The sequence below is a fragment of the Paenibacillus silvestris genome (assembly GCF_009882985.1).
GTDB classification, from domain to species: Bacteria; Bacillota; Bacilli; order Paenibacillales; family NBRC-103111; genus Paenibacillus_E; species Paenibacillus_E silvestris.
In genome coordinates this window covers 15117-245802 of sequence record NZ_WTUZ01000015.1, presented here as the reverse complement: position 1 = coordinate 245802, position 230686 = coordinate 15117, and the positions used below count along the sequence as shown (strand labels likewise).

At 47.1% G+C, this 230686-nt stretch carries 210 protein-coding genes, 1 tRNA gene, 1 pseudogene and 1 riboswitch; of the genes and pseudogenes, 65 read left to right on the top strand and 147 right to left on the bottom strand.

The features are described 5' to 3' along the window. Nucleotides 1-93 precede the first annotated feature (93 nt). Nucleotides 94-546, top strand: coding sequence for a MarR family winged helix-turn-helix transcriptional regulator (locus GQF01_RS12345; protein WP_161407046.1), 453 nt, complete (start codon nucleotides 94-96; stop codon nucleotides 544-546). A gap of 65 nt (nucleotides 547-611) precedes the next feature. On the opposite strand, the gene GQF01_RS12340 is transcribed toward GQF01_RS12345, so the two are convergent. Beyond that, entirely contained in the window at nucleotides 612-1466 is an 855-nt protein-coding gene (locus GQF01_RS12340; protein WP_161407045.1) for a DUF72 domain-containing protein, read from the bottom strand. Nucleotides 1467-1689: 223 nt separating this feature from the next. Between GQF01_RS12340 and GQF01_RS12335 the strand changes: the two genes are divergently transcribed. Both GQF01_RS12335 and GQF01_RS12330 read left to right on the top strand, forming a co-directional pair. Then, a complete protein-coding gene (locus GQF01_RS12335; protein ID WP_235959478.1) occupies nucleotides 1690-2655 on the top strand; it encodes a lysylphosphatidylglycerol synthase domain-containing protein in 966 nt (321 codons plus the stop codon). Beyond that, nucleotides 2645-3850, top strand: coding sequence for a glycosyltransferase family 4 protein (locus GQF01_RS12330; RefSeq protein WP_161407043.1), 1206 nt, complete (start codon nucleotides 2645-2647; stop codon nucleotides 3848-3850). The genes GQF01_RS12335 and GQF01_RS12330 overlap by 11 nt, the downstream gene beginning before the upstream one ends. 56 nt (nucleotides 3851-3906) lie before the next feature. Here the strand turns inward: GQF01_RS12330 and GQF01_RS12325 are convergent, their stop codons facing one another. Together GQF01_RS12325 and GQF01_RS12320 are read right to left on the bottom strand one after the other, a co-directional pair. Beyond that, nucleotides 3907-7284 carry an S-layer homology domain-containing protein gene (locus tag GQF01_RS12325; RefSeq protein WP_161407042.1) on the bottom strand — a complete coding sequence of 1126 codons (3378 nt, stop codon included), beginning with the start codon at nucleotides 7282-7284 and terminating at the stop codon, nucleotides 3907-3909. 136 nt (nucleotides 7285-7420) lie between these two features. Beyond that, nucleotides 7421-7915: a CBO0543 family protein gene (locus GQF01_RS12320; protein ID WP_161407041.1), complete on the bottom strand. Its 495-nt coding sequence runs from the start codon at nucleotides 7913-7915 to the stop codon at nucleotides 7421-7423. A gap of 89 nt (nucleotides 7916-8004) precedes the next feature. On the opposite strand from GQF01_RS12320, the gene GQF01_RS12315 reads away from it, so the two are divergent. Then, nucleotides 8005-9111, top strand: coding sequence for a winged helix DNA-binding domain-containing protein (locus GQF01_RS12315; protein WP_161407040.1), 1107 nt, complete (start codon nucleotides 8005-8007; stop codon nucleotides 9109-9111). 273 nt (nucleotides 9112-9384) lie between these two features. Here the strand turns inward: GQF01_RS12315 and GQF01_RS12310 are convergent, their stop codons facing one another. The 4 genes from GQF01_RS12310 to GQF01_RS12295 form a co-directional block, all read right to left on the bottom strand. Further along, a complete protein-coding gene (locus tag GQF01_RS12310; protein WP_161407039.1) occupies nucleotides 9385-10104 on the bottom strand; it encodes a hypothetical protein in 720 nt (239 codons plus the stop codon). A 93-nt stretch (nucleotides 10105-10197) separates the two neighbouring features. Then, a complete protein-coding gene (locus tag GQF01_RS12305; RefSeq protein ID WP_161407038.1) occupies nucleotides 10198-11586 on the bottom strand; it encodes a sensor histidine kinase in 1389 nt (462 codons plus the stop codon). After that, on the bottom strand, nucleotides 11580-12284 hold the full coding sequence (locus GQF01_RS12300; protein WP_161407037.1) for a response regulator transcription factor: 705 nt from the start codon (nucleotides 12282-12284) through the stop codon (nucleotides 11580-11582). The genes GQF01_RS12305 and GQF01_RS12300 overlap by 7 nt, the downstream gene beginning before the upstream one ends. A gap of 361 nt (nucleotides 12285-12645) precedes the next feature. After that, entirely contained in the window at nucleotides 12646-14307 is a 1662-nt protein-coding gene (locus GQF01_RS12295) for a glutamine--tRNA ligase/YqeY domain fusion protein (RefSeq protein ID WP_161407036.1), read from the bottom strand. An 84-nt stretch (nucleotides 14308-14391) separates the two neighbouring features. On the opposite strand from GQF01_RS12295, the gene GQF01_RS12290 reads away from it, so the two are divergent. Next, entirely contained in the window at nucleotides 14392-15621 is a 1230-nt protein-coding gene (locus tag GQF01_RS12290; protein ID WP_161407035.1) for an aminopeptidase, read from the top strand. A 63-nt stretch (nucleotides 15622-15684) separates the two neighbouring features. Here GQF01_RS12290 and GQF01_RS12285 read toward each other — a convergent pair whose 3' ends face one another. Both GQF01_RS12285 and GQF01_RS12280 read right to left on the bottom strand, forming a co-directional pair. Beyond that, complete coding sequence (locus GQF01_RS12285) at nucleotides 15685-16536, bottom strand: hypothetical protein (protein ID WP_161407034.1); 852 nt, start codon at nucleotides 16534-16536, stop codon at nucleotides 15685-15687. A gap of 85 nt (nucleotides 16537-16621) precedes the next feature. Continuing rightward, nucleotides 16622-18070 (bottom strand): amidase family protein, encoded by a 1449-nt coding sequence (locus tag GQF01_RS12280; protein ID WP_161407033.1) that lies wholly within the window; start codon nucleotides 18068-18070, stop codon nucleotides 16622-16624. 131 nt (nucleotides 18071-18201) lie between these two features. Between GQF01_RS12280 and GQF01_RS12275 the strand changes: the two genes are divergently transcribed. The 6 genes from GQF01_RS12275 to GQF01_RS12250 all read left to right on the top strand — a co-directional run bounded on the left by GQF01_RS12275 (nucleotide 18202) and on the right by GQF01_RS12250 (nucleotide 23211). Beyond that, complete coding sequence (locus tag GQF01_RS12275; protein WP_202556282.1) at nucleotides 18202-18747, top strand: NUDIX hydrolase; 546 nt, start codon at nucleotides 18202-18204, stop codon at nucleotides 18745-18747. A 9-nt stretch (nucleotides 18748-18756) separates the two neighbouring features. Beyond that, a complete protein-coding gene (locus GQF01_RS12270) occupies nucleotides 18757-19692 on the top strand; it encodes a helix-turn-helix transcriptional regulator (protein ID WP_235959475.1) in 936 nt (311 codons plus the stop codon). A 69-nt stretch (nucleotides 19693-19761) separates the two neighbouring features. After that, nucleotides 19762-20262, top strand: coding sequence for a DinB family protein (locus GQF01_RS12265; RefSeq protein ID WP_161407031.1), 501 nt, complete (start codon nucleotides 19762-19764; stop codon nucleotides 20260-20262). A gap of 67 nt (nucleotides 20263-20329) precedes the next feature. Beyond that, complete coding sequence (locus GQF01_RS12260; protein ID WP_161407030.1) at nucleotides 20330-21181, top strand: SDR family oxidoreductase; 852 nt, start codon at nucleotides 20330-20332, stop codon at nucleotides 21179-21181. Between the two features lie 50 nt (nucleotides 21182-21231). Further along, entirely contained in the window at nucleotides 21232-21966 is a 735-nt protein-coding gene (locus GQF01_RS12255; RefSeq protein WP_161407029.1) for a DUF421 domain-containing protein, read from the top strand. A 117-nt stretch (nucleotides 21967-22083) separates the two neighbouring features. Next, nucleotides 22084-23211: an ATP-binding protein gene (locus GQF01_RS12250; protein WP_235959462.1), complete on the top strand. Its 1128-nt coding sequence runs from the start codon at nucleotides 22084-22086 to the stop codon at nucleotides 23209-23211. Nucleotides 23212-23232: 21 nt separating this feature from the next. Here the strand turns inward: GQF01_RS12250 and GQF01_RS12245 are convergent, their stop codons facing one another. The 5 genes from GQF01_RS12245 to GQF01_RS12225 all read right to left on the bottom strand — a co-directional run bounded on the left by GQF01_RS12245 (nucleotide 23233) and on the right by GQF01_RS12225 (nucleotide 30271). Further along, on the bottom strand, nucleotides 23233-23823 hold the full coding sequence (locus GQF01_RS12245) for a TVP38/TMEM64 family protein (protein WP_161407027.1): 591 nt from the start codon (nucleotides 23821-23823) through the stop codon (nucleotides 23233-23235). Nucleotides 23824-24158: 335 nt separating this feature from the next. Next, nucleotides 24159-25841, bottom strand: a complete 1683-nt coding sequence (locus GQF01_RS12240) for a glycerol-3-phosphate dehydrogenase/oxidase (RefSeq protein WP_161407165.1) — start codon at nucleotides 25839-25841, stop codon at nucleotides 24159-24161. Between the two features lie 148 nt (nucleotides 25842-25989). After that, nucleotides 25990-27489: a glycerol kinase GlpK gene (gene glpK / locus GQF01_RS12235; RefSeq protein ID WP_161407026.1), complete on the bottom strand. Its 1500-nt coding sequence runs from the start codon at nucleotides 27487-27489 to the stop codon at nucleotides 25990-25992. 17 nt (nucleotides 27490-27506) lie between these two features. Beyond that, complete coding sequence (locus GQF01_RS12230) at nucleotides 27507-28070, bottom strand: glycerol-3-phosphate responsive antiterminator (RefSeq protein ID WP_161407164.1); 564 nt, start codon at nucleotides 28068-28070, stop codon at nucleotides 27507-27509. 200 nt (nucleotides 28071-28270) lie between these two features. After that, the gene (locus tag GQF01_RS12225) at nucleotides 28271-30271 is read right to left on the bottom strand and encodes a GTP-binding protein (protein ID WP_161407025.1); all 2001 of its coding nucleotides are present in this window, start codon (nucleotides 30269-30271) and stop codon (nucleotides 28271-28273) included. 144 nt (nucleotides 30272-30415) lie between these two features. Here GQF01_RS12225 and GQF01_RS12220 point away from each other — a divergent pair, with 144 nt between their 5' ends. Next, the gene (locus tag GQF01_RS12220) at nucleotides 30416-31141 is read left to right on the top strand and encodes a DNA-3-methyladenine glycosylase family protein (protein WP_161407024.1); all 726 of its coding nucleotides are present in this window, start codon (nucleotides 30416-30418) and stop codon (nucleotides 31139-31141) included. A gap of 101 nt (nucleotides 31142-31242) precedes the next feature. Here GQF01_RS12220 and GQF01_RS12215 read toward each other — a convergent pair whose 3' ends face one another. The 3 genes from GQF01_RS12215 to GQF01_RS12205 all read right to left on the bottom strand — a co-directional run bounded on the left by GQF01_RS12215 (nucleotide 31243) and on the right by GQF01_RS12205 (nucleotide 33331). Beyond that, complete coding sequence (locus tag GQF01_RS12215; protein WP_161407023.1) at nucleotides 31243-31452, bottom strand: hypothetical protein; 210 nt, start codon at nucleotides 31450-31452, stop codon at nucleotides 31243-31245. 563 nt (nucleotides 31453-32015) lie between these two features. Further along, a complete protein-coding gene (locus tag GQF01_RS12210; RefSeq protein ID WP_202556280.1) occupies nucleotides 32016-32585 on the bottom strand; it encodes a TetR/AcrR family transcriptional regulator in 570 nt (189 codons plus the stop codon). A 20-nt stretch (nucleotides 32586-32605) separates the two neighbouring features. Beyond that, on the bottom strand, nucleotides 32606-33331 hold the full coding sequence (locus GQF01_RS12205) for an MBL fold metallo-hydrolase (RefSeq protein ID WP_161407022.1): 726 nt from the start codon (nucleotides 33329-33331) through the stop codon (nucleotides 32606-32608). A 153-nt stretch (nucleotides 33332-33484) separates the two neighbouring features. Between GQF01_RS12205 and GQF01_RS12200 the strand changes: the two genes are divergently transcribed. The 5 genes from GQF01_RS12200 to GQF01_RS12180 all read left to right on the top strand — a co-directional run bounded on the left by GQF01_RS12200 (nucleotide 33485) and on the right by GQF01_RS12180 (nucleotide 36365). Then, a complete protein-coding gene (locus GQF01_RS12200) occupies nucleotides 33485-34561 on the top strand; it encodes a M42 family metallopeptidase (RefSeq protein WP_161407021.1) in 1077 nt (358 codons plus the stop codon). A 119-nt stretch (nucleotides 34562-34680) separates the two neighbouring features. Beyond that, nucleotides 34681-35118 (top strand): GNAT family N-acetyltransferase, encoded by a 438-nt coding sequence (locus GQF01_RS12195; RefSeq protein ID WP_161407020.1) that lies wholly within the window; start codon nucleotides 34681-34683, stop codon nucleotides 35116-35118. Between the two features lie 91 nt (nucleotides 35119-35209). Beyond that, nucleotides 35210-35545, top strand: a complete 336-nt coding sequence (locus GQF01_RS12190; RefSeq protein ID WP_235959460.1) for a DUF2500 domain-containing protein — start codon at nucleotides 35210-35212, stop codon at nucleotides 35543-35545. Nucleotides 35546-35559: 14 nt separating this feature from the next. After that, nucleotides 35560-35943: an MmcQ/YjbR family DNA-binding protein gene (locus GQF01_RS12185; RefSeq protein ID WP_161407018.1), complete on the top strand. Its 384-nt coding sequence runs from the start codon at nucleotides 35560-35562 to the stop codon at nucleotides 35941-35943. A 218-nt stretch (nucleotides 35944-36161) separates the two neighbouring features. Further along, a complete protein-coding gene (locus GQF01_RS12180; RefSeq protein WP_161407017.1) occupies nucleotides 36162-36365 on the top strand; it encodes a hypothetical protein in 204 nt (67 codons plus the stop codon). Nucleotides 36366-36431: 66 nt separating this feature from the next. Here GQF01_RS12180 and GQF01_RS12175 read toward each other — a convergent pair whose 3' ends face one another. After that, entirely contained in the window at nucleotides 36432-37511 is a 1080-nt protein-coding gene (locus GQF01_RS12175) for a sensor histidine kinase (protein WP_161407016.1), read from the bottom strand. Further along, a complete protein-coding gene (locus GQF01_RS12170) occupies nucleotides 37508-38185 on the bottom strand; it encodes a response regulator transcription factor (RefSeq protein WP_161407015.1) in 678 nt (225 codons plus the stop codon). The genes GQF01_RS12175 and GQF01_RS12170 overlap by 4 nt, the downstream gene beginning before the upstream one ends. A gap of 172 nt (nucleotides 38186-38357) precedes the next feature. On the opposite strand from GQF01_RS12170, the gene GQF01_RS12165 reads away from it, so the two are divergent. Then, complete coding sequence (locus tag GQF01_RS12165; protein ID WP_161407014.1) at nucleotides 38358-38843, top strand: hypothetical protein; 486 nt, start codon at nucleotides 38358-38360, stop codon at nucleotides 38841-38843. 20 nt (nucleotides 38844-38863) lie between these two features. Here GQF01_RS12165 and GQF01_RS12160 read toward each other — a convergent pair whose 3' ends face one another. After that, on the bottom strand, nucleotides 38864-39403 hold the full coding sequence (locus tag GQF01_RS12160) for a PadR family transcriptional regulator (protein ID WP_161407013.1): 540 nt from the start codon (nucleotides 39401-39403) through the stop codon (nucleotides 38864-38866). Nucleotides 39404-39559: 156 nt separating this feature from the next. Here GQF01_RS12160 and GQF01_RS12155 point away from each other — a divergent pair, with 156 nt between their 5' ends. Continuing rightward, nucleotides 39560-40996, top strand: a complete 1437-nt coding sequence (locus GQF01_RS12155) for a DHA2 family efflux MFS transporter permease subunit (protein ID WP_202556305.1) — start codon at nucleotides 39560-39562, stop codon at nucleotides 40994-40996. Between the two features lie 740 nt (nucleotides 40997-41736). Here the strand turns inward: GQF01_RS12155 and GQF01_RS12150 are convergent. The 4 genes from GQF01_RS12150 to GQF01_RS12135 all read right to left on the bottom strand — a co-directional run bounded on the left by GQF01_RS12150 (nucleotide 41737) and on the right by GQF01_RS12135 (nucleotide 45785). Continuing rightward, nucleotides 41737-42531, bottom strand: coding sequence for an ABC transporter ATP-binding protein (locus GQF01_RS12150; RefSeq protein WP_161407012.1), 795 nt, complete (start codon nucleotides 42529-42531; stop codon nucleotides 41737-41739). Next, on the bottom strand, nucleotides 42531-43445 hold the full coding sequence (locus GQF01_RS12145; protein WP_161407011.1) for an ABC transporter permease: 915 nt from the start codon (nucleotides 43443-43445) through the stop codon (nucleotides 42531-42533). Before GQF01_RS12145 ends, GQF01_RS12150 begins: the two co-directional genes overlap by 1 nt. A 110-nt stretch (nucleotides 43446-43555) precedes the next feature. Then, nucleotides 43556-44605 carry an ABC transporter substrate-binding protein gene (locus GQF01_RS12140; protein ID WP_161407010.1) on the bottom strand — a complete coding sequence of 350 codons (1050 nt, stop codon included), beginning with the start codon at nucleotides 44603-44605 and terminating at the stop codon, nucleotides 43556-43558. 205 nt (nucleotides 44606-44810) lie between these two features. Beyond that, the gene (locus tag GQF01_RS12135; RefSeq protein ID WP_161407009.1) at nucleotides 44811-45785 is read right to left on the bottom strand and encodes a Gfo/Idh/MocA family protein; all 975 of its coding nucleotides are present in this window, start codon (nucleotides 45783-45785) and stop codon (nucleotides 44811-44813) included. A 406-nt stretch (nucleotides 45786-46191) separates the two neighbouring features. On the opposite strand from GQF01_RS12135, the gene GQF01_RS12130 reads away from it, so the two are divergent. Further along, nucleotides 46192-46815, top strand: a complete 624-nt coding sequence (locus tag GQF01_RS12130; RefSeq protein ID WP_161407008.1) for an FMN-binding negative transcriptional regulator — start codon at nucleotides 46192-46194, stop codon at nucleotides 46813-46815. 78 nt (nucleotides 46816-46893) lie between these two features. On the opposite strand, the gene GQF01_RS12125 is transcribed toward GQF01_RS12130, so the two are convergent. The 3 genes from GQF01_RS12125 to GQF01_RS12115 all read right to left on the bottom strand — a co-directional run bounded on the left by GQF01_RS12125 (nucleotide 46894) and on the right by GQF01_RS12115 (nucleotide 50305). After that, the gene (locus GQF01_RS12125) at nucleotides 46894-48720 is read right to left on the bottom strand and encodes an ABC transporter ATP-binding protein (RefSeq protein ID WP_161407007.1); all 1827 of its coding nucleotides are present in this window, start codon (nucleotides 48718-48720) and stop codon (nucleotides 46894-46896) included. Nucleotides 48721-48872: 152 nt separating this feature from the next. Next, complete coding sequence (locus GQF01_RS12120) at nucleotides 48873-49268, bottom strand: VOC family protein (RefSeq protein WP_161407006.1); 396 nt, start codon at nucleotides 49266-49268, stop codon at nucleotides 48873-48875. An 11-nt stretch (nucleotides 49269-49279) separates the two neighbouring features. Continuing rightward, entirely contained in the window at nucleotides 49280-50305 is a 1026-nt protein-coding gene (locus GQF01_RS12115; RefSeq protein ID WP_161407005.1) for a GGDEF domain-containing protein, read from the bottom strand. Between the two features lie 241 nt (nucleotides 50306-50546). On the opposite strand from GQF01_RS12115, the gene GQF01_RS12110 reads away from it, so the two are divergent. After that, nucleotides 50547-51710 carry an iron-containing alcohol dehydrogenase gene (locus GQF01_RS12110; RefSeq protein ID WP_161407004.1) on the top strand — a complete coding sequence of 388 codons (1164 nt, stop codon included), beginning with the start codon at nucleotides 50547-50549 and terminating at the stop codon, nucleotides 51708-51710. Between the two features lie 320 nt (nucleotides 51711-52030). On the opposite strand, the gene GQF01_RS12105 is transcribed toward GQF01_RS12110, so the two are convergent. Then, nucleotides 52031-54349, bottom strand: coding sequence for an ATP-dependent DNA helicase (locus tag GQF01_RS12105; RefSeq protein ID WP_161407003.1), 2319 nt, complete (start codon nucleotides 54347-54349; stop codon nucleotides 52031-52033). Between the two features lie 84 nt (nucleotides 54350-54433). Between GQF01_RS12105 and GQF01_RS12100 the strand changes: the two genes are divergently transcribed. Continuing rightward, on the top strand, nucleotides 54434-55468 hold the full coding sequence (locus GQF01_RS12100; protein WP_161407002.1) for a potassium channel family protein: 1035 nt from the start codon (nucleotides 54434-54436) through the stop codon (nucleotides 55466-55468). A gap of 70 nt (nucleotides 55469-55538) precedes the next feature. Here GQF01_RS12100 and GQF01_RS12095 read toward each other — a convergent pair whose 3' ends face one another. From GQF01_RS12095 to GQF01_RS12085, 3 genes are all read right to left on the bottom strand, one after another. After that, entirely contained in the window at nucleotides 55539-56951 is a 1413-nt protein-coding gene (locus tag GQF01_RS12095; RefSeq protein ID WP_328803444.1) for a M23 family metallopeptidase, read from the bottom strand. A gap of 73 nt (nucleotides 56952-57024) precedes the next feature. Continuing rightward, nucleotides 57025-57252 (bottom strand): cold-shock protein, encoded by a 228-nt coding sequence (locus GQF01_RS12090; RefSeq protein ID WP_145665171.1) that lies wholly within the window; start codon nucleotides 57250-57252, stop codon nucleotides 57025-57027. A gap of 93 nt (nucleotides 57253-57345) precedes the next feature. After that, nucleotides 57346-57546 carry a cold-shock protein gene (locus GQF01_RS12085; protein WP_079415431.1) on the bottom strand — a complete coding sequence of 67 codons (201 nt, stop codon included), beginning with the start codon at nucleotides 57544-57546 and terminating at the stop codon, nucleotides 57346-57348. Nucleotides 57547-57888: 342 nt separating this feature from the next. Between GQF01_RS12085 and GQF01_RS12080 the strand changes: the two genes are divergently transcribed. Together GQF01_RS12080 and GQF01_RS12075 are read left to right on the top strand one after the other, a co-directional pair. Beyond that, on the top strand, nucleotides 57889-60006 hold the full coding sequence (locus GQF01_RS12080) for a multicopper oxidase family protein (protein ID WP_235959458.1): 2118 nt from the start codon (nucleotides 57889-57891) through the stop codon (nucleotides 60004-60006). A 94-nt stretch (nucleotides 60007-60100) separates the two neighbouring features. Further along, nucleotides 60101-60200: riboswitch (purine riboswitch) on the top strand. Between the two features lie 70 nt (nucleotides 60201-60270). After that, complete coding sequence (locus tag GQF01_RS12075) at nucleotides 60271-61611, top strand: 5'-deoxyadenosine deaminase (RefSeq protein ID WP_161407001.1); 1341 nt, start codon at nucleotides 60271-60273, stop codon at nucleotides 61609-61611. A 313-nt stretch (nucleotides 61612-61924) separates the two neighbouring features. Here GQF01_RS12075 and GQF01_RS12070 read toward each other — a convergent pair whose 3' ends face one another. Beyond that, entirely contained in the window at nucleotides 61925-63046 is a 1122-nt protein-coding gene (locus GQF01_RS12070; RefSeq protein ID WP_235959456.1) for an amidohydrolase family protein, read from the bottom strand. A 172-nt stretch (nucleotides 63047-63218) separates the two neighbouring features. Here GQF01_RS12070 and GQF01_RS12065 point away from each other — a divergent pair, with 172 nt between their 5' ends. Beyond that, nucleotides 63219-64322 (top strand): YncE family protein, encoded by a 1104-nt coding sequence (locus GQF01_RS12065; protein ID WP_161407000.1) that lies wholly within the window; start codon nucleotides 63219-63221, stop codon nucleotides 64320-64322. A 50-nt stretch (nucleotides 64323-64372) separates the two neighbouring features. On the opposite strand, the gene GQF01_RS12060 is transcribed toward GQF01_RS12065, so the two are convergent. The 8 genes from GQF01_RS12060 to GQF01_RS12025 form a co-directional block, all read right to left on the bottom strand. Continuing rightward, on the bottom strand, nucleotides 64373-65128 hold the full coding sequence (locus GQF01_RS12060; RefSeq protein WP_161406999.1) for a UDP-glucose/GDP-mannose dehydrogenase family protein: 756 nt from the start codon (nucleotides 65126-65128) through the stop codon (nucleotides 64373-64375). Nucleotides 65129-65175: 47 nt separating this feature from the next. Beyond that, nucleotides 65176-66099, bottom strand: coding sequence for an FTR1 family iron permease (locus tag GQF01_RS12055; RefSeq protein WP_161406998.1), 924 nt, complete (start codon nucleotides 66097-66099; stop codon nucleotides 65176-65178). Nucleotides 66100-66185: 86 nt separating this feature from the next. Beyond that, nucleotides 66186-67667: a copper amine oxidase N-terminal domain-containing protein gene (locus GQF01_RS12050; protein WP_161406997.1), complete on the bottom strand. Its 1482-nt coding sequence runs from the start codon at nucleotides 67665-67667 to the stop codon at nucleotides 66186-66188. A gap of 43 nt (nucleotides 67668-67710) precedes the next feature. Then, nucleotides 67711-68772 (bottom strand): hypothetical protein, encoded by a 1062-nt coding sequence (locus GQF01_RS12045; protein WP_161406996.1) that lies wholly within the window; start codon nucleotides 68770-68772, stop codon nucleotides 67711-67713. A 130-nt stretch (nucleotides 68773-68902) separates the two neighbouring features. Continuing rightward, on the bottom strand, nucleotides 68903-70417 hold the full coding sequence (locus tag GQF01_RS12040; protein ID WP_161406995.1) for a hypothetical protein: 1515 nt from the start codon (nucleotides 70415-70417) through the stop codon (nucleotides 68903-68905). Next, nucleotides 70414-71163: a glycosyltransferase family 2 protein gene (locus GQF01_RS12035; RefSeq protein ID WP_161406994.1), complete on the bottom strand. Its 750-nt coding sequence runs from the start codon at nucleotides 71161-71163 to the stop codon at nucleotides 70414-70416. Before GQF01_RS12035 ends, GQF01_RS12040 begins: the two co-directional genes overlap by 4 nt. Next, entirely contained in the window at nucleotides 71156-72616 is a 1461-nt protein-coding gene (locus GQF01_RS12030; protein ID WP_161406993.1) for an alkaline phosphatase family protein, read from the bottom strand. Before GQF01_RS12030 ends, GQF01_RS12035 begins: the two co-directional genes overlap by 8 nt. Continuing rightward, nucleotides 72613-73584 carry a lysylphosphatidylglycerol synthase transmembrane domain-containing protein gene (locus GQF01_RS12025; protein ID WP_161406992.1) on the bottom strand — a complete coding sequence of 324 codons (972 nt, stop codon included), beginning with the start codon at nucleotides 73582-73584 and terminating at the stop codon, nucleotides 72613-72615. Before GQF01_RS12025 ends, GQF01_RS12030 begins: the two co-directional genes overlap by 4 nt. 218 nt (nucleotides 73585-73802) lie before the next feature. On the opposite strand from GQF01_RS12025, the gene GQF01_RS12020 reads away from it, so the two are divergent. The 5 genes from GQF01_RS12020 (at nucleotide 73803) to GQF01_RS12000 (ending at nucleotide 80503) form a co-directional block, all read left to right on the top strand. Further along, a complete protein-coding gene (locus GQF01_RS12020; RefSeq protein ID WP_161406991.1) occupies nucleotides 73803-74765 on the top strand; it encodes a carbohydrate ABC transporter permease in 963 nt (320 codons plus the stop codon). Beyond that, nucleotides 74762-75613, top strand: a complete 852-nt coding sequence (locus tag GQF01_RS12015; protein ID WP_161406990.1) for a carbohydrate ABC transporter permease — start codon at nucleotides 74762-74764, stop codon at nucleotides 75611-75613. The genes GQF01_RS12020 and GQF01_RS12015 overlap by 4 nt, the downstream gene beginning before the upstream one ends. An 88-nt stretch (nucleotides 75614-75701) precedes the next feature. Further along, the gene (locus tag GQF01_RS12010; protein ID WP_235959569.1) at nucleotides 75702-77453 is read left to right on the top strand and encodes a cache domain-containing sensor histidine kinase; all 1752 of its coding nucleotides are present in this window, start codon (nucleotides 75702-75704) and stop codon (nucleotides 77451-77453) included. Further along, entirely contained in the window at nucleotides 77431-79026 is a 1596-nt protein-coding gene (locus GQF01_RS12005; protein WP_161406988.1) for a response regulator transcription factor, read from the top strand. The genes GQF01_RS12010 and GQF01_RS12005 overlap by 23 nt, the downstream gene beginning before the upstream one ends. A gap of 160 nt (nucleotides 79027-79186) precedes the next feature. After that, nucleotides 79187-80503 (top strand): ABC transporter substrate-binding protein, encoded by a 1317-nt coding sequence (locus GQF01_RS12000; RefSeq protein ID WP_161406987.1) that lies wholly within the window; start codon nucleotides 79187-79189, stop codon nucleotides 80501-80503. A gap of 626 nt (nucleotides 80504-81129) precedes the next feature. Here the strand turns inward: GQF01_RS12000 and GQF01_RS11995 are convergent. The 19 genes from GQF01_RS11995 to GQF01_RS11905 form a co-directional block, all read right to left on the bottom strand. Continuing rightward, complete coding sequence (locus tag GQF01_RS11995) at nucleotides 81130-81330, bottom strand: cold-shock protein (RefSeq protein WP_145665196.1); 201 nt, start codon at nucleotides 81328-81330, stop codon at nucleotides 81130-81132. 170 nt (nucleotides 81331-81500) lie between these two features. Then, nucleotides 81501-81719 (bottom strand): helix-turn-helix domain-containing protein, encoded by a 219-nt coding sequence (locus GQF01_RS11990; RefSeq protein ID WP_145665199.1) that lies wholly within the window; start codon nucleotides 81717-81719, stop codon nucleotides 81501-81503. Nucleotides 81720-81743: 24 nt separating this feature from the next. After that, nucleotides 81744-82139, bottom strand: coding sequence for a pyrophosphohydrolase domain-containing protein (locus tag GQF01_RS11985; protein ID WP_161406986.1), 396 nt, complete (start codon nucleotides 82137-82139; stop codon nucleotides 81744-81746). A 65-nt stretch (nucleotides 82140-82204) separates the two neighbouring features. Next, nucleotides 82205-82741 carry a C40 family peptidase gene (locus GQF01_RS11980; RefSeq protein ID WP_161406985.1) on the bottom strand — a complete coding sequence of 179 codons (537 nt, stop codon included), beginning with the start codon at nucleotides 82739-82741 and terminating at the stop codon, nucleotides 82205-82207. A gap of 181 nt (nucleotides 82742-82922) precedes the next feature. Then, nucleotides 82923-84098 carry a response regulator gene (locus GQF01_RS11975; RefSeq protein ID WP_161406984.1) on the bottom strand — a complete coding sequence of 392 codons (1176 nt, stop codon included), beginning with the start codon at nucleotides 84096-84098 and terminating at the stop codon, nucleotides 82923-82925. A 4-nt stretch (nucleotides 84099-84102) separates the two neighbouring features. After that, nucleotides 84103-85929, bottom strand: coding sequence for a sensor histidine kinase (locus GQF01_RS11970; protein WP_161406983.1), 1827 nt, complete (start codon nucleotides 85927-85929; stop codon nucleotides 84103-84105). Between the two features lie 84 nt (nucleotides 85930-86013). Next, complete coding sequence (locus tag GQF01_RS11965) at nucleotides 86014-86895, bottom strand: carbohydrate ABC transporter permease (RefSeq protein ID WP_186456566.1); 882 nt, start codon at nucleotides 86893-86895, stop codon at nucleotides 86014-86016. 17 nt (nucleotides 86896-86912) lie between these two features. Beyond that, nucleotides 86913-87803, bottom strand: a complete 891-nt coding sequence (locus tag GQF01_RS11960) for a carbohydrate ABC transporter permease (protein ID WP_145665210.1) — start codon at nucleotides 87801-87803, stop codon at nucleotides 86913-86915. A 97-nt stretch (nucleotides 87804-87900) separates the two neighbouring features. Beyond that, entirely contained in the window at nucleotides 87901-89247 is a 1347-nt protein-coding gene (locus GQF01_RS11955; RefSeq protein ID WP_161406982.1) for an extracellular solute-binding protein, read from the bottom strand. A gap of 445 nt (nucleotides 89248-89692) precedes the next feature. Next, the gene (locus GQF01_RS11950) at nucleotides 89693-91996 is read right to left on the bottom strand and encodes a DUF4962 domain-containing protein (RefSeq protein WP_202556274.1); all 2304 of its coding nucleotides are present in this window, start codon (nucleotides 91994-91996) and stop codon (nucleotides 89693-89695) included. An 18-nt stretch (nucleotides 91997-92014) separates the two neighbouring features. Further along, nucleotides 92015-94033 (bottom strand): heparinase II/III domain-containing protein, encoded by a 2019-nt coding sequence (locus GQF01_RS11945; RefSeq protein WP_161406981.1) that lies wholly within the window; start codon nucleotides 94031-94033, stop codon nucleotides 92015-92017. Beyond that, a complete protein-coding gene (locus tag GQF01_RS11940; protein ID WP_161406980.1) occupies nucleotides 94030-94797 on the bottom strand; it encodes an SDR family NAD(P)-dependent oxidoreductase in 768 nt (255 codons plus the stop codon). The genes GQF01_RS11945 and GQF01_RS11940 overlap by 4 nt, the downstream gene beginning before the upstream one ends. A 446-nt stretch (nucleotides 94798-95243) precedes the next feature. Continuing rightward, nucleotides 95244-97091, bottom strand: a complete 1848-nt coding sequence (locus GQF01_RS11935) for a cache domain-containing sensor histidine kinase (protein ID WP_161406979.1) — start codon at nucleotides 97089-97091, stop codon at nucleotides 95244-95246. Further along, on the bottom strand, nucleotides 97088-98128 hold the full coding sequence (locus GQF01_RS11930; RefSeq protein WP_161406978.1) for a response regulator: 1041 nt from the start codon (nucleotides 98126-98128) through the stop codon (nucleotides 97088-97090). The genes GQF01_RS11935 and GQF01_RS11930 overlap by 4 nt, the downstream gene beginning before the upstream one ends. A gap of 90 nt (nucleotides 98129-98218) precedes the next feature. Next, nucleotides 98219-99802: an extracellular solute-binding protein gene (locus GQF01_RS11925; protein ID WP_161406977.1), complete on the bottom strand. Its 1584-nt coding sequence runs from the start codon at nucleotides 99800-99802 to the stop codon at nucleotides 98219-98221. 159 nt (nucleotides 99803-99961) lie between these two features. Continuing rightward, the gene (locus tag GQF01_RS11920; protein WP_161406976.1) at nucleotides 99962-100843 is read right to left on the bottom strand and encodes a carbohydrate ABC transporter permease; all 882 of its coding nucleotides are present in this window, start codon (nucleotides 100841-100843) and stop codon (nucleotides 99962-99964) included. Between the two features lie 18 nt (nucleotides 100844-100861). After that, a complete protein-coding gene (locus GQF01_RS11915) occupies nucleotides 100862-101794 on the bottom strand; it encodes an ABC transporter permease (protein WP_235959555.1) in 933 nt (310 codons plus the stop codon). Nucleotides 101795-101985: 191 nt separating this feature from the next. Then, nucleotides 101986-102216, bottom strand: coding sequence for a hypothetical protein (locus GQF01_RS11910; RefSeq protein WP_161406974.1), 231 nt, complete (start codon nucleotides 102214-102216; stop codon nucleotides 101986-101988). Nucleotides 102217-102324: 108 nt separating this feature from the next. Beyond that, nucleotides 102325-103356, bottom strand: coding sequence for a fatty acid desaturase (locus tag GQF01_RS11905; RefSeq protein WP_161406973.1), 1032 nt, complete (start codon nucleotides 103354-103356; stop codon nucleotides 102325-102327). A gap of 262 nt (nucleotides 103357-103618) precedes the next feature. Between GQF01_RS11905 and GQF01_RS11900 the strand changes: the two genes are divergently transcribed. From GQF01_RS11900 to GQF01_RS11870, 7 genes are all read left to right on the top strand, one after another. Further along, nucleotides 103619-104293, top strand: coding sequence for a response regulator transcription factor (locus GQF01_RS11900; protein ID WP_161406972.1), 675 nt, complete (start codon nucleotides 103619-103621; stop codon nucleotides 104291-104293). 3 nt (nucleotides 104294-104296) lie between these two features. Continuing rightward, complete coding sequence (locus GQF01_RS11895; RefSeq protein ID WP_161406971.1) at nucleotides 104297-105733, top strand: sensor histidine kinase; 1437 nt, start codon at nucleotides 104297-104299, stop codon at nucleotides 105731-105733. A gap of 43 nt (nucleotides 105734-105776) precedes the next feature. Beyond that, entirely contained in the window at nucleotides 105777-106562 is a 786-nt protein-coding gene (locus tag GQF01_RS11890; protein ID WP_161406970.1) for a DUF3919 family protein, read from the top strand. Between the two features lie 24 nt (nucleotides 106563-106586). Next, the gene (locus GQF01_RS11885; RefSeq protein WP_161406969.1) at nucleotides 106587-107621 is read left to right on the top strand and encodes an ABC transporter substrate-binding protein; all 1035 of its coding nucleotides are present in this window, start codon (nucleotides 106587-106589) and stop codon (nucleotides 107619-107621) included. A gap of 99 nt (nucleotides 107622-107720) precedes the next feature. Further along, complete coding sequence (locus GQF01_RS11880; RefSeq protein ID WP_161406968.1) at nucleotides 107721-109379, top strand: ABC transporter permease; 1659 nt, start codon at nucleotides 107721-107723, stop codon at nucleotides 109377-109379. An 18-nt stretch (nucleotides 109380-109397) separates the two neighbouring features. Further along, on the top strand, nucleotides 109398-110477 hold the full coding sequence (locus GQF01_RS11875; RefSeq protein ID WP_161406967.1) for an ABC transporter ATP-binding protein: 1080 nt from the start codon (nucleotides 109398-109400) through the stop codon (nucleotides 110475-110477). A 78-nt stretch (nucleotides 110478-110555) separates the two neighbouring features. Continuing rightward, the gene (locus tag GQF01_RS11870) at nucleotides 110556-111566 is read left to right on the top strand and encodes an extracellular solute-binding protein (RefSeq protein WP_161406966.1); all 1011 of its coding nucleotides are present in this window, start codon (nucleotides 110556-110558) and stop codon (nucleotides 111564-111566) included. 743 nt (nucleotides 111567-112309) lie between these two features. Here the strand turns inward: GQF01_RS11870 and GQF01_RS11865 are convergent. From GQF01_RS11865 to GQF01_RS11850, 4 genes are all read right to left on the bottom strand, one after another. Continuing rightward, on the bottom strand, nucleotides 112310-113833 hold the full coding sequence (locus GQF01_RS11865) for a DHA2 family efflux MFS transporter permease subunit (protein WP_161406965.1): 1524 nt from the start codon (nucleotides 113831-113833) through the stop codon (nucleotides 112310-112312). A gap of 1 nt (nucleotide 113834) precedes the next feature. Then, nucleotides 113835-114380, bottom strand: a complete 546-nt coding sequence (locus tag GQF01_RS11860) for a PadR family transcriptional regulator (protein WP_161406964.1) — start codon at nucleotides 114378-114380, stop codon at nucleotides 113835-113837. A 142-nt stretch (nucleotides 114381-114522) separates the two neighbouring features. After that, nucleotides 114523-115650: a glycoside hydrolase family 88 protein gene (locus GQF01_RS11855; RefSeq protein ID WP_161406963.1), complete on the bottom strand. Its 1128-nt coding sequence runs from the start codon at nucleotides 115648-115650 to the stop codon at nucleotides 114523-114525. 20 nt (nucleotides 115651-115670) lie between these two features. Beyond that, the gene (locus tag GQF01_RS11850) at nucleotides 115671-117539 is read right to left on the bottom strand and encodes a heparinase II/III domain-containing protein (protein WP_161406962.1); all 1869 of its coding nucleotides are present in this window, start codon (nucleotides 117537-117539) and stop codon (nucleotides 115671-115673) included. A gap of 308 nt (nucleotides 117540-117847) precedes the next feature. Here GQF01_RS11850 and GQF01_RS11845 point away from each other — a divergent pair, with 308 nt between their 5' ends. Further along, complete coding sequence (locus tag GQF01_RS11845; protein ID WP_161406961.1) at nucleotides 117848-119077, top strand: MFS transporter; 1230 nt, start codon at nucleotides 117848-117850, stop codon at nucleotides 119075-119077. A 312-nt stretch (nucleotides 119078-119389) separates the two neighbouring features. Here GQF01_RS11845 and GQF01_RS11840 read toward each other — a convergent pair whose 3' ends face one another. From GQF01_RS11840 to GQF01_RS11805, 8 genes are all read right to left on the bottom strand, one after another. Further along, nucleotides 119390-122629, bottom strand: coding sequence for an Ig-like domain-containing protein (locus tag GQF01_RS11840; protein WP_161406960.1), 3240 nt, complete (start codon nucleotides 122627-122629; stop codon nucleotides 119390-119392). A gap of 133 nt (nucleotides 122630-122762) precedes the next feature. Beyond that, nucleotides 122763-123374, bottom strand: a complete 612-nt coding sequence (locus GQF01_RS11835; RefSeq protein WP_161406959.1) for a flavin reductase family protein — start codon at nucleotides 123372-123374, stop codon at nucleotides 122763-122765. A gap of 25 nt (nucleotides 123375-123399) precedes the next feature. Further along, nucleotides 123400-124008 carry an alpha/beta hydrolase gene (locus tag GQF01_RS11830; RefSeq protein ID WP_161406958.1) on the bottom strand — a complete coding sequence of 203 codons (609 nt, stop codon included), beginning with the start codon at nucleotides 124006-124008 and terminating at the stop codon, nucleotides 123400-123402. After that, nucleotides 124005-124958 carry a ring-cleaving dioxygenase gene (locus tag GQF01_RS11825; protein WP_161406957.1) on the bottom strand — a complete coding sequence of 318 codons (954 nt, stop codon included), beginning with the start codon at nucleotides 124956-124958 and terminating at the stop codon, nucleotides 124005-124007. Before GQF01_RS11825 ends, GQF01_RS11830 begins: the two co-directional genes overlap by 4 nt. Nucleotides 124959-125028: 70 nt before the next feature. Continuing rightward, nucleotides 125029-125430 carry a DoxX family protein gene (locus GQF01_RS11820; protein ID WP_161406956.1) on the bottom strand — a complete coding sequence of 134 codons (402 nt, stop codon included), beginning with the start codon at nucleotides 125428-125430 and terminating at the stop codon, nucleotides 125029-125031. 96 nt (nucleotides 125431-125526) lie between these two features. Beyond that, complete coding sequence (locus tag GQF01_RS11815; RefSeq protein ID WP_161406955.1) at nucleotides 125527-125970, bottom strand: MarR family winged helix-turn-helix transcriptional regulator; 444 nt, start codon at nucleotides 125968-125970, stop codon at nucleotides 125527-125529. Between the two features lie 567 nt (nucleotides 125971-126537). Beyond that, nucleotides 126538-128286, bottom strand: coding sequence for an ABC transporter ATP-binding protein (locus GQF01_RS11810; protein ID WP_161406954.1), 1749 nt, complete (start codon nucleotides 128284-128286; stop codon nucleotides 126538-126540). Between the two features lie 22 nt (nucleotides 128287-128308). Then, the gene (locus GQF01_RS11805; protein ID WP_202556268.1) at nucleotides 128309-130039 is read right to left on the bottom strand and encodes an ABC transporter ATP-binding protein; all 1731 of its coding nucleotides are present in this window, start codon (nucleotides 130037-130039) and stop codon (nucleotides 128309-128311) included. 204 nt (nucleotides 130040-130243) lie between these two features. Between GQF01_RS11805 and GQF01_RS11800 the strand changes: the two genes are divergently transcribed. Then, nucleotides 130244-130909 carry a hypothetical protein gene (locus tag GQF01_RS11800; protein WP_161406952.1) on the top strand — a complete coding sequence of 222 codons (666 nt, stop codon included), beginning with the start codon at nucleotides 130244-130246 and terminating at the stop codon, nucleotides 130907-130909. Nucleotides 130910-130988: 79 nt separating this feature from the next. Further along, complete coding sequence (gene thrC / locus GQF01_RS11795) at nucleotides 130989-132377, top strand: threonine synthase (RefSeq protein WP_161406951.1); 1389 nt, start codon at nucleotides 130989-130991, stop codon at nucleotides 132375-132377. Nucleotides 132378-132436: 59 nt separating this feature from the next. Here the strand turns inward: thrC and GQF01_RS11790 are convergent, their stop codons facing one another. After that, a complete protein-coding gene (locus tag GQF01_RS11790; protein WP_161406950.1) occupies nucleotides 132437-133096 on the bottom strand; it encodes a glycosyltransferase in 660 nt (219 codons plus the stop codon). 235 nt (nucleotides 133097-133331) lie between these two features. Here GQF01_RS11790 and GQF01_RS11785 point away from each other — a divergent pair, with 235 nt between their 5' ends. Next, nucleotides 133332-133847 (top strand): hypothetical protein, encoded by a 516-nt coding sequence (locus GQF01_RS11785; RefSeq protein ID WP_161407157.1) that lies wholly within the window; start codon nucleotides 133332-133334, stop codon nucleotides 133845-133847. A 298-nt stretch (nucleotides 133848-134145) separates the two neighbouring features. Here the strand turns inward: GQF01_RS11785 and rlmN are convergent, their stop codons facing one another. After that, nucleotides 134146-135228: a 23S rRNA (adenine(2503)-C(2))-methyltransferase RlmN gene (rlmN, locus tag GQF01_RS11780; RefSeq protein WP_161406949.1), complete on the bottom strand. Its 1083-nt coding sequence runs from the start codon at nucleotides 135226-135228 to the stop codon at nucleotides 134146-134148. Nucleotides 135229-135479: 251 nt separating this feature from the next. Between rlmN and GQF01_RS11775 the strand changes: the two genes are divergently transcribed. Continuing rightward, nucleotides 135480-135911 (top strand): VOC family protein, encoded by a 432-nt coding sequence (locus GQF01_RS11775; protein ID WP_161407156.1) that lies wholly within the window; start codon nucleotides 135480-135482, stop codon nucleotides 135909-135911. An 83-nt stretch (nucleotides 135912-135994) separates the two neighbouring features. Here GQF01_RS11775 and GQF01_RS11770 read toward each other — a convergent pair whose 3' ends face one another. From GQF01_RS11770 to GQF01_RS11750, 5 genes are all read right to left on the bottom strand, one after another. After that, nucleotides 135995-136354, bottom strand: a complete 360-nt coding sequence (locus GQF01_RS11770) for a hypothetical protein (RefSeq protein ID WP_161406948.1) — start codon at nucleotides 136352-136354, stop codon at nucleotides 135995-135997. A gap of 123 nt (nucleotides 136355-136477) precedes the next feature. Then, nucleotides 136478-137251 (bottom strand): amino acid ABC transporter ATP-binding protein, encoded by a 774-nt coding sequence (locus GQF01_RS11765; RefSeq protein ID WP_161406947.1) that lies wholly within the window; start codon nucleotides 137249-137251, stop codon nucleotides 136478-136480. 14 nt (nucleotides 137252-137265) lie between these two features. Further along, nucleotides 137266-137946 (bottom strand): amino acid ABC transporter permease, encoded by a 681-nt coding sequence (locus tag GQF01_RS11760; protein WP_145665314.1) that lies wholly within the window; start codon nucleotides 137944-137946, stop codon nucleotides 137266-137268. Nucleotides 137947-137958: 12 nt separating this feature from the next. Continuing rightward, on the bottom strand, nucleotides 137959-138756 hold the full coding sequence (locus GQF01_RS11755; RefSeq protein WP_161406946.1) for an amino acid ABC transporter substrate-binding protein: 798 nt from the start codon (nucleotides 138754-138756) through the stop codon (nucleotides 137959-137961). Nucleotides 138757-138841: 85 nt separating this feature from the next. After that, on the bottom strand, nucleotides 138842-139891 hold the full coding sequence (locus tag GQF01_RS11750) for an NAD(P)/FAD-dependent oxidoreductase (protein ID WP_161406945.1): 1050 nt from the start codon (nucleotides 139889-139891) through the stop codon (nucleotides 138842-138844). 176 nt (nucleotides 139892-140067) lie between these two features. Between GQF01_RS11750 and GQF01_RS11745 the strand changes: the two genes are divergently transcribed. Genes GQF01_RS11745 through GQF01_RS11730 form a run of 4 tightly spaced genes read left to right on the top strand, consistent with a single transcriptional unit; the run spans nucleotide 140068 to nucleotide 143826 of the window. Beyond that, on the top strand, nucleotides 140068-140916 hold the full coding sequence (locus GQF01_RS11745) for an ABC transporter ATP-binding protein (RefSeq protein WP_161406944.1): 849 nt from the start codon (nucleotides 140068-140070) through the stop codon (nucleotides 140914-140916). Further along, nucleotides 140864-141799, top strand: coding sequence for an iron-hydroxamate ABC transporter substrate-binding protein (locus GQF01_RS11740; protein ID WP_161406943.1), 936 nt, complete (start codon nucleotides 140864-140866; stop codon nucleotides 141797-141799). Before GQF01_RS11745 ends, GQF01_RS11740 begins: the two co-directional genes overlap by 53 nt. A 21-nt stretch (nucleotides 141800-141820) precedes the next feature. After that, the gene (locus GQF01_RS11735) at nucleotides 141821-142819 is read left to right on the top strand and encodes a FecCD family ABC transporter permease (protein WP_161406942.1); all 999 of its coding nucleotides are present in this window, start codon (nucleotides 141821-141823) and stop codon (nucleotides 142817-142819) included. Further along, nucleotides 142816-143826, top strand: a complete 1011-nt coding sequence (locus tag GQF01_RS11730; protein WP_161406941.1) for a FecCD family ABC transporter permease — start codon at nucleotides 142816-142818, stop codon at nucleotides 143824-143826. Before GQF01_RS11735 ends, GQF01_RS11730 begins: the two co-directional genes overlap by 4 nt. A 298-nt stretch (nucleotides 143827-144124) precedes the next feature. On the opposite strand, the gene GQF01_RS11725 is transcribed toward GQF01_RS11730, so the two are convergent. The 6 genes from GQF01_RS11725 to adh all read right to left on the bottom strand — a co-directional run bounded on the left by GQF01_RS11725 (nucleotide 144125) and on the right by adh (nucleotide 150041). Further along, nucleotides 144125-144583: a hypothetical protein gene (locus GQF01_RS11725; protein WP_161406940.1), complete on the bottom strand. Its 459-nt coding sequence runs from the start codon at nucleotides 144581-144583 to the stop codon at nucleotides 144125-144127. 40 nt (nucleotides 144584-144623) lie between these two features. Continuing rightward, on the bottom strand, nucleotides 144624-145058 hold the full coding sequence (locus GQF01_RS11720; RefSeq protein ID WP_161406939.1) for a hypothetical protein: 435 nt from the start codon (nucleotides 145056-145058) through the stop codon (nucleotides 144624-144626). Beyond that, nucleotides 145055-146251 (bottom strand): ParM/StbA family protein, encoded by a 1197-nt coding sequence (locus tag GQF01_RS11715; protein WP_161406938.1) that lies wholly within the window; start codon nucleotides 146249-146251, stop codon nucleotides 145055-145057. The genes GQF01_RS11720 and GQF01_RS11715 overlap by 4 nt, the downstream gene beginning before the upstream one ends. 206 nt (nucleotides 146252-146457) lie before the next feature. Further along, entirely contained in the window at nucleotides 146458-147744 is a 1287-nt protein-coding gene (gene rpoN / locus GQF01_RS11710; protein ID WP_161406937.1) for an RNA polymerase factor sigma-54, read from the bottom strand. 400 nt (nucleotides 147745-148144) lie between these two features. Next, nucleotides 148145-148507 carry a DUF779 domain-containing protein gene (locus tag GQF01_RS11705; protein WP_161406936.1) on the bottom strand — a complete coding sequence of 121 codons (363 nt, stop codon included), beginning with the start codon at nucleotides 148505-148507 and terminating at the stop codon, nucleotides 148145-148147. Nucleotides 148508-148520: 13 nt separating this feature from the next. Then, nucleotides 148521-150041, bottom strand: a complete 1521-nt coding sequence (gene adh, locus GQF01_RS11700; RefSeq protein WP_161406935.1) for an aldehyde dehydrogenase — start codon at nucleotides 150039-150041, stop codon at nucleotides 148521-148523. Nucleotides 150042-150278: 237 nt separating this feature from the next. Between adh and GQF01_RS11695 the strand changes: the two genes are divergently transcribed. Next, complete coding sequence (locus tag GQF01_RS11695; RefSeq protein ID WP_328803450.1) at nucleotides 150279-152024, top strand: sigma-54-dependent Fis family transcriptional regulator; 1746 nt, start codon at nucleotides 150279-150281, stop codon at nucleotides 152022-152024. 184 nt (nucleotides 152025-152208) lie between these two features. Next, complete coding sequence (locus GQF01_RS11690; RefSeq protein ID WP_161406934.1) at nucleotides 152209-153054, top strand: aldo/keto reductase; 846 nt, start codon at nucleotides 152209-152211, stop codon at nucleotides 153052-153054. A gap of 351 nt (nucleotides 153055-153405) precedes the next feature. Here GQF01_RS11690 and GQF01_RS11685 read toward each other — a convergent pair whose 3' ends face one another. The 7 genes from GQF01_RS11685 to GQF01_RS11655 all read right to left on the bottom strand — a co-directional run bounded on the left by GQF01_RS11685 (nucleotide 153406) and on the right by GQF01_RS11655 (nucleotide 161748). Further along, on the bottom strand, nucleotides 153406-153774 hold the full coding sequence (locus GQF01_RS11685; protein ID WP_161406933.1) for a VOC family protein: 369 nt from the start codon (nucleotides 153772-153774) through the stop codon (nucleotides 153406-153408). Nucleotides 153775-153801: 27 nt separating this feature from the next. After that, nucleotides 153802-154170: a DUF4180 domain-containing protein gene (locus GQF01_RS11680; protein ID WP_161406932.1), complete on the bottom strand. Its 369-nt coding sequence runs from the start codon at nucleotides 154168-154170 to the stop codon at nucleotides 153802-153804. Nucleotides 154171-154188: 18 nt separating this feature from the next. After that, on the bottom strand, nucleotides 154189-155205 hold the full coding sequence (locus GQF01_RS11675; protein ID WP_161407154.1) for an SDR family oxidoreductase: 1017 nt from the start codon (nucleotides 155203-155205) through the stop codon (nucleotides 154189-154191). Nucleotides 155206-155409: 204 nt separating this feature from the next. Beyond that, nucleotides 155410-156591: a Ger(x)C family spore germination protein gene (locus GQF01_RS11670; RefSeq protein WP_161406931.1), complete on the bottom strand. Its 1182-nt coding sequence runs from the start codon at nucleotides 156589-156591 to the stop codon at nucleotides 155410-155412. Next, nucleotides 156588-157685, bottom strand: coding sequence for a GerAB/ArcD/ProY family transporter (locus tag GQF01_RS11665; protein ID WP_161406930.1), 1098 nt, complete (start codon nucleotides 157683-157685; stop codon nucleotides 156588-156590). The genes GQF01_RS11670 and GQF01_RS11665 overlap by 4 nt, the downstream gene beginning before the upstream one ends. Nucleotides 157686-157718: 33 nt before the next feature. Next, nucleotides 157719-159182, bottom strand: a complete 1464-nt coding sequence (locus GQF01_RS11660; protein WP_235959546.1) for a spore germination protein — start codon at nucleotides 159180-159182, stop codon at nucleotides 157719-157721. Nucleotides 159183-159321: 139 nt separating this feature from the next. Continuing rightward, on the bottom strand, nucleotides 159322-161748 hold the full coding sequence (locus GQF01_RS11655) for an EAL domain-containing protein (protein ID WP_328803443.1): 2427 nt from the start codon (nucleotides 161746-161748) through the stop codon (nucleotides 159322-159324). 501 nt (nucleotides 161749-162249) lie between these two features. Here GQF01_RS11655 and GQF01_RS11650 point away from each other — a divergent pair. Next, nucleotides 162250-162714, top strand: coding sequence for a hypothetical protein (locus tag GQF01_RS11650; RefSeq protein ID WP_161406928.1), 465 nt, complete (start codon nucleotides 162250-162252; stop codon nucleotides 162712-162714). 86 nt (nucleotides 162715-162800) lie between these two features. On the opposite strand, the gene GQF01_RS11645 is transcribed toward GQF01_RS11650, so the two are convergent. The 11 genes from GQF01_RS11645 to GQF01_RS11595 all read right to left on the bottom strand — a co-directional run bounded on the left by GQF01_RS11645 (nucleotide 162801) and on the right by GQF01_RS11595 (nucleotide 177004). Next, nucleotides 162801-163250, bottom strand: a complete 450-nt coding sequence (locus GQF01_RS11645; protein ID WP_235959451.1) for a DUF488 domain-containing protein — start codon at nucleotides 163248-163250, stop codon at nucleotides 162801-162803. A 151-nt stretch (nucleotides 163251-163401) separates the two neighbouring features. Continuing rightward, nucleotides 163402-163803, bottom strand: coding sequence for an NINE protein (locus tag GQF01_RS11640; protein WP_161406927.1), 402 nt, complete (start codon nucleotides 163801-163803; stop codon nucleotides 163402-163404). Between the two features lie 11 nt (nucleotides 163804-163814). Next, a complete protein-coding gene (locus GQF01_RS11635; RefSeq protein WP_161406926.1) occupies nucleotides 163815-164153 on the bottom strand; it encodes a TM2 domain-containing protein in 339 nt (112 codons plus the stop codon). A 142-nt stretch (nucleotides 164154-164295) separates the two neighbouring features. Continuing rightward, nucleotides 164296-165795, bottom strand: coding sequence for a M56 family metallopeptidase (locus GQF01_RS11630; protein WP_161406925.1), 1500 nt, complete (start codon nucleotides 165793-165795; stop codon nucleotides 164296-164298). A gap of 14 nt (nucleotides 165796-165809) precedes the next feature. Continuing rightward, nucleotides 165810-166184, bottom strand: a complete 375-nt coding sequence (gene blaI, locus GQF01_RS11625) for a penicillinase repressor BlaI (protein WP_161406924.1) — start codon at nucleotides 166182-166184, stop codon at nucleotides 165810-165812. A 148-nt stretch (nucleotides 166185-166332) separates the two neighbouring features. Continuing rightward, the gene (locus GQF01_RS11620) at nucleotides 166333-168135 is read right to left on the bottom strand and encodes a carboxypeptidase-like regulatory domain-containing protein (RefSeq protein ID WP_161406923.1); all 1803 of its coding nucleotides are present in this window, start codon (nucleotides 168133-168135) and stop codon (nucleotides 166333-166335) included. 199 nt (nucleotides 168136-168334) lie between these two features. After that, nucleotides 168335-168796, bottom strand: coding sequence for a phage tail protein (locus GQF01_RS11615; protein WP_161406922.1), 462 nt, complete (start codon nucleotides 168794-168796; stop codon nucleotides 168335-168337). 77 nt (nucleotides 168797-168873) lie between these two features. Beyond that, nucleotides 168874-172044 (bottom strand): ATP-binding cassette domain-containing protein, encoded by a 3171-nt coding sequence (locus GQF01_RS11610; protein WP_161406921.1) that lies wholly within the window; start codon nucleotides 172042-172044, stop codon nucleotides 168874-168876. 145 nt (nucleotides 172045-172189) lie between these two features. Continuing rightward, entirely contained in the window at nucleotides 172190-173386 is a 1197-nt protein-coding gene (locus tag GQF01_RS11605) for an MFS transporter (RefSeq protein ID WP_161406920.1), read from the bottom strand. Nucleotides 173387-173541: 155 nt separating this feature from the next. Beyond that, a complete protein-coding gene (locus tag GQF01_RS11600) occupies nucleotides 173542-175359 on the bottom strand; it encodes a discoidin domain-containing protein (protein WP_235959527.1) in 1818 nt (605 codons plus the stop codon). 220 nt (nucleotides 175360-175579) lie between these two features. Next, on the bottom strand, nucleotides 175580-177004 hold the full coding sequence (locus GQF01_RS11595) for an MDR family MFS transporter (RefSeq protein WP_202556264.1): 1425 nt from the start codon (nucleotides 177002-177004) through the stop codon (nucleotides 175580-175582). Nucleotides 177005-177163: 159 nt separating this feature from the next. Here GQF01_RS11595 and GQF01_RS36630 point away from each other — a divergent pair. After that, a pseudogene (locus GQF01_RS36630) lies at nucleotides 177164-177379 on the top strand (helix-turn-helix domain-containing protein); the annotation flags it as partial. Between the two features lie 18 nt (nucleotides 177380-177397). Beyond that, nucleotides 177398-177805 (top strand): TetR-like C-terminal domain-containing protein, encoded by a 408-nt coding sequence (locus GQF01_RS36285; protein ID WP_235959525.1) that lies wholly within the window; start codon nucleotides 177398-177400, stop codon nucleotides 177803-177805. A gap of 30 nt (nucleotides 177806-177835) precedes the next feature. Here the strand turns inward: GQF01_RS36285 and GQF01_RS11585 are convergent, their stop codons facing one another. Then, a complete protein-coding gene (locus GQF01_RS11585) occupies nucleotides 177836-179575 on the bottom strand; it encodes an ABC-F family ATP-binding cassette domain-containing protein (RefSeq protein ID WP_161406917.1) in 1740 nt (579 codons plus the stop codon). 194 nt (nucleotides 179576-179769) lie between these two features. Further along, nucleotides 179770-180930 carry a tryptophan synthase subunit beta gene (gene trpB / locus GQF01_RS11580; protein ID WP_161406916.1) on the bottom strand — a complete coding sequence of 387 codons (1161 nt, stop codon included), beginning with the start codon at nucleotides 180928-180930 and terminating at the stop codon, nucleotides 179770-179772. 244 nt (nucleotides 180931-181174) lie between these two features. Here trpB and GQF01_RS11575 point away from each other — a divergent pair, with 244 nt between their 5' ends. Both GQF01_RS11575 and GQF01_RS11570 read left to right on the top strand, forming a co-directional pair. After that, nucleotides 181175-181834 carry an FMN-dependent NADH-azoreductase gene (locus tag GQF01_RS11575; protein WP_161406915.1) on the top strand — a complete coding sequence of 220 codons (660 nt, stop codon included), beginning with the start codon at nucleotides 181175-181177 and terminating at the stop codon, nucleotides 181832-181834. Nucleotides 181835-182339: 505 nt separating this feature from the next. Beyond that, nucleotides 182340-182579, top strand: a complete 240-nt coding sequence (locus tag GQF01_RS11570; RefSeq protein WP_161406914.1) for a hypothetical protein — start codon at nucleotides 182340-182342, stop codon at nucleotides 182577-182579. Nucleotides 182580-182844: 265 nt separating this feature from the next. On the opposite strand, the gene GQF01_RS11565 is transcribed toward GQF01_RS11570, so the two are convergent. The 6 genes from GQF01_RS11565 to GQF01_RS11540 all read right to left on the bottom strand — a co-directional run bounded on the left by GQF01_RS11565 (nucleotide 182845) and on the right by GQF01_RS11540 (nucleotide 186676). Then, nucleotides 182845-183483, bottom strand: coding sequence for an MAE_28990/MAE_18760 family HEPN-like nuclease (locus GQF01_RS11565; protein ID WP_161406913.1), 639 nt, complete (start codon nucleotides 183481-183483; stop codon nucleotides 182845-182847). Next, nucleotides 183480-183968, bottom strand: coding sequence for a hypothetical protein (locus GQF01_RS11560; RefSeq protein WP_161406912.1), 489 nt, complete (start codon nucleotides 183966-183968; stop codon nucleotides 183480-183482). Before GQF01_RS11560 ends, GQF01_RS11565 begins: the two co-directional genes overlap by 4 nt. A 22-nt stretch (nucleotides 183969-183990) precedes the next feature. Then, nucleotides 183991-185085 carry a hypothetical protein gene (locus GQF01_RS11555; RefSeq protein ID WP_161406911.1) on the bottom strand — a complete coding sequence of 365 codons (1095 nt, stop codon included), beginning with the start codon at nucleotides 185083-185085 and terminating at the stop codon, nucleotides 183991-183993. Between the two features lie 298 nt (nucleotides 185086-185383). Next, on the bottom strand, nucleotides 185384-185611 hold the full coding sequence (locus GQF01_RS36280) for a hypothetical protein (RefSeq protein ID WP_161406910.1): 228 nt from the start codon (nucleotides 185609-185611) through the stop codon (nucleotides 185384-185386). Between the two features lie 98 nt (nucleotides 185612-185709). Then, nucleotides 185710-186315 (bottom strand): DUF4304 domain-containing protein, encoded by a 606-nt coding sequence (locus GQF01_RS11545; protein ID WP_161406909.1) that lies wholly within the window; start codon nucleotides 186313-186315, stop codon nucleotides 185710-185712. 1 nt (nucleotide 186316) lies between these two features. After that, the gene (locus GQF01_RS11540) at nucleotides 186317-186676 is read right to left on the bottom strand and encodes a hypothetical protein (protein ID WP_202556294.1); all 360 of its coding nucleotides are present in this window, start codon (nucleotides 186674-186676) and stop codon (nucleotides 186317-186319) included. A gap of 129 nt (nucleotides 186677-186805) precedes the next feature. Here GQF01_RS11540 and GQF01_RS11535 point away from each other — a divergent pair, with 129 nt between their 5' ends. Together GQF01_RS11535 and GQF01_RS11530 are read left to right on the top strand one after the other, a co-directional pair. Then, nucleotides 186806-187441 (top strand): hypothetical protein, encoded by a 636-nt coding sequence (locus GQF01_RS11535; protein ID WP_161406907.1) that lies wholly within the window; start codon nucleotides 186806-186808, stop codon nucleotides 187439-187441. 145 nt (nucleotides 187442-187586) lie between these two features. Beyond that, nucleotides 187587-188348 carry a DNA methyltransferase gene (locus GQF01_RS11530; RefSeq protein ID WP_235959448.1) on the top strand — a complete coding sequence of 254 codons (762 nt, stop codon included), beginning with the start codon at nucleotides 187587-187589 and terminating at the stop codon, nucleotides 188346-188348. Between the two features lie 3 nt (nucleotides 188349-188351). Here the strand turns inward: GQF01_RS11530 and GQF01_RS11525 are convergent, their stop codons facing one another. After that, entirely contained in the window at nucleotides 188352-189050 is a 699-nt protein-coding gene (locus tag GQF01_RS11525) for a restriction endonuclease (RefSeq protein ID WP_161406906.1), read from the bottom strand. 102 nt (nucleotides 189051-189152) lie between these two features. On the opposite strand from GQF01_RS11525, the gene GQF01_RS11520 reads away from it, so the two are divergent. From GQF01_RS11520 to GQF01_RS11505, 4 genes are all read left to right on the top strand, one after another. Beyond that, complete coding sequence (locus tag GQF01_RS11520) at nucleotides 189153-189557, top strand: hypothetical protein (RefSeq protein ID WP_161406905.1); 405 nt, start codon at nucleotides 189153-189155, stop codon at nucleotides 189555-189557. Then, entirely contained in the window at nucleotides 189527-189949 is a 423-nt protein-coding gene (locus GQF01_RS11515) for a hypothetical protein (protein ID WP_161406904.1), read from the top strand. Before GQF01_RS11520 ends, GQF01_RS11515 begins: the two co-directional genes overlap by 31 nt. Nucleotides 189950-190979: 1030 nt before the next feature. Then, on the top strand, nucleotides 190980-192467 hold the full coding sequence (locus tag GQF01_RS11510; protein ID WP_161406903.1) for a hypothetical protein: 1488 nt from the start codon (nucleotides 190980-190982) through the stop codon (nucleotides 192465-192467). A 386-nt stretch (nucleotides 192468-192853) separates the two neighbouring features. Beyond that, nucleotides 192854-194524: a recombinase family protein gene (locus tag GQF01_RS11505; protein WP_161406902.1), complete on the top strand. Its 1671-nt coding sequence runs from the start codon at nucleotides 192854-192856 to the stop codon at nucleotides 194522-194524. A gap of 253 nt (nucleotides 194525-194777) precedes the next feature. Here GQF01_RS11505 and rlmH read toward each other — a convergent pair whose 3' ends face one another. From rlmH to GQF01_RS11490, 3 genes are all read right to left on the bottom strand, one after another. Continuing rightward, nucleotides 194778-195257, bottom strand: coding sequence for a 23S rRNA (pseudouridine(1915)-N(3))-methyltransferase RlmH (rlmH, locus tag GQF01_RS11500; RefSeq protein WP_161406901.1), 480 nt, complete (start codon nucleotides 195255-195257; stop codon nucleotides 194778-194780). 115 nt (nucleotides 195258-195372) lie between these two features. After that, a complete protein-coding gene (locus GQF01_RS11495) occupies nucleotides 195373-195540 on the bottom strand; it encodes a CxxH/CxxC protein (RefSeq protein WP_127454029.1) in 168 nt (55 codons plus the stop codon). A 33-nt stretch (nucleotides 195541-195573) separates the two neighbouring features. Then, a complete protein-coding gene (locus GQF01_RS11490; RefSeq protein ID WP_328803442.1) occupies nucleotides 195574-196797 on the bottom strand; it encodes a S1C family serine protease in 1224 nt (407 codons plus the stop codon). 180 nt (nucleotides 196798-196977) lie between these two features. Between GQF01_RS11490 and GQF01_RS11485 the strand changes: the two genes are divergently transcribed. Then, a complete protein-coding gene (locus GQF01_RS11485; protein WP_235959445.1) occupies nucleotides 196978-197187 on the top strand; it encodes a hypothetical protein in 210 nt (69 codons plus the stop codon). On the opposite strand, the gene GQF01_RS11480 is transcribed toward GQF01_RS11485, so the two are convergent. From GQF01_RS11480 to GQF01_RS11455, 6 genes are all read right to left on the bottom strand, one after another. After that, the gene (locus GQF01_RS11480; RefSeq protein WP_161406900.1) at nucleotides 197156-197956 is read right to left on the bottom strand and encodes an MBL fold metallo-hydrolase; all 801 of its coding nucleotides are present in this window, start codon (nucleotides 197954-197956) and stop codon (nucleotides 197156-197158) included. The two genes, GQF01_RS11485 and GQF01_RS11480, sit on opposite strands and share 32 nt — an antisense overlap. Before the next feature lie 67 nt (nucleotides 197957-198023). Continuing rightward, nucleotides 198024-198848 (bottom strand): two-component system regulatory protein YycI, encoded by an 825-nt coding sequence (yycI, locus tag GQF01_RS11475; protein WP_161406899.1) that lies wholly within the window; start codon nucleotides 198846-198848, stop codon nucleotides 198024-198026. Between the two features lie 39 nt (nucleotides 198849-198887). Next, nucleotides 198888-200177: a YycH family regulatory protein gene (locus GQF01_RS11470; RefSeq protein WP_161406898.1), complete on the bottom strand. Its 1290-nt coding sequence runs from the start codon at nucleotides 200175-200177 to the stop codon at nucleotides 198888-198890. Then, nucleotides 200174-202006 carry a cell wall metabolism sensor histidine kinase WalK gene (walK, locus tag GQF01_RS11465; protein ID WP_161406897.1) on the bottom strand — a complete coding sequence of 611 codons (1833 nt, stop codon included), beginning with the start codon at nucleotides 202004-202006 and terminating at the stop codon, nucleotides 200174-200176. The genes GQF01_RS11470 and walK overlap by 4 nt, the downstream gene beginning before the upstream one ends. A gap of 1 nt (nucleotide 202007) precedes the next feature. Beyond that, entirely contained in the window at nucleotides 202008-202727 is a 720-nt protein-coding gene (yycF, locus tag GQF01_RS11460; protein WP_145665415.1) for a response regulator YycF, read from the bottom strand. A gap of 136 nt (nucleotides 202728-202863) precedes the next feature. Then, nucleotides 202864-204408: a M23 family metallopeptidase gene (locus GQF01_RS11455; RefSeq protein WP_161406896.1), complete on the bottom strand. Its 1545-nt coding sequence runs from the start codon at nucleotides 204406-204408 to the stop codon at nucleotides 202864-202866. A 311-nt stretch (nucleotides 204409-204719) separates the two neighbouring features. Here GQF01_RS11455 and GQF01_RS11450 point away from each other — a divergent pair, with 311 nt between their 5' ends. Next, on the top strand, nucleotides 204720-204983 hold the full coding sequence (locus GQF01_RS11450) for a hypothetical protein (RefSeq protein WP_161406895.1): 264 nt from the start codon (nucleotides 204720-204722) through the stop codon (nucleotides 204981-204983). A gap of 37 nt (nucleotides 204984-205020) precedes the next feature. Here the strand turns inward: GQF01_RS11450 and GQF01_RS11445 are convergent, their stop codons facing one another. The 10 genes from GQF01_RS11445 to rpsF form a co-directional block, all read right to left on the bottom strand. Beyond that, on the bottom strand, nucleotides 205021-205674 hold the full coding sequence (locus tag GQF01_RS11445) for a hypothetical protein (RefSeq protein WP_161406894.1): 654 nt from the start codon (nucleotides 205672-205674) through the stop codon (nucleotides 205021-205023). A 139-nt stretch (nucleotides 205675-205813) separates the two neighbouring features. After that, on the bottom strand, nucleotides 205814-207100 hold the full coding sequence (locus GQF01_RS11440; protein WP_161406893.1) for an adenylosuccinate synthase: 1287 nt from the start codon (nucleotides 207098-207100) through the stop codon (nucleotides 205814-205816). A gap of 432 nt (nucleotides 207101-207532) precedes the next feature. Then, complete coding sequence (gene dnaB, locus GQF01_RS11435; RefSeq protein WP_161406892.1) at nucleotides 207533-208897, bottom strand: replicative DNA helicase; 1365 nt, start codon at nucleotides 208895-208897, stop codon at nucleotides 207533-207535. Between the two features lie 82 nt (nucleotides 208898-208979). Continuing rightward, the gene (gene rplI, locus GQF01_RS11430) at nucleotides 208980-209429 is read right to left on the bottom strand and encodes a 50S ribosomal protein L9 (RefSeq protein ID WP_161406891.1); all 450 of its coding nucleotides are present in this window, start codon (nucleotides 209427-209429) and stop codon (nucleotides 208980-208982) included. Then, nucleotides 209426-211390, bottom strand: coding sequence for a DHH family phosphoesterase (locus GQF01_RS11425; RefSeq protein WP_161406890.1), 1965 nt, complete (start codon nucleotides 211388-211390; stop codon nucleotides 209426-209428). The genes rplI and GQF01_RS11425 overlap by 4 nt, the downstream gene beginning before the upstream one ends. Before the next feature lie 18 nt (nucleotides 211391-211408). Further along, on the bottom strand, nucleotides 211409-212323 hold the full coding sequence (locus GQF01_RS11420) for a DUF2232 domain-containing protein (RefSeq protein ID WP_161406889.1): 915 nt from the start codon (nucleotides 212321-212323) through the stop codon (nucleotides 211409-211411). Nucleotides 212324-212329: 6 nt separating this feature from the next. Continuing rightward, nucleotides 212330-212641, bottom strand: coding sequence for a MazG-like family protein (locus GQF01_RS11415; protein WP_161406888.1), 312 nt, complete (start codon nucleotides 212639-212641; stop codon nucleotides 212330-212332). Nucleotides 212642-212803: 162 nt separating this feature from the next. After that, nucleotides 212804-213091 (bottom strand): 30S ribosomal protein S18, encoded by a 288-nt coding sequence (gene rpsR / locus GQF01_RS11410; RefSeq protein ID WP_029196139.1) that lies wholly within the window; start codon nucleotides 213089-213091, stop codon nucleotides 212804-212806. 23 nt (nucleotides 213092-213114) lie between these two features. Then, on the bottom strand, nucleotides 213115-213600 hold the full coding sequence (gene ssb, locus GQF01_RS11405) for a single-stranded DNA-binding protein (protein WP_079415827.1): 486 nt from the start codon (nucleotides 213598-213600) through the stop codon (nucleotides 213115-213117). A gap of 36 nt (nucleotides 213601-213636) precedes the next feature. Further along, nucleotides 213637-213924, bottom strand: coding sequence for a 30S ribosomal protein S6 (gene rpsF, locus GQF01_RS11400; RefSeq protein WP_145665445.1), 288 nt, complete (start codon nucleotides 213922-213924; stop codon nucleotides 213637-213639). A gap of 232 nt (nucleotides 213925-214156) precedes the next feature. On the opposite strand from rpsF, the gene GQF01_RS11395 reads away from it, so the two are divergent. Both GQF01_RS11395 and GQF01_RS11390 read left to right on the top strand, forming a co-directional pair. Beyond that, a complete protein-coding gene (locus GQF01_RS11395; protein WP_145665448.1) occupies nucleotides 214157-214339 on the top strand; it encodes a YjzC family protein in 183 nt (60 codons plus the stop codon). 16 nt (nucleotides 214340-214355) lie between these two features. Continuing rightward, nucleotides 214356-214628: a hypothetical protein gene (locus tag GQF01_RS11390; RefSeq protein WP_161406887.1), complete on the top strand. Its 273-nt coding sequence runs from the start codon at nucleotides 214356-214358 to the stop codon at nucleotides 214626-214628. Between the two features lie 70 nt (nucleotides 214629-214698). On the opposite strand, the gene GQF01_RS11385 is transcribed toward GQF01_RS11390, so the two are convergent. The 5 genes from GQF01_RS11385 to GQF01_RS11365 all read right to left on the bottom strand — a co-directional run bounded on the left by GQF01_RS11385 (nucleotide 214699) and on the right by GQF01_RS11365 (nucleotide 219622). After that, nucleotides 214699-215394, bottom strand: coding sequence for a response regulator transcription factor (locus tag GQF01_RS11385; protein WP_161407148.1), 696 nt, complete (start codon nucleotides 215392-215394; stop codon nucleotides 214699-214701). A 17-nt stretch (nucleotides 215395-215411) separates the two neighbouring features. Beyond that, nucleotides 215412-216839, bottom strand: a complete 1428-nt coding sequence (locus GQF01_RS11380; RefSeq protein ID WP_161406886.1) for a sensor histidine kinase — start codon at nucleotides 216837-216839, stop codon at nucleotides 215412-215414. A gap of 12 nt (nucleotides 216840-216851) precedes the next feature. After that, nucleotides 216852-217604, bottom strand: a complete 753-nt coding sequence (locus GQF01_RS11375; protein ID WP_161406885.1) for an ABC transporter permease — start codon at nucleotides 217602-217604, stop codon at nucleotides 216852-216854. Then, nucleotides 217591-218316: an ABC transporter ATP-binding protein gene (locus GQF01_RS11370; RefSeq protein ID WP_161406884.1), complete on the bottom strand. Its 726-nt coding sequence runs from the start codon at nucleotides 218314-218316 to the stop codon at nucleotides 217591-217593. Before GQF01_RS11370 ends, GQF01_RS11375 begins: the two co-directional genes overlap by 14 nt. Before the next feature lie 64 nt (nucleotides 218317-218380). After that, nucleotides 218381-219622, bottom strand: coding sequence for a hypothetical protein (locus GQF01_RS11365; protein ID WP_161406883.1), 1242 nt, complete (start codon nucleotides 219620-219622; stop codon nucleotides 218381-218383). 193 nt (nucleotides 219623-219815) lie between these two features. Here GQF01_RS11365 and GQF01_RS11360 point away from each other — a divergent pair, with 193 nt between their 5' ends. After that, nucleotides 219816-221180, top strand: coding sequence for a right-handed parallel beta-helix repeat-containing protein (locus GQF01_RS11360; protein WP_161406882.1), 1365 nt, complete (start codon nucleotides 219816-219818; stop codon nucleotides 221178-221180). Between the two features lie 34 nt (nucleotides 221181-221214). Here the strand turns inward: GQF01_RS11360 and GQF01_RS11355 are convergent, their stop codons facing one another. The 5 genes from GQF01_RS11355 to GQF01_RS11335 all read right to left on the bottom strand — a co-directional run bounded on the left by GQF01_RS11355 (nucleotide 221215) and on the right by GQF01_RS11335 (nucleotide 223379). Next, a complete protein-coding gene (locus GQF01_RS11355; protein WP_161406881.1) occupies nucleotides 221215-221652 on the bottom strand; it encodes a hypothetical protein in 438 nt (145 codons plus the stop codon). 237 nt (nucleotides 221653-221889) lie between these two features. Continuing rightward, nucleotides 221890-221977, bottom strand: a tRNA-Ser gene (locus GQF01_RS11350). A 68-nt stretch (nucleotides 221978-222045) separates the two neighbouring features. Continuing rightward, nucleotides 222046-222261, bottom strand: coding sequence for a DUF951 domain-containing protein (locus GQF01_RS11345; protein ID WP_161406880.1), 216 nt, complete (start codon nucleotides 222259-222261; stop codon nucleotides 222046-222048). Between the two features lie 22 nt (nucleotides 222262-222283). Further along, complete coding sequence (locus tag GQF01_RS11340; RefSeq protein ID WP_328803441.1) at nucleotides 222284-223123, bottom strand: mechanosensitive ion channel family protein; 840 nt, start codon at nucleotides 223121-223123, stop codon at nucleotides 222284-222286. 19 nt (nucleotides 223124-223142) lie between these two features. Then, entirely contained in the window at nucleotides 223143-223379 is a 237-nt protein-coding gene (locus tag GQF01_RS11335; RefSeq protein ID WP_127454124.1) for a DUF3343 domain-containing protein, read from the bottom strand. 99 nt (nucleotides 223380-223478) lie between these two features. On the opposite strand from GQF01_RS11335, the gene yyaC reads away from it, so the two are divergent. Further along, nucleotides 223479-224102 (top strand): spore protease YyaC, encoded by a 624-nt coding sequence (yyaC, locus tag GQF01_RS11330; RefSeq protein WP_235959437.1) that lies wholly within the window; start codon nucleotides 223479-223481, stop codon nucleotides 224100-224102. On the opposite strand, the gene GQF01_RS11325 is transcribed toward yyaC, so the two are convergent. From GQF01_RS11325 to mnmG, 7 genes are all read right to left on the bottom strand, one after another. After that, nucleotides 224077-224568, bottom strand: coding sequence for a DUF4446 family protein (locus GQF01_RS11325; protein ID WP_161406879.1), 492 nt, complete (start codon nucleotides 224566-224568; stop codon nucleotides 224077-224079). The two genes, yyaC and GQF01_RS11325, sit on opposite strands and share 26 nt — an antisense overlap. A 15-nt stretch (nucleotides 224569-224583) precedes the next feature. Next, nucleotides 224584-225744 (bottom strand): aminotransferase class V-fold PLP-dependent enzyme, encoded by a 1161-nt coding sequence (locus tag GQF01_RS11320; protein ID WP_161406878.1) that lies wholly within the window; start codon nucleotides 225742-225744, stop codon nucleotides 224584-224586. A gap of 102 nt (nucleotides 225745-225846) precedes the next feature. Then, nucleotides 225847-226719, bottom strand: a complete 873-nt coding sequence (locus GQF01_RS11315; protein WP_161406877.1) for a ParB/RepB/Spo0J family partition protein — start codon at nucleotides 226717-226719, stop codon at nucleotides 225847-225849. Continuing rightward, complete coding sequence (locus GQF01_RS11310) at nucleotides 226716-227474, bottom strand: ParA family protein (protein WP_161406876.1); 759 nt, start codon at nucleotides 227472-227474, stop codon at nucleotides 226716-226718. The genes GQF01_RS11315 and GQF01_RS11310 overlap by 4 nt, the downstream gene beginning before the upstream one ends. A gap of 157 nt (nucleotides 227475-227631) precedes the next feature. Further along, nucleotides 227632-228450 (bottom strand): nucleoid occlusion protein, encoded by an 819-nt coding sequence (gene noc, locus GQF01_RS11305; protein ID WP_161406875.1) that lies wholly within the window; start codon nucleotides 228448-228450, stop codon nucleotides 227632-227634. Between the two features lie 244 nt (nucleotides 228451-228694). Beyond that, nucleotides 228695-229423, bottom strand: a complete 729-nt coding sequence (rsmG, locus tag GQF01_RS11300; protein ID WP_161406874.1) for a 16S rRNA (guanine(527)-N(7))-methyltransferase RsmG — start codon at nucleotides 229421-229423, stop codon at nucleotides 228695-228697. A gap of 3 nt (nucleotides 229424-229426) precedes the next feature. Continuing rightward, on the bottom strand, nucleotides 229427-230686 hold a 1260-nt coding region (gene mnmG, locus GQF01_RS11295), incomplete at its 5' end, for a tRNA uridine-5-carboxymethylaminomethyl(34) synthesis enzyme MnmG (RefSeq protein WP_235959434.1).

The window sequence follows — 230686 nt, the reverse complement described above, 5'->3', positions numbered from 1 at the left end:
GGTTGTCAATATTCAATTCCAGCCTCTTTTGCAGATTTAAAATTACAGTGGGGTATGTTACCATAGTTCATATAGCTAATGAGGTGAAAAAGTATGAAAATAGATGCATTGGAAACCATAGAACTTGAAATGGCCATATTTGTTCGCCGCCTCACATCCTTGTCATCTGACAAAAAATTCGGTAATATCGATCGCTCCGCTTATCTTCTGTTACACCAAATCTCGGCCCATGGCTGCGCTGGCGTGAAAGCATTAGCGGATGTCTTCCAATTGGATATCTCCACTGTCAGTAGACAAACAGCCTCACTAGAGCAGAAGGAATATGTGTACAGAATACCTGACCCACAAGATCGAAGAGCCTACAGCTTACAGATAACGGATTTGGGGAAACATGAATTAGATGAGTATAAAAAGGCAAGGTCTGTCCGATTTAAGGAAGTGTTAAAAGAGTGGTCAGATGACGAATGCCAAACATTCGCACAATTATTAAGAAAATTCAACCTTACGATTAATGAAGGTCGTACAAAAGAGGCCAACAAATCCTAGTCAGGCCCCAAAAAAAAGAGGTCCACCAGAATAATCCGGTGACCTCATATCATGCGAATTTTTTATTAATCAAACATGTCCATTTGCTGTGGTGGCGATGGCAGCTCTTTCTGCTCCAAACCCAAAAGGTTCATCAGTTGCAAAGCATTAGAAGCAGCATCCCCACCAGAATTATTATTAAAAATCACACAAACCTCGTTTGTTTCCTTCTCTAATCCCAATAGATGTTCTCTCCACTCAAGTAATTCATCCTTATTGTAGCGGTAGAGGTATCGTACTTCTCGCCAATTCGTTGCCCCATTCGATGTCCAGCCCGAATGATTTCTACCATGAAAACGAACAATTGTTAGATTTTTATTCGTTGGTTTTAAGATTGTTGGGACCGATCCTGGAAAAACTTGAGGCTCATCACAGATGCTATGAATCCAGCCTTCTTCAGCCATATAGGATATTGTTTTATCTTCCATTTCAGCACTAAACCAACTCTGATGACGAAATTCGAGGGCTACAGGAATATTACCCATCCTCTCCTTGGCTGCTCGCAACAATTTCACATTCTCACGATTGCAATCAAACCAAGGCGGGTACTGGAAAAGGACTGCTTTTAATTTACTAGCTTCAATAACAGGCTGTATAGATTCAATAAAATTCCGGAACATTTCTTCTGTTTCTGCATCGGAATAATGCTGCCGCGTATGTCCCGTCATGCCCTGATAAGCTTTGATCAGAAACGAGAAATGACTTGAAGTGTCTTCAACCCATTTCTGATATAAACTGGCTTTGTGAATGGCGTAATAAGAGCTGTCCACTTCAACAACTGAAAAGTATTTGCTGTATGCTTTTAGCTTTTCTTGCGCTCTAACTCCTGTTTGATATAACTCATCATGGTCTCCCCAACCAGCAAGCCCGATTGCTATCATCTTTCCACCACTCTTTATAAAGATATTACTCTTACTATATTTTATCGGCATATATTTATAAATCGAAACTTTTGAATCTGGTAGTTTTCCATAAATTAAAAATGATCATAAATGAATAATGATATAATCTTATTAAACTAATTCCTTTATACAATAATTGGACCGCCGTACGTTTAGGAAGGGACGGTGAAACCAGACGATGCTGCGGAAATGGTTTACTTTGATGCTGAAAATCTTACTCGTGGTGGTCATTTTGTATTTCGCCAATAGAAGCTTAGCGCTAAAGCCCGTGGACTTGGTAACCTATCTCATGGATGCAGATTATCGTTTTTATGTGTCTATGGTCCTTTTCACCGTATTTTTAATGCTGCAAGCTAGTATTTGGGTGCTCATTGTTAATGCCGTCGGAGCAAAAACCGGCAGCGATACAAAACTAGATGTATTATCAGGTTTGCTTATTTTTATTAACTCGCAATTCGCCAAGTACATACCAGGCGGCTTCTGGAACTATGCAGGCCGCATCGTGCTCGCCACTAGGGCAGGGGTATCGCTAGCTGCACAGTTTGCAGCTATTGTTTACGAAAACGTTCTCTTGGTGTCCGCTGCGCTTTCGTATGCTCTTCTACTTGCTTTTAGCCTAGACGTTGTGTCAGTTCCTATTTGCCTATTCATTGGTGCTATTGCGGGCACGGTATTTATATATTATTCAAGTATAACGGCTTGGATAAGCCGAATATTCGTCCAAGTCTCTCGGTGGAAGTTGCTCGTAAGGTTGCTACAGCGAATGACGAATTCAGCCTACTTGCCACCGAATAAAAGTTCGGGAGCCATCTTGTCTCGCAATGAATTTTTCGGTTATTTTCTTTGTTTTCTAGGCAGCCATTTCGTGATGGGGATTGCTTTCTGGATGTTGTCAAACAGTTTCGGGGCTGGCCAAATCGGCATTTTCTATGCGGCTGGTACTTTCGCCACCTCTTGGCTGCTCGGATTATTAAGTCCGCTTCCAGGCGGGCTTGGTGTGAGGGAGGGCTTCTTGGTTTACTTTTTATCGCATAAGCTAGGTACGGAGGCCGCACTGCACATTTCGATCATAGCACGGTTATGGAACATGATGGCTGAAATCACATTCTGGACCTTCATTCAAACGGCCAATAGACTAGCTCGAAAGGTGAGAAACTATGAATCGTAAAAAAGTCGTACTTGTTGCTGGTGTCTTCCCTCCTGGGATTGGTGGTATGCAAAGCTATTACTATAACCTGTCCAAACATACGAAACATGAGATTACGGTTCTCGCTCCTGAGTATCCGGGCAGTGAAGCTTTCGATGGTAAACAATCTTTTCGCACGGTGCGTGGGGCGTTCATGCGCAATGAGCGCGCACACATTTTGAGCTGGGGGCGACTTTTCCGGCACGTAAGAAGAATGATGCTGGTGGAAGAACCTGATGTCACGGTCTACGGATATGTACTTATCGGTTTCATCGGTCTGCTGTTTCGTGTATTCGGAAAGCGCCGTTACGTGATTTCCACACATGGTATGGATATGCTGATGTTTCGTCGGTTTTTCGGCTTAAATCAGATCGTGAAGTTCATATTGGTTCATGCCGACGGCGTACTGACCAATAGTATTTTCACCAAGAAGTTGGTAGAAAATTATGGGGTAAATCCTTCTCGTATTCGTCTTGTGCATCCTGGCGTGGAGGCCGTGTTTAATCAAAGATCTGCCAATGCAGAGCTGATTGAGCGGTATGGACTCGAAGATAAGTACGTCATATTATCGGTTGGCCGACTTGTCATGAGGAAGGGGCAGGATCGCGTCATCGAGGCTATGCCCGAAATCCTCAAGCAGATTCCCAACGCAGTGTACGTTATTGTCGGAGATGGTCCCGATCGCGCACGACTTGAACAGCTAGTACGGAAGAATCGCGTCGCCGACTCAGTTAAGTTCATTGGCAGTATCAGTGGAAGTGACATTATGAATGAGTATTACAGTCTGGCAGACCAGTTTATTATGGTGTGTCGAGAGCTGGAGAAAGGGGATGCCGAAGGGTTCGGAATCGTCTACTTGGAAGCAGCCTCGGCGGGAGTGCCCGTGATAGCCGGAAGGTCTGGCGGAGCTTTGGAAGCGGTGCTGGATGGGGTGACAGGGCTGCTCGTTAATCCAGATTCACATGGTGAAATTGTAGAGAGTGTCGTCCTATTGGCAAAGGATCAGGCGCTTAGAGAACGTCTAGTAACAGATGGCTATAAACGTGCGAAGACAAAGTTCCAGTATGAAGCGCTCGCAGAAACGTTCGATCAATACGTGGAAGAGCTGTGCACAAGCCCTCGTGCGAACAGCAAGTTTGTCAGGAAACGGCCTCGTGTGAAGCAGGATGTGCGTTAGAGGTTACAAAAAAGGCTAGAAATCACCTCGAAGGTGGCTTCTAGCCTTTTTATCATTTATTCAAATGTGATTGCATATTGCAGCGGTGCAACTTCGAGTGTTTGGCCATTTACTAAGTACTTTAATCCGGAAATATCGTAGGGATTAGCACTGACCAACGGAAAAGGTTGATTGTAAAAGCTTATTTTGTAATAGGATACGCCACCTATCGTTTCAACTTTACCTGTAACCTGGAATGCATCATGAACAGTTAATCGTAGTTTTGCTTTAGAAGTATCTAATACCCCTTTCAACAATTCAGGCCCTGCATTTGGTACGTAGTCGCTGTCTTTTAACCTAACGAGCATGTAATCAGCAGAACTAGATGCCTTAGGTAATTTAAATTGGTCAAGGCCTGTCTGCGTTCTATCTAAAGGGTTATATACTGTATTTGTAACAGAGTTATAAGGTCTTATTTGATCGATATGGAGAGTTATCGGCGTTTGTACAGAGATTGTAGTTGGCGCCGCACAACCGACATCATTGCAAGCTACGACAGAAATCGTATAGGCTTGATTCTCTTTTAGAGTATTAATGCTATAATTCAGACCCTGTAAATCAGCTATTTTCCTGCCGTCAAGATGGACTTGATAACTGGTGGTTTTCGTATTAATCCAAGATCCTGGCGACCATGATAAAGTTGCTTCTGTTGCACTGGAAACCATTGCTTTTAAATCAACAACAGACTTCGGTGCTGTGTGTAACGAAAGGAATCCTACCGAATAGGGCTGGCCTGAAGAAATGGTGAATTGCCCCGTTTGAGCCTTCGAGTACTTATCTTTTGAAACACGAATCGTATAGGGTTTTCCTGGAGCTACCTGTTCAAAAATGAAGGATCCATCCGCACTCGTTAGAACAGAACGATCAGTTCCAATTAGCTCTACTTTTGCATTTTGGATACCTGAAGTCCCTGATTCAGTTTCTTCTATAACCCGTCCTGCTACCATACCAGGTACATTTACACCCGGGATCGGAATTACGCTAATAGGGCCTGCGGAAGGCAATGGACATACGGTCTCTGAACATGTATTTTCCGTGCTGCCGACAAAAGATATATTCGTATCTTTTTGCTTATAGGTTACACGATAGTTCGTATCTTTCGTTTGTTGGCCAACCGTTAATAACACATAATTCTTCAGATGAGGATACTGTGTAACATTGGTAATGCTAAGACTATGATCGATTTGGAAGTCAGATACCCTGGAATTAACTACAGGATGGTCAAACGAAACTAACACTAGATCAGATCGCACGCTTTTGGCACTAGCTACCTTAGAATCGTATTGCTTTACTTTAATTACAAATTCTTTCGTAACTGCATAAGCCATCTTATACAAAGTAGCCTTAATCGTTACCGTAGCATCCCCTTCTCCTGAGGCTGGTCTTTCTAGAGGAGTCCAACTGGTCAAGAGGTCAGGGCGATCTGAGCTCCATACGACGGTTATATCATTTCCACTTGGTGTAGGATAAATAATATCTTTTGTAACTGAAGAAGCCGTATCACCTGGTTGAAATTGCAACTGCAGGGACTTGTATAGATCGTTCAAATCTAGGACCGCTTGCCTCATCTCTTTATACGTTCTAAGGCTGGAGAAATCATAATCATTTGCTCCATATTTCTGTGCAATGGCGATAGCTCTATCCGTATTTTCAATACTAACAAGCTGAGATTCAAAGCCAGTGCTACTGAAAAATTTGCTGATAGCTTCATTTGCAAGCTTAATTGCTTCCCCTTTAACCTGGTCACCAATCTGTAAAGCAGAATTGCCATTGGAAAGCTTCCATACGGTCTCAGGATCACCCGTCACCGTAACACTCGTTCCTTCCGTTACATAAATATCTTCTGCAGCTGTACCCGGTCCAGCGTTAATCTCAGCATTACTTTTCAGCTTAAGAGACTTAATAACTGTCGGGAGTGAATTGCCACTGGTAGGAGCATCCAGCTTAATTTTCGCGCCAGGTGCTTCAACCGTCACTTCTCCATCAATATTACCTTTGAGCGTAATCTGCTTTCCTTCAGCAGAGGAATTCAACTTGATTTTGCCAAATGTGCCCTGCGTAGATGCTGATTCCAAAATAGCCTGGGAGCTTACCTCCGTATCCTCAACAGATGCACCGTCCCGCACTTCAATCCTTACACTGTTACCGTTATTATTAACTGCATTTACTTTCAATTGTTTAACAATCGTATTCTGTAATTTAATTGAGTTTACGCTTCCAGAGAGAACTTGCAACTGCTGCGGATTAATATTCCGTAGTGTAACCTCACCAGAGGGGCCTGGATCAAGAATTAGATTCTCCACAGTTGTAGCTGATCCGCTAACAGGACCGTATGTACCTGACGCTTTCACCGTAATTGTGCCCTGTTCCTTACCGCTGGCTAACAGCTGCTCCACTGTAGTGCCTACAGCACCGCCGCCTCCGCCGAAGCCACCACCACCGCCTCCGCCGCCAAAAATGCCAGCTACGCCTAGTACACTTTTATCCAAAGTGGTACCTTTGAAAGAGAGCTTGTAGACGACATCTTTGGTTTGAGTTGAGGTAGTTAAAACAACGATAGATTTACTACCAGATTTGAACACAGCATCAACAACCTGTAAATCATTATCAAAAGCAAAGTCACTTGTATTCACAGAAGCAAGTTCTGATGAAAAAGTTACTTCAATACTAGTGTTACTGACTGCCTCTATGGATGAAATGATAGAACCCTTTTGACCATTAACTAGCGCCTTGGCTTTCTCCACGTACTGAGACGCATTCGTTTTAAACTCAAACGCTAATCTAGCAAGGGCTTGGCGCTCTGCATTCTGCTTAGGATTAAATAATAGAGTGCTATCAGGACCCTCAGTCCCTTGGATAAAACCGATCTGAGACGCGAAGGAAACTTGATTTCTCGCCCAATCCGCAATTTGATCCTTATCAGAAAATGTGCCGACAATAGGCAGTTTAGCTGCCGCTTCTTCCAATCCAAGTGCACGAATAAAGAAAACAACCAATTCTTCACGTGTCACATTGGCATCCGGTGAGAAGGTTGTAAGCGAAGTGCCCTGAGTAATGCCCGAAGCAACCAACGCGCCTACATATCCTCGGTACCAGCTATTCGCCTCTACATCTAAGAAAGCTTCTGCTTTCGTTGGATCCTCTTTGGCACCTAATGAGAGTACCAGAATCTTCGCTAGTTCTGCTCGGGTCATCGCCTTCTGTGGCTGAAAACTCCCGTCCTCATAGCCGGAAACAATTCCTGCTTCTATAAGAGCGTCAATCTCTTTCATCGCATAAGAATTTTGTGTATCTTTCAACTCCACTTTCTCCGCGCCAGAAACGAAAACTGGCATGGCCGTACTAACCATCATGGTAAACATTAGTAGAACAATAATAAATCGATTAAACCGCATTCCCGCTTCCCTCCAAATACCTAGTAGATAGTCCATCTTTCCTAAGATGCCCAATTATTATACTAGATTCTGGAATTAAAAATATGGAATTAATAGAAAATTAATAATTCTAAGGGATATACTTGAACTAAGGTTCCTAAAACGAGACGTGGAACATTTTCATCCAAAACACAGTCAGTACAGCCGAAAAACCATACGCTAGCAGCGGTTTCACAGAAAACAATTTGAGCATAGGAAACATGATGAGATTAAAAATAACCGACCATCCTAAAGACCAGCCATATTGGTACTCAATTCGACCCGTTAGAGAGTAAATGTACTCCACCCCGCCATAGATCAATACCCACTGGACATAGTGAAAAAGAACCTTCATCCGGCCTTGCGGATAATTCGTCAGAAACAACAAGGCTGTGGCCGGGAAAATGATAAAGGTATAGATCAACTCTGTCAGGCATGTATCCCCGAACCAATCTGGGCTCAACGTCCAGAGCATACGCTCTGCACATAAATAGTTGTATAATAAATTGCCTATAGCGAAGTACATCATGGTTGGTTGGTACTTCTGCCAGTTTCGCCAATCGCCCCATCGATACGCCGCCCAAATAATGAAAATAGCCACAAATACGTGCATAAACAACATGTCTCCTTCTCGCGTTGTATCTAGTATACAAATAATTTACAATTATATACAAATAGGTTAGCGATATAGGGGGCCTTCACATGACTGATCATACGGATAAAATCCTCAGCCGCCGCGACCTCAACCGAGCCCTCCTGGCCCGCCAGCTCCTTCTGCGGCGGTCGGACATGCCCGTCCTCGCCGCGGTGCGGCACCTCGTCGGGCTGCAGGCGCAAGCCCCCAACCCACCTTACGTGGGGTTGTGGACCCGCCTGCAAGGCTTTCACCATGAGCAGCTCTCGCAGCTCATCCTGGATCGAAGCATCGTGCGCATCGCCTTGATGCGCTCGACGATCCACCTCGTCACCGCAGACGACTGCGTGACGCTGCGCCCGATCCTGCAACCCGTGCAGGATCGCGGGTTGCAAGGCGTGTTCGGCAAGAAGCTGGCCGAACTGGACCTGGACGCGCTTGCCGCCGCCGGGCGAGCGCTTTTGGAGGCGCAGCCGCTCACCCTAGGTGAGCTCGGCAAGCGCCTCGAAGCCCAGTGGCCGCAGCGCGACGCCACGGCTTTGGCGCAAGCGGTGCGCTGCCGCTTGCCCTTGGTTCAGGTGCCTCCGCGAGGCATCTGGGGCGCCTCCGGGCAGGCGGCCCATACCACCGCGGAGGCGTGGCTCGGCCGCCCGCTGGCGGAGGCGGCCAGCGCGGACGCCATGTTGCTGCGCTACTTGGCGGCATTTGGGCCTGCATCCGTGAAGGATATGCAGGTATGGTCTGGGCTGACTCGGCTGCGCGAGATCATGGAGCGGTTGCGCCCGAGCTTGCTTACGTTTCGCGACGAGCAGGGCGGCGAGCTATTCGACCTGCCGGAAGCGCCGCGGCCGGACGCTGGCACTCCAGCTCCCCCTCGCTTCTTGGGGGAGTTCGACAATATGCTGCTTTCCTACGATGATCGCTCGCGCATCATGGCGGAGGATGTGAAGCAGCGAGTGTTTACCGATAACGGCATCATACGCGCAGCACTGCTTGTTGATGGTTTCGTCAGTGGCATTTGGTCTATCACGCTGAAGCGCAAAGTGGGAGTATTGACAGTTACTTTATTCCGTGAGTTATCCGAGGAGGAGCGAGCTAGTGTTGAAGCGGAAGCTGAGGGGCTCTTTGCCTTTCATTTTCCTCAGGCAGAATCCACGGAAATCCACTATAACTAAAGAGGACTGCCTCAGAAGGTTAGGAACAACCTTTGAGACAGCCCTCTGGGCTATGCGAGTATTGATCGAGAGGGAACTATAGTCCTCTATTTTTCAGTAAACAGGCGATCCTACTAGTTGGAGGGAACTACGTTCCGCTATCCTAGCAAAATTGCCCCAAATACAACAGATTTAGGGCAAATAGGACCCTGTAGTTCCTCTTCGGGCAGAAATGAGCCGATTTGACTCAAATAAGACCCTGTAGTTCCCCTAGCAATCTCCGTGCTTCGCGGCCTATTTCGCTGCTTTTTCTGCCCATTTCGCTTTCAGAGCACTTTCCACTTCTGCATAAACTTGATCAGCTGTTTTACCATCTGTAGAGATACCTAGCTTCTCAGCCCGTTTATTTAACGCTGCCGATTTTTTTGCATCTTTGCCTGCTTGGATAGCGGCATGAATCTCTTTCGCTGTTTTGCCATCCGTTGCAATACCCGCAGCGGTCGCCTTCGCTTGCAGCTTCGTCAATGCTGCTGCCTTCAGCGCTTCTCTCAACTCTTTATTCGTTTTACCATCTGCGCTGATGCCGAGCTTAGTCGCCTTCGCTTGCAGCTTCGTCAATGCTGCTGCCTTCAGCGCCTCTCTCAACTCTTTATTCGTTTTGCCATCTGCGTTAATGCCGAGCTTTGTCGCTTTCGCTTGCAGTTTTACTTGAACCGCTGCTTGGATGTCTGCTTTGAGCTGTTGCGCTGTCTTACCATCTGTGCTAATGCCCAGTTTCGCTGCGGCTTTATTCAAATGTTCCGTGTTTTCCGCGGCATTTGCTGTTTTCAGTTCATCTTTGATCTGTTTGTTCGTTTTACCGTCCGTCGATAGGCCAAAAGCCTGCGCTTTATCCAGTAATAATTGTTTGAACGGATGAAATGTGCTGCTCTGTGATTCTGCCGCAAAAGCCGCCACCGGAACTGTTAAAGCGATTGCACCTACCAAAGCTAATCCTGTTAATTTTTTCAACATAAGTATCACTCCTCGATCGGTCTATGGTTATGTTTACCTTACAGACCCTATCTTAGCGGATAATTATGTCATAAGTTTGTCATGGTGCGAAGCTTATCCAGATGGCAGAAATATTTTAAAAACCGTCCCCGACCCAAGCTTCGACTCGACCCGAATAGAACCCCCGTGGGCTTCAATGATATGTTTACAGATCGTTAGCCCAAGGCCTGCGCCAGAACGATTGCGGCTTTCATCCGCTTTGTAGAAACGATCAAACAGATGCGGCAGCTTCTCTGGCGCAATTCCCTGGCCGTTATCCCAGACTTCAATCCAAGGCTCATTTCTGACCGCTTTCACCCGAATTCCGGCCTCTGATCCCTCTGGGATATGATTAATCGCGTTATCCAGCAAGTTGATGAAAACCTGCCTCAGCCGATCGGCATCCCCCTGTACCCTATACGGTATCTCGGCTTCCGAGCTCAGCTCAATCTGTTTGGACTTGGCTTTCATCTTCAACTGCGTGACCACATGGGTAATGACATCAGATACATCCATAGGTTGAAAACTTAACTTCACCTGCTTCTCCTCAAAAGACGACAGCTCCATCAAATCATCCACCAAACTGCTCAGTCGCAGCGTCTCTTGAAGAGACATTTGAATGAACTCCTTAGCATCCTCCGGCTCCACGACACCATCCGTTATCCCCTGCAGAGAGGCCCGAATCGTCGTCAGCGGTGTCCGCAGCTCATGTGAGATTTCAGAGAGAAACCTTTTGCGCCCCTCTTCAACCTTCTGCAGCTTGCCTGCCATGCGATTCAACGATCCCGACAGCGATGCAATCTCGTCCTTTCCCCGAACAGGGACTCTTCCGCTAAAATCCCCCAAAGCCAGCGCCTCCGCCGTCTTGCTCATGAGCTGAATCGGCTTCACAAAATGCCGTGAAACAAAGTACAGCACAGCCATCGCGAGCAGCGCCACCGATACCGCCGAGAGATAGATCGCCCGATTGATATCGTTGATTGTCCCTTGAATATTCATAATTGGCGTATATAGAAAAATAGCCCCCACCACGCGGTTCTCCAACACCACAGGGCGCCCGACAATCAACATTTTCACCGTACTATTTTGGGCAAAATTGCTCCGTACCGTCACTTGATTCCCTGCCAGCACCTTGTCCAGCCATTCCTTGCGTGCCGGGGCCTCGCCGATGGACTGGATTTTATCCACATTTACTTTTGGATGCTTAATCAGAGCCACGCGAACGTTGGACGACTTCTCCATGGCACTTATTTGTTTACGGAAATCCTTCATCAAAGCGGAACCGTCGAATAGCTCTTTGGCCAACTCATCGACTTGTTCAACTTTCTCCAGCAAAAGCTTCTCGCTGCGGTCATACGTCTTCTGTTTCATGGAATAACCAATTGTTCCCGAAATCGCAAGAATCGACACGACCGTAATAGACATGTAAATGAATAATAGCTTGCGGTAAAAAGAGTTCAGCATGACTCGGGCCCCTCGAACTTGTAGCCGATACCCCACACCGTCCGGATGTTCCAGTCTACTTTTCTTTCTGTATGCGCCGATAGCTTTTGTCTTAGACGTTTTATGTATAAATCAACGACACGGTCCTCCCCCTCGAAATCCCAGCCCCATATCTTGGCGATGAGATCTTCGCGAGTGAATACTTGATTCGGATTACGTACGAAAAATAGCAGGAGCTCGTACTCCTTTTTGGGCAAGGCGACCAGTTGTCCCTCAACGGTAACATCGTGGGACAAGGCGTCTACACGCAGACTGCCGACTTCATATAAATTCGAGGGAACTGCCGATTCCGTCCGAATCAGCGTTCTACGAAGTATCGTGGTCACGCGCGCGACCAGCTCGTTCGGGTCAAAAGGCTTGACCAAATAATCGTCCGCACCCATTTGCAAGCCTTCGATCCGCTCATCCACGTGAGCTCTGGCTGTCAGCATCAGAATCGGCACGTCGCTCATCGCGCGAATCTTCTGGCATACGGACCAACCGTCGCGCTTCGGCAGCATAATATCCAGCACGATGAAGTCGGGCTGCAGCTCTTTGAACTGCGTGAGCGCTTGCTCGCCGTCATTTGCGGTTACTACCGTATAACCGCTTTTTTCTAAATAAAGCTTCGTAATGCGGCAAATATTCAAATCATCATCTACCACCAAAACGGTTTTCACAAGGCACACTCTCCTGAACTAAGGATCTATGACACCATCTTACTGGATAATTGTGAACAAAAAATTTATAAATCGTGGAAACGGGATGACTCCTGACGAGGCGTGATTCATGTGCGGTGTCCTCGCTCAAGACGGCCTTTCGGGCCGTTTTGCTTCGCTATTGCCACCTTCTCTGCGCCGAGTCAGCATTTTTGGCTCTCTCAGCAGCTATTAACGCTGTTTTTCAGCGTTAACGCACACTTTCCGCACACTGAACACGTTAGCGATGTATTTCGACGTTTCAGCAGACGGCGAGCGGCTCTTGAGATGTCTTCCATCATTAAATCAAAAAAAATCCTAGCCTAAGCTAGGATTTTTAAAATTACACTTCAAAAGAGCTCTTCAGCGAAACAATCAGGTTAAACACCAGTTTGTCGCTAGTCGTATACTTCGGATCCACGTTGAAATAGCCGTGGCGGAAGAATTGGAATTTATCAAGCGGCTTCGCTTCTTTCATACCCGCCTCCACGAATCCTTGCACAATTTGCAGCGAGTTCGGGTTCAGGTTTTCTAAGAAGGAAGCATTTTCGTCCTCTTGGTCATCTAGAATGAGCGGCTCATACAAGCGGAACTCCGCTGGTACTGCGCTTTTCGCATCGACCCAGTGGATCGTGCCTTTGACTTTACGGCCAGTAAAGCCGCTGCCGCTTTTCGTTTCGACGTCGTACGTACAGTGAAGTTCGATCACTTTACCGCTGTCGTCTTTGACGAAATCGTTGCATTTGATGAAGTAAGCATTTTTCAGGCGCACTTCATTGCCGGGAAATAACCGGAAATATTTGTTCGGCGGATTTTCCATGAAATCCTCTTGCTCGATGTAGATCTCACGGGAGAAAGGAATTTGGCGACTGCCCATTTCCGGGTTCTCCGAGTTGTTCTCGGCTTCCAGCATCTCAACGCTATCCTCTGGATAGTTGGTGATGACGACTTTCAGCGGGTTGAGAATACCCATCGTGCGCAGAGCCTTCAATTTCAAATCCTCACGGATAAAATGATCCAGCATTTTCGCATCAACGGTGCTGTTACTGCGGGCTACGCCGATTTCACGGGCAAAGGTACGAATCGCCTCTGGTGTAAAACCTCTGCGTCGCAGCCCAGATATGGTCGGCATCCGCGGATCGTCCCAACCGTCAACGGCCTTCTCGTCAACGAGCTGTTTCAGCTTTCTTTTGCTCATCACGGTGTTCGTAAGATTCAAGCGTGCAAATTCATACTGTCTTGGCACATTAGGCATTTCGCATTCGCGGATGACCCAGTCATAGAAAGGACGTTGATCCTCGAACTCCAGGGTACAGATGGAATGCGTGACACCCTCAATCGCATCCTCAATCGGGTGCGCATAAGCGTACATCGGGTAGATGCACCAAGCATCTCCCGTATTGTGATGGTGGGCATGCACCACACGGTAGATCACCGGATCGCGGAAGTTGATGTTCGGCGAGGACATGTCGATCTTCGCGCGAAGTACGCGCTCGCCATCTTTGAACTCTCCAGCACGCATGCGCTCGAACAAGCTGAGATTCTCTTCCACACTCCGGTCGCGATGCGGACTGTTCGTACCAGGCGCGGTTAAGGTACCGCGACTTTCACGAATTTGATCCGCTGTTTGATCATCTACGTAGGCCAAACCCTTACGAATCAAAACGACAGCGCGGTTGTACATTTCCTCGAAATAATTCGATGCAAAGAAGAGACCGTCCCATTTAAATCCGAGCCATTCGACATCAGCTTTAATGGATTCCACATACTCTGTATCTTCCTTAACGGGATTCGTATCATCAAAGCGAAGGTTCGTTAACCCTTTGAACTCGTCCGCTAATTCAAAATTAAGAACAATTGACTTCGCATGTCCTATATGAAGGTATCCGTTCGGTTCTGGGGGAAAACGGGTTACGATCTGGCTGACTTTGCCTGAATTCAAATCTTCGATTACAATATTCTTAATGAAATTGGACGGGGTGCTCGTTGGAGTCTTCGTTTCCATATTGCGCCAGCCTTTCTCCCAATGGTTAAAGTTTTATTTTCTATCATACACTAAAAGTTACTAAAATATAAAGGAGCCCGAGCAATGGAAACATTCGAGCATTATCTGGATAAATATGCAGAACTCGCAATTCGTGTAGGATTAAACGTACAGAAGGACCAAATCGTCGTCATCATGACGCCAATTTCTTGTGCTGAATTCGTGCGCAAGCTGACTAAGAAAGCATACGATGCAGGCGCCAAGGACGTCGTTATTGACTGGGATGACGATGAAGTAAAGGCGCTGCGCCTCAAGCACGCGCCAGAGTCAACACTTCGTGAATACCCAATGTGGCGCGCGAATGGCCTGGAAGAAATGGCGAAGAACGACGCTGCCTTCCTACAAATTTATGCACCGAACTCCGACTTGCTTAAAGATGTAGACCCAGAGCGTGTTGCTATTTCCAGTAAAACTGCAGCTACAGCGCGCGAAGGTTTCCTCAACTATATGCGCAACAATCAAGTTAGTTGGTTGATGGTCTCCTACCCGACGGCCGAATGGTCCGCTAAGGTGTTCCCGAATTTGAACGAAGCTGAGCGTGTTCAGAAACTTTGGGAGCAAATTTTCAAGCTTACTCGTGTGGACAAAGAAGATCCCGTCGCTGCATGGAATGAGCACATTGCAACTCTTACGGGTAAACAGGATATGCTGAACAACAAGAAATATAAGCAGCTCCATTTCCAAGCAGAAGGCACAGACCTGTACATTGAACTTGCGCCTAAGCACCAATGGGTTGCTGCAGGGAGCGAAACGGAGAAAGGCGTATTCTTCATTCCGAACATCCCAACAGAGGAAGTATTCACCATGCCTGCCAAAACAGGCACGAACGGAACGGTGCGCAGCACGCTGCCTTTGAGCTATCAAGGCTCTCTTATCGATGGCTTCACGCTTACTTTCGAGAACGGCAAAGTCGTGAAAGCAACCGCCGAAGTAGGGCAAGAAGTGCTGAACAAAATGCTGGATATGGATGAAGGCGCACGCTACTTGGGTGAAGTGGCACTCGTCCCGTTTGACTCGCCGATTTCAAACTCTGGATTAATCTACTACAATACGTTATTCGACGAAAATGCTTCCTGCCACATCGCGTTAGGTAATTCGTATCCTTTCACGATTGAAGGCGGTACTTCTATGAGTCTCGAAGAGCTCAACCAGAATGGTTTTAATAAAAGCTTAATCCATGTCGATTTCATGATTGGCTCAGCTGACATGGCCATTGACGGCCTATCGGAAGATGGGACTCGCGAACCATTGTTCCGCAATGGTAACTGGGTGTAAAACAACAACAACAAGAAGACCGCCAAATCAGGAGCTATAGGCCCTTGACCTGGCGGTCTTCGTTCAATGTTCTTGACGGTTCTGGTAGTTCTTAACGACAGCGGAATCTTTCAATATCCATCTGCCTTTCTTCCAGTGCCATAGCGAGGTGGCGTAACCTAGCGTATCAGCGTTCGCAATGCCGGTAATCCGCTGAACTCCCCTCAGATCACACGTACCGTTCCCACTTTTATCAATAGGCTGCAAAAGGCCATAAGCATCCACATTCACAATGATCGGCTTCACAACCTTGCCGTCTTTGTACACGCCGAACTGTTCGTAATCGTCTTTCCGATCTTTGATATCGATTTTGAACGATTTACCGGTCTCTTGAATCTTCATCTGCACCACATAGTTATTCTTGAAAGTGGCATAGACACGAAGCGGTGTAGGCAGCGGGATCGCCGTCGGCACATTATTGTTCAGCGAATATAGATAGAAGGACGATAAACCGCCGCTTCCCCCATTCTCCGCAGCAACATAAATCTGAGGCAGCTTCTCACCGATAAAATCACAGAACTGCATGTACGGATTATATCCACCTTGCAGAGGAATAACGACCTGCGTTTGCCCTGGACTCGTCACAACAATGAACAGCTTGTCATAATATGGACTGTTCAAGTCCATCTTCGTGCCCGAAAGAGCGACCTGATCCAGCACACCATCGCCTGTCACGTCGATTTCGCGCACCTGAATGAGCTGCGCTTGTACAGGTTGTCCAGGCTGCTGCATAGACGATGGAGGCGCTGAAATCTCCACGTTATTGGCCGCTTTGGCTGCAGCCTCAACCGCTCCCTGCCCCGCCAAGGACAGGCAGCCCAGAAGCAAGCCGAATACCGCTGTTTGCAGCGCTATTTTAGCGCTTTTTTGAAACATGTGAACCATCAGACTCCCTTGACTTGGATTTGAATTCGGCTTATTGTTTCAAATTTTTCCAAGTTGTATGCGGGGATCTGACGCTTTACAGATTAGGAGGCCGACGGTACTTCGTTGCCTGCTCAAAGGCATACCCTAATGCCAGCAGCTTCCCTTCGCTGAATGCCCCTGCGGAAAACATGACGCCCATAGGCCCGTCAGCTGTATAGCCGGCAGGCACGTTCAGCAGTGGATAACCCGCACGTGCAGCAATGTCATAACCTTCATCGCCAGGAAAAAGCAGCGCATCCAGCTGATGCTCCCCGAGCACATGATCAATGCCGCGAGATCGCGTAAGCTCTTGATAGTGGGCTAACTTGTGGAGATATTCATCCTCCGTCAGCGTACCGCTGGTTTCATCTGACCAAATCAGTGTATTTTGCCCATAGACCAGTGCCTTCTCCGCATGTTCGTTATTGAACGTAATAACCTCCTGCAAGGTATGTACGGGGACTGAGGCATCCAGCTTGGATAAATAATCGTTCAGATCTTTTTTGAATTCATATCTCAGCACTTCCGAAGTCCACTCCGCCTGCTCACATGGAAGGGATACAGGGTCAATGACAACTGCGCCCTGCTCGCGCAGCACCTGGATAGCGTTCTCGGCGATACTACGAGCCTCATCGTTCAATTCCTTGTAGAACCTTCGAGGAATACCAATTCTAGCCCCTTGAAGGCTATTTGCATCCAAAAAGGTTGTGTAGTCACGTTGCCTTTCACTATTCCCTTCACTCGCCAGACTCAAAGGGTCACGTGCATCCACGCCAGTCAGCGCTCCCAGAAGCAGTGCAGCATCCGTAACTGTCCGTGTCATCGGCCCTGGTGTATCCTGCGAGTGAGAGATGGGAATGATGCCAATACGGCTAAGTAGGCCCACCGTCGGCTTCAGGCCGACCAAGCTGTTATGATGCGCTGGGTTCACAATGGAACCGGAAGTTTCCGTCCCGATTGCCGCTGCTGCGAAGCTGGCTGCGGTCGCCGCGCCAGATCCTGAGCTGGAACCGCCAACCTCGAACTGCCCCGGACCGTAAGGGTTCATGACTTGTCCACCTCTGGAGCTATATCCGGACGGCATCGGTCCAGACATGAAATTAGCCCATTCCGTCATGTTCACTTTCCCTAACAACACGGCGCCAGACTCCCGCAGCTTGGCCGCGATGAAAGCATCCTCCGATGCCCGTGACTGAGCTAAGGCCAAAGAACCCGCGCTTGTATGCATGCGGTCACCCGTATCTATGTTATCTTTAAGTAGAATCGGAATGCCGTGCAGCGGGCCTCGGATTCCTTGCTTCTGACGTTCATCATCTAGCGCTTGCGCAATTTGGAGCGCATCTGGATTCATCTCCAGCACCGCATTAATGACCTTATTCCATTTCTCAATTCTTTCTAAATAAAAAGCAACCAGCTCGACAGCACGGATTTCGCCCGCTTCCATGGCTTTTTGCAACGCCATGATATCGGCTTCTACGATCCATTCCTTTGGTTTTTCAGACAAATTTGATCGCCTCCTGTAAGTTTCGAGACATGACTACCTAAGTTATACTATACTCTTGGTGTGGGTATTTTTGGAATGCATTCCAGCGGGTATTTTCCGCTCTTCAAATAAGGCAGGTGATCCTCGTGCAAATGATCAAACGAATAACAGACAGCGATATGTTGGGCGGCGATCCTGTCTTTATAGATCGCGTTTCTCGCTATTCATCCCGAGGCATTGTCATTGATGGCTTGATGAACATAGCGATGATGTACTTGTCAGAATCTGATCTGTACAAGCTGCCTGGCGGCGGAATTGAAGATAACGAACAACCGAGGGCTGCATTTTTACGAGAAATCAAGGAAGAAACCGGCTACGAGGCTGAAATTACGCATGAATTAGGCGTTATCGAGGAGCATAAGAACCGCAATAGTTTTATGCAGCTTTCCTACTGTTACATTGCCAAAGCGCATCATCATTCCAGCGCCCCTACGCTGACAGAAAATGAATTGAGGCTGGGGATGTCGGTTGCTTGGATGACACTAAGCGAGGCCTTGGACGTGATGGCTGTTTCCCTGAACAAATGTCAGCGTTATTCGGCCAAATTCATGCTTTTGCGCGATAGAATCATTCTGGAGCATGCGGTTAACCTTTTAACCGGACAAGACAGAGCTAAAGGAACGTATTTGAATCAGTGAGGTGTTTTTTTGAAAATCGACCGTTTGCTTGCCATCACCATGCTGCTGCTGAATCGTCGAAGAATAAGCGCGAAGGAGCTCTCCGAGCGTTTTGAAGTGTCTTTGCGAACCGTGTATCGGGATGTGGAAGCCATTAACCAAGCGGGTATTCCTGTCGTGTCATTTGCGGGCTTAAGCGGCGGGTATGAAATTATGGACCAGTACCGATTGGAACGCCAATTCCTATCCCTGGAAGAGCTGCAATCCATCATCGTCGGGCTCAAAGGAATTCGTTCCACGGTCGGCGACCAGGAAATTGGCAACCTGCTGGATAAAGTCGGCGCACTCGTAGCGAAGTCAGAGCAAAACACGGCAGCCAGGCTGGACGATCAGCTTATCATTGATATGAATCCGTGGCGAAGGGGCAGCGAGGATAAAGAAAAGCTGAACACGCTGCGATGCGCGATTAAGGATTCGAAGATGATCTCCTTTCAATATATCTCTTCGCAAAGCGAGCAGTCCGTTCGTTCAGCCGAGCCTATGAGCATCGTAGCTAAAGGTTTTGGCTGGTACTTGTACGGCTACTGCCTGCTGCGTCAGGATTTTCGGATTTTCCGACTGAACCGCATGAAGGAAATTGAAGTCCTTTCGGAGACGTTTGAACGCCGGACAGAAACGAAGGAACCCTTTCAACATGGCTGGGGCCAAAGAGACCCTTCCACACTGATCACACTGGTCCTGCATGCGCAGCAAAGCATCCAGGCACAGATTGAGGATTATTTTCAGCAGAAGCAGATTGCCTATCAGAATGACGGCTCCATGATTATTACAGCCACCCAGCCGGACGAGCCTTGGCTGCACAGCCTGCTGCTTGGTTATGGGCCAAGTGTACGAATTATCGAGCCTGCTCATCTGGCAGCTGCCATCAAAGAGAAAGCTGAAAAAATTGTTCAGCTGTATTCCTAACACTGACAATATGCTGTCAGTCATACTTGTCTATACTTAGGGTATATCCAATCTAAGGAGGCTTTCCTAATGTTTAGAACAATTCAAGATTTCGTGAACGAATGGAACAATGAATCCACAGCAACTCAGCGCGTACTCGATACGCTTACAGATGAATCCCTGACGCAACAAATCGCACCAGACTTCCGCACACTCGGACAACTGGCTTGGCATATCGCCACTACCATCCACGAAATGCTTTCTCGCGTAGGCCTCACTTTTGAAGCGCCTGAAGGCGATGAGCATGCACCTTCCTCCGCCCAAACCATTGCCGATGCTTACCGCCTATCCGCAACTGGACTGGCAAATGCCATCCAGTCCCAGTGGACAGATGCCAAGCTTACGGAATCCACCGATATGTATGGCGAGATGTGGTTGAACGCTACAACGCTGCGCATGCTAATCTCACACGAAATCCACCACCGTGGTGAAATGATCGTCTTGATGCGTCAAGCTGGTCTACGTGTACCCGATATCTACGGACCTACTCGCGAAGATTGGTTGGAAAGAGGCATGCAGCCGCTAGTTTAATCGCTAACTCAAGTCATACGACCCTCTATGAGCTATAATGGAAGAAAAGTCCAAGGAGTGGTCACGTATGCACAATCAAACCGTTATCGTTACCGGTGCTAATTCCGGAATGGGACTCGCGACAACCGTGGAGCTCGCCCGCAAGGGTGCCCACGTAATCATGCTGTGCCGCAGCAGGCAAAGAGGCGAGACCGCACTGGCCGAAGCTCGCCGCCAGAGCGGATCAGAGCACATCGAGCTTATGCTTTGCGATCTAGGCTCACTCGCCAGCATTCGCGCGTTCGCTGACGCCTTCCTCGCCAAGCATAGGGTGCTGGACGTGCTTGTGAACAACGCAGGCGTTGTCACCGTGAAGCGGCAAACAACATCCGACGGCTTCGAAGCGATGACCGGCGTTAACCATCTGGGCCACTTCCTGCTGACCCAGCTGCTGCTTGAGTCCATGATTCGCTCCCCGCAGGGGCGGATCGTCAATGTCTCCTCAGGCGCCCACAAGATCGGGCGCTTCGACTTCGACAACCCTTACCTGACCCGAGGGTACAGTGTCTGGAGAGGCTATTCGCAATCCAAGATCGCGAATATTTGGTTTACACGCGAGCTGGCCAAACGGCTTGCTGGCACAGCACTGACCGTGAACGCGCTGCATCCCGGCGCGGTCGGTACGAATATCGGTGTCGATCGGGACACCGGGTTCGGTAAGGCCGTTCACAGCTTGCTGCGGCCTTTCTTCCTAACGCCGGCGCAGGGCGCAGAGACGGCCATTTATTTGGCGGCCAGCCCGGATGTAAGCTCAGTTAGCGGCGAATATTTCTATAAGAAGAAGATTGCTCCTATCTCCGAGAAGGCCAAAGATGATGAGTTTGCTAGTCGTTTCTGGGCATGGAGCGAGCGGGAAGTTGGATTAAATTCTGGAAAATGAGGGGAGAATAAGCGAAGTTCACGATTCTGATGCACGGAGTGTGACTTCGATTGGATTTCTTTCATAGTCAGGAGACCCTTACTGCCGCTGAATGGGGAATGAGAGCTGTTGTCGGCTACTTTTTCCTGCTCATTGCCGCTAAATTGCTCGGACAGCGCTCCATTTCCCAACTCAGATTCCTGGATTTCATCATTGCACTTATCTTGGGAAACATCATCGCCCATCCACTCTCTGATGAGCATCTTTCGTTAACTGGCTCAATGATTTCCACTACTGTGCTTGTAATCCTGTATATCCTGACATCTTGGTTAAGCCTAAAGTGGAATGTGCTTAAGCACTTTCTGGACCCGGCGCCTTTGACACTAGTCAAACACGGGAAAATGATGATGAAAAATTTGCGCAAAGCCCGTATTTCTGTAGACCATCTCTTCTCTGAACTGAGGAAGCAACAGATTGAGGATATCGATAAAATAGCCCTTGCCCTATGGGAGCCCGGGGGAACGATTTCCGTATTCCTTGAAACGCAGTACCAACCAGTTACACCCAAGGACATGTACATCCCCACCTCTTCTTTCTCGTTGGTAAGGCCTATCATTGTCGAAGGTACGACGAATGTGAACCTGCTGACGCAGCAAGGAAAGAACAAGATGTGGTTAGAAGCTCAGATCCAAGCCAAACAGGTAAATTGGAAGGATGTCGTGTTGGCTACCATCGATGATCAAGATCAAATACACGTATATACAGAAGCCGCTACGGCCGAACAAAACGAACGAACTCCTTTCTAGGGAGCGTTCGTTTTTTTTGTATTTAAAACAAGAAATAGGTATATACTTTCTCCAATATCAATGTTATTATTGTTTTACGTAATTACGTATTTAAATAATTTAAAAGGAGTGATTCCTTTGACTACAACAAGGGATTATGGAGCCGAATTAGACGCCATGCAGGTTCAACTAAACAAACTGCAACAGCTGATGGAGAATATCACAACTACAAAGGGTGTTTCAGGCAGTGGGGTAATCGCGAAGTCTTACGTACAGAAAGAACAAGATCAGCACTCCCACGAAGGTCGCGGCGGGGTTTATTACTCTGGGCAATTTCGCAACGGGCAATCTCATTATCGGTGGGAACCCCAGGAAAGAAGCGTGGATCAGCTTCTGGGGCTAGACGGCGATAAAGCCGCCAAAATCCTTGGCGCTTTGGGCCATGAGATGAGGTTGGATATTTTAAGAACCGTGCTGCAGGAACCGCTCACGGGACCTGAGCTCGTCGAACGATTGAACATGGGCACAACGGGGCAGCTATATCATCATTTGAAGGCCCTCGCAGGAGCTGACCTCCTTGTGCAAGAGGAACGAGGCGGCAAATACGCCATTCCCGGTCATCGCGTCCTTCCTTTACTGCTGTTGTTCGCGGCCACTTCAGACTTCATGGATACCAGCGACTATTTGGACATGTTCGAGGTTCGCAGCGATGCGCGTTCCTACCTAGGTCCAGTTGCTGGTAATAGCGAAACCTTCGATCCGCATAATCTGTTATGGGCCGTTATGGAGAACTGCCTTTTGGAGCATACACATGGTACTTGCACAGAAGTTCAGCTCTTCCTGCATCGGAACGGCAGCGTGACGGTCGCTGATAACGGCCGGGGCATTCCTGTGCATGCACTACCTGATCAACAGCCTCGCGTTCAGAAGGTGCTCACGGACATGAGCCGTTTAAGCGCAAGTGCTACATTCTTGGCACCAGGCGGTGAAAAAGGCATCAGCATGCCTATCGTCAATGCTTTGTCTCGCGTGCTAACAGTCGAAATTCGCCGTGATGGCAAAGTGTTCGAGCAGCACTACAAGCATGGCATTCCGCAAAGCGAGCTGCAAACCGTCGGAATCACCAAAGAGACAGGGACTCGTGTAACGTTCCTGCCGGATCGGGACCTTTTTAACACAAACTTCGAACTTCCTGTCTTGATTAAACATGCTGCCGATCTTGCTGAGCTCTATCCGAAACTAAAGCTGCAGGTGTTAAGCGACTAATTAAATCGGCAGCCCCTGCTGTTAATGACTAAAACGTTTCTCGATTTTTTTACTAATGATCATCGAAGCCCCTACAAATAGAATGACGTAGATCAGTCGAAACGGATTCTCGATAAATCGATGGATGTCATAGCCGATGAAAGAAACCGACATCACCATAACCGCTTTGCCGGCGAGCACAGCAACCAGGAATGATCGGAACCTCATCCCAACTAACCCAGCCGCCATATTGATGACAACGAACGGGCCTACGGGAAAGAGACTAAGCAAGAACACATAATTAAAAGCCTGCCGGCGAGCCCAGACCAGACTTTTCTGCACCTTCGGCTTCTGCGACCACCGCACTAAATAGGGATGGCCTGCTACTTTCTTCACAATCGCGAACGTCACCAAGCATCCGCCTACGATCCCAATCCATGAGTACAAAAAGCCGAGCCATAGCCCGTATACAGCCGCATTCACGCTAATAATGACAAGCGTCGGGAGCGGTGGAATGAACGATTTCATAAAAGGCAGAAGAAGACCAGGCAGCGGGCCCAGCGAGCGGTACTTATCTACCAGCATGGCCAAATTCTCTTCTGTCATATAAGACAAAAGCTCTGACAATCCCATTGGGGACACACCTACTTTGCGTGCAAGAATGAATGGCGGAAGTGCCGCCGTCTATAGGCATGATAGCATATTTTGCTAAATTGGAGTACGTTTTGCGAAGATAAGCAAGCGGTGAGACAAAATGAAAAAGCCCTCAACCCTATTGTTGGTTGGGGCTTTCATTGTTCAGTGGTTTTCATGTAAAAAGTACAGTTCATTCCCGTTAAATCGTGATTTTCGGAGATTATCATGTATTTCGTACAGTAAATTAACTCCATAGAGCTCAAAAAAGCTACGTAACGCTATATTTGATGCATTTTTACATGATTTAGTCCAAATCGGAGCAGTAAATTAACCTACGCCTCGAGCGGGTTCACTGCCTCATGGAGCAGCTGATCCAACTCGGCGGTGTAAGCTGCCTGCTGCGCTTCGTCCCAGCCGAAGCGCCCCGCCATGAAGGCGATCACAGGCGCCTTCCACTGCCGTGCCCACGCGATATCGAAGAAGAGGGCTCCCGTGCGGCGGATGAAGAAATCCACCGGCTTCACAGCCATCTCGCTCTCAATCGCGTACACGAGCGAAGCGAGCACAGCGGCCGGCATCTTCTGGCACTCGGCCTCATCCTTGTACTGCGCCAGCAGATCAAATACGGCATCCACATTGGAGCCGTATCGCCGCGCCAGCAGCGCAGCCTCAGCTCGAGACAGCCCCAGCCGCTGGCCTTGGCTGACTTTGCTCTGCAAGAACGGCTCCAGCTTCGCAGAGCCGCCGATATTGCCGCCAGATATCGGCAATGTACGCGTACGGCTCGGCGACAGCGCAGTCGCCGAAATCACGCCCTCCGCCACCAGCATGGCGGCGATTTTGTCCACGACCGTCTCCGCCATTTTGCGGTAGCCGGTCAGCTTGCCCCCGGCCATCGAAATCAGGCCGGAGTCCGACACGAAGATTTCATCGCGGCGCGAAATCTCGGAAGGATCTTTGCCCTCCTGATGGATCAGCGGGCGCAGCCCGGTCCAGCTCGACTCCACATCCGTTTCCGTCAAGCCGAGCGTCGGGAACATCTCGTTCGCGGCGCGCAGCACATAGGCGCGGTCCGCCACAGTAATTCGGGGATTCACGATATCCCCTTTATAATTCGTATCCGTCGTCCCGACGTAGGTTTTGCCATCGCGCGGGATAGCAAACACCATGCGCCCATCCGGCGTATCAAAATAAATCGCCTGACGCAGCGGGAATTTGCTCTGATCGAACACCAGATGCACCCCTTTGGTCAGATGGAGCGTTTTGCCCTTCTTGGAGTGGTCCATTTCGCGCAGCGTATCCACCCAAGGTCCTGCTGCATTCACGATCTTGCTCGCGTATAGCGAATAAGACGACCCACCGAGCTGATCCGCCACTCGAACGCCAACTACCTTGCCATTCTTCACAAGCAGCTCTTCCACTTTGGCATAATTGACGGCTTGAGCGCCAAGCTCCACAGCTTTTTTCAATACTTCAATCGTCAGACGCGCATCATCCGTGCGATATTCCACATAATAGCCGCCGCCTCTCAGATCTTCCTTTTTCAAAAGCGGCTCATGCCCCAGCGTTTCTTGTGGACGAAACATTTTGCGGCGCTCCGCCCGTTTAACTCCCGCTAGAAAATCGTAAACCCTTAAACCAAGAGACGTAGACAGCTTACCGAACGTGCCCCCTTTATAGAAAGGCAACAACATCCACTCCGGCGTTGTTACATGCGGACCATTTTCGTACACAATGGCGCGCTCTTTGCCCACTTCAGCTACCACCTTAATCTCCAGCTGCTTCAAGTACCGCAGCCCTCCGTGCACAAGCTTCGTCGATCGGCTCGAAGTACCCGCAGCAAAATCCTGCATATCAATCAACGCCGTGCGCAGCCCCCTACTCTGGGCATCTAGCGCAATACCTGCACCTGTAATGCCTCCGCCGATTACAATTAGATCAAACGGCTTCTCGGACATCGTTTGCAGCATTTCTTTTCTTTTTAACCCGCTAAAGTTATGTGTAATTTCCGTCATCATCGTCATCCTCAAAATCTCCCCTCGCATACGAAAAATAAAAAGCCGCAACAAGCCTAACACGCTATCACGTGCAGGCTGCTGTGGCTTCTCCCTTGTCTCCAACCAATTATTAACTTGTTATAAGTATATCATATCATGGCACAAATTATTTAAAAGCCATCGCGGCTTTCACTGCTTTTTTCCAACCGTTGTACAATTGTTCTTGACGCTCCGTTTCCATCACAGGCCCAAAGGCCTCATCCACCTGCCATTGGGCCGCAATCTCCGCTTGATCCTTCCAGAAGCCCACAGCGAGTCCCGCCAAAAAAGCTGCGCCAAGCGCTGTCGTTTCACTAATGACCGGACGCTCCACCGTAACCCCCAGCATATCGCTCTGGAACTGCATCAGGAAGTTGTTCTTCACCGCGCCGCCATCGACCCGCAGCTTCGTCAACTGAATGCCGGAATCGTCCTCCATCGCCTGCAGCACATCCTTCGTTTGGTAGGCAAGGGATTCGAGTGTAGCCCGGATAAAATGCTCCTTAGACGTCCCTCGCGTCAGTCCGAAAATCGCGCCACGAACGTCACTATCCCAGTAAGGCGTACCCAGTCCAACAAAAGCCGGAACGACATAGACGCCGTCTGTCGACTCTACACGCTGCGCGTACGCCTCGGTGTCCTGAGCCATTTTGATCATCCGCAGTCCGTCACGCAGCCACTGAATGGCCGACCCCGCTACGAAGATACTGCCTTCCAGCGCGTATTCAACTTTCCCGTTCAGCCCCCAAGCGATCGTAGTCAGCAGCCCGCTGCGCGACGGAATCGCATGATTGCCTGTATTCATCAGCATGAAACAGCCGGTGCCGTAGGTATTCTTGGCCATCCCTTTTTCAAAACACGCCTGCCCGAACAAGGCCGCCTGCTGATCACCCGCTGCACCCGCAATTGGGATCGCCGAGCCGAAAAAGAGATTTTCCTGGGTATGCCCATACACTTCCGAAGAAGAACGCACCTCTGGCAGCATGGAAGCCGGGATGTCGAGATAACCTAACAGCTCTTCATCCCACTTCAGTTCATGTATATTATAAAGCAGCGTTCGCGAGGCGTTGGAATAGTCCGTTACGTGCGCTTTGCCGCCGGTCAGTTTCCAAATCAGCCAAGTGTCCATCGTGCCGAATTGTAAATCTCCACGCTCCGCTTTCTCTCTTGCCCCGTCTACGTAATCCAGAATCCACTTGATCTTGGTCCCCGAGAAGTATGCGTCAATTAAAAGCCCTGTGCGTTCCCGAAAAATATCGTTAAGTCCTTGTGCCTTAAGTGCTTCGCATATGTCCGCCGTCTGGCGGGACTGCCATACAATGGCATGATACACGGGCATTCCCGTGTGCCGATCCCACACAACCGCCGTTTCACGTTGGTTCGTGATGCCAATACCAGCAATCTCAGCTGGCTGCACACCGGATTCCGACAAGACTGCCGCGATGACACCTTGAATCGATAGCCATATTTCATTCGCATCGTGCTCTACCCAGCCCGGCTTCGGAAAATGCTGCTTAAACTCCTGCTGAGCCGTGTGTACGATGCTGCCTTTTTGATTAAATAGAATCGCTCTGGAACTTGTCGTCCCCTGATCCAGCGAAAGAATATAGGAAACGGCTTCTGCCATTGTTAGACCTCCAATAGTTAGGATCGTTGATGATACTGCTGCCAGAGCTCTGTGTTCGACGTCGTGACAGCTGTCGCTCCTGCTCCTAATGCCTGCTCCACGTCACCTACAGAACGAATAAGTCCTCCTGCAAAGATCGGAATCCCCGAGCGCTCCTTCACTTCCTTAATAATGTGAGGAATGATGCCAGGCAGGACCTCGATGTAATCTGGCTGTGTGCGTTCCAGAAGTGTGTAGCTTTTTTCAAGTGCGCTGCTGTCTAGGAGAAAAAGCCGCTGAATGGCGATGAGTCCATTCTGTTTCGTCTTCGTAATGACCGTTCCCCGTGTAGAAATGATCCCGGCAGGACGAATGCTTTGACACAGAAACTCAGCCGCATACTCGTCGTTCTTCAGTCCTTCGATCAAATCCGCGTGCAGCAGCAGCTTCTTGCCGTTTGCCCGGCCCAGATCCACGATGCTTTTCAACTGTCCAATATGGCTGTCCAGCAGCACAATATAGGTATAAGAAGTTTTTAGCAGCTTCTCTAAATCCTTCATTTTGCGAATCGCCGGTAAAATCCGTTGCTCCTGCAAAGACAAGCTCATCATCTCCGTTCACTCGTTCCTATGCACGCCCCTTAGGGGGATGACAACAAAAAAACTCGCCAAAAGATGTGCCAATTCATATATAAATGGCAATCCTCTGTGAGTCTCCTGTTCTCCGTCACATGTTATTAACTTACTTCCCATTGTACTGAGAGCCGCTCCACCTGTCAATGCGAACAGCAGCCTCTTCTATGTCACGTAGAGAGCGCTTTGCGTACGGCTAAAATGTATTTCGATTGGTCGAGCGGATTCACGCCTCGCCGCCTCCGCTCCGCATGCACATCCGGCGGACTCGGCTGATAACCCCCGAATGACGAGGTAATGACACCTCTGCCTCCGGACATTGCGCTAAGTTTCACTGGGTAGTCCAGCGAAGTGGCAACAGGCAAGCGGCCCTCTACAACAAAACGGTCACCGCTCAGCTGCGGCGGATCAAAGATTGCCCGCATCTGCACCAAATCGCTCAGCACCTTGCCTCCATAAACCTCTGGAACCGTGATGCGCACTTGCAGCATTGGTTCAAGCAGTGTTGTCCCCGTTTGCGCCAAACCTTGCATAAGTCCCATAGGCGTTGCAACCGCAAAGTCCAGCGGATGGGTATGCCAGACATGATGCTCCCCTTCCACGAGCGTTACCTTGAGATCGGTAACTTCCCAACCGAGGAGCCCCTGCTGCAGCGCTTCCGGTACTCGGCGCTCCACTTCGCTCTGGTACTGCGCCAGCAATTGATCGGCGCGTACCTGCGATGCATACACGAGCCCGCTGCCCGGCGCCCCAGGCTCGATGCGAAAGCGCAGAATGGCCCAGCACGGCTTGGGCATCGTATAAGCAATGAAGCCTTCACCTGGCTGAGAAGGCGTCTCTTTGTAGATCACGGAGGGCTGATCGAACCTTGCGTGCAGCCCAAAGCGCGAAGCCAGCAGACTGGTCAGAATCTCAAGCTGGATGGCGCCCATCACCTTCACGTGCAGCTCGCGCTCCTCTTGAAGCCACTGCAGATCAAGCAGGGGATCTTCGTCGGTTAGCTCCTGCAGCGCGGCGACAAGCGCGGGGTACTGCGCGTCGCTTTCCGCATGCACCTGTACGGTTAGCAGCGGCACTGCGAGCCGTGGAGCCGGCGGTACAGCGTCAGGCCGGCCTAGCACATCGCCGATGCGCACCTGCGTCAAGCCGCAGACCGCCGCGATGTCGCCGGCCGCGACATAACCGATATCTTCGGCGCGGCGGCCGTCGATTTTGCGAATCTGGGTCACCTTCTCCTCCACGCCCCGCGTGGCATTGAGCACGGTGTCCCGGTTGCGGATCGTCCCCTCGTAGAGGCGGACGTACGCCATTCTCCCCATGGTCTTGTCCCGCTCGACCTTGAAGACCACGGCCGAAAGTGGCTGCTCGGCGCTGCCGCTCGGCCCGGGCAAATAATCGAGGATGGCTTCCATCAGCTCCTCGATGCCTAATCCTTTGCTCGATGCGCCGACGAGCAATGGAAAAGCCTGCCCCTGCCGCGTATATCGCTGCAGGGCTGCTTTTACGTCGCGTGCCGGGATGGGCACGCCTTCGATGTAGCTCGTGAGCAGCTGCTCATCGAGCTCGGACAGCTTTTCGACCGCTGCTGCGAGGTCGAAGCTGGGCGCGCCGGACGCGCCCTCGATCAGCACGTTCTCCGCGCCGCGGAACGTGTCTTCAGCGCCGAGCGGTGCATAGATCGGCACCGCCATGCCCGTGAGCTGCTTCTCTATGTCGCGCAGCACTCTTGCCGCGTCCGCACCGATGCGGTCCATTTTATTCACATAGAGCAGCGTTGGAATTCGGAGTGTCTGCAGCGCATGCCAGATCATCTCGGTCTGCGACTGCACGCCTTCAACGGCAGAAACAATCAGAATCGCCCCATCCATCACCCGCAAGGAGCGCTCCACCTCGGATAGGAAATCTACATGCCCAGGCGTGTCCACCAGGTTAATAGACGTTTCTTTCCATGTAAAAGTGGTCGTCGCACTGCGCACCGAAATGCCGCGTTCCCGCTCCACATCCATAGAATCCGTTTGTGCTGTACCGCTATCCACACTGCCTAGGGCGCGGATTCGGCCGCTATGATAAAGCAAATGCTCAGTTGTCGTCGTTTTGCCCGCGTCCACGTGTGCGAAAATCCCCACGTTCCTTCGCGGAATTGTTAGATCCTTGCCTATTTCGTTGGTCATTGAAGTGCTCTGCTCCTTCTATTTACCAGGCTTTGTCTCCCTATTATACTTGAAGAACGGACACCTATGAATTCTTTCTACTAGAAATGCATCTGCGTGTATTTACTCGGGAACTTTTTAATATTTATAAGGAGGTAAGCTGGTATGTTGGATATCCCTCACTCTAATGAACAAGACCCGCCCATTTCAACGCTTACAACTATTCTGTTGCATAAAGAACACCCTGCTATCCTTGCACTTTGTGAAGCGGACGACCGCTTAGCCTGCCTCATTCGGCTGGTTGGCGAGTTGACTTTAACACCCAGTTCCTCCCCCTTTGAGTCCTTGGCTATGTCGATTATTTCCCAACAGCTATCCGCCAAAGCGGCAGGCACCATCAAGGCCAGAGTGAAGCTTATTGTGCCAGCATTCACACCTGAGCTCGTCCTTGCTGCAAATGAAGCTGACATCCGGCAATGCGGTGTCTCCTTTCCCAAGATTCGCTACATTCGCGATCTTAGCACGAAGATCATAGCCGGAGACCTGCGCTTGGATGCCCTGCATGAGCTGGATAACGAGGAGCTTCTAAAGCAGCTAACAAGTGTCAAAGGCATTGGTGTATGGACAGCGGAAATGTTTATGATTTTTGCTTTGGGCCGGCAGGATGTTATGTCCGTCGGTGATGCGGGTCTGCAGCGCGGAGCCCGCTGGCTGCACCAATTGGAGGAGCGCAAGGACGGCAACTACTTGGGGCAGATCGCCCCTGCATGGTCGCCTTACCGGAGCTTCGCGTCGCTCTATTTATGGCGAGCCGTCGATATGGGCTTTGTGGATTCCGGTCTTCCGGTGGAAGCTTGTTTGGAATCGTCGATTGCCGCGGAAGAGGCTTGAGATCTTCGGGGTATCAGCTTAGACGATGCGAGATAGCACGCATGCGAAGCCGCTAGCGGGAACCACAGGGGAATGAGTCGCGCACATGAAGAGATGCTGCGTTATGGCGGTAAAAGCCTGCGCAACCTCGTTGGATGATTTCCAATGAAATCAGTAACGACATGCCTAGATTGCACATTACATTGGACGAAATCCAATGTAACGGCAATATTCGGCGCTGTAGAGGCACGATTACCCACTTTCATTGGATTTCGTCCAATAGAATCGCTAATCGAGCCTTCAAACCAGTGTTTAGATTGGATTTTGTCCAATGTAAACACCTCGCCAACCTGTACCAACCATCAAAACCGCAAGCTTATCCAACCTGAATCGTGCCAAATAAAAGACTCTAGTTCCCTTCAGTAAGGCTTAGCGAAATTCACGCTAGGTTTGATTAATTTGTTATTTGTTGGTGAAGTAGAAGTTTGCTGTATAGTGAAATAGTGTGATGGGTTAGTCGGGATTAGATAAAGTAGCAAACACCAAACAAGCAAAGCCTTAGCGTTGTTTACGCAAAGGCTTTACTTGTTTATTGGCGGGTGTGGCGGAAGGTGTTTGTATAGTAGATAGCATGATAAAACGCTGCAGGATCACCTTCCCATACCAGCTCCCAAGGACTTCTGCCTTCTCTTTGTTGCACTTTGTGCAACATGATGCCCTCAATCCAACCAATGTCGCTTTCTATGTTGTAATTTGTACAACATTTCGGGCAGATCTACGTGATTTTCGCGCCGTTCGGTCTAAATGCTTGCACTTTGTGCAACATGATCGCCTTAGTTCAGCGATTATCACCTTCTATGTTGCACTAAGTGCAACATAGGGTGCGAGATGGTAGTCAGTCCACCGACGCCCGCAGTCCTTTTAAATAAGTCAGCAGCATCCGCCGCAAGCTCTCGTCACGTTCAAGTCCCATGCGGAATCCGTTCCTATGTTCAAGCGACGCGAATCCATGCACCATACTCCGAAAGCCGCGCACCACATGCAGCGCATCTTCCTCGCTGAGTCCATAGGGCGCAAGAATCCGCAGCAAAAAGAGCACAACCTCGTTACCCGCCTCCTTAAGCTCCGGATCCTCATAATCAGGCAAGGTGGAAATAGCCTCATACAGACCCGGATGCTTTCTGGCAAAATTCACGTAAGCAAAACCTACGGCCAATAATGCATCGTCCTTCGCTTTGCCAATCACGGCATCAACCATTGCGGCCTTGATAAGCATCAGTCCACGCCGGGAAAGCTGCATCCTAAGGTCAGGCAACCCTTTAATATGGTTATAAAGTGATGGTGTTTTTACATTCAATTTGGCTGCTATTGCTGCTAATGTTAGGCCTTCAACACCTTGGGTATCTGCCATCTCCACAGCTGCTTGCAGCACATTTTCCGCGTCTAGTCCTTGTCGTTGCACCATGGATTTCCCGTCCCTTTTATCTAAATGTTTGCTGCTGTCATCTGAAATTTATGAGCTGCCTCCGCAATAGCGCGGTCGATCACCGCAAGCGGCTGTTCAATCATGACGCCGTGTCCGACAGCAAGAACACTTGGAGACAGCTCTCTCAACTTGCGTGCGCTCTCCAGTGAGACTTCTTTGTTCCATGTTGCCATAGCCGGGAAGGGGAACCAAAACTTCATCAACCCAGAAACGGCTACTCCGCCGCGAACTTGAAAAGCATCGCCAGCAATCAAGGCACGACTGCGCACATCGAGGAAAGCCATCGATCCCGGCGTGTGCCCAGGGGAGGATATAGCTTGTAGCGAGCCTATGAGATCGCCATCTTGTAACAGCACATCCGGCTTCGTCTGAAGCGCCTTAGGAACGTCGCCTTTAATCGGTGAATTCGGCTCACCCGCCTCCAGCTCCTTGTTGCCCGCCAGTAGTTTGGCGTCTCTTCGCGAAATATAAACCTTCGCCTGCGGGAGTGCTTTTTTCAAACCATCTAACGCCCCGATATGATCGCCATGCGCATGAGTAAGCACGATACGGGTAATTGGTTTGCCGATACTCTCTGCGGCCTGAAGAATCCCTTTGACACTGAATGGCATAGCTGCATCAACTAGCGTCAATTCCTTTTCTTCCTCCACCAAATAACAATTCACTGGAAAAAATCTCGGCATAAAAGACACCTGATACAAAGAACCAATTTTCGTAATTTTCATTTTGAACGCCTCCTGTTTATTATCTATATTAGTATAATAACTAATGTCATTAGTTTTGTAAAGATGTCTTTTGACTACATCTCATTTATTTTTTTGTTATGGTAAAATAAAATTTATCGTAAGACCTAATTATGCAAAAAGTGAGGATTCCCAATGAATACTGAAACGTTAGAGCTTTTCCGAACATTGACTGAACTCCAGGCAGCTCCTGGCTTCGAACGAGACATCCGCAAGTTTGTCCGCGGTGAAATGGAGAAATATACGGACGAGTTCGTCCAAGACGGACTCGGCAGCTTGTTCGGCATCCTGCGTGGCGACGAGGCTGGTCCCAAAATCATGGTCGCCGGCCACTTCGACGAGGTTGGCTTCATGGTTACCGGCATCACTGAGCACGGTACCATCAAATTCCAGCCCCTCGGCGGCTGGTTCAGTCAAGTGCTGCCCGCCCAGCGCGTGCAGATTATGACCGAGCGGGGTCCGATCATCGGCGTGATCGGCTCAGTGCCCGTGCACTTGCTGGACGAAGCTGCGCGCAGCAAGCCCGCAGACATCAAGACGATGTACATTGACATCGGCGCGGAAGACAAAGCCGATGCGCTCGCCATCGGCATCAAGCTCGGGCAGCAGATTGTTCCCATCTGCCCGTTCACACCCCTGGCCAATCCGAAGCGGATTATGGCCAAAGCTTGGGACAATCGCTACGGCGTAGGCCTGGCGATTGAACTGCTGAAGGAGCTTCACGGCGGGCCGAAGCTCCCGAATGTCCTGTACGCGGGTGCTACCGTACAGGAAGAGGTTGGCGTGCGCGGCGGCCGCACGGCAGCGAATCTCATCCAGCCGGACTTATTCTACGCGCTGGATGCCAGTGCCGCCGGGGATATGACCGGCGACCGCAATGCTTTTGGGCAGCTGGGGCGCGGCGCGCTGCTTCGTATCTTTGACCCCACGATGATCACCCATCGCGGGATGGTCGAGTTCATTCTGGATACGGCGGAGACGCATAAGATCCCGTATCAATATTTTGTTTCGGCGGGTGGTACAGACGCCGGACTGGTACACGTGCAAGGTACCGGCATTCCTTCTGCCGTAATTGGCATCTGCGCACGTTATATCCATACTTCCGCGTCGATTCTTCACGTGGACGACTATGCGGCAGCGAAAGAGCTGCTCATCAAGCTCGTGCAAGCGAGCGACCGTACAACATTGAACACAATCCATGCGCAAGCATGATTGCTGATTCGTGACGCTCAACCCGCCCTTCGGCGGGTTTTTTTATGCAAATGTAGAACTCATGTTCCAATATATGGTATAATTAGCAGAATCATAGGATCATAGAAAGAAGGCCCGTAATGACGTATATCATTCGAGAAGCACAACCACAAGATACGAAAGAGATCAGCAATTTTGTTTCCAGGCGGACAGGCAAGACGATTTCCCCGTTGCACATTGAAAATAGGCTCCATTTTATACGCGACAATCCCGATGAATCCCTCTATGTATACGAAGAAGAGAACCAAATTCTTGGCACGCTAGGTTTTCGTATTCGCAAGGCGGACGATGCCGTTGTGAAGTTCAGTGAAATCTCCGTCATTTCCATGGAGGAAACGAACAGCCGCCAAGCTGCGGCCGATAAGTTAAAGAGCTATGCAGAGCAGTTGACCCAAGAGCATTCTTGCTCCGGGATGTGGTGGATTACGGGTTCCGAGATCAATGGGGATAGCCGAAATGCGCAGCAACCGCTTGGTTTTCATGAAACCGGGTATCGATTCGTCAAAAGATTCCTCTAAAAAAGTCCGAGAATTGACTACGAAACTTTGAGGAGTGATTGTTATGCCAGGTTTTAACACCTTTCCAAGTCACAGCGATGGAGACCTTTTTATGATTATTTTTACAATTATAGCGGTGCTTATTGGCGGTTTTATTTTATTTTCCATTATCAAAGGAGTTATGAAATGGTCATCCAATAACGCTTCCCCCATCCACAATCTAACCTGCAAGGTGGTAGCCAAAAGAATGCAGGTTAGCGGCGGTTCCGGGGATTCAAGTGCCAATACGAGCTATTATGCTACATTTGAATTTGAGGATCGACAACGATTAGAATTGCGCGTCGGAAGAGATCAGTTTGGTTATATCGTTGAAGGAGACCAGGGAATTCTGACTTATCAAGGCAGCAGATTCAAAGGTTTCTCCCGCCAGTTATCTTTTCAAGGATAAGGAGTGTTCTATTTATGACACATCATCAATTGGTAACAGCCAAAGGATTAGAAGGGGTTGCCAAAGTAAGAGCTTTCTGCGAACAACTGCCTGAAGTCGTAGAAAAGATCGACGGCTTTGGCCATGTCACCTTTCGTGTGAAGGACAAACCCTTCGTCATGATGGGTGAAACAGATGGACAACCATCCACGGCGATCAAGACCCATATGACAACGCAAGAGTTTCTCCTCCAGCAGGAGAATACACCCTATCATAGAACGGCTTATATCGGACAGCATGGTTGGGTGTCGATTCGCGATATGGATCTAGTTCCCTGGTCCGAAATAGCCGATCTAATCACAGAGGGGTATGCCCGAACTGCTCCCAAAAAGCTGCTTCAACGGATCCAAACGAAATAGAACTACGCATCCTTTACAAAAACTACGCAATTCGGAGAAAATCAGAGAAAACACTAAAATGGTCAGTAATAATCGCTTTTTAGCAAATATTCTGAATATTTACAATATTTTAATAATGGGTTATAGTTGGTTTAGGCCACTTGAAGGACAAGCCTTACAGCTGGTAAGGACCCCAGAGAGTAGCCAGGATATTCTCCACTTAGGAAGGGGATAGTCCAATGGACAAGGTTAGCGAAACATGCCCACTTTTCCTTCTAACGACGGAAGAAAAGGTGCGGGAACGGGTTACGTTCATCGGGCATGTGGGGACTTTAGAGGCGGTAAATGTGAACAGCGTTTATTCGAGGAAAGGATCCGTAACAGCGTTAAGTCGTAATTTCAACGGAAGTTGGTTTGATTGGAGTGTGTGTAGGAACAATTGAATACCATGTATGAAACTTAGAGACCTCCGGTTATCACTGATAAGCGGAGGTCTCTATTTGTGTTTCTTAAGAATCCAGCAACGACAGCCGAACGATAAAAGTCGTCTTCTTCCCCGGTTTACTCTCTACAGATACTGTACCTGCATGCATATCAATGATTTTTTTCACAATCGATAGTCCCAGTCCGTTGCCGCCATAAGCTCGATTTCGCGATTTATCCGCTTTGTAGAAACGTTCAAATATATGCGGCAAATCTTCCTCCGAAATATTAGCGCCATTATTAGATATTCGAATGATCGCTTCTTTTCGAGTACTCTCAACATGGACACCTATTGTGCCGCCAACAGGCGTGAATTTGACAGCATTATGAATTAAATTCGTCCACACCTGGCTCAGCAGATCTTCATCGCCCGATAGCGTAACTGGTTCTAGTTCAATGTCCATTTCGATGTTTTTCTCTATCCATTGCGGTTCACAAGCAAGAATATGATTGCGTATTTGCTTATCTAGCCGGTAACTTTTCGGTTCAAAAGGGTGATGCTGTGACTCTAGTGACGATAATTTGAGCAAGTTGTCACTTAGCTTGGATAGACGCGTGCTTTCAGCCTCGATAATTTCCAAATAATGCTTGCGCTCTTCTAGCGTGATGGTCTCGTTCTGGAGCGCTCGTGAAAATCCGCTGATAGAAGTCAGCGGAGATTGAATTTCATGAGACACGTTCGAAATGAATTCCTGCCTCATTTTCTCCAATTGACCCAGCTCCACCGCCATGTTGTTGATGGAATCAACCAGCTCTACAAAAGGGCCATTGTGCGGATTATTGTCAACGGACACGTTGAAATCCCCTCTGGACATGCTCTGGATGGCTGCGATCATGGTCTTGAAGAATTTCATCTGCTCACTGCGGAAGAACCTGCCCAAGAAAGTCATGGTGACGCCCCAAAGAAACATGCCACTGATACAGTTAATAAGTTGAACGATCACTTCGCTTGGGCGCTTATCGATATAGGTGTAAAGCCACTCTGTCCCATAAAAGGCAGCCAACCAGTACAGAATGATAAGCAGGAAAAAACCTACAGCGAACAAAGTGCCGCGTATACGCTGGCCGCGACTTCTGTGATCCTTCCTACGCGCTTTCCTTTTCATGAAGGCAGGACCTCCATCCGGTAGCCTAACCCCCGAATCGTCGCAATGCGGAAAGCGTGCCGCTCCTCTGGAAACCGTTCGCGGAGCCGATTGATATGAACATCAATGGTTCGCTCGTTGCCTTCATAATCAAAGCCCCAGATCTGCTCAATCAGCTGGTCGCGCGAGAACGTTTTTCCCGGGTAACTCGCCAACTTATACAGCAGCTCAAATTCCTTGAGCGGCAGTGTCAAACTCTCTGAGCCGACAGTTACCTCATAGGTTTTTTTGTTCATGCTAAGGTCGCCAACCTGAACCGTTTGGGACGCAGCAATTTTATAACGCTTCAACAGCGCTTTAACCCGCATCGCAAGCTCCACAGGCTCGAAGGGCTTAACAAGGTAGTCATCTGTCCCCAGCTCAAAGCCTTTGACCTTCTGCGAGGTCTCCCCTTTGGCTGTGAGCATGAGCAGCGGGATATCATAGTGCTCCCGCAGTTCCTTGCAGAGCTCCCATCCATCCATGTTCGGCATCATGATATCCATAATCACCATATCGACTTGGACGGTTTCTAAAAGCTTGAGCGCTTCCTCGCCATCCGAAGCTTCAACTACATCGAAACCTTCGTTCAGCATAAAGACGCGGACCAGCTCACGAATATAAGGATCATCATCTACGATCAGAATTGGAGCCATTGTATAACCAGCCTCGCTTCATGTTGGTCTAATTTTGTTCTCCTTTTAGCATATGGCACTTTTATAAACTGAATTTAAACCAATGAAGGCTTATTCCACTGTAAGGGCTTTTTTTGGCAAAAAATTTGTGATACATTTTGGAGAAAGTAACTGTCTAGGGGGATCTCACCGTATGATAACAAACACGTATACCGAGTTTTCCATGCTAAGAAGTGCCGAAGCTGAAACAGCTTATCAGCAAGAGGTAATCTCTGAGGGGTATGCTGGCTTTCGCCGCCTGCTGGACGGCTTAACGGAGGCAATCAAAGCAGCCGCAGATGCGGACATCCCTAGCCTAGAGGAGGCCTTAGCAAAAGCTGGCCGCCTATTTCCTGAGCCGGTTCAATTCAGCCCGTCTTGGGAACGCATTTGGGCCGAGCTTGAAGCTACCTTAGCCACGAAGAAACATGTCCTAACGGCCATCTCACCCGAGGAGCGAACAGGAGAATGGCAGGTCATCATGGATAACCCACAGGTTGTTCAGGAGGTTGTATGCTACCCCGGCCTGGACTTCCATGACGCGGCTTACTTGTATGCCTATTTCCGTCCCCAGCTGGAGAAATCGGAGTATATTCGCCTTCAGAAGATTCAAACTGTTATTCAAGAGCTTGGCTGCTGAATGTCAGGCCATGAATCGACCTATTTCAGCTTCGATTTCATCCACTCGCACCAGAGCAGGTCTGCATCTACTTTGAGCACAGCTTTCCTAACAAGGACATAGTTGCCGAACATGGGGTCATGGATCTCCAATTCCTCGAGCGGTTTCTCACTTTGTCCTTTGACCCTCTCATAACTCTCCATATATCGTTCTTTCTTTCCTATATAGTAACTCTCGCGCTCAAGCAGCATTCTCATTGCCTCAGCTTTGTTTACGAGGCCAATGCAGTATACTTTTAGCGCAAACTCATCACGAGTTACCGGCGGGTCTGTAGGCAGCCCAATCCACTCCTGAAGCGCTTTTAATCCAATTTCTGTTAACGAATATACCTTTTTGTCCGGTTTATCCGATTGTAATACATGCACAAATTCAACGTACCCCTTCTGCTCTAACAGAGCTAGGAGTGGGTATATTTGACTGTGCTTTGCTGGCCAAAAAGGCTGAATGTGCTGCATAAGCTCATAGCCCGTTCGGGAATCTTTAGATAGTAGGCTGAGCAAGCCATAAGAAAGGGTATTCATTAGAAACTCCTCGTTATGTCACAATTGACATATATGTACTTTGGTAGTATGATGATTTTCATTCAAATTATAGAGAATCCGGCGAGTAAGATCAATGGAGAGTGGAGGTATCAAGTGAGTAAGGATGATTTACAGCAAGTCCGTTTCTGGCCGATTATGATTGCAATCTTCTTTGGATCTTTCGTTTCGATCTTGAGTATGAGTACAATTAATATTGCAATACCCATTTTAAGTGATCATTTTCACGCTGATTTGAGCAAAATCCAATGGACGATCACAGGATTTATGCTCGCAAGCGGTACGATTGCCCCTATTACTGGTTACTTAGGTGAGCGATTCAGCTATAAGCGTCTATACGCTTTGTCTCTAGTAGGCTTTACAGTCTTTTCATTATTATGTGCAATTGCATGGGATGCTTCTTCCCTTATTGCTTTCCGTATTATCCAAGGGGCATTCAGCGGGCTCATTATGCCAGCTACGATGACTATCGTATATCAGGTTATTCCTCGTGACAAACAGCCTATTGCGATTTCCCTATGGTCCCTATCTGCTATGATGGCTCCTGCGATCGGGCCGACTTTGAGCGGCTGGCTTCTGCAGAACTGGAGCTGGCACTGGTTATTCCTGCTTAATGTTCCCGTTGGACTTATTGCTATTTTTCTCGTTCTCAAGCTAATTCCATTCTACCGTCTTTCTGTACCAAAAAGGTTCGATGCGATCGGTTTAATTACGGTCGTCCTTGGAAGTCTCTCTTTGCTCGTTGCCTTCTCTCAAGGTCATGCTTGGGGTTGGGGATCGGGCCGTGTCATCGGTTTGTTCGCAGGAGGTATCCTTATGCTTGGTCTCTTCATTTGGAGGGAGCTGAGAGCAGATTCTCCTTTGCTGAATGTTCGGATTTTGGCTAATGCGCGTTACTCTTTGACGCTTATTATTGCTAGTATTGTTACCATCAGCTTATACTCGGGCACTTTCCTGACACCTATTTTTCTTCAAAATATTCAGCATGTAACGCCACTTGATACTGGCTTAATCTTGCTGCCAGCCTCCCTAGCTATGGCGCTCTGTATGCCACTTGTAGGTAAACTATACAGCATTCTGGGTCCGCGCATTCTGCTGTTTGCCGGAATTTCCTTGATTGCCATAGGCACATTAACACTTAGCTGGTTGAGTGTCGACGTTTCCCGCGGCTACATCGTATTCTGGATGATCGTCCGTAACGTCGGGATCGCTTTTGCGACAATGCCTGCAAGCAACGCCGGTATGGAGCAAATTCCACGTACGCTGTCCGGTCATGCAACATCCATGAGCAACTGGGTGCGTAACGTTTTTGGTTCTTTCGCTATCGCCCTTTTCACATCCGTTCTTGCCTCCCAAACGGCGACCCATTCCCAGGACCTCGCTGCTAGCGGAATTACGGATAAGGCCGTTATCGGCATGCAGTCCTTTACCATGAGCGTGAACGATGTTTATCTACTCGCTACGTTCATCGTGCTAGTTGCATTGCCGCTCAGCTTGTTCGTCGGCAAACGCCCGATCGAGAAAGAATCTCCGGCTGCAATTGCTGCGGTAATCAAGCCTGAAGCAGCTAAATGATTAAAAAAATCCTTACCCTCTTACTGTGTATTTAACAGTGGGGTAGGGATTTTTCTTTTTATCTGCATCTGGCTCGCTTCCGGCGCTGAGACGGCTTTTTAGGCTTACTCGGCTCTCGAGTGCGGGTTGAAGCGTCCGATTTCGTTGCGAGACAGCCTTTTCGGACTTCTCAGCTACCATCTGACTCGCTCCCGACGCTGAGACGGCTTTTTAGGCTTGCTCGGCTCTCGGAGGCGGGTTAAGTCAGGCTACGTTGTACTTTATACAACGATTGGATGACTTTTATGAGCTGGAGCCAGCCTTCATTGTACAAAGTACAACAATTTAACCAAAATGGACCGTATAGGCTTTTTTAAGAAGCCAATGGTTGTATTAAATGCAACATAGCTTGTTGCCACAGCATTATTAGGCGTATTTGATTGTACAAAGTGCAATCAAGGAATGGAAAGCGCTCTTGCTAGATCATTTTCACTTGGAGTAGCTAATCTACATCGGTGCAACTGCACCGATTCACTCTAACTTGTTTAACTTCCTCTTCTCCCACCATTCTCCCCAATTAGCACTCTTACCACATCGGTGCAACTGCACCGATTCACTCTAACTTGTTTAACTTCCTCTTCTCCCACCATTCTCCCCAATTAGCACTCTTACCACATCGGTAAAACAGCACTCAGCCGCTCTACCCCCATATAAAAAAAACCTTCCGTCAAGGAATAACTCCTTGCACGGAAGGCTGTTTATTAACCCAGTACCACGCGGTCATCCGACAGCTTGCTGCCACTGATGTTCTCGAACTCACCAAGCAGCTGCTCCACGGTGAGGTCCTTCTTCCGCTCCTCGCTTACATCGAGGATGATGCGGCCCTTATCCATCATGATCAGGCGGTTGCCTAGACGAATCGCCTGTTCCATGTTATGCGTGACCATGAGTGTGGTCAGCTTCATTTCGCGCACGATTTCCTCGGTCAATCGTGTGATCAGCTCCGCCCGCGCGGGATCGAGCGCGGCGGTATGCTCATCCAGCAGCAGAATCTGCGGCTGGGTGAAGGTCGCCATCAGCAAGCTGAGGGCTTGGCGCTCTCCTCCGGAGAGCAGGCCCACCTTCGCGCGCAGACGGTCCTCCAGGCCGATGCCCAGGCGCTGCAGCTGTTCCAGGAACAGCGCGCGTCTACGCGCGTTGGTGCCGAAGCTTAGCCCGCGCTTCTTGCCGCGGGTGTACGCCATGGCGAGATTCTCCTCGATCGTCATTCGAGGAGCCGTCCCCGCCATGGGATCTTGAAAGACGCGGCCGATCCAGCGGCTGCGATCGTATTCAGGCAGGTGGTGGATCGTCTCACCACTGATAGCTACTTCGCCGGCATCTGGCGTCATGACGCCGGAGATGATGTTCATCAGCGTCGATTTGCCGGCGCCGTTACTGCCGATGACCGTGACGAAGTCGCCGGGCTTCAGCGTTAAGTTAATGCCGATCAGCGCAATTTTCTCATCGGCTGAACCCGGGTTAAATAGCTTGGAAACATTCGAGAGCTGAAGCATCAGCGGCCACCCCCCTTATTCATTTGCACGGCGCGGGCGATAAGCTCAGCAGAGCGGCGTTTGGCCGTTGCCTTTTGCCGGATAGACCGCTGCACAGATGGCAGCACAAGCGCGATGATAACGATAATTGCTGTGATCAATTTCAAGTCAGAAGCATTGAGCCACTCAACACGCAGCGCCAAAGCGACAACAATCCGGTACACAATGGAGCCAAGAACAGCCGCAAGTGTCGCCCGGAATACGCTCTGGGAGCCGAAGATCGCTTCTCCGATAATAACGGAAGCTAAACCAATAACGATCATCCCGATTCCCATAGAAATATCGGCGAACCCGGATTGCTGAGCAATCATCGCACCGGAAAGTGCTACTAATCCATTTGATAAACTGACACCTAGAATAGTCGTATTGTCTGTATTGGATCCAAAGCTGCGAATCATGCGGGCATTATCGCCCGTTGCACGCAGCGACAGCCCCAGATCCGTATGCAGAAACCCGTCCAGCAGCAGTTTAAACAAGATCACAACAATAAATCCTACCGCAATCGGAGATATAGACGTGAACATGGTATCCGCACCAAGCAGCGAAATGTTCGGCCTTCCCATAATGCGCATATTAATCGAATACAAGGCAATCATCATCAAGATCCCCGACAAAAGCCCGTTAATTTTCCCCTTCGTATGGAGCAATCCCGTACAAGCCCCAGCAGCTAGTCCTCCTGCAAAAGCAGCCAAACAAGCGAGCACTGGGGAGTACCCATGCGAAATCATAATAGCCGCAATTGCACCGCCAGTCGTAAAACTCCCGTCCACCGTCAAGTCAGGGAAATCGAGTATCCGAAAAGTGATATAGACACCAAGTGCCATCAGGGCATAGAGAAGCCCTAGCTCGACAGCACCGTTCATGGAATCCATCATGTTGTAACAACCTCCTAGTTTAAAAATAAACAATCCCCATCCCTCAGGTCAGACGGGAGAAAAAAAGAGGTGAACGAAAGTGACGTCCACCCCTTTTGTATCCCCAAACCTTACTGAATGATGTTTTTCTCTTTGTCTTTCACAGCATTTTTCATCGCATCCGTCACTTCAACGCCTTGCGCCTTAGCTGCTTTCAGGTTCAAGATCAGATCCAGCTTATCAGGAACGGTTACTTTCATGTCTGCTGGTTTCTTCCCGTTTTTCAAAATATCAACAGCCATTTGACCAACCTGATAGCCATGATCGTAGTATTTGAAGCCAACTGTTGCAAAAGCTCCTTTTTCCACGGTGTCGCGGTCACTGGAGAAGAATGGAATGTGCTTTTCATTAGCAATTTGAATGATGCCGTCAACACCACTAACAACCGTGTTGTCGAGTGTAATCAAGAAAGCGTCTGCGCGTCCAACAAGGGATTGTGCAGCTTGTTTCACTTCAGATGTATTCGTTACTGGCGCCTTAACAAGTTTGATGTTATTTTTCGCCAATGCTTGCTCTGCATTTTTCGCCATAATAACCGCGTTTGGCTCACCTTCGTTGATAACAAGGCCGACCGTTTTCACTTTAGGCATGTTAGCCGCAACGAAATCCATTAACTGAGCGACCGCCATTGGGTTTGTATCTGATGCTCCGGAAACTGTACCACCCGGTTTATCTACATTCGTTACGATTTTAGCTGCAAGCGGGTCCGTTACTGCTGCGAACAATACAGGTGCTTTTTTCACTTGCTGTACGACGGCTTGAGCGGATGGTGTTGCAATACCTAGTACTAGGTCACTGTCGGAGGAAGCAATTTTTTGCGCGATGGATAAATTGTTCGTTTGATCCCCTTGCGCATTGTTGTAGTCAACCTTCAGGTTCGTGCCTTCTACGATTCCAGCGTCTTTAAGCGCTGCCAAAAAGCCCTGACGAGTTGCATCCAAAGAAGGATGTTCCACGATTTGCGAAATCGCGATTTTGTACGTTTTTGCCGCAGCTGCCGTTGCTGCTGGAGCAGTTGATGCGCCGCCTGCCGCAGGCGTTGTTTCTGCCTTTTGACCACAACCGGCTACGACCATAAGAGCTGCTGATAATACGAGTGATGCAAGTGCTTTCTTTTTCAATCTAATTACCCCTCTCTTTATTCCCTTTTTGGTTGACTTGAATCCATTGCCCACTCATCACTTTAACGCTTTTGCTCGGCAAAGTGTGGAGGCGTTGTTTGGTATCCAAGCTGTGATTCTAATTTACCATAGTTTAATTGGCTCGCGTGTTTCCGTCAATCGTTTTATCCATTCTGTTAATATATGGAGGCGATCTCTTCTCTTTCTACTGGTAAAAGCCGCGAAGCATCTCATCCATGACCCGATTTGTCCGCGCAGCCGTCAGTCCTGTACTAGGACTTTTGCCCACACCTCTAAGCTCATCCACAACCATCCCGATCAGTGGCTGTTGAACATGCGCCGGATTCGGAATCATAAACTCCTGCACCTGACCATCCGCCGTCTCCAAGAGAAGATCCCCGCCAAATGTTGAAAACGTAACTTTGCCAAGACTTCCGACAATTTCGTTCACATCACTGCGCTTAAAGCTGTTAAAGCTCCAAATTCCCGTCCCCATCACGCCTGACTCAAATGCATAGGCCGTTGTTACAATATCCTCGACTTGAAGCTGTTTACTCTGATTCCGAGCGAAGCCTTTGACCTCACCGATTGGCCCTAGCAAATAGTCTAGAATGTCCAGTGTATGGCTAGCCAAATCTACGAAAAGCCCGCCTCCCGAAAGTTCTGGCTGCAAGCGCCACGGAAGCTCTTGGCTCTGTTCCTCTCTGAGCGTTTGCAGAAAAGTCGTATGTACAAACCGGATTTCCCCCAGAGCTCCGCTGTCCAGCAGTTCTTTAATCTGAACAAACTTCGGCAAGCCCCGGCGGTAATAAGCAACGAATAGCGGCACCCCAGCTTCTTCGCATGCAGCGATCATTTCCAGACACTCCCCGTGATTCCTGGCCATAGGCTTCTCCACATAAACGGGCTTACCTGCCTTAGCAGCCATCAGCGTGTATTCATGATGATAACCAGGGGGCGTCGCTACATAAATGGCATTGACGTCCGGATCCTGAATAAGTGCATTCGCATCATCGTACCATTTGGCCACACCGTGTCTTCTCGCGTAATCTTCTGCAAGCGAGCCATTGCGCCGCATCACAGCAACCAGTTCAGAGCCTGCCACCTTTTGAAGGGCTGGTCCGCTTTTAACCTCAGTTACATCCCCACAACCAATAATTCCCCACCGCACTTTATCCATAAAAACACCCCTCCAGATTATCGTTTGCATGCTACTTTACTTATTCGACAACCGTGCTTTTCCTCCTTTGAACGAAAAAAGCTTAAGGGAACTATGTTCCGCTATTCTCCCTCCAAACAGGATTCTCGCAGATCTCTGGGAACTATGATCCTTTATTTCATCGCTTTAGGATGGAATACCGCTTGTTGAAAGCGAATAAGATCCTACAGTTCCCCTTGTGGCCAGATATTGCTGATTTAGCTCAAATAACGCCCTGTAGTTCGGTTGATTGAAACAGAGACAGAGTGAAGCCGCGTCCGCGTAGTAGCCTAGTGGCACACCATTTCCCACCAAAATTGGCACTGTGTATAGACCATATCCATTGTTATAATGTCGTTAAAACCTAAAAAGCAGGTGAGGAGCAACTATGTACATCCCTTCCTATTTTAAAATAAAAGATGACGACCTCATGTTCACGATTATCGAACAAAATGGCTTTGCGACCCTGATTTCTCAGCATGACAACCGACCTATCGCTACCCACTTGCCGCTTACACTCGATCGCAACAATAAATGCTTGTATGGACATGTCGCACGTCCGAACCCGCAATGGAGGGATCTTGAGCAGCAGGAGGTTATGGTTATTTTTCAGGGACCACACAGCTATATCTCCCCTTCCTGGTACGAAACTAGCGATTCCGTTCCCACGTGGAATTACGTGGCTGTTCATGTCTACGGGCAGGCCGAGCTCATCGACGATGAGCATGAAGTAATGTCCTCCATGCAGAGTTTGATTGCCAAATATGAGGAACCGGGTAGCCCCTATGATTTGGGATCTGTAGATTCCGCCTACTTGGCCGGATTAAGTAAAGGCATTCAAGGCTTCAAAATCCACATAACGGACATGGAAGGCAAGGCTAAATTAAGCCAAAATCATCCCGTTCAGCGTCAAGAGCTCGTCATCCAGAAGTTGGAGGCTCTAAATAGGGAGAATGAGCGGCATATCGCCGCCTTAATGAAAGAAAACCTTGAACTTCGCCACCACGAATAGGAAAAGAGGCTGTCTCAGAAGGTCTAAATGACCCGAGAGACAGCCTCTTTGATATCTACAGCATATTTACCCTGTATGTCATCTATGCGATGGAGCCTCCGCGGGAGTCAGTGCCTCCTCCGGCACCAAAACCGAATCCGCGGATAGCTGCTCCTGCAGTTGGAGCTGCTGCGTAGCAAACTCGCGGTACATCTCATGCGACTCCAGCAGCTCCTGATGCGTGCCGCTTCCTGTCACCACACCTTTATCCAGGAAGATAATCTGGTCGGCATCCACTACTGTCGATAAGCGATGCGCGATGACCAGCGTCGTTCTTCCCTGCATGAGGTTCTGCAGCGCTTGCTGCACAACAACCTCGGACTTGCTGTCCAGACTGGACGTTGCTTCGTCCAGCATCAGGATCTTCGGATCGCGCAGCAGCGCTCGCGCAATTGCAATCCGCTGCCGCTGTCCGCCAGAAAGCTTGATGCCGCGTTCGCCGACTTCCGTTTCATACTGCTCCGGCAGCTCCTCAATAAATGTATCCGCATAAGCCATCTGCGAAGCCCGCTTCAGCTCCTCCAGCGTCACCTCACGCTGCAAGCCATAACAAATATTATCCCGGATCGTGCCTGCAATCAGCGGACTCTCTTGTGAAACATACCCGATCTGGCTGCGCCAGGAAATAAGTGAGAACTGATCAATCGGATCGGCCCCTAAGGTAATAGAGCCCTTCTGCGGCATATAAAATCTCTCGAGCAAGGAGAACGTTGTCGTCTTCCCGCTTCCGCTCGGTCCTACGATCGCTGTCACTTTGCCAGCTTCCATCGTGAAGCTAACATTTTTCAGGACGGATTCCTCATCTTTGTAACCATAAGTCACTTGATCGAAACGAATCGACTGAGAAGCATTCGCTACAGGAACTCCTGCATGCGGGTCTTCTTCTTCATAATCCAGCACTTTGAGGATTGTATCGGTTGCTCCCATCGCTTTTTGCGATTGATTGAAAAACTGCGTGATTTGCGTAATCGGCATTACAATTTGGAATAAATAGAGCATGAAGGCCACTAATTGACCCGCAGAAATCGCGCCTGAGGATACCCGCATACCGCCGTATCCGAACAGGACCACAAACAGCATCAGCATAACAAATGTAACAAGCGGCGCCATTAATGCTTGAATTTTGCCTTCACGCAGCCCGAATTTGAAAAGCCGTTGAATCCCTGAGCTGCCTTCCTGATACTCCACAGGTTCTGCGTTGGCCGCTTTCACCAAGCGAATCTCGGAGAGAACACGATTGAGTACAGACGTGAAGCTTGCTGTCTCCGCCTGCATGCCCTTGGAGATTTTGAACATTTGCCGGCCCAGCGGAAATAAGATGAGGAAAGCTATCGGGAATACGCTGAACATAATGAGCGTCATTTTCCAATCCATAAACAAGAGCACTGCAATAGAACCAACGATTGAAATAATACCTGTCACGAACCCTGACATATGCTCGGCGATTAATCCTTTTATCACAGCCGTATCATTGGTCATTCGAGAAATCGTATCACCAGTCTGATTGTTATCGTAATAGCGAACAGGCAGCACCAGCAGCTTTTTCCATAGTCGCTCGCGAATACCGGCCACAACGCTTTGCCCCGCGTGATTCAATAAATAAACGGAGACGCCCGAGGCAACAGCTGAGCCGACAAAAGCAATCGCCATACCCGTAATTTGCATCCAGTTCAAGTTATCGATGGAAAAGCTGTCGACCACATTTTTCGTAAATAACGGTATGACTAGCCCTGCCAATGTTGAAATAATGCTTAATCCCAATGCTATGCCTAGAAGAAGCTTGGGTGGATTCGCCTGCATGATCAAGCGGATGAATCCCCGCCAATTGCTCGCGCTCTTAGGCGCTTCTTTCTTTGTAACAGCCATGTATCTCTACTCCTTTACCCGATCGAATATACATCCGTCATGTGAATGATTCTTTTCAGTATCTCTTTGCTAAAAGGATCATACACCTGTATTTTAAACGGAATATAAACAGGTTCGAATCGGTCTGTGGACGTAAAGAAGGCCCATCCTTACTAAGCTTCTGTTGAAATCTGCCAAGTCACGCCGAACGGATCTTCGAGCCGACCGAACATCGTACCCCAAAACATGCGTTCAAAGGGCATGATTACGGTGCCACCCTCGGATAGCGCTTCGAAAATACGTCTCGCCTCCTCTTCCCCTTTAAAATCCAACGTCAAATCCATCCCATTGCCTCTCTCCACCAATTCCGTACCTGCATCTGCCATGAAAAAGCGCAGACCAAGCGCATGCAGCTCCAAATGAAGCACGCGATCCTTCATGGATTCATCAGCCCCCGGCATCTCCGCGAATGTACGCAAGCTGACAATCTCACCGCCAAGCGCTTTGGCATAAAAGCCCGACTGCTCTCTTGCATTTTTGCTATAAAAATACGGTGTTAACGTTGCCATCATCATTCCTCCTATTGACTTGGGTTCGTTGCAAGCTGACCCCACACTACACGGTCCCTGCCCTGCTCCTTAGCTGTGTACAAAAGCGCATCCGCGGCTGCCACGAGTTCCGCCGTCCTTTGGTCCCTCATGCGGCTCGTCGCTCCGAAACTCATCGTCACATGGAACTTCTCTTCATCCGAGCCGAACTCCAGCGCTTTCAGCTTGTCCCTGAATTGATCCATCCATTCAGCCGCCATGTGCCGATCATCCGTAAACAGAATAATGGCAAACTCCTCGCCCCCATAGCGAAATGCACGGCCCTGACTACTAGGAATAAGGGAGTCAAATAAACTCCCAATCGCTCGTAGGACAGCATCCCCGACTTGATGTCCATATCGGTCATTAATATTTTTGAAATAATCAATATCCCCCATGATGAGGGTGAAATGCCGCGTTTTGGTAATCGTTTCCCTAATTTGCTCTTGAAAGCTGCGGTGATTGTAAAGCCCTGTCAAATAGTCCTTTTTAGCTAAATTCTCGAAGATCCCCTTCTCCACAAAATGCTTACGCTCCCGTGCCACTATAATACCGCCAATCACACCGATCATGATGAGAAAGGCAAGATTAAAAAAGTGCCGCGGCAACTCCTCATCCAGAAAACCGCCATCCACCAGAAAAATCACGCCGAGATAGCCGATAATCATCATGTTCGTAGCCACCATAGCGCCTGTAAAACTCCAGTAGAGTGAAGCGTGCAAAATAATAAGATAAGCAATCGGATAGAGCGGACTGTGCGTCCCTCCGGTCAGCGAAATAATCAAAATATACGCTATATAGTCCATGAATACGCCAAGTCTCGTAACGTACCGATAAAGCATAGAAGTAATCGGGGTGCGATGCAGAACATACTCCGTAAACCCCATATATAGAACCGACACGGTGAATAATGCGCAAAAGAGGATCAGATCCCCCGTCGTATGGTGGTAGTATTTCAGAAATAAAAGAGTGGCCGTTGGCACAAAAAACCAACGAACACAGCTATAAGCGATTTCCAATATATGATCAGATCTTCGGGTTTTAAACACGCTGGCAATCACTTCCCTGAAAATGGAATCCTACACCTCAGAATTTCTAGAATGGACCTATGAACTCCTTCTTCTTGCATCCTGGGGCGCCGCCTTTCTTTGTGCTGGAACTCGCTGTGTGCCTTCGTCCTACTAATTTTGTTTTTTGCTGTTTCTTTCTATACAATATAGGGGTAAGACTTCTTATAGATGATTTGGAGGAGGGAATTCGATGAATACGTTTACTTACTATAATCCAACTACACTGCATTTCGGAGAGGGGACTCTCGAGAAATTAACATCAGAGGTACCCAAATACGGTAAGAACGTGCTGCTCGTATATGGTGGCGGAAGCATTAAACTGAACGGCATCTACACCAAAGTTATTCACCTGCTGAAGAACATAGATGCTTCGATTTTCGAGCTGAGCGGTGTTGAACCTAATCCAAGACTCTCAACCGTCCACCGCGGTGTTGAAATGTGCCGCACTCAGAACATCGACTTGATCCTCGCCGTAGGCGGAGGCAGCGTAATCGACTGCGCCAAGGCGATTGCCGTCGGCGCCAAGTACGAAGGCGACTTCTGGGATATCGTTACGCGCAAAGCGTCCGCAACTGGCGCGTTGCCACTAGGCACCGTACTTACGATTGCCGCAACAGGCTCGGAAATGAACTCCGGCTCTGTAATTACGAATTGGGACACCAAAGAGAAGCTTGGCTGGGGCAGCCCGTTCTCCTTCCCGAAATTTTCGATTCTCGATCCTGCCCACACAACTTCCTTACCTGAAAATCAAACCGTATACGGTATGGTCGATATCATGTCACACGTATTCGAGCAATATTTCCATCACGTTGATAACACACCTATTCAAGATGGCTTTTGTGAAACGATTCTTCGCACCGTGATCGATACGGCGCCGCGCTTACTGCAGGACCTCACGAATCTGGAGCATCGTGCGACAATTCTTTACAGCGGCACCATGGCGCTGAACGGAACGCTTAGCATGGGGCTTCGCGGCGATTGGGCGACGCATAATCTGGAGCATGCGGTGTCCGCAGTTCATGATATCCCGCACGGCGGAGGCCTTGCGATTCTTTTCCCGAACTGGATGACTTACACGCTAGATGCTAATGTAGCGCGGTACAAGCAGTTCGCACAGCGCGTCTTTGACGTTACAACCACGGACAAAACTGACCGTCAGGTAGCCGAAGAAGGCATCGCCGAGCTTCGCGATTTCCTTAGCTCCATCGGGGCGCCACGGCGCCTCGCGGACTACGACATCGACGACTCCACGATCGAGCTGATGGCGGACAAAGCTATGGTTTACGGCGATTTCGGGAACTTCAAGAAGTTAACACGCGAGGATGTCGTTAATATTTACCGCATGTCACTGTAACAAAGAGGCTATCCTTGAGCAGATTCATCTGCTTGGGGGTGGTCTTTTTTTGTGACCACCTCGCCGGCCCATTCTGCCAGCAAAGGGAACTACAGGCCGCTATTTGTGCCGAATCCGTAAATATCCGCGTCGATAGGAAACTACAGGGTCTGATTTGTCCGTTCACAACCGAAATTCCGAGCAAATGGTGGAAATAAGGGATTATAGTTCCTCTGAATCTGTGATATGGTGGTTTTGGGAGCAAATAAGGGACCGTAGTTCCCCATGCGTAGCCTCTTAACTCGCTACATACTTCATACTTTCACGATTCGCCCTACTCCCTACCGCAGCACCGTATAATCGCGCCACTCCTCCGGGAGCAATCGCTGATAAAGCGGCTGCAAGTAACGGTCGTCAATCAGCAACAGCACACCGCGATCCGTTTCGGAGCGAATCAATCGGCCGCCAGCCTGCTGCACCTTGTTCATACCGGGGAAGACGTAGGCGTATTCGTAGCCGTTTTTGCCCGTGTCCTCGAGGTAGGCCTTGATCAGATTGCGCTCAGGCCCCAGCTGCGGCAGCCCTACACCAACAACAGCCACGCCGGTCAGCCGTTCGCCGACCAAGTCGATGCCCTCCGAGAAGATGCCGCCCATCACGGCGAAGCCGACTAGCGTCCCATCACGGCCTGCCTGAAACTCGGCCAAGAACTGCTCCCGCTCCTCTTCCGGCATCTGAACAGTCTGAACCAGAACATGGAGCTGGCTGCTATCTTCTCCCTGCTCACCTACAAGATCCGTAAAAGCTTCATAGACACTGCTCATGTACGCATACGATGGAAAAAAGACCAAATGGTTGCCCGAACGACTTGTCACCATGTGATGAATCGAGCGAGCAATCGCCTCCCGGCTTCGCTCGCGATCTTGATAGCGGGTCGACAGCGGCTGGACGAAAACCTCCAGCTGTTCCTTGGCAAAAGGCGAAGGCACGCTCACGGAGTAGTCCTCCTCGCCCGCTCCCAGCGTGTCCATGAAAAAGGACAACGGCGAAAGGGTCGCCGAGAAGAACACATGCGAGCGATAGCCCTTCCCCATCTGCCGGAGCAGATGAGAGGGGTCCAGGCAGAAGAGCTTCACGCTGACCTCGTTACGATCTGACGTGAACAGCGTCATATAGCGTTCATCGTACAGCTTAGCAATACGGACGAAATTGTGAGCTTCGAAATAAGTCTCCAGCAGCAGTGCGCTGGCGGGACTCCCGCCGCTTGCAGCGAGTTCCTTCTCAGCGCTTGCCAAGAAACCGTCGAGCAGCGCCAGGAGGGCTTCCGGCAGCTCCGGTTCCACGAGCATCGGGCGGTCTCCGATTCTTTTGCGCAGCGTAATGAAATATTGATTGATGGCCTTGGCTGCATCGTGCAGATCAGCACGAACGCCTTTGAACTCCCGCTGCAGCGCAAGGAACCCGGATTTTTGCAAAGTGCTGCTGTACATCTCCCGCGCCCGGTCAATCAAATTGTGCGCTTCGTCTACGAGTAAAGTCGTGTGCCGCCTCTGCTCCTCGAACAGCCTTTTCAAATTGACACGAGGGTCAAAGATATAGTTGTAATCGCAAATGACCGCATCTGCGGCATACGCGACATCCAGTGAAAACTCAAACGGACAGACACGATGCTTCCGTGCATACGATTCAATCACCGCGCGCGTCATAATCGTCTCCGATTCGAGAAGATCTAGCACTGCGTCGTTAATGCGGTCGTAATAGCCATCAGCGAATTCACAATGCTCCTTCGTACAGCGGACTTCGTCCTTCAGGCACACCTTCTCCTTCGCTGTGATGGTTACGGCATGGAGCTTGAGTCCTTGTGCTTGCAGCAGTCCATACGCTTCCTCTGCTGCGGTACGTGTGATTGTTTTGGCCGTCAAATAAAAAATCCGCTGCAACAGCCCCTCGCCAATCGCTTTCACAGACGGAAACAAGGTCGACATCGTCTTCCCGATGCCCGTTGGCGCTTTGGCGAACAGCTTGCGCCCTTCGCTGATCGTTTTGTACACAGCTCCGGCAAGCTTACGCTGTCCTTCTCGGTAAGCTGGAAACGGGAATCCCAGCTCCTTAATGCTACGATTCCGGCGCTGCTCATGCTCATAGATGGCGTGCGCATAGGGGTAATATCGCTCCACCACATCCTGTACGAACTGCTCCAGCTCGCTGAACGAAGCTTCCCTCACGAATCGACGCGTATCTTCCGTCTCCACCTGCATATAAGTAAGTTGAACGCGCATATGATGAAGCTCGCGATCTTTGGCTACCATATAGGCATAGCACATCGCCTGCGCCCAATGCACGGGGTACGAGTCCTCTTCGATCTCGCTAATGTCCGAGGAGGTAGACTTGATCTCATCCACCGTCACAAGGCCGCCTTCCGCATCTTGAAGGAGACCGTCGCACCGCCCGTCAATGACGAAAAGGAGCTCCCGACAGGCAATCTCAGCGGAAACATACACTTCGTGCTGATCCAGTTCGCCGTATTGCTTCTGCAGTTTTTGATGTGCTTTCGTGCCTTCCACCAGCGCAGCGCTTGTCCGAAAGCCGGACTCGATACTCCCCCTGCGAAACACGTATTCCACCAGAGAGCGCACGGAAATGTTGATCGTTTCAGCCATTCGTCCTTCTCCGTTCTAGAACATTTGTTCCTTATTGTAGCATGCGAACGGACCAATATCTACTTTTTCAGGAAGGGAGTTCCCATGTTCTATTTCAGTAAGATCTTCCTCAAACTGCTGCGAATGAACAACAAGTTCATCTATAGTCTAGCCTTTCTCTTTATCCTTCTATCTGCCATCAGTGCTTATATGCTGGAAAAAGAAACCTTCGGGAGCATCTTCAACGGACTTTGGTGGGTAATGACAACCGTGACCACCACGGGGTATGGGGACTATGCGCCAAAAACCGTAGCCGGCAAATGCCTCGGTATTTTTCTATATATTTTCGGAATTGGCCTCATCTCCGTCACCATCAGCAAAGTCGTTGATTCATTATTTGTATATAGACAGCGAAAGGAAGCGGGCAAATTGAGATATCAAGGCGAACAACATTTCGTGATCATTGATTGGAGCAAAAATGCCGAGCTGGCGATCCAAGAAATTTTGAACACGGACACATCAACGGAGGTCGTGCTGATCGATACCCTCGAGAAAACACCGATCGTACATAATAGAGTCCACTATATAAGAGGCAATCCTACACATATGGAAACTTTGGAAATGGCGAATATGGAAAAAGCCCGCTCCGTCTTCATCTTCGCCAATGAGATCACAGAGGACCAGGCCATGCTGCGCGACCCCTCTTTTGTTGATGGCAAAACACTGCTAGTCGCCACAACCATCGAGCGCAACTATCGCGACGTCCACTCCATCGTCGAAATCAAAAACAGCGAAAATATGCAAAATTTCCAGCATGTCAACGTGAATGAATTTATCCTGGGCTCCGAGACCATTTCGCAGCTTGCTGTTCGCTCGGCTTTTTCACCGGGATCGTCACGGATCGTATCGCAGCTCTTGACCAGGCAGTCCAGCAGCAGCCTTCAGGTGCTTGGCAAAAGGAGCTCTTGGCGCACGTACCGCGACGCGTTTGAGCATCTTCTCCTTGAGGGGGCGACACTGATCTCCGATCGGGATCAACTGAATATTAACCAGAAGTTAGACCAGCTCATTCCCGAGGATGCGCAGCTCTTCGTCATCTGTGACGCAGAAACCTACGACCGCCTTTCTAAGCTAAAATAATACATAAAGGACACCAACCTCTCCGCGCAGCGAAGAATGGTGTCCTTTATCTTTATCCCTATCCTTATGTTCAACCCTTAGGCTTAGTCTGAACCGGCTGAACCCATCGAAACGGTGTCGTATTCCAAAATAAATCCGGATTGACCTGTACATTATGCGCCCAAAATGTAAAGTGCAAATGCGGCCCCGTCGAGAACCCGGTTGTGCCGACGAGCCCAATAATGTCGCCCTGTTTCACCCGGTCGCCTGTCTTCACTCGCAGCTCGGAGAGATGCGCGTACTGCGAAAAAAGCCCCATCCCATGGTCGAGATAAATGGAATTGCCGGTCAAATACAGGCTCTCGGCCAGCGCCACGATCCCGTCATTGGTCGCTTTGATCGGAGTGCCCTCCTTCGCGGCCAGGTCAACCGCCATATGCGCGCTATCGTACTTCCCGTTAACGTAACGGGTATAGCCATATGGCGTCGTCAAAATCCCCTCGATGGGCTTCACGAATGGCCCGCTGAACAGAAACTCTGGCTCGGACTTGCTTCGCGCCAGATCGATTTTCTTCTGATCGGCATTGATGCGCGCCGTATCCTGCTTCATGCTCTCCATCTCTGACGTGACTTTGAGATACTGCGTCTCAAACTTCTTCGGCACCACGGTGAGCGTCTGGTCGCCGATCGGGTATTTGCCGGGCTTCGCACTCATCGAAATCGGCAAATACGTGAAATACCCCGCTCCATATGGTTGGAGCGTGTACGTTTTGTTCAGCCAGGTGATACTCCCTGGCTCATCGTGACGAACAAGCACCGCATCTCCAGGTGCCACGCTCTCAGGCACGAGCTTCCATTTGGCGCTCATGATCCCTTTCGCAGCGTCCTTCGTTGCGTAAAGCTCTTTCTCCTTCGCCAGCTGCTGCAAATGGCTCTTCTCCTTGAGGATGGCATCTTTGACCTCCGTGGTCATGCCATCCACCCAAGTCTGCCCGCCGTCAGCGGTTATCAGCAGCGGATTCTTCGCATCCTTGCTGCTGGCGGGCAGCGCCCAACCAATACGCGGTGTAAGGAACTGCGTTTGCTTCACCGGCAGCGCAACCCCGCCGAGCGTCGCCGTGGGCGGGTTAGGGCTAGAACCAGGCGGGCTGGTTGTCCCAGCTTCCTCTAAGCTTAAAAGCTCAGCTAGGGAGCCATCAACTGCTGTTTGTGCAGCAGCCGCTTCTTCAGCTGCGGGCAGCCACAAGCCACCGCCATCCTCGGTCGCTGCGATCCCATCGGCGTATCTCACCCAGCCATGGTCTAGATCCACCATGCGGAACTCCAAAGCCTCTCTAGGTGGCCGTGTAGGCACCGGTGTTGCCGCGACGGGAGTATCCTTATCGGCGGTGTTCCAGGAAGAGACCGGGCCAAATGGTGATTTGCCTATAACGATCACGACACAAGCCGCAAGCACACATGCGCCTACCAACAGCGGCCATTGCCGGCGTTTTTTTGATTTCACAGCAGCTATTCCTCCCTCGCTTGTGATAACATAAAAAACCCGAAGACAATAGGGTCTCCGGGTTTCTAATATATTAAATTTGAACGCCTTTTTTGAGCGCTTTCTGATCACTGCTTGTGTTATTAACTAAAGGAAGTAACTTGACGCTTCGAACCATGGTGGACTGACACAAGTGGCAAGTCGGAACGTGATCGAATGTAAAATTATCTCGCATCCAGCCTTTACAGCCTTCTTGTTCACAAGACCATATCGTCACATTTTCTAGAGGCATCTCTTCAAATGACTTTTTTCTGGAATACATGATGAACCTCCTCAGCGTTTTACGTAAGTAAACTTCAATAGCTAAATTGAAAAAGACTGCCATTACAAAGTAAAGGCAGTCTTTTAAATTATATTACAGTTTTACAACGTTTTCTGCTTGTGGTCCGCGGTTGCCTTGAACAACGCTGAACTCAACTTGTTGGCCTTCGTCCAAAGTTTTGAAACCGTCGCCTTGGATTGCGGAGAAGTGAACGAATACATCGTTGCCGCCTTCAACTTCGATGAAACCGAAACCTTTTTCTGCGTTAAACCATTTTACTGTACCAGTAGCCATGAGAAATACCTCCAAAAATTATTAACATGTTTTTTATTCTTCAAAGAGAAAAAAATTCACACATTGTATAAGGTTCACTAACAAAAATGAAAACCCTTTACAATATGTGAATTCAGGTTCTTTTTGTCGATTGTTTTTATAATAGCACATCACAATTGAAAACGCAAACTATTTCCAATTCTTACATGCTAAATGTAATCGCTTACCCCCACCCTTGTTTGCGAGCAAAAGAGGAGGGCCCCCAACTTAAGTCTAGGTAGTCACTTGGTCCCTGGACCGTTTGCCGCTTCTACAAGGGACTCTATACTGAAGGTATCGTAAACATTTAGGAGGGTCTTCATTTTGTACAGCATAAGCATTGATACCATACTGTTAGCCTCGTTGCTATTCGTGATATTCACCTGGATCGGGAGCGTTAAAGCTTCTCGACTGCTCTATAGCCGCACAATCGAGCGCATGCACCGTAAAACACGCAAACTCTTGTTCTGGGTATGGTTCCCCGTCATCCCGGCTGCTGCCATTCTTGGAGCTATCGTCTGGATGCAGCAGACCATGCTCACAACCTTTTGGATCGACCATGCGCTTATTCAAGCACCGCTGCTCATTCTGCCGCTACTAACCATCTGGTTCGTAGCCGTGCCTAAACTGCTCAAGCTTCGTGCCATCACGAAGCAAGCACTAGGGGAGCCTGAGAAGGCAGCGCCAGTTGATTCGACAGCACACATGAGAGCAGCCGCTCCGGGCCTCATCATTCCTTTTCAAATGACGGCACTCGCCGCATTAACTTCGTTTTATTTCGCACTAGCGCCGCCGGTGCCGTTCAAATGGCTCGATATTTCCATACCGCTGGCTGCCTTCGTACTGGCAACTGCTGGACTTTGGTGGAGGCACCAGATACGTTTCGGAGAGGTTAATAAAATGGAAACTTATACAGCCCCGGCTTTTTGGAAACGCAACTTGGTTATGCTCAGTGTACTCGCAGTACTGGGAGCATCCGGGTATTATCTCTTTAACTATGTCATGGACAAAAGTGAACTGCCTGCCGAAATCGATATGGCCAGCGGAACGCATGATTACGGCGGTGTGATGCCAGCAGACATGAGTATGCATAATCACCAAAGCAGTATGACTGCAATGAACGGCAATTCGGCCAAAATGATCTCTATCGCTGACCTGACAGGCCCACGCGAGGGGACGCCGGATCGTCATTTTACACTAACCGCTCAGAAAAAAACAGTCACGCTCAGCTCAGGCAAAACCGTGGATGCTTGGACGTACAACGGGCAAATTCCCGGTCCAGAACTCCGCATGAAAGAGGGAGAGTTGATCGAGGTTACGCTCATGAATCAAGACATCGAACAGGGCGTTACCGCACACTGGCATGGCCTGGATGTGCCGAATGCTGAAGATGGTGTCGCCGGTGCTACGCAAAATGCGGTTATGCCAGGTGAAACGTATACGTACCGCTTCCGTGCCGAACAGGTCGGCACTTTCTGGTATCACTCCCACCAGGACTCGCGCGAAGCCGTCAGTATGGGACTCTTCGGGGCGTTGATCGTAGAGCCAAGAACGGAACCTCTTCAGCCGGTAAAAGATATCACCGTGATGACGCATCGCTGGAAAGGCGCTTCGATTGCAATCGGCGATTCGGATCAACTCGAACGCATGACGATCGCTCCAGGAACGCCTGTCCGAATGCGGCTGATTAACACTGACGATTGGGTGAATCAGAACTACACGCTCGTTGGTACACATTTTGAGGTGGCGGCCATTGATGGAACAGAACTAAATAAGCCGGATGTGTTAACCAATACCCGCATAGTTGTGCCTACTGGAGGAAGGTATGATATCACATTCATTATGCCTGAGCGTCCAGTCTATCTTAATGTAGGAGAGAATCGTAACGGAGGCATTCTAATGTCCTCCGATGGCAGCGGAAACGTCCCTGAAACTCCGAAGACCGTGGATTTCGATCCTCTTTCCTATGGAAGCCCGGCGGCAACCCCCTTTGATGCGAGCAGCCGCTTCGACAGAGAGTTTACTTTAATTCTGGATAATAAGCTCGGCATTTATAACCGCAACTTTGATTTCCTCTATACTTTGAATGGAGAAGTATTCCCGAATGCGCCGATGTTTATGGTGAAGGAAGGGGATATTGTCAAAACGACTTTCATTAATCGTGGAAATGTCGAGCACCCGATGCATTTGCATGGACATCATGTGCTTGTCCTGTCGCGCAATGGCAAGCCTTCAACAGGCAGTCCTTGGTGGTCAGATACGCTGAACGTGCTGCCGGGGGAGACGTATGAAGTCGCCTTCGTTGCCAACAATCCGGGGTTATGGATGGATCACTGCCATAATCTTGTGCATGCCGCCGCAGGCATGTCGATGCACCTGATGTATGAAGGTGTGACAACCCCATATTCCGTGGGCAGCGGAACGCAAAACCATCCCGAGTAAAAAGAGGGAGGGGATGTAGGGTTCGTGTTAACATTCATAACATTAGATTGACAAATGGTTAGAATCCATTTACGCTAGAGGAAAGCAGGAACGACACGAACTGAATATAATCTTTCGTATAACCTTAATAATCGGATTAAGGGTCTCTACTTAGAAACCGTAAATTTCTAGCTACGAAGAATGTGCGCATTTGCATATTTTTCGTGGCTAGTTTTTTTATGTTCCTGACGTCATACAATAAACAGAAGCAGGAGGTTTATGCCCATGGCGACTATTCTTATTAAACAGGCAGAAATAGTAACAATGAACCGCGATGGCGATATTTTCGTCGGAGATATCCTCATTGAAGACGACAGGATCAAGGCAATCGGCCCCGACTTACATGTAGACCCCGCGCAAGTAGACAAAGTGATTAACGCTGCAAACCGGACAGTCATTCCAGGTTTCGTGCAGACTCATATTCATCTATGTCAGACGCTGTTCCGCGGTAAGGGAGACGATCTGGAGCTGATGGATTGGCTGAAGCAGCGGATTTGGCCACTAGAGGCCTCGCACAACGAGGAATCCATCTATTATTCCGCCTTGCTCGGAATCGGCGAATTGATCCAAAGCGGTACAACGACCATCGTCGATATGGAGACGGTGCATCATACCGACTTCGCTTTCCAAGCCATCGCATCGAGCGGGATCCGCGCTTTGTCCGGCAAAGTGATGATGGACAAGGGCGATGAGGTGCCGTTCCCCTTGCAAGAAAAAACGTCCGAATCGCTTCAACAGAGCGTCGATTTGCTTGAGAAATGGAACGGCCACGACGACGGCCGCATCCAATACGCGTTCTCGCCGCGATTCGTCATCTCGTGCACGGAGGAGCTGCTGCGTGAAGTTCGCAGCTTATCCGAGCAGTACCAAGTGAAAGTGCATACGCACGCATCTGAGAATCTGGGCGAGATTGAGATTGTGCAGGCCGAGACCGGCATGCGCAATGTCGTTTATCTCGACCATCTGGGCTTAGCGAATGAGCGCCTCATTCTGGCGCACTGCATTTGGCTCGATGACGAGGAGAAGCGCATCATCCATGAGCGCGGTGTCCACGTCAGCCACTGCCCGGGCTCAAACCTGAAGCTTGCTTCGGGAATTGCCGAGACGCCAGACATGTTGAAGCTCGACATCTCTGTCTCGCTTGGTGCTGATGGCGCACCGTGCAACAACAATCTCGATATGTTCAACGAGATGCGTTTGGCGGCGCTCATCCAGAAGCCCGTGCACGGACCGACGGCGATGAACGCGCAGACGGTCTTCCGCATGGCGACCATTGGCGGCGCGCGTGCGGTCGGTATGGAGAAGGAGATCGGCAGTCTCGAGGTCGGCAAGAAGGCCGACTTAGCGATCCTCGATCTGATCAATTTCCACACGTATCCGTCCTTCGACGTGGATCCGATCTCGCGCATTGTGTACTCCGCGACACGCGCTGATGTGGAGACAACGATCATTAATGGGCGGATCGTCATGGAAAACCGCATCATGCGGACCATCGACAAGGACATCGTCCTGCCTGAGGCAAACCGCTCGATCCAGCGGCTGCTGAAGCGCGCTAACCTGCGCTGACAAGAGAAAGCCTGCCGTACACTTGCATGCAAATGCAGTTGGACGGCAGGCTTTTTTTCGTCATGTGCTACGGTTTATTATCGCGGATGCAGGATTCGTTCGCGAGAAAGTGTAAAAAATACAGCAAACCTTTGCGTTTTAGGCATTCTTCGGAAGTAATCCTGCATTTCGTACATCAAAATCAGTAGATATCTCGGAAAATAGGGTGGTCACGCTAAATTTGATGTACTTTATGCATGATTCGACTCCAGAGGCCGGTAAAGTCAGCTATTTGATGTACATTTTGCATGTTGTGACTAGCCATTACTCCTCACTATTTACCCCAGAGCAGCTTCCCAGCCTCCAGCTTAGTAAGCTTCGCGACATCGTGCGCGGCGTCCTTCTTCTGGATAGCTTCCTTCTGCGTTTTGGTAGCTGGTTCATTCCGAATGATCGCATCTAAATTATCATAAGCCACTTTCTTGATCAGCGCTCTATCGCCGATGGCATCCATGACGCGATACATCGCTTCGATGGCGGCATCCTCCGTAGGAAGCCCATAGCCAGAGTCGGTGCTGAGCATGAACTTGTCAGGAAATTGCTTCATAACAGGGAGAAAATCCTCAATTCGGTTCGTACTTTCCGGATTGAGCACGGTAAACCCTGCAAAAAAATCCATATAGATATTATCATGCCTCTCTAATAATCCCTTGATATTCTCAGGAGAATTATAGGCATTGGCATGGCCAAAAATGAAGGTTGTCTTAGGATGCGCTGCCAAAGCTTCCTCCAATTTATCAATCACGAAGCCATTCGGGGGATCGATATGGAGCAATATTGGCGCTTGGTACTCGGCACACAACTCATAAATTTGCGGAAGAAAGCCATCCATTGGGTCCTTGGCTTTCCACTCCACCTTCGATACAACGGGTGAGTAATACGAAGCAGCAGCAACTTCACCAAGGCCAAAATAACCTTGCTCCAGATTACTCCTTACGACCTCCAGACTAGAAGGATCATGCAGGTCAAAACCTGAGAAGTAAGGCACAAAGAAATCTGGCCTTTCTATATAAGCATTCCAGGCATTGGCATCGGTTTGAATCGCACTGGACTCCGATACATCCCCAAAAAGAATAACGCGATCCATCGCATCCCGTTTCCACATATTGTGCATGCCTGTGTACCTCGATCCGCTAGCATCATGGTTATGTGCGTCTGCAAGTGGTACAGGTCCATACTGCCGAAGCAGATCGTCAAAGCTCTTTTTTACTGGCGTGGATGGATTGGCTTCAACTGTTGTTGCCGTCATGATTGCCGCCACTGGTGTTACAGCCTCTGCCCGCATGCTTCTCGATTCCCCGAGATGAAGCGAGTTCAAAATCCAAATCCCAACACCGATACAAACACAGACGCAAACGCTTACACCAATAAACATACTTGTTCTCTCATTAGACATCTTAGACGCTCCGCCCCTTTAGCCATTCTCCAGTAAATAATAATCACCTAAATTATACCATTATTTCATTTTGTATGGAGAATCTCCTGACATTCCGAGTAAACAAGTTTCCGATCTCTTTTACCGACCATATACTATTGCATTCATTAAACTCAGAGAAGGGGGGATTCCCATGACTCACTCTTCAAAGCCCCTTATACAAGCTAAGGTGCAAGTAAATCCAGGTCAGACAAGTCCAGCTGAGCAGTCCAAAAGACTTGGACATAACCCGCAAGTTATCAAAATTGTGCCCGTGGCTGGCCAAGTAGGTGACATTCGCGTTAACTCTTCTACAGGCCGCGTTTATTATGTTTTTGGCGAAAATCAAGTAGGCGTACTGGACGGTAACGCTAATCAGGTTATCGGCACTGTACAAACAGGGGATGGCGCTACATTTCTGGCTGTGAACCCGCGTACTAACCGAATATACTCGACAAACTTCCGAGCGGCCAACGTCACCGTCATTAATGGGAAAACGAACAAAGTGATCACCAATGTCTCTGTTGGTGAGCGGCCTTTTGGCATTGCCATTCATCGCGGGAGCAATCGTATTTATGTCGCCAGTACGAGTGGTACCATAAGCGTTATCGACGGGGGCACCAACCGTGTTCTGAAAACCATAAGAGTAGGCGGATCACCAGCCCTTATCGCTATTGAGGAACGAACCAATCGGATCTACGTGACGAATGTACGCAAGGATTCCGTTCATGTTATCGACGGTTTTACGATGACTGTGATTAAATCGATAAAAGTAGGTAAGAATCCGATTATTACGCCAGCTATCATCCCTCAGACGAATCGGATCTACGTAGCTAATAACCTAAGCCGCTTTGCATCTGTGATCTCAGGTACAACACTCGGGAGAAGCACGCCTATCCAGCTCGGAAGACGCCAAAGCGAGCTTGCCGTAAACGTACTAACGAATCGCATCTATGTATCAAGTGCTCAGCAGGAGGGAAAAGGCAAACTGTTCGTTATTCATGGCTTAACGAATATGATTACAACGACTTTATCCATCCCCACGTTCTCTTCCCTTCTCGTCAACCCGCTCACGAACCGTTATTATGTTGGAGACTCTGATACCCGAGATTTGTTCGTGTACAGCGGACTAACGAATCGACTGCTGGTCAAGCTGCGCACTGGGCAATCAGCTGGGAACATGGCTTTGAATACGCGGAGCAACCGGATTTATGTTGGCAATGAAAGCTCGATCACCGTGATTCAAGATCACAGATAACAAATAAGCCCCAAAACCCACAGGATGTGGGCTTGGAGGCTTATTTTGTGCTAGCGAAGAGTGGCATTTTTACGCTGAACAGCTTTCATCAGATCCGCGTTAGTCGCATGCTCATCAGCCATATGTATCAATGCGCCGACATCCTTCGGCAAGCATTTGCCACCGTAGCCGCGATTGTCTTCATATACGAAGGTGTGGCTTCGTCCTATCCTCGGATCTTCCAGCCATACCTCGCGCAGCTCATTGTAATCAATACCGTGGGCGCCAGCAATATCATAGAACTCATTGCAGAAAGATACTTTAAGCGCAAGGAAGCAGTTCTCCATATACTTCGCCAGCTCTGCCGTACGCGCATCTGTCTGCCGAATGCGAACCTCTGCATTATACACTTGCTGGTAGGCGCGAATGACCAGACTGATGTCAGCGGACTGCCCTCCGAATGTAAGCCATGTCCGATGCCGCAAATCCGAAAAATGATGATCAACGGTTTCCCCATAATATTCGGGTTGAAACACGATTCTTTTCCCTGTCCGTTCCTTCATGGCATCTGTGAAGCCGACAGGGACGGTCGACCGAATCACAATCACGGTGGCGCTCAGCCATGAAACTACTTCCTCTACAATAGAGGTGTCACATTGACCGTCTGGAAGCGAGGGAGTTGGTACACAAATAAAAGCTACCTCGCAAGCGTTTACCTCCGATTTGCTGCCTATTTCCATAGGTGCATCATATACTGAGGCAGTCGGAAATAGCGCATGAATCGCTTTACCTACATGCCCGTAGCCAACAATACCAATTTTCGTCATATATCCTCACTCCTTGTCGTTCCCTATTTCCAACGCGCCAGATGTTCTTACGCTGCAACCTCATCTTCTTTAGCTTGCTCCCGCTCATGTCGCTTTTTCTGCACACCCAGCAGGATGAAGACCAAGAAATAATATCCCCAGTAACCAACGAACTCTTCCAATGAAGGATTCTGCGTATAGCCTAAGAACGCTTTAAAGAAAATGCCCACTTGACCGCTCAAGAACGGCTCTTTGCCATAATCACGGAGATACTGCACACCATCGATGGGATGCTCCGGCATGAAACCCGTTATATTATAGATTTCACCGATTTGGTGACCTGCTGTTCGATATAAACTACCTATAATCCCCAAATCTTGCATAATACCAATCGCCTGAACAAATAATCCTGCCGAAATCATCATCAGAAACACAGCGGTTATACGGAAAAATGTACCTAAGCGAATCTTTTTCGTTCCTTTGAAAAAAAGAAGCCCAACCACAATAGCCAGCACTAGTCCGAATAAGGCTCCCCAACTTTCAAGTGCTTTCTGAATGTTGCCGCCTGTAATGGCTGCGAAGAAGAAAACCGTCTCCACCCCTTCACGCACAACAACCAGGAAGGAATGTACAACCATATTGATAGCGCCGCCAATGGTCAGGATATGGGCAACTTTGCTCTGAACCTTTCCTTGCAGCTCACTGCTCTGCTTACCCATGAACATGATCATATGAGTTAACAGACCGGACGAGATCAGCATAATCCCGATTTTCATGTAATTCTGACTACCCATACTCGCAAATCCCGTTAATAACACTTGGAAAGCTAGGGCCAATCCATAACTAACGATTACAGCGAAAAATACGCCAACCCACACCCATTTGTGCCACTTAATCGCATCGATACGGGTTAAATAGGTTAGGATGACACCGACAATAAGAATAGCTTCAAGCGCTTCGCGAAATGTAATGAGAAAAGCCTGTAAATCCATAGTTCGCCCCCTGTCCTCTATCTTCCGTTCATACGGAAAGACACTTGCGCATAAGCGGCACAAGTGTCTTTCTATGAGTGAAAAGATTAACGAAGGATGATAATGTCACCATTTTGATAGAACACGCCATAACCGAACAATTCAGCTACTGCGCGAAGAGGAATGAAAGAGCTGCCATTTTCAAGAACAACGGGTTGATCCAATTTGACCTTCTCATTCACTTTACCATTCTCAACAACTTGATCGGAACCAGCCACGATTTCTGTTTTCTTGCCATCTTTTGTGATAACGATTGTTTTCGTTGCTTCTACCCACTCAACTTCAGCATTAATCGCTTGAGCAATTAGACGAACCGGCACTAATGTACGGCCGCTTTCTTGATTAACGAACGGTGCGTTTTCAGCTGTGAAAGGAGCGCCATTCACTTTATAAGCTTTGTCGCCTACTTTTAAGCTTGAACCATCTTTGTCAACGATGTACTTCAAGATTTCGAAACCAGCTTCTCTTGTAGCAGCAACATCAGATTTATCAACAGCTTCTGTTAATTTCGTAGCAGCAACACTTGCAGCCGCATATTTCTCTTTACCCAAGAAAACTTCTTGGCTAGCTAGGAACATTGTACCTTCCGCCACATAACCACGAGCGCCTTGCAAGTCACCAGCATCTTGTTTAACGAATATTTGGTTGACGTACTCGGATACTTTACCAATCATTGTGCGTTGAAGAGCGTCACCGATTTCATCTTTTTTGATTTTGCTGGCATCGCCTGAAGCGAAGGCATTTTTCACGAAATCAGCGTCAGCTGGGCTTCCACCTTTAAGGTATGTGTACACAGGCATGTAGAGGAAGTAACCTTCTGTGATTGCTTTCGGCTGATCAGCAGCTGCTGCTAGTCCAACGTTCTCTGCGTATGTATATGTCGCTAATGCATAGTTCTTAATTAATGTTTTATCAAGGATTTGACGGTGGAAGTTGAAGTCGTTCAAGTTGTTATCTTTAATGTCTTTTTGAATCAATTCAATCGTTGTTTTCAAAAGAGGAACCATGTTCAAGCCGAACTTTGCATCACGTTTCGTAACATTCGGCTGCAGTGCGCCTTCATAGACTTGAACAACTTTATCGAAAGCAGCTGTCGCTCCAGCAACGTCGCCTTTCGTTAACGCAGGACGAACCTGATTGCTCATCGTATCACGAAGGTAGAAGAAGAAGTACCATTGCAAGCCTTTATCGATAGCCTCTTTGGCTTGACCAACTTGCAAATCGCCTTTAATAGCTGCGTCCAATACAAGCAGGATATTTGCATCAATCTTAGGATCATCAGCTTTGATGTTCACATCAAGGCGTTTGACATCCGTTTGGAATTTATCTACGTATAATTTCTTAACATCAGCAAGAACAGTTTTATCTGTAAAAAGTGCTTTGATATCTGTGAAGGATTGAAGTCTAGCAGAAATCGTTTGATCTTCTTTGATTTGGAATTTAGTTTCGGCAAAAGCAACGGATGATACCGTAACAACGCTGGATAAAGCAATGGATGCACTTAAAACTACAGCTAGAAATTTACGCATGAGTTTCTCCCCTAATCATTCAATTTATTGGTTGACCTTACGGTTAAATCCACTTTCTCTTGCGGGCAAACCACACGCCCCCACCTAATAAAACAATAACCCCACCGATAACAGCTATGCTCACAAATGAATTTGTTTTGTCGGTGCGCTGCATGGGTGCATGAGCGGATGCTTCTTTGGCTGGTTCAGCTTGCTTCACTGTCGTGCTTGCTGTGTCAGCAGCTTTAGCAGGCGCTGTGGTTGCTGCTGCGCTTGCTGCAGGCGTAGGCGAAGCGGCTTCAGCTGTCGGCGCTGCACTTGGGCTTGGACTAGCCGAAGCAGATGCAGACGGCTCGGGTGCCTTCGTCTCCACGGCTGCTGCCACATCCGGCGCTTTCGTTTCCGCCGGTTTCGCTTCTTTCTCCACAAGAACAGGCTGTTCTTGTGCAGGTGTCGGCTCCGACTTTACGACAGGCTCCGTCTTAGGCGTTTCTGTCGGTTGTGCGACAGGCGTCGGCTCACTTGACGCAACAGGCGCTGCTGCCGCTTGGTAAGGGAACAACGGCTTCACTTTACCGTAGATGAAGCCAACCTTTTCCTTAAACACGTCTGGCTGTACCGGCTTCTTCCCAACACCAAACAATCCAGGATTCCCCAGGGCATCGAGTGCCTCATCGAATGCTTTCTCGATATCCGCTGTGCCTGAACCCATATAAGGCTGCAGGGTGTCATAGGTCGCTTTAGCCTTAGCAAGTAACAGCTTGGATGCTGCATAATCGTCGATCCCCTGTATAGCGTAGGTAAAGCGCCGATCCAGGTTCATGACGAGCACGCCTTTGAAATTGGCAATAACCGCCTTGCTGTCTTTCGCCTTGAAGTTAGCATCTAATGTGCTGCCAACCGCTTCGCCAAAGTGCGATACGATCTCTGCCCTTCTCTCTTGATAGGCGCCCTCTGCTGCATTCCAATCGTTCGCGCCGTTGCCAATGCTGGATTGCACCAGCTTGAACGTTTCAGCTACATCTTCTGTATTGGCATCCCCATAGGAATAAGCCATTGCTGAAACCGGCAAGATGATGAGTGCCGTCAGAACGGCCATCAGACCGGCTAAAAATTGTCTTTTCAATTTTTCACCCCCAAACAATTATTCTAAAAATTTTGAATATTATTTCTTCCGAGACTATTACACTTTGATAATGATAATTAATATCAATTGAAGTGTCAACAAGTATTTTTAATCACTTTTCCTAGCCATTTTACTTAACCCACTCGTACAAAATAATGTGATGATACGCGGGATCAAACAGAGGCTCCGCTGTGAATTCAGCGATCTGTTTCAAGTGCCCCTCTACAGGTTTCCCCTGCTGAATAAAGCCTTGAACGACATGGTCGGTCAGCAGGACACGCCGCTTCAAATCCGATTCTGCCAATGCTTGAAAATAGGCATACGTATAAATTCGTTCATTGTCGTAGTCCGCTCCCAAATAGTGCAGCACCCGTGTCTCTTCCCAAGTGAAAAGCACGAAAGGCTCTTGGATCTGCCGGACATAATCATGCAGCTGGTAAACAGCCGGTTCCTCCATGGCTTGGCGCTTCTGAAGCTGGGAGCCATAGATCGTTTGCGTGACGATCAGACCAACAAGCAGACTGTACAGCAACACACGTACGACGCGTACATGAGGCTGCTTGACTGTCTTCAACCGCTCCGCTAATCGGGCGGTTAGCACGAATAGCAGCAAGAAAATAGGCGCAAGCAGCGGCACAATATGGCGCGGCTTCTCAATATTTTGACCTAGCAACGCCCAGAATGCATATAGAATCGCACATCCGACCAGTCCATAAATAAACTGGCGATTTTCCCAGTTCTGCCCTTCTTTGCCGATGAGCAATCGACCTATCCCCACAGTGATGACAAGCAGAACAAAACCCACAGCTATTAGCGTTGAACCCCCGGTTAATGCAGATCCCGCTAAATTCCTCACGAATAACTGCGTGATTCGCTCACCAATCGGCATCGGTGTAGAGATAACCCCACCGCCCCATTCCGAGAAATGACCTTCGACAAAGGCTAACGACAGCTTCCAGAAACCTGCTAATGTTCCTTCGGACATCACCAAACCAGCTACCCATAAGAGCTGAAAAAGTAAGGCAACCAGAACCGCCAGTCCTAATCTGCGCCATCTGCCCGGCCTCTGCCATAGGCTGTACCATAGAGGTACAAGCGCTAGAGCGAAGGGGAAAAACGATAATCGTGTACCCATTAGAAAACCGAGCATCATCAGTGACAAGCCATGTCGAAATAGCGAAGTTTGGCGATCCATGGCGTAACGTACACTCCAGAGAAACCACCAAAGCAAGGCCATTCCCGCACATTCCGACATAGGACGCGAGGCCATCAGCCATAGATAAGGACTGCTTAAAACAAGGGCAGGGAGCAAAAAGCTCATGACTCCATTACCGCTTAAACGGCGTGCCAACCCATATATCGGCAGCACGGCACTTAATACAGCTAAGGCATTAAAGATGGATAGCGCTTTCAACCCGTTATGTATCCATTGGTTAATTATCCATCCGCCTAAAATAAAGTAAGGATATCCCGGAAAGTGAGGCTGCATAGCAAGAAGATCAAAACGTTCTAAAGCGAGTGTGAAATCCACTTCATCCCATGTTCGCACGTAGGGACTTGCGTAGAAAATGCTAAGATACGTCACTGTTCCAATGACAGCAACGACCCACAGCATCATCAAATAGTTCACTGCCTTATGCTTCATACACTCGCTTCATCCCGCTTCAACCGTAGGCTTGCTTGGCGTTTCTTCGAGACTGGCCGTCTCATTTCTTTATAAATGGCCGGAATCACGGAGGAAACGTACTGTCTGAACTTGATGAAGGATTGTCCTTTCGTCCGTACCTGGTAGGAAATCGGAATCTCTTCTAGTCTGTATCCCTGACGAACCAGATTAATCGTGAGCACCTGGGCATAGTTGTAGTCATGAATAATGACGGCATTCTCCATGGCGTCGCGCGAGAAACCGCGCATCCCCGATTGGCCGTCGTAAATCCATCTGCGCAGAAGAATCGCCTGCAGCAGAGTGAATGTATAGTTGCCAAGTCTCCGATGCAGCTTCATGCCCTTGATGTTCCCTTTGAAGCGCGAGCCAAAGGTGTAGTCCGCACGTCCAGCGATGATAGGCGCCAGGACGTCAGGAATTTGTTCCGGCGGATACTCATTATCCGCATCGATCATGATGCCAATGTCGGCGCCGAGCAGGCAGCATTGTTTCAGCCCTTCGCGGACGGCAGCGCCAAGTCCTTGATTGTGCGGAAACGACACGATGTGGTCGGCTCCCGCTGCCTTGGCGACGGCGACCGTACGGTCCTTGGAGCCGTCGTTGATTACCAGCACTTCCACCTCATAGTCCGGGTGGAAGAATCTCGGTACGCGGGCAATAACCCCGCTGATATTCTCTTCTTCGTTATGTGCCGGCATGAAAACGATTATTTTCTTTTTAGTCATGTTGGTCGATAGCCTCCGTTAGTACAGGTCCGCGACTATGGCTTGGAAACGGTGCGCCAAGCAGATAGGCGAGCGTCGGAGCCATAGATACGAGGGAATGCTTAACATCAATGCGGTGGCCTTGTTTGATTGCCGGGCCATGCAGGAAGAAAGGCACATATCGCTCTCCCTCATCCAAATGGCCGTGACCGCCAATACCGTCAGCTTGGCCGTGATCCGCACAAAGAATGAGCGTTGTGTTCTCCATCATTCCCCGCTCCTCCAGCCAACCTACGAACTCCTCGATCAGCTTGTCGGCTTCGGCAATTTTCTGCGTATAGTCGTCATATAACACGCCACGGCTGTGTCCCGTTTGATCAACGCCGATCAGCTGGGCAACCAATAAATCCGGATTTTGCTCCGTCATAATTTTCTTGGCCCGTTCGATAATATTGCGGTCGGCAACGTCATTATGCATGACGGCTGTTACGCTCTCCACATCGTCCCCCATGGAGTCAATCAAGTGAGCGATGCCGAGAAGGCGCCCTTTCTTACCCACTTTTCGCAGCGAGTCAAAAATGCTCTCGACCCGAATCCCCAGTCTCCACACCATGTTGGAGCGAATGCCGTGCTCGCGTGGATACGTCCCCGTGAACATGGAGGAGAAGCAAACTACGGTGCGTGCAGGATACACGGTCTCCATCTGGGCGTACTCCGTACCTTCCGAGCGAAGCTTCTTCATGAATGGCGCGTCTGCTTCTTCGAAGCGTTCTTTGCGCATGCCGTCAACGACGATGACGATAACCTTCTTATTCAGGGCTGCGCCGCCAGCTTGAACTTTGCTGGAATCACGTGTGAAGGTCGGGATTTCCGCAGGTTTCCAGTCAAATAAGTATCGATGAAGAATAAAGCTATACAGCAGCAAACCTCCTGCAAAAAGTAACCCTGTGCCAATGTCGGAGGAAGCACCATTTTCAAATTGACGATAGTAATGGTTCCACACAAACAACAGCAGCAAGAATTTAGGCATCTGCTCCTGTGCATTGCCGCTAGTCGAATCACTGTTCTTCAGAACAAGCTTCCAAAAGCGGGTAAAGTTCCACCAAGTTGTCCCAATTCTCAGACGATAATAAAAAGTCCCCCAGAAGTAGATGGTGAAAAATAAAAACAGTCCAATCGCTAATAAATAGAGTAAAAATTCAGATGATTCCCAGACTAGAATGGCGGCAATAAGGGGCAGCCACAAGTAATTGCGTAAAAAAAGCGGAAAATCAAAGCAATAATACAGGACAAAAAGAGGGAGGGTCACAAGAAGACCCAGGCCGCAAGCTGACCAGAAGCCGGGACTTGCCCACTGGCCCATGTGATAGAGGAGGAAAACCCCTACGACGAAGATCGGAGTAAACGGCTTGCCTTCGTTCAGAAGGTTCCAGCACCTCGCTGCTACAATTTCAAATGATGAAGCTTTCTTCATATGTTGTCATCCTTCCGTAGAAAACCATGTCTTGTTGCTGAGATAGCTGGCTTAAGACGTTTCATCCAACTTTTCATTTCATGCCAATGCAGAGGCATTCGTACAAGGGAGTAAGCTCCCAGTGTAAAGGCAAAAAGAAACTTGAAGGTATGCGAGACCAGCGCCGCCCGGTAAGCGTCTCTTCCATCTACGCCCAGCAGCGCAAGTGAACCGCTCATTGTGCTTTCATAAGTACCGATTCCGCCTGGGGTAATATGAAAAATTTGGCCAGCGATCGTCATGCTATTCGCCCACACGAGAGAGATAACTCCTGGCTGTAAGCCCATCATACGAGCAACCGCGTAGATCACACCCGCCTCCAGAATCCAACTCCATGTGATGAGCGCAATGATGACGAACCCTTTTGGCGAGAGAATTTGGAGATTAAAATAAGCGGCATGCTTTGCCACGAATGGTATTCGGCGGATAACAGGCAGGAAATGAGCTGTCGCCAGAAAGATTGCCCCACCGGCCATTACAGTTACCCATATCCACGAAGAGGGCAAGCCCAGTCGTATGATACCGATCCCACCTATCGCTGCTAAAACGAGCATATCAATTAACCGCATAACCGCCACAGAATGGAGCGCCTCATCCCAAGTGGCCTTCCCATGCTTCATAAACAGGCCCGCGCGTACACCATCCCCCGCTTTGATCGGGAGCACATGATTAACCAGCAAACTGTAGCTGATGGCATGGAAATAAACGCCGATGCGTACGCCAGTTCCTGCATACAACCGCCAAGCGGCCGCCTTTAGTAGGAAGGAAAGTAAATAAACCCCAGTCATGAAAATAAGCCACCTTGGCCTCTGGAAAAGCAGTCCAACATCCTGCAGCCATGCCTCTGAACTAAACCATCGCCATGTTAGATACAGGGAACACAAGACCAGCAGGATGGCGATCAAACGAATAAGCTGCTTCTTCGGCATTCCTTAACCTTCTTTTATGTAAAATATCTCAGACAATTTTTGATAATGATTATCATTACTAATTATAGAAGGTGTCCCATCTATGCGTCAATGATAATATTGGATGTTTTACCAGTGTTCGATTCTGAATGAATTGTGTTCATTACTCTCATTTTTCAGGGGGCTATTAGCTTTTATACTACATATAGGTGTTACGACATGAAAGGCGGTTATTCCTGATGAAAGCTGAAGCGACTATTCCTCCACAAAGAGTTCAATCCCGAAAAATAACAGCATCCTTCTCGCTAAAAGGCCGCTGGGAATCGCCAATAGCTGGGTACTTGTTTATCTCCCCTTGGCTCCTTGGCTTTCTGCTGCTTACACTATGGCCGATGATCCAATCGATGTATTATTCTTTTACCAAATATACGCTGCTTGACGCGCCGGAATGGATTGGCTTACGCAATTATGAGCGGATCTTTGCCGATGATGAGATTTTTCGACAGTCTTTGAAAATAACAATCCTGTTTGTCGTATTATCTGTGCCCATTAAGCTTTTTAGTGCGCTTATGGTAGCGATGTTGCTCAATAAGAAAATCAAAGGAATTTCGGTATACCGGACGTTCATCTATCTGCCTTCCTTAATTGGAAGCAGCATTGCGGTAGCTATCCTTTGGCAAAATATTTTTGGAATGGACGGCTTCATCAATAAATTTCTAGGCATGCTCGGCATTGACGGCGTCAGTTGGATCAGCAATCCCAAGACCGCTTTAGGCACATTGATTATCCTTGTCGCTTGGCAGTTCGGGTCGTCCATGGTCATCTTTCTTGCCGGCCTTAAACAAATTCCTACGGAATTATATGAGGCTTCATCCGTTGACGGCGCTTCGAAAGTAAGACAGTTTGTCAGCATCACCCTGCCTATGCTTTCTCCAGTCCTGCTTTTTAATCTTGTGCTGCAAACCATCGGCTCTTTTCAGATGTTCACGCAAGCTTTCATCATTACCAAAGGCGGCCCAATCAACTCGACGTATATGTACGCTTTGTACCTCTATGATCGTGCCTTCTCCCGTTATGAAATGGGATATGCATCGGCGCTGGCCTGGATACTTCTCGTGGTAATCGGGATCGTGACCGCAATCATTTTCGCCTCATCCCGTTACTGGGTATTCTACGAAACAGAAGGAGCGAAAGGTAAATGAGAAACTCACTAATCTCTGCTCGAACGTTACGAACTCATTCCTTATTGGCCTTGTTCAGCTTAGTCATGATCTATCCTATGCTGTGGTGGTTCGGAGCCGCCTTCAAGTCCAATGCCGAGATGAGCTCTCCTTCTCTTTTTCCAAACCAATGGTTGTGGACTAACTTCAGCGAAGGTTGGGTAGCCATTCCTAAATTTACTTTTACCCATTTCTATATGAATACCTTTGAGCTAATTGCTGGAGTCCTTATTACATCTGTACTTTCCTGCAGTTTAGTCGCTTTCGGCTTCGCACGGCTGGATTTTCCGCTGAAGAACTTCTGGTTTGCCATCTTGATGGTTACACTCATGCTGCCAAGTCAGGTTACTTTGGTGCCTCAGTACATCATGTTTAATACTTGGGGATGGGTGAACACGTACCTGCCCTTCTATGTGCCGCACGCTTTGGCTGGAGGTATTGGAGGTCCCTTCTTCATCTTCTTGCTGGTGCAGTTCATCCGCGGTATTCCGCGTGAGCTTGATGAGTCGGCCAAAATGGACGGCTGCAGCTGGTTCGGCATTTATTGGCGAATTGTGCTTCCACTTACGAAGCCGGCACTCGTTACAGTCGCCATCTATTGTTTCCTCTGGAATTGGGACGACTTCTTCGGACACCTGCTTTATATTAACTCGGTCAGTAAATACACGGTTGGACTTGCCTTGAAGCTGTTCGTGGACAGCCAATCAGCACTGCCCTGGGGGCAATTGCTGGCGATGTCGCTGCTTTCTATCCTGCCTTCTCTGATCATCTTTTTTATGGCGCAGCGCCATTTTGTTGACGGCATTGCCTCGGGTGCTGTGAAAGGCTAAAATGAAATAAATATGAAAAAGGTTGCGCATTTGGCAGCCTTTTTTCCAATTTAATAGAATCTTACGAGGGGGATCAGCCTTGTTTACTATGTTTAAGCGCGTTCGCATCGGCCGGCTGTTCTTCGGCAGTTTCGCTGCTTTCATCGCTGTGCTGCTGCTCGTTACCTCATGGATAAGCTACAGCCTCACTTCGCGTGAACTGGCGAGCAATACAGCTAATTATCAGCAGGATCTATTAAATGAATTGAATAAACGCTTAGTCATTCAGTTAAACTCGATAGAGCAAATGTCTCTAGCTGCTTCAAGAAACATCGATATTATCGAATACGATCCGCTCGAAAGCGACTTATTTGAGCGCAAACGCCGGAAGCAGGATCTGGAGAGTTTGCTTGCGAGCATTACCTACAGCACAACCATGGTACAATCGATTTATTTGTATACGGAACGCCCTTTTTTGCCAGATTCCCAGGGTCCCATTCGGGTCTATACGTTGCAAAAAGTACGGGAAGAAGACTGGTTTCCGGACATTCAGAATAACGATTCTGCCTGGATCAAGGAACGGACCATTCAGACCAACAAAGGTCCGCTGAATGTAATCGGCTATGCAAGAAAGCTTTACAATAACTCCGGTATTTACTACGGCATGCTGATGCTCAATGTGAAATCTTCGGAAATACAGAACTTGATTCGCGGGGAAACGGAAGGCCGAAGCCGGCTCTTATTCGACGCTAGCGGCAGGAAAATTGCATCGATTGGAGATCAAAGCTTACAAGTCGATGAGCTGGATAAGCTGAAAGTGCTCAATGCAAAGTCTGGAAGCACACATCTGTCAGCTAAACAACAAAGCGATTCCCTACTGGTATGGAGTAAATCACCTTCCAACTGGATGCTGGTTGAGGTAACGCCTTGGAAGAACATTGTTGGCGGCAGTATTCGATTAGCTCTGATTCTGTTAACTGTCGGTCTTTCTGCTATTATTATTGGATTTTTTGTCACGTTTTTTATTTCAAGACAGTTTACGAAGCCAATCAAACTACTGCTCAACTTCATGAGCAAGCTTCCTGAACGGGGTTTTGTTACAGACTTGCCTCAAGACTATACCAATGAGTTCGGGAACCTATTTAATGGTTATCGCAAGCAGATGGAACGTATTGAGGAGCTGCTGGACTCCTTGAAAGCTCAACATAAACGCCAGCGCGAAGCGGAAATTCAAGCGCTGCAAGCGATGATTAATCCCCATTTTCTGTACAATACGCTTGATCAATTAAACTGGCTAGCTATTGATTCAGGACAAGATAAAATTAGCAAGATTCTTTCCTTAATGGGCAAAATGTTCCGTATCGGCCTATCTAACGGGGAGACGCTTATTCCGATCGCTGACGAAATCACTCACGTTGAATGTTATTTGCAGATCCAGCAAATCCGCTGGGGTGACCGTTTATCATTCTGCATTCATATCGATGAATCTGCACGAGAGCTCTTTATACCAAGACTAACCTTACAGCCTTTCATTGAGAACGCCATTATTCACGGCTTCCATGGCAGGAAGAAAGGGGAGCTTCAGGTGAGCGTGCAGCTGATCAATCAAGACATCCAATTCAAGATATGGGATGACGGCGTCGGGCTGCGTCCTGATTGGAATCAACCAAAGGTAAGAAAAACAGGCGGCTATGGCGTGCGCAACGTGAAGGAGCGGATCGAGGCTTATTTCGGACTTCCCTACGGTGTTCGAATGAGCAGTTCTAAGGGCAATGGGACGCTTGTCATGGTTCTGCTGCCGCAAATTCAGTACAAAGAACAGGTAGAGGAGCAGTATTATGTGGAAAATACTCATCATTGATGATGACTTTCAAGTGCTCGAAGGCATGAAAAAGGCGATTCCTTGGGAAGCCATAGACGCTGAATTCGCTGGTGAAGCCAGCGATGGCGCCGAGGGGCTGGACATGATCCAATCAACTCAGCCGGATATCGTTATTACAGACATTTATATGCCGGTAATGAACGGCCTTGAAATGATTGAGAAGCTGCGTGAAGCGAACTTTCCAGGCGAAATCATTATCCTAAGCGGCTATACCGATTTCCAGTATGCTCGGCAAGCTTTGCGATTGCAGGTCAGTGATTATTTATCAAAACCTGTGACGGTAGATGAGCTTCGGACTGTTCTGGAGAAGGTCATCAAAGAGCTGGAAGCCAAAGAGCTTATCAAGATGGAACAAGAAGACATCCGAAACAAGCTCATGCTCTATGAACCATTTGGACAGCAGGAATGGCTGAAATCGGTCATAACAGGCACCTCGCGGGTTGCCGGGCTGAGTCCTCCTCCTACTGAGCAGCAGCACTGGATTCATCGCAATCACCTCGTTATGGGTATTGAGTTGATGAGTACGATCCGTACGGCGAACCTATCGCTAATTGATTGGAATTTATTCCGCTTTGCGCTAGCTAATATAATTCAGGAAATTCTGTCGGAAGATTGGCCGGAGTCCGACTTCATAGAGCTTCACAGCCATCATGCTGCGATCATGTTTCATATTGAACGTTCGGAGTCCAATGACTCAGCCCTTAGCCGCATTCAAACCATTGGCAGCCGGATTACAGACTGCGTACTGATGTATCTTAAGCTGAACATTCGGATTGGACTCGGCCAGATGAAACCGACTTGGCAGGAAATATCGGATTCTACCGAGGAGGCTTTTCTCGATTTGCTGCAGCAGACGATCACGCCTCAGCTAGGCAAACCGTCCTCCCTGCCGCCTCATTTGGCAATTCGGCCCATCAAATTTTATCAGGAGCTTGCTGAAGCCATCGTTTATTCAAAAGAGGAGACAGCAGCACAGATTGTGGATGCCTATATTCATCAGTTGCAGCAGATGCCAACGATTACACCAGCATACTTACAGCATTTATGCACAGAGCTATGGACCATCTTCGCCTATTCCTTATACAGCGTTGGTACTGTACTGGATGAACTTTTTCCGGACATGCATCTGCCGTCAGAAATTAGGCGAATTGAAACGGCAACCCACTTGCAGGATTGGCTGCGCGCCAAAATTCATATCATCGCCACGAGCCGGCACTGGAACGAGAATTCGAAGCATAAAGAAGCTGTCGATTTCATGATTCAATATGCGCATGATCACTATGCTGAAGAGATTTCCCTGGAAGATATGTCAAAACAACTATATCTATCCCGGAACTATTTGAACCAGATTTTCAAAAAATCAACCGGCGAAACGTTCACCAACTATCTCATTCAAGTCCGAATGAAAAAAGCACAAGCCCTTCTGGCCGAAGGCAAACATCTCATTTATGAAATTTCCGAGAAAGTCGGTTATAAGAACGTTCCTTACTTCAGCTCTATTTTCAAAAAGTATACAGGCATGAGTCCAAGCGAGGTAGGCAAAAACGGATAAAAGCGGGTAACATTTTTCCTGACATCCAGGATACGTTTCGTATTTGATTATTTTGTGATCAATAGTGAAAGAAGTGTGTTCATTACTATCCTTCTTCATTAATTCTGTTAATCCTATAATGAAATGGTAGTGACGACTAGGTAGCGAGAGGGGATTATCAATGAAAATGCAGATGAGACAATGGGGCATGCTCAGCATGACTGCTTTGATAGCGCTGTCTTTAAGCGCATGTGGTTCTGGAAAGACAGCTAATACAGCAGGAGGCAGCACAGCTGCAACGAAAGCGCCAAGCGGTGCAAGCACGCAACCTGTTAAACTGCGTATTGTATGGTGGGGCTCACAAGCAAGGCACGATGCAACGCTAAAAGCACTGGATGCTTATACGAAAAAACATCCGAATGTGACCTTCGAACCGGAATTTTCGGGATTTGACGGCTATGCCGATAAACTTGCTACCCAAGCAGCCGCCAAGAATGCGCCTGATATCATCCAGATGGACCCGGCTTGGCTTTCCGAATATGCAGGCAGGAACCAGCTTGCTGACTTATCGAAAGGCATTCGCACCGAAGATATCGACAAATCGCTTGTAGACTCAGGCAAATATAAAGAGAAACTGTATGCTGTTCCACTAGGCAATAACGCAACCGGTATGATTTACAACAAAAATGCTGTCGACAAACTCGGGATCACTCCTCCTAAGAATAACTGGACATGGGATGAATATTTCCAATTCGGTAAAGATGTTAAAGCTAAGCTGGAGAAGGACAAGTATGTTTTAATGGACGCAACATCTGACTATACGGTCTACTCCGCTTATCAGCTCAGCCAAGGCAAAGGGTATCCGATTACCGAAGACGGCAAATTCAACATCGACAAAGACACTTATCTTACTTTTGTTAAAAAATATGCAGAACTCCGCACAGCTGGGGTCATACCTCCTGCAGAAGTCGCGACCACCGATAAAGAATCCGACGCAAAGCTGGATCTCTTGAACAATGACAACGTGTTTATCAAACGCACTTTTGCCGCTTTGCTGCCTGGTTATGAGGGTGTGAAACCTAGCGTTTATTCCCTTGTGAATCAACCGAAAGGCACGCAATCCAGCGGATGGCTGAAGCCTTCCATGTTCTGGTCTGTAAGCGCGGATTCCAAGTATGCCGAAGAGTCCAAGAAGTTCATTGACTGGTTCATAAATGATAGCGAAGCTGCTGATATTCTAACTACAACACGAGGCGTTCCGGTTTCCAAAAAAATGCTTGAATATTTGACGCCGAAACTAACTCCTGCTGATAAAATGCAAATTGAACTTATCAAGAATGTAGCTCCTGACGCTCAACCTTTCAATGCTGGGGCTAAAGGCTGGAGTAACTACACGGCGAAGGATTTCAAAACGATCGGCGAGAAAGTCATGTTCGGCAAAATCGCGCCGGAAGCAGCTTATGATGAGCTTGTGAAAAAGGCGAAAGAGTATCAGTAAATTCTCATAGACTGAACAAAGGGCTGTTCCTTAAGTAGATTATCTACTCAGGGGCGCCCTTTTTTGCGCCCAATTGGCGCCTCGTGAGGGAAGCACAAGGGTGTAAGCGCAGACATGCTCTGCGGGGCCTCGCAGGACGCTGTAAAGCGCCTCGTGCGGGCAGCGCATGAGATGGCGCTGTTTTGCACCGCGATTGGAGTTCGCGGCGCTGTTGGACGGCCTAGGCGGCCCTAGGCGTTTATCGACCAAAAGCGGGAACTAGGATCCGCTATTTCGCGTCGAAACGCGGTTATTTTTGCGTTGCCGCTTAGATGCCCGCCTTTTAGGGAAGAATAGGAATCTTAGGGAACTGGAGTCCTCTATTCGAGCGAAATCCAGCTGCTTCATCTGCGTGGGGGAACTACAGGGTCTTACTCGACCACCATGCGCGCTTTTCGGGTGGAATTCGCCAAAATAGCGGAACACAGTTCCCCTCACAGGCGGGATATGCAATTTCGTGGAAATAGCGGACTGTAGTTCCCTCCGAGCTGCTTAGCCTTCCTAGTCCCCAACCAACGCAAAAAAAGAACAACCCTTAACATAATGTTAAGAGTTGTTCTCCGAACTGCATCTATGCAAGCAAAAGCTTACAGCTTTACAACGTTCTCAGCTTGTGGTCCGCGGTTGCCTTGAACAACGTTGAACTCAACTTGTTGACCTTCGTCTAAAGTTTTGAAGCCGTCGCCTTGGATTGCGGAGAAGTGTACGAATACATCGTTGCCGCCTTCTACTTCGATAAAGCCAAATCCTTTTTCTGCGTTAAACCATTTAACTGTTCCTACTGCCATGGGTAATACCTCCAAAGTTTTAATTAACATGTCTTTTTTCTTGTTTCGAACAAAAAAATTACACATTGGAAAAGGTTTCACAAACTAGAATGATAACCCTTTGCAATAAGCAATTCAGGTTCTACCCCAAAGACTATTAATACTGTACCACACATATTTGGCTAATGCAATTACCCTTCAGAGGCATTTCTTACTAAGGTCAGGAGTTCCTCTTTATCCTCTATTTTCAAGGCAATTGTTAGAGCAATTACGACATCTTTCGACGGTTGTATTCGACCATTTTCGATTGAATTTAAGATGGAATAACTGACGCCCGCTTTCTCGCCAAGTTTGCGCAGCGTTAGATTTTGCTGTTGTCTCAGCTCTTTTAGCCTAGTATGAAATAACACGTCTGTTCCTCCTCCTCCAAAAGCTTATTTCTCATCCATCTGCCTGCGAATTTCTGCTCTAATTTTGTCGAATGGGTCCTGCCAATCTGGGGGCTTAATAGTTTTGCCAAATTCGTTCTTATGGACTAGACCGTCCGACCATACTTTGGACATGTTAGCGTGATGTACGATGTCAAAAATCGGTCCAGGCTCAACTCCCATTTCAACTAATGTGCCCAACACAAAATATAACTCATCAATCATCGCATCTACTTCATCTTCCACCGTTGCTGCTTCTTTGAACTCATCCAGCTCTTCTTGCATCCAAGCCAAGCGAGCTGCCTTGCGGCTCTCAGACAAGCGCTTTGGAGTTGTGCCTACAGGGTGCTCGAAGGTCTGGTGGAACTTTTTCACATCGTCAAAAGCATTCTTTAAATTCATAGTGGTCTCCCTGCTCCCTTACGTAGGTTTTCTTTTATATACCACTAAAGGGAGCCATCGGTCAATTACAACCGACGGCCTGTGATAAAACGATTTTTCCAGTAGCCAGCATTCATATCCAGCATGACGACGCTAGAACTCGCCGTGTTGCTCACAAATTTGCCATTCCCGACATAGATGCCCACATGATCGATGCGGCCGGGCCTGGACGTACTGAAGAAGACAAGGTCACCTGCGCGCAGATTCGCTTTCTTCTTAACTGCCGTCCCGAGCTTAGCTTGCTCCGTTGAACTCCATGGGATCGTGATGCCATTCTTCGCGAAAACCAGCTGCGTAAAAGAGGAGCAATCCAGAATCAATCGTTTCGCATCTCTGACGCCAAAATTGTAACGTACTTTACCAATATAGGATCGTGCCGTGCTTACGACACCATTAGCTTCACTCGTGCTCGCAGCACTGTATACTGCCGTTGAGGTGGAATCGCTTACAGCAGCTAAGGCGGCTTGAGGTCCAAAGACCATCGTTCCGGAAGTTAAAACGGAAAGCGTTAGGCTGATCCCCACGAATGATTGAACAAGGCGGTTCTTCTTCACTAATAACATGATTGGATATCCTCCTTCATGGATCATGGTGATGGGCTTATCTGGCCCTGAACCCACAATAACACATAGAAAAGGACCGGTATTTACCAGTCCCTGAGGATATCCAAGCGGCGTCTAGCTTTAGGCGTTTTTATTAAAATTTGGTGAGAATTAGCTGCTTCCCTATGTCTTGACAACATGCTTACACCGAGCTTGGTGTCTGCTCTTGGCGATACTCAGAAGGGGTCACACCGTACTTCTTGCGAAATACCTGCGAGAAGTGACGCATGTCTTGATAGCCGATCCGATCGGCAACGTCCGCCAGCTTCAGCTTAGGATTCATAAGAAGCTGCTTCGCCTGTTCCAGACGGAGATGAGTGACATATTCCTTGAATCCCTGCCCAATCTTCTGTTTGAACAGCTGACTGAAATAGACCGGATTCAAGTAAACAATCGCTGCGACTTTCTCCAGCGACAGGTCGTCATGATAATGCGTGCGAATATATTGCAAAGCAACATCGATCGAGCGATCACTGCCGCTCGCATGATGCTCGTAAACCTGCGTCGTCGAAGCTTGACGCATGCGCTGCACTTCGGCAGGCACAGCCTCGAAGCGGTTGATCTGATCGGAGCTCATAATCTGAAAGGGCACCTTCAAATATTTCACGAGGTGGCTGCGCAGCTCATCGACGAGTGCTGTTAGCTGCGCGGCATCCGGGAGCGTGACGATGCCTAGCAGGCTTTTGCTGTCGTGCACCGTTACGAAACCTTTGCCATAACGCTCGATCAGCTCTTGAAGCACGTTCTCGATAATGAAGTTCTCGAGGAATACGGGCTTATCGCTCTCCATCTTCACCATGATGAGGTTGAAATGCGGGTGCTGTTCCATGAAGGGCTTCATATCGATGCGCCCGGTGTCCAGCCCTTGTGTAAAGCGCTGAAAGACGGCTTCCTGCAAATACTTGCGGTTCGCCTTCAGGAGCTCAGACTCCTCGTTCAGCTCGGTCTCATGAGCAATTTCCTCGCCCAGCTTCCGAATCATCTCGCTGAGCACCTCTTTGCCGATCGGCTTCAGCAAATAATCCTTCGCCCCAAGCCGCACAGCCTCCTGTGCATACGAAAATTCGGAATAGGCGGATATGACCACCCATTTCACATTCGGATGCCGGCTCCGCGACATATTCATGAGCTCCAGCCCTGTCATGCCCGGCATCAGAATGTCGGTGAGGACGATTTGGATGCGGTGGCTTCGCAGCAAGGCGATTGCCTGCTCCGCATTCGCCGCGAGATGAACCCGATGCTCCGGGAATCGGTTAAGCAGCGTACGCTGGATGCCCTCCCGAATCACGGTTTCATCATCTACGATGAGAATGTCCATGGTTTTACTCTCCTTTCCGAGGAAGCGGCATCGCAATGATGACGGTCGTTCCTTCCCCTTGCTTGCTATGAATTCGGAGTCCGTATCTATCTCCGAACATAAGAACGATGCGGCGATGCACGTTGGTAATCCCAATGCCTCTTCTTGTATGACCGCCGGATGCACTGGTTGTCTGCGGAGCCTGCACTGGGGCCATGGCACCGTCGATGTCCGCAGCATCCTTGATGAGCTGCTCCTGCATGCACTGGAGGGTGCTCTCCTCAATGCCGACCCCATTATCCTCAATGACAATGCGCATCTCATGCTCGCTAATCTCTGTATAGACCCGAAGCACGCCAGGCCGATCGAGCGGCTCCAGCCCGTATTTCACCGCGTTCTCGATGATCGGTTGAAGTGTCATCTTGGGCAGGACAACATCCAGACACTCTGGCGCTACGTCCAGTACGGTGTTAACCCTGCCTTCCAACCGGTTTTCAATGATCGTCATATAATGACGCATCTGATCCAGCTCTTGGCGAAGCGTTGTCTTGGAGGCTTCCTGCCAGTCGCTGCTGTAGCGAAACATATGAGACAAAGCTAAGATAACTTTCCCCAGTCGATCATTCTCCCGCTCATCCAGCATCCAATAAATCATATCCAGTGTGTTATAGAGGAAATGCGGATTGACTTGAGATTGCAGCGCCTGCAGCTCCGCATTCTTCTCACTCACCGTAGCGAGCGTAATGCGCTCAATGAGCTCATCCATTCGGTTCACCATTCGGTTAAAAGAAGACACGAGCGAGTTGATTTCTTCGAACGATTTGACGGTCACTGAACCTTTAAAATTCCCCATCTCCACCTGCTTCATCTCCCGAATCAGCAGCTTAAGCGGCGAGGAAATGTTCTGGGAAATAATACTTGCAAGCACCAGGGATAAGAAAACCAACGCCAGAACCACGAAGTACAGGTATTCTCTCGTTTTCACAACCTCTGAGTTAATATCACCTTTGGGCGTTAATCCAAAAACCGTCCAATCGGACATCTTCGCTTTGGCCGAGACAATCAGTTGTTCGGTACGGTCATCCACGATGACTTCATTGTTTTGCGGGCGCGACAGCCCTCCGAAAGAAGGTGGAATGCCATTCTCTCCCGCGGTAGAGGCAATCAAGTGGTCCTCCCGATCGACGATATACACTTGGCTGTTCGGGGAGATTCTCACGTTCGAGAGCGCGGCCAGAATCGGCTCCGGGTTCGTCTCGATGACAAGGACCCCAATCAAGCGATGATCGGTCAAATCGTACAGTTTGCGTCCAAATACAAAAACGGAATCCTGCTTGAATGGGTTGACGACGGAGCCTTTGGACAAACCAAGCCAAACCATTTCGCCTGAGGACTCCTGAAGCTTATGATACCAAGCTGTATTCGCATAATCTGCATTAATGACGCTGTCGAAGCCACGTTCGTAATTATAGTTTTTGCCTGCGTTCGTAATGATATGAATCCCGAAAATATCATCTCTGGAGTAGTAAGCTGCTCCCATAATATTCGTAATGGTGCGCTCATTAATAATGTTGAGGGCTTCATCTTTGCTCGTGTCACGGTCATGAATTAATCTAAGCATCTCATAATTGCTGTTGAGCGATTTGGTAATGCTGTCATAACCCTGCAGCAGCAAATCGAACAGGCCCACCGTTTGGGAAATATTTTTCTCCGCCAAATCACTGATTTTGCTATGAATAATGTCCGTTGTTTTCTTGTAATAAAGCACACTAACCAAAGTTAAGAGGATCAGCATACACGAAATGAAAAGCAAAAACAGCCGGCTATGAATGGAATGAAGGCCCCGTGTCACCGCGAATTCGGTCCCCTTTCGTTAGTCGTTACAGGCTATCATATCACAGGAAGCTCCTTAAACAGCAAAAAGCGAGGGGTGAAGTTAACCCTTCACCGCTCCCGCTACCATACCTTTTGTAATTTTGTCTGCTAATAAGAAATAGATAATGATGACTGGCAGCGCGCCTAACACCAGGAACGCACCGATAGCCCCGTAATTAACCGAATACTGACTGACGAAGCTGTTTACCCCGAAAGGCAGCGTTTTGAGCCGCTCCGACGAAATGAACGTCGCCGCAAGAATGTACTCGTTCCAAATATTAATAAATGTCAGGATACACACAGTCATCATTGGAGGGATCGAAATCGGAAGAATGATGCTCCCAAAGATTCGGAAAACCCCCGCGCCGTCTACGACAGCAGACTCTTCAATCTCAGCCGGAATGGATTTCATGAAACCACTGAGGATAAAGACCGCAATTGGCGTCTGGAACGCAATATAGGGCAAGATGATCGAGAGATGCGTGTTCAAAGCATGCAAGTTTTTGAAGATAATCATCAGCGGCAGCAACGTCGCTTGCATCGGCACCATCATCCCGATCAGGAAGATGAGCATGACGGCTTGGCCGTATTTCCACTTAAACCTCGTAATGGCGAAAGAAGCCAAGGAGCTAAGCAAGATGACGCAAACCATTGTGACAGAGGTAACGAAAAGACTATTTTTCAAATACTGAAAATAATGCCCTGCCTCTACAGCGGAGGAGAAGTTCTTCCATTGAAGCACTTGAGGCAGTGCGAAGAACCGCCCGGACAAGATTTCCTCATTCGTTTTTAACGAATAAATGAACAACCAAATCAGTGGATACACTTGTGTTACTACGAGCAGCGATAAGAATGCAATGACCAGAACTTTCAGGATAGAGAAGCTTTTGCGTCTCCGAATCATTGCAGGTGCAGCCAAAGCTGCTTTCCTGATGTCTTCCATGGTGACACTCCCCTTCCTTAAGTAAATCTTCTCTCTAGTCGATTAAAGATACCATTGATAACTACAGTTGCAATCAGACATAAGCCAACTAAGAACGCCGCTATCGCACTACCATACCCGTATTTCAAGGATAGGAACGACATGTTGTACATATGTGTAGAAATGACGTCTGTGGCATGCGCAGGACCACCCGCGGTCATAACCATGACCATGTCAAATGCTTGTAGCGAGCCAATAAAGGCAAGGACGATCGATATTTTGAAAATCGGAATATTCATAGGGAAAGTGATATACCAGTCGGCTTTAAGGCCTTCCGCTCCATCGATCCGTGCTGCTTCATAAATATCAGCAGGGATATTCTGAATACCGGTGAACTGGATCAAAGTGTGGTACCCCAAGTACTGCCACAGGGCCACGAAATAAAGGGAATACATAGCAATCTTCGGATCCGTCAACCAGGATCTTGACCAGCTATGCAAATTCAACATGTCCAATACTTGATTAAGCATACCGCCCATGGCAGCAGGGTTATAGATCGTTTTCCACAGCTGTCCGACGATAACAACAGACAAGATAACGGGCAAGAAATATGCGGAAACTAGGAAATTTGGCTTTTTGATGAAACGGTTCAAGAGAATGGCTACGCCTAACGCGATCGGAATTTCAATCATGGAAAATACAGCAAACATTAACGTCCTTTTTACAGATGGCCAAAAGACAGGGTCGTGAAATAACAAGTTACGGAAATTATCCAAACCAATGAATTTTGCACCGCTAATCCCGTTCCAGTCCAGCAATCCACTATATATAGATACCAGAATAGGTACAAAAACGAGACAAACATAAATCAACAAACATGGCAGTACAAACATGGCAATCGTCCACTTGGAGACTCTTAACACATTCACTTGGCTCGCCTCCTTCATGAGATATACCAATCGGAATCTACCCTCTACACCCGTGCGGCGCTTAGGATAAATTCCGATTTGGCTGCTAAATGATTATTTATTTTTTGTTCGTATCATAAGCTGTTTGGTGCTCTTTGCCAACTTCAGCAGGATCTTTCTTCTGCACGAAGAGGTTTTGGATGCTTGATAAGTGGCCTTGTGCTGTTCCTGGGTTCATCGTGTTATCGAACGCAAGATCGCCGCCTTTAACTTGTTTGAACAAATCCAGGACTTCCATCGCCATATCGGAGTATCCAGCAGCTTTAAAGTCACCATCAACTTTTTGAGCTAGACCAACTGCGCCTTTAACAGCGAATGCTTCTTTCGGGAAGTTCAACATGAAGTAGTTCAAGAAATCTTTTGTTTCTTTCAAATGTTTGCTGTTAGCCGATACCGCGAACGCGCTGCCTGGTGCAAGCATGAACTCGTCAGGGTTACCTTTGCCTTTAACCGTTGGGAATTTGAATACGCCGACTTTACCGTTAACGGAAGAAGTCTCGATACCGCCAGTTGCCCATGATCCCATGTAGTACATCGCGGCTTTCCCTGTTTTGAACAAGTTTTCACCTGCGTTGTAGTCAAAAGATGTTGCGCCTTCTTGGAAAGCACCAGCTTGAATTAAATCTTGGAAGCTGCTTACAGCATCCGTGAACGCTGGGTCTGCGAATGTTTTCTTGCCATCAACAACGGCTTGCAAGAAGCCAGGGCCGCCATTTGTGCGAAGCAATACGTTCATGAACAAGAAGGACCCTGTCCAGGAATCTTTTTCACCGATTGCCATTGGCTGAATGCCTTTGCCTTTGAGTGTTTTTACAGCTGTAACCATTTCTTCGAATGTTTTCGGTACTTCTACGCCAGCTTGTTTGAACAAGTCTTTGTTGTAGTAAACGAGACCGATGTTATTACCGTCTGGCAAAGCGTAAATGTTGTTGTTGAATGTGTACCAGTTCAAAATGCCTTCTTGGAACGTGCCTTTCAGGCCGTTTTGATCAACCATATCGTTCAGCGGTGCGAACAATCCTGCGTCTACGAAAGGTTTCATTTGAGCGGATGGATTCACGATCGTGATATCCGGAACTTCTTTGGAAGCTGCTTGTGTTTTAAGCTTCAGCTTTTGTTGATCCGTGTTCAGGGAATCAAGTTCGATTTTGATGTTCGGGTTTTTCGTTTGGTAGTCGTTCACGATCTTTTTCAACATGCCGTTTTTCGGATCTGTTGGATCGGGATATATGTTTTGGAACGTGATTGTTACATTTTCTTTCGTTGTGCTTCCACCGCTAGGTGCTGCTGATGCGCTCGCGCCCGGTGCTGGTGTCGTTGTGCTGCCGCCTGCACCACATGCTGTTAACGAGATAGCCAGTAAGCCTGCTGCTGTTAATTGAAGACCTTTATATTTTTTAATCAATGTGAATCCCCCTCGTTTGTTTGGTGAACTTGATGCCCTTATTATCGCTCGAAATTGGCAACCCTTACAATGTGTGAACTTTAGGATTCATGTTTACTTTTTATAGGTTTATGTTAGTGGGCCTATCTGGCCCCTTCCTCTGAAAGGGCTTGGATCATGCCTGCGATAAGGGCTGGAAGAGCGGTGAAGGGCTTGCCAAAGGCACCGACATTCAATAGAATACCCCGTTTTTTTGATGATAGTGATGTGCAGAGGCGGTAAGATGTGGCTAGGTATGACAATATTGGAGGTTAGAAGTTGGGAGTAGTGGCTGCACAGATAATTAGCTGGAAAATCTACCGTTAATCCATAGCGCATCGAGATTTTAGGCTACTTATTGATAGCCACGTGAAAATAAAAAAGACCCTCCCGCCAAGCCAGCATAGGAGAGTCCATCTAAATAAACCTAGTAAGCCTTTGGCACCTCAACACGATGAGTGACGCCATCTTCCGTAAAATAAATATGCGTGTCAAATCCTTGATCGTCCATGAAATAGGACACATACTTTGGCTCGCCATGCTTAATCGGCACAAGGAGCGTAGCGATCCGGTGGCTGCGCGCCGGCTTCGTCGTTGCCTTGAGATGCCAGTGCAGCGGCAACCCTTCAATCTCGCTCAAGTCTACATCCGTGAAGCCTTCATGCTGCGTAAGCTCCAGCTCGCCGGAGGAGCAATAGACGAAACGTCCGTCCATATCGGCTTTGCGGCCTTGGACTTTGAAGGTTTGGCCGTTCAGCTTCATCTCGTACAGGGTCTGGAACAGCCAATCCACGGTACCCGTTTGCGCCAGATCGATGTGATCTACCACGACGACATACGTCCCGAAGAAGTACAGCTCGCGTACGTAGCGGTCCAGATAAGGAACGTACTCCTTATACGCCGCTGTGGCGTTGCTGCGGGAGTAGCTATAGCCTTTGCGCTGCTCAGCTACTTCAATGAACCCATTCGCTGCCATGTTGAGCACTTTGTTTTTCTCGGCATATTGACCAAGCCCATCGATCAAAATATTGTTCGTCGAACGCGTCTGCCGGCGCCAGTTCATATGCATCGTGGAGCTGAACGCCACGTAATAGCCGCTCTCAATAGCTAACGGTTCGCCATACGCGTGCAGCAAGAACCCATTCTGATCGCCATGACTATGGCTGACAGAACCATATTTGCTGCTCTTCGTAAGCAGCATGATGTGGCGCTCAGGATCCGCCATATTCGAGTGGAAAGCGACCCAACCGATGTCGCGGAACCATTTTACCTGCTCGATATTCGCATCCGTTGGAACGACGGCTTCCACCCCTGGATAGTCGTGACGGAAAACCATTTCGTCAAAGCGGAAATCCCACCAGCCGTAGTTGTAAAACTTCATTTCGGAATCGGTATCCGTCTCACGTACCCGCTCAAAATACCACTGATACAGGCCATTCCCGGTCACACCCGCGAACTGACGGATGTTAAATCCTGTTTTCAGGCTAACGGGATCACCCAGCGTAGATTGGTCGCCAAAGCTTGCGCGAAGCGTATCCGGGCTGAATGCATATAGCGGGAAATCACCGGTTTTCGTAAAAAACGGCCGTTTATAGAAGTTAATGCCTGTATATTTTTTCAGCAAATTCATCGCTTCCGTCACAAAGGCCATCCCAGTCGTCCAATACATCGGACCTTCCGCCCAGCCTCCATCCGGCCCACCCCAAGGGGAGTAGATGCACGCATAGTATTCAAGAGTATAATCCAGCCATTCACGCGCTTCCGGCTCTTCCTCTAACAAGGCAATGCAGCTCGGCACCAGCACACTCGAAAGCGAACGAACGGCGTGACTGTCAAAAGGCACGTGATGAATTTTGGAGTGATCAATAACATGCGTAGCAATTTGCCGTGCGCGAGCAAGCAAAACCTCACGTACTAGCTTCCGCTCGAGCTCCGATAACCGACCATGCAGCCAGTCGTAGCCCCATGCAATAGCTCCGGTCATTCGGAAGGACGCCTCATCATTGTAATCACGGCTGGTTGTGCCGTTGACATCCCAGTTGCAGACGTGCATCAGCCAAGTTTTGGCGCGGTCGAGCATCTCTTCATCCGCCAAAATGGTTCCTGCCACCGCCAAATGACGAATCGCATATAGGACTTCTTGGGTATCCATGTACATTTGACGCCACAGCTTGGCAACACGCTTGTTGCCCGGATACGGCAGCGGCTCCGCGATGAGCTCGCGATCCATCCACGGCTTAGCCGACTTCTCATAAAAGACATCGAAACCGCTATATGCCGGATCAGCTTCCTGCTCTCTTCGGAAGGCCTCAACCTCAGCGGATTGGAGCCATAATCTAGGGTGCTGCAGAGAGGCTTCGGCGTAACGGCGCTCACGGCTAGGCAGCGGTGTTTCCGGCAAGTCAGCTCCTACCTCAAAGCTTCTCACCTTACTCCATGCCGTCTGTTCGCCATTCTCTTGAAGGAGTGCGTACCTCCAGAAGTAAGTTCCTGCTTGAAAGGCATCATCCGGTGTATATAAATTATAGGGAATCGGCTTGATCGTTTGGGTATCTGCCTCGGAAAATACGTCCGACTGCGATATTTGCAGCACATAACGGTCATTCTCCAGTTGAGCCGGAATCCATGTGAACCGCGGAGGGTTCTCTAGCAAGGTAGTTTGCTCATTCGGTTCGTATTGTACAGTTAATACGCCGCTCTGCGGTTCATATAATGGCGACAGGGTTGTCATAATCGATTCTCCCTTCTTCTATATAAAAATTAGACCTTTATCTTGCGTTAATTGAATGCGCACTGCGCTTCCCGCTTGACCTGGTATCGAAACCTCGATTTCCTGTGCGGAAATGCGTGTAAGCTCAGCTCTGCTTCCTGCCCGGTAAACGTGGATGAAATCCGCTTGGCGGTCACTGCGACGATGCAAAACTGCCGTAAGCGGCTGACTTGGGTCGACAGAGTCTCCTGGCGTATGTACTGCCAGTACTTCGTCGCCGCTCTCTACTAATGCCGCATGGTACACGGCGGAGTCATCCCCGAGCACATAAGACAACTGCATCTGGCCGTCATCCGGCACCAGCTCGCCAATGATCGGCAGCTTCTGTTCAGCTACCACGGAAGCGGAGCCATCTTTCTCTTGAATCCGAAGCGTGTAAACCTCGTCCCGTTCTTCAAGCGATCCTGTAAAAGGCTGAACAGCGGGATGCATCCACCATTCGATGCTTCGCGCCTCATCGGCAAGCTCAACCTGGAACCAATCCAGCAGCCACTCGCCCGTGAGCAGCAAATGCCGATTCATCGTGCTGCCTTCATAGGCTCCAGTGGATTCCAGCCAGGCATAGACGGACTTCCCGTCACCAGCCGTCTCATAGCGAACGCAGCGCCCTTCATGCGGCGCTTGCGACAGGCCGTCCAGCGACACTGTGTTGTGGCTGGCGGTTTCGGCAAACCACGATTTCCGCATAGGCGAGCCGTAAGGCACCATGCCAAAATCGGGCGTAAGCGTTTGCGCAGGATGCATCAATGTCAGATGCAGCTTGTCGTAGTGGCCGTGGGAACCACCATGCTCGCCGAAATCGGCGAGGAACGACAGCGGGTTCCCCGGCACTCGGCCGATGACGAATCCGGCATCCGGCCAGAGCCTTGAAGCACGCGCCGCCGCTGGAACCTGCGCGCGGTCATTCGCGCCATAGAGCAGCGCCTCGAGCTGCTCTCCGCCGGCAGCGCCAAGCTGCCGGTATGCTTCGCGCAGTACCGGTGCGAGGCCGGCAATGCCGTAGATCGCGAGCCCCTGCTCCGCGATCTCAGCGATCTCGCGGGCATAGGGAGCACGCGAGAGCGGCCCGTCATGCAGGGCAGGCAGCGCGCCCTGGTCGTCGGCCAGCTCGGCGAGCGCCTCCAGCATGCCGCGCATGGATTGGCCGTCTGCGCCACTGGCGGCGTAGAGGTCTATACCGAAACGCTGCGCCATCTCCGCAGCGATCAAGTACGCTCGAAGCACGAATACGTGGTAATACGTGCTTCCTTCGAATTCGAACTGATCGGGTTTCACGCCGATCGACAGATGGTGCTTGAAGCCGCCTTGGCCTTCAATCAGCGCTTCCAGCGCCGCTTGTTCGCCGCGTGCGGCGTAGACGCAAGACAATGATGCGTTAAGCCAAGCGGTGTAATTGTTCTCCGCATTGTTCCGCTCATGAATGAGAATGTGCCGGTATTCTTCCATGCTCTCGGCAAGCAATCCTAGGAAGACGTCGATAGCCGCCTGCTCCTTCGCATCGAACACAACGCCTTTATCGCGGAGTAACAAGTAAGCGCGAATCAGCGTTGTGGACCAGATCGCCTCCGTGAGCGCTTGATGGAAAGCGCGCCCTTTCAGCATCCAGCTTTGCGCTTCTGGATGCACGGGGTAGAGCGGGAACTGCTCGGCGTATTCGACGAGCAGTTTTTTGCTAAGCTGGGCGTAGGAAGCCTCGCCGAGCGCTGCGTAGACAGCCGCTGCCTGCAAAGCGACGCGCGCCAGCGACTGATGTTTAAAGACGAGCCAAGCGCCGCGGTAAGCTTCGCCTTCAATGATGCATCCGTGCGGGCACGCGAACTCGGATGCGTCTACTTGCTTCTCATCGAACGCCAGTTCGGTGTGATGGTGTGGGCAAACATACTGGTGCCACCAGCCACCAGGTTCTTGAGGAATCGACAGGCTGCCGGCTTGCTGCAGCTTGTCGATTTCCTCTTTTAATCGTTGTGCTAGACGGTCCGATCTCAGTGCGGTACTCATCGCATCATCATCCCGCCGTTGATTTCAATCGTTTCTCCTGTTACATAAGAAGCCAAATTGGAAGCAAGGTAAAGCACGGCGCCAGCTACATCATCAGGTGTTCCTTCCCGCTGAAGCGGAATGCCAGTAATGGTCGCTGTGCGAGCTGCGTCTGTTGTAAATGTCGCATGGAACATGGTGTTACCAATAAAGCCCGGGGATACGTTATTTACAGTAATGCCGCTTGCTGCAACTTCTTTGGCCAAGCCTTTGGAGTACGTGAGTACGGCTGCTTTGCTCGCTGCATAAACGCTCGATCCTGGCCCGCCGCCGTTATGTGCAGCAACAGATGTCATGTTGACGATACGGCCGTAACCTTTGGCTTTCATGCCGGCTAACACTCTTTTGCACATGAACACTGTGCTTTTCAAGTTAACGTCCATAATGCGGTCATACATCTCTTCAAACATTTCAGAATTCGCTACACGCTGTACCAGATGACCAGCATTGTTGACTAAAATATCAATCGTTCCACCTAGTGCCTGCTCCACTTCACTAACGAGTCTATCGATCTGCTCGATACTAGTCACATCCGCTTGCACTAACACGGCTTCGCCGCCTGCCGCTTGAATCTCTGCGACAACTTCTTGCCCTTGTGCCACGTTGTTCAGGCAGTTTACGCCAACCTTTGCTCCATTGCTTGCCAAAGCCAGTGCGATGGCGCGTCCAATCCCCGCGTTGGATCCTGTTACCAGTGCAATTTTCCCCGTTAAGTTGATGTTCATATGAATTCCTCCCATGTGTTGTTTAAGATATATATGAATGAGAGAATAAGAGCCTCTAGCGACTTCTATTCCCCGTTTACCAACGATAATTTTCATCGTACGCCTTAGCGACTAGCCATCCGATGCGTGTAACGGACTCGAGGAACGTTAAATGAGTCTATTTGCTTCTTTTCGAAGGCTAACGGACATGAGTGACTCTATTCCCACCTCAGAGCATAGAAATGCCCTCATATCAAGCCAATAAGGACTACTGTGTCCGTTAAAATTGTTGGAGATAGACTTTTGATCCGATTAAGGTCATCTCTGTCCGTTAGCGTAGATGGGTAGAGGTAAGGGGTGCTTGGGCTGCTTGGGTGCTTGGCGGGATTGGCAACGTGACTCAAGCGTTCTCCAGGCGTTCCTCCTCTACCCCGCCAGTACAGCTTCGCCATCTCCTACCCTGCCCCTCAGCTCCGCATCCTTGGACGAGCCGTCTCTGGCATGGTCATCGTCAGGCACGTTCCGCACTCCCACTCGCTGTCGATCGACAGCCCGTAGGCCTCGCCGAATACCATCTGAATACGCCGATGCACGTTCATGAGCCCAATGCCGCCACGCCGAGGCGAACCGCCCTCTTCCGGCTCCGCCAAACGATTCTGCTCCAGCTTCTTGCGCAGTTCTTCAAGCCGCTCCGGCTTCATTCCAATGCCATTGTCCTCCACAAAAACCTGAAATAAGCCGTTTTCCTTCTTGGCATTAATGCGGATAAAGTGATGCGGCTCCACGCCATCCGGAAAAGCATGCTGAAAAATATTTTCAATCAGTGGCTGCAGCGTTAGCCGAACCATTTTCTCCAGCAGCAGGTTTGGCGGGATTGCCACTTCAATTTCAAACTCTTTACCCGTCCTATGCTGTAAAACAATCATGTAGTTGCGAACATGGTTCAACTCGTTAGCTACTGTAATTTCTTCCAAATTGGTCTGCACCGAGTAACGGAGCATGAACGCCATGGCTTCCACCATTTCAGTTATTTCGGTCGAGTCCTGAACAATGGCATAACAGTTAATCGTTTCGAGCGTGTTGTATAAAAAGTGGGGATTAATTTGCAGCTGCAGCGATTGGTATTCAGCCCTCTGACGCTCCAGCTTCGTTTCCCCTAACTCCAAAGCGTTTTTCTGCTGATTGAGCTCCGCCTCGTACACCCGCTCAATCATATCGGAAAGGCGCGTCACCATCAGGTTGTAGCTGTGAATAAGTCCGCCAATCTCGTCCGTACGGCCTGATTCATCGATGTACTGCCAATTTCCTTTTTCTGTTTCTCTCATACTGTCCTTCAGCCAACGAATCGGCGCAATAATGGATCGCCCGAAACGGGAGGCCAGCCATAACGCAATTGCCAGTGTAATCAATCCTACACTGATCGTTGTTGTTCGAATGGTGTTAGCCGGACGCCTCAGCTCGTCAACAGGCATGGATGCCACCAGATTCCAATCGGAGTAACCGGATTTGCGCGATACAAACATGCGCTCCTCACCTTCATACTTGTAGAGGAACGTCTGGTTACCGCTTGCCAGCACGTGCGATGCCAGATCATCCTGCGGCTTGCGCTCACTCATAGAACGAGGGTAAATGTAGTTTCCGGCGTCATCGATGATGAAGAAGAAACCCTTTTTCCCCAGACTCACCCGATCCCACGTCTTCGCCAGCTCATCCAGCTTGATCTCGATTGCGACGACCCCGCGATTGGCATCTCCGTAAGAAGGCCCTCTTACTTTACGTGCCATCGTTACAACAGAGCCCTGATCAACTTCGCGTATGCTCATATTGAGCAGCGAAATTTTGCCGTCAACCGGCGTCATTTTCATCAAATAATCATACTTTTCTTTCACCAATACGGGATCGAAGTTAAGCAAATTCTGATTTTCATAGATGACTGAACGCCCATGCTGGCCAACCGCATAAATCATATTCAACTGCTTATATAAGGTAACAACGGAAACCACCGAAATACGTGCAAATTCCTTGATTTTTTCGCTGTAAACATAGTACTCGTACGAATCATCCGGCTTGATCTCCATGAACGCCCGCACATCCGAATTAGATGAAAACGCGTTGCTCAAGAGCTCATAAGCCTGCAAATAACTATCTGTCTGATAGTTGGCGCTGTCGATCATCTGCTCCATATACTGCTTCACTTGGCCATCCAGCGCCCTGGAAGACTGGACATAGGAGAAAGCTCCAACCGATACGAGGGAGAGCACAATGACGATTAGAAAGTTGGAAAAAATTTGCCGTGACAGCGTCTTGCCTCTCATGTACGAATCCCCATCTGCTGACGATACTCGGAAGGCAGACAGCCTTCATACTTCTTGAACGTTTTCGTAAAATGCGGGTGGTCAGCGTATCCGACTTCTCCTGAAATATCGGTGATGCGCCACTGCGGCTGCTCCAGCAACTTCTTCGCTTTCTCCATGCGTCTGCGTGTGCGGTACTGTACGAACGTCTCCGATGTGCTTTGCTTGAACAATTGGCTAAAATACGAAGGGTTGAGTCCAATGAATTCCGCCACTTCCTCTAAGGAAACCTCCTCTGCAAGGTGCGACTCTATGTACTGTTTCGCTACCTCCACAGGATCTTTCAGTTTCCCTTTCCGCTTATGTCTCAGCTCATCCAAGTGCCCATAAACCGCATTGGTGAATCGGAGCCAAGCTTCCTCTTCGCTGGCAGCGCCGGTTAAGGCAAGCTCGCCTTGCATGAGATAAACATCACGCACATTCAAACGTTGATGCAGCAGCGTATGAATTTCCTGCAAAATATCGAGAAGCCGATTCAGCTTCAGCTTATAATCTTTAAGCTCTGTATAAATTTCTTCGAGCAAACTGTTTAATTCCGCTTGATGCAGCATCCACACCGCATGCTCCATGCGGCTTGCCCACTGTTCCAGCTTCGTTACGGCCACGAAAGACTCGGAACTTACTTTGGACTTGGTACGGATCAGCTTCTCTAACACATTCTGAAAACCTTTGATATTCACAGGTTTCAGCAAATACTCTTTAACACCATAAGAAACACATTTCTGGGCATATTCAAAATCGCTATAACCGGAAATAACGACAACCTGGATGTCCGCATCCATTTCGGCAACGCGGGCACATAGTTCCAAGCCGTCCATTTTGGGCATACGAATATCCGTAAATAGAAAGTCAGGTCGATCCTCTTGAATCCGCTGCAGCGCGACAACACCATTCTCAGCCGTTCGCAGGCTTTCGATCGGCAGCTCCGATTGTTCAACTAGTTTTTGTAAGCCTTTGCGTATCATCGGTTCGTCATCGACAATGAGTATGCGGTACATGAGGCGACGCTCCCTTCTTACCCTTCTGAAATGCCCGCTCCCCACGCGCTGGTGTGCTCGTGAGGAGTCGGTCATGCTCAATACTTGAGCTTATTTACGCGGCATCGACACAGTCGTACCGGAATCTTTACTATTGAATTTCTCTGTAGCTTCCTTGATCACATCGTTGCCGCCTTTGGATTTCCACTCTTCCAGAACCTTCGGCCAGTCGGAGATCGGCTCTTTGCCGTACACCATTTTGACCATATGCGAAAGAATAACAGGAGGTGCTTGGTCGGACAGCGGTGAAATGTCAGGGTTTTTCATTAACGACTCCAGGCGCGGCTCGAAGTTGATACCATCGCGTCCTTCATTTTTCAAAGTCGTGTCGTACACGTTCATCAATTTCTTACCATCTTCTGTCATACTGAGTGTGCCCTTATTATAAGTTGTATCTTGAACCAACCACAAGAAGGATTGACGGTAACGCTCTTCATCTACACCCGCAGTATCTGTTGGTGCTTTATAGTCGATTTTGCCGTCTACCGTCTTGTAAGTGTCGCCTTCGATACCGAATGTGAAGAATTTCTCTGCTTCGTCAGACATCATCCAATCGTAGAACTTGATGATTTGCGCAGCATTTTTCACATTTTTGTTAATAAAATAGGCACGCGGCGCAGGTCCGTACAGGTAGTGACCACCTTTACCATCCGGTCCTGTCGGAGATGCGATGATCTCGATATCGCCCGTTGGCACCGTCGTTTTCAGCTGTGTTTCCCATTGCAGCATTTCATTGGCGTTCATGGACCACATGCCTGCTTTACCAGCAAGGATCGTGTTTTTGAATACCGTTGCGTTGATAGTTGCGAATTCTTTGTTGATCAAACCTTCGTCAAACATCGTTTTGTACGTTTGCAGCGCTTTGGTCATATTCTCTGTGTCGAAAAATTTCGGCAAAACTTGATCGCCGGACTTCTCAAACATAGAAAGGTATGGATATACGTCATAAGCTCCGAAGAACGAATCCGCATATTTGAAGTTCTCGCGACCCATGTAAGGGTTCTCAACGCCCATTTCTTTGAACTTGCGAAGCACGGCCATGTACTCATCAACCGTTTTCGGCACGCCTAGACCGGCTTTATCCAGCAAGTCCTTACGAACGAAGATCGCGCGTCGGGACGGGTTGGACAAGTACTCTGGAATCGCAAAGATTTTGCCGTTGTACGTTACATTATCCCAAGCGTCTTTTGGCACTTTTTTCAGCAAGTTCGGGCCGTATTGTTTCAGCAAGTCATCCAGCGGCATGAATACGCCTGCTTTGACGGAACCCGCCATTTCTTTCCCGTTCACACCGCCGCTGCCTTGGACTACATCAGGAATGTCGTTGGTTGCAAACATTTGGATCATTTTTTGCTCATATTCTTTGTGCGGAACAAGCACGATATTCATATCGGAATTCGTTAATTCTTCTAGTTTCTTTACCCATTTATCTTGATTGATATCAGGTGACTTCTCCACGTGCCCGAATGCCAGAGTACGCAAGGAAATGGAGAACTTCGTTTTCTCAGCTGGCTTTGCACTAGCTCCATTAGCTGCTGCGCTGGATGTTGGTTGTTCTGTTGGTTTAGAAGAGCAAGCCGCCATCGTACTGGCCAAGAGAACCGCAGCCATCGTCGTGGGAATCCATTTTTTCATTTCTACCCCTCTTTTCATTTCGCTAAAATATGACCTATTACTCACTCATTGTAAAAGCGTTTACAATTTGTCGATATGGGCTGTCTTTAGTTCGAATTGTCTTTTTTTTAGAATGTTGTCAAAACTCGGCATCTCATACATGATTTCACAAATGACTCATTATGATTTGACGGAGCCTACCATCATCCCTTTGACGAAATGACGCTGCAAGAACGGGTAAATTAGGATAATTGGGATTGTTGCAATAATAATCGTCGCCATTTTGATACCTTCAGGATCCATATGGGCTAGTCCGCTAAATTGTGAGGAGTTCGGATCGATGCTGATATCTTCAGATACAATGAGTTGACGCAGCTTCACTTGAAGCGGCCATAACGCTGGTTTGTTAATATAGTAGAGCGCACTTTGATACGTATTCCAATGCCCAACGGCGTAGAAAATCCCAAGGGAAGCCATTACCGGCTTGGATAGAGGAAGCACAATGTTCCAGATCATTCTTAGCTCCGAACAACCGTCGATGCGGCCGGAATCAATCAATTCGCTCGGAATTTGCAGGAAGAATGACCTCATCACGAAAAAGTTAAAGGCGCTGATCGCACCTGGAATCATAAGTGCCCAAAGCGAGTTCGTCAGATGCAAGTTTTTCATCAAAATAAAGTTAGGAATCAGCGGAGCTGTAAATACCATCGTAATCAGAACCATGATCACGACTACGTTTCGTCCGGCATATTCAGGGCGCGACACCGGATAAGCCAGTGAAGCCGTTGCAATCAAATTGATTAACGTACCTACTATCGTAATATACACGGTTACTCCGAAAGAACGCCAGATCGCCGCATCGCTAAACACGTATTGATAATTGATCGCCGTAAACTGTACAGGCAGGAAGAAGACCTTGCCATTCACGATGGCTTGGGATGAACTGAACGATTGAGCCAGCACGTTTAAGAACGGCAGGAGCATCGCCAATGATAGAAGCGTTAGAAATACGACGTTAAACACGTTAAAAACTTGCCAGCCGGCTGTCGGCTTGCGATTCATATAGCGGTCACCTCCGTCTTAGTACAAGCTTTCACCCGTTGTTTTTTTGCTTAACACGTTACCTGTTACAATAAAGATGACACCTACTAAGGCTTTGAAGAGGCCGATTGCCGTAGTATAGCTGAACTGTTGACCTAACAATCCTGCAGTGTAAATGTAGGTATCCAGAATTTCACCATTTTCTTTATTCAGCGGATTCAAGAACACGTACACGCGCTCGAAACCGAAATCTAAGAATTTACCAATGTGCAGCAGGAACAGAATCATAATGGTTGGCAGCAGCGATGGAAGCGTTATCGAAATGGTTTGTCTCCAGCGATTCGCCCCATCCACTTCTGAAGCTTCATATAAATCGGGATTAATTCCTGCGAGCGCGGCCAAATAAATAATCGTGCCATAACCCGAATCCCGCCAAATGCCTGATGAGATCAGAACCGTGCGGATCCAGGACTCTTCTCCTAAGAAATAAATCGGTTCGAAACCAAGCCAAGCGATGAAATGGTTCACTGCACCAGTCGAAGGCGAAAGAATGCCGATAGCAATCCCGCTCACGATAACCCATGACAGGAAATGAGGCATATAAACAACCGTTTGCAGAACGCGCTTGTACAGTACAACACGCAGCTCGTTAAGCAAGAGGGCAAGGATGATTGGTGCAGGGAACGCTAGCACTAGATCGTAGATACCGATCAAGACTGTATTTTTCAAAATTTTGATAAAGTCATAATGGGCAAACATACGTGCAAAATGCTCGAATCCGACCCATTTACTGCCCGTAAAGCCGTCAAAAATATTGTAATCCTGAAAGGCAATAACTGAACCTAGCAGCGGTACATACTTGAAAATAATAAAATATAAAATCCCTGGTACAGATATCAGATACAGCGCCCTATACTTCCAAAACGTTCGCAGAAAGGAATTGCCCTTTTTCGCCTGCGCACGCTTATTCATTTGTTCTACCGCTTGCGCGCCTACCGCCATCATCTAGCCCCCCTCACTATTTCTTCGTCGATGTTATACCCCTATGGTACCTCGATAAAGCGCTTGCAACAATGGAATGTCTTTTCACCGACTTGTGTTTTTTTTAGGTTGGAGTAGATGGGTGGTGGGGTTCTGTGGGAGTGACGATTTCCAGTCCTCTTTTATATCTCCTCCCCCGCGCCGCTAAAAGTCCCATTGGACGAATTCCAATGAAACCACGTTTTATCGGCATAAATCCTCAGTCTCATTGGATGAATTCCAACCAGCTGCAGCGAAAATGCCTCATAATGGCGCCCAATCGAGCACCCCGTTGGATTTAGTCCAACGAAATACACGTGAAAGCCCCCTAAAGTGCCTTTACGTTGGATTTCATCCAATGAGGATCGACGCACATGCAAGCTCCCTTCACTCGCGGCCCCCGCTCAGCAATCCCAAAAACAATAAAAAAGCCAACAGCCAAAGTAGAAGCTCTACTTTAACTGCTGGCTCTGCCTGATCACCTAGTCGATTTCCAACGTTTTGACAAGGCCGCTTTTCACTTTAATAGGCTTCAAGTCCTTGAAGCGGATAAACCTTTTGGTATCCTCGCACCAAATACGGAACTTCAAAGACTCTAAGCTTGTAATCAACGTAATCGTCTGGACGTTACGCAGCACGGCGCTTTTGTTATGAACCTTTTCCAAGTAATAGTTCGGAACTCGCGGGCTCAGGTGATGAATATGGTGAAAGCCGATATTCCCCGTGATCCAGTGCAGCACTTTAGGCAGCTTGTAAAACGAACTGCCATGCATCGCCGCTTTGACATAATCCCATTCGTGTTCATTTTCGAAATAAGCCTCTTCATAGTTATGCTGTACATAAAACAGCCAAATTCCCATCATACCCGAGGCCAAAAACATCGGACCTTGAATAAGGAGAACAGACTGCCAGCCAATAGCCCAGCACAGCAAAGCTAAACTTCCCACAATGCTAACATTCGTGATATACGTATTCACACGTTCCTTCATTCCTGCACGCTTGCGGTTAAAACGATAATCGATAAGAAAAATGAAGATCGGTCCAACAATGAACATGATCAGCGGATTGCGGTATAGTCGGTATGTGAGTCTTTTTTTCCATGAGGATTTCTGATATTCATCAACGGTCAGCGTCCAAATATCGCCTACACCTCTGCGATCCAAGTTACCGCTGGATGCGTGATGAACGGAGTGCGTGTAACGCCATTGATGGTAAGGGACGAATGTCAGAATTCCTGTCACGGTACCCACTATTTCATTAGCCCATTTATTTTTGAAAAAAGATTTGTGACAGCAATCGTGGAAGATGATAAAGATGCGCACCAGAAACCCTGAGGCAATAATGTCGATCACAAGCGTAAGCCATATGGATACGGAAAGGCTTAAATATGCGAAATACCATAGTGCAAAAAAGGGAATTACCGTATTAATAATTTGCCAAACGCTGTGCCTCATATGCGGCCTTTCGTAGGGTGCGATGTCAGAACGCCATCCATTTTTATCATCATGCTTCATTCCGTTTAGAACTCCTTCTCTCCACATCGTGTCGGATCTGATTTGTTGTCACAGTTGTAGTACGTTGCAGATCAAATAAAGTTCCCTTATACGGAAAGTAATATTACACCGCTCACTCATCATAAGGTTGAAAACGCTTTTTGTAAAATGCAATATAAGTCAGGCATATTTACATAGCTCGTCTGTTGTGTAGAATAAATACACATAGATGAACTCTTATTAATGTGAGTTAGCCAAAATGTCGCCGGAAAGGAACTTTCCTATGCATATATTAATTATTGAAGACGATTCCAGCATCCAGATGCTGCTCAAATTAAGCCTTGAAGTTGAGGGTTTTCACCCTATCGTAGCTGGCACCATTGCCTCCGGGCTCGACGCGCTCGCTTCTCACCCCATCGATTTAATCCTGCTCGATCTGATGCTGCCTGACCAATCCGGTTTTGAACTGTTGAAAACGCTGCAGCAAACCTACAAAGAAATACCTGTCATCGTACTCACAGCGAAAAACGAGATGAACGACAAAATATTAGGCTTCCAGCTCGGCGCCGATGATTATTTGACCAAGCCCTTTGAAACGCGGGAGCTTATCATGCGAATTCGTGCCGTTATGCGCCGAATGACTCCGGATGCAGCCTCACATACGGCTGATGTCCTTCAAGCAGGTGTCATAGAAATGGATCGCAACGAGCGATCATTGAAAGTGGCAGGCCAATTGGTCAAAACAACTAGCAAAGAGTTCGACTTCCTCTGGCTGCTGTGCAAAAACCCCAAAAAGGTGTTCACGCGGGAGCACATTTTGGATCAGGTATGGGGCTTCGAATACTACGGACAAACCCGTTCCGTCGATATGATGGTGAATCGGCTTCGTGAGAAAATCAAACCCCATGATCATGTGCTAGCCACCGTTCACGGAATGGGCTACAAGCTGGAGGTTTAAGCCATGAAGCTGCGAAATAAGCTGTTCATTCAGCACACGATTACGATCATCATGCTGCTGGCTGCCATGTATGTGGTCGTGAACTATACGCTGAGCAAAAGTATGATAGAGCGGGATACCCAGACGCTTAGCCAATATTATGACCTGCACCGCATCGAGGCACTCAAAATTGTAAACGATAAAAAAATCAGCATCGAGCAGCTTTTTTCCGGGACGTATGCCCCACTAATCGCTTCACACCTTGCCGCCAACAGCAACTTCCAAGTGCAGCTGTTTGATCCCGAGGGCACCATTATCGGCGACAGCGGCAATAGAGAAGATTTAGTGAAGCGCAGTGATATCGATGCCGCACTTGGGGGGCAAACCGCCACCGTCATAACGGAAGGTGAGAACAGCCAGATGCTCATCTACGCCTCCCCCTTTCTTTACGAAGGGAAAATTGTAGGCGGGTTCCGCTACTTGCTTGATTTAAATAAACACGAAGAGACCCTGTCTGCCATGAGGACCTGGTTTATTGGCGTTGCACTAGGCTGCTTGCTTGTCGCTCTGCTCGCGAGCTACTCCTTCTCTTTTTTCATCATGCAGCCGTTGCACGCCTTGCAGCAAGCTTTGAAGCTGGTGACTGTAGGCGACTTCAGTCGGAAAATCACGGTCCGCAGCCAAGATGAGGTGCGAGAGTTGGCTGATGATTTCAATCAAATGTCCGAGGCGCTGCAAGAACATATTGAACTTCTGCATTATGAGCAAAGTAAGCAGAAAAAGTTTTACGACAATGTCACTCACGAGCTGAAAACACCGTTAACCTCCATCATCGGCTTCTCTGATCTGATCGATAAAATGGAGCGTATCGACGATATTCGAATATGTAATGTCTACATCCGCAAAGAAAGCACACGACTGCTGCAAATGGTCGAAGAACTGCTGCAATCGTCGCTAAAAGGCGATGAGGCTTGGCGAGTGCAGGTTGAGCGCACGGATTTGGCCGCGATCCTTACGGACAGTTTGCGTATTCTGGAGCCTACGCTGCTTAAATCTGCAATTACAACTACTGTGCAAGTGCAGGCATGCGAGGTGTACATTGATCCAAAACGTACACAACAGGTTTTGTTCAACGTCATAGAAAATGCAATCAAACATAGCGAGTGCACACAGCTGAATGTACGGCTGGAACAGCAGGAATACCAATGTCTCGTACGCATTACCGATAATGGCAAAGGCATGACCGAAGAGGAAGTACGTACGCTGTTCCTTCCTGCTGACGAGAAAGCCGAACGGCCAATATCCGCCCATTCGCACGGGCTTGGATTGCTGCTGTGCCAACAATTAATGGAGCTGCAAGGCGGCGATATTACCGTACACAGCCGCGAAGGAAGCGGAACTGAAGTCATTTTGAGCTTCCAAATGGAACCCGTCTTATCCCAAGGTCTGTTACAAAATTGATACAAATCGATGATTTTTCTGAGATAAAAGGAGAGTAATCTACATGCAAGAGGAGAAGAAAGGGCTTTCATGGTTGCGTCTCATCTTATTGCAAATCGTGATCGGTTGTACGCTGATCGGTATTTTTGCTTATGTTTTCCGAATTGGAGTCGATGAAGTTCGGACGGTTCCTAAGGACACGAATAGCCGCGACATGTTCGACGGCGTTCCCATGAGCATGAATGTCACGTACCCGGGTATAGGCACTATCTCGATTGAAGATCCCAAGGAGCTGATCGCGTGGAAGGCATCGTTCACCCGTTTATTGAACGGCGGCGGGCAACCCACTCGTGCAAACGCTTCACGGCTTCTGCTGACAGGCTCCATGGCTTACTTGGATCAAGAGGATGTGCCCTTCCAAATCGGGACCAGCGGCTTCCGTTTCGGCAGCGACCTAGTGAACTCACTAGATATCAGCGCAGAGATTCGCAAGCTGCAAAACATGCTGATCGACAAGACGCTCACCGCGGAAACCGTCGGCAGTGTGATCGCCAACCCGGTTCATCAGGTATTTCGCTTGCAAGATGGCGTTCTCGCAGCGTTATCCGAAACGGATCGGAGTGCGTTGACGGCACAGATGCGAACAGCGGTCCGATTGATCGATTTCAGCCATTTTGACTTCATGGCAGAGCGCCCGAGTGCTCACTATGTTGTGCAGTTAAAAGATGAAGCAGCGAGCGGGAAGCATTGGCTGCATATCGATCTATATGACAACGCTTACTTCATTGTGTTCGATTTGCTGGATGAAACCAACCATAAAGCCTATTTCAAGTTAAGTGACGCCTCCTAACCTATCGAGGGGATGGTTGATGAAATGGCTAGAAAGAAAAGTAACAGCTCCGCCCTAATCTTATCCGTTATTGTTGTCGTGCTTGTAGCAGGATTCTTCCTGTACAAGTCTGGTGTCTTTGGCGGGAAAGCAAAAGGCAAAATTACCGTCTATTCCATTTTTCAAGAAGAAGAAGCACGTAAGATCCTAGATAAATTCAAGGCAGAGACCGGAATCGACTACGACGTTCTTCGCCTCCCGAGTGGTGAAGCCGTGACGCGCGTTCAAAATGAAATGGGCAAACCGCAGGCAGATTTCCTGATGGGCGGCCCAGCGGACTCGCATGAGGTATTGAAGAAAGCCGGGGCACTGGAGAGTTACATTTCTCCGAACGCCAAAGATATTCCGGACAATATGAAAGATAAAGAAGGCTCCTGGACTGGTTTTTATCTAAATCCAATTGCTATTGGCATCAACGAGCAGCGTTGGAAAGAGAAATATGCTTCTGCCCCTTATCCGCAGACGTTCCAAGAGCTGCTTGATCCTAAATTCAAAGGCGAAATCGGCATGTCCGACCCGGCAACTTCCGGTACCGCTTACACCGCTGTAGCCTCCCTTGCGCAAGTATGGGGCAAAGATAAAATGCTGGACTATGTAGCTAAGCTGCTGCCCAACCTGAAGGAAAGACCAAAATCCGGTATCGAGCCGATTCAAAAAGCGGCTAAAGGGGAGTACACCATCGGTATTACCTTCCTTGGGGATCAGCTGAAAATGAAAAATCAGGGCAGCCCGATTATCTCCATCGTTCCTGAAGCCGCTGGTTATGAAGTTGGCGGGCTGGCTATTGTCAAAGGCGGCGCAAATACCGAAGGCGCCAAGAAACTCATGGATTTCATGCTAACGAATGAACCTGGACTTCTTTATACCGAATCAGCCTTCGCAAGCTCCGTGAAACCTACAGTGCCGATCCCTAAAGGCGGTATCGATATCAAAACGACTAAATACAATACAAGCTACAGCCTATGGAAAGCAGCCGAACAGCGTAAAGAGCTGCAGGACGCGCTTAAGAACCTCAAATAAGAAAGCGTTACCAGGGCATTGGTAACCGCATCTGCCTGCCTGTTCTGCGGACCAATGCCCCTATAAACAAAGAATGTGGAAGGCGGTCGTGAGCCCCTTATGATTATAGAAAAAAAAGGCATGAGCACTTCGATCAGCAAGCTGGTGAAAGATCCCTCTTCGCTGATTCTCGTACTCATCAGTTTCGCCGTACTCTGTCTCTTCGTCATTTATCCGCTTATTTACGTCATTGCCCTGCCAGGAGCGACAGATTGGACGACATTCTTCAGCAAAAGCCGTTACGGTACAGCGCTAGTGAACACAGTCGTCAGTTCCTCTCTCTCGGCATTAACTGCAACGGTCTGCGGTTTCATTTATGCCTATTCGATTCATTACAGCAACATTGCAGGGAAAAAGTTCTTCCGTTTTATCGCTTTTCTCCCGATTCTCGCGCCATCGGTTATGACCGGCCTTGCCTTCTTGCTTTTATTCGGCAGAGGCGGCATGGTATCACAAACACTCAAAGCGTGGTTTAACGTCGAACTAGATTTATACGGATTGCCGGGTCTCTGGATCGTTCAAACGATCTCCTATTTCCCGCTTGCCTACATGACCATTACGGGCGTTCTACGCTCCATTTCGCCTAATCTGGAAATCGCTGCACAGAACTTAGGAGCTCGCGGTTTCAAGCTTTTCCGCACCATCACGTTCAAACTAGCTTTGCCAGGCGTTATCAACGCCTTCCTGCTCGTCGCGATCAACTGCTTTGCCGACTTCGGGAATCCCAAGCTGATCGGGGGCAATTACTCTCTGTTAGCCGTTGAAATTTACGGAGAAATCATTAATAACGAGCCTGGCCTCGCATCCGTAATGGGCCTCATCCTCGTGATTCCAGCCCTGCTGGTTTTCGTGATTCAGAGCAAGCTGCTGTCCAAGGGCTCCTACTCAACAATAACTGGAAAGCCTGTTTCCGGTCTGAATCGGGTCAAAACGTCCCGCAAGACGGACATCCTTCTATTTATTTTCAACAGTATCATGGCCCTTTTCATCCTGTCGATGTTCGCCATTACGATCTTGTTCGCTTTCACGAAGAACTTTGGTCGAGATAACACTTTTACACTGAGTCATATCACTAAAATGGTGTTCAACCCATCCAGCCCCGCTGTTCTCAACAGCTTAGTGCTGTCGCTTATCGCTTCTATTCTAGCCGTCGGCTTCGCCCTAGTTCTGGCATATGTCGTGGTTCGCAAACCTTTTCCTGGCAAAAAAATACTCGATTTCACGGCTGTTCTGCCAATTGCATTGCCGGGAACATTCGTGGGCTTGGCCCTGATTGTTGCTTTCAGCAATGGACCGATCATGCTCCAAGGCTCCGCCATCTTGATCATCGTAGCCATGTTGCTTAAACAGATGCCTGTTGGGTATCGAGGACTCACCGCTTCCTTCAAACAGGTGGACAAATCCATCGAGGAAGCCGCCACCAATCTCGGAGCAGACAGTCGCCGCACACTAACAACTATCGTGTTTCCGATGCTGCAAAAGACCATTGTTGCCAACTTCGTCTACGCTTTTATGAAAAACATGAACACTTTAAGCACCATCGTCTTTCTGATTACGCCAAAATGGGTCGTCGCCGCTGTATCGATCTTCAACTACGCTGAAACCGGAACCTACTACTGGGCGGCCGCTGTTGCCGTTGGATTGATGGGAACTACACTGGCTACACTCGGTGTGATGAAGCTCATATTCCGCTCGAAAGTGAAAATATTTGATTTCTAAGTTAAGGAGTGAGAAATGATGAGTTCACATATTTTATTGGATTTGAAAAATGTTAGTAAGGTGTTCGGCAGCAACCACGTTCTCAAACAGATTGATTTACAGATCGAACGAGGGAAATTCATTACCTTCCTTGGACCGAGCGGATGCGGAAAAACGACGCTGCTGCGCTCCATTGCAGGCTTTTATACCATAGATGAGGGTGAAATCAAAATCGACGGCCAACTCGTCAATGATCTACCTCCCTACAAACGCGGCACACCGATGGTGTTCCAAGAGTACGCTTTGTTCCCTCACATGACCGTGTTCGATAATGTCGCGTACGGGCTGGATATCCAGAAGCGCCCTGAGGCGGAAGTCCAAGATCGCGTGAAGACGGCGATGGCCAAAGTGAAGCTGACGGGCCTAGAGGAACGCTACCCGCACGAGATGTCCGGCGGTCAGCAGCAGCGCGTTGCGATGGCCCGTGCTCTGGTCATGAACTCCCCGATCATCCTGCTGGATGAGCCGCTCAGTAATTTGGATGCGAAGCTGCGTGAAGAAGTCCGCGTGGAGCTGCGCACCATTCAACAAGAGCTTGGACTAACCGTCATCTACGTTACTCATGACCAGCTCGAAGCTTTGTCGATGTCCGATTCCATCGTTGTTTTTAATAAAGGAGCAATTGACCAGTACGGTACGCCGCATGAAATCTACTACAAGCCCCGTACGCCTTATGTGGCCGATTTTATTGGTACAACCAATTTCGTTGATGCTACTGTTCGCAAAGCAGCGAATGGTACAGCCATAGTGGATTACGGCACGAGTGGCCGAACAGCCAGCGTGACGACAGATGAAGTTCTGGCACCAGGCGAAAAGGTGCTGCTTAGCATCCGCCCTGAATCCATGCGGATAAATGCGCCGGAGGCAGGTAGCTTTCTCGTTAGCGGTTTCGTGAAATCATCGATGTTCCTAGGTGAGAAAGAGCGATATTTCATTCTGGATGATAATATGAAAGAATGGATTGTCGATGCGTATGACATCGGGTTAACCCGATTTGAAGGAAACGTCACGATTCATACCGGGGATGACAAAATTCATTTAATGAAGATTAGTGAATAGGACATAAATACAACTAGCAGCTAGGCTGAAAAGGGAACTTTGGTTTCCTTTTTTGGCTGTTCAGGAGGGATTTGCATCATGTGGAAAAAAGGTTTGCTCGTGCTCCTTGCAGCGATTGGAATTTTCTTTGGTTTTCGCTTCATAGGGGAGAAGAAAAGCAACCAACCGCTCAAAGTGTATGTGATCTTCCAGGAAGATGCGGGGCGGATTTTGCTCGAAACATTTAAGGAGAAAACGGATCAGCCCTACGATATCATCCGGATGTCGAGCGGCGAAGCCAGTTACCATCTGCTGACGCTGGGTAAAACCGGGATCGACGTGGTACTCGGCGGCCCTGCCGATCTGCATGAGCAGCTCAAAAACAAAAGCAAATCCATTCGCTACTCCCCTGCAGCGGCTAGCAGCATTCCAGCTAAATATAAGGATGCCGACGGCTACTGGACTGGCATGTATATGGGCGCGCTTGCCATTGGCGTGAATCAAACCGTCTGGCAGCAAGACCCCCAGCTGAAGGGTCTGCCGCTGCCGCAGCGGTACGAGGATCTGCTGCGCCCCGAGCTCAAGGGCAAGATCGAGATTCCCGATCCTGAGACGTCGGGAACCGGCTATACGCTGCTCGCATCGCTTGCCCAGCAGCGGGGGGACAGCGATGCGATCGCTCTGATGCAGGCGCTGAAGAAGCAGAGCGCCTCTATGACGTTCGCTGGCAACACCAGCGCACAGCATTTGGCGGAAGGCGAGATGGCTGCGGCCGTCTCCTTCTTGAGCGATCAGCTGCGGTTCAAAAACTCAGGCTACAACATCTCGTCCTTCATCCCGCCGCAAGCCGGCTGGGAGATCGGAGCTGTGTCGATTCTGAAGGGCGGCAACAACACTGCCGCTGCTAAGAAGCTCGTTGATTTCATGCTATCCCATGATGTGCAGACGGATTATATGAACACCGCGTTCTCCTTTCCTGTGGCACCGGATATTCCGGTGAACCCGCTGCTTGCCCCAGTGAAGCTGGAGAATCTGCTTGCCACATATCGCTTCGATCTGGCTGCCGAGCAGCATGAGAAGCTGTTGGCCGGATGGCGAACGGCAGAGTAACGGGTGCGTGGCGGGTTTGACAGCCGACGTGTGACCGAGCACAGCGTGCCGGGAGGCGCACGGCGGTGTAGGGCGGTGCAGGGAAGGGCGGCGGTGGCAACTTTGAGAAAAGTGGCCTTGCGGAACACGCTCGGGCGGGTTCTATGTTGTACTTTGTGCAACAATATGTGCTGCAAGAGGCTCCTGCTCTTCTCTATGTTGTACTTTGTGCAACAATATGTGCTGAATGAGGCTGTTTCAAGGCCTATTGGTTTCAAATCATTATATTTTCTACAACGAACAACGGATTTACATGGTAGAAACCTCATTTATGTTGCACAAAGTGCAACATAGACTAACTCTGACCTCATCAAATGGGGAGCTGCTCTCAAGAACTCTCCCCTCCCTCGTTTCGTTGAATGAATTCCAATAAGATGCTTTAAAATCCCACTAATTTAGACCAAAATCGAGCATTCAGTTGGATTTCATCCAACAAAAAGTGCTTTTTGGCCGGTTAGATCGCCTTTTCGTTGGATTTCATCCAATGAGCCGTGACTTTGAAGCTTTCTCAACCCTCAATTCACTCACCACTCACCACTCACTACTCACTACTCACCCCCCATCACCCATCCCTCATTACCCCCTCCTCACCTGACGCCAAGTAACCACCAATCAAAAAAGCTGCCATCCCAAGCAGATTATCTGCTCCAAGCTGACAGCTCTTTTACTTACTGTTCACCTAAGCGAGTGAGCCGCGGCGTCTTTTACACATGAACAGCACTGGCCTCTTGCCGCTTCGCAGCTTCAAGCCTGCTTGAACCCACGAACATTGCGGTAATGAAACCGATAATACCTACGCAAATGCTGAGGATGAACCCGTGATTAATTGCTGTGGCCAAGGCACCTTGAAGGAACTGACGGATTTCCGGCGGAATCGTTCCGCCTGCGTGCATAAGCAGCTCGGGATTGGCCAAGGTGCTGATTTTGTCAGCGGGAATGCCCGCTTTAGCCGCGCCGTCTGCGATCAGATGGCCCAAATTATTATTGACGATCGTGGACATAATCGAAGCGCCCATGATTCCCCCAATGCTGCGCCAGAAGCCAACGATCGAGGAGCTGACGCCCATGTATTTGGGGTCAACATTTGCAGCAATAGCACTCTGCGCAACGCTCATTAACGGTCCTACTGCCCCAAAACCAAGCAGAATCATAAGAGCAATCATGTACCCGCTTGAAGCGGTAGGGCCAACTTTTGTCAGCAGCAACGCAACAACGATCGTCATCGTCATACTAACCAGCAGCAGCGGACGGAAGGCGAATTTGGATTGCAAAAAGCCAAAAAGAACAGCACCGCAAATAAGGGAAGCCATCATCGGCGTCAACACGCCATTAGAGTTGGTGTGGCCAAGCACCGCGACGGAAAAAATAGGCAGATAGGTGATAGCAGAGAACATCAGCACACCTTGACAGAAGACGATGATGCTGGTTCCGAGCACCATTTTGTTCTTGAAAATGCTGAGTGGAAGAACCGGCTCGGCCGCTCTCTTTTCAACCAAGATAAATAAGACGGCGAAAATCACCGATACAGCGAACAATCCAATTTCCTGCCAGGAACTCCAAGCGTAATCTTTCCCGCCCCATTCCAGCGCCAGCATAAGCGAAACGGTTGTGATAATGAGAAATACGGTGCCAAGATAATCAATTTTCGGCTTACGTTCCGAGCGTGTCTCTTTCAACGCAATGATCAGAACGAGCATAGAAGCCAAGCCAATCGGCACGTTAATGTAGAAATTCCATCTCCAACCCAGATGCTCGGCAATGAAACTTCCCAGCTGTGGACCAGCTACGGAAGAAAGACCGAAAATCGCCCCGAAAACCCCCGACATTTTGGCCGCATCCTTCGGATCGTTAAAGATCGTATAGATGATTGTGAAACTAATGGGCAGCAGTGCGCCAGAACCGATTCCCTGAATGACCCTGAACAGAATCAGCTGATCCACGCTTTGCGCCATCCCGCATAAGGCCGAACCAAGCAGAAACAGGCCGATCCCGATCAGGTAAAACATTTTTCTGCCGAATAAATCCGACATTTTTCCAAACACTAGCATGGTACTCGTTGCCGCCAGCATATACGCGGTAAACACCCAGCTGATTTTATCAAACACGTTGAAATCCTCGCTTAGCTTGCTAATGCAGGATGCCACGATTGTATTATCCAGCGATGACATCAATAACCCTAACGCCATGGCTAAAATAATCAACTTCTTATTTGAACCTGAACCATTCATATTAATCCCTCTCCTCTTGTTCTAAATGTTCTAAATTTCTAAACCGGACTAGGCCTTCCGTAATCATCTCTAACTTAGCTTCATAATTCTTCATACCAATCTGAATACAAATGACTTGCGAAGGCTTCATCTCATCCTTATATAACGCACACACATCTTTCAATTGATCTAACTGTTCCATGTTGTGAATCTGTTCCTTCTCCAGCCACTCAATGACTTTGTCATTACCCACATGTTCGCCAAAAAATAGCCTCATCAGGAAATCCGACTTCACATTCTCCACTTCAATCGGGCTGAGCAAGTATTCGTTGAACTGTTTCTTCCCTTTCTCTGTGATGGTGTACACATTCTTGTTCGGCTTTCCGTCCTGCACGATGCTTTCCTTCGTGAGCAGCTCATCTTTCTCCATTCGGTGCAGCATGGGATAGATTGTTCCGTAACTAGAGCTATAGAAATAGGAATATAACGTTTCGAATAATTGTTTTATCTCATAGCCAGTTAACGAGCGATCCATTAATGTGCCTAAAATGACGTCCTGACTGTTCATGGTGAAATCTCCTCCACAAATGATTGAATTTTATATTTCGATTGTTAATATATCATACCGATATATGTCGTGTCTATATATGAAAAGAATAATAAAAAGCTGCCCAACGTCATCTCTGACCTCAGACAGCTTATTCGAATTCCTACCAGAACAATTCCCCATGCCCCAATAGCCGGGATAAACCTTCAACAAAGTAATAATCGCCGTAAATCAGCGGCACATCCACATTCTTGCCTTCCGGGTAGTGGCTCGTCCCATGAAGAATGAGTCCTTCCTCCGTCTCCGAATCCCAGGCGCCATAGTTCGTGTAGAGCGAGTGCAGGATGCGTTCGCCTGCTTGACGATACAGGCTGCTTTCTTGGCCGCTAACCTGCTCTGCGATCAGAAGCAAGCCGCAGGCCGCACAAGCGCCTGCCGACGTATCGCGATAAGCCGTGACCCCCTCCGGCAAACGGAAGTCCCAGTGCGGCACATGATCCTCCGGCAAGTTGGCTATGAAAAAATGCGCTGCGCGCTTGGCGGCATCCAGATAACGCTCATCTCCCGTATGGAGATGACTGAGCGCCATGCCGTAAATCGCCCACGCCGTGCCGCGCGACCAGCCGGAGTCAGGGGCGAAGCCCTGTCCGCCCTTCACTTCGAGCTTCTCGCCCGTGTGCGGATCGAAGATCACGATATGGTTCACAGAACCATCCGGGCGGATGAAGTGCTCTACCGCCATATCGGCATGCCGTATGGCGATATGCTTGTACCGCGGGTCTCCCGTCGCCTTGGAGGCCCAGTGCAGCAGCGGCAGGTTCATCATGCAATCGATGATGGCCCAGCCGGCATTGTCTTCGCCTTCGCGCCACGGGTTCCAGGCGCGAATGTAGTTGCCCTGCACGTTGAAGCGTGCAACCAGCAGGTTCGCCGCGAGCAAGCCGCGGCGCTTGGAGTCCTCCGCGCCGAGCAGCTTATAGCGCGCAACGCTCGTCAGCGTCCACATGAAGCCGATATCATGATCTAAGCGGTAATAATCCGCAATGACTTGATCGAGCTGCCCCTCACAGGACTCCGCCAGCAGCTTCGACTGCTCATCTTGCGTGTCACGGTACAACAGCCACAGCAGTCCAGGCCAGAAGCCGGCGGTCCACCAAGACGCAGGCTCCAGCTGGTACTCGCCTTTCACGCTGGCATGCGGGAAGCGGTCTCCGATTCTTTGGCTGGTTCTTGCTACTTTGCGAACCGTCTGAGCCCAAGCTTCCTGAGCCCAATCTAACGAAGTACTCATATGATCACATCCTAAATTGTTTATTGAAACGCAAATTTAAATGCCGCATGGACTTGCAGGTTGGAATCGGACAGCACACCAGGCTTCAATTTAAAATCCAACGCATAACACGTTTGCGGCTGATCCGAATGATTCACATGATCAAGTGCCTTTACTTCCCAATCAAACAGGTCATGATCATAAGCAAGGAAGACCTTCGCTTCGGGCGATGCCGCTATTAGAATCCGCCCATCCTCTGCTTGCAACGGACGATGCCATGCCATGAAGCGTTCCACAACCGCTGTTGGTGCTTGGGCAAACTCGTAGTTGTCTGTCACCTCTAATGTTGGCGGCTCTGTTTTGCTCCAAATGAATCGCCTCACAAGCTCAGTTAGCTTGTCTGTGCCATAAGCGCTTGATATTTCTAATGCGAAAACATCCTGCTCCTCATTGCTGCTGAACGTCCGGACTTCTGCCCGATGCTCCGCCCCAGCTGCTTGATACAACCCGTCAATGATTGGAACAGAGTGACTCTGCGAGCCGTTGCACAAGATTTCATAACGTTCCGGCCCAAAATATTTCCGCGAATATTGCCCACTCCCCAGATCCGGGAGCAGCGTTTCGCCTTGTGCATACAGGATGAAATGTCCGATATCATTATGATTATGCGGTTCATTATTATGTCCGCCTTTGGCCGCGAAAACATAAGCGCCTTGCTCTTGAAGCTGCCTCGAAACCAGCCACTGCGCATCCGGCAAATAATAGGCCGCAGTTTGCCAAGCGCTTCCCTGGGCGTCCTCTTCGGACCAGAGCAAATTCCTTAACGCAGGAGCCCATCTGCTGCAGTGGTCGTCTCGAAAGCCTGCGCGCAGCGCTAGCTCAGGATGCTCCATCTCAGGATAAAGCTGCTTCAAATAGCCGCTTAATCCCATAAAAATCCCCGCCTCCCCTTGCGAGTCGGAGAAGTTCACAACCTTCCTCCCGTGGAGGAAGGTTTTCTGCTGGAATAAGGCAATCTGCTGCACCTTGTCCGCTTGGAACCAATTGACGGCGCCTCCCGTACGCCGCAAGATCAAATCCGCGGCATAGGTGAAGTAGCCGAAGCCGTACTGCCAATACATGTACCCTTCGGTACATGCTCCGTCTTCTTCGAAGCCGCTGAGGTACGAAGCGAGCGCGGGAAAAGCTCGCACCAGCACCGCGGCGAGCTCGTCTGCGTCCTGCAGCGTGTAGATCGCTGCAGCGGCAATGGAGCCTCCGCAGACGGAGGCCCAGTTGTGAGTCGCGGTCTCCCAGTGGCTGGGAGCCTGCGTCACAAAGGGCCGCAGAATGCGGCGCAGCACTTCTTCGCGGATGCGTACGCGGAGAAGCCCCGGCAGCGCGGCACCGAGCAGCGCGCTGATTTCGCTGAGCGCGAAGGCTGTTTCCGCCGCGAAGAGATCAATCGTGAACGCTTCCGCGGAGCGGTTCACGAGCCCTTCCGCCGCATATTGCTCCTCAGCGGCGGACCGCATCTCTGGGCCATGCAAGATATGCGCTGGTAAACACCATGTATATTCATCCAAAATGGACCCAATCGTATCAGAAAGCGCATCCATATATGGGCTATCTGCCCCATCTAACCAAGCTAATAAGCCAAATGTCGTTAATCGATTCCGGCGTCGGAAATACACAAGTTCATATTCCCTACGTGATCCTGTTGTAGAGAATAATCGAAACAAAGAATGCGTCAACTCCGGCATCGTTTCCTCCAGAAGCTTGTCCCCTTCTTCTCGAATCTCCTTGATATGCTGCTTGCTCTCCTTGCCTTGCAGCAAGCGCGTCTTCACTTGCAGGGGCGTTTCCTCTGGAAACAGCAGCTGCGTATGGTTGTTTGGCGCAGCTAACAGCGCTGCTTTTACGTTTTCCAAGTTCAAGTTGTCTACAGATACAGATATACTCACCGTAATTCGACCCACTTTCCCATGTCATGTGAAGGCGGCTGGCCTTCCATCCCGTGCAATCCCATCCCATCCCATCCATTCCGTTCCGTCAAGGCAGACTTTCTGGATCTTACCATTTACAAACGATATATCTTTCATTATAAAGAATTAGAGGTCGATCGTTATCCTGTTATTTTGACTTTTTTGACTATTATCTTGACCTGTTTGCCACTATGGCGCAACATGGTAGAGAGATAAATAGAGACTAGATTTTACCGGAGAGGTTGGACAGTACTATGAGTCATCAAGCTTTATTAGGAAACGACGCACCCAAAAGCCGGTTTCCGATTTCCTTGCTTTCATTAACCGCTGGCGCCTTTGCCATTGGCATGACGGAGTTTGTGATCATGGGTCTTTTGCCCAACGTTGCAGGAGACCTGCATGTCACAATCTCACAAGCCGGCCAGCTCATCACGAGCTATGCCATGGGTGTAGCCATCGGTGCTCCGATTCTTGCTTTGTTCACGAATAAACTGCCGCAAAAGCTGCTGTTATGCCTGCTAATGGGCGTGTTCATTCTGGGCAATGCCATCAGCGTTATCGCCCCCAACTATGCGATTCTAATGGGAGCTCGCATTGTGACCGCGCTAGCGCACGGAACATTCTTCGGTGTAGGCGGCGTTATCGCCGTCCATCTCGTGCGCCCGGATCGACGGGCGGCGGCCATCTCGATTATGATGGCCGGGCTTACGATCGCCAATATTATGGGCGTCCCCTTTGGTACTTTCATCGGGCAGCAGCTCGGATGGCGTGCTTCGTTCGGCGCTATCGTCCTGATGGGCATCGTCTCGCTCATCGGAATTTTGTTCTTGATCCCACGTGTGCAGCAGGAGAAAAGCGCCGGCATTATGCAGCAGTTCCGCGCTTTGACCCAGCCAAGGCTGCTGTTGATGCTGCTCATGGGTGCACTGGGCAGCGGGAGCTTGTTCACGGTTTTCACGTACATTACGCCGCTGCTTGAACAAGTGACGGGCTTCTCCGAGCATCGCGTTGCGTGGATTCTCGTTCTTTTCGGCTTCGGCGTCACCTTCGGCAATATCGTTGGGGGCAAGCTTGCAGATTGGAAGCTCATGCCGGCTTTACTAGGTAATTATGCGGCTTTGGCCCTCATTCTCGTTATTTTCAACTTCACTGTGCATCTGCCGGTTGCTGCTGTTATCACTATTTTCGTCTGGGGAGCGGCCGCGTTCGGCATCCTACCCGGCTTGCAGCTTCGCATAATGACAATGGCGAAGGATGCGCCTATGCTCGCTTCCACCTCGAACCACTCGGCGAATAATCTGGGCAATGCCAGCGGCGCCTTTATCGGCGGGTGGGTTATCACCCATATGGGGCTGACCTATCTGCCTTGGGCGGGGGCCTTGCTGCCTATTCTGGGGCTGCTGATTGGCTTCATCAGTTATGGGTTGGAGCGTAAAGAGAAGCGCGCTAACGCTAGCACTGGCGTGCAAAAACTGGCCGGTTAGCTCGTTGGAGACCATATCTTGAGCCTACTCGCGAAATAAGCGGAGGGAACTACAGTACGCTATTTCGCCCAAATACAGCTAATTCGCCGGCAACGGGAACTACGGTACGCTATTTCGCTGGTTTTCGCTGAGTTGCTGGATCTAGCAAGCAAATAAGACCCTATAGTTCCGCCGAAACAACGGATTATGCCGCTTTTACTCAAATAGCGGACCCCAGTTCCCTTTGGCGATAGGCGTCACGCTAACGACAAAAAAGGCATTCCCTGTAGTAGCTAACTACACGGGAAATGCCTTTTTCGCTTGCTGTTTAGTCTAAGGTCGCCGCGTTTCCACGGTAACCGGTTCAATTAACTTCAACAATTCAATGATGTCCGCTTTATCAAACACATGATTTCCGTCCATATCATAGCGGAGTGGCGTTACCGTGAGAACATTGCTGATGTCCCAAAGCTTCTCTCCTTTTTGATAAAAGAGAGACACGATATGTTCGGTCGAAGACGTCCCATCCGAGCTCACCACTTTTAACTGGAATCGGTTCAGACCTTCCACGAGCGAAATCGGCTCACTCTGTCCGTTCGCCACTTCGATGGCTGCGCCTAGCTCGCCGCTCTGAGGATCCATCTGCTTTAGTTCGACCCTAGTACCCGCTTCTGATGAAACGGCGTGAAGGGTAAATACCGAGCTAACACCACCATGAACAACAGCGGCGATCCATGGTGAGGATGTTGGCAGCATTTTGGCATAGGTATCACCCGTAAGCATAAGCTGCGCAAGAGCAGGCTGCACAATAACTGTCACAGCTTGGGACTCCGTACCGTCCGTGATGCCGCTTCTTTCGTACAGCGCGGTGTATCGGTGTGTACCAGAGCTGACACTTGTTAGGTTAATTTCGGCGTTCCCGTACACATCGGTTGTTACCCTCGCTTGCTCAAGCCCATTCTCTCTCAACGAAATATAGCCGGGCTGCGTCAGGTCACCGATTAAGCCTCCTATTGATACGGAGAAGTGAATCGGTTCTCCAAGCTGAAAAGTTCCACTCGGATGATTCAAAATGAGTACAGTCCCTTGTGTATTCGGTTTGATGACTTGTGTGATCGGGGCCGATGTCTGTGCTTCGTGCAGCAGATCAGGAACGTACACTGCCTGAATAGAGTGCGTTCCAGGAAGCAGAGCTGCTGATGTTATAGAAGCTGTTCCTGCCGAGTCAAGATTTATTGGAGTATCCAGTAAATTGCCGCCGCTAAAAACGATTTGGCCGGCAGGTATCTGCGGCTCTCCATTCGCATTGGTCACATGAGCGGTGAAGGTAAGGGGACTTCCATAATAAACAGCCTCCGTTACTGAAGCGGTAACCACTACGGTAACAGGAATGGGTTTAATCTGCAGACTGCTGCTAGTTGACACCGCATCAAGGTGCTCGTCATCCCCCATGTAGTTGGCGATGACCGTATGTGTGCCAACAGCAAGCTGTTCGGTCTCCCAAGTTGCAATCCCATCCGTCAATGTCAAAGCACCCGGCCAATTGCTGAAGCCGCCCGTTCCCGTAAGGGTTACCGTACCCGTTGGAACGGAACCTCCGCTGCCAGCGTTAGCTACCTGTACGGTTACGCTCACCCTGTGTCCATAGACGCTTTCTCCTTGCGGTGCCACAGATAGATGAACCGTAACCGGCCCTTTGGATACTGGCTGGGTGATCGGCTGTGAGGCGCTCGTGACATGGTTGCTGTCACCGTTATATGCTGCCGTAATAATGAGATTGCCAACCGGCAATTCATGCGTAGTAAGCACCGCAATGCCACTACTATCTAATACCACTGGCGCTTGCAAGTCGGCACCGTTATTTTTGAAAGTAACCGTACCAGTGGGCTTGATGCTAGGATTTGAAGTATTTGTTACCTGTGCCGTTAAAGTCGTCGTTTCACCAACAGAATTCCCACCCGAAGTCGCTAGTGTTGTTGATGTACTTGCTTTGTTGACGGAATGTCCAACAACTGCTGACGAATTAATCGCATGGCTGGCATCTCCGCCGTACTCTGTTTGAAAGGAATGCGCCCCTGTAGATAAAAGATCTGGTAATAGCCATTCAGCCGTTCCTGAATTTAATGTGGCCGTACCCAATGTCGTTGAGCCATCTTTGAAAGTTACGGTACCACTTGGTGTAATCGAACTGCCATTGGTATTCACTATGGATGCTGTTAATGTCAATGAAGTCCCATAGGTGGAAGCTGCCCCTGTCGCGCCTATAACCGTCAACGTTGATGACGTAGGGATCAGATTGATGCCCACAGGAATGGAGCTCGAGCTATTGGCATCATGCGTAAGACTTCCGCTGTAATGGGCTGTAATCGAATGGGCTCCCACTTCTAAATTTGACGCCGTCCATGTTGCTGTTCCAGAACTCAACGTCCCTGTTCCAAGTACGGTCGAGCCTTCCTTGAACGTCACCGTTCCAGTCGGCCCAAAAATGCTTGCCCGGCCATTGGTCACGGTTGCCGTCAACGTCACAGAATTCCCGTATGTCGTGCTTGCAGGACTAGCGCTAACCGCCACTACGGTCGGTATGCCTAGTACGGATTGCGTCAAACTACTGGACGTACTGGCTTCATGCTGACCATCACCATCGTAAGTCGCAATGACCGAATAACCGCTAACCGGCAGCGTCGACGTCGTGAAGGTCGCGACTCCGCTTCCGTTTGCGATCGCAGTTCCCAGTACGTTACTGCCTTCTCGAAAAGTAACCGTTCCCCCCGGCATGACAGGACTGCCACTCGTGTTGACGACTGTCGCTGTGAAAGTAATCGGCTCGCCAACGTAGATGAGTCCGGCATTTGAGGTAAGTGTGGTATTGGTTTGAAGCTTATTAACCGTATGTACAAAAGTAGATGACTGTGGACTATGTATACCGTCACCGCCTGAATAATTAGCTGTAATCGTATGTGTACCGACTCCTAGCCCGGAGAAAGACATAGAAGCGTGAGCGTTGAAATTTTCAAGCTGCTCCCAAGTTCGTGTCGTGACATTGCTCTGTCCGACAAGCGTAACTGTCTTAGCGATGTTATCTACGGTGATATCTGTAATGTAACGATTCCCCGAAAAATCCCATGATTTCACCAGATTGTTATTCGCATCATAAGCATATAAATAAGCAGTGTCACTATTAACCGTATCACTGTACGCCCAGTAACTCAGCCCGCCCCACTCAATAACAGGACAGTCAGTACAAGTAAATTTCTTGCCGGGTTGCGCTGGAGCAAGGTCCCAGCTCTTATAAACAACGACTGGATCCGAAGTAACGAGTCCCTGAGGGCCCCCGATCCATGTACCCCCATCGTAGAATGTGACGCTCCCTGCTGGTGTTGCCCCGCCCAATGCACGATCTGTCACGACGGAGGTAAACTGCACCTGCTCGCCATAATTGGACGAGGCGGGGCCTGTTATCACCTGTCCTACTGTTGTAAGTGCATAAGCTGCCGGCTGGTACAAGTTAACCAGAAGAGCAACCAAAAGCACTGCGCCAATCCATCGCAGCTTATACCTATTTTCCCGTTTCACCAACATTCCTCCGCCCTGCATAACTCTAGTAATCATACTAAATTTATCGGGTCTCGCGTGTATAAAATGAATAGAAAAAACCATCTGCAGCCCACAAAATAGCGGGTACAAATGGCTTTTTTCTTCCTACGTGTCAAATAGGGCGTTCTAGCTCAAACTGATCTCCCAATTTCGCATAGGAGTTGCCTGCTAGCCGGCTAACCGGCCTTAATTTCTGAGCATCAATATGACCCTTGTCGTACAAATCATTAGCAATGTGAAAATGCACCACTCTACCGATCAGCAAATCCGCAGAAGGAGCACTTTCCGTTCCCCCCAGCGGTATCGCTTGTTCGAGCACACATTCCATCCGAATGTTAGCCTCTGCAAGGCCCGGTACAGCTACCTTCACACTTGTGACAGGTGTCAGGCCGGCTAACACCACTTCGCTTTCATCTGGGGGCAGCGCAGCAGCCGTTTGATTAATCTGGTCAATGTAGGATTCGTCAGAGATATGAACGACGAACTCCCCTTTTGCGATGGCATTACGCGACGTATCTTTCCGTTCACCTTGGCGCCTCTGAATCGATACAGCGATCATCGGCGGGTCCGCCGTCACAATCGTGAAGTAACTGAACGGTGCAGCATTCAGGACGTCCTCATTGGTGAGGGTCGTTACAAAAGCGATTGGTCTGGGAATAATGCTGCCGATCAGCAGCTTATAATTCTCCCGTTCGGTTTGATGCGAAGGGTCGATGGCAATCACAAAACATCACCCCTTTATCATTATTTTAGGCTAAATTCGCCTTAAACCAAGTCCCAGCCGCATCAACTTCCGATCTCGTCAATTGATGTCCGGCATTTTCCCAATGGACTTCGATCTCAGCTCCAGCCTCACCTAGCAATTTCTGAAGCTCCTCGGTCTCTTCCGGCGAGCAGATGGGATCATTGCGCCCCGCCCCAATAAAGATAGGCGTGTCGGTCAAATCTGGAAGCTGAATGCCACGCAGCGGCACCATCGGATGATGCAGGATTGCACCACGGAGCGCGTCTGGGTAGTGGAACAACAGGCTGCCCGCAATATTAGCGCCATTGGAGTAGCCGATAGCCACTACATTCCGGCGATCGAAGCCATGCTCTACAGCGGCTTCATCCAAGAAGTCGTTCAGCTCTTTGGTGCGGAAGATGAGATCCTCCTCATCGAAGATACCTTCTGCGAGTCGGCGGAAGAACCGCGGCATCCCATTTTCAAGCACATTGCCTCTAACGCTTAATACCGACGAAGCTGGGGAGATAGCTTGAGCTAGCGGCAGAAGATCCCGCTCAGTACCGCCAGTCCCGTGCAAGAGCACGAGTACTGGCGCCGTTACGTCTGTTCCTTGTTGGAAGATATGTCTCATTGTCCACTTCCCTCCAATTCACGCACTGCAATCGGTGGCAGATTGCGCTCGATTTGAGCACGGTTTGCTTCGAACCATTCTGGCAGCATGATTTTCTCGCCAAGTGCCTCAGGAGCTTCATCTCTAGCGAAACCTGGAGGATCAGTCGCGATCTCGAACAGGATGCCGCCTTCTTCACGGAAGTAGATCGCGTTAAAATATTGACGGTCCACAATCGGCGTTGGATGGTACCCGCTGTTCTGTACATGATTTCTCCATAGCTCATGCTCAGCATCATCTTTGGCCCGCCATGCGATGTGATGCACAGTACCCGCTCCACCTGCTCCATACGGCATTGCTGTCACATGAAGGTCGATAATGTTCCCGATATCGCCAAAGGATTTGAACCGGGCATAAGCACCCTCTTGCCCAATTTTCTCAAGCCCCATCACCTGCTCAAGCAGCTGGGATGTTTTGTCCGGAGCCGTGCTGTAGAGAATAGCGCCGCCGAAGCCTTTGATTGCTTTATCAGTAGAAATGCCGCCAAATGACCAAGTGCTAGGAGTACCTTGCTCGCGCTCAACGATTTCCAATTTCAAGCCATCGTGATCTTCGAATTGCAGATAAGTCTCATGGAATCTTTCTGTTTTCTCAAAGGATACACCGAATTTAGTCAGACGCGTTTCCCAGAAGGCAAGACTGCCTGTAGGCACCGCATACGTAGTGATACCGACTTGGCCGCCACCGATACGCCCTCTGCGGGAACCAGCCCATGGGAAGAAGGTGATGATTGTTCCAGGGCTGCCGTGCTCATCGCCGAAGTACAGGTGGTAAACTTCAGGTGCGTCGAAGTTGATTGTTTTTTTGACTAGACGTAATCCCAGAATACCCGCATAGAAATCTACAGTGCCTTGTGCGCTTTGAACGAAAGCTGTTATATGGTGAATACCTGCTGTTTGTTGTTTTGTCATTTGAATACACTCCTCTATATTAGTTTAATTAGTTAGTTTTAGTTATGTCCTGCCCTGTGCAGAAAGAATCTTAGAATAATAATGCATCAATGGAGTACGCGCCAGCTCCTGTTAGTGCTACACCTACAACAACGGCAAGCAGCAGAAGGTTGTACTCGTAACCGCCTGTTGTGTTCCAGTAGCCATTTTTACCATGTACTTTGGCAATTGCCATTACCATCGTTATTGCAATCAGCAAGGATGCAAACACGGTACCTAAGCCCGCGGCAAACAATAATCCTCCTGCAAATTCGATCAAACCAGCCAGAACCGCCATCGCGACACCAGGCTTAATGCCAATGGATTCCATCCACCCGCCCGTTCCTTTCGGACCGTAGCCACCGAACCAACCAAATAATTTCTGCGAGCCATGGGCCATGAAGCTGAGCCCTACAACCAATCGGATAATTAACAACCCTAATGCGATGCTCATTATAATTTCCTCCATTTCAAATTTAAGATTCTTTAATTTAAGATATTAGGTAAAAGGGTAAGTAGTTAACTCCTCCATTGAGAGCAAACTACTTTTCTATTTAAAAGCGTCCTGGGCGAACTTGCCGAGCTTTTTTAGCAATTGACTAGCGATCTTCTTCTCTTCTGCTGTAAGACCATCCACCGCGTGCTCAATCACTTCAATGTGCTGAGGAAAAACTTCTTCAATAAACTGCTTGCCTTGCGCCGTAATTTCCGCATAAATAAGTCTTCTGTCTTCCGTCGATGTTCGGCGGACAACGAACTCTTTCTTCACCAGCTTGTCGACCACGTAAGTGATATTTCCGCTGCTCATCAGTACTTTGGAGCCGATTTGTTGAATGGCCTGTGCCCCTTTATGATACAGAAGCTCCAGTACGCCGAATTCGGTCCGGTTCAAGCCATGCTTACGAATGTCGCGGTCGCCGTGTGCGTTGACCCATTCACTTGCTCTGGAAAGTGCGATGTAGAGATCCAAAGAATCATTGCGCATTTCGCTCATCAGGTTCACCTCATTTCGTCATTTTTTGTTTGTGTGCTCGATGTCTTGATTTAAAGATACTTTAATTCGAGATAAATGTCAACACCCGATTTTCAAAATTATTGGCTGTTCGTCAAAGTCCATTCCTACCGCCAGATGGACGGGTCACTCTAACGGACTCAGCGACTGCTATTTCACCGATTAGCCGCTATATGGAAGAACTATCGGACTGAGCGGTCGTTATTTACTGAGTTTGTCGTTGTTTCAGGTGAATTCAAGACATTAGCGGCACGTGTGTCCGTTAGATTCTAATTCACGCCTATAACGAGTAGATAACGTTATCTCAGTCCGTTAAACTTCTAGCTCCCCTAACCGACACATCCCAGGCAACAGACGAAACTACCCTGAAAGCCATTACCGCTAAATCATTGGATAACCCACAGGGAGCTTATCCCGCTATGCCACTCGGCTCCATAAAAAAAAGAGGTTGTCCCCAGTCATCAATGACCGAGGGAGCCCCTTTTTTGAACCACTTGGCTTGGCACAACCTCGTTCCAATGCCTTGTGCCCTGTAACCCATGCCAAACCTTAACCCACCACAGCCGACTCGCCCTTCTGCAGCTGGTACATCTTCGCGTAGCGGCCATTCAGCGCCATCAGCTCATCATGATTGCCGCGCTCCGCAATCTCCCCGCGATGCAGCACAAGAATCTGATCCGCATCGCGGATCGTAGACAGCCTGTGCGCGATGACGAGCGTCGTGCGCCCTTCGCTCACAACCTTCAGCGCCCGCTGAATCAGCCCTTCGGTCTCACTGTCGATGCTCGCTGTCGCTTCGTCCAGAATGAGGATGGACGGATCGAAGGCGAGCGCTCGCGCGAAGGAGATGAGCTGCCGCTGCCCCGAGGACAACGTGCTGCCCCGCTCCACAACTTGCTCATCGTAGCCATGAGGCAGCTGCTCAATGAAAGGTGCAGCGCCGACGTCTTTCAGTGCGCTTTTTACCCGATCCATAGAAATGTTCTCATTATAGAGGCTCACATTAAACTTAATATCCCCTGCAAATAAGAATGGATCCTGCAGCACGATACCCATATGTTTCCGCAGCGCCTGCTTGGACATCGTCCCAATATTCCGGCCATCAATAGTAATGCTGCCTTCATTCGGTTCATAAAAGCCGAGCAGCAGGTTCATGATCGAGCTTTTGCCCGAGCCGGTATGGCCAACCAAAGCGATCGTTTCCCCTTTGCGAGCTTCGAAGGAAATTTTCTTCAGAACATTCTCCCCTTCTTTATAAGCAAAGGTAACCTGATCGAATTTCACAATTCCTTCTGGGCGGCTCACTTTATCTGTTTTCTCAACGTCTTGGCCTTCCATATCCATGATAGCGAACACTTTATCTGCAGATACAAAAGCTCTTTGGGCATTCGTTAGCTGATCGAAAATCCCGATAATCGGCTGGAAGATGCGCCCCAAATAATCGATAAACGCATAAAACACCCCGAAAGAAATAGCTGTACTCAGTGACTCCCGGCCAAAATACCAAATGACCATCGCTGTCACCAAGCTCCCGATTGTGCCTACGATGTTACGGGAGGACAAGGAAAAAACACGGAACTGCTTCAATTGATTCACATAGCGATCCTGGTTCAGCACTTCAAATTCGTCCAGTGTCACTTTCTCGCGGCGAAAAGCCTGAATAATCGGCATGACGACGATCGATTCGTTAATCATTGCGTTCATATCGCTAAGCCGCGCACGCATGATCGTGATGAACACTTTCGAGTATTTCAAGTGAATCTTCATAATGAGAGCAAAAATCGGCGGCAGCACCAAACAATAGACAGCCAAGTGCCAATCCAAAATAAATAAAGCTACAAAAATACCGATAAGCTGCATCGTACTGACGACAAACGTCGCCATGAAGCTCATGAATAAATCGCGTACCGCCTCTGTATCATTCGCAATTCTCGACACAACCTGACCAATTGGCGTGGTGTCGAAATAACGCAATGCGATGCGCTGGATATGTCGCATTAAGTCCATACGCATGTTTTTGATGATTTGAAGCGCCGTAGACTGGAATAAATAGGCTTGCGAATAGTTGCAAATGCTTGCTACTAAAAGCAGCCCCATATAAAGACCAATTAGCTTCAGCACAGAGGACATCTGGCTTGTATCTACGGAAAGATGTTGGTCGATAATCGTTTTTGTGATGTAGGGTCCCGCAAGCTCGGCGCCTACTGCACAGCATAGAATTAGCAGCGCTCCGATAATCCTGAATTTATAGACAAGCGCGTACGAGACAAGTCTTCTAGCCGTTGATGGTTGATTCATGCTGTTCTCCTCCTCTCTTCACCTATTCGTCTAAACTCGCTTCCATCTGCTGACGGTCCCACTGTTCCCGGTACCAACCGCCAAACTGCATCAGCTGTTCGTGTGTTCCTTCTTCAATAATCCGCCCCTCATCCAACACGAGAATCCAGTTCGCATGGCTTACCGCGGATAGTCGATGGGTTGAGATTAAGGTTGTTTTATCTGCTCTTTCTTTGCGAATATTTTGTAGAATGCGGCTCTCCGTACGAGCATCCACCGCGGATAACGAGTCATCCAGAAGGAGGATCTCGGAATTGATAAGCAGTGCTCTGGCAATAGCTAGGCGCTGTTTCTGCCCGCCAGACAGCATGACGCCGTTCTCCCCGACGATGGTAGCAAGACCTTCCGGCATTTGCTCGATATCCTGAGTAAACGAAGCCATCTCCACTGCCCGAGCTATCTCGTCCGGCGAAGCGGTATGTTTGCCGAGCGCGATATTGTCGCGGATCGATTTGGACAACAGCAGATGCTCCTGCGGAACATAGGCAACCCAGCTCTTCACTTGATGGAGCGCAATCTGCTCAATCGGTACATCCGAGATCAGCAATTTCTCAGGCGGAATCGGGAATTGTCTCAGCAGCTGCTTGAGCAGCGTGCTTTTCCCACTTCCTGTACGGCCTACAATACCTAAGGTTTGGCCCCGCTCCAGCTCAAAAGACACATGCGCCAAGCTTGGGTGATTCGCGGTCGGATAAGTGAAGCTGAGATCCTTCATCTCGATGCGCTTAGGCAGATCTACCACAACTGGCTTATCTACGTCTACGATGTCAGCCTTTTGTGTTAGAGCTGTATCCAGACGGTCTGCTGAGGCGCTTCCGCGCTGTAGGACATTGATAAACTCGCCGAAGGAAATCATCGGCCAGATCAGCATCCCTAAATAAATGTTGAACGAGACGAGCTGCCCCAGTGAAATCTCATTATGGAACACTAGATAGGAACCATATCCGATACCGATGGAATAACTCAAGCCTACAATGAGGGAAGTTAACGGTTGAAAAAGCGCATTGAGTATCGAAACACGTTTGTTCTTATTCATAACCTCAGAAGTGACTTGATCAAATGCTGTTAGATCATTGTCTTCCTGCACGTACGACCGAATCACGCGAATACCGGAGATTGACTCCAGCGCATGATCGTTCATTTTCCCGAAGGAAGCTTGTGCCGCGAGGAAGCGCACTCTCACCTTTTGACCCAATTTGCTGATGACAAAAGCTAGAAATGGCAGCGGAATTAGCGCCGCAATCATTAATTTAAAGGAGATGAGGGAAACCATCATAATAATAACAACCGATGCCCCAACGATCGTGGATACCAATGTCATTACTCCGTACCCGGAGGTTTGACCGATCGCGAGCACGTCATTCGTTGCTAAGGCCATTAACTGGCCCGTGCTATTGCGTTGAAAGAACGCCGGCGTCATGTTCGTCAAATGCGCAAGCAAACGGCCGCGAAGCACCTTTTCTACCAACGCCGAGTTGCCGAATAAAGTCGTAATCCACACGTACGCCATTATGTATAGGAGAACAGCTAGTCCTACAAGTAAAAGAACCGTATGATTGAGCGTGGTAACTGTCAGATTGCCACTGCGGATATGATCAATTGTATTTCCTATCATCTTAGGAGGAATTGTCGCCAATAAATTCACACCAATCAGCAAACCGATCGCCAGCACATAATATTTCCATCTTTCTTTGAAAAACCATCGAAGCTTCATGATAAAAGACAAGGATTCCACCTCTTTCCATTGATTACACACATAAATTGATTCTATAGTTTCGCTCGGATGAAGTCCATGAGGAAGTTCAGTTTAATCAAACTTTCCTGTTCTTGCAACATGCCGGAAACTTTTCTCCTATTGAAGGACAGACTAATGACAAACATTGCCTACAGAGAGGAAATACTTCACATGAATCTTTTTATGAAAAAAAGCCTTGTCCTTATGTCGCTATCTGCCCTGATAACTGCGGGAACAGCTTATGCGGCACCCACCGATTTGAAAAGCAGCATCAACGGCTCGATCTCCATGAAGGAGGAGGCGAAAAAAGTGCAAACAACCGGCGTAATCACTTCCATTCGAATGGATGGCGATAATGGGTTGATCCACATTCAAGGTGTAGGCACGGATGGCCTTGTTCTTAACGTCGGCAAAGAAACAGTCTTCCAAATGTTAGATGGCACTAAGCTTAGTCTTGCCGATTTACATGTAGGCTTAACCGTATCGGCTGAACATTCCATGGTTATGACAATGAGCCTGCCCCCGCAAACGCCAACGTCCAAAGTGACGGTTCTGGATGCGAAGACACAAGCGGGTCTGCTCGGAACTGCCGGTGTTATGGAAGAAATCCGCAGCGAAAGCAAGGATGATCTGCGCATCCGCATAAAAGGGGAAGGCTTAACAGAATCATCGCCTAGTGAGGTTGTTCTGAACTTGACGAAAGATACGGCCGTTGTTGATAAAAATGGGGATAAAATTGCGACATCGAAGCTTATGAAAGGCGCAAATGTCATTGGATTCTATGGGCCGACCCTGACTAAGAGCCTGCCGCCTATGGGCATAGCATGGAAAATCGTTATTGCTGATTAAGAAGGTGGCTGATCGCACTGTCCAAATGATTCATTTTTTGATACAATAACTGAAAATTCATTCGATTAAGGGGACTAATATGGAATACATTAGCACACGCGGAAAAGTAGAACCCCTCGGTTTTATCGATGCCATCCTGATGGGTTTGGCGAACGACGGCGGTTTGCTTGTTCCACAAACGATCCCGCAACTATCTGCAGAAACACTCCAGAAGTGGCACAAACTCTCTTATTCGGAGCTAGCGCTCGAAATTTTCTCCTTATTTATCGAAAATGAAATCCCGCGCGCTGAGCTAGAGCAGCTCATTGATGACAGCTATAGCACGTTCCGCGATGAAGCAGTGACGCCTGTTAAGCGCCTGAACGATGGCACTTATGTCCTGGAATTGTTCCACGGTCCTACGTTTGCATTCAAAGACATCGCACTGCAATTCCTAGGCAATCTGTATGGCTACGTCTCCCGCAAGACGAACTCGATCATTCACATTCTCGGCGCGACTTCCGGAGACACCGGCGCTTCCGCCATTGAAGGTGTGCGCGGCAAAGAAGGCATCCGCATCTGTATTCTTCACCCTCACCAGAAGGTGAGCCGCGTGCAAGAGCTGCAAATGACAACGGTTGATAGCGAAAATGTGCTGAATCTGTCCGTTGAAGGCACTTTCGATGACTGCCAGCGCATCATCAAGGAGCTGTTCGCTGACGTTGAGTTCAAGCATAGCTACCACCTGCGTGCGATCAATTCCATCAACATTGCCCGTATTTTAGCGCAAACGGTCTATTACTTCTATGCTTACTTCCAAGTTACAGCTAACGATGCAGGAGCTAAAGTTAACTTTAGCGTGCCGACTGGTAACTTCGGTGATATTTTCGCTGGTTATCTCGCTCAGAAGATGGGCCTTCCTATTGAAAAGCTCATTCTGGCGACGAATGAAAACAACATCCTTGAGCGTTTCGTGAAGGAAGGCGTGTACCAGCCGGGAGCTTTCCGCGGTACGCACAGCCCTTCCATGGACATTCAAGTAGCCAGCAACTTCGAGCGCTACCTGTTCTATCTCTACGGCGAAGACGCAGAGGCAGTGACCTCGCTGATGGCGCAGTTCAAAGCCGAAGGCCGCATTGTTATTCCTGCTGACAAGCTGCAAGCCGTGCAAGCGGATTTTGCCGCGTACGGCGTACAGAACGAGGAATGCCTGGATACAATCAGCTCCTATTACAAGGAGTATGGCTATCTGCTTGATCCGCATACCGCGTGTGGCGTAGCCGCTGCAGACCGCATCACAGCGGACGGCGAAGTGACCGTCGCGCTTTCCACTGCTCATCCGGCGAAATTCGATGAGTCCATCCGTCTGCGCGGTATTGAACAAACCTACCCGCAGCAAATTCAAGCTCTATTCGACAAACCGCAATTCCAGACGGTGGTTGGCGGTTCGAATGATGAGATCAAAGATCAGCTTGTGAAGTTCTTTTAATTCAAAGGGACTGTCTCTGAAAGTCTAAAATGACCTTCGGAGCAGTCCCTTTTTCACGTCTACTTAAATTTTTGCGGGAATTGCTTAATAATGCCCTCTGTCAGCGCGTCGGACATCATCATAAGATGATCAGCGCCTTTATCGAACCACATGATATCAGCATCCCAGTCTTTAGCCAGCATGGCTTTCACATCTTCCGTCAACATTTGCAAATGAACGTACATCAAATCTTGTATCATCGGCTTCGTCCAATTCGGATTCGCCTTGTTTAGAAATGTGGCAATATCGTCGGCGTTGCGGTACCAGTCCTTATTATTCTTGTCGAGCTCTGCCGCATTCCCGCTTTTCGCCGCATCCACTATCTTGCCAGCGATCACAATGTGCTCCGTCAGCAGCTCACCCAGCTTGTTCCCGGCATCCTCTCCGTAGAAAGGCTTCATCGCATTCCCAATATCTTTCTGATTTCTTAACAGTCTAGCCAGTGTTTTATCTTTATTTTCTAGACCGGCCAAAGCGCTTACCACATAATTGCGTGTCCAAATGGCGTGATCCATCCATAGCCTTCTTAAGTCGCTTTTCAACTGGACCATCGATTGCGTGTACATCATCTGCTTAGCGGCTGCAGGGCGATCGCCAGAGTAAGCATCTGCCCGAAGAGGAACCGTACTGAACGCAATAGATAGAGATAACAGCGTTAACTTGATCAACTTACCTTTCATAAGTAGATTCTCCTTTTAATATAAATTGGAAACAACTCGTTATATTGTGTACTCACGGGTCGTTTTCATTCATAAAAGAGGGAGGAAGCCGGCCAGATGTCACCACGCAGCATATCGGGTAGACAAAATCAGTCTCCAGACCGAGAACCTCCTCCACCTAAGCAGGAGGACACGTTCTTAGTCAAGTGATATGCTAGATACAATGATTAAACTAATAGGAGTGAGTATAGTGAATATGAATCGCAGCGCTTTTCTCGGCCCGATCTTGATTCTTTTAGGCATCTTCATGTTTCTAAAAGGGGAAATCACGTTCAGCACGGGTACCATTTTTGAGTATTTTTGGCCAACCTTATTCGTCATCCCAGTGGGTGTGTTCTTTCATTGGTTGTATTTCTTCATCCTTCAGCGCAGGGGCGTAGGCGTTTTAGTGCCCGGCGGCATTCTGCTGACAGCAGGCGTCATCTGCCAAGTTTCCATGCTGTTCGACATTTGGCATCTCATGTGGCCAGGTTTTATGCTTGCTGTCGCCGTCGGTTTGTTCGAGCTCTATTGGTTCGGAGGCCGCAATAAATGGCTGCTGATTCCGATCAACATTTTGACTGTAATGTCCCTTTTGTTCTTTGCGATTTTCTCGATTGGATCGCTCTTCTCCGGCATTTTCCACAATCAGCCTATCTTCGCTATCGTGCTCATTGGCGCCGGCTTGGCCTTGATGTTCATGCGCAGCGGCCGGGAAACTAGCAAGTATTAAAGTGAAAGAGCGTCGGGCGTCCTCCTGATGCTCTTTTCTGTATACTTAGGGGAACTGGAGTCCTCTATCTGGAGAAAAAAAGAGCTATTTCCACTCTGAGCGGAACTGCAGGGTCTTATATGTCCCCAGTGGCACGTTTATCTGGGGAATTCATGAAATAACGGAACGTAATTCTCCCTCTGCCCATGAAATTTGTACTGATTCAGATAAATAGCGGACTCTAGTTCCTCCCAAGCACTTCTGTTCACAAAAAAACCTTCCAAACCACGAAACGAAATGTGGTAAGGAAGGTTCTTTTTTATTGGGCAACCAAGTTATCCTCTGTGGATTTCTTGATCTGTTTGCTTCGTAATTGTCCACAAGCGGCATCAATATCCGTTCCGTGCTCAAGACGAACGCTGCAGGAAATGCCCTGCTTTTTCAGCGTGTCATAGAAAGCTCGCACGGACTCGCGCTCACTCCGTTGATACTGACTATGCTCATCTACCGGATTGTACGGAATGAGATTCACATTGGCGAGTTGACGGATATGCTGAATCAGCTCAGCAAGCTGGATAGCATGCTCCTTGCCGTCGTTCACGTCCTTCAGCAAAATATACTCAATCGTAATTCTCCGGTTTGTTTTCTCCAAATAGTACTCGATTGAACTCATCAACTTCTCAATTGGAATGGCTTTGTTGATTTTCATGATCCGCGTTCGAAGCTCGTTCGTCGGAGCATGCAAGGAAATTGCGAGGTTCGTCTTTAAATCGGAATCCGCGAATTCTCTGATTTTATCAGCAAGACCACTTGTAGAGACGGTGATATGTCTAGCAGCAATATCAAGACCTTTCTGATCCTTCACGACACGGATGAAATCCACCATATGCTTGAAATTATCGAAAGGCTCGCCGATCCCCATCACAACAATGTGGCTGACATGCTCATTCGCGCCCTTGCTGTCCAAGTGAAACTGAACCTTCATAATTTGTTCCACGATTTCCGCGCTTGTGAGGTCACGGCTCTTAGCCAGCAGACCGCTAGCACAGAAGCTGCACCCGATATTGCAGCCAACCTGTGTCGTTACACACACGGACAGCCCGTATTTATGCCGCATTAGCACAGTTTCAATCAGGTTGCCGTCCATCAGTTTAAACAAGAACTTAATCGTCCCGTCCGCTGACTCTTGTTTTAAATGCTCCGCCAAGGTTTGGATAGCAAAATGTTCGTCCAACACCTGCAGGCAGTCCTGTTTGATGTCCGTCATCTCCGAGAAGGCGGTTACCCGCTTCCGATACAGCCAATCCCATACAAGTAAAGCCCGCGACTTTTTGAATCCTTTTTCGGCGAGCCAAGCAACTAATTGATCAAACGTTAATCCATAAATGGACCCTTTATTCATGCTTTATCCTCTTTTCAAGACTTTCACTTACAGTCCAAATTCTACGAAACAGCCGAAGCCTACCATCTAGTTATCATTGTGCCAAAAATCGTGCATGAACACAAGAGGAGTGAGCTTCCAGTCGGTTATAAAAAATTTACAATTAAATCGAACATATGTTCTTTATTTTCGGAGCGTTTTATGGTAATAATAAGAGGTAAGGTTTTTTAGCAATGATTTTATTCAAATATAACCCAGGGAGCTGAAGGATGATGACAGTACGCTTAGATCCTTATTTAGTCATGGAAGGTAACGCTAAGGAAGCTATTCAATTCTATGAGAAAGCATTAGGTGCTCAGCAAGTTTTCGTGCAAACGTTTGGCGAAATGCCCGCAAATCCTGAATTCCCGCTCCCATCCGAAGCAAATGAGCTTATCGGACATGCCATGCTGATGGTAGGCGACACGCGCCTCATGCTGTCCGACGCATTCCCTGGACAACCTGTTCAGCAGGGTGCCAATGTTACCATTTGCATTTCGATCAAAGATGTTGAGAAGTCCAAAGCGATCTACCATGCACTGGAAGATGGCGGACGCGTCATCATACCGTTATCCGAATCTCACTTCAGCCCTGCTTATGGTCAAGTCGTTGACAAGTTTGGCGTTGGATTCCACATTTTCACGGACCAACCAACGAACAACTAAGTCCCCATCGGCAAGCCAAAAAGCCTTCATTCCATTTCTACCGTTGGATTGAAGGCTTTTCTTATGTAGAACCCCTAACATGCTTATCGAACGATCTTCTCGAGGATTTTCATAGAAGTTGCTGCTATTTCTTCCGTTACAGGTACTTGTACTTGTACAGCTGCAGGTGCTGGCGTTGATGCTGGCTGCTCATGAAACATTTTATTCGCATACATTTTCTTAATTTGACCATAAAAGCTTGTCGATCGTATGTAGGCAGTCATTCTGCAAATCATTTGCATTTGCATCGTATCCTCAATCCCAGAAGAGATGTTGAAAAGTGTATTCAAACTGCCTATAGCCTGATCCCTTGTGATGATCCCACTTTCCAAATCCCTCACAACCCGCTCCAATTCACTTTTTACGAACCAAACTGCTCTGCTCTTCATATTCTTATCTATCAACCACTGCACCTCCTAGATGTATGTACTAAAATAGTACAACACCCTGTTTGGAATAACTGTCGAAGGGAGGGGAGCAAGATTATAGTATTTTTCGGGAATGCCAAGGAATATTGTCGTACTTTGTTAGGAAAAATTTGTAAACATGGGCCTGCCCTGTATTTTTCTCAGAAATTGCATGGTTCGCTCGTTCTTTGACAATTCAAAGACCTGCTCTGGACTGCCTCTTTCCATGATGACGCCTTGATCTATGAACACGACTTGGTCGGCCACTTCTTTGGCAAATGCCATTTCATGTGTGACAATGACCATCGTCATGCCTTCGGCTGATAGGTCCTTCATTACCTTGAGAACTTCGCCAACAAGCTCAGGGTCCAGCGCCGAGGTCGGCTCATCGAATAACAGCACCTCTGGCTGCAGCGCCATTGCCCGGGCAATACCCACGCGTTGCTGCTGCCCACCAGAAAGTTCATGAGGGTAGCTGTCAGCACGATCCCGCAGACCTACCTTGTCCAGCAGCTGTAGAGATTGGCCCCGAGCATCGGATTTGGAGCGCCTTTGAACAATGACTTGTCCCTCCATCACATTGCCTAATGCCGTTAAATGAGGAAATAGATTATAGTTCTGAAAGACCATCCCCGTTTGCTTGCGTATCGACATTAGAGAAGCGTAGTTCACCTTGGATTTACCTGTAAAAGAAATGCTCGTATCTGCGAGTGTTAACCTGCCTTGATCCGGAATTTCCAGCAGGTTTAGACAGCGAAGCAGCGTCGTTTTGCCTGAACCAGAGGGCCCAATAATGACAGTGGTCGTGCCCTTTTGAACAGACAAATCTATGCCTTTTAGAACTTCTACGCCGTGAAAATGCTTATGCAGCTGTTCGAGCTTGATCTGAATCATGTTTAAGCCCTCCTTTACGTTGCTACACTGCGTTCGTACCGTCTTTCCAGCCTGTTCTGGAAATATGAGAGCACGGTGCTGAAGATCAAGTAAACAACGGCTACCTCCATATACAGCCAGAGAGGCTCATAGGTCACTGACGCGATCTGCTGCCCTTTCTGGAACATCTCAGTTACCGTAATCGTTGCAGCAAGGGATGTGTCTTTCGTGAGGCTGATGAAAGAGTTCCCAAGCGGCGGTATCGCTACGCGAACGGCCTGAGGAAGTATGATGCGCCGCATCGCTTGCCACTTGGTCATGCCTATGGAATAAGCGGCCTCCCTTTGGCCCTTCGGAATAGACAAGATCGCTGCGCGAATAATTTCCGAGCTGTAGGCGCCCTTATTTAAAGTGAAACCAATAATAGCCGTCGGAAAAGGATCCAGCGTAATCCCCAAACTCGGAAAACCATAGAACAGAATAAACAGCTGAACAAGCAGCGGCGTGCCGCGAAATACCCAAACATAGAACCTTGCGATAAGCACCAGAAGTTTAAAATCGGACAAGCGGGCTAACGCCGTGAGAAAAGCCAGAATCAATCCTAATGTGAATGTAATTAAGGTCAGGGGAATCGTGTAGGCCACGCCTGCTTTTACAATCGGAAAAAAGGAATCACTAAGGATTCCTATAATTCGTTCCATGCGCTCTGTTGTCATATGCCGGGTTCCTTACTTGGATACATCAGAATTGAACCATTTTTGTGAAATCTTCAGGTACGTTCCATCAGATTTCATATCGGCTAGAGCCTTATTCACTTTACCCAGCAGCTCCGTGCTCCCCTTACGCAAGAGAAAAGCATTACTGGTCGCTTCTGGCTCCTCGTAAACGGTTTTGATCGGCAGATCAGGTCGCTGCTTCTTCAAATCCAAAAATGACAGACTGTCATTGAGCGTCGCATCAATACGGCCAGATGTAACCAGGTCGATCGCTTGGTTGAATCCCTCAACCACGGTATTCACAGCGCCATGATCCTCCGCTACTTTCCGATAATTACTATCAAGGGATTGGCCTACCTTCTTCCCCTTCAAGTCATCCAGCGATTTGATATCGGTGTTGTTAGCCCCAACAACAAGAACCGCTCGAGATACGATGTATGGCGTTGACATATCGTACTTCTCCAGGCGATCTGGACGTATCGCCACTTCATTGGCCACCATATCGTACCGTTTCGCATCGAGGCCGGCAATCATCCCGTCCCACTTGGTTTCTACAAAACGCGGGGTAAGACCGGCGCGCTTGGCAACTTCTTGGGCAATCTCTACATCAAAGCCCGTTAAAGTCCCGCTCTTATCATGGAACGTGAATGGCGCATACGTGCCTTCGGTCCCAATCGTTATTTCAGCTGCTGCTGGCTTAGTCGTTGGAGCACTGCTGCTCCCACCCGCTGTCTGCCCCTCTTTGGCGCCACAACCCGCGAGAGTGAAGACCGCGGTTAGCGTGAAGGTTATTCGGATGATTTTCTTCAATGTGTAACCTCCCGTTAACAAGACGTTTTACGTTTTGCTTGTACGAGAGGTATTATTCCCAAACAATCCAATTTTAAGAGTCCAATTAGCTGAACATTTGCTTCACTAGTTCCCGGTTCCGTTCTTTGAAAACTTCATTATGGGAGGAAACCATAGCATACTTGTAGGCGCCTGGCTGTATGTATTGTTTCGCTTTATTTACAGCATTCGCTGCATCATGGAAGGCCCCCGCGATCAGGTGGACTTTCCCCTCGTGATTGAGAATGTCTCCGGCTGCATAGATGCCCTCGATGGAAGATTCGCTCGCCGCGCTGCCTTTAATATAATAGTCGTCTACGATCTCGATCTTCACTTCACTATTTTGAAGCAAAGTCGTATCCCGCTCGTACCCGTGATTAATAATGACTTCATCGATTTCTAGATACGAAATTTCTCCCGTTTCATGATTCTCAAGCTGAACATGTTCGATTGTTTCGTGATTTGCGCCGGCAATTAATTTGGAAATGGACGTATTTAAGATACATTCCACTGAGCTTTCCAGCAGCTGCTTCACTTGAGCTTCATGGCCAGAAAGCGCATCTTTGCGATACGTTAAATAGACCTTGCCAGCTACAGGCTCCAGTTCATTCGCCCAGTCAACGGCTGAATTGCCCCCGCCAGAAATGACGACGGTTTTACCCTTAAAGCGCTCCAGAGACTTCACTGTATAGTTCAGATTAGACACCTCGTAACGCTCCGCGCCTTCGATTTCCAGCCTTTTAGGATTAAGAATACCACCGCCTACCGCAACAATGACTGTTTTCGACAAATGCTTCACCCCAGACGCAGTGAGTAGTTCGAAGATCCCTTCTTCATTCCGTGTAATCGAATCAACTTTCTCATTCAATACCACTTCTGGTGAGAACGTTAATCCTTGTTCGACAAGTTTCTCTATCAGATTGGCGCCTGGCAGTGGCGTATGACCACCAACGTCCCAGATCATCTTCTCCGGATAGACATGCACCTTGCCACCCAACTGTGGCTGATACTCAATAATCTTTGTTTTCATTTCTCTCAAGCCGCTATAGAAAGCAGAATACAGCCCTGCTGGGCCTCCTCCGATGACTGTTACATCAAACAATTCCTGATTCTCCATGTACGTTCACTCCTTCACAATTGCATGCAATTGATTATCATTATCAATTAAATATAAGGCAATTTTTTTCTTTTGACAACAAAATAATCATTGACAACCTTATGTTGTTGACTTAAAGTATGTTTGTTGTCTTGGTGATAATGATTATCAATATCGATGTTGTCCGGAGGTGTATCATGGTTCGCCTAATCATAAATGAGCTTAACATTAGTTATGGAGAACGTTCGATTGTCCAAAATCTCAATGCTGCCATCCCCGACCAGAAAATTACGACCATTATTGGTGCTAACGGCTGCGGCAAGTCTACCCTTTTGAAAGCAACAACGCGGATTATTCCTCACCAGTCTGGGCGTATCGTTCTAGACGGAGCACTCATCTCCAAAGAAAACACAAAAGTGCTCGCCAAAAAGATGGCCATCCTCCCACAGACGCCTGAAAGCGCCAGTGGATTGACCGTCGGCGAATTAGTGTCTTATGGCCGCTTCCCTTATCAAACAGGGTTTGGCCTGTTGACAAAAAAGGACTATGACGCCATTGATTGGGCGCTCGAAGTGACAGGCACCCAGGATTTCAAATACAGACCTGTCGATTCCTTATCGGGCGGTCAACGGCAGCGCGTATGGATTGCGATGGCTATTGCACAGGAAACCGATATTATTTTCCTGGATGAGCCAACGACCTATCTCGATTTGGCCCATCAGCTAGAGGTTCTAGAGCTTTTGCAAAGATTGAATCGGGAACAAGGCCGAACAATTGTCATGGTCCTCCACGATTTGAATCAAGCCGCTCGCTTTGCTGATTACATGATTGCCATGAAGGATGGCGAAATTGTCAAAGCCGGTGATTGCGAAGAAGTGATGCAGCCTGAAGTTCTCAAGCAAGTTTTTCAGATTGATGCGGAGATCGGAAGAGATCCTCGGACCCATAAACCCATGTGCATGACCTATAATTTATTAAAGGGAGACTACTCAAGTGAAAAAACTACTCATGCCATTCCTGCTCTTCATCCTAGTCCTAGCTACTAGTGCTTGCGGATCCGCAGCTCCAAAGAAAGAAGAAAGCGCTGCAACGCCGGCTGCCACTGCTGCGGCTGGATCCAAAACAATCACTTACCAATCCGAGAGCGGCCCTGTCGAAGTACCTGCTAATCCACAGCGTGTCATTGTCCTTTCTGCTTTTGCAGGAAACGTAATGGCGTTAAATGTAAAGCTTGTCGGTGTAGAGTCCTGGTCCAAGGCAAACCCTAATTTCGACAAAACCTTAAAAGATGTGCAAGAAGTTTCCGATGAAAACTTGGAAAAGATTATTGAACTAAAACCTGATCTCATCATCGGTCTATCCACGATCAAAAATATAGATAAGCTTAAGCAAATCGCTCCAACCGTTACATACACATACGGAAAAGTTGACTATCTCACGCAACACATCGAGATCGGTAAGCTTTTGAACAAAGAAAAAGAAGCGAAAGCTTGGGTTGATGACTTCAAGAGTCGCGCTCAAAAAGCAGGGACTGACATTAAAGCCAAAATCGGCGCTGATAAAACGATTTCCGTCATCGAGAGCTTCGACAAACAGCTTTACGTTTATGGCGACAACTGGGGCCGTGGAACCGAAATTCTGTATCAAGAAATGAAGTTGCCTATGCCTGCAAAAGTGAAGGAAATGGCCTTGAAAGAAGGCTATTACGCCCTATCTACGGAAGTTCTGCCGCAATTCATGGGCGATTACGTGATTTTCAGTAAAAACCCGGATGCCGACAATTCTTTCCAACAAACAGAAACGTACAAGAATACAACGGCTGCAAAAAGCGGTCATGTGTATGAAGCCAACGCTAAAGTTTTCTACTTCAATGATCCATTAACACTGGAATACCAACTAGATTTCTTCATCAAAAACTTGCTTAAATAAATCACGGAGGAGCCTTCTCGGATGAAACATGCCATTTCATTTGGTTATAAATTTGCCCTTGGGCTCCTTGTGTTTGTGGGAATGTTTATAGTTGCTATGGTGTTTGGGGCAGCAGATGCTACCCTCTCGGATGTCTGGCTGGCACTAACTTCACACACCACAAGTGATGCGATTACAATCATCCGTGAAATTCGATTACCCCGCGAAATCGCGGGGATTTTCGTTGGAGCGGCTTTAGGCGTTTCAGGCGCCATTATGCAAGGGATTACGCGAAATCCGCTGGCAGACCCCGGCTTGCTGGGTCTAACGGCAGGAGCCAACGCTGCACTAGCCCTTACAATTGCTTTATTCCCGTCAACAAGCTACTTGGGCATCATGCTCGCTTGCTTCATTGGAGCGGCTATTGGGGCGCTTCTCGTGTTCGGTATCGGGGCGATGAAAAAAGGCGGATTCTCACCCATCCGCATCGTACTCGCGGGAGCCGCTATATCGGCCTTTTTATACGCGGTATCCGATGGTCTCGGCCTCTATTTCAAAATTTCAAAAGATGTCACCATGTGGACAGCAGGCGGATTGATCGGCGCGTCATGGGACCAGTTGAAAGTGATTATTCCTTTTATCGTGGTAGGGTCGCTAGTCGCTCTCTTGCTCTCCAGACAGCTTACCATTCTTAGCTTAAGCGAAGAGGTCGCTGTAGGATTAGGCCAGAATACGGCGCAAATCAAAGCCATTCTCTTCATCATCATTATTCTGCTCGCAGGTGCATCCGTTGCCCTTGTCGGCAATATGGCCTTCATCGGACTTATGATACCGCACGTCGTGCGAGCTATCGTTGGCACGGATTACCGGTTCATTATTCCAATGTCCGCGGTTTCTGGCGGTACGTTCATGCTGCTCGCAGATACACTTGGCCGCACCATGAATGCGCCGTACGAAACTCCTGTGGTAGCCATAGTCGCGATGCTGGGCTTACCTTTCTTCCTGTTTATCGTACGCAAAGGGGGCAAAGCCTTCCCATGATTCATCCGTCTATTCTCAGAAAACAACGCCTGCTTGTCGCTTGTGCTCTCGCTCTTATTATCGCGACGATCGTGATCGGAATGGGGCTGGGGTACTCGTCGTTATCCTATAACCGGCTGCTCCCTACCCTATTGGGGCATGGAACATTCAAAGAAGAGTTCGTGTTATTTTCGATCCGGTTACCTCGGATTTTAATTACCTTGTTAGCAGGTATGGCGCTTGCCCTATCGGGTGCGATTCTGCAGGGTGTTACACGTAATGATTTAGCTGACCCCGGCATTATTGGGATAAACTCTGGTGCGGGTGTGGCCGTTGCCATCTTCTTTCTCTTTTTCCCGGTAAAAGCAGGCTCCTTCGTGTATTTTCTTCCGCTAGTTGCCTTTATTGGGGCTTTGCTCACGGCCGCCTGCATTTACTTGCTTTCTTATAGTCGAAAAGAGGGTCTTCAGCCCGTCCGTTTAGTGTTAATGGGGATTGGCTTCTCCATGGCGTTATCCGGCATCATGATTGTTGTGATTTCATCCGCAGAACGCGCAAAAGTGGACTTTATCGCCAAATGGTTGGCCGGCAACATCTGGGGAACCGACTGGCCGTTCATCTGGGCGCTTCTGCCGTGGCTTGTCGTGCTCATCCCGTTCACGTTATACAAAGCTAATCGATTAAATCTGCTTGGGCTTAACGAGCCTGTCGCGATTGGTGTTGGTGTCTCCGTGGAAAAAGAGCGCATCGTCCTGCTTCTTGCTGCTGTCGCACTTGCCGCCTCGGCCGTTTCCGTCACGGGAGGCATAACCTTCATTGGGCTTATGGCTCCGCATATCGCGAAAGCTTTGGTCGGACCTAGGAATCAGCTGTTCATACCTGTCGCCATTCTTATCGGCGGATGGCTGCTGCTGCTGGCCGACACAGTCGGGCGCAATTTGCTCGACCCTGATGGGATTGCGGCCGGTATCATGGTCGCCTTGATCGGTGCGCCTTATTTCATGTATTTACTGCTGAAAAAAGCATGAGGAAAGGCATGCAAAAAAAGCTATTCCCTGATTGTTGGGAATAGCTTTTTTTGATTTTTCTAACAGGAAAAACTGCCGTTATTTTCAATGGTTTTGTGCTTTGAACATCTTTAGATGGAATTTCTCCTGCTAATAGTTAGAGATGTCCTGTAACTCATCGCTGAGCGTCATATTAACAGGAGTTTTTCATGTTATATGGCTGGATTCACTGAAACCCGCCAAAATAACGGGAGTTTTTCCAGCTAATGCACCGTAACTCAGATCTCTTCCTTGGGCTAGTGACTCTACGGGCACTTCCTCAATTAGCAATTTGACTCCACACCGGATACTCATCCAAATAGCCATACTGGTGCAGCTCTGTTAATGCTTTGCGAATGCTGCTTTCGTCCTCGCCAGACTCACTGGATAGCTCCAGCAAGTCGGTTAAGTCAATATGAGGATGTTCTTTGCAAAAAGCGAGCAAACCTTTGGCCGCCCAAGATAGCCGATCGTCCTGGAAATCTCCGACCAACCGACGAAACATTTTCTGGGAAATAATTTTCATCTCCACGAGATTCTGCATCGCTTTCGTTGCCTGCTTCAGATTCATCCGACCCAGCTTAGCAATATCAACTAACTCGGGGAGGTTTGATTCTGTGGAAAAGCACTTTAACACAATAACGGTCATTTGCGTATAAACATCCATGCCAGGATAACGAAATATTTCATCAGTCAATGTAAAATGCCTAGCTGCTTCTTTCCCCTGATTGTTATCCATTCGATGTCCTCCTTATCTTGAATCATGGAGTGGAGTACACCTACTCTGGTTCCCTTCCATGATCCGAGGTAGGCACTAGCTTTCCTGAATTCTGCCGGGACTGCCGGAATATTTGTGCCAAGCTAAATTTCTTCTGCTCGCCCTCCGCAATGGCTGCTTGAACAGGCAGCGGAAGCTCGTCCAACCCTGCCATAGGGTTGTCCTCTTCCGTTGCTGCGGGAGGGATTGCTGTGTCTATATCGTGGAGCCTTTCTTTCCCGGGAAATACTTCAATTTCTGTGATCGCAGATGTAGATGCTAATCCACGCTCTTCAAGAACATATTTCGTAAGAATATCGATAATTCCTTGGCTAAAATACCCATCCATCTTCAGCTGATTTAAATAGTCAATGACCTCAGTCGGCGTATCTGATGGAATGTACAAGGTTACATCTTTGCCAGAGCGAACATAGACGGTAGATCGGCGTTTTTTCAATCTTGACCGCTCCCGTTCTCGGAGACTCCTTTGGCATCTGTGCTGGCCGCGACTTCATCGTCCGCATGTTTCAGCGCGTGGTCCAACATGAGGAAGGTGCCTCGCACATTCCGGAATTGGCTATGTTCAGCTGTATCAAACCGGATGGGCAAGCCCAGCTCGGCATTTATTTTCTCTATCCAAGGCTGCAAAACAACAGCTCCTCCGCCGATAAACCAGAACTCGTTCGCATAACGAACGTGCTTCCATGAGCTGCGGGCGAACTTCAGCACCTTCTCCGCTAATATGCGCATGTGCTTATTGATGAGGCTCGTCATATCAAACACAACCTTGCCTTCAGCATAGATCTCATACTCTTTGTTGACGAGCATGAGCGTCAATTCGGCTGTGCTTGCAAGCAGCTCCTCACCTTGCGAGTTAACCTCGTTCCGAATGCTTTCCAGCGCATCGTTGAGGTAGATTTTGGCGCCAGTGGAGTGCCTTTGATCCAGATCCAGGCCTGGACGGAAGAACGCGATATCCATATCGACGCCGCCGACATCGGCAATGCCGAAGCCCTTGTGCGACAGATGCGATTTCGAAGTCGCTTCCAAATCATAGACGCCGGATACATCGTCAATGCTGATGTCGGTCGGAAGCGAGAATTCCATCTCCACCGTGATGCCTTTGAAAACCGGGGTCGTTATGAACGTGACGGAGTGGACACCTCCGGTGATTTTACGGGCAAATTCCTCACGGAATTTCGTAATTTCACGAATCGGCAAGCCAGTTCCTAGGTTCACGGCAGCTTTGATCCGCTTTTTCCCTTTCTTGATAGCGTCTTCATGTTGTTTGGCAATGGCATAGGCCGCAGCCGTTAGGAGCGTCACCATCGTCTCAGGTCTTTGGGCCTTCTTTTGCACGGCTTTATCTCCGACAATTTCATGAAGAATGCCTTCATCGCCAATGGCGAGATTCCCCACGTAAACATGACGGTACTGATCGCTTTCTATGGCAGGCGATGTAATTTGTACGTCGAGGAAATCCAGGGGATCACCTTGTTCCATCAAAAGAAATCGTTCACCAAACGGTTGTGCTAGTACATTAGGGAAAATGAAGCTACAGTCCAGATGGTCATATATGACCTTGACATGACTGCTGCCGTTATCAATGGACAGCGTGATGGTAGTGGTTAAGACTTCGTTCTTTGTCAAGTCAATTCCCCTCTCCTACCTTGATTTGAATCTATATACCTATTCGCAATAGGAAGGTAGAATGGGTGGGTATTTGGAATATTCCGTTAATTCCACACGTCAATTGGAATAAACTTTAAAGTTTAAATTCTAAAGTTTAAACGTTGAACTTTACGCTTTAAACTTCAAGATTTAAACTTCGAAATTTAGCGTTTAAACTTTAACATTTAAACGTTGGATCGTCTTTCTGCAGCGGGTGGAAGGTGCATCTGCTCTCTATATTTAGCCACTGTTCGGCGTGAAATGTTGAGGCCTTTGCTATTCAAGAGCTCAGTCAGCTGCTGATCGGAGAAGGGCCGGTCTCGATTCTCTCCCGCAATCGCTAAGCGAATCTCCTCTTTCATGTAGAAAGAAGAAACAGACGTTCCATCGGCTTGCTTCATCGAAGAGGAGAAAAAATACTTCAATTCAAACATCCCCCACGGAGTCTGAATGTATTTCCTGCTAACCGTGCGGCTTACGGTGGATTCATGCACTTGCAGCGCATCAGCGACTTGCTTCATGGTCATTGGCCTAATAGAAGCGGTTCCCTTCGCACAAAAATCGGCCTGTAGCTCGAACATCAGGCACGCTGTTTGTAACAGTGTAACCTTTCTTCGTTCGATACTGTCCATAAGCCCCCTTGCTGCTTGCCATTGCTGCTTTAAGAAACGGTAAGCATCTTGCGAAGCCCTCTGTTCCATCAGTTGGAGATAGGAGTCGCTGAGTGTAATACCTGGTAGCGCAGCATTTTCCAGAAATACGGTATATCTCCCCCCCACCAGCTTGAGCTTAAGATCAGGCGTCACATACTGCGGCTGCTCTCTGCTGTACATGGCTCCGGGCTTAGGGTTGAGCGATTTTATCTGTTCAATTGCCGCTTGGATACGCGATAGCTCTGTCCTATACTTAACGGCTAGCTGTTCAAGCTTGCCCTTGGCGATATCGTGAAGATCCTCTTGGACCAGGGATAGCGTGAGGGGTTCTATCGCATTCATCTGCTGCAATTGGAGAAGCAGGCATTCCGCTAGGTTTGAGGCGCCCACGCCGTATGGCTCTAAGCTTTGGATGATTTGAACAGCCTGACTTACATGCTCCAACGAGGAACCTTGAATAGCGGAAATTTCTTCTTTCGTATAGAGGAGGTAACCTTTTGAATCCAGATTTCCTATGATCCATTTGCAGAGAATCTTTAATGTACTGTCTAAATACAAACAAGCTAGCTGTTCTAGTAAAACTGATTCTAACGTAAGGGAAGCGCTATGATCGGCATTGAGCCACCAATCGTTGTTAGAAGCGCTGACACGGCGGCTTTCTTTCGTGTACTTAAGCTCGATAAAAGGATTCTCACTCGCTTGCCGTTTCACCAACTCCTGCAAGTCCAAGGAGGACATGTGCAGAATTTCCATGGATTGCCGCATGTGTGGCGTAAGCTGCATTTTGTGAGCCTGCAGGGCCGTCAATGAAATTTCCATCTAAGCTGTTCCTCCTCTCACCATGTAATCGCTTACTATTAGTATATTCGTGCCTGCACTGTAAAATCTACTAGGCAATCGGGCTAATCTTTTCAGGTAGCTAGCTCCGTTTCTTGAATAGGGGGAACTCCAATCCCTTATTCTGACTAAAATTGGAGTTTCTGAGTTTCTGGGGAACTACAGGGTTTAATTTCTTCACAATTAGCTCAAAGTCTGCCCGCTGCGACGTATTAGAGGACCACAGTTCCCTCTCTTCTGCTCGAAGGCCTGTTTTTGGCAAAATAACGCCCTGTAGTTCCTTGCCTACTGTCGAAGCATGAGTTCATGCTTCGATAAACCCTGCTGCACAAAAAAACCTAGCGACAAAAGCATCGCTAGGCCCTTATGCACAGCCCAATCCTTACAAACCTAACACGCGCCGCTCTTCCTCCGTAAACACTCTGGAGCGTGTCAGAAACCGCCGGCCCTCCGGGCCTTCGAGCGAGAACATCCCGCCCCTGCCGGGAACCACATCGATGATCAGCATCGTGTTTTTCCAATATTCGTACTGTGACTTACTCATATAGAAGGGAGCCCCGCCGATATCGCCCAGCAAGACGTCACTGTCACCAATCAGAAACTCCCCCTGCGCATAACACATAGGAGAGCTGCCGTCGCAGCAGCCGCCGGATTGATGAAACATAACGGGACCATGTTTGGCTTTGACGATTTCAATTAGCTCCAGAGCGGCCTCAGTAGCAACAACTTTACTTGCCTCCGTCATCGCTGCAGCTCTCTTAGAAGAAGCCCAATGCTTCAGGGCTGTAGCTGACGAGCAGGTTTTTGGTTTGCTGATAATGGGACAACATCATTTTGTGATTTTCGCGGCCGATACCGGAAGTCTTATAACCGCCAAAGGCTGCATGTGCAGGATAAGCATGATAGCAATTCGTCCAGACGCGACCCGCTTCAATGCTGCGGCCCATCCGGTAGGCTGTGTTCATGTCCCGTGTCCAAACACCTGCCCCAAGACCATAAAGCGTATCGTTAGCAATTGCCAGTGCCTCTTCCTGATTCTTGAACGTCGTAACCGCAAGTACAGGTCCGAAAATTTCCTCTTGGAAAATTCTCATTTTGTTATGCCCTTTCAGCACGGTTGGCTGGATATAGTAGCCTTCAGAAAGCTCCCCTTCCACTTTCCCCCTGTCACCGCCAATCAGACACTCCGCACCTTCTTGCGAGCCGATGTTAATATAGCTCATAATCTTCTCAACTTGCTCGGTTGATGCCTGCGCCCCGATCATGGTCGTTGTATCAAGAGGATTGCCTTGCGTAATGGAAGCAACCCGCTTCAGAGCTCTCTCCATAAATTGATCGTAAATGGATTCCTGAATCAAGGCACGCGACGGGCTCGTGCACACTTCCCCTTGGTTGAGGGCGAACATAGCAAAACCTTCAAGCGCTTTGTTGAAAAAAGCGTCATCCTTTGCAAGCACATCTTCAAAGAAGATGTTCGGGGACTTCCCACCCAGCTCCAAGGTAACCGGTATCAAATTCTGCGAAGCATACTGCATAATTAAACGCCCTGTTGTCGTTTCGCCGGTAAAGGCAATCTTCGAGATTCGGCTGCTTGAGGCAAGCGGTTTGCCTGCTTCAAGTCCGAAGCCGTTAACGACATTGACGACGCCAGGCGGCAATAAATCTTGAATGAGCTCAAGCAGCACCAGAATGGAAGCTGGCGTTTGCTCAGCGGGCTTGAGAACAACAGCATTGCCTGCGGCAAGCGCCGGAGCAAGCTTCCATGTCGCCATCAGCAGCGGGAAGTTCCACGGGATGATCTGCCCGACGACGCCGAGCGGCTCATGAAAATGGTAAGCCACCATATTGTCGTCTAGTTGGCTGAGTGTACCTTCTTGAGCGCGGATGCTCCCTGCGAAATAGCGGAAATGATCAATCGCCAGCGGCAGATCAGCCGCAAGCGTTTCACGAACGGGCTTGCCGTTATCCCAAGTCTCGGCAACAGCCAGCAACTCCAAATTAGCTTCCATACGATCAGCAATTTTATTTAAGATAAGTGCACGCTCGGCAACTGATGTGCGTCCCCATGCCTCTTTGGCAGCATGCGCCGCATCCAACGCCAGCTCGATGTCCTCCGAAGTAGAACGTGGAATCTCACAGAAAACACGATTATTGACAGGAGACGGATTGTCGAAGTATTGCCCCTTAACTGGCGCAACCCACTGCCCGCCGATAAAGTTCTCATACCGTTTTTTGAACGTTACTTTTGCTCCGTTTTGTCCAGGTTGTGCATAAATCATCCTCGCTCAGCCTCCTTAAAATGGTTTACATGAATAGATAAGCAAGAATCGTGCCAACGGATAGAATGCCGCCACACCAGACTTTACGAATTGTGCGTGAAGCTGAATGTTCCACTTTGATACAGAGGATGTGTTCCATTTTGGGACATTCTTTCTGGCAGCCCTCCATTAATAAAAGCAACTATGGTATGATCGGATCAGATACGATTGCAATGGAGGTGATCTTTTTTGCTATCCGTGGAAAATAACTTCTTATCCGACACAGCGGCAGCGTCTTGGAAGCGCTGTCATGAATTTGGTTTAGTCCCCACCGACCCCATTGACGATGACATTTTAACTGGCACTCACATGCAGGCACTACTAAAACAAAATGAGCAAACCATCCAATACACCGAGCAAATATTCGAACACATGCACGCTGGCATCAAACAGTCAGGACAGATGGCACTACTGATCGATCCGGATGGCACTATTATTCACACGGCTGGAGATATCGACTTCTCCCGCAGAGCGCTAGCGGTTCAGCTGCAAGTAGGCGCCAATTGGGCTGAACATCGCAAAGGAACGAATGCTATCGGTGTCGCGCTTACAGAGCGGAAGCCGGTGCGCGTGCATGCCGAAGAGCACTATTTTAAATCCAACCATTTCCTAACCTGCGCATCTGCCCCTGTCTTCAACGCCATCGGCGAGCTTATCGGCATCGTCAATATCAGCGGCAAACAAGAGAATTTCCATGCTTATACCTTTACCCTCGCCTGTTTGGCTGCTCAATCCCTGCAAAACAAGATTATGCTAGAGGAATCCAAGCAGGAGCACCTCATTACGCTTAGAGAGCTGGATCACTCCTCCCTGCATCATCCTATGCCGCTGCTCTCCCTTAGCCAAGATAACCGCATCCTCCGCGCCAATCACGCCGCGATGCGTATCATGGGCAGCGGTGTGATCGGTAAACCATTGCCGAAGCTGGAAGGTTTCGCTGTCCAAACGCTGCATAATGAGCATCGTAAGCTATGGCAGTCGGTCTCCATTCGAAGGACGACGGGAAATGGTCAGCCTTTATACGCGTTCAAGGATCTCGTCGGTACTTGCCCTACGTTCCTGCAGAGGAAAGAGTTGGCTCAGAAGGCTTCAACCTCCGATTTCCCTGTACTGCTCTTGGGCGAAAGCGGCGTGGGCAAGGAATTGTTCGCGCAATCCATCCATACCGCAAGCGCTCGGTCGGAAGCGCCATTCATTGCCCTTAACTGCAGCGCTATTCCAGACAGCCTGGTTGAGAGCGAATTATTCGGTTATGCCCGCGGCGCTTTCACAGGTGCAAGCAAAGACGGCAATATCGGGAAATTCGAGGCTGCGCATAAAGGCACGATTTTCCTCGATGAAATCGGCGATATGCCGCTTCGGGCGCAAGCTGCGCTTTTGCGTGTGCTCCAGGATGGTATGATCACTCCAGTTGGAAGCGCGAAGAGCAAAGCCGCCGATGTGCGGGTAATTGCCGCAACGAACAAGGACTTGGCCGCTGAAGTAAAAGCTGGCGGATTCCGCGCCGATCTTTACTATCGGCTGAAGGGCATCCCGATTACCCTGCCTGCTCTAAGGGAAAGAAACGATATCCTGACCTTGGCGCTTCATCTGATAGAGAAGCACGCTTCACCATGCTGCGCCTTAACGGAAGCTGCCAAGCACAAGCTGCTAACCTACCGTTGGCCAGGCAATATTAGAGAGCTGAACAGCATTCTCATGCAAGCGATCTTCATGGCTGGGGATCAGCCCATTGATGCTGAGCATCTGATGTTTGAAGCTTCCGACGAGCGTGACACGAATGGATCAGGTGAAGAGCATGCGTTGACGCTGAAAGAGGCGGAGATCAAGGCGATCAAGATAGCACTGAAGGCCTCCGAGTGGAATCTTAGCAAGGCAGCTGCCAAGTTGAAAATCGGGAGAACAACTTTGTACCGTAAGATAGAGGAATACGGGATTACTTAAATTTGAAGCCCCAATGGTCACAGAAGAGTAACTATCGTACTAAAAAGTACGTACTGTTCATCTCCTCATGAAACGTTCATAATAACAAATGTCAGCAGGTGACATCCTACTGATAGCAAGGAATTATGAAGCGATGAAGGCCGCTTGGCCAACATATATACAGTTACATGAGGAGGAATTACGCATGACGATCAACCATTTACAATCCACAACTAACCTGCATAACGGCGTCCAAATGCCTTGGTTCGGGTTAGGTGTTTTTAAAGTAGAAGACGGTTCTGAGGTAGTTAGTTCCGTCAAAGCAGCCATTCGAAATGGCTACCGCAGCATTGATACAGCAGCTATTTATGGCAACGAGACAGGCGTTGGACAAGCCATTTCCGAGGCACTTGCTGAAACAGGACTTGCTAGAGAGGAATTGTTCGTAACCTCTAAGGTATGGAATGCCGATCTCGGCTATGAGTCGACAATTGCTGCTTATGAAGCAAGCCTATCCAAGCTGGGGCTGGAGTACCTAGACCTGTACCTCATTCATTGGCCGGTCAAAGGGAAATATAAAGAAGCTTGGCGCGCTCTGGAAACTCTGTACAAAGAAGGCCGCGTGAAAGCCATCGGCGTCAGCAACTTCCAAATTCACCAGCTAGAAGATGTGATGAAGGATGCAGAAATCAAGCCAATGGTGAACCAAGTTGAGCTTCACCCGCTTCTGTCACAGCAAGAACTGCTTAGCTTTTCCCAAGAGCATGGCATTCAGCTAGAAGCATGGTCTCCGCTTATGCAGGGCCAGCTATTCGATCATCCTGTTCTCAATGACATCGCCACTAACCACAGCAAATCGGTTGCTCAAGTCATTCTCCGTTGGGATCTGCAGCGCGGCATTGTGACGATACCGAAGTCAATCAAAGAGCAGCGCATTATCGATAACGCCAACGTCTTTGACTTCTCGTTGACCGATGAAGAGATGGCTCGTATCGATGCATTGAACGAGAACAGACGCGTAGGACCTGATCCGGACAACTTTGATTTCTAAGCTGCCTTTGTGGCATTGCGGTGCGCTGTTCCCCGAGTAGTACATTTTACATGGAAATAATACAGTAAATTTGCTCAAATGAGCTAGTTATATAGGTTTAGATGGAATTACTCCTGCTATTCCCCCTGGTTTCCTCATAAAAGGGGCAGCTGTGGCTGAATTAACTGGAGGAACTCCAGTTAATCCACATAAGCTACTATTAGCGCCATTTTTACCTGTAGAAAATACTGTTATTTCACCCTGGAGCATCAATAAAGTGCCTCCGGCTACCCCCATTCTTATATAATGAAAAAGGCACCGGTCCTTCCAAAATGGAGGAATGGGTGCCTTTTCTTTTCGTTTCGTTTTCGTTTACCGTGCGTTCGGGTCCGCTTGCGAAACCCCAAGGATCATGCCGCTTGGATCCGTAAAATAAGCAAGATAGCCCATTCCTGGCATGGCCATTTTGGGAACCACGATCGTTCCGCCATTGGCAGAAATGGCAGCTAAGTAATCATCGATGGAGGGCACCTCGATCGAATTCACTGTTCTAGCCGCGCCATCGGGCGATTTCATTAAACCGCCATCAATGCCTTTCTCATCCGATTCACCCGTTTGAATAAACCAGTAATCCTGCGGCCCTGGAAATTTTGAAAACTTCCATCCGAAGGCATTCGAATAAAATTCGATCACTTTCTCTGGATCAGGCACTTGCATTTCAAAACGTAAAATCTTGCTCATTCAGGTCCCTCTATTTCTGTCGACGCATTAATCGACGTTATGCAGGGCATCTAGTGCTGCCCCTCTGTCTTTCAGGAAAAATACCGAATTGCCTTGATTGCATTCATAGATAAAATCCCTCAAACTTTTACTGTTATACACGTCAAAATCCCCAACGATCGCGACTTTAACCTTATAATTCATAAATTTCTGCAGAATCTCACCTGCAAGGCGGGTCTTCAACTCGAAAAAGTCTTCTGTGATATTGGCCTTGTCCAGCAAGATCTTATGGCATTCCTCCAGATATTGTACAGATGCCATCAAGTCCAAAGCCTCCTGTACATCGCTTATGAGGATGTTCTCACTTTCCACAATAGCCACTCTGGAGTTATTTCTAATATCAACTGTTATATTCATTGGCTATCTCCTTCGAACCTATTCGCGAATTGCCCGTACAGCCGCCTCTAAGACCTGAATCACCTTATCGCACCATTGATCGAACTCCTGATCTTCTCTTTGCAGCTCAGGCTTAGCTAAAATATTAGCTACTGTCGATTTAATCCCTTGATCAAAACGCGTGGTCGCAACGAACTCCGGAACAAGACGCTTCAGCTTCGCATTGTCAAAAACAACGGAATTCGCCTTATCTCCGAGCAAGCCGCCTCTGTAATTCTCCGTACTGCTCGCATCCAAAAATTCAGATGAAACATGGACGGCCTGCAGCTTGACCCCAAGCGCATCAGCAATGGTTTCATATATTTGATTCCAAGTAAGTGTCTCGTCGGAAGTGATATGTACGGACTCCCCAATGGCATGAATATTGCCCATAAGACCAATGAAACCTTTAGCAAAATCGCTATTATGCGTCATTGTCCACAGTGAAGTCCCATCCCCGTGAATGATCACCGGTTTGTTCTCAAGCATACGTTTGGCAACCTGCCAACTGCCTTTACTGCCATGTACACCAAGTGGAATGGAGCGTTCATCATAGGTGTGACTCGGTCTTACGATCGTAATGGGAAAGCCTTGATCGCGGTATTGTTTGAGCAAATAATCCTCACAAGCAATTTTGTTCCTCGAATACTCCCAATATGGGTTGGATAGAGGCGTTCCTTCCGTAATTCTATAATCAGACAGCGGCGTTTGGTACGCAGATGCTGAGCTTATGAACATAAATTGCTTCGTTTTACCTTGAAATAAGCGGTAATCTCTCTCCAGCTGTGCCGGTTCAAATGCGATGAAATCTGCAACGACATCGAACTCCAAGTGTTCAATTAGACTAGCAACATGTTCTTCATCCCGAATGTCCGCTGTGAGCAATTTAGCCCCAGCCGGTAAAGATTCATTTCTTGTGCCTCTATTCAGCAGATAAAGCTCGCACCCACTTTCTAACAGCTGCTTCGTAATTGCTGAACTAATTGTTCCCGTTCCTCCAATAAATAGCGCTTTCATCATCCACCTCCGGTAGTCTTGAGCATTCCCCTCATTTTTATTCGCCAAAGAGAGCCTAAAACCTCCCAGACGGATCAGTTTACCCCGCTTAGTGCAAAGGGCTCCCTAGAAAATCAATAGATATCGAATTAATCAAATAAATGATAAAAGCCTGCGCAAAGCCGCTAAGTGCTGGCTTGGCGCAGACTTTTTCAGATTCCATCCCTATTTCTTATCTTTACTCTCAGGTGTTTTGGGGACTTTCCTTCCCTTAGAACCAAACTCTCGAATGTGCACTTTCGCATCTATTTCTACGTTCGAACGACTGAATGCTTCATCCCAGTCATCCTTTACTTTCTTCCATTCCTGGTAGTTCTTGATTCTGAAATCTTCACCAAAGCCGGCAACGTCCACTTTATAAGTGTCCTTTATTTTCGCAATACCTTGTTCCGCAATGCGTTTTATTTCATCTGCTACAAGTTCGTCCGTCTTTTTAATAAAGTCCTCATCAAGTGCATCGTTTACAGTCCAATCCTCACCAAGGCGACCCTCCGTGTCAATGGAAACATGAAAGGTAATCTGTCCACCATCCACCTGCGGTTTGATCTTTGTAGCTATATGATTAACTTCATAAATAAGATCTTTCTTCGTTTTCTTATCTGTGACCGTGAGCACTCCTCCTCTGCTTCCATGCTTAGTCCCCAAAATAAAGTTGACCCCTGAAACCTCTTCTTTCGTCAACCAGCCGACTAACCGCTTCTTTTTTCCCGAAACAATAGCCGCTCCATGCATCTCAGACCCGTTCGAAAGATCAATAACTTGAACGAGGAAGCTTTGTTGATTAGAAAGATTGACAGACATCTCCCCCAAGGTTACTTGACGAGGCATCTCTAACGTCTTGTAATGATTTCGGGATTTATAAAAAATATTAAAGGAAGGAACCTCATTATTTTCTGTCTTTTTTTCGAGAATGGTGATCGCAGGCCCTTTGGAAAAGTACACACGCACGGTACGTCTCATCTCATGGTCCCGCTGGAAAAAGTTCATTAAATCCAACAAATGAGCCGAGGATGTGATTTTATCGCTTAAGATGATGACCTTCAAATGCGTATAATAAGGAGAACGGTCTGTTCGTGTTGACGTTCTTCTAATGATTTCAAATATATTGGAGCCCCCGTCGGTAAGGTTAAAGTATCCTTTTGTTACGCCTTCCTTCGATCCGACTGTCGTATTGACGAACTGCTGCGTCATTTCTATCCGGTGGTTAGAGGTATCATCCCCTTGATCCAGCGCAATTCCAGCGACCATGCCGATTTGTTCAATTTCCCGTTTATCCCAGCAGCCAGGAAGTACAAGGAATGACAGGAAGAAGAGGAAGAAGGCAGTCCGTCTTGTACGTTGTTTCACGGTATACGACCCCTTTTTCTAAGCGTAGCAATGAGCAGCAATAAGATCGGCATGATGCCCGCCGTGAATAAGGATAGGTTGCCAATAAGTTCTCCGAGTTTGATGCTGCCGTTCAAATCACTTGGATAAATGCCAACGAAATAAATAACGACCAATAAGCCGATATGCACGTAGTTAATATTGATGCCAAACATTTTGCTAATGCCAAGACTTGCTATGTAATGCGAAACGATGTATGTGGTAAAGATCTCAACGAGCCAGACGGCAATGAAAATAACTTCAAAATTCTCCAAGAAAAATCCGGCCATCTCCACGTTTTTAATTAATTCCAAGGTTGGCCAGGTTAATGTGCTGGCTTCTGAAACGCCCAATACATCAATAACAATAACCGCATTAATCGTATATAGGACGATGATCAAGGCAACGCCAATGATGGCTGAAAGCACCATTTTTTTCGGTTTATCCACGAAAGCGGAGAACACCATAATACATTCAAAACCCGAATACGAAAGTGCCGTCGAGAGAAGACCGCTGAAAACAGGACGTATCCCTTCGCTAAGAACAGGACGCAACTTATTAATATCGAAGTCCTGGATGCTGAGCAGCATGACGAACAGTATGCTTATATAGGTTATCGGCAATAAAAACTCCATTAACCGGGCTATCGGATTGATTTGTCCCAAGAGTAAATAACCGGCAACAATTAAAAAAACGATCATTGTCACTTCAATTGGTGTTTGGTCCAACAGGAACTGTCTGATAACTTCAGCTTGCATACGCACTTCGAAAGCAGCCATCAATATGTAGTACACGCAAAATACGACACTAAAAGCCATTCCTATCGCTTTGCCGACAATCTGGTTATTGTAATCAAAGAGGGTTTCTCCGGGAAATCGCCGGCTTACCTTCGCACAAACAACAGCCAACAGCACAGAGATTAATCCCGCTATGATGATGCTCATCCATACGTCAGGAGTACCGATCTTTTCAGAAGTGGCCCTAGGCAGCGTGAGGATGGACAACCCGAGAATCATGGATGTGTTTAAGACCGTTAATTGCGAAATCGAGATCTGATCACTTCGCATAATCTTCATGTTTCCACCACCACCACCCCTCTCTAGTTTTCATTATTTCGCTCGCTTCTTATCTTTGGGATCTAACAATTTCGGTCGCTCTTTTATCCATTTCAAGGGATATTTAATAATCGAATCCTTCCAATCTGACGGATGATAGTGCACGTAGACGCCTGCATAGTTGGTCCCAAAGCTTTTTAACTTCATCATATGGGACAGGAGCAGCAGCGTAACCATAATAATCCCGTATAAGCCTAGTAATGCGGCTGCAAGCATCATAAAGAACCTTAGTAACCGCATGGCAATTCCCGCTGAATAAATCGGTATCGTGTAGGATGCGATTGCCGTCACAGCCACGACAATGACCATGATCGGGCTCACAATACCTGCCTGTACCGCCGATTGCCCAATGACTAGACCACCGACCATGCCGATTGCTTGTCCGATTGGCTTGGGAAGCCGAATAGCGGCTTCACGCAATATTTCAATGGTTATTTCCATCATCATGGCCTCTACATAGGTGGGAAAGGGAACACCTTCCCTGCTGGAAGTGATCGATATGGCCAATTTGGTAGGAATTAGTCCCTGATGAAAAGATATAAATGCAATATAAAGTGATGGCAAATAGAGTGAAACAACGACGAGTATATACCGCATAATGCGGATTATACTTGAATAGATCCAGCGTTCGTTACTGTCTTCCGGAGAGTAAAGCATCATCGGTAATGTTACTGGCACGATAAGGACAAACGGCGTGCCGTCCAAGAGGATAGCTACTTTGCCATCCATCAACGCTGCGACAACTCGATCCGGACGTTCCGTATTCATGATTTGAGGGAAGGGCGAGAACGTATTATCTTCAATAAATTGTTCAATAAACCCCGACTCTGCCGCATCGTCAATATCGATCGTTTCGATCCTGCGACAGACTTCTTCCACCATCTGATTGTTGGCAATATCCTTAATGAAAGCGATAATTAGCTCTCTTTCCGTACGCTTGCCAACGTGATATTGGAGCATCGTGAAAGAGGGATCCTTAATCCGTTGTCGGATTAGAGAAATATTCGTTGAAACATTCTCAACAAAACCTTCGCGTGAGCCCCGTACCACGGATTCGGACTTCGGTTCTTGAATGCTTCTTCCTTCTTGATGTGCCGTACTAAGGATGATATAACTGCTAATTTGATCAATAATGAGTACGGTATTACCTGATAAAATATTGCGAATGCACGCTGCCACTGAGTCGGTTTCGATTAGTTCGGAAAGTACAATCGTGGTGCCCAGCACTCTTTTCTTGAATTGATCCGATAAAGAATCGTCGCTTGCAGCTACCATCTGCATCAGTGGTTGCAGCACGCTTTTATTAATAACTTCCGAACTCCCGATGGTAGTAACATAGATAATTGCCGCTTTCCGCCCTGTACTTCCAAGTATAATTTCTCGCAAAACGACATCATGATTGTGCCCGATGACATCCATAATCGATTGAACACTGTTTGAAAGGGATTCACTTTCCATCAATTCCGTTCCCCACCTTTCAACCTTATTAGTAATCATCTTGGTATTATTCGTTTGGAAAGAATTTCTTATACTAGTAGTAAAAAACCCGACCAGCTCTACTGAGCTAATCGGGCTTCTAATTACTGATTTGGCATCTTTATGTTCTACTCACTCGCATCGGCGCGAAAAAAGCTTCCTCTACATCTCGAGCAGGCAGTGGCCTGCTGTAATAATAACCTTGAATCTTCTTACAGTCATTATCCATTAAAATATCCAGCTGTTCCTTCGTCTCAATGCCTTCCGCAATGACGTCCATATTCAAATGCTGGGCCATGGAGATAATCGTGGCCACAATTGCTTTATCATTATTGTTCTCCGTAATATCGCGGATGAACGAACGGTCAATTTTGAGCTTGTGGATCGGCAGAAGCTTCAGATAACTCAAGGAACTATATCCCGTTCCGAAGTCATCCAAACTGATCCGAATGCCAGATTCCGTCAATTCATTCAAAATACTTCTGGAAACAGACGCATCCATCATCATGCTTTCCGTAATCTCTAGCTCCAGATATTGCGGCTCAAGTTCAGTTTCCGCTAGGATTTCTTTAATGTACATTGCCAAATTGGTCTGGTGGAACTGCTGAGAAGATAAATTGACGGAAACAGGAATCAAGGGCCCGCCTCCACGATGCCATTCTTTCATTTGTCGGCAAGCTTCTCTCAGCACCCATGTGCCCATTTCATAAATAATGCCTGTTTCTTCCGCGATGGGAATGAAAACGCCTGGCGAAATCGTGCCCTTCGTCGGATGATTCCAACGCACGAGCGCTTCGACTCCAATCATCTGGCTATCCCCGGCGCGAATCTGCGGCTGATAATTCAAGAACAGCTGATTGCGCGAGATCGCCTGACGCAAATCAACTTCCAACTCAATTTTCTCCTGTAATTGCGCGTTCAATTCGCCCGTATAGAACTGGTACCCGTTCTTGCCGTTCTTCTTCACTTCGTACATCGCGGTGTCTGCATTCTTGAGCAGTTGCACCGCATCTGCGCCGTCATTTGGATATACCGCAATACCGATACTTGCTGTGACGTAGAAATCATTCTCTTTAAGACGATACGGCACACCAATCGCTTTGATGATTTGTTCAGCAAAATTTGCAACTTGGTTCGTATCGTAGCTGCTGTCACAGAGCAGTGTGAACTCATCGCCGCCCATGCGCGCTAAAGTCACCTTCATACCCTCCATGCACCGACGGATACGTTCACACATTTCCTGCAGAAATTGGTCTCCATAGGTATGTCCGAGCGAATCATTAATTAATTTAAACCGATCCAGATCCATCACCATGACAGCGAACTGCTTAGCATCGCTATCAATCATTTGCGCCAGCACTTCATTGAACATCCGTCTATTGGGCATTCCTGTCAGCTCATCATGAAAGGCAAGGTGTTGGATCTTCTCTTTGGATTGCTTTTCTTCCGTAATGTCTTTGGCAATAATATAGCTGCCGACAACCTGCCCATCTAGGATGACTGGAGCGTTAATCACACTGAGCTCGACGCGGTGTCCATGCTCGTGCATAATCGCAGTCTGGTAAGTCTGCATCTCTCCGTCTCGGGACTTCGTGAACATCTCTCTCGTGCGCTCCTGATCCTCCGGTACAATGAAAGGCAAGATGTTGTCTATCGTTTGGTTGCGGAACCAATCACCGGTTAGCCCTGTAAGTTCCGTTACAGCGGAATTGAACCCAATAATGCGATAGTCCATATTGATCGAAATGATGCCATCCTGATTATTTTCGAATAAGGATTTATACCATTTCTCATGTTCCTGGATTTCGTTATCTTTGCGTGACAATCGATTGGAAATATAAATGCCAAAAAGCGACAAACCTAACGTGAACAGCGTACCCCCTGCGATCGTATAAGCCAAAAGCTTCTGATCCAGAAACATACCTGTTTGATCTATTGTATCCAGCATTTCAAATTGTGCAGCATACATGCCCGTATAGTGCATGCCAACTACGGCAGCTCCCATGATTAATCCACTGCCGAGCTTCTTCCACATTCTACTTGGCTCTGTTCCCTTACGGAAATAGAAAGCCAACCACAACGCCGCAATGGACGCAACAAGAGCAATAAGAATTGATAGTGCGAAATAAACAGGTTTATAGGAAATATTAATTTCCATCGCTGCCATCCCAATGTAATGCATAGCCGAGATGCCCGTTGCGAGCAGAAGCCCTCCAGTAAGCAATAATCGCCAAGATAACTGACTTCGTCCAACCACATACAAAGCAAGGAAGGAAGCCGCGATCACAACGACGACGGAAAGTATGACATTGACCAAGTTATAGGCAACAGAAATGTTCAGCGAAAATGCAAGCATCCCGACAAAATGCATGGACCATACGCCCAAACCCATTGCGATCGCTCCAAAAAGGAGCCAAGACCAGCGAGATACTCCTTTGGAAGTGCTGATTCTTCCTACTAAATCGAGGACTGTATAGGATGCTACGACAGCAACCACATAGGAAAATGCAACTAGAACCATATCGTATGTACCATGCAGATGATGCACTTCTAAACCTCATTTCAACGATAAAATATTGGTAAATAAATATATAATATATATATTACCTGATTTATAGAGAGATAAATAGCATCCTATCATGTAAAAAAAGGCTAACTGATCAACAGTTAACCCTTTCGACACACATTATTTGACATCATGGACTACTTCCGTTGCGGGTGTTCTCCACCGCCTTCAGGCGTCTATGAGAGGGATATCTCGCTAACTTACGAGATTGAACCCGGGCTAACCTCGCACGGCAGCAGCGAGCAGATGAAGCAGGTGGTTATGGAAAGCACCTGGGAGATAGCCTATTTCAGTTTTAAGTCAAGTTTCTTAGTACCCATATTTTACCTTTTTATTCATCCTATTAAACCATTATAGATAGGCATTTGGAATTAAATTGAAAATTATACGCTATATAGTGTTTACTTCCATATATTTATAGTTTAATATAACCATTAATTATTCCTTTTTATGGAATATAAATAATTATATGGAGGTTTTATCGTGAAAAAGTTTAAAACTTTAGCCCTGACCTTTACAGTTGCTACCTCAGTTCTTCTCTCGGGTACCTCAGCCTTTGCTCTAGGAACCGCAAATAATAACGATAGCTCCGCTTCGCCAAATGTTTTTAGTGGCAGCAGTGATTCCTTTGACGGAACTATTGATAATTCAGTAGATAAAGACTTTGATTATTACAAATGGGTGAACGATACGGGTTCAGCTAAATCTTTCTATGTAAATTTTGACACGTATGAAAATCGAAGCCTTGATTATCGCATTAATTCTATTGGAGTATCTGGTATTGGTGCCGCTGCAACTCGTGTGTCTGTTGCCACAGGCCGAGAAGCATGGCTTGTATATCTTCCTGCAGGTGAAAGATTAACTGTTCAGGTTACTTCAGCTACATTCTCTAACTACGACCCAACGAAAAAGTACGTAATTAGCTTGGGGAGCTCCCCTTGGTTTTAAATAGGCATTAACATATCAAACCCTATTTTAAGGCAAAAAAACCATCAATCCGACTTCTGTCCGGTTGATGGTTTTCCTTCGTCTTTTCAAAATAAATGATGGATTTGAATATCCTTGTTAAATTCCCTTAAATATTCAACGATCAGCCGTCTATGGCACTGATGGGGTTTATGTTCGCTGCATAAGAAACACACGGCTTCCTCTTCCCCCAGAAAGACATCCATCTTCTGCTCTATCTTCCGTTCAGCGATCAAATTTACAAAGATTTTCTCAAATTCATCCCAGGCGATTTGCTTCTTCTTGATAGCTTCTAGGATTTCTTTGGTGGGAGCTAGATCAAGCTCGTGCGCATATTTGATGTTTACTAGTTCCAAAATATATATTAAATCTTCCTTTTTCGCATAACCCGCTAGCTGCGACACATTATTAAGCCTAGTATCAACAACCTTGGTTACTTGATTTTCGCGCAAATGATTAACGAATGTTCGCAGAGATTTCTCAGCAAAACCGATGGTGTACACGTTGCTCATTGTCATTTTCACCTCATATCACATTATCGGAACCATCACTCTTATGCCTACTAGTGGCATATTCGATGCAGATCACCGTTTTCCTTTAGCTTTATTTATAAATTCGTCATAGCGTTCTCGTGTATAAAAAAGAGAGGCAGTTAGAAACCATACGGTTTCAGACTGCCTCATTCGTTGCTTTAATACGATGAATGACACTTCGTTCCTGTTCGTGATTCATCTCTTCTATTCTTCTGTTTAGAAAGAAAGCATCGACCCAACTCCAAAGCAAAGATCCAGCTAATATGGCTATGCTAAACCATAAGAGAAAGTAACTAAATGCTTCTAACTCTGTGTAGATTGCCAATAGAAAGATCGCAATACCAGGAACGACCGTAGCCGCAAACATCAAGCTTGCGTATAGATAATTTTCTGTATAGTAACGGTGAGCTCCAAAGTAATGCAACACAGACCATAGTGCCCAGACAACTTCCTTAGATTTGCGCTTCTTCAGCAGTTCTGCTTCTAAGATCGCCAGCTCTTCCAACGTTAACGTACGCAATAATTGTAAATTATCCATAGGTATGTACGTTATGCCTGAGCTGCAGCAACTTCTGAGTTTGCCCGCGCTTGGTGGATCAGACGGATTTCCGAAATAATTTCGTTCTCAACCTTTTCATTCGTATCTCTAATCATGCCTGATAACAAGAACAAATCAACGAGTGCCCAGATACCTAATCCACCCAATGTGAGTAACATGGCAACTCCAGTACCAATTCGTCCTAAGTAGAAACGGTGACCCCCGATTCCGCCTGTGAAGAACCATAGCAACCAAGCGATACCGCCTGATTTCTGTTTCTTAGTCATCTCGGAAGCCAGCAATTGAAGCTGTTCCGATGTTAAACTCTGTTTCTGTAATAGTGACGACATATTTCGACCCCTTCTCGTATAATGTTTAAATTATACATGGTCGATCTTTCATTTTATATCAATTTTCCCTAAATTTTGGTCAAGTTTTCATAAAGATTGCTATGAAAAAAAGAAAACACCCGCTTGGGTGTCATCTTTCCTTTTACCTTTGCCCTGAAGACCGCTCTGTCGCCGGCACCGGAGTTAGTACTCTAGTGGTTGATTCTGATTGTGCTGGTCGAACATCGGGTGTCTCAGGTGCTGGCGCTGTCGTCGGTCCTTTTACATCTCGACGAGATGGAGTCATCGGCGTCACCTCACTCGCTTGTCTCCGACTCTCCACTACCTGAGGTATAGCAGTTTGCCTTGACTCTTCAACGGATGCGACGGGCGAAGGCTTCGCCTCGCCTCCTCTTGAGGCCACTGCTCTTGATCTTGTCTCTTCCGCAGTAACTGCGGGTGGCGTGGTTGGTGTCACGGAATCAGCAGACTTCGTATCACTAACTACTTCTGTTCCTGTCTTTTTATCGGTATCTGTTGTTTGTGTTGTATTCGTTGTGTTCGTCGTCTGATCTGTTGAGCTCGATGTATTTGTCGTAGTTGTATCTGTCGTCTTTTGATCAATAGTCGGCGAGTTCGATGGAGCTGAAGACTGCTTATCGACATTAGCATTCGTTAATGAACAACCGCTAATAATGAGAATAGCAGCTAACCCAACGAACGACCACCGGTACGAATTAAATTGAAACTGCTTAATCATAATAATTCTCCTTTTTAACTGTGACTTGCTTCCAGATAAATTAACATTGCCAGGCACGCTTACTGGGCGGGTATAGCTTTCCAATAGTTGAATGAGCGTATAGCCGTAATTCTCCCTTTTAGCTGGCTCAAGATAAGAAAGGGCTAACGCATCGCTCGCAATCTCCTGATCATCACGCATGCGTTGATTCGCGTACCAAAGTACAGGATTGAACCAATGAATAATCAATAGAATCTGCATGATCCAATTGATCGCAATATCATTGCGTTTACAATGCGCCAGCTCATGCAGAAAGATATGGCGGATTTGTTCCTGATCTAAGCTATCAATGACCCTCTGTGGTATAACTAACCTTGGGTTCCAGAATCCAAAAAGCGTCGGCATCGTCAACTGATCCGATACGACTAGAATGACTCGTTTATGTACGGACATAAGCTTTTGACATTGAGCGAACAACTGCAGGATGCCGATGTCTGTTATCGGAGTCGTTTCTTTTGATATTTTCTGCGCAAACTTTCGGTTGATCACAAATGTATATAGGCCAAATAAGATAATACCAAGCAGCCATACATAGATAGAGTACCTGTACAAAATAGTACCTACAGAGTCCACAGCAGCTAATCCCTCTTGTGTTCCTATCTGAACCGCGGAGTCGATTTCGTGAATGCCCTTAGAGTAAGATAGCCAGTTATAGATGCTCAAATCGCTTTCCAGGTCCCAGGGTAGGAGCAGTCGCACCATCACCAACAACCACATGAGATAGTGCCATCTAGGTTTTATTCGCTTACGCAGGATACGCTGGGTCAGCATAATCAACACGACCGTAATGGCTGCCATGACCGATACAGACAAAATCCACTCAAAAATTCCGTTGAGGAGTTCATTGGTTTGGTTCACTTTCACCCTTTCCTTTCCTGTTATTTCGATTTATTTTCGAGAATATTTTTTAACTCCTTAATATCTTCCTCCGAGAGCTGTTCTTCCTTCAAAAAGTTAACCAGCATTGGCTTAAAGGCACCACCGTACATTCTTTTGAGAAAAGATTGCGTCTCTGACTTCACACACTCGCCCTCAGAAACTAAAGGGAAATAGGCATAAACTCTGTTCTCTTGCGTAAATGACAGGGCCTGCTTCTGCGTTAGTCTGTTCAAAAGGGTCCGAATCGTTTTGGGCTTCCAATCCGTCTGGTCCTGCATGGCTGCAATCACTTCATTAGCCGTACGTGGCGATTGATTCCAAAGCACCTTCATGACTTCCCATTCAGCATCCGTAATATGAGGGACAGTCTTCACATAGCTACCTCCTTTCCACTTGGATTACAAATGTAATACAAACTCAGTATTACATTTGTAATCCACACTTGTCAAGTTCAACGACAGGTCGCGAATTAGCGAAAAAACCACCCCGCAGAAGGATGGTTTCCCGTGATTTCCTATTTTTTTACCTCTGAACCACATAAGGGCCAATAAGTGAAAGGAATACTTGCACATCTTTTTTGCTAAAAGGGTTTGGAGGCTGCACCAGAAGGGCAGCAACTCGGGCCAAATCCACTTCACCCTCGCCTGCAAAAAAAGCGGATTTCACAGCATCATGGACCTCAGCTTCCGTTCTATTATCGGAAATGGGGCTAATTTTCATATTCATAGATATATTCCCTGTAGTGTCCTTAACGCCAATACCGATACTGGTTGCTCCATGGGGAATCGAGAATCCTTCAGGCAGAGTGAACATCGGCGCAGCACCTTTCAATACTTCACCAACTAAGCTTATTGGGCGGTTGAAACTATCTAAGAAATAAATCTGATAGCTATGGAGATTCGACTCATCGGCCGCACGGTCCCAAGTTAGAAAGCCGCGTAGTTGATCAGCCTGCTCATCCATATCCACGAAGCTCATATTTGGAGGAAGCTTCGTATTAAGCACGCTATTTTTGACAGGAATAAATATCGGTGCACTCTCTTTGCCATCATTGCCATAGGAATAGAGAGCAAATTGAGTAGCATTAGCTGGAACAGGCTGGTTGTCATCTAACATGTAAAATAGCTGCGTATATGATCTGGGCGAATAGATCGTCGCGAGCGCTTGTAATTTATCACCGTTTGCGCTGCTGAAATATAGATTATAGCCTCGAATCTGACTCATCTCAGAGGGCAAAGCGAAGCTAATACTCCCAGAAATCGTATGTGCATTGATCGTGTATGTATAGTCTTGAATATTCGAAGGCATAGGAAGGCTGCCCGAATAATCAGCGGACAGTAACGTGTCGGCTTGGCGGTTATCCATGACATTAACAGTTGGATAAGTGGAATACTCCTCACCAGCACTGTTAACGCTGCCCACTAAGATGGCACCCGTGCCAGCAGGGAATGCATCAAATACATATTCGTATGCTCCATCTGACTTCTTGGCTACAGTATCCCAGTATTTCCACTGGTTGTCTCCAATTACCCAGTAATAAATGTTATAACCTGCCAAAGAGGCTTCATCATTGGCTCCAGCCCAAGTAACCCGTGCGTTAATCATACCGCCATTTGCATGGGTATCTCGAAACTTCAGGGATCCAACAGCATGTAAATTGTAGTGCCACAAAGGTACCGTTCTACTATCAAGCACACAAGAGTTACTGTCTAGTAAAGTAATTCCTAGGCGAGTTGCGCCTGAAGGCAATGCTATATTCGTTATTGTACTTGTATAGAAGTTGCGTTCATCGGAATAAACGGATGTGAGAACAGAACCTATAGGGGTATTCCCATTGTCCATGAATTGGAGCCGCATTTCGGAATGAATAGGGACAGTACCATAAGTTGACCATGAAACAGTTCCCTCAAACTCATTAGCACTTGATGAATGATCGTTAATACTTAGCGAGCTGAGTCCTATCGAAGTATTGTCATCCGTTAGGCAAAAGGTATGCTCAAAGGCCTGCCCTGCTGTGAGCGTTCCGGATTGTATAGAGCTGTTCCTGAAGTAATTTGCTGACGCTGTGAGCGTGAAATCACCAATTGGCAAATTAGGAAATGAAGCAATGCCATTAGCGTCCGTTCTCACTGTCAGCGGAAAAGGGAGTGCGGATGACGTAAAGATTACATTAGCATAGGCGATAACGTTCCCGGACGTTGACTTAACCGTAATGTTCGCCGATGCCTTTTCTGTTGCCGCGTGAGCTGTCGAAAAGCTGCAAACGTACGTGAATACCAACATAAATAAAAGAATAACTGGTGCAAAAATCCTAATGACTTTCATGATTACCCCCAAATAATGACTAGTAACCACATCATATCATAGGACTTAAGACATATATAGACTAATCGTTTAAGCCTTTTCCTTCGAGGATTTATTGCACATTTTTCTCCACTCTCCGGCTAAAATGATATACGCGTAGAGGGTGCCCCAAAAGCCATAAAAATGGCCGGGCACCCTCTTTTTTCAAACCTCTGTTAGATTAATATTGTCCCTTAATTACGAAAAAAGAGCCCCGAATTGTTCCAGCTAATTTCGACTTCTGTCTAGCGAACTTGAACTTCGTTTCTAACTCCTTCGGTACTTCCATTCCCTCTGAAAGCTTGAAACCAACCGCCCGCTTCTTAGGGTCATCCACTGTATACATCACATTGATCGAAAGACCGTCCTCATAGAAGACGTAGGTAAATTGGATGTTTTCCACTTGAAAACGCGACGTTTCTAGAGGTTTGGCAGCAAACTCAATGTCACGTTCTTTTAAAATTTGGTTCGCATAATCCAGGTTTTCCTGACTTTCACTAGCTGGTACAACCTCAAATTCATGCTTGTATTTGTTCATGAAATAACGGGCTTCATTGGCGCGTAAACCAGCAAGCGCTTCTGCTACAGGGGAAGACTCTAAACCTATTGTAGACACATTTTTAAAATCAACGATATACGACATTTCCATCCCTCGTTTTCTCTCATTATTTGATAGTACTAGGATGCCATATTTGCCCAAAAGATAAACGCTTCTGCTACTTATATTATAGCAAGACTATGATAAACAGCCATCATATCTCGTTTATTCAACTCACGAATCCGATTATAAATAGGAATATCTGCAACTGCCTCCGTACGCGAGCTCTCCGCGACAACATCACGCACTTTACCAGTTAGCCAGGTTTGTACATCGATGCCCTCGACGACTTCCTTGCGCCCTTCATCATTGATGCCACTTACATAACAGCTTACGCATGGCACCGATAATTTCTGTACGCCATCATGGAGCCCATCTTCGGAAATAACTCTCTTACCGCCACAGAATGGGCATGGATGACTTGCTTTGATCTTGTTGATTTGGGTAACAATTTTCGCGTAACCAAACGCTTCATAGACATAAGTTAGCTTTTTATATTTGCCATTCGTAAAATACTTATCAATAATGCTTTCTCTCGTTTCTACAATATCAGGAAAATCACAGATGGTAATCGCGTTTTTACGGCTGATGGACTCAAGGTTACTCTTTATTTTGTCCTGAAAAGGTACAGCATTCTGTAAAACCACTTCATAGCCTACGAAGCTGGCAAGTTCCAATTCAAGCATTTTCAGCGCAACTTTGGTTTCCCTAGGTAGTAAAGAGACATCTTCAGTTAGTGCTAGCTCTCCGCCAACGATTGATCTTAGTTTTTCTAGTTCTGGCAACTTCCCTACGGTTTGTATGACCTGATCAATTGGCTGTTGAATGATCTCACGAATATCCGTACTGCCGAATTTTAGCTTTTTATGATGCTTTAACACGGTTCCATGACAAACTGGGCAGCTAATCATTTCTTTGGAAGCTTTCATAGCCTCTTTAAGCGGAACATTTTTCGAAATAACCATATAACGCCCTAGAATGTAATTAAAACCTTCCCATGTTCTCGAAGCCTTCCCTGCTTTATCATAGAATGACTTTTCCCAGTAACCATATAAGAATGTATTTTTCTCCGCATCGGACATTTCATTGAAGCTTTTCCCCATATCGTGACCAAGTTCGTTCTTTATCTCTTCAAAAAGGAAGTGCAATTTGGCATGCTGATAGTATTTCAAGACATCCATCACTTCTGGAAGCAACATGCCATCCCAGAATGGCACGGTTTGGTCTTGAATAAGAATAGTCATATCGAATTGTTCAATGACGCGGCGACCTGAGCAACTCGGGCAATGATTATCTTGATAATAGAAATCAAAGCTGCTTGTATCTTTATTGGTCGGATGAGAAGCCACAATATGGTTGATCAGTCCACCTATCTCATAGAGGAAGCTATACTGACTATACAGGTGTCGTTCAAGATCAATCGCGATAACAGGTGCAATCGTCTCAGATTCGTATTCCCCATAAATCACGCGGGCGATTGGCGATAGACTTTTTAAAATTCCACCCTTATAGATGTTTTCTGCCCTTTTAAAATAGTTCAAATGATCTTCTTGCAAGTAATGAATCCCTTGTTGCCGCTTGAGTGTAGAGGAAATTGGCGCCGGAGCACTGTGCTCTTCCCCATCTTTCTGACGATAATAATCCTCATGACTGACAACATCAAGATGAGTAACAGGTTCAACCTGCCTTTTGCCGAAATCAACGATAAAATCAGAGCTTTCCAGCATATAAGCATTATGTTCAATCATCAGGATGGAGACGGATTCATCTTCGAGAATGTCTCTGACACTATCAATAAATTGGTTTAAAATATTTTGAGATAAACCTTTTGAAGGCTCGTCAAAAATAAAGAGCATATGCGGGTTTCTTGCATTGGCAAACAGCTCGGATACTAAATGGACACATTGAAATTCGCCCGTTGATAGGGACTGTGTCTTTCTTTCCAACGTCAAATAACCAAGACCTAGTTTGTTCAATAAGCTCAAGCGTTTACGAGCAATGTCTTCATTTGGCAGTTCCTCAATAATATCTTCAATCGAGCGCTGAAAAATATCATCAATATCCTCACTATATTTAGTGAGCTTCTTTTTAATATCAAGAAAAGTCGCAACCGTTGACCGGCTGGAAATCGACTGGTTCCGATCTTGCCCAACCACGACCAATTTATCTTTGGGATAACGTTTCTGAAAATCTTTCACTATACACTCATTAACAAGCGTAGATTTACCACAACCGGACTCTCCCGTAAAGGTAACAAGTCTATTTTTCGGAATCTCAATGTTGTCCATTTGAATATTACGGCAATGCAAGTCTTTAAATTGATAGAATTCCGTCGGTACTGATTGATTGCGTTCCGAAATCAGGGGTGCTGGCCGCGGCGACTCTTCAACAATCTTCCCACCATATTTCCCACTGCCAGGTCCAAAGAACAATTGTTCATCTGTTGTATCCAGCACGGTGTCAGAATGGTCGATGAGCCAAATCTGATTCTTATCCCCTAAATGTTTAATTTGTTCTAAAATTTTCAATAGCGTTTGGTGGTCGAGGCCTACTGAGATTTCATCAATAATAATAACCGTATTTTCACTTGTTGCCATGAATTCTGCCAAGTACATCCGTGTTATCTCTCCACCTGACAATGTACCCATAATGCGGTTTAATGTTAAGTAACCAATATTCATTTTGATGATATTGTGGAGAATATGCTGCTTTCCTTCACTGATGTTTAGTTCCTCTGAAAGAGAAAGAATCGCTTCTATGCTTAAGTTATTGATATCAGAAATACTATGTGGTTTATTCCATAATTCCATTTTATATTGCTCAACTTCTTGATTGTAGCGCTTGCCCTGGCACTTGGAGCATTCGACATTCTGGGTTGTACTGCGGCCTTTACAATCTGGACACCAACCTAAAGGATTATTAAAGGAAAATACTTCTGGAGAAAGATTGAATTGTTCGGCTAGACGCTCGCGAATCTCTTTAAAAACGCCTGTGTGCGTACCAATGGTTGAACGAGGATTAGATGAGATCGATGATTTTCCGAGAAAAAGAACGAGAGGCATTTCTTCCATCTTGATCGCACTAAAATTAGTTTCCATAATCTCAGGAAATAAATACTGATACTCCGCTTTTGGCAATAAAGAAACCAGACGTTTCTTGGATTCTTCCCCAATCGTTTGGCAAAACGTTGTTTTACCAGACCCAGATAGCCCAGCAATACCTAACGATTTATCTGCTGGGAGATCGGCATCTAATCGATTAATATTGTTCGAGATTAATTGAATTATTTTCATAAGTACATCCTTTCTCTTTCTTTTACACTTATTATTTCCATGTTAGCACAGTGTTAAATGCTAGATTTGTTTTTTTTCGCAGTTATGTTGGAAATGGCAAAAAAATAGAACATCCTGATGGATGCTCTACTTTTTTTGTTGTGATTTACTTGGCATAGACCATTTTATTATTGATCATCATCGTATACAGGAGCGTAATAAGCGCAATGAATCCGACCACAATAGAAAGCATCCATATTGCGTAGCTAAAGCCGTATGCGGTGGAAGCCAAACCGCCGCCAAATGCGCTGGCTCCTTGGAATAGATAAGAGACGACAAAAACTGAGGATAGAAACTGCGCTTTGTGTTCAGAAGACGCGTACATGGCAGCGAGGCCAATCCCTCCGGTTACAGTGAATCCATAACCGAGTCCTCCGGTAATCGACGAGATGACAAAGAGGATGAAAGAATGCATCTCCGACGCCATGACCAGAAGAACCAATGTCAAGACGATCACAATCGTTCCAATACGAATTGAAGGCATCGGACTCAATCGTCCTGCAATTGTAGCACCCACCGCAATTAACAAACTCAAAATCGATAACACCATACCAATCACAAGAATATCTTTCGTCCCAACGACATCGCGCGCAATTTGAGCCCCCAGCGATAAAAATATTCCTCCATAGGCAAATCCGATGCCTACGGCTAATGCTGCCAACAAATAAATGCCCCATAGTCCTTTCGGTATCTTAATCCCCGCTGGTTTCCAGTTCGATTTACCACCAGATCGAGATGTTTGACTTTTCGGAAGGAAGAAACATAGGATTATGCTGACAAGTATGAGTAAGGATAAAACCCAATAACTTAAATGCAGCGGGAATGGCTCATATTTAATTAGAATTGCCCCAAGAATTAGTGCAATGAACACACCAACTGCCTGAGTAATCGTGTTAATCGATCCGGGAAATTTCGTATTCGACGTCGGATTATACTCTACTAGCGCTGCAGCCCCCGCTCCCGATGTCAATCCAACCCCAAAGCCCTGCAGGGCCCGCGCGACAAACAGCCAGTGCAAATTCGGAGCTAATGCAAAAACGAATGCGCCAAACAGGAGGAAAATAAGCCCGATCATTAACGTCATTCGGCGTCCGATGTAATCCGAAATATTACCTACTATCACAAGCACGAAGATGATTGCAATAGGATACATAGCGAAGATACCTGTCGTTGTTGATTTGGAGAGGTGCCAATCCGTTGCATATAAGGGAAACACAATGGAAGGCGCTGCACTCGACCATAAACAGAGCACAAGCACCCAGGCGACTATCCAAAATGCAGCATTGGTTGAATTGCCTTTCATTTGTCATCCTCCATGAAATAATAAGTTTTTGGCGAAAAAGGCGATATCGTGTAGTCTACCCTTTTTCCAATCACTTATTATGAGAAGGCGGCGTGTCATCCAATGACCTTTTGGAGGGTGCCCTAAGATTAACGGGATTTACTACCACTATTTAATTAAGGCGTAAAACTTGGTCCGTATACCTCAAACTCAAAAATTCTGGCCGCAAGGTTTGTCGTTTGGGTAGGCGTCGTGACGTTTAACTTGATATATCTTGCTGATACGGAGGCGATAGTATCTATCGTCACGCCTTTCGTATTGTTGGTTACGTTGACCACCGTGTTCCAGTTCGTACCGTCCGTGCTGACCTGGATATTGTAAGCCTTCGCGTTGTAAGAGGCTGTCTCTCCGCCTTCCGATGCGTGCTTGATGACAAATTGGTTCACTTGTTTCACGGAACCAAGATCGATCTGCAGCCATCGGTTGCTGGATACAGAACACCATTTGCTATCGTTGATGACGCTGCCGTCCACGGCCTTGGCCGCGGTTTGCGAGGCATTGCACGTACTGTCAGCTGTCGCGGGTTTATTTAATGCCAGATTGGGTGTTCCGTATACCTCAAACTCATAGATTCTTGCTGCAAGGTTAGTCGTTTGGGTAGGCGTCGTGACGTTTAACTTGATATATCTTGCTGATACGGAAGCTATATTATCTATCGTCACGCTTTTCGTATTGTTCGTTACGTTGACCACCGTGTTCCAGTTCGTACCGTCCGTGCTGACCTGGATATTGTAAGCCTTCGCGTTGTAAGAGGCCGTCTCTCCACCTTCCGATGCGTGCTTAATAACAAATTGGTTCACTTGCTTCACGGAGCCAAGATCGATCTGCAGCCAACGGTTGCTGGATACAGAACACCATTTGCTATCGTTGATGACGCTACCGTCCACGGCTTTGGCTGCGGTCTGTGAGGCGTTGCACGTACTGTCAGCTGTCGCGGGTTTATTTAATGCCAAATTGGGTGGTCCGTATACCTCAAACTCATAAATTCTTGCCGCAAGGTTTGTCGTTTGGGTAGGCGTCGTGACGTTTAATTTGATATATCTTGCTGGTACGGTAGCGATATTATCTGTCGTCACACCTTTCGTATTATTCGTTACGTTGACCACCGTGTTCCAGTTCGTACCGTCCGTGCTGACCTGGATATTGTATGCCTTCGCGTTGTAAGAGGCGGTTTCTCCGCCTTCCGATGCGTGCTTGATAACAAATTGGTTCACTTGCTTCAAGGAGCCGAGATCGATCTGCAGCCAACGGTTGCTGGATATGGAGCACCATTTGCTATCATTGATAACGCTGCCGTCCACGGCTTTGGCTGCGGTCTGCGAGGCGTTGCACGTGCTGTCAGCCGTCGCGGGTTTATTTAACGCTAAATTCGGAGAAATTACCGTAATCGTGTACGTAACCTTACTCGTTCCCGTTTGCGAAGTTACAATGATCTTCATACCCGTCTCTAGCGTCGTCGCTTTCGTTATTCCGTCTGCTTGGTAGATCTCGAACGTTGCATTCGCTGCCGGCGTTATCGCTGCCTTCAGCGCAGCTAATTGGATGTCACTCCCAATAGTAAACGTCTCATTCGCTGTCCCGCCGGCACTTACCGTACCGATCGCCGAAGTCATGGTAGCTGAGCTACATTGTGCGTTTGTACTCAAGGCTGCCCACTTTGCATACAGCGTTAGGCTTCTAGTAATTCGATCTGACGACTTGTAAGCTTGTGTCAACGCACTATCATAAAACCAACCTTCGAAGCTGTAACAATCCTTCACAGGAGTATGCTGAAAAAACACTGTACCTCCGGACGAAGACACAAATTCAGGAGGAACCGTTGAGCCACCGTTAGAGTCATAAGTCACGACAAGCGGGGGGATAAACCCTGGATCGCCTCCGGCAAGTACAGGAGCTCCGGTTGCCATTAATGAAATGATGATTGTTACTACCATCAAGTAACCTCTTATCATCGCTGTAATCCTTTTCTTTCCCTGCCTACGTCCTGACCCTTCCATCATTCATGCCCCTTTCACCTGCCCTAATGAGTGCATCAGCAGCATACTGACTGTTGCATCATTCCTAATGGTATTCACATAAACACAGAAGAATGCTTGGGTATCACGGATCTAGAACACTATGTTTAGGCAGATGATGTAAGAGCCGCTGGGTCCTTTATTTTTTACGATTAGACAAGAACATGGCAGGAAGAATTGAAGCGGCCGCAAACCCGACCGACCACCAGAAAGCTACTTGATAAGCACTAGCTAGTGATGTAAGGCTCACTGCCGTTCCGCTCGTGACTTGCTGTCCAATGACAGTTGCCAGGATTGCTGCGCCAAACGCGCCACCAATCGTCTGGAAGATCCTCGTCGAAATGCTTGCATGCGGGATTTGTTCCTTGCGTAATCCTTCATAAGCAGAAACCATAATCGGGATCAGGATACCGTTCAACGCCGCCCCCCGCACAAGCTGCGCCACGCCCAGTAAGATATGGTTCGTTTCAATTCCCGCGAAAGCGAATGGAATGCTAGCCGCTAGTGTCACTGCGAGACTGACAAGTACAATATTTCGGGAACCAATCCGATCTGACAATCCTCCTATCCAACTCCTTGTGAGCAACATCCCTACCCCTTGAGGTATTAAAAGAAGACCCGTCATCAGCACGCTCTCGCCGCGGACCTGTTCGTAATAAAGCGGGAGCAGCAGGAGCGCCCCATTCATCACCATGCCCGAAAGAAACAAGGTAAGGTTCGACGCCAGGAAATGTCGGGAACGGAATAAATGCAAATCGAGCAGCGGAGACTGGCTCAAACGCAAGGCATACACGGTGTATGACGCTAGCAGGACCAGTCCGACTGACAGAGGAACAAGCACTCCCGCCGAGAATAGGTGCCCCTGAGAGCTAATTTTGGAGATACCATAAATCAGAATCGCGAACGCAGGAGACAATAGAAGGAGCCCAATCACGTCAAGCTTTGGTTTGCTCTTGGAAGGTTCATCCCTCGGGATGTGCCTCCAAGACAACCAGAGGGCAACCGCCATGATCGGAATATTCACGTAGAAAATCCAGCGCCAGCTCATATTGTCCATGATCAGCCCGCCGATAACCGGACCGAGAATCGGACCGAGCAGCGCCGGAATACTAATGATCGCAATCACCCTTCCAAGGCCGCGCCCGCCCGCCGATTGAACAAGCACATTCTGCATCGTTGGGATGAGTAATCCCGCCCCTATCCCTTGAATCAACCGAAAGCCGATTAGGCTCCCGGTGTTCCACGCCAGGGAACATAAAATGGACGAAATGAGAAACACCCATAGTGAGAACATATACACGTTCTTCCCACCGAACCGCTGAATCGCCCAACCCGAGACTGGAACCGCCAACCCCATGGTCAGTACGTAACCCGTGATCACCCACTGAATCGCCAACACCGTGCTGTGCAAGTCGGACGCGAGCGTGTTGATTGCCACATTGACCATCGTTGAATCCAACTGGGATGCGATAGCGCCGAAAACAAGAATAAGTGCAACTTTCAAAATACCGGGATCAATTTTTTCTTTGGGAGGCTTGATTGCCTCCGCTTGGATTTTGGCCATTGTCTTTCACCTCTTCATTTTAGGGTACGATACGTACCGTACCTTATTTAGTCATAATCATATTACCATTCTAGTAAAAATGCAATATACTATTTATAAGAGCCCAAACTGACTGAACGAAATACATCGCGTGATGCATCGCGGGAGAAGGAATACACAATGCCTGAACAATCGGATGATCGTAAGAAGAATACGGAAGAACAACAAACGGCGGGATCGCGGAGGCGCGGAGACATTTTGGAGAATGCCATCTTGTCAGCCGCGTGGGAGGAATTACAAGAAACCGGCTATTCGCGACTGACGATGGAAGGCGTCGCCGCTCGGGCGAAAACAAATAAGACCGCCGTCTATAGAAGGTGGCCGAACAAGGCGAAGTTAATCGTTGCCGCTCTTATGAAGCATACACCCAAGCCTTCCCTTGATGCTCCCGATACAGGTAATCTGAGAGAAGATGTACTTACCTTGTTGGAGAGAATCATCAAGCCGCTACAGATGATCGGGGCCGAGACGATTCATGGTCTGCTGGTCGAATTCCACGGGGACGAGCTTCATTCCAAGCTGACGTTGCCTCCAAGATCCGAGGATCCACTTGCCATAGCCATGACGAACATCTTGCGCCAGGCCGAGCAGCGAGGCGAACTGAAGCTCGATGAGCTGAAGGAACGCGTCATCACCCTTCCCGTGGACTTGGTGCGATTCGAGTTGCTTACGACTCACGTACCGCTGACGGATGAGGCCGTCATCGAGATCGTGGACGTGATCTTCCTTCCTCTTGTGCGGAAGGGTAACAAAGAAGGATGAACCGATTTCCTCGGTTCATCCTTTTTTTGTTTAAAGCAACTTAATCAGCTCTTCTAGCTCATCAACCAATACTTTGGCAAGTTCAAAATTCGTATCTTTTAAAGCCAACTCTATTTTCATTTCAAGTGATTTTTTATTTTGTTCATTTTCTAGATAATCTCGATCAAAATGACTCGCGTAAATCATCTGTCTAAATTTTCGCATACTCATTTTTCTAATCGTCTTATCGTCAATGATTAAAACATAATCCATACCATTTACAACCGAATAGAAATCATGCGAAATCATAAGAATCGCACCTTTATAGTCTTCGATGGCTTTCTCCAGAGCTAATTGCGTATACGTGTCCAAATGGCTTGTCGGTTCATCAAGAAGCAATACGTTTGCTTTACTGGCAGAAACCTTAGCCAATTGAAGCATATTTTTTTCTCCACCAGATAAAGAAGCTATCTTTTGATTAACGATTTCCCCTTCAAAGCCATAGTTTGAAATATACGATCTAACTTCATCATACGTTTTAAACCCAGCATCGATGAATTCTTCTAGTATTGTATTAGAATCCTTGAGCACTTCTCCTTGATTCTGAGAAAGATAAGCTACCTTAACATCAGCATTTATTTCAATTGAAGCATGATTATTTTTAAAGATATCTCGGAGTAAAGTCGTTTTCCCGGTACCGTTTGGACCAATAATGGCTACTTTATCTGTAGATTTTATCTCAAAGTTAACATTGTCTAAAAGCAGTTCATCAAAGGTAACACTATAATTACTGACATTTACAACAATGGTGTCTTCAATCTCATTTTCAATACCGAAACTAATATTCGGTTGCTTAATATCCACAAATGGCGCTTTAATTCTACGCGCTTCCAATCTTTCTTGAAACCTAACTCTGGCTTTTAATGCTCTGCCTCTAGATGCTTCTGAATTATACGTTGCGATAGCTCTAAGATTATCAATGATGTTATCATATCTCTCAATTTCTTCTTGTTCAGCGACTGCAATTTCTTGTAACTCCATTTTTGTCTGAAGTAATGAGAAGTTGTATTCCATATATCGTCCATCGAACTCTTGGATCTCCAAGTTTTCAAGGTGTAGAATTTTGTTGAAACAATGATTCAATAGATATCGGTTGTGCGTAACAACTAACAGCATTCCTTTGTGAGAATTAATAAGATTCTTAAGCGCATTTAGGTTTTCAAAGTCTAAAAATACATCGGGTTCGTCCATAATCATTAAGTCTGGATTACTGAGCATTTCCTTCATCACTTGAATAAGTTTGAATTCCCCACCACTCAGATCGGATACCCTAAGATCCTTTATCTTCATGAGGTTGGCTAGATTTAGTTTCTTATTAATGTTACTTTCAAAATCAGCCCCGCCGATTGTATCAAATGTGTCTAAAGCTAATTGATACTTTTCTAATAACACATCCATATCCGATGATGTTTCCATCTCCGTACAAATAGCTGTTATTTCATTTTGTATCTTAATAAATTCTTCCCCTATATATTCAAAAACGGTTGTTTCTTTCGTTTTGTCGAATTGTGGGAATTGACTTACATGCCTAATATGGCAAGTCGGGTCTATTTCTAACTTGCCCTCGAACAAATATCTTTCTGGATCCATCAGTATATCTATCAATGTACTTTTCCCACTGCCACTTGTTCCTATAAAAGCGCAATGCTGTGCCTCTTCAAGCGTAAATGAAATGTTTGTATATAGTTCTTTTTGCGGAAATGAGAAGGATAAGTTATTAACTTTTATCATAGTATTACCTTTCTTTATAACTAAAATAGTGACTATTAGTAGATGTATTATAAAACGGAGATTATGAGGTTACCGTTGTAAGAGTAACACTGTTTACACCTAACTACAATCCTATTTGAGTAATAGCAGTATCTACCTGTCCATCGTCTGCAGAGCCAAATCAAAAGGCGTCCTATTGGACGCCCTCCGTATCTCTATTTGAGCATTTGATAAACTTGTTCGACATCCTTATCCCCGCGGCCCGATAGATTGATGATAATAATTTGATCCTCGCTCATCGTCGGCGCCAACTGCTTGGCGTAGGCAACAGCATGCGCACTCTCTAAGGCAGGAATGATTCCCTCCGTGCGCGACAGTTCCTGGAATGCTTCCAGCACTTCCTCATTCGTGACCGTTTCATATTCAGCCCGGCCTGACACCTTCAGGTGGCTATGCTCCGGCCCAATGCCCGGATAATCCAGTCCTGCGGCGATGGAATAGGTCTTCTTCGGCTGCCCTTCCTCATCCAGCAGCACTAAACACTTGAAGCCGTGTATGATGCTCGGAACTCCTTGGGTCAAAGATGGTGCTTGATCGGGCTCGACACCGATTAAGCGAACACTCGGCTCGTCGATGTAATGAGCGAAAGCACCGATGGCATTACTGCCACCGCCTGTGCAGGCCACCACCGCGTCCGGCAAACGGCCTTCTTTCTCCACAATCTGCCGCTTCGATTCTTCACTAATAATGGCCTGGAAGTGCTTGACCATCGTTGGAAACGGATGCGGACCAACAGCCGAGCCTAGCAAATAAAATGTATTTTCATAATTGCGAACCAAATCGTCCAATGCCGCATCTACTGCATCTTTCAATCTTCCTTGTCCTTTATGTACTGGTACAACCGTCGCACCCAGCAGCTCCATACGGAACACATTAAGCGCCTGCCGACGTGTATCCTCAGCTCCCATATAGATGATGCATTCCATATTAAACATAGCGCAAGCTGTTGCCGTAGCAACACCATGCTGTCCGGCACCGGTCTCAGCAATGATCCGCTTAGCCCCCATCCTCTTAGCAAGCAGGATCTGGCCAATTGCGTTGTTGATCTTATGCGCTCCGGTATGATTCAAATCCTCGCGCTTTAAGTATATTTTCGGCCCTCCCCAAGCTTTGGTCAGCCGCTCTGCATACGTCAATGGATTCTCACGTCCAACATATTCGCTTAGATAATAACGAAGCTCTTCCTTAAACTCCGGATCATCTCTAAACTTATAAAATTGCTCACTCAAATAACTCAACACTTCCTGTAATTCCGGCGGGACGAAGCTGCCGCCAAACTCCCCAAAGTATCCCTCTTGCTGCAATTGTTGGTCCATAAGTAAGCGCCTCCATTTTATGAGATAGGAAAGATAGGAATGGTACTCTCATCTATTATCTTACCATATTTTTCTGATGTCGTATTTAGAAGAAAGTAGGCAAAATATGTCCTGCCGCTCGGCCAACCTATTTACATAAACTTCTTGGTTTATTAAATTGACACGTATCTGGGGAAGATATATTATGGACTATGTAAATCGACGATTATTAGAGTCTATAATAAACACCTAGGAGGAAATATACATGAGTAAATTACTTATCATCAATGCACACCCAGATTTTGATTCTAAAACCTCTGCAAGTCTCGATGTGTTTAACTACTTTCTGAAAGTATACAAAGAGAAGCATTCCAATGACGAGGTTATTGAACAAATTAATCTATATGACGAAGAAGTACCCGCGCTTGATAAAAATGTATTGAGCGCATGGTCGAAACTAGCAGAAGAGAAAGAATTAACTAGTCAAGAAAAAGAAGTAACAGATCGTATGAATACCCTGTTAAAGCAATTCAAAAGTGCTAATAAATACGTCATTGTATTTCCCATGCATAACTTCAGTATCCCCTCGAAACTAAAGGATTATATAGATAATATTATGATTGCAAGAGAAACATTTAAATATATCAGTCCCCCAATGAGTAACGGAAGAGCATCCGTTGGACTTCTCGATGATAGAAGAAGTGTGGTTACCATTCAAGCCAGTGGATCCATTTATACCAATAATGACTTTTATACCGAACTAGAGTACTCGAATAAATTTTTGAAGTCCATGTTTGATTTAATGGGAATCGAAGATTTTGAAGCAGTACGAATTCAAGGAACAGCCTTCCTGGATAGAAATGAAGTATTACAAAAGGGATATAAAGATGCTGAAGAGCAGGCTTTAAAATTGGCTGCTAAGTAATGACCCATCCTCCTGATGCCGTTGTAAAAATGGCCACAATAGACGTAAATGGTCCAACCGGAACATTCACCAATAGAGATGGTATTATTCCCTGGCAATGAACTAAAAACCAATTACTTTATATCTGGTTTAACTCTCAGCGATATTAAGGCCATCAGAATCGTACCATCCGTAAGGAGCTGCCGCGGCATGCTCCTTCTTTGATGTTTAGGGATTTTTATTTCATGATCTGCACGACAACCTGACGATTCGGTGCCAACGCACTCGAAAAGTCAGCGTTTTTATTGATTTACCTTGTTGAAATAACCGGCACGTTATCATAATCTCCAAATCGCATCCCGTCAAGAGATAATGTGCAAATGAGCGACATAGCGCGGAATCCCCCCTTATGCTTTCTAAATAGGAATGAAATTCCGCGTTTGCAGGGCGATATCACTTTTTCCAATTCATCCGATGTCACGTAAAATATTCTTCAGATCATTGAGGAATAAGGAAGGAGATCTGCATGAACAGCGTGTACAAGATCAGATTTTTGCTCTTTTACGGCAAAGCGCCCGAGACAACTTGTTACGGGTATATGGAGCTGAATCAGGATGGCAATATGATCGCCCTCTACAACAGTAGCGGCGAGGAAATCGACATGTTTGGCGGACATGAATTTGTCAGGATACGTGCGCTTGGCAAATTCGATAATGAAGACCGCGATAATTTTTACTCCTTGTTGGAAAGTGATGGGGTAGGATAACGTAATGAATATTCTTTGGAGGTAGAAAGGACTAAATATTGCTTTTTAACGCAAAAAGCCTCTAAAAGAGGCTTTTCAGCATTTCAATTTGTTATCGTATCGTTAGTTATAATTGAAATATTTCCTTTAATGTCATTAAAATCAACTATCACTTCTACTCTTTGCTTTACCACTAGTTATGGTAAGGCTCACCGTAACGGGCAACGGTTAAATTTCTCTAATAAAATAAAAACTCAGCAATTTATGCTAAGTTTTTATATATCAACTAACTTGATTTTATATATAGCTTTTGTTGTACACAATCTTCAATTGCCGAAGCAACTTTTTCCATTACGAAAAGAATTCCTTGTTCTAACTTATAAAATTCATCATCCTTTAGCATTGACATATTTTCACCATGAGCTACACTATTCCGTCTGTGCACTAAAGTATCAATATCTTTTAATTTTTGTCTATCTATTTCCAGAAGTATACCCAACTCTCGAAACAAATCATTAAGTACATTAGATTTTAAATTTGATTTTGTATCGATGCTTTCATCATCTAAAGATAGAGGTATCTCAAAGACTTCTTTAATTTTATTTACAAATTCAATTCGGTTCTCAAGAGAACTTTTACCTTGTAAAGTACTAAACCTTTTTTTAAAAGAATATACTAATAGTTCATCTTTTAAAGCTACTGCTTTAGTATCCGAGTATTTACAAATGTAATCTAAATATTGTGTTAAGCAATATTTTATGAACCCCTCAAAATGTGCATATAATAGAACAATTAATGCTCTTTGCATAACTTTTTTTTGATGTTCGTGTTTATTAACTGTTCTTAAAATTGATTTTGCCTCATATAGTTCATGCTGCCTCCAAGTAAAATCTCTATCCAAAGCAGTGAATATTTCATGATTCATAATCCTTCCAACTTTCTTTCAACATACTCTATACGCCCATTTAGTTTAGCTGGAGTGTTGCTACCCGATCCAAGATAGTCTTTGAAATCTACATCAGTAAATAGTTCTGAAAATACATGACGATATTTTTCTAATCTGATTTTATCCCAATTAGCTTTATCATCGTCCCAACTTCCTATATATTTTTGTATACCAATTACAAATGCCTCATACATGCTTATTATAAATCGATTAAAAATCTTTTCCCCTTTACGACTACAAAAAATTGTTTCTCCATCAATTTCCCTAAATAAGTTGAAAGTTTTCTCAAATAGCTTTTGTTCTTCATCATAATCAAAAGGAATCTTATTCTCACTTACTTCCCTCATGTAATCAGTTAAAAAACCTTCGACATCATGCCGAAAATGTTCACGTTTATTCTTTAATGCAAAAAACCGAAGAACTAGTTCTTGATCATATCTTTTTTGTAGTTTCTCCTCACTCACTGACGAGACACAAGTTTGGAAACTAGCAAGCCTCTTGCTCTTTATAATATGATGATTGTACGACTATTGCCCCATTCCCATTCTTCTGCATAATCCGATGTATTTCCATAATTGAAAAATACAAATCATTAAAGTACTTAGCATATGTTTTGTAATAATAAGTACTAGAGGCATGTGAATTATGCCTCAAAACAAAATCCAAAATTTTGTCGCATGTATCTGAAATACCAGTAGTAATTTCGTTTGGTTTGAAATCTCTAACGATAGGAGTTCCTAACATATCCTTACGCAAAGTTTGTAGAACACTTTCATCATAACCTAGAAGTAAAAGCTCAAGCCAAGTAGCCTTTAAGTAATCTATTCTAGTAAGATATGGTGGAGATGTGATTACACAACTAATTGACTCATTTTCTACTGGCAGGCACTTCGAATTTGCTAGTGATAAGGAGACAGTCTCATTAGCAAACAACGAGCCATGTTTAAAATAACTTTCCTGTTCCTCAACAGCATTCATGAATATATCTCTAGCTGATGAAGTGGGGTGCACGAGTTCGTCCGGGGTTTTAATCCATGTGGGATTTGACCCCTTTATGTTATAGGCATTCTTTATAGTTCGAAATAAAATTGTCGTATAAAGCGCTGCTACATTAGATAGTTCATTCCACGCCATAAAATTGTGTTTTTGAAAATCACTTGGATACAAAAAGCGTTCCATGGATTGTTGAATTGCCCTTATTTCCTTTACAAAGGGCTCAATGAACCAATCTAGTAATGGATCATTAATTATAATAGGAATTTGATCTTTTGCTGAATTTAAAATTTCTATGGCGAGCGGGCGTAAAGAGGTTTGAAAATCTGACGTTGTATGTCTAGCCTTAGAAATAACAATCATAACAGGATTTAAATCAAATCCAATTGCCTCAAAGCCTTGTTGATTTGCGACATATGTTGTTGTTCCTGTTCCATTCCAAGGATCAATTATTCTCCCATTTTTTTGAGGATTTAAAACTTTTAATATATCCTCAACAAATTCCGTTGAATACCCTGCATAATATGGATAAAATATGGGTGTCTTGCTCTTTTTATGAGTATATAGCTTGGGTGATCGTAACTCCATAACACTGCCCATCCCCAGTTCTCGTTTTATGCAGAATAAAACATTATAATTACTTTATAGCTACCTTCTTTGTTATTATAAGCCAGTCATTTGTTATATACCAACGTAAACTTTTCAAATTTGCATTAAAATTTCTTTTTATACATTATTTATGATAAGGCTCACCGTAATGTATCTAAGCACAAAGTAAGGTTTGACCACAAAGTATACATCTCCATATAAAGACAAAGCCACTCCCGACACTTGGAGTGGTTTCTTGCTCTCTTAGCTTAAATCTACCTTTGGATGAGGACTAGGCTTATAACAAGTCATATCTTATCCTGCGTACAACCTGAATTAAGTGGTCAACTTTTTCCGTTGATGAAGTAACCTCAATCATGTGACCAGCTTCGTTTGTCATGAATTTCCTTCTTACTTTATATTGAACGCCTTCAAACACTATAAACTTCCCTGCTTCTAGTCCCTCATTTGACGTAACCTTTATAAAGCCCTTCTGGTTAGGAAGTTTCAGATCATAGCCAATCAATACCCCCATCCTTTCGAAATACATTTTACAAGTCGTATCTCCGATGCTCTGTATACTGCCGAATATAATTGATTGCTCATCTATACAGTACACCATAATTACACTTGCAGACCCAATCTGTTAGCCAATCCCCTCGCAAACTCTTTTTGAGAGTCTAGCTTCAATTCGTTAAACACTCTTACCATGCGTTCCTCCGCTTTTTCCATTTCACCTATTGAGCAATATAGTACCGTTAAGTAATGAGGGTTCTCGTAAATCCCATCTTTATCTCGTAACTCCATTACTTTGATTACATCGTTGATACTTTCAAACTGCCGAAGGTGAGGGAGTATATAATCTGTAATGTCTTTCATTATCACTTGTTTAAGCTGTTCAACGTTAGTATCGGTAGTCAATCTGTACCAATTTTCGTTTTTCGTTAGTTCAGTGCCACGAATCCGTAAAACTGAATTTATTTCCATTGGAAAGGATGGTTTCGGATATAGATGAACTGTTCCGAATAATTGCTCTATATAAATGCCTGTATTGAAAAAGAACTCCACTTCATCTTGTGTATTCCACTTTGATGACTGAATGTTTACTGTCTTAGAGAAGTTAGAACAGACATGGGCAAAGTTATTGCCCTGCTTCTTAAACCCCTCTACCTTAAACAAGGGAGCAATGGTTTCTTTTACAACTTCCTTCAATACATCCTGCATTGTCATGCTAATCAATCCCCTTAATGATAGAATCCTGTCTACATTCGTCCATGTTATCCTCGACACATTTATCAAATATAACTTCAAAGTCACCCTTGAATATCAAATGCTCAACCACTTCTTCAATACGTTTGCGACTACATTCATCCACCAGTACCATATCACTGCCCCAGAAATACTTCCCTTGCAAACACTCTCCAGTTTGTTGATTCTTTTTAGCGAGGGACTGTATGTTCTTGTATGTGAAAAACGAAGCAACCCACCTTGAACCGTCTTCAAATGTAACTATCGCATCAGTGTTATCATCATATATGTTCCATTCTCCTTCAGCCCATTGTTCTGCTTCAATCCAAATGGAATATTGCATGTCTTTCACTAATATCGCCTTCTTTCAGAACTTAATTGTACCATATATTGGAATTACATTTAATCGTATCGCATCACAATTCATTCTTAGTCGGGCTGTAGAAGTGCTTACGGCATTTACGAAAATGACATGTGCATAAATGTATGCAAAAGTAATCTTGTCTATGCTGACCAAACAGAAGAATATGTCTATAAAAGGCTAGAGCAAATTGCTGCTACTCCTGATTTGCTAAGGGGGATATTGGATAGGGTTAATTCTAAGGTGCGTGATGTGAAGCGCCCAATTCAAGAACAGCTTGATTATATCAATGGGCAACTAACGCAGAAACAAATGAATATTTCTAAGTTCATTTCACTTATTGAACGCTCTGAAGACCCTCCTGCATCAATGATGGAAAGAATTTCATCGTTAGAAGCGGAAAAGAAACAGTTACTTAATCGCAAATCGGAGATTGAGCATGAACTAAACATACCTACTGTCAAAGAGGTATCTTTTGAACGGGTGTATTATGTCCTGAATGCCCTCTCTAAAGTAATAACGAAGATTGAACCCGAGAAGCAGAAGGATTTATTACATTCAATTATCAATAAGATAACTGTGAATGCTGGTAACCATCCAGCCAAAAGAAGCGTCAAGGACATTGAATTGTTCTTTGACGCTTCCCTTAGCAATGAGCTTGTGCTTACTTATGGTACGGCTCACCGCGCTGCCTGTAACGGCAAATTTTTCAGCCATCCAGTTAGATGGCTTTTTTCCATTTTCTAAATCTCAATTTCATGATAGAATAAATAAACAGGAACATTTGTTCTGGATAACTAAGGGTGCTAAAAACTTCCTACTAAAAGAGTATAGCTGAAAAAGTTAAATCTAGTATAATCATAATAAGGATTAGAAAGGATGGTAACACACTTTGCACCAAAATAAAGCTACACAAATTTCTTTAGATATAGAGGTTAAAACTGGAATGTCAGAACGTGCTGGAAAGAGAAAGTCCCCCGAGGGGATAGCTACAACAGACCTTGTTTTCTCAGCATATGTCTCGGAAAACGCTCAAGTATTCAAAGATATCCTTTGGCTACATGTTCCTGAAGGATCAATTGTTGCTGATGTTACTTACGGAAAAGGTGCATTTTGGCGAGCAATTCCTGATGGTCTATACGATTTACGGGCAACAGATCTTAAAACAGGCGTAGACTGCACGAACCTCCCGTATGATGATTCCTCCATTGATTGTATTGTTTTGGACCCCCCTTATATGGAAGGACTCTTTAGGCAAAAGGAGGACCACATGGCAGGGGCAGGAAGCTTTAGTGCATTTAGAGATTCATACTCCGACGGTAAGGCAACCACATACATTGAGGGTCAACCCAAATATCATGATGCAGTTCTAGATCTTTACTATCGTGCAGGAAGAGAAGCCTTGAGAGTGCTTCGCGGAAATGGGGTTTTTATCGTAAAATGCCAAGATGAGGTCAGTGCTAATAAACAGCGTCTAACACATGTTGAATTAATAAATGAGTATGAAAAGTACGGCTTCTACGCTAAAGATTTATTTGTAGTTGTAAGAACTAACAAACCGGCTGTCAGCAGAATAGTAAAACAAGTACATGCACGAAAAAATCACTCATACTTTCTTGTATTTATAAAGCAGGAAAAAAAGAAGAAGAACTAGGGATCATCCTAGTTCTTCTTCTTTTTCTAGAGAGACAACATCTTCCAAAACTATTGGCTTCTCAATTCTTTGGGGCGTCTGGGGTGTTGCTCCTGTAGCAGCACTTGCTTCTTTCTCAGCGATGATTTCATCCAAAAGTACAAAAGGGTCTTCTACAAAGGGTGCTTGAAGTGGCCACGTTATATCCATAAGCGTTGATAGTAAATACTGTTTATCCTCTGGTTCTATTTTCTTTGTTCTAGCGCCAACCCTTGGTAGTAGGGAGTTTCTAGCGAAAGCAAATTTCCATGTATTTTCAAAAGCAAATAAATTTACTGCTATAATATCAAACTCACCAACAAGTAAGCAGGTTGTTTTGACTGTTTTTCCAGATGGTAGTAAAACATCCCTACAGTCACTTGCATCACATTGAAACTTACCTTGAACTAAATCCTCCCCTCTTTTTACAGAGTTGGTCTGTAACGATTTTGCCTCTACTCGCATTTCGTGACCTTTGTATTTAAAGGTAAGATCACCCTTTTTCTTTCGATCATGATCATCATCTTTCTTGACTTCCTCAATTCTACCATCAGAAAAAAACATGCTCCTTACTTTAGCCTCGCTAACGTATCCCATCATAAAACCGCGTAAACTTGGGTTCTCGTCCACAATTTTCGTTAAATCCTCTACTGACAATTCCCATCTCTTCAATAAATCATCCACAGTAATCATCTCCCCTTATTGGAATCTATCACCTTATCATTTTCCCGTCAATTACTTACAGAGGATTGCAAATATTAAAATAACATATAAGGGGTGTATCATTTGAGAATAGTCAAGACAGAGCAAGATGCAAACGCACTCCACTACGCGAGGTTAATTCCCGTTGCTTTCCTTAATCATGTCGAAAACTACTTCTACCAACTAAGGAATGAACAGGAAAATGGACTTGAAATCCCGTTTTGTTTGAGCAGACACGGCTACATAGTCATTCTAGAAATGGGAGATAACGTCCGCGACCTCGGAAACGTCGGGCTTGGCCGCGAAGTCGGCGGACTGCTAGGGAGTTACCCCGAGTACGTCGAACTGCTCGACGTAGCCGAAGGACTCCAGGCGTACAAAATCGCGGTACTGTACGACGATGACTACCTGATGACGTTCTTCACGCAGGCCGGAGCACACGACGAGGAGGTGGAACAATGGCTGAAAGACAAAGCGGAAAGAAACTAAACGCAATTGAACTCATACTTAATCAGTTGAAGGAAACTTTCAACCGGAATGAGCTGGAATGCAACATCTGGTTAATGGCTGTCGCAGTTGTCTCTTTCAGAGAGAGCACAGCCCTGCCATCATGGATCCCGTCTCATTCCGTAGAAAGACCTTCCCATCAGGCTCGCGTAGTGGTTCGGACATCGACAAGCGAAGGAGACAATCCCTACGTTGATGGTTCCGATTTCTTCTTCGTAGTAAACTTGGAGAGTCAGACAGTCGAATTCGTTTGGGCAGAGGAGTGTTTAGGATACAGCCCGGAATACCATGGCGGAACGATTGAAGCTGCCATAGCTTGGGCGAGACTGGTGTCGGAGCCCTGCCTTGTGCGGCTAGATGACCCGTACCGCTAACTTCCATCCCCTACCATCCTAGAGAAGCGTCAGATGCGAAAGTTGCATCACAGTCGCTTTGGTCCATTCTCTGTCACAATGGTCGCAATTGCCGCTTTCTTTGAAGCATTTCTAGCCCAGCTCTTTTGCTGGGCTTCTTTTTTTCTCGTCTACAAACCCGGTTCAAGCCAAAGAGAAAGCATATATCATAACTAGGAATGATGTTTAATCGGTAAGCAATCATACCGGATCATAGGAACACAGTGAAATCACTTGCTATCGAGTTTTGCAAACAATTTTATATAAACGATTTTTTGTCGACTTTTGGTCGACTAAAAGGAGATGGCGTATAAATGGACATGTATGGAGGATTCACAAGAAGGCAACGTAACCTCGACCTAAGCCGGGCGAAGCAATCTATCCTGCCTCAGTCTGATTCTTCGGCTTTAGGGATCAACTGGTCAGCAGGAGCTCGTACAGAAGATAACACATCTGCCAGCCATAATTCGGAAACCCTACCAGCACAGTTGAAGTTGCTCGAAAAGTTCGCTGACTGCTTAGGTCAGGAATACTCTAAGGTAACGATATACCTACCGAGTAGCCTCTTCTCCGCTCTGAAGATTCTAAAGAAAGGCCGAGCGATTAAAAGCTACAGCGATGTGGCTGAGCAGGCTCTAAGACAATACCTTGCCTCTAAATAGACTAAGTGATTGGATGCCATCCCTTTTTCGAGGGATGGCACATTTCATTTTCGAACAACCCACTGAAGTTTTTACAAAATCTAAGAAATACCGCGATCAAGGGATCATGAGCGAGTTTGACGAAGCCTCTAAGACCTCTCCGCGAGCCTTCGCTCCCCAGAAGCAAAGTGCCCCTCTTCCAAACGAGCTTCGCAAAAAAATAGTGATTCCTATAAACTGAGGTCAATCAGTTGCACAGCACATCCGAATCAAGGCCAGATTAGGATGAGCAACTGTCCAACCCGTAACGTGCCTCTACAGGAAGGTCGACCTGACACTACGCGGGCAAAACTAAGGAGGGCACTACTCACATGAATTCAAAGGTAAAAGGGCAAGCAACGGAAACACCAAGCACCCCAACAGACATGTTAATCTTTCTCGGCAAAGAAGGCAACAAGCTCTTCACTAACTTGAACGGGGAACCCTACGTTTGCATTGACCATAAAAATTCGAGCAAAGCCGTAAAAGTCAAAAGCAGGACCTTTAGAAACCACATGATGAAACGCTACTACCAAGAAACTGGGCAAGCCTCATCACCTGACGCTTTCAATCAAGCAATGGCCCAATTAGAAGCCGAAGCTACCTTCTCAGATACGCCCAAACCTGTAGAACTTCGCGTAGGCGAGCATGAGGGGAGAATCTACTACGACCTCCATGACGTTGCCGGCTCGGTTGTAGAAATCGACAGCACAGGATGGAAAATAACGCAGAGCTGTCCAGTCTACTTCTCGTCCAGCCAAAACATGCAACCGCAGTGTATGCCCGCGGCAACGGGCAATCTGAAGAAGCTCCTCAAGCATGTCCGCTTTAAGAGAAATTCGGATAAACTTCTATACCTTGTCTATATTGTGGCCTGCTTCATCCCGGCTATTCCTCATCCAGTCTTGATCCTCGCCGGGGAGAAAGGAGCCGCTAAGTCCAGCTCGACCAGATTGACACGTTCCATCGTCGATCCTGCATTCAGAGACATCAGCTCAATGCCGGGAGGCGTACACGATCTGGCCATTTCCCTGCAGAACAACTACATGCCGGCATACGACAACCTAACATCTATCTCGACGAAAATCAGTGACCTTCTGTGCACCGCGGCTACAGGTGGAGGATACAGCACACGCAAATTCTACACGGATGATGAGGAAACCATCCTTTCGTTCTTGCGTTGCCTCATTCTCAACGGGATCAACGTGGTCGCGTCTAAAGCAGACCTCCTTGACCGAAGCATCATTCTTGAGCTCGATAGAATTGACGAAAGTGAGCGTAAAGCGGAAAAGCAAGTCAAATGCGAATTTGAACAGGACAAACCGTCCATCCTTGGCGGCCTGTTCGACGTGCTAAGCCGGGCAATACAAATATACCCCCACGTTCAACTGGATAGTCTGCCCAGAATGGCTGACTTCGCACAATGGGGTTATGCAATAGCCGAAGCGATTCAGGAAGGCTACGGAGAGAAGTTCCTTAAAGCCTACAAGATGAATACGGACAAGGCCAGCGAAGAAGCAGTCTCTGCACATCCTGTCGCTTCCGCCTTCATAGCTCTGATGAAGCGGACTCCGTTCTGGGAAGGGCCTGTTTCTGACTTGCTCGACAAGCTTGGAAACATCGCCGTTAGAGAGAAGATCGACACTCGTACTAAGGATTGGCCTAAAGCCCCTCATGCTCTGAGTCGAAGAATCAGAGAGATAAAATCGAATTTGAGGGCCTGCGGGATCGAAGTCGAGATTCGTCACAAAGGCGACTACAAAGAGGCAACAGTCCAAAAAGTCGACGTGAATGCGATCAGTGATGAAGAAGCGTCCTAAGCAGCTTCCACACCTCCGCGATTCAGACCTTGTAAAGCGTCGGATGCGTCAGTACAGTCACTGACACATTGACACTCCCGACGCTTTTCTTGGTCGTTCACAGTTCAATAAACTACGTAAAAAGGATGGTGCAACTAAGTGATAACGAAACAGAACTTTCCCTACGAGCAGATGATTGGAATTTTGTCCGAAATGGTAACGGAGTATCTCAAGAACCATTGTCAATCGATGCCATTCGTAGTATTCATCCCATCTCGGAAAAACTCCCTTCAAAAAAAAGTTTCTACTGAGGAGATGGTTCGAATGCTTGAATCTTACAATAATTTTGGGCTTAAGCTTGGTAAGATCGAATCTGAAATAGCAAGCTAACAGAAGGAGCAAAATACATGAAAAAACAAATCGAGTTGCTTCAACCATCTGACATAGTGTACGTTGGAATCTACGCTCGAGTTAGCACTGAGGAACAAGCGGAGCAGGGTTACAGCATCGAGGCACAGCTCAGCACCCTCCGAAGCCTTTGCAACTCGGAGCAGAAGATCGTCTACAAAGAGTACGTTGATGCTGGAATTTCCGGTAAAACCATTCAGAAGCGGCCAGCAATCAAGTCACTTCTAAGCGACATTGAGGAAGGAAAAATACAAGAAGTGTTGGTCTGGAAGTTAGACCGCATAAGCCGAAAGATGTCTGACTTGCTCAACATTGTTGAGCATCTGAATAAGCACAATGTGAAATTCCGGAGCTTTTCTGAGAAGGATTTCGACACGGAAACGGCCTCCGGAAAGCTTAGCATCCAGATGCTCGGAGTAATCGCCGAGTTTCAGAGAAATACCATCGTCGAGAACGTCAAAATGGGAATGAAACAACGAGCTAGAAATGGTAAGTGGAATGGAGGAACCGTTCTCGGGTATGACTTGGTGGAAGTCCTTACTGCTAGGGGAAAGGAGTCCGCTCTACAGATCAATCACATTGAAGCTGAACTCATCCGAAAGATCTTTCGGATGTACGCGGCAGGACAAGGACTTAAAAGCACCGCAAACCAGTTGAATAAAGAAGGATTCAAGACGAAACCCGGTAACTATTTCAGCAGCGTTTCCGTCAAAACAATCATCAATAACCCCATCTACATTGGGAAGATCAGATACAACGTAAGAGAGAACTGGAACGAAAAAAGAAGAAAAGGTACCAACAAAGACCCCATTTTGGTAAACGGGGAACATGCTCCGATCATCACTGATGATCTTTGGGAAGCTGTTCAAATACTCTACAAGAAAAAAGCAGTTTCCACTCCGCGAAAATTCGACGGAATCTACCTCCTCACCGGACTCATGCGATGCCCTCAGTGCGGAGCATCACTTATAGCACATCGAATAAATGGCACCCTGAAAGACGGCTCGAAAGTTGTCCGCAGGTATTATGTCTGCAGCAATTTCCGAAACAAGGGAAGCCGCGTTTGCAATTCTAACTCAGTCAAGGCTGACTTTGCCGAGAATTTTGTAGTCGAGCGCATCGGGGAGGTCGCATGTCAACCAAAGGTCTTAGAAGACATTGTTAAAAAAATCAACCAAGCCAGAACCAAGGACATCGTCCCGCTTCAGAAGGAAATTGCTTCGATAGACAAGGAGCTCAAAACCCTGGACATCCAAAAGCAAAAGTACTTCACCCTCTACGAGAACGACGTGATGGACAAAGAAATGCTGGTCGAGCGCATGAATGAGTTGAAGGAAAAGTATAATACACTTGCCCTTCGTAAAACCGAGGCAGAAAGACTCTTAGATGAAAATCAGTCAGAACCCGTAGCCCTGCATTCCGTACGTCGTGCTTTGAGCGATTTCAACAAGCTTCTCCAGTCCTCACCCACAGACGCAAGAAAGACCCTGATCCAAACGATAGTCAAACAGATCTCCGTTCAGAAAGGTCAGAAACTGAAAGGCATAGAATTGGAGTTCGATGAAAAAGTAACAGCGTATTTTTTAGGTACAGCCCCATCCACCGCTAAGTTGGATGGGGCTTTTGCTTTTTCCAAGCAAAAGTCTCCCCGTTTCACAATCATAATCTAAGGAGGGTGTTGCGTTGTGACCGAAGGAACCGAAAGTTGCGTCAATACCGACTCTAATCTGACACCATTGACACATTTGACACTTTTCTTTTCTCGATCTCCTCCCAACCTTTCCCCTAACAGTGGGATGTGATAAGGGCTAACACGCAGAGTGTGGCTCACTGCAAAATGTAAAACCAATAAAAAGACTGCATCTTTAGCCTAAAGAATAAAAAGTCCCATGTAAACAACCAATTCAGCAAAAAAAGTTGCCCTTACTTATGATACGGCTCCCCCCGATTTATCCGCATCGCGCGATAAATCTGCTCCACCAGCACCAGCCGCATCAGCTGGTGCGGCAGCGTCATGCGGCCAAAACTCAGCCGCATATCCGCACGGCGTAGCAGCTCGCTCGATAGCCCCAGCGAGCCGCCGATCACGAAGGCCACCTGGCTCCGCCCATAGGTGGCCAACTTGTCGAGCGAGCCTGCCAGCTGGTCGCTCGACCACATCTCGCCGTCGATGGCCAGCGCCACGACGTACACATCAGGGCGCAGCGCAGTCAACAGACGCGCGCCCTCACGATCCCGCACCTGCTGCTCCTCAGCTGCGCTCATGTTCTCCGGTGCCTTCTCATCCGGCACCTCAATCATCTGCACCTTGGCATAAGGCCCAAGGCGCTTGACGTACTCCGCGATCCCATCCACCAGATAGCGCTCCTTCAACTTCCCAACCGTTAAAATCTGAATCTGCATTAACGAAACATCCCTTCTCTTTACCCTTCGCTCTCTTTATCCTTTACTTCTCTTGCATCCTCCGCTACCTTTTCCCCTCACCCAACCAAAACAAAAAGGAAGGCATCAGCCTTCCTCATACAACTAGAAATCGCGCTAACTCCTGGCAATGCTCACAATGTGAAGGAGGCTCCCAGTTCGCGAAGTGGGTCTTCAGCAAATCCACAACGTCCGGCGCTTCCTCGTATTCATCGACAAACTCATCAATCGCGATTTCCACATGATCTTTACAAACTACGTGCATGCAACTACCTCTCATCCGCATTGTTTCAATATCTTATTTATCGGTTGCTTCCACTAACGTTACCACCGCATTCATCTTCTTGCCGCCGCGATAATACGTGACGTTCACTTTATCACCGATGTGTTTCTCATTATATAAATACTTGCGCAGCGTGATCGTGCTATCAATCTTCCGGTCATCCAGCAGCACAATGACATCCTGCGGTTTCAGACCCGCTTCCTTGGAAGGTCCGGAGACTTCGAAGACGATAACTCCAGTTTTCACATCTGCGGGCAGCTTTAATACATCCGTCCCTTTAAAAGCTTGTAATTCCTGCGTCGACACACCCATCAGCGGTCTTTTGACCTTGTGATCCGTGATCAGACTATCGATAATCGGCTTCGCACTGTTAATGGGGATCGCGAACCCTAATCCCTCAACGCCAGTATCCGAGATTTTCATCGAATTAATGCCAATGACTTTGCCCTCGATATTCACCAGGGGTCCACCGCTGTTCCCTTGATTGATCGCCGCGTCGGTCTGAATGACATCCATCTCCCAGTCATAATCCGTACCCTCACGGGACAAAGAAACCGGAATCGTCCGTTTTGGTGATGAAATGATGCCCTGGGTAACGGTTGGCGAGAAGCCTAGGCCTAGCGGGTTACCGACAGCAATCGCCATCTCACCAGCGCGCAGCGACTCGGAATCGCCAAATTCCGCTATTACCTTAATATCTTTACTATCAGCTTCCAAAACGGCTAAATCCGTAATCCGGTCGTTGCCGACCAGCGTAGCTTTGCGATGCTCGCCTTGAAAATTGACAATTTCAAACTGGTTCCCACTTTCAACGACATGACTATTCGTCACGATCCGCACTTTATCGCCATTTCGAGAAAAAATGACACCCGATCCAATCCCAATTCCGCTCTCTTGGCCCTTATCATCCTTCTTGGAGGAAATCACACTGACCACGGCCGGCTTAATTTTCTCCGTTGCTGCCACGACAGAGTCGTTGATGTTCATCGGACGCGTCTCGGCGTTCGCAACTGCAGCTGGTATCGCTATCGCATCGGCTTGCGGTTCAGTTGGACCCAACCCGCTAACCAATCCAACTAGCAAAAGCATCGATAAAGCCCCGCCTACACCCGCTACAAGGGCCACATTTCGTCTGCGTTCCGTAAAACCTGTAAATCCACCCGAACGTTTAGGACGCCATACAGGCTCTCGCTGCTTGGTTCTTTTCGTCGAATAAAAATCATCATCAAACAAACTCACAGGGTGTCCCTCCTTGCTGACAGGGGGCGGGTCATGCCGCTCTTGCCTCAGAATCTTATTTGCAAAAAATAGGAATGTTTCGTTCCGTTCTTGCCTACAATAATAGTAAACCAAATCTCTCAAGGAATTACTAGAGTTAACAGTAACTTTAAATCAGAAAAACAAAGGAGAATGCACATTATGAATCGTATTCCATCCCATATGGACGAAATCAACATGATCGGGAAGCTCGCTGACCTCAAAGACAGCCTTTACCACCAATCCCTCGTTCTTTCATCTCTCATTCAAACACTGATTGATAAGGGCCTAATCACGCCTCAGGAAATCCAGCTCAAATCCAAAGAAATCGACGCCGCGCTTACTCCGAATCCAATACATCCCATTTCGTAGAACGGTCGAAGTACGTATCCATTAATCGTAGCTGCTTAGACTCAGGGGCACGCTCTTGTACTATGTTATTCACCGTTAGCCTGGCCAAATCCATTAAATTATGGTCACGGCTTAAATGTGCCATATAGACGGACTTCGTCTTATTCGTCATCACGTCACAGAGCGCTTCTCCCGCGGCTTCGTTGGATAAATGCCCCTTATCCCCGAGAATGCGGCGCTTAATGCTCCAAGGATAGTGCCCGACACGGAGCATGTCTACGTCATGATTCGTCTCTAGCACCAAAGCATCCGAATCTATAATCTTCTCTTTCACTTTCTCGCTCATATAGCCTAGATCTGTGACGACACTTATCTTCTGCTCACCTTCATAAAAGCAATAACCCACCGGTTCCGCCGCATCATGCGAAATCCCGAACGATTCAACGCGCAGAGTACCGAACTCTTCGACGCTGCCGGTTTCCATAACCCGCTTGTTCTCTTCCGCAATGACACCGATCTGGCGATCTAATTCTACCCACGTCTTCTCGTTCGCATAGATGGGCAAATCGTACTTACGCGCGAATGCGCCTAACCCTTTGATATGATCCGAATGCTCATGTGTGATCACAATGGCGTCAATCGTGTTCGCCGCTAGCTCGCGTTCCTTCATCAACGCCTCCATCTTCTTCGCGCTGAAGCCCACATCGATAAGCACCTTGGTCTCCCCATTGTCGACGACCGTCGCATTCCCCGTCGAACCGCTCGACAGCACTGTAAACCTCATACCCATCCTACCCTGCTCCTCTATGCATACATGTACACATGCTTTTTAGCTGTTTATGTAAGTCGCTATCGTGCTACTTCTTATCTGGCTTGTTCTTATCATCGCTATTGCTTGTACTTTCGGGTTTACCGATTTCTTGCGTTCCAAAAGGAACTGGATCCAATCCTTTTTGCGGAGATTCCACTGCGCCGTTGAACGCTTGCAGATAATAAATATCCCGATTATCAATCGTAATCCGCCAGTGCGGGAACATCGGCTGCGTCTCAGAGTTATAGGGCTGTCCATGGTACCCCAATCTGACCTCCGTTATAATCGAGCCTTCGCTTAAATAGTTATCTACAAGACTGCGTACCGCTAATTGAGCGGGAATCAGCTTTTGCTCCGTTTGTTCTACTCCTGATTCTACTTCAACGTAGGCTTGACGGTAACTGGTAATTTCTCCATTTTCCTCATTCAGCTCTACCGTCATGTCAAAGAGCGGAAGCTTGCCATACAGCTGATTAAATACATAAGTACCATTGGTTCTTACCGCCGAATCCAACTGATACAGGTTAAAATTCGGAATCTCCGACTGGGCTTGAACCTCTTTACTTGCCCCCTTGCCGAGCAGCGCGCTCATGCTTATAGGCGTTTTCAAGACTTTCTCATCCCCAGGCTTTATACTATCATCTTTTTTCACCGTAATAACCTTCAGTTTCGTAACATCCGTCGGTAATTCAACGGCTAGCCGAATATTTTTACTGTGGAGCGCACGATTCAGCTCTTCGATCGTCCCTGAAGTATCTAGCGAGATTTCCGTCTGGTTGGAGCGATTGGTGGACCACAGCTGGAAGCCAAGAATCATATTGAGCAGCAAAAAGGAGCAAATCAGGATCGTTTTGGCCCTGCTCCAATTCATGATCTCACCAACCTTTCCATACAAATTAACTTAATCAAACTATTCGATGAAATCATACGTGCCATCCCGCAGTTCCAAGGCCCATACAGGAACTAATGTGAGCGACTTTTCCGAAACAACCGGATGATACGCTGGGAAAATAGAGACGATGCTGGACCGTCGCTGATAATACTGCAGCCGTTCTTCTAATGCATCACCGGATAATATCTCCCCATCGCGCCGCTGAGCGGTCTTCAGATCCGGAATAATCATTGATCGTTCGAATCCAGAGATGATTCCCTTCTGCACCTGCATTTTCAGAGAACCATAACCTTCGGGCTGTGCCGTTACAATCGGCAAGGATTCATAATACTGACGGAACGTAAAGGCTTGATTGTCAAAAAGCTGCTTCTGTGGCGTGCGAGCCACCATATATTTACCGTCCCAACCAATATGCTGGTTGATGAATTTAATGCCGGCCAGCAAGTTTTCCAGCACTTCGCTTTTGCTCTCTACAGGAGCAACAGGGTCGGAATACGTAATCCACCGCAGGTCACGATTAAGCTGGAAACCGCGTTTGCTGTCCGTATAGATTTCTGAACCATCGCGCTCTTTGAGATAGCGGGTAATGCCAGGATCTACGAATAAACTTTGTTTCAATTGATCCGCCGTAAGCTGGGTGTAATTGAACGTATAGCTCGGAAGCCTGAGCGGCTTGACCGGCAGATAGTAATCACCGCTGTTCGTCGTCTTGTACAAATTCGTAATGTCACCGAAAGCTGCGAAGTTCTCCACGTCTTTACTTGTAAAATCGGCCCCAATGACCTCATACCCTACGCCTGGGGAATCCGTAAAGAAGAAAGCGCGAACATCTTCGTCAGTGCCTTTCGAGTAAATCCAAATCCGCGTCACTTTATCATTCTCCGCTGGCAGCTCACCCTCAATCCGCAGTACCTGCTGCAGAATAGTGAATGGAATGCCGTCCCGGAACCGAATTTCGACGCCTTGCTGTTTATTACGAACATCTTCCCAGTTCACATTCACCAGATACATGGACGTTTTGCGGAAGCCCCTGAAGCTCCGCTGCTTAATGTTGTCGAGCAGTCTCGTATAATAATAATTGGTGGGATACAGCACGGAATGCTGCTGGTTGCCCAAATGGACAATAATCTGATCCGGGAAAAGCATATCCTGCAGCTCTGCCTGCTTCCCAAGCGTCTCCGTTTGCACATAATTGCTTTGTTGGATGGGCTCAATCTTAGGCGGACTGTACGACGCCAGCAAAAAACTTTGATACAGCGAGGTACCAATCAGGATGACAAGCGCGATAGATTTTAGGCTCTCAATCATAGCTCATCTTCCTCCTCTTGCTGGATCGGCAGCGTAAATACAACACGGGTTCCTTGTCCCAACTCGGACTCTAAATTAATCGTTCCACCATGTGCTTTGACTATTTCCCGGGCAATGGATAATCCTAATCCTGTACCGCCCATATTCCTAGAACGCGCTTTGTCTACGCGATAGAACCGGTCAAAAATACGGGTCAAATCCTTCTTCGGAATCCCAATACCATTATCCTGAACGGAAATTTCCAGCATATCCTTCTCAATCTTCCGAGCCTCCAGCCGGATTGCGCCTTCATCACCCGTATATTTAATCGCGTTCGACACCAGATTATCGAGAACCTGATCAATCTTGTCACGGTCGAGCAGCAGGCCGGTTACGCCTTTCTCTACCCGAATCACAATCTCAATCTTGCGCTGCTGCAGCTGAAAAGAGAACCGATCGGCCACTTCCTCCAGCATCTCGCTCACAAGTGTTGTTGATTTGCTCATCATCGACTGCTTGGAATCCAGCCTCGATAAGTGTAAGAGATCCGTTACTAAGCGGATCATCCGCTCTGTCTCGCTGCGCGTCACGCTGATAAAGCGAGAAGCCAGTTGCGGCTCCTCAATAGCGCCATCATCAAGCGCTTCCAGATAGCTCTTGATCGTCGTCAGCGGTGTACGCAGTTCGTGCGACACGTTCGCAACGAACTCGCGTCTAGCTTGCTCCAACTTCTCTTGATCTGTTACGTCCTGCAACACCGCAATAATCCCGCTCTGCCCTTCTCCCCGGCGATGAATCGGTGTGAAGGTAATGCGTACGGAGAATTGTTCATCATCATCCGGAAGCTCAATATCGAGCAGCGTCGTCCGCACCTCTCCTTGAAGAAGCCCTTGAATCGTTTCGTTCGGAATCCCGAGCACCTTGGAGATATCGAGGCCGATAGTCGTTTCTTCTTCCGCCTGCAGAATTTGCTTCGCCCGGCGGTTCAAGACGATGACATGCCCTTTATCATCCGTTGCGATGACCCCGTCGTTCATATTCGTCAAGATGGATGCCAGCTTCTCCTTCTCCTCTTCATTGAGAGAAAGAGCTTCCCTGAGCCGATTCATCATGAAATTAAACGTATGACCGAGCTGACCGATCTCATCGGTACCTTGAATAATAACCTGCTGATCAAAATTTCCCTCTGCAACTGCTGTCGCCTGCTTCGTAATCTCTTTGATTGGATTCGTAATTGTACTTGTAAGGATGACACCAAGGATGGCTGTTAACCCTAGCGCAATCAATGTACCCGAAATCAGGATGCGATTAATCGACCGAATCGTCTTATAGACATCCTCCATAGATGCGATGAGATAGACAGCGCCCAGAACACGAGCACCACTGCCCACAGGCTTAGCGATGATGACCTTCCGATAACCATCTTCATCCGTGAAGATCCGCTGGTTGTCCTTGATCCCTTGCAGCGCTCGGATGACTTCCGGCTGCGTATTTTTTTGCTTTAAATGATTGGGAACCGACGTGCTGATGACGTTCCCGTTGGCATCTATAATTTGAATTTCAGCATTATTAATCGAAAATAAATTGCTAACGAACTCGTTCAAATCCGCGTACGTTTTCTTGCCTTCGGCAGCATTCTTGCTGTCCTGATCCCCTGTGAGATAGGACCCCACGAAACCAGCCAGCAGCGTAACCTGGCTGTTGCGCGAAGCCAAGAAGTCGTTTTTGAAATACGTCTCCACTGTTTTGTAGAAATACACCCCGATAAGCTGCATCGCAATCAAAATGAGCAAGACATACACAATAATCAGCTTTGCTTGGATCGATTGGAAGAAGCGGATGCCCTTCATCTTAGAAGCCTCCGGCTTTCGGGCTGCGCATTAAATAGCCAAGCCCCCTGCGCGTCATGATGTATTCCGGACGGCTTGGGTCTGTCTCCAGCTTCTCGCGCAGCCGGCGTATCGTCACATCGACGGTGCGCACGTCGCCGAAATACTCAAAGCCCCACACCGCTTGCAGCAGGTGCTCGCGTGTCATTACTTTGCCGGAATTTTTGGCCAAGTATTGAATCAACTCGAACTCGCGATGCGTCAGATCGAGCGGAACCCCATCTTTGTACACCATGTACATGTCGTTATCGATGAATAAAGCATGAATCCGCATCCCATTGCGCTGCGTATCTGACTCACTCGGTGCTGACTGCACCTTCGTCTGGCGGCGCAAGTGCGCCTTAACTCGGGCTAGCAGCTCTCTCGTACCGAATGGCTTGGTGACATAGTCGTCCGCGCCCATCTCCAGACCAAGCACTTTATCCAGCTCCGTATCTTTGGCTGTTAACATAATAATCGGTGTGTTCAGCTTCGAGCGCACCTCTCGGCACACATCCATCCCATCCTTCACGGGAAGCATGAGATCCAGCAATATAAGATCGGGCTGCTCAGAGAACGCCAGCTCTACAGCGCTTCCGCCATCATAGGCACAGATCACCTGATAGCCCTCTTTTTCCAAATTAAATTTCAAAATATCTGCAATCGGTTGTTCGTCATCCACCACGAGAATTTTTCCAAACAAACCTACCACCGCCTACTCCAGGATTAACTGCGAAGTCGTCCTATTCCTTGCATACTACCCTCTATTTTATCATATATTCAACTAAAAAGAGACAAGGCCCCCCGAGTTGTCCGGTTTGACCTTGCCTCTATGTAAATTAACGATTTAAATACTTCAGTGGATTTTCCAAGCTGCCGCTTTTGTGTACTTCGAAATGCAAGTGAACACCTGTGGAATCGCCTGTACTTCCCATAATACCGATGGCATCGCCTTTTTCAACGATCGAACCCTCGGTAGCAATAATTTTGCTCATGTGGCCATATAACGTCTCGTAACCGTTCAAATGATTAATAATGACATAATTGCCGTAATCTGATTTATAGCCGGTTTCGGTTACTTTACCATTGTCAGCCGCCATGATGTTTTTGTTCCCTGTAATATCGATTCCCTTGTGAAGCTTGCCCCAACGCACGCCGAACGTACTGGAGATACTTGGAGAAACAACAGGCCATGCGAATTTCCCTGTACCTTCACCCTTAATGACTTTGGTCCCTTTTTTCACCTTCGCCGTGACTGGCTTATCAATAATTTCTTCGTCCACCAGCTGCTCATTGGTCATTAAGCCATCGACCTTCGTCACTTGGATCGTTACCTTCTTGAGCCCGTTCTTCCCAGGTGAAATCGGTTGAACGACGCCTACGCGCTGCGAATCATCTTTCACATATTCCGTATCGTACTGGATCTCTTGATTCTTCACAATCTTCTCTGTCGTTTTGACGGACAGTTTAGGCTTAAGCACAGTGACATCAAGCTGATTGCCAATCTTTAGTTTATCGTCCTGAAGTCCAGGATTTTTATCATAAATGAATTGCTTCGTAATCCCTAATTTCTTAGCGATACAGGAGACGCAATCTCCCTCGACTACCGTGTATTTTGCAGGCGTCACATCGCCAGTCGTCAATTTCTTCACGACATCTTCCGGTTTAGCTAATTCATCTGGCTTAATCGGCACTTCTACTTTATCGACTTGCTGAACAAATTCCACCTTCTCAAGCTCAGACGGCGCAGTAGAGATGTCCTCGCCTAGGTTTGTGGATAGTACAGCAACCTTAGCAGCTTCCTTGGTTTTTGGTGCGAAAGGCGCACTAACCTGTTCGAGAATCTGATCAGCTGTCTGCTGATCCTTCACAACGGCGATTGTATTTCCATCTACCTTCAGTTCGACCCCGACCGGTTGGGGCACTAATGCCTTATTAAGCGTGGCGATCACAGCTGAATCATCCGTCGCCAGATTGTAAGCCTTTTCAGGCGTGTAGGTAACACCATTTGTCTTGAGAACGACATGAACATCTGGGAAATTCTTTTGTACTTCTTGTGGTCTTTGCTGCTTATATTCATCAATCAATTTATTATCGCTCACGACACCAATTTCTTCGCCATTGAGCATAACGTGATATACATTTACCATTTTCGCTTGCACATATTGATGACCTGCAAACGTAATCGCCCCTGTTAGCACAACCGCACTAACTCCCAGAACTAGAGACCATTTATGTCGTTTGATTACCGTTAACGTCGTAGTTGTCGATACTTCTTCCAGCTGCTTGTCTGATATTGATTCATTTCCGGTCAAGCTTTCTCGCTTCGGCGTGAATCTCTTGATGAGATCCTTAACAAAGCGCATACCCCTGAAACCTGTCATGATCTTCTCCCTTTGAACGGTTTTGCATCTTTGAAGTTATTTTCAATAGCACGCTAATGATTAATTCCTCCAAAATACATAAATAAACCTTGATTAGACATAATATCCGTGAGGATATCTACCTTTTGTTAAATTTAACACACTTTCTCTGCTTATTTCAACAAAATACTCGATCTCCATGTGATAGATTCGTGTCCACCGCCAAAAGAAGACGTTAAAGTTTCAATTTTTTGTACATAAATCCAATAGATTTTGCACCCAATTACGAGAAATGCCGAATTTGAGTGAAAATTTGAAAGGGGAGCTTATGCATGGAAATTAATTTGGAAGCTACGTTCACAGATCGGACTACAATGGAGAAAACAGCTGAGGTCCTTAGATCTCAGGGTGTACTGGATATCAAATTCAATTATGGCGGTGAGCCACATACCGATGACTTTGCCGGCGGTTTGATTCAATCCGTTGATAGCTTTTCGGCAGCCGAGCCCTCTTACGCGCTCATAGTTTGTGTAGAGAAATCGCGCTACCGTCAAGCCGAGGACACCATTATGAAATTCGGAGGACAGCTCCATTAGAGCTAATCCACAGTTTTCGGATCAGGAGTTAGGTCAGTTAGTACTTGTTCAGAATAGCTGTTAACTGTTTTAATTCCGTCTCGTTCAAGTACTTCTTGAGCGTATCATTGACCTGATTAAGCTCATCCGTCGTGATTCCGTCCTCCAGCAAAACAGACAGATGCTGCACCTCATTTTGCGGCAGCTTAGCAACAACAAGAGAAAATATTTTCATCTTATCATCACTGGATAACGCTTCTTTCTTCTTAGCGAAATCCTCGGTCGACATGACAAGTTCCTTCTTCTGCTCGTTTGCATCACTTACACGCCCCATGACGGCTACGGCATCATCATCCTTCACTCCTTGAGAAGCCCCTTCTCCATATGCTCCAGCATCCGAATGTAAGGGATCGCTTGAACCGGAATTAGGCACACGGCCAGACGGGCTGGGACTAGGACTAGGCGTAGCCGCAGGTGTATCCACTGGGGCAGCTTGCTTCCCCCCGTCTCTACGCATAACTATATTCAGCTCTCCGGCCAATCTTGCAGCAAAATCACTAAATTGAACCTTTTTACCCAAGGCTGGAATCTGATATTGTCGAAATATATCCTCTACATACATGTTTACCACATACCATGTCGTAAACATTGTGATTGTTGTAATAAGTATGCTGCTTATGACGATTTTACCCAGCCACGTTAATACTTTCATTCGCTTTATCACTCCTGACGCTTAAACTGTTCCCTCCTTCCCAGTATTGACGAAATCATGTCCATTAAGTCCCATTAGACAAAAAGAAATCCTCTAAGCTGCTATGAGCCTAGAGGATTTTGTATTTATCGCGATTGCATTATGCGTAGATTGGACGAACCAAATTCGTTTGCTCACGGTTACGGCCTACGGAGAAAATCGAGATTGGAATGCCTGTCAACTGGGAAACACGCTCAATATAGTGTCTTGCATTCTCAGGCAGATCACTCAATGTACGTGCACCAGACACATCTTCTGTCCAGCCCGGAAGCTCTTCGTACACAGCTTCACACTCAGAGATGGCTTTCAAGCTAGCCGGGTAGTGCTCGATAAGCTCGCCGCGGTACATGTAGCCTGTGCAAATTTTAACCGTTTCAAGCCCTGTCAGAACGTCGATGGAGTTCAAAGACAGGCCTGTAATGCCGCTAACGCGTCTTGCGTGACGGACAACAACGCTGTCGAACCAGCCAACACGGCGCGGACGGCCAGTTACTGTGCCGTACTCAAAGCCTTTCTCACGGATCCAAGCGCCAACTTCGTTGTCGAGTTCCGTAGGGAACGGACCGTCGCCGACACGAGTCGTGTACGCTTTGGCTACGCCGATGATGTTCTGGATCTTCGTTGGACCTACGCCGGATCCGATACATACGCCGCCAGCCGTTGGGTTGGAGGAAGTTACATACGGGTATGTGCCTTGGTCAATATCCAACATAACGCCTTGTGCACCTTCGAACAGGACTCTGCGACCTTGATCGATGTACTCATTCAGTACAACTGAAGTGTCCGTTACATATGGACGAATGACTTCTGCGTACTCAAGGTACTCTCTAAGAATCGGCTCTACATCTAGGCCTGTGGAACCATATACTTGTTCGATCAACACGTTTTTCTCTGCAACAATGCGTCTTAGTTTCAATTCAAACTCTTCCGCATCCATCAAGTCCGCGATACGAATCCCGTTACGTGCTGCTTTATCCATATAACAAGGTCCGATCCCTTTACGGGTCGTGCCAATTTTGCTATCGCCTTTACGATCTTCTTCCAGACCGTCAAGCACCAAATGATACGGCATGATCACATGCGCGCGGTCACTGATGTTTAAATTTTTTGTCGAAAAACCATTATCATGAATGTAGTTAATTTCTTCAATGAGTGCTGCGGGGTTAATAACCATACCGTTCCCGATCACACATGCTTTATCTTGGTAAAAAATACCGGAAGGAATCATTGTCAGCTTATACTTTTTCCCGCTGATAATAATCGTATGGCCTGCGTTGTTACCACCTTGGTAACGAGCAACAACCTCAGCAGATTCCGCTAAGAAATCCGTGATTTTACCTTTCCCTTCATCTCCCCATTGCGTTCCGACAACAACAACCGTTGACATATGCACTTACCTCCGTACGGTGACGAGTCACCCATAATGAGCCGTATTGGCTTTCGTACCACTGAAAAAATGGACTTCATTAAAGCGCTAAAGTGTTCAGCGTCCACTACTCACCGAAGGCACTAGGTCTCCTCGGGCAGCAATCTGCAGGAAGGGCACCTACCTTTCGGCATGAAAAACGACCTTAACTCGAAGCTGCCCTGCTTGAAACGGATCGTGCAGGCAGACGAACAAGGTTTTTTTCACCGTCTTTAGTGTAGCAGTCCCCCTAAGCAAAGTCAATGAAAAACGAACAATAATAAGTGCTCCTGTATAATCGTTCGGATATTGGTCAAACTATAAAGTTAGTCTTACGAAACTTTCGTCTCACTAGGAGATAAGGCCGCGTCGTCTTGTATGAAAGCCACGCATAACAAAAAAAACAGCGAACCGTCAATATTGCCCGGCCGCTGCTTCTTGATGACTTCGATCCATGTTCACGAATTTATTGAATTGCTTCAAGAACGCCAGCTCAACGGTTCCTACGGGACCATTACGCTGCTTGGCAATGATAATCTCGATAATATTCTTCTTCTCGGATTCTTTATCGTAGTAATCGTCCCGGTATAGGAACGCTACGATGTCGGCATCTTGCTCAATGGAGCCTGATTCCCTAAGGTCAGACATCATCGGACGTTTGTCTTGTCGCTGCTCAACGCCCCGACTAAGCTGCGAGAGCGCGATAACCGGTACATTGAGCTCACGCGCAATTTGCTTCAGCGTACGGGAGATCTCAGAGACCTCCTGTTGACGGTTGTCGCCTTTGCCGCGGCCGGCGATCAGTTGCAAGTAGTCGATGAGGATCATGCCGAGCCCCTTCTCCTGCTGGAGACGGCGGCATTTCGCACGAATATCCGCAACCGTAATCGATGGGGAATCATCGATGAAAATATTCGCTTCCGACAAGGCGCCAATGGCCATCGTCAGCTTCTCCCAATCGTCGCCTTCGAGATACCCCGTCCGCATGCGGTTCGCATCGACGTTCGCCTCGGCGCAGACCATACGTTGTACGAGCTGCGCCGCGCCCATCTCGAGGGAGAAGATCGCGACGGTTTCCTTGGCGCGTACCCCGACGTTCTGCGCTACATTCAGCGCGAACGCGGTTTTACCTACTGAAGGACGCGCCGCCAGAATGACCAAGTCGGAGCGCTGGAAGCCGGACGTCATCTTGTCCAGGTCAACGAAGCCCGAAGGAATGCCCGTGGCTCCGCCCTTATTCGAGTAGAGGGACTCTACTTTCTCGAATACTTCCATGAGCACATCGCGAATGACCACGAAGCCGCTTGAGCTGCGGCGCTGCGAGATCTCAAGAATCTTCGCCTCCGCTTCGCTAAGCATAGACCCTACATCGTCTTCATTGGCATAGCCATTAGTGACGATTTGGGTTGCTGTGCGGATCAAACGGCGAAGCATGGATTTCTCTTCGACAATTGCCGCGTAATAGTCGATGTTAGCAGCAGTCGGCACGGCATTCGCCAGCTCAGATAAGTACGTAACGCCGCCGATCTCTTCCAGTTGCTGCTTGTTCTGCAAAAGCGATGTTAGCGTAATCAGGTCGACAGGCTCTTGATCTTCCGCCAGCTCAACGATCGCCTCAAAGATACGTTGATGCGATCCCCGATAAAAGTCGTCGCTCGAAATCCGTTCCATCGCGGTAATTAAAGCGTCGCCGTTAATCAAAATTGCGCCGAGAACTGCTTGCTCGGCTTCTATATTTTGTGGGGGTACGCGATCCATAAACATATTTTCTCCGCTCATGCTTCAGTACCCGCCTTTCTTTTCATAGTTTAAGAATAGATAAGAGCCCCTCCTAGGGACTCTCATTCGCCTTGTCTGCCATTTATTTCTCTTCAAGAACATGTACGTTCAAACTTGCTGTAACCTCGCTGTGCAGCTTCACAGGGACCTTCGTTACGCCTAGCGTACGAATGGGCTCTTCGAGGACGATTTTGCGTTTATCAATTACGACTTTGTACTGCTTCTCCAGTACCTCTGCGATTTGCTTGCTTGGAATTGCACCGAACAATCGGCCGCCTTCGCCAGCTTTCGCCTTAATTTGAACCGTCATTTCACTCAGCTTCTCACCTAACGTTTTTGCATCAGCTTTCTCTTGATCCTTTTTGCGCTGTTCCGCTTTCTTCTGATTATCCAGCACCTTCACTGTGCCTGTTGTCGCGGGAGCCGCAAGCCCCTGAGCAATTAGGAAATTTTGTGCGTAGCCCTCGGATACTTCTTTTACTTCACCTTTTTTGCCTTGGCCCTTAACATCTTTTAGTAAAATGACTTTCATTCGAAAAGTCCCTCCTCTTCCTGCATTTCATCGAGTACTTTCTTCAAACGGTTCGTTGCTTCCTCTAATGTCGTGCCATCCAGCTGAGTAGCTGCATTGGTCAAATGACCGCCGCCACCTAGACGTTCCATCACGAGTTGGACGTTCATCTGCCCCAGCGATCTGGCGCTGATGCCGATCAAGCCGTCCGGCCGTTCAGCGATGACAAAGGATGCCATTATATTAGTCATATTCAACAATGTATCAGCAACTTGCGCAATCATCAACTGAGAATATTTGCGATTAGGCTCAGCAACTGCCAAAGCGATGTGCTCGTGGATCGTTTCTGTATGCTTAATCACTTCAGCTCGCTCGATGTAAGAATCGAGATCTTCCTTCAGCAAACGTTGAATCAGCGCGGAATCAGCGCCATTGCGTCGTAAATACGAAGCGGCCTCGAAGGTTCTCGCCCCTGTTCGAAGGCTGAAGCTCTTCGTATCGACCACGATGCCCGCCAGCAAAGTCGTAGCCTCCAGCACTTCCATCGTCAGCTTCTCATTGATGTATTGCAGCAGCTCGGTCACCAGTTCGCATGTAGAGGACGCATAAGGCTCCATATAGACGAGTGTCGCATCGTTGATGAACTCCTCGCTGCGACGATGGTGATCCACCACAACGACTCTGTGCGTCTGCTGGAGCAGCTTAGGCTCCGCTACCATGGAAGCTTTGTGTGTATCCAGCACTACAGCCAAGGTACGCTGCGTTGTAATCTGCATCGCCTGTTCCGGCGTTATGAACCAGCGGTGCAGCCGCTCATCAGCCGCAATCGTCTCCATCACCTTCTGGATCGATGGATTCACACCCTCAAGCACGATGTAGCCTTCCTTGCCAACCACTTGCACAGCCTTCAATATGCCGATCGATGCGCCGATACAGTCCATGTCCGGAAAGCGGTGACCCATGATAATCACTTTATCGCTATCCTTCATCAAATCCCTTAATGCATGCGAAATGACCCTGGCTCTAACCCGTGTACGCTTCTCAACCGCATTCGTTCTTCCGCCATAAAAGCTCAGTCTTTGGCCCACTTTCACCGTCACCTGATCACCGCCGCGGCCTAAGGACATATCCAGCCCCATCTGCGCCATCTGACCAAGTTCCGTTAACTGCTCAGCACCAGATGCAATCCCGATGCTTAGCGTCAGCGGCAGCTTGTTCTCTATCGTCAAATCCCGTACATCGTCGAGAATTTCAAATCGCGTTTGCTCTAATTGGCGAAGCGCTTTCTGATCCATCAGAATCAGGAAACGATCTGAGGACGTCCGGCGCAGGTAAAGCTGATTCTTCTGAGCCCATTCGGTAATCTCACCCGTCACCTTAGCGAGCATTATGCTGCGCGTCTGATCATCAAGACCTTGCGTAGACTCCTCCAAATTATCCATCATGACGATACCGATCGCCGTTTTCTCATCTTCGTACTTTCTTGCCAAATTCGCATGCTCCGTGATTTCCCGGAAATATAGCAGTCTTTCTTCGGGCCGAATCGTTACTTGATAAATAGACTTCCCGATGGTGAGATCGACTTTTTCACCTTTATCCTTCCGGTTCTTCAGGTCTGGCAAATATTCGTACAGTGACTCGCCAATGACGGAATCCTGACCCAGCATTTTCGCCACAAATGGGTTGTGCCATTCGATGCGCTTCTCTTCATTATATAAAATAATTCCGATAGGAAGGCCGCTCATCACTTCATTACCGGCTTTTTTGACCCTATGCGTAATGGTTCCGACGTACATATTCAGCTCTTTGCGAAAAGCTGTTTCCGCTTGGAGCGTGAAGTACGCGAGAACTCCGCAGACTAAGAAGGCCGTAATGCCCAGCCACCATTTGAACATATAAATCGTAGCTGACATGATGATGAGCAGAACGAAAATCCACACGATGTGTTGACCGTGCCACCGCTTTAAAAGGAACTTCGGCATTCGAACTAGCTCCTAATCCTATAAATTTTTCTTAAACCGTTCACGGATTGGAAACGCAACATCAAATACCCCTAGTAAGCTGTAAACGATAAAGAGTGGAGGCATGAAACAAAGGATAATGATCGCAACGATTGGCAGAATCGGTTTCCACTTGTTCGCGTGAGCAACAAAGAATAGGAAGCAGATCGCCTGAATGGCAAACGCCAGCATCAGCAGTGGCATCGCATTCATCATTAGCGTCGGAATTAGTGAATTGGAAGCTGGATTCATGAATAGATCGAGCACGAACACGACCAAATAAATCCATACCAGCGATTTCTGCAGCATCCATTCCCGCATCGGACGCAGACCCGGAATGCCTTCTCCCGTTTTGTTGAGCAACCAGCGGCTAATGCCGTGTGTTACAAAGGTGTAGAACAACGCGACAAAGATCAGATATAGCGGTATCACTTGCACAATGAAATTGACATACCAGTCCTGGTCCTTCGGCAGAACATCCCGAATACCCGGTGGCATACTTGCAATGCTGTCTATCATAAAATTCTTGAACTTCGCTACCGGATCGAATCCGAGCGAATAGCCGATAAGCAGACTTAGCAGCGACTCCGCCAGAATCGTAATAATTCCTGCTGTGAGTACCGTCCTAGCGGCGGCTTTACGTTTATATAAATTACCCATGACCAGTACCGGTGGTAAAAAGAACAGCGATACGGACATGAGGGAGATCCCATGCCACTGGGTAAGCAAATAAACGACGAGCAAGCTGATTACATAGCTGATGACGAAACGTTTGGTGCTTGATTTAACATACAACATTAATACAGGAATCATGAGAAAACTGAATGTGAAAATAATAAAAGGCGTCATGAGAGATAGCAATGAAAGGATCGTCACCGCACTCCAAATGATGCTTTGCCAACTTCGATTCCCCAACCGGGCTCACCTCTTACGTAAATGTTCTTCGAGCGATGAAATGTCGCCGTACCAGTCCTCAAGTTGATGGCCCTCTTGGCGGTGCTTCTTCATTTTCTCTACAATGGCTTCGTCCAAATCGCGATAAGAAATACCCAGTCTTCTCCCCAAAATATAGCCGCTTGAGATTAAACTGGCTAATCCATCTACAATTTTGACATGGCTGCCTTCCCATATACCTTTAAGCAGATGCGCTACGTGATCTACGACTTCTGTCTTGAGCCACTCAATGACTTTGGCCCGTCTGGCTAGGTCTACTTCCTTTTCCCTATTCAGCAACCGTCATCTCTCCTCATCCTACCAAAGACTATAACGTTAATTATACCACAAAATAGGGGGAGAAAAGAAAGCCACTGATGAGCGGCGCAATCTCTCCTTGCACATCGACTTTTCGGCATACAAAAAAGACAGCCGTATAAACAGCTGCCTTCTAAGTAAACCCTATTCCGTTGTGTAAGGCAACAACGCGATTGTACGGGAACGCTTGATAGCGATCGTCAATGCACGTTGGTACTTAGCGGAAGTACCAGTAACACGTCTAGGAAGGATCTTCCCGCGCTCACTGATGAACTTTTTAAGAGTTTCAATGTCTTTATAGTCAATGTGCTTGATTTTGTTAACTGTGAAGTAACAAACTTTACGACGTTTGCCTTTACCGCCTTTGCCACGAGGAGCAAATTTGCGGTCGCCGCGATCTTCACTATTGTTATCTCTTTTTTGGAAAGCCATTAGTTTGTTCAGTCCTTTCTACTTTAGAATGGCAAGTCATCATCGGAAATATCGATCGGTTTTCCGTCATCAATGAAAGGATCCTGCTGCTCGCGTGACCCACCGCCACGATTGCCACTACCGCTTCCGCCGCCGTAGCTAGCGTTAGAGTTAGATGATCCGCCTTCTTCACGACTTCCGGCACTATTATTAGACTCAAGGAAACGCACATTATCAGCAATAACTTCGGTTACGTAAACACGTTTGCCCTCGTTATTATCATAATTCCGTACTTGAATTCTTCCTTCCACAGCTGTCAAACGACCTTTACGCAAATAGTTCGCGCATGTTTCGGCAAGCTGCCTCCACGTGACGATATTGATAAAGTCCGCTTCCCGTTCTTTCGAACCTCCACTTGTGAAAGGGCGGTCTACTGCAAGAGTAAACTGCGTAACAGCTACACCGGCTGGCGTATAGCGAAGCTCTGGATCTTTGGTCAATCTACCGATAAGAATAACACGGTTCAACATCGGACATTCCCCCTGACGAAAATACTGGCATGCATATTAAGCTACGTCGTTTGTGATTAAGTGACGGATAACTTCATCCGTAATCTTAAGTACGCGATCAAGTTCTGTTACAACAGCAGGTTCTGCGTTGAAGTGTACAAGCACGTAGTGCCCGTCACGGAACTTATTGATCTCATACGCAAGACGGCGTTTGCCCATCAGGTCATGTTTGGAGACTTCGCCTCCACCGTTCGTGATGATGCCTTGAAACTTTTCTACTGTAGACTGAACAACTTCTTGCTCAATGTCAGTACGAATGATGTACATCATTTCATATTTGCGCATGTATTTCACCTCCTTTTGGACTAAGCGGCTCCTATTCAAGCTTGTTCACACAAGCGATGGAGCAAGGAGCGAGGATTCTTATTCAAAACTCGCACCTGAATACTATAGCAAATTGAGCGTAAGATTACAAGTCTTTCTCTCAAGGATGAACATGGCATTCCCTTTCATACATGCTTCCCCTTCAAGAGGGTAATCTAAACCTGATTGAAAATCTTTCGATGAGGTGATCAATATGGGTGAATGGACACAATTCAATGAAGGCGATCATGTACCTAACGACGGCGTTTACATCGAGATGGGTGAGAATGCTGTTCACATGGGGATTGAAAACCCGAAAATAGTCACGTTAAGAAAAGGAGACAGATTCCCGGCCAACAGCAACCATAATCGGAAATGGCATCGCAAAAAGCCTTAACTAGGAGAAATTCACCATGAAAACATCCACGTTTACTTGGCTGTTTACCTTCATTGGTGCAGCCCTCTGTTTAGGTCATTATTTATTTCACGATCATGATGCCTTTTACATGATCTTCTACGCGCTAAGCGTACCGGCTTGGTTTGCATCCACATTCACGGACATCTATGAGATCTCCATGTTTCGGATGCTCATCATCTATGTATTGACGATCGCGACATGGGCGCTTGTCGGCTATGTCATTGACCGATTCTCGGTCAGCTACAGAAACCGCAATGGGAGCTATTAGCGGCTGAAAGAATGGAAAAGCTGGCCCCTAGGTGAGGTAATTTTCGTTTACCTGCTTAGGACCAGCTCTTTTACACGATAAATCTATATCCAGATCCCCAAACTGTCCCAATATACTGGGGTTTCGATGGGGTTTCTTCGATTTTCTCTCTGATTCTAGCAATATGAACTGTCACGGTTGAAGAATCACTCATCGCATCTAAGCCCCAGATCCGCTCAAAAAGCTCTTCCTTGCCAAATACCCGATTGGCATTCTGCAGTAGAAATAGAAGCAAGTCAAATTCTTTTTGCGCCAAAACGACTTCATTTCCGTTCACAAAGACGCGCCTGGCTTCCTTCTGAACTTCCAGTCCTCTAATTTGAATCGTGCTTCCTTCATTCCCTTTTCCGAATCGTTCTTTCATCCGCTGGAACTTTTTCAAATGAGCCCCTACTCGCGCAACCAGCTCACCAGAGCTGAAAGGCTTGGTAATATAATCGTCTGCCCCGAGGCCAAGACCATTAATCTTGTAGATTTCCTCTGCTCTCGCCGACACTAGAAGAACGGGAATATCGTCATGTTCACGCACTTTCTTCAATACCTCAAACCCATCTATATCTGGCAGCATAATATCTAATATAATCAGCTCGAAATCTGTTTCCTTTAGGGTTTTCAAACCCGCTGATCCGCTGTTCACCATCGTAACCGAGTATCCGCTGAGCTCAAGATAATCCCGCTGGAGATTGGCGATACTTTGGTCATCCTCAATAATCAGAATTTTCTTCATCATAACCTCCAAACATCCTAGAATTTCTTCAGAGATATCATTATCTGAGTACCCTCTCCTACGGCACTTTTCGCCCATATTTTCCCGTCATGCCCTTCTATAATCTGCTTCGCGATAGCAAGTCCTAATCCGCTGCCGCTTTTTCTTGAAGGGTCCACCTGATAAAATCGATCAAATATATGGGGAAGTTTATTCTCGGGTATCCCTTTTCCATTGTCCTTAATTTCTATGATCGCAGACGTTCTTGTTTCCCTGAGGATAATTTCAATCCTGCCATCCGCTTTCTCTACATATGTCATCGCATTATCCAGAATGTTCTGCACGACCCTCTTTAATCTTTCACGATCAATTAAAACTTTGACTGGCTCAGTCAGTTCATTTATTAACACTAACGATAGGTTAGCCTTTTCGTATTCATATTTATGGTCTGCGACACAATCCTCAAAGTAGCTGGCCAGATCACTCTTTTCGAAATGATAAGGAAGTTGGTTCAAATCCAGCTTGGAGTATAAAAGCAGATCATCGATCATGGCGTTTACCAGAATAGCTTTGGATCGCGCCGTTTCCAGATACTCGTCCATTTTCTCAGGCGTTCTGGCTACCCCATCGATAATACCTTCAATGTACCCTTTAATGGATGTAACAGGCGTCTTTAAGTCATGGGATATGCTCGAAACCAAAAACTTTCGGTTATCATCATATTTTTCCTGCAAATAAACCGATTCCTTCAGCTTAATTCTCATGATCTCCAAGGTTCTGCATAGCTCGCGAACTTCTCCCTCGCCCTCTTCTGCAATCCCGTGGCTTAAATCACCTTCGCTGATTTTGTTTGCAACATCTTTGAGCCTGGAGATCGGCCGGATAATGCCGCGGGAGAATCGATACGAAACCCAGAAGTTCGTTAGCAAAAAAACAAAGGTGAAAACACAGACTGTAAATATACCGAGCATCATTAAAAAGTTCGTTTTCAGCTTTATAGGTGCAAGCAGCAGCAATACGCCGGCATCGCCAGTTGAAAGCTTATAATCTGCCCTAGCAATCATATATGTTTTACCGGCAAGTTCGATTTCATCTCGAGTGGTCTGACTGTCTGAGAGCATGAGGCTTCTCTCGATGTCGATCTTATTGAAATTTTGCGTAGCGTATACAACTTCTCGATTCCTCAGAATAATAGCACTCGCATCCAAAGCGTTAACTCGATTAGCAAGCTGTTGTTGATATTTCGTATCCAAAAGTTGCTCGAATTTGAGGGGCTGTGCTTCTCTTTTCATCTCATTGATCGCCGCTCGAACTTCGAACGCCTTTTGAAATTCCTTCGTGTCGGCTTCGCGGCCAAAAACCTTCGTATAAGCGGCAACAAAAATAATGACAGCTAGAACTGTCAAACCAATGGAGAGCAGCACAGCCAGCGCATTCATCGTGAAGAAACGTTTGGTTAAATGCATGTGTATCCCTTTCTATATATCCTTCCTGTCAAACAAATAATACCCTGTTGTAAATAACATCATACCACAGCCTGACATGATTAAAATCTGGCGGAATATTTTAAACACATTAATCGATTCCGATATCCATAACGTGTACCAATCAAACATCGAGGTAATGAAAAAACTGGAGTAAGATGAAAATACAATGCCTACGGAATTAAAAACGATAAACACAAGTATGGCTAGGAAAAATACAGCTAGTCCACCCTGAATCACATTGGATAATAGGACGACAATTAGCGCAAACACAAATACGGGGAAAAAGGTTAATCCATACGATAGAACTACCTTCATAATCCCTGCCACACTAGCTGACGATGGATTAAATATAAATCCTGCCAATAACGAAAGAATCATAACAAATAAGAGGTTGCCCGCAATAAATAAAGCTAAATTTAACACCTTCGCACTAAATACCCCAAATCGGGAGACGGGTCTTAAAAGTGTTATCTTCATTGTATTCGATGAGGATTCCCCGTTAAACATATCAATCGCCACAAAAATGGCAAACAGCGGCAAAAGCGTATAAGTTATAAACGATAGTACAACTATAGGAAATTCAACGCTTCCTACAACCCGTAAACCAAGCCCATGCTTGATTGTTGTTACAGCGATTTGTCCGACCAAAACAGCAAGAATGGACAAAATGACAGCTGCCATCATTTTTTTCTTTTTCAGCAGCTTCACGGATTCATTGATAAATGCGGCTTTAAACCCTTCCATTCCTGTCCACCTCACTAACAAAAAAGTTCTCAAGCGAAGAATAATACGAGAGTATATTTTGCGTATATTCAACGTTTACAAGCTTGCCCCCGTATATAATGCCTATTCTTGTACACGTCAGTTCCACATCATGAATCAAGTGGCTTGAGATGAAAAAGGTCGTGCCTTCCTGAGAAAGCTGTTTGATCAATTTCCTCATCTCCAGCATCCCTTCGACATCCAGCCCGTTTAGGGGCTCGTCCAAGATCAATAGCTTGGGTTTCGACAATATGGCAGCGGCTATGCCCAATCTTTGTTTCATCCCTAGTGAAAACTTCTGTGATTTCTCATTTTTATATTTCAACATGCCTGTGATTTCGAGACACTCATCGATTCTCTTCTGATCCACATGCGGATAAAATCTTGCAAATAATTTCAGGTTTTCGTTAGCTGTTAAATAAGGATACGACTCGGCTGTTTCAATCATACAACCAACATGCTTCATGGCATTCACATAGTCTTCAGAAATGCTGGATCCAAAAATTTTCACATCGCCACGGTCTGGCTTCATGAGTCCCGTTATCATTTTCATAGCCGTCGTCTTTCCTGCACCATTTGGCCCTAGAAATCCGAATACATCGCCTTGATCAACATCTAAGTTTAATTCTGCGATTCCCCGTCCATTTTTGAATGACTTGGTTAATCCGCTTATTTCAATCGCCTTGACTGTCAATTTCTATCATCTCCCCAAAAAATGCTCAGGAAGCCGCATTAGCAGCCTCCTGAACCTCTCTGTTCTATTCAAATATGCGGTTAAATTCTCCATCGTAATATGGTTTAGCTTCTGATTTGTACGAGTTTTTGTCAATGATCTCAAGATTCACTTGGAAATGAATCTTACCTGGAGCGCTTTGATAAATCGATCCGTTCTTCTCTTCACCTTTTGCATTTTTGTAAGTGAAAGTCGAGGAATTCGCTGGATCGTATACAAATTCAAAGTTATCTTTATCCGGATATTCGCTCTCATAACCCGAAACAACGGTTTCGGAGAATTTGCCTTTTACTTTATCGTTATCAACGCTTGTGATTTCAACCGTTCTCTCGCCAATCTTCACGAACTTGCCGTCTTTCTCCATGACGATATCATTTTTATATGCACCTACATACTTACTGCTAAATCCATTAGAGTAGCTAACCTTTTCGACTTTGGCGCCAGTTAGGTCAGGGATGGTGATTTTGGTGCTGCCAACCTCCGAAAGTTTAAAGATGACATTCAGGTTCAAGTCATGTTGAACGCCGTTCTTATCTTTTCCTGACAAGGTGATATCACCCGTTACATTCTCTAGGTAGCCAATTTTATTTTCTATAGCCGAACCTACCACCCTTTTCACAAAAACATCGCTTTCTATCACTGGTAAATCGGGCTCATTGTTCAACATCTGCTTGATGCCAAAGGAAGAAACAGCATTCAGAATGGCTGGCACCTGAGTTTCAGACAAGCTGCCTGAGTATACTTTTCCACCTTCGGGTCCTTCCTCTACTTGCACATAATCTTTCAGACCGCCAACCACAGCGTCAACGATCTTCTCGATTTCAGCTGCACCCTTCTCTTCGAACGGATTCTCGAAGTCGGCAGGATTACGGTTGTTTGCATTTGCTGGATATTCCATGACTTGATAAGTATTGTCCGGTCCATATTTATTAACTGATTTCGTTATGTCGGAATAATTGTATCTTGATGTTGTTTCGCCATTAGCTTCTTTCGTTGTTGTATTCTCTTCCTTCATTTGATTTTCAATATCTATCTTTTGCGAAGTTGAGCCTTGAAGTAACGTTTTGTCGTTGTCTTTCAACGTATACAACGCTTCAAGCGTATAGTTCTTCATATCCTTATCCATCATGCTTGCGGTCGTTTTCGCTGAACCTTTTAACCGATCATACCCTGATCCAAGCAGTGTATCGGCGAATGCCGTGGATACGAATAAGCATGCTCCAATCGTGAATGACAGTACGGTAACGGATTTTTTGCTAAGTTTCATCTCTTTTCTCCTTTAAACACATTTTACGGGAAACGTTTCCTTAGTACTTATTGTAATATAACCTTATTGAATCCATCTAAATGGAATATTAACAAAGTATAAACTATTTTCAGTCCTACATTTCCCTTTCCGTATAGCTTACTTTATCTTATAATTTACTATATCTACCAATCCTACAATGAGGTGAGCTTTCTTGGACGAAAATAAGGATAGACAGCACGGGGTTGTACCTACTGAATTGAATGCTCCACCTAAAGCACCTTCCTCTTTAAGCCGCAGAAAACTGCTATCATCCCTCGGTGCTGCCGGACTTGCCTTGGCAGCAGGTGACTTGTTCGCAGGCAGTTCTCCTGCACACGCAGCTGCTTCATCTTCTCTTATTTATAATGTGAAGGACTTTGGGGCTCGTGGCAACAGTCGCTTCGATGAGGATGATGCACCTTATATTCAAAGCGCTCTTGATGCGGCCGCGATCTCCGGCGGAATTGTATATATCCCACCAGGGATGTACTCCCTCAAACTTCCGCTTCGTGTGAAGTCCAACGTAACCATCATGGGAGCCGGTAATAATAGCATCCTTCGATCATCTGTCAACAAGTTCGGTCTCATTAGCATAACCGCTGCTCAACATGTACATATTCAAAACCTTTCCCTTCAGGGATTAGGATCTTATGGGGGGGCTTCTGTCCCAATTGTAGAGTGTGGAATTGCATTGATTCAAGCAACGGACATTCGAATTACAGATTGTACGTTTTCAATGATTGACAATGGGATCAAAACGGAAGATTCTAGCCGTGTTACTGTGGAGAACTGTAATTTCGACTCATTGATCGGAGCGCTGGATTACGATACACAAGGGTTCGGTATCTGGGGCAGCAATGCTGTTGACCACCAACTGGTGCATAATCATTTTACGATGTTATTTCAAACTTGTATCACTCTAACCAATGGCAGCCGCAATTGTTATATCGCCCGTAATCGCATGCACAAGTGCTTTCAATCCGGGATTGACCTCCTTGCAAAACCAAAAGAAAAACCTTGTTCGCTCAATACCATCTCGGGCAATCTCATTGAATCCTTCTCGAATTCAAGCGACAAAGTGGGATATGCATTCGGTATCCGCCTCAAAGGAAATTGCGTATCTAATCACATTACGAACAATTTGATAAGTGATATTGACGACATTGGCATTCAGCTCACCGGAAGACCTGAAGATAAATCAGACCGTCCGCACGGAAATCTGATCTCGAACAATCAGCTTCTTAATATTGGTAATACGGGTATAGAGCTCGTTAATGCCTACGATAACCAGATTGGGCAGAATGCAATTCGCGATATCAAAGCTGATGGTATTCGGATTGCTTCCGAAGGAAAAGAAAGCGGCTCTTATTCAGATAATAACCATCTATCTGGCAACAGCCTTATTCGCTGCAGCAAAGCTCCGATTCGGATTGCTGACGCGAACTGCCGCGAGACAATCCTCTTAGGCAATATAGGCTCAGGCAATGGCGATAAAGTGATAGACAAAGGTACGAGTACTAATACTTCCTCTTTATAGAAAAAAGCCGTGCAGCATAGCTGTACGGCTTTCTTTATTTCTGATATACCCTCTTCTCGGAAATCTTCCCATCTGCAAAAAATACGATTTGCACAAAATAGCCTGGTTGATTTGAAAGAGCAAAATCATATGTTTTCTTCCCATTTTCCTCTTTCACCAACTTGCCTTTTGCTCCTGTCTGTTTCACCAAATCATCATAGGTGCTTGTCATGCTTATCTTATCAGCTTGCTCCTTCGTAATCTGGGGAAGCGGCTCATCCTTTGTCGTATCCTTACCACCAGTCGCTGGTGTCGCTGTGGCGTTTGTTCCACCGTTTGTCCCACTTGTAGCTCCAGGCGTTGCTGAAGCCCCTGTGGAAGGCGCTACGGTAGCTCCTGCTGTTGGGCTAGGCGATGCACCCTCTTCGTTCTTTTTAGCACATCCTGTGGCAACTACAGCTATTACCAGAAATATCATCAACCAACTTTTCATTACGCTTGCCTCCTTCTTCTTGCCAAAACATAGATATGAACTTATTTTGCTTTCCTTTTAGCCTTTTTATCCCTCTACGACTACAGTTAGAAGATAGCCAAATTGGTGAAAGCAAAAGAGCCTTCTACGCCCTTATAGACGTAAAAAGCTCTTAAAATGTTTCACGTGGAACTTTCAAATAAAAAAGCCTCCTGCAAATGCAGGAGACTCTCAATCCTTAGCTGCTAACAGCTTGTACGGAAAGAGTGGGATTCGAACCCACGCACGCCTCGCGACGCCTAGCTGATTTCGAGTCAGCCCCCTTGGGCCTCTTGGGTACCTTTCCAAAACGCGAGAACAGGATTTAGTATATCAAAAAATCCTTACTCTCGCAAGTGCTTTTCTCCATCATTTTTATGAGGATTCTTCCTCGTTCTCTGCGTTCGATCGAAGCACCTTTTTCAGCTTACTTTCGAACTTCGTTCTTGGTACTAGAACACTGTGTTTACAACCCACACATTTAATTCTAATATCCATCCCCATCCGTATGATTTCCATTTCATTGGTGCCACACGGATGGGGCTTTTTCATTTGCACAATATCGCCAAGTTGATACTGCTTTTTCTCCATACGTCCGCAACCGCCTTTTCAACTACATCGTTTCAATTTGCACACTATCGAGTCTCTTCTTAATTTCTATGTTCAAAAGTCTCGTAACATTAAATTGTCGGGTTGGTTTGCACTCTGCAATTATTCGAATTTTCAAGTCCGTCGTACCTACAACCTGAACGCCAAGCACCTCAGGCTCCTTCACAATATCCTCTGTAAGGTCTTGCACATGCTTGACTGTTTCTTTGAGAATTTGCGTTGCATCATCAATATCCATGTGATGTGGAATCGTCACATCGACAACGGCCAGAGAATTGTACGTAGAAAAATTGGTAACCTGTTTAATATTTCCGTTCGGAATGATATGAACTTCGCCCGTCCAACTTTTGAGCCTAGTGACTCGAATACCAATCTCTTCAACAGTCCCTTTGAACGAATCAATTTGAATGACATCCCCGACGCCAAACTGATCCTCAAAAATGATGAAGAAACCTGTAATAACATCTTTCACCAAACTCTGAGCTCCGAAACCTATCGCTAGTCCGAGCACACCTGCCCCAGCGAGCAAAGGCCCAAGATTTAAACCTACTTGTCCAAGGATCAACATAATACAGATGAGATTCACCGTATAGGCTATTAAATTATGTATAAGGCTTCCTATCGTATTCGTTCTACGTCTATCAAATTTTAGTGGTGACTTATCTCTAGCAGCTATCATATGAGCAATCGTTTTATCTGCTATTTTGATACATATTCTAGCAACAATATAAATAAGGATAATTTTTACGATAATCCAAAATAGTGAGGCTAGCATTTCAGGCTTCGATAGATGTTCTCGAATCCAGTTCATCAAATCCGTGAAATACTTCGTAATAAAGGCCACGGTTTAGACCTCCTTTTTTTCATTCCATGGTAACATATTTATCTTCTTTTTTAAAATAGATGCCTCTAATTTCTACGTTCTCTGATTCAATAATCTCTTGAACTTGTACTAGATTTTCTCCTGGGAATTCAATAGAAAGGGCACAGCCAGCTGTAATTTCTTTCGGAGTAGGTCTGATGTCGATTTCTATATCCGCATACTCTAGCAACATTTCGGCGCGCAGGGCTTGCTGCGTAGAATCGAACGCTAACAACATAACGGAAATATTCAAGGAAAATCCCTCCTCTCCTACGTATAAATGTCTCTATCTATCCATATACTAGTAAAAAAAGAAGAAGTACTTTGGAGGGATATGATGAAATTCCAAATTGGTTTCGACGGAATGAAAGACACGGAACTGACCCCACTCAAAATTCAGCACACAGACGCCGATACCCCTTTTCTTCTCTCTAAGCATTTACAATCCATTTTCAGCAAGCTACCAAACTATCAACCTATCGTTGTCATCTGTGTAGGAACTGACCGTTCTACAGGAGATTCCCTTGGTCCGTTAGTTGGCTCTCATTTGAACCGTACGACCAATCTTCGTAACCTCCACTTATTCGGTACATTAGATGAACCTGTCCATGCCATGAACTTATCTGAAACTGTTGATAAAATTCAACGACAATTCGATAACCCTTTCATCGTTGCCGTAGATGCTTGTTTGGGCCAAGTATCCAGCGTCGGGTGTATTCAAGTGGCTGATGGCCCGCTTAAGCCAGGTGCTGGCGTTAACAAAGATTTACCTCCCGTTGGCAATATTCATGTGACTGGGATCGTCAACGTTGGCGGATTCATGGAATATTTCGTTCTGCAAAATACACGACTCAGCCTCGTTATGAACATGGCTAACGTTATTGGGGATGCACTCCACTCTGCTTTACGTCGAACGCAGGCTTACACGCCAAGTGCTAAGACGGCTTTACAGATTGATTAATAGCCTCTTTCTCTTCTGGACTTAACGTGTAGGTAGATTGTCCATTTTGAATCGGTTTCGCATACAAGTACATTTGCTCTCTGCTATGTATTCCAGTTAAAACCACACCATCTTGGAAATCATCCAATATGGCAATCGTGAAGCTCAGGTTACTGCCTCCATCATTGAAGGCGTTATATCGGTGAATCGCTACTTTGGACTTCATCTTTGTTAAGGATTGGCGAATTGTATCAACCTGGGCTGACGTCATTGCTGACTCGGCCTTTTGCCCGTTGATTGCTTCCTGCATGTCAATAAGGAGTTGCTCCATATTATCTGACCTTGTTCCATTCATCATTTGTGTGTATCGTTTACGCAAAGATGATAATTTAACCGAAAGAATGATAACGAAAATAAACAAAACTACGATTAATGCCAGAATAGCTAATACGACAAGATTGCCATTCAGTCCGAACAGTTCCCCCATGGTTGATCCCTCTTTCTACTTAGCATACTGCGATTGGATCTCTTTCACGGCATAAATAAGAGCATCCACTTCTTCATCCGTTGTAAAATAACCTATACTTGATCTTACTGCTCCCTTGGCTAAAGTGCCTGCCGATTCATGGGCAAGCGGCGTACAATGATAGCCGGATCGTACAGCGATTTGAAAAGATTGATCCAAGATAAATGCGACTTCCGATGAATCCGCGTTATTGATATTAAAGGAAACAATCCCTGTTTTATTTTGTCCAAGAGCTGGCCCAAGAATCGTGACCCCTTCAATTCCCAGTAACCCTTCCATCAGCATTTGCGTTTGACGCCACTCTTTTGCGTGGATCTTCTCAATCGTTTCCGCCATGACGAATTTTACGCCTTCGTTTAACCCAGCAATCCCTACCGTGTTTTGGGTTCCTGCTTCATAACGATCAGGCCTTACCGTTGGTTGATGAATTGCCTCTGATTGACTACCTGTTCCACCGTGCATAAACGGCTCCAAATCAATATCAGGATGGATGTATAGCCCACCTGTTCCTTGAGGCCCTAGGAGCCCCTTGTGGCCCGGGAACGCCAACATATCAATATGCATACCTCCTACGTGAATGGGGAGTATACCAGCGCTCTGAGCTGCGTCTACAAGCAGCTTAGCCCCATGTGCACGGCATATCTCACCGATCTCAGCAATCGGCATAATGGTTCCTAATAAGTTAGAACTATGATTGACAACAACGAGTGATGTATTAGTTTGTAATGCCTTTTTGAAATCCTCGAGTTGAATATTTCCCTCTTCATCGTTACGAATATAGGTAAGTTCTACTCCAGCCGTAGCTTTCAAATGCTCCAATGGTCTGCGTACGGAGTTATGTTCAATATTTGTGCAGATAACGTGATCACCAGGTTTTACAAATCCTTTGATTGCTTGGTTCAGCGCATGTGTCGTATTTAGTGCAAATGACAGATCATTCGGGTTTTTAATCCCAAATAAGCGAGCTAAGTTTTTCCTGGTTTCAAACAAAACACGGCTTGCTTTCACTGCCATCTGATGGCTTCCCCGCCCTGGGTTAGCTGCATAATCTTGCATGCAAATCATCATCGCATCCATGACTGCCGGTGGCTTTGGCCAAGATGAAGCTGCTTGATCAAAATACATGACATCCTTCATAGTATCACCCTCTCCTACCGATTCGGAATTCCACTCATAAATATAGCATACCTTAGTTTGATCTTTCTGCTCGAAAGAAAACCATCGGTATGCTATCTAATTTTAAGAGATTTTACCTTGAAGCAATTCTAGCAGACGATTCAAGTCATCTTTTGAATAATAGAGAAGTTCAATTTTGCCCTTATCCTGCTGACTCTTGATTTTCACCGTTGTCCGGTAAATATCTCTTAATTGATCCTCAGCTTGGTTAATGTAGGGATCTCTATTCTTTTCCTTTTGCTTCGATTTTTCTTTTTCCTGACCTTGGGGCTCTTCTAACATTTTCACTGCTTCTTCAAGTTCACGAACACTCCATTGTTTACTAATGGTTGTTTCAGCAAGCTCTTTCTTAATCTTGTCGTCTTTGACACCAACAATCGCTCTTGCGTGACCCATGGATAATGTTCCACGTGAAACATATTGTTTGATTGCTTCTGGCAATTGAAGAAGTCTAAGGAAGTTTGCGATGTGTGAACGGCTCTTTCCGACCTTTGCAGATAACTCTTCTTGCGTTAACGAGAACTGATCAATAATTCCCTGATAGGCAAAAGCAATCTCCATTGCGTTGAGATCCTCACGCTGAACATTCTCGATCAAAGCGATTTCCATGACCTGTTGGTCTGTGAAGTTTCTTTCGACTGCTGGAATCGTTGCAATTCCCGTAACCTGAGAAGCTCGGAATCTTCGCTCACCGGCAATGATTTCATACCCTTTAAGTACTTTACGAACGATAATAGGTTGAATGACACCATGTTCTCTAATCGAATCGGCTAACTCTTTTATACTATCTTCGTTAAAATGCTTTCTAGGTTGATACGGGTTAGCTCTCAATTGCGCTAAAGGGATCTGAACAACTTTATCGCTTTCATCAATATGTAGTGATGTTATTAAAGCATCCAGCCCTTTACCTAAACCTTTGTTTAGGCCTTTGGTCATATCGAGATCACTTCCTTCGCAAGCTCTAAATACACTTCCGCGCCTTTTGATCTAGGATCATAAGTAATAATCGATTGTCCATGACTGGGAGCTTCGCTTAAGCGAACATTCCGCGGGATAATCGTTTGATATACTTTTGTCTGGAAGTATTTCTTAACTTCCTCAATAACTTGAATGCCGAGGTTCGTTCTAGCATCAAACATCGTTAATAAAACACCTTCAATTTGAAGCCCTGTATTAAGATGCTTTTGGACCAAACGAACTGTATTAAGCAGCTGGCTTAATCCTTCAAGCGCATAGTATTCACATTGAATTGGAATAATGACAGAATCTGCAGCAGTCAAAGAATTAATCGTAAGAAGACCTAAGGATGGAGGACAATCAATAAGGATATAATCATACATATGTTTAACAAGTTGCAAAGACTTCTTCAAACGTACTTCCCTTGAGATTGTTGGAACAAGTTCAATCTCAGCTCCTGCTAGTTGAATTGTCGCAGGTACAATTTTAAGATTTGGAACGTTCGTATCCACTGTTGCATCTTTGGGGTGAACATCGTTAATAAGCACATCATAGATGCAATTCACGACATCAGCCTTGTTAATTCCGATACCACTAGTCGTATTCCCCTGTGGATCGATGTCAACTAGAAGCACTCTCTTCCCTAGTGAAGCTAAGGAAGCACCCAAATTCACAGAAGTCGTCGTCTTGCCGACGCCACCCTTCTGATTCGTTATTGCTATAATTTTAGACAAAACCATTTCACCTCAATCGCTTATGTTCCAAATGCCCTACTAAAGCAGTATATCTATCTTAACATATCTATCATCCAGTTACCTTATCTATATTTGATAGTTTTATCTCATAAGATGCAAAAAAACGGCTTGCGCCGTTTAAGGTAGCAATAAATGCTCATTTATTTTTAGGAATCTTAATTATAATTTCGTAGTGATCTTCATGATCCTTCTCAGACGTGTTAATATTCAAACCTGAACTTGTAACCATTTCAACGGATTGGCGAATGGTGTTTAAAGCTAATCGAACATCTTTGGAGAAAGATACACGACGTGACTTTTTAATCTTGGTTGCTTCCTTTAAAAAGTTAATCTTAATCTCTGTTTGCTTAACGTTCAGCTCTTTGGCAATGACCTCATCAAGAATCTTCACTTGCATCTCTTCTTGATCCAAAGAAAGCAAAGCTCTGGCGTGACGTTCAGTGATCTTCCGCTCCATCAATGCCATCTTAACCGGTTCACTTAGATTTAATAAGCGGATCTTATTCGCAATCGTTGACTGGCTCTTGCCTAGACGTTGAGCTAGACTCTCTTGCGTCAAATCGTGCATCTCAATCAACTGTTGGTAAGCAGCAGCTTCTTCGATAGCTGTCAATCCTTCACGCTGTAGATTCTCAATAAGAGCAATGGATGCAGCTTGAGAATCATTGAAATCTCTCACGATTGCAGGGATTGTATCAAGACCTAGCTTCTTAACCGCTCTTAACCGTCGTTCTCCGGCAATGAGCTCGAATGTATTGTTTTTGACTCTGACAACGATTGGCTGAATGACACCATGCGTTCGAATCGTTTGGCACAATTCATCAATACGATCATCATCAAATAAGGTTCTAGGTTGATATGGACTTGGAATAATAGTATTAACTGGTATGTTTTTGACCTCATCCGTCGACGAACGATCAGCAAGTCCAAATAGCTTTGAAATTTGTTCTTTCATAGGAAACCCTACCACCAACTCTTCCCGTAGTTTAAGCGACCATTACGATCCAAAGATAGACGACCTCTTCGTCCTACAGAACGAAAACGCTTGTCAAATATACGGCGAAGTATGACAAGTGCAATCACATAAACTCACTACAAATAGAATAGATTCTTACTATTATATATTCTTCATCGAGGCTAGATTTCCTGCTTATAGCAATTGTGAAACTTAAATGAATAATGTTTCACGTGGAACATTCTTAATGCTTTACTAGCGGCTCTTTCAGCGGAATTCCAGCTTTTCTAGGATATTTAGCCGGTGTTGCAGCGAGCTTTTGAATTTCTACAAAATGCCTCAACGACTCCTCTATTGGTAGCTGCATCTTAAGAACTTTAACAACTTTCCCCTTCAGTTCAGATAAACTATATGATGACTCGCTAAGTTCCTCTTCAATCTCTGAACCTTTCATGGCAATGAACGTGCCATCCTTCTTCGCAAAAGGAAGACAAAACTCATTCAACACTTGAAGTCTTGCAACAGCTCTAGCTGTAACGAGGTCAAATTGATCACGGTATTTAGGTAATCTAGCAATATCCTCTGCCCTACCATGAACACATTCTGTATCCGTTAAACATAGTTGTGAAACAAGTTCTTTTAAAAATAAGATACGTTTATTAAGAGAATCAATGATCGTAACTTTCAAGTGAGGAAAAGCAATTTTCAAAGGGATACTTGGAAACCCCGCACCTGAGCCAATGTCTGCAATCGTAGAGACATTGCTCATATCGTAATTGAAAGAAACAGAAAGAGAGTCATAGAAATGTTTTACGTATACCTGCTCTCTCTCTGTAATACCTGTTAAATTCATTTTCTCATTCCACTCTACAAGTGTCTTAAAATACAACTCGAATTGTTCCAATTGTAGAGTTGAAAGAGTTATCTGTTTTTCTTCTAAAAGCTGAACAAATTGTTGTTGAATAGCATCCATATGTTACCCTCTAGCCGCCGTGACTCTGTTATAGTGTTCCAAATAAACAAGAAGGATAGAAATATCGGATGGTGTAACACCCGCGATACGTGATGCTTGACCAATCGAGATCGGACGGATTTTAGCAAGCTTTTGCTTAGCTTCCGTTGCAATCCCATGAATTTCGCTATATTCAATGTCATCCGGAATCTTTTTCTTTTCCATTTTACGCAAACGCTCTACTTGATTACTTTGTTTCTCAATGTAACCCGCATATTTTACTTGAATCTCAACCTGTTCCTTCATTTCATCATCCAGCTCGAGTGGTGAAGGCGACATTTGCTCAATGTGCTTATACTCAATTTCAGGGCGACGAAGAAGTCCAATCGCTGGGACCGAATTATTCAAAATCACACTGTTCAAGCTTTCCAGAAGCTGTTGAACATGCGGTTCGGGTCTAATTTTATCCGTATTCAGACGTTCAATTTCTTGGTCCACTAAAGCTTTCTTCTTCAAAAACGTTTCGTAACGCTCCTCGGAAATTAACCCAATATCGTGACCAATTGGCGTTAGACGTAGGTCCGCATTATCATGGCGAAGCAATAAACGATATTCAGCACGAGACGTTAATAGACGATATGGTTCATTCGTCCCTTTAGTTACTAGATCATCAATAAGAACACCGATATATCCTTCAGACCGATCCAAAACAACCGCTTCTTTGCCTTGAACCTTACGAGCCGCGTTAATCCCAGCCATAACACCCTGGCCAGCTGCTTCCTCATATCCAGAGGTGCCGTTAATTTGTCCAGCCGTAAACAACCCGTTAACAAGCTTCGTCTCCAAAGATGGCTTCAATTGTGTAGGAACAACCGCATCATACTCAATGGCATAACCTGTACGCATCATTTCTACTTTTTCAAGACCAGGAATTGAGCGCAGAATACCTAATTGTACATCCTCCGGCATACTTGTAGATAAACCTTGTACATAGTACTCGGATGTATTACGGCCTTCCGGCTCGAGGAAAATTTGGTGTTTAGGCTTATCTGCAAAACGAACGATTTTATCTTCAATAGATGGGCAATATCTTGGCCCAGTACCTTCGATCGCCCCTGAAAACATTGGAGCACGGTGCAGATTAGAGCTAATAATATTATGCGTTTCTTCAGATGTATACGTTAACCAACAAGGCAGCTGTTCATTAGGAGAACCTGATTTAGTTTCAAAGGAGAAAAACTTAGGCTCATCATCGCCAGGTTGAATTTCCGTTTTGCTAAAATC

Excerpts from the sequence above, each read along its gene's own strand:
- GQF01_RS12345 (WP_161407046.1), top strand. The coding sequence starts at position 94 with ATGAAAATAGATGCATTGGAAACCATAGAACTTGAAATGGCCATATTT.
- GQF01_RS12340 (WP_161407045.1), bottom strand. The coding sequence starts at position 1,466 with ATGATAGCAATCGGGCTTGCTGGTTGGGGAGACCATGATGAGTTATAT.
- GQF01_RS12335 (WP_235959478.1), top strand. The coding sequence starts at position 1,690 with ATGCTGAAAATCTTACTCGTGGTGGTCATTTTGTATTTCGCCAATAGA.
- GQF01_RS12330 (WP_161407043.1), top strand. The coding sequence starts at position 2,645 with ATGAATCGTAAAAAAGTCGTACTTGTTGCTGGTGTCTTCCCTCCTGGG.
- GQF01_RS12325 (WP_161407042.1), bottom strand. The coding sequence starts at position 7,284 with ATGCGGTTTAATCGATTTATTATTGTTCTACTAATGTTTACCATGATG.
- GQF01_RS12320 (WP_161407041.1), bottom strand. The coding sequence starts at position 7,915 with ATGCACGTATTTGTGGCTATTTTCATTATTTGGGCGGCGTATCGATGG.
- GQF01_RS12315 (WP_161407040.1), top strand. The coding sequence starts at position 8,005 with ATGACTGATCATACGGATAAAATCCTCAGCCGCCGCGACCTCAACCGA.
- GQF01_RS12310 (WP_161407039.1), bottom strand. The coding sequence starts at position 10,104 with ATGTTGAAAAAATTAACAGGATTAGCTTTGGTAGGTGCAATCGCTTTA.
- GQF01_RS12305 (WP_161407038.1), bottom strand. The coding sequence starts at position 11,586 with ATGCTGAACTCTTTTTACCGCAAGCTATTATTCATTTACATGTCTATT.
- GQF01_RS12295 (WP_161407036.1), bottom strand. The coding sequence starts at position 14,307 with ATGGAAACGAAGACTCCAACGAGCACCCCGTCCAATTTCATTAAGAAT.
- GQF01_RS12290 (WP_161407035.1), top strand. The coding sequence starts at position 14,392 with ATGGAAACATTCGAGCATTATCTGGATAAATATGCAGAACTCGCAATT.
- GQF01_RS12285 (WP_161407034.1), bottom strand. The coding sequence starts at position 16,536 with ATGTTTCAAAAAAGCGCTAAAATAGCGCTGCAAACAGCGGTATTCGGC.
- GQF01_RS12275 (WP_202556282.1), top strand. The coding sequence starts at position 18,202 with ATGATCAAACGAATAACAGACAGCGATATGTTGGGCGGCGATCCTGTC.
- GQF01_RS12265 (WP_161407031.1), top strand. The coding sequence starts at position 19,762 with ATGTTTAGAACAATTCAAGATTTCGTGAACGAATGGAACAATGAATCC.
- GQF01_RS12260 (WP_161407030.1), top strand. The coding sequence starts at position 20,330 with ATGCACAATCAAACCGTTATCGTTACCGGTGCTAATTCCGGAATGGGA.
- GQF01_RS12245 (WP_161407027.1), bottom strand. The coding sequence starts at position 23,823 with ATGGGATTGTCAGAGCTTTTGTCTTATATGACAGAAGAGAATTTGGCC.
- GQF01_RS12240 (WP_161407165.1), bottom strand. The coding sequence starts at position 25,841 with ATGACGGAAATTACACATAACTTTAGCGGGTTAAAAAGAAAAGAAATG.
- glpK (WP_161407026.1), bottom strand. The coding sequence starts at position 27,489 with ATGGCAGAAGCCGTTTCCTATATTCTTTCGCTGGATCAGGGGACGACA.
- GQF01_RS12225 (WP_161407025.1), bottom strand. The coding sequence starts at position 30,271 with ATGACCAACGAAATAGGCAAGGATCTAACAATTCCGCGAAGGAACGTG.
- GQF01_RS12220 (WP_161407024.1), top strand. The coding sequence starts at position 30,416 with ATGTTGGATATCCCTCACTCTAATGAACAAGACCCGCCCATTTCAACG.
- GQF01_RS12210 (WP_202556280.1), bottom strand. The coding sequence starts at position 32,585 with ATGGTGCAACGACAAGGACTAGACGCGGAAAATGTGCTGCAAGCAGCT.
- GQF01_RS12205 (WP_161407022.1), bottom strand. The coding sequence starts at position 33,331 with ATGAAAATTACGAAAATTGGTTCTTTGTATCAGGTGTCTTTTATGCCG.
- GQF01_RS12200 (WP_161407021.1), top strand. The coding sequence starts at position 33,485 with ATGAATACTGAAACGTTAGAGCTTTTCCGAACATTGACTGAACTCCAG.
- GQF01_RS12195 (WP_161407020.1), top strand. The coding sequence starts at position 34,681 with ATGACGTATATCATTCGAGAAGCACAACCACAAGATACGAAAGAGATC.
- GQF01_RS12190 (WP_235959460.1), top strand. The coding sequence starts at position 35,210 with ATGATTATTTTTACAATTATAGCGGTGCTTATTGGCGGTTTTATTTTA.
- GQF01_RS12185 (WP_161407018.1), top strand. The coding sequence starts at position 35,560 with ATGACACATCATCAATTGGTAACAGCCAAAGGATTAGAAGGGGTTGCC.
- GQF01_RS12180 (WP_161407017.1), top strand. The coding sequence starts at position 36,162 with ATGGACAAGGTTAGCGAAACATGCCCACTTTTCCTTCTAACGACGGAA.
- GQF01_RS12175 (WP_161407016.1), bottom strand. The coding sequence starts at position 37,511 with ATGAAAAGGAAAGCGCGTAGGAAGGATCACAGAAGTCGCGGCCAGCGT.
- GQF01_RS12170 (WP_161407015.1), bottom strand. The coding sequence starts at position 38,185 with ATGGCTCCAATTCTGATCGTAGATGATGATCCTTATATTCGTGAGCTG.
- GQF01_RS12165 (WP_161407014.1), top strand. The coding sequence starts at position 38,358 with ATGATAACAAACACGTATACCGAGTTTTCCATGCTAAGAAGTGCCGAA.
- GQF01_RS12160 (WP_161407013.1), bottom strand. The coding sequence starts at position 39,403 with ATGAATACCCTTTCTTATGGCTTGCTCAGCCTACTATCTAAAGATTCC.
- GQF01_RS12155 (WP_202556305.1), top strand. The coding sequence starts at position 39,560 with ATGATTGCAATCTTCTTTGGATCTTTCGTTTCGATCTTGAGTATGAGT.
- GQF01_RS12150 (WP_161407012.1), bottom strand. The coding sequence starts at position 42,531 with ATGCTTCAGCTCTCGAATGTTTCCAAGCTATTTAACCCGGGTTCAGCC.
- GQF01_RS12145 (WP_161407011.1), bottom strand. The coding sequence starts at position 43,445 with ATGATGGATTCCATGAACGGTGCTGTCGAGCTAGGGCTTCTCTATGCC.
- GQF01_RS12135 (WP_161407009.1), bottom strand. The coding sequence starts at position 45,785 with ATGGATAAAGTGCGGTGGGGAATTATTGGTTGTGGGGATGTAACTGAG.
- GQF01_RS12130 (WP_161407008.1), top strand. The coding sequence starts at position 46,192 with ATGTACATCCCTTCCTATTTTAAAATAAAAGATGACGACCTCATGTTC.
- GQF01_RS12125 (WP_161407007.1), bottom strand. The coding sequence starts at position 48,720 with ATGGCTGTTACAAAGAAAGAAGCGCCTAAGAGCGCGAGCAATTGGCGG.
- GQF01_RS12120 (WP_161407006.1), bottom strand. The coding sequence starts at position 49,268 with ATGGCAACGTTAACACCGTATTTTTATAGCAAAAATGCAAGAGAGCAG.
- GQF01_RS12110 (WP_161407004.1), top strand. The coding sequence starts at position 50,547 with ATGAATACGTTTACTTACTATAATCCAACTACACTGCATTTCGGAGAG.
- GQF01_RS12105 (WP_161407003.1), bottom strand. The coding sequence starts at position 54,349 with ATGGCTGAAACGATCAACATTTCCGTGCGCTCTCTGGTGGAATACGTG.
- GQF01_RS12100 (WP_161407002.1), top strand. The coding sequence starts at position 54,434 with ATGTTCTATTTCAGTAAGATCTTCCTCAAACTGCTGCGAATGAACAAC.
- GQF01_RS12090 (WP_145665171.1), bottom strand. The coding sequence starts at position 57,252 with ATGTATTCCAGAAAAAAGTCATTTGAAGAGATGCCTCTAGAAAATGTG.
- GQF01_RS12085 (WP_079415431.1), bottom strand. The coding sequence starts at position 57,546 with ATGGCTACTGGTACAGTAAAATGGTTTAACGCAGAAAAAGGTTTCGGT.
- GQF01_RS12075 (WP_161407001.1), top strand. The coding sequence starts at position 60,271 with ATGGCGACTATTCTTATTAAACAGGCAGAAATAGTAACAATGAACCGC.
- GQF01_RS12070 (WP_235959456.1), bottom strand. The coding sequence starts at position 63,046 with ATGTCTAATGAGAGAACAAGTATGTTTATTGGTGTAAGCGTTTGCGTC.
- GQF01_RS12065 (WP_161407000.1), top strand. The coding sequence starts at position 63,219 with ATGACTCACTCTTCAAAGCCCCTTATACAAGCTAAGGTGCAAGTAAAT.
- GQF01_RS12060 (WP_161406999.1), bottom strand. The coding sequence starts at position 65,128 with ATGACGAAAATTGGTATTGTTGGCTACGGGCATGTAGGTAAAGCGATT.
- GQF01_RS12055 (WP_161406998.1), bottom strand. The coding sequence starts at position 66,099 with ATGGATTTACAGGCTTTTCTCATTACATTTCGCGAAGCGCTTGAAGCT.
- GQF01_RS12050 (WP_161406997.1), bottom strand. The coding sequence starts at position 67,667 with ATGCGTAAATTTCTAGCTGTAGTTTTAAGTGCATCCATTGCTTTATCC.
- GQF01_RS12040 (WP_161406995.1), bottom strand. The coding sequence starts at position 70,417 with ATGAAGCATAAGGCAGTGAACTATTTGATGATGCTGTGGGTCGTTGCT.
- GQF01_RS12035 (WP_161406994.1), bottom strand. The coding sequence starts at position 71,163 with ATGACTAAAAAGAAAATAATCGTTTTCATGCCGGCACATAACGAAGAA.
- GQF01_RS12030 (WP_161406993.1), bottom strand. The coding sequence starts at position 72,616 with ATGAAGAAAGCTTCATCATTTGAAATTGTAGCAGCGAGGTGCTGGAAC.
- GQF01_RS12025 (WP_161406992.1), bottom strand. The coding sequence starts at position 73,584 with ATGCCGAAGAAGCAGCTTATTCGTTTGATCGCCATCCTGCTGGTCTTG.
- GQF01_RS12020 (WP_161406991.1), top strand. The coding sequence starts at position 73,803 with ATGAAAGCTGAAGCGACTATTCCTCCACAAAGAGTTCAATCCCGAAAA.
- GQF01_RS12015 (WP_161406990.1), top strand. The coding sequence starts at position 74,762 with ATGAGAAACTCACTAATCTCTGCTCGAACGTTACGAACTCATTCCTTA.
- GQF01_RS12010 (WP_235959569.1), top strand. The coding sequence starts at position 75,702 with ATGTTTAAGCGCGTTCGCATCGGCCGGCTGTTCTTCGGCAGTTTCGCT.
- GQF01_RS12005 (WP_161406988.1), top strand. The coding sequence starts at position 77,431 with ATGTGGAAAATACTCATCATTGATGATGACTTTCAAGTGCTCGAAGGC.
- GQF01_RS12000 (WP_161406987.1), top strand. The coding sequence starts at position 79,187 with ATGAAAATGCAGATGAGACAATGGGGCATGCTCAGCATGACTGCTTTG.
- GQF01_RS11995 (WP_145665196.1), bottom strand. The coding sequence starts at position 81,330 with ATGGCAGTAGGAACAGTTAAATGGTTTAACGCAGAAAAAGGATTTGGC.
- GQF01_RS11985 (WP_161406986.1), bottom strand. The coding sequence starts at position 82,139 with ATGAATTTAAAGAATGCTTTTGACGATGTGAAAAAGTTCCACCAGACC.
- GQF01_RS11980 (WP_161406985.1), bottom strand. The coding sequence starts at position 82,741 with ATGTTATTAGTGAAGAAGAACCGCCTTGTTCAATCATTCGTGGGGATC.
- GQF01_RS11975 (WP_161406984.1), bottom strand. The coding sequence starts at position 84,098 with ATGGACATTCTCATCGTAGATGATGAAACCGTGATTCGGGAGGGCATC.
- GQF01_RS11965 (WP_186456566.1), bottom strand. The coding sequence starts at position 86,895 with ATGGAAGACATCAGGAAAGCAGCTTTGGCTGCACCTGCAATGATTCGG.
- GQF01_RS11950 (WP_202556274.1), bottom strand. The coding sequence starts at position 91,996 with ATGACAACCCTGTCGCCATTATATGAACCGCAGAGCGGCGTATTAACT.
- GQF01_RS11945 (WP_161406981.1), bottom strand. The coding sequence starts at position 94,033 with ATGAGTACCGCACTGAGATCGGACCGTCTAGCACAACGATTAAAAGAG.
- GQF01_RS11940 (WP_161406980.1), bottom strand. The coding sequence starts at position 94,797 with ATGAACATCAACTTAACGGGGAAAATTGCACTGGTAACAGGATCCAAC.
- GQF01_RS11935 (WP_161406979.1), bottom strand. The coding sequence starts at position 97,091 with ATGAGAGGCAAGACGCTGTCACGGCAAATTTTTTCCAACTTTCTAATC.
- GQF01_RS11930 (WP_161406978.1), bottom strand. The coding sequence starts at position 98,128 with ATGTACCGCATACTCATTGTCGATGACGAACCGATGATACGCAAAGGC.
- GQF01_RS11925 (WP_161406977.1), bottom strand. The coding sequence starts at position 99,802 with ATGAAAAAATGGATTCCCACGACGATGGCTGCGGTTCTCTTGGCCAGT.
- GQF01_RS11920 (WP_161406976.1), bottom strand. The coding sequence starts at position 100,843 with ATGAATCGCAAGCCGACAGCCGGCTGGCAAGTTTTTAACGTGTTTAAC.
- GQF01_RS11915 (WP_235959555.1), bottom strand. The coding sequence starts at position 101,794 with ATGAATAAGCGTGCGCAGGCGAAAAAGGGCAATTCCTTTCTGCGAACG.
- GQF01_RS11905 (WP_161406973.1), bottom strand. The coding sequence starts at position 103,356 with ATGAAGCATGATGATAAAAATGGATGGCGTTCTGACATCGCACCCTAC.
- GQF01_RS11900 (WP_161406972.1), top strand. The coding sequence starts at position 103,619 with ATGCATATATTAATTATTGAAGACGATTCCAGCATCCAGATGCTGCTC.
- GQF01_RS11895 (WP_161406971.1), top strand. The coding sequence starts at position 104,297 with ATGAAGCTGCGAAATAAGCTGTTCATTCAGCACACGATTACGATCATC.
- GQF01_RS11890 (WP_161406970.1), top strand. The coding sequence starts at position 105,777 with ATGCAAGAGGAGAAGAAAGGGCTTTCATGGTTGCGTCTCATCTTATTG.
- GQF01_RS11885 (WP_161406969.1), top strand. The coding sequence starts at position 106,587 with ATGGCTAGAAAGAAAAGTAACAGCTCCGCCCTAATCTTATCCGTTATT.
- GQF01_RS11880 (WP_161406968.1), top strand. The coding sequence starts at position 107,721 with ATGATTATAGAAAAAAAAGGCATGAGCACTTCGATCAGCAAGCTGGTG.
- GQF01_RS11875 (WP_161406967.1), top strand. The coding sequence starts at position 109,398 with ATGAGTTCACATATTTTATTGGATTTGAAAAATGTTAGTAAGGTGTTC.
- GQF01_RS11870 (WP_161406966.1), top strand. The coding sequence starts at position 110,556 with ATGTGGAAAAAAGGTTTGCTCGTGCTCCTTGCAGCGATTGGAATTTTC.
- GQF01_RS11865 (WP_161406965.1), bottom strand. The coding sequence starts at position 113,833 with ATGAATGGTTCAGGTTCAAATAAGAAGTTGATTATTTTAGCCATGGCG.
- GQF01_RS11860 (WP_161406964.1), bottom strand. The coding sequence starts at position 114,380 with ATGAACAGTCAGGACGTCATTTTAGGCACATTAATGGATCGCTCGTTA.
- GQF01_RS11855 (WP_161406963.1), bottom strand. The coding sequence starts at position 115,650 with ATGAGTACTTCGTTAGATTGGGCTCAGGAAGCTTGGGCTCAGACGGTT.
- GQF01_RS11845 (WP_161406961.1), top strand. The coding sequence starts at position 117,848 with ATGAGTCATCAAGCTTTATTAGGAAACGACGCACCCAAAAGCCGGTTT.
- GQF01_RS11830 (WP_161406958.1), bottom strand. The coding sequence starts at position 124,008 with ATGAGACATATCTTCCAACAAGGAACAGACGTAACGGCGCCAGTACTC.
- GQF01_RS11825 (WP_161406957.1), bottom strand. The coding sequence starts at position 124,958 with ATGACAAAACAACAAACAGCAGGTATTCACCATATAACAGCTTTCGTT.
- GQF01_RS11820 (WP_161406956.1), bottom strand. The coding sequence starts at position 125,430 with ATGAGCATCGCATTAGGGTTGTTAATTATCCGATTGGTTGTAGGGCTC.
- GQF01_RS11815 (WP_161406955.1), bottom strand. The coding sequence starts at position 125,970 with ATGAGCGAAATGCGCAATGATTCTTTGGATCTCTACATCGCACTTTCC.
- GQF01_RS11810 (WP_161406954.1), bottom strand. The coding sequence starts at position 128,286 with ATGAATCAACCATCAACGGCTAGAAGACTTGTCTCGTACGCGCTTGTC.
- GQF01_RS11805 (WP_202556268.1), bottom strand. The coding sequence starts at position 130,039 with ATGAAGCTTCGATGGTTTTTCAAAGAAAGATGGAAATATTATGTGCTG.
- GQF01_RS11800 (WP_161406952.1), top strand. The coding sequence starts at position 130,244 with ATGAAAAAAAGCCTTGTCCTTATGTCGCTATCTGCCCTGATAACTGCG.
- thrC (WP_161406951.1), top strand. The coding sequence starts at position 130,989 with ATGGAATACATTAGCACACGCGGAAAAGTAGAACCCCTCGGTTTTATC.
- GQF01_RS11790 (WP_161406950.1), bottom strand. The coding sequence starts at position 133,096 with ATGAAAGGTAAGTTGATCAAGTTAACGCTGTTATCTCTATCTATTGCG.
- GQF01_RS11785 (WP_161407157.1), top strand. The coding sequence starts at position 133,332 with ATGAATCGCAGCGCTTTTCTCGGCCCGATCTTGATTCTTTTAGGCATC.
- rlmN (WP_161406949.1), bottom strand. The coding sequence starts at position 135,228 with ATGAATAAAGGGTCCATTTATGGATTAACGTTTGATCAATTAGTTGCT.
- GQF01_RS11775 (WP_161407156.1), top strand. The coding sequence starts at position 135,480 with ATGACAGTACGCTTAGATCCTTATTTAGTCATGGAAGGTAACGCTAAG.
- GQF01_RS11765 (WP_161406947.1), bottom strand. The coding sequence starts at position 137,251 with ATGATTCAGATCAAGCTCGAACAGCTGCATAAGCATTTTCACGGCGTA.
- GQF01_RS11760 (WP_145665314.1), bottom strand. The coding sequence starts at position 137,946 with ATGACAACAGAGCGCATGGAACGAATTATAGGAATCCTTAGTGATTCC.
- GQF01_RS11750 (WP_161406945.1), bottom strand. The coding sequence starts at position 139,891 with ATGGAGAATCAGGAATTGTTTGATGTAACAGTCATCGGAGGAGGCCCA.
- GQF01_RS11745 (WP_161406944.1), top strand. The coding sequence starts at position 140,068 with ATGGTTCGCCTAATCATAAATGAGCTTAACATTAGTTATGGAGAACGT.
- GQF01_RS11735 (WP_161406942.1), top strand. The coding sequence starts at position 141,821 with ATGAAACATGCCATTTCATTTGGTTATAAATTTGCCCTTGGGCTCCTT.
- GQF01_RS11730 (WP_161406941.1), top strand. The coding sequence starts at position 142,816 with ATGATTCATCCGTCTATTCTCAGAAAACAACGCCTGCTTGTCGCTTGT.
- GQF01_RS11725 (WP_161406940.1), bottom strand. The coding sequence starts at position 144,583 with ATGGATAACAATCAGGGGAAAGAAGCAGCTAGGCATTTTACATTGACT.
- rpoN (WP_161406937.1), bottom strand. The coding sequence starts at position 147,744 with ATGGAAATTTCATTGACGGCCCTGCAGGCTCACAAAATGCAGCTTACG.
- GQF01_RS11705 (WP_161406936.1), bottom strand. The coding sequence starts at position 148,507 with ATGACGGAGGCAAGTAAAGTTGTTGCTACTGAGGCCGCTCTGGAGCTA.
- adh (WP_161406935.1), bottom strand. The coding sequence starts at position 150,041 with ATGATTTATGCACAACCTGGACAAAACGGAGCAAAAGTAACGTTCAAA.
- GQF01_RS11690 (WP_161406934.1), top strand. The coding sequence starts at position 152,209 with ATGACGATCAACCATTTACAATCCACAACTAACCTGCATAACGGCGTC.
- GQF01_RS11685 (WP_161406933.1), bottom strand. The coding sequence starts at position 153,774 with ATGAGCAAGATTTTACGTTTTGAAATGCAAGTGCCTGATCCAGAGAAA.
- GQF01_RS11680 (WP_161406932.1), bottom strand. The coding sequence starts at position 154,170 with ATGAATATAACAGTTGATATTAGAAATAACTCCAGAGTGGCTATTGTG.
- GQF01_RS11675 (WP_161407154.1), bottom strand. The coding sequence starts at position 155,205 with ATGAAAGCGCTATTTATTGGAGGAACGGGAACAATTAGTTCAGCAATT.
- GQF01_RS11665 (WP_161406930.1), bottom strand. The coding sequence starts at position 157,685 with ATGAAGATTATGCGAAGTGATCAGATCTCGATTTCGCAATTAACGGTC.
- GQF01_RS11660 (WP_235959546.1), bottom strand. The coding sequence starts at position 159,182 with ATGGAAAGTGAATCCCTTTCAAACAGTGTTCAATCGATTATGGATGTC.
- GQF01_RS11645 (WP_235959451.1), bottom strand. The coding sequence starts at position 163,250 with ATGACAATGAGCAACGTGTACACCATCGGTTTTGCTGAGAAATCTCTG.
- GQF01_RS11640 (WP_161406927.1), bottom strand. The coding sequence starts at position 163,803 with ATGGATAATTTACAATTATTGCGTACGTTAACGTTGGAAGAGCTGGCG.
- GQF01_RS11635 (WP_161406926.1), bottom strand. The coding sequence starts at position 164,153 with ATGTCGTCACTATTACAGAAACAGAGTTTAACATCGGAACAGCTTCAA.
- GQF01_RS11620 (WP_161406923.1), bottom strand. The coding sequence starts at position 168,135 with ATGAAAGTCATTAGGATTTTTGCACCAGTTATTCTTTTATTTATGTTG.
- GQF01_RS11615 (WP_161406922.1), bottom strand. The coding sequence starts at position 168,796 with ATGTCGTATATCGTTGATTTTAAAAATGTGTCTACAATAGGTTTAGAG.
- GQF01_RS11610 (WP_161406921.1), bottom strand. The coding sequence starts at position 172,044 with ATGAAAATAATTCAATTAATCTCGAACAATATTAATCGATTAGATGCC.
- GQF01_RS11605 (WP_161406920.1), bottom strand. The coding sequence starts at position 173,386 with ATGAAAGGCAATTCAACCAATGCTGCATTTTGGATAGTCGCCTGGGTG.
- GQF01_RS11600 (WP_235959527.1), bottom strand. The coding sequence starts at position 175,359 with ATGGTAGTAACAATCATCATTTCATTAATGGCAACCGGAGCTCCTGTA.
- GQF01_RS11595 (WP_202556264.1), bottom strand. The coding sequence starts at position 177,004 with ATGGCCAAAATCCAAGCGGAGGCAATCAAGCCTCCCAAAGAAAAAATT.
- GQF01_RS36285 (WP_235959525.1), top strand. The coding sequence starts at position 177,398 with ATGAAGCATACACCCAAGCCTTCCCTTGATGCTCCCGATACAGGTAAT.
- GQF01_RS11585 (WP_161406917.1), bottom strand. The coding sequence starts at position 179,575 with ATGATAAAAGTTAATAACTTATCCTTCTCATTTCCGCAAAAAGAACTA.
- trpB (WP_161406916.1), bottom strand. The coding sequence starts at position 180,930 with ATGGACCAACAATTGCAGCAAGAGGGATACTTTGGGGAGTTTGGCGGC.
- GQF01_RS11575 (WP_161406915.1), top strand. The coding sequence starts at position 181,175 with ATGAGTAAATTACTTATCATCAATGCACACCCAGATTTTGATTCTAAA.
- GQF01_RS11570 (WP_161406914.1), top strand. The coding sequence starts at position 182,340 with ATGAACAGCGTGTACAAGATCAGATTTTTGCTCTTTTACGGCAAAGCG.
- GQF01_RS11565 (WP_161406913.1), bottom strand. The coding sequence starts at position 183,483 with ATGAATCATGAAATATTCACTGCTTTGGATAGAGATTTTACTTGGAGG.
- GQF01_RS11555 (WP_161406911.1), bottom strand. The coding sequence starts at position 185,085 with ATGGAGTTACGATCACCCAAGCTATATACTCATAAAAAGAGCAAGACA.
- GQF01_RS11545 (WP_161406909.1), bottom strand. The coding sequence starts at position 186,315 with ATGACAATGCAGGATGTATTGAAGGAAGTTGTAAAAGAAACCATTGCT.
- GQF01_RS11540 (WP_202556294.1), bottom strand. The coding sequence starts at position 186,676 with ATGCAATATTCCATTTGGATTGAAGCAGAACAATGGGCTGAAGGAGAA.
- GQF01_RS11535 (WP_161406907.1), top strand. The coding sequence starts at position 186,806 with ATGTGCATAAATGTATGCAAAAGTAATCTTGTCTATGCTGACCAAACA.
- GQF01_RS11515 (WP_161406904.1), top strand. The coding sequence starts at position 189,527 with ATGGCTGAAAGACAAAGCGGAAAGAAACTAAACGCAATTGAACTCATA.
- GQF01_RS11510 (WP_161406903.1), top strand. The coding sequence starts at position 190,980 with ATGAATTCAAAGGTAAAAGGGCAAGCAACGGAAACACCAAGCACCCCA.
- GQF01_RS11505 (WP_161406902.1), top strand. The coding sequence starts at position 192,854 with ATGAAAAAACAAATCGAGTTGCTTCAACCATCTGACATAGTGTACGTT.
- rlmH (WP_161406901.1), bottom strand. The coding sequence starts at position 195,257 with ATGCAGATTCAGATTTTAACGGTTGGGAAGTTGAAGGAGCGCTATCTG.
- GQF01_RS11495 (WP_127454029.1), bottom strand. The coding sequence starts at position 195,540 with ATGCACGTAGTTTGTAAAGATCATGTGGAAATCGCGATTGATGAGTTT.
- GQF01_RS11485 (WP_235959445.1), top strand. The coding sequence starts at position 196,978 with ATGAATCGTATTCCATCCCATATGGACGAAATCAACATGATCGGGAAG.
- GQF01_RS11480 (WP_161406900.1), bottom strand. The coding sequence starts at position 197,956 with ATGGGTATGAGGTTTACAGTGCTGTCGAGCGGTTCGACGGGGAATGCG.
- yycI (WP_161406899.1), bottom strand. The coding sequence starts at position 198,848 with ATGAATTGGAGCAGGGCCAAAACGATCCTGATTTGCTCCTTTTTGCTG.
- GQF01_RS11470 (WP_161406898.1), bottom strand. The coding sequence starts at position 200,177 with ATGATTGAGAGCCTAAAATCTATCGCGCTTGTCATCCTGATTGGTACC.
- walK (WP_161406897.1), bottom strand. The coding sequence starts at position 202,006 with ATGAAGGGCATCCGCTTCTTCCAATCGATCCAAGCAAAGCTGATTATT.
- GQF01_RS11455 (WP_161406896.1), bottom strand. The coding sequence starts at position 204,408 with ATGACAGGTTTCAGGGGTATGCGCTTTGTTAAGGATCTCATCAAGAGA.
- GQF01_RS11450 (WP_161406895.1), top strand. The coding sequence starts at position 204,720 with ATGGAAATTAATTTGGAAGCTACGTTCACAGATCGGACTACAATGGAG.
- GQF01_RS11445 (WP_161406894.1), bottom strand. The coding sequence starts at position 205,674 with ATGAAAGTATTAACGTGGCTGGGTAAAATCGTCATAAGCAGCATACTT.
- GQF01_RS11440 (WP_161406893.1), bottom strand. The coding sequence starts at position 207,100 with ATGTCAACGGTTGTTGTTGTCGGAACGCAATGGGGAGATGAAGGGAAA.
- dnaB (WP_161406892.1), bottom strand. The coding sequence starts at position 208,897 with ATGAGCGGAGAAAATATGTTTATGGATCGCGTACCCCCACAAAATATA.
- rplI (WP_161406891.1), bottom strand. The coding sequence starts at position 209,429 with ATGAAAGTCATTTTACTAAAAGATGTTAAGGGCCAAGGCAAAAAAGGT.
- GQF01_RS11425 (WP_161406890.1), bottom strand. The coding sequence starts at position 211,390 with ATGCCGAAGTTCCTTTTAAAGCGGTGGCACGGTCAACACATCGTGTGG.
- rpsR (WP_029196139.1), bottom strand. The coding sequence starts at position 213,091 with ATGGCTTTCCAAAAAAGAGATAACAATAGTGAAGATCGCGGCGACCGC.
- ssb (WP_079415827.1), bottom strand. The coding sequence starts at position 213,600 with ATGTTGAACCGTGTTATTCTTATCGGTAGATTGACCAAAGATCCAGAG.
- rpsF (WP_145665445.1), bottom strand. The coding sequence starts at position 213,924 with ATGCGCAAATATGAAATGATGTACATCATTCGTACTGACATTGAGCAA.
- GQF01_RS11395 (WP_145665448.1), top strand. The coding sequence starts at position 214,157 with ATGGGTGAATGGACACAATTCAATGAAGGCGATCATGTACCTAACGAC.
- GQF01_RS11390 (WP_161406887.1), top strand. The coding sequence starts at position 214,356 with ATGAAAACATCCACGTTTACTTGGCTGTTTACCTTCATTGGTGCAGCC.
- GQF01_RS11385 (WP_161407148.1), bottom strand. The coding sequence starts at position 215,394 with ATGAAGAAAATTCTGATTATTGAGGATGACCAAAGTATCGCCAATCTC.
- GQF01_RS11380 (WP_161406886.1), bottom strand. The coding sequence starts at position 216,839 with ATGCATTTAACCAAACGTTTCTTCACGATGAATGCGCTGGCTGTGCTG.
- GQF01_RS11375 (WP_161406885.1), bottom strand. The coding sequence starts at position 217,604 with ATGGAAGGGTTTAAAGCCGCATTTATCAATGAATCCGTGAAGCTGCTG.
- GQF01_RS11365 (WP_161406883.1), bottom strand. The coding sequence starts at position 219,622 with ATGAAACTTAGCAAAAAATCCGTTACCGTACTGTCATTCACGATTGGA.
- GQF01_RS11355 (WP_161406881.1), bottom strand. The coding sequence starts at position 221,652 with ATGAAAAGTTGGTTGATGATATTTCTGGTAATAGCTGTAGTTGCCACA.
- GQF01_RS11345 (WP_161406880.1), bottom strand. The coding sequence starts at position 222,261 with ATGGAGAAAAAGCAGTATCAACTTGGCGATATTGTGCAAATGAAAAAG.
- GQF01_RS11335 (WP_127454124.1), bottom strand. The coding sequence starts at position 223,379 with ATGTTGTTAGCGTTCGATTCTACGCAGCAAGCCCTGCGCGCCGAAATG.
- yyaC (WP_235959437.1), top strand. The coding sequence starts at position 223,479 with ATGAAATTCCAAATTGGTTTCGACGGAATGAAAGACACGGAACTGACC.
- GQF01_RS11325 (WP_161406879.1), bottom strand. The coding sequence starts at position 224,568 with ATGGGGGAACTGTTCGGACTGAATGGCAATCTTGTCGTATTAGCTATT.
- GQF01_RS11320 (WP_161406878.1), bottom strand. The coding sequence starts at position 225,744 with ATGAAGGATGTCATGTATTTTGATCAAGCAGCTTCATCTTGGCCAAAG.
- GQF01_RS11315 (WP_161406877.1), bottom strand. The coding sequence starts at position 226,719 with ATGACCAAAGGCCTAAACAAAGGTTTAGGTAAAGGGCTGGATGCTTTA.
- noc (WP_161406875.1), bottom strand. The coding sequence starts at position 228,450 with ATGAAAGAACAAATTTCAAAGCTATTTGGACTTGCTGATCGTTCGTCG.
- rsmG (WP_161406874.1), bottom strand. The coding sequence starts at position 229,423 with ATGGATGCTATTCAACAACAATTTGTTCAGCTTTTAGAAGAAAAACAG.